The sequence below is a fragment of the Marinobacter sp. LV10R520-4 genome, from assembly GCF_002563815.1.
Taxonomy (GTDB): domain Bacteria; phylum Pseudomonadota; class Gammaproteobacteria; order Pseudomonadales; family Oleiphilaceae; genus Marinobacter.
Window position 1 is genome coordinate 3,146,624 of sequence record NZ_PDJM01000001.1, and the last position, 227,675, is coordinate 3,374,298.

General features: G+C 54.9%; 220 protein-coding genes, 5 tRNA genes and 4 pseudogenes (2 of these 229 running past the window's edge). 112 read left to right on the top strand and 117 right to left on the bottom strand.

Annotated elements, in window-relative coordinates:
• The 12 genes from ATG98_RS15275 to rpoS all read left to right on the top strand — a co-directional run.
• Window positions 1–1,471, top strand: partial view of a CTP synthase gene (locus ATG98_RS15275; RefSeq protein WP_098417988.1) — the 3' portion only. 158 nt of this gene lie to the left of the window's left edge; only the last 1,471 of its 1,629 coding nucleotides appear in the window; the start codon falls outside the window, past its left edge; it ends in the stop codon at window positions 1,469–1,471.
• A gap of 3 nt (window positions 1,472–1,474) precedes the next feature.
• Complete coding sequence (gene kdsA, locus ATG98_RS15280; protein WP_098417989.1) at window positions 1,475–2,320, top strand: 3-deoxy-8-phosphooctulonate synthase; 846 nt, start codon at window positions 1,475–1,477, stop codon at window positions 2,318–2,320.
• A gap of 260 nt (window positions 2,321–2,580) precedes the next feature.
• On the top strand, window positions 2,581–3,876 hold the full coding sequence (gene eno / locus ATG98_RS15285) for a phosphopyruvate hydratase (protein ID WP_098417990.1): 1,296 nt from the start codon (window positions 2,581–2,583) through the stop codon (window positions 3,874–3,876).
• A 208-nt stretch (window positions 3,877–4,084) separates the two neighbouring features.
• Window positions 4,085–4,393, top strand: a complete 309-nt coding sequence (locus ATG98_RS15290; protein ID WP_098417991.1) for a septum formation initiator family protein — start codon at window positions 4,085–4,087, stop codon at window positions 4,391–4,393.
• A gap of 38 nt (window positions 4,394–4,431) precedes the next feature.
• On the top strand, window positions 4,432–5,133 hold the full coding sequence (gene ispD / locus ATG98_RS15295; protein WP_098423745.1) for a 2-C-methyl-D-erythritol 4-phosphate cytidylyltransferase: 702 nt from the start codon (window positions 4,432–4,434) through the stop codon (window positions 5,131–5,133).
• A gap of 24 nt (window positions 5,134–5,157) precedes the next feature.
• The gene (gene ispF / locus ATG98_RS15300; RefSeq protein ID WP_098417993.1) at window positions 5,158–5,637 is read left to right on the top strand and encodes a 2-C-methyl-D-erythritol 2,4-cyclodiphosphate synthase; all 480 of its coding nucleotides are present in this window, start codon (window positions 5,158–5,160) and stop codon (window positions 5,635–5,637) included.
• Complete coding sequence (truD, locus tag ATG98_RS15305; protein WP_098417994.1) at window positions 5,634–6,737, top strand: tRNA pseudouridine(13) synthase TruD; 1,104 nt, start codon at window positions 5,634–5,636, stop codon at window positions 6,735–6,737. The genes ispF and truD overlap by 4 nt, the downstream gene beginning before the upstream one ends.
• Window positions 6,738–6,756: 19 nt before the next feature.
• The gene (gene surE / locus ATG98_RS15310; RefSeq protein WP_098421613.1) at window positions 6,757–7,527 is read left to right on the top strand and encodes a 5'/3'-nucleotidase SurE; all 771 of its coding nucleotides are present in this window, start codon (window positions 6,757–6,759) and stop codon (window positions 7,525–7,527) included.
• Window positions 7,524–8,180, top strand: coding sequence for a protein-L-isoaspartate(D-aspartate) O-methyltransferase (locus ATG98_RS15315; protein WP_098423747.1), 657 nt, complete (start codon window positions 7,524–7,526; stop codon window positions 8,178–8,180). The genes surE and ATG98_RS15315 overlap by 4 nt, the downstream gene beginning before the upstream one ends.
• Window positions 8,180–9,178 (top strand): DUF368 domain-containing protein, encoded by a 999-nt coding sequence (locus ATG98_RS15320; RefSeq protein WP_098417996.1) that lies wholly within the window; start codon window positions 8,180–8,182, stop codon window positions 9,176–9,178. The genes ATG98_RS15315 and ATG98_RS15320 overlap by 1 nt, the downstream gene beginning before the upstream one ends.
• 188 nt (window positions 9,179–9,366) lie before the next feature.
• A complete protein-coding gene (locus ATG98_RS15325) occupies window positions 9,367–10,173 on the top strand; it encodes a peptidoglycan DD-metalloendopeptidase family protein (RefSeq protein ID WP_098417997.1) in 807 nt (268 codons plus the stop codon).
• A gap of 177 nt (window positions 10,174–10,350) precedes the next feature.
• Window positions 10,351–11,352 carry an RNA polymerase sigma factor RpoS gene (rpoS, locus tag ATG98_RS15330; protein ID WP_098423749.1) on the top strand — a complete coding sequence of 334 codons (1,002 nt, stop codon included), beginning with the start codon at window positions 10,351–10,353 and terminating at the stop codon, window positions 11,350–11,352.
• Between the two features lie 73 nt (window positions 11,353–11,425).
• On the opposite strand, the gene nth is transcribed toward rpoS, so the two are convergent.
• From nth to metG, 8 genes are read right to left on the bottom strand one after another with little or no spacing between them, the layout of a single operon-like run.
• Window positions 11,426–12,064: an endonuclease III gene (gene nth, locus ATG98_RS15335; RefSeq protein ID WP_098417999.1), complete on the bottom strand. Its 639-nt coding sequence runs from the start codon at window positions 12,062–12,064 to the stop codon at window positions 11,426–11,428.
• The gene (locus ATG98_RS15340) at window positions 12,064–12,780 is read right to left on the bottom strand and encodes an electron transport complex subunit E (RefSeq protein ID WP_098418000.1); all 717 of its coding nucleotides are present in this window, start codon (window positions 12,778–12,780) and stop codon (window positions 12,064–12,066) included. The genes nth and ATG98_RS15340 overlap by 1 nt, the downstream gene beginning before the upstream one ends.
• 5 nt (window positions 12,781–12,785) lie before the next feature.
• Window positions 12,786–13,481, bottom strand: coding sequence for an electron transport complex subunit RsxG (gene rsxG, locus ATG98_RS15345; protein ID WP_098418001.1), 696 nt, complete (start codon window positions 13,479–13,481; stop codon window positions 12,786–12,788).
• 4 nt (window positions 13,482–13,485) lie between these two features.
• Window positions 13,486–14,538: an electron transport complex subunit RsxD gene (rsxD, locus tag ATG98_RS15350; protein ID WP_098418002.1), complete on the bottom strand. Its 1,053-nt coding sequence runs from the start codon at window positions 14,536–14,538 to the stop codon at window positions 13,486–13,488.
• Between the two features lie 5 nt (window positions 14,539–14,543).
• Window positions 14,544–16,430, bottom strand: a complete 1,887-nt coding sequence (gene rsxC / locus ATG98_RS15355; protein ID WP_098418003.1) for an electron transport complex subunit RsxC — start codon at window positions 16,428–16,430, stop codon at window positions 14,544–14,546.
• On the bottom strand, window positions 16,427–17,062 hold the full coding sequence (rsxB, locus tag ATG98_RS15360; protein ID WP_098423751.1) for an electron transport complex subunit RsxB: 636 nt from the start codon (window positions 17,060–17,062) through the stop codon (window positions 16,427–16,429). Before rsxB ends, rsxC begins: the two co-directional genes overlap by 4 nt.
• Before the next feature lie 15 nt (window positions 17,063–17,077).
• The gene (rsxA, locus tag ATG98_RS15365) at window positions 17,078–17,659 is read right to left on the bottom strand and encodes an electron transport complex subunit RsxA (RefSeq protein WP_018403478.1); all 582 of its coding nucleotides are present in this window, start codon (window positions 17,657–17,659) and stop codon (window positions 17,078–17,080) included.
• 56 nt (window positions 17,660–17,715) lie between these two features.
• Entirely contained in the window at window positions 17,716–19,755 is a 2,040-nt protein-coding gene (gene metG / locus ATG98_RS15370; RefSeq protein WP_098423753.1) for a methionine--tRNA ligase, read from the bottom strand.
• A gap of 219 nt (window positions 19,756–19,974) precedes the next feature.
• On the opposite strand from metG, the gene apbC reads away from it, so the two are divergent.
• From apbC to ATG98_RS15395, 4 genes are all read left to right on the top strand, one after another.
• Entirely contained in the window at window positions 19,975–21,087 is a 1,113-nt protein-coding gene (gene apbC, locus ATG98_RS15380; protein WP_098423757.1) for an iron-sulfur cluster carrier protein ApbC, read from the top strand.
• A gap of 56 nt (window positions 21,088–21,143) precedes the next feature.
• A complete protein-coding gene (gene dcd / locus ATG98_RS15385; RefSeq protein WP_018403482.1) occupies window positions 21,144–21,710 on the top strand; it encodes a dCTP deaminase in 567 nt (188 codons plus the stop codon).
• Window positions 21,707–22,306: a YjaG family protein gene (locus ATG98_RS15390; protein ID WP_098423759.1), complete on the top strand. Its 600-nt coding sequence runs from the start codon at window positions 21,707–21,709 to the stop codon at window positions 22,304–22,306. The genes dcd and ATG98_RS15390 overlap by 4 nt, the downstream gene beginning before the upstream one ends.
• 69 nt (window positions 22,307–22,375) lie before the next feature.
• The gene (locus tag ATG98_RS15395; protein WP_098423760.1) at window positions 22,376–23,653 is read left to right on the top strand and encodes a valine--pyruvate transaminase; all 1,278 of its coding nucleotides are present in this window, start codon (window positions 22,376–22,378) and stop codon (window positions 23,651–23,653) included.
• 21 nt (window positions 23,654–23,674) lie between these two features.
• On the opposite strand, the gene ATG98_RS15400 is transcribed toward ATG98_RS15395, so the two are convergent.
• From ATG98_RS15400 to purM, 3 genes are read right to left on the bottom strand one after another with little or no spacing between them, the layout of a single operon-like run.
• Window positions 23,675–24,445, bottom strand: coding sequence for a DUF3108 domain-containing protein (locus tag ATG98_RS15400; protein WP_098418010.1), 771 nt, complete (start codon window positions 24,443–24,445; stop codon window positions 23,675–23,677).
• 31 nt (window positions 24,446–24,476) lie between these two features.
• Window positions 24,477–25,139: a phosphoribosylglycinamide formyltransferase gene (purN, locus tag ATG98_RS15405; RefSeq protein WP_098418011.1), complete on the bottom strand. Its 663-nt coding sequence runs from the start codon at window positions 25,137–25,139 to the stop codon at window positions 24,477–24,479.
• A complete protein-coding gene (gene purM / locus ATG98_RS15410) occupies window positions 25,136–26,200 on the bottom strand; it encodes a phosphoribosylformylglycinamidine cyclo-ligase (RefSeq protein WP_098423762.1) in 1,065 nt (354 codons plus the stop codon). The genes purN and purM overlap by 4 nt, the downstream gene beginning before the upstream one ends.
• Before the next feature lie 172 nt (window positions 26,201–26,372).
• Between purM and ATG98_RS15415 the strand changes: the two genes are divergently transcribed.
• From ATG98_RS15415 to ATG98_RS15435, 5 genes are read left to right on the top strand one after another with little or no spacing between them, the layout of a single operon-like run.
• Complete coding sequence (locus ATG98_RS15415) at window positions 26,373–27,587, top strand: DUF2066 domain-containing protein (protein ID WP_228706162.1); 1,215 nt, start codon at window positions 26,373–26,375, stop codon at window positions 27,585–27,587.
• A gap of 21 nt (window positions 27,588–27,608) precedes the next feature.
• Window positions 27,609–28,169 carry a CDP-alcohol phosphatidyltransferase family protein gene (locus ATG98_RS15420; RefSeq protein WP_098418013.1) on the top strand — a complete coding sequence of 187 codons (561 nt, stop codon included), beginning with the start codon at window positions 27,609–27,611 and terminating at the stop codon, window positions 28,167–28,169.
• Window positions 28,148–28,864, top strand: a complete 717-nt coding sequence (gene hda / locus ATG98_RS15425) for a DnaA regulatory inactivator Hda (RefSeq protein ID WP_098418014.1) — start codon at window positions 28,148–28,150, stop codon at window positions 28,862–28,864. The genes ATG98_RS15420 and hda overlap by 22 nt, the downstream gene beginning before the upstream one ends.
• Before the next feature lie 48 nt (window positions 28,865–28,912).
• Window positions 28,913–29,722 carry a ParA family protein gene (locus ATG98_RS15430; protein WP_098418015.1) on the top strand — a complete coding sequence of 270 codons (810 nt, stop codon included), beginning with the start codon at window positions 28,913–28,915 and terminating at the stop codon, window positions 29,720–29,722.
• A complete protein-coding gene (locus tag ATG98_RS15435; RefSeq protein WP_098418016.1) occupies window positions 29,719–30,069 on the top strand; it encodes a YqcC family protein in 351 nt (116 codons plus the stop codon). The genes ATG98_RS15430 and ATG98_RS15435 overlap by 4 nt, the downstream gene beginning before the upstream one ends.
• Window positions 30,070–30,103: 34 nt before the next feature.
• Here the strand turns inward: ATG98_RS15435 and nadC are convergent, their stop codons facing one another.
• Window positions 30,104–30,946, bottom strand: coding sequence for a carboxylating nicotinate-nucleotide diphosphorylase (gene nadC / locus ATG98_RS15440; RefSeq protein WP_098418017.1), 843 nt, complete (start codon window positions 30,944–30,946; stop codon window positions 30,104–30,106).
• A gap of 249 nt (window positions 30,947–31,195) precedes the next feature.
• On the opposite strand from nadC, the gene ATG98_RS15445 reads away from it, so the two are divergent.
• The 4 genes from ATG98_RS15445 (at window position 31,196) to ATG98_RS15460 (ending at window position 37,174) form a co-directional block, all read left to right on the top strand.
• The gene (locus ATG98_RS15445) at window positions 31,196–33,442 is read left to right on the top strand and encodes a DUF1631 domain-containing protein (RefSeq protein WP_228706163.1); all 2,247 of its coding nucleotides are present in this window, start codon (window positions 31,196–31,198) and stop codon (window positions 33,440–33,442) included.
• Window positions 33,443–33,522: 80 nt separating this feature from the next.
• Window positions 33,523–34,137 (top strand): 1,6-anhydro-N-acetylmuramyl-L-alanine amidase AmpD, encoded by a 615-nt coding sequence (gene ampD / locus ATG98_RS15450; protein ID WP_228706164.1) that lies wholly within the window; start codon window positions 33,523–33,525, stop codon window positions 34,135–34,137.
• A complete protein-coding gene (ampE, locus tag ATG98_RS15455) occupies window positions 34,134–35,030 on the top strand; it encodes a regulatory signaling modulator protein AmpE (protein ID WP_098423766.1) in 897 nt (298 codons plus the stop codon). The genes ampD and ampE overlap by 4 nt, the downstream gene beginning before the upstream one ends.
• Window positions 35,031–35,146: 116 nt before the next feature.
• Window positions 35,147–37,174, top strand: a complete 2,028-nt coding sequence (locus ATG98_RS15460) for a methyl-accepting chemotaxis protein (protein ID WP_098424471.1) — start codon at window positions 35,147–35,149, stop codon at window positions 37,172–37,174.
• Between the two features lie 7 nt (window positions 37,175–37,181).
• On the opposite strand, the gene cysG is transcribed toward ATG98_RS15460, so the two are convergent.
• From cysG to ATG98_RS15480, 4 genes are all read right to left on the bottom strand, one after another.
• The gene (gene cysG, locus ATG98_RS15465) at window positions 37,182–38,642 is read right to left on the bottom strand and encodes a siroheme synthase CysG (protein ID WP_098423767.1); all 1,461 of its coding nucleotides are present in this window, start codon (window positions 38,640–38,642) and stop codon (window positions 37,182–37,184) included.
• A 24-nt stretch (window positions 38,643–38,666) separates the two neighbouring features.
• Complete coding sequence (locus tag ATG98_RS15470; RefSeq protein WP_098418022.1) at window positions 38,667–39,290, bottom strand: phosphoadenosine phosphosulfate reductase family protein; 624 nt, start codon at window positions 39,288–39,290, stop codon at window positions 38,667–38,669.
• A gap of 80 nt (window positions 39,291–39,370) precedes the next feature.
• Window positions 39,371–39,865 (bottom strand): DUF934 domain-containing protein, encoded by a 495-nt coding sequence (locus ATG98_RS15475; protein ID WP_098423769.1) that lies wholly within the window; start codon window positions 39,863–39,865, stop codon window positions 39,371–39,373.
• Window positions 39,849–41,516, bottom strand: a complete 1,668-nt coding sequence (locus tag ATG98_RS15480) for a nitrite/sulfite reductase (RefSeq protein ID WP_098418023.1) — start codon at window positions 41,514–41,516, stop codon at window positions 39,849–39,851. Before ATG98_RS15480 ends, ATG98_RS15475 begins: the two co-directional genes overlap by 17 nt.
• Window positions 41,517–41,778: 262 nt before the next feature.
• Here ATG98_RS15480 and cysD point away from each other — a divergent pair, with 262 nt between their 5' ends.
• Entirely contained in the window at window positions 41,779–42,696 is a 918-nt protein-coding gene (cysD, locus tag ATG98_RS15485; RefSeq protein ID WP_014870767.1) for a sulfate adenylyltransferase subunit CysD, read from the top strand.
• A pseudogene (gene cysN / locus ATG98_RS15490) lies at window positions 42,696–44,195 on the top strand (sulfate adenylyltransferase subunit CysN); the annotation flags it as partial. The gene cysD and the pseudogene cysN, both read left to right, overlap by 1 nt.
• A gap of 196 nt (window positions 44,196–44,391) precedes the next feature.
• Here the strand turns inward: cysN and ATG98_RS15495 are convergent.
• From ATG98_RS15495 to ATG98_RS15510, 4 genes are all read right to left on the bottom strand, one after another.
• A complete protein-coding gene (locus ATG98_RS15495; protein ID WP_018403503.1) occupies window positions 44,392–44,970 on the bottom strand; it encodes a cob(I)yrinic acid a,c-diamide adenosyltransferase in 579 nt (192 codons plus the stop codon).
• 67 nt (window positions 44,971–45,037) lie between these two features.
• A complete protein-coding gene (locus ATG98_RS15500; protein ID WP_416376601.1) occupies window positions 45,038–46,012 on the bottom strand; it encodes a ketopantoate reductase family protein in 975 nt (324 codons plus the stop codon).
• A gap of 118 nt (window positions 46,013–46,130) precedes the next feature.
• Window positions 46,131–47,474 carry an RNA-guided endonuclease IscB gene (gene iscB, locus ATG98_RS15505; protein WP_098423774.1) on the bottom strand — a complete coding sequence of 448 codons (1,344 nt, stop codon included), beginning with the start codon at window positions 47,472–47,474 and terminating at the stop codon, window positions 46,131–46,133.
• Window positions 47,475–47,767: 293 nt separating this feature from the next.
• Complete coding sequence (locus tag ATG98_RS15510; protein WP_098423776.1) at window positions 47,768–50,626, bottom strand: valine--tRNA ligase; 2,859 nt, start codon at window positions 50,624–50,626, stop codon at window positions 47,768–47,770.
• A 210-nt stretch (window positions 50,627–50,836) separates the two neighbouring features.
• On the opposite strand from ATG98_RS15510, the gene ATG98_RS15515 reads away from it, so the two are divergent.
• On the top strand, window positions 50,837–51,130 hold the full coding sequence (locus tag ATG98_RS15515) for a nucleotidyltransferase family protein (protein WP_098423777.1): 294 nt from the start codon (window positions 50,837–50,839) through the stop codon (window positions 51,128–51,130).
• Between the two features lie 132 nt (window positions 51,131–51,262).
• Window positions 51,263–51,490, top strand: coding sequence for a DUF86 domain-containing protein (locus tag ATG98_RS22040; protein WP_218925872.1), 228 nt, complete (start codon window positions 51,263–51,265; stop codon window positions 51,488–51,490).
• Window positions 51,491–51,657: 167 nt separating this feature from the next.
• Here ATG98_RS22040 and ATG98_RS22465 read toward each other — a convergent pair whose 3' ends face one another.
• On the bottom strand, window positions 51,658–51,978 hold the full coding sequence (locus ATG98_RS22465) for a hypothetical protein (protein ID WP_416376580.1): 321 nt from the start codon (window positions 51,976–51,978) through the stop codon (window positions 51,658–51,660).
• 36 nt (window positions 51,979–52,014) lie between these two features.
• Here ATG98_RS22465 and ATG98_RS23005 point away from each other — a divergent pair.
• Window positions 52,015–52,366: pseudogene (locus tag ATG98_RS23005) on the top strand (N-6 DNA methylase).
• Window positions 52,278–52,559, top strand: coding sequence for a type I restriction-modification enzyme R subunit C-terminal domain-containing protein (locus ATG98_RS15530; protein ID WP_228706166.1), 282 nt, complete (start codon window positions 52,278–52,280; stop codon window positions 52,557–52,559). The pseudogene ATG98_RS23005 and the gene ATG98_RS15530 overlap by 89 nt, the downstream one beginning before the upstream one ends.
• Before the next feature lie 173 nt (window positions 52,560–52,732).
• Here the strand turns inward: ATG98_RS15530 and hepT are convergent, their stop codons facing one another.
• From hepT to ATG98_RS15545, 3 genes are read right to left on the bottom strand one after another with little or no spacing between them, the layout of a single operon-like run.
• Window positions 52,733–53,200: a type VII toxin-antitoxin system HepT family RNase toxin gene (gene hepT, locus ATG98_RS15535; RefSeq protein ID WP_218925873.1), complete on the bottom strand. Its 468-nt coding sequence runs from the start codon at window positions 53,198–53,200 to the stop codon at window positions 52,733–52,735.
• A gap of 40 nt (window positions 53,201–53,240) precedes the next feature.
• A complete protein-coding gene (locus ATG98_RS15540) occupies window positions 53,241–53,783 on the bottom strand; it encodes a DNA polymerase III subunit chi (RefSeq protein ID WP_098423779.1) in 543 nt (180 codons plus the stop codon).
• On the bottom strand, window positions 53,770–55,263 hold the full coding sequence (locus ATG98_RS15545; protein ID WP_098418030.1) for a leucyl aminopeptidase: 1,494 nt from the start codon (window positions 55,261–55,263) through the stop codon (window positions 53,770–53,772). Before ATG98_RS15545 ends, ATG98_RS15540 begins: the two co-directional genes overlap by 14 nt.
• A gap of 178 nt (window positions 55,264–55,441) precedes the next feature.
• Between ATG98_RS15545 and lptF the strand changes: the two genes are divergently transcribed.
• Together lptF and lptG are read left to right on the top strand one after the other, a co-directional pair.
• Window positions 55,442–56,590 carry an LPS export ABC transporter permease LptF gene (gene lptF / locus ATG98_RS15550; protein WP_098418031.1) on the top strand — a complete coding sequence of 383 codons (1,149 nt, stop codon included), beginning with the start codon at window positions 55,442–55,444 and terminating at the stop codon, window positions 56,588–56,590.
• A complete protein-coding gene (gene lptG, locus ATG98_RS15555) occupies window positions 56,583–57,644 on the top strand; it encodes an LPS export ABC transporter permease LptG (protein WP_098418032.1) in 1,062 nt (353 codons plus the stop codon). The genes lptF and lptG overlap by 8 nt, the downstream gene beginning before the upstream one ends.
• A 42-nt stretch (window positions 57,645–57,686) precedes the next feature.
• Here lptG and ATG98_RS15560 read toward each other — a convergent pair whose 3' ends face one another.
• Window positions 57,687–58,220 (bottom strand): RDD family protein, encoded by a 534-nt coding sequence (locus ATG98_RS15560; RefSeq protein WP_098418033.1) that lies wholly within the window; start codon window positions 58,218–58,220, stop codon window positions 57,687–57,689.
• Between the two features lie 141 nt (window positions 58,221–58,361).
• Between ATG98_RS15560 and alaS the strand changes: the two genes are divergently transcribed.
• The 10 genes from alaS to ATG98_RS15610 all read left to right on the top strand — a co-directional run bounded on the left by alaS (window position 58,362) and on the right by ATG98_RS15610 (window position 69,996).
• The gene (alaS, locus tag ATG98_RS15565; RefSeq protein ID WP_098423780.1) at window positions 58,362–60,992 is read left to right on the top strand and encodes an alanine--tRNA ligase; all 2,631 of its coding nucleotides are present in this window, start codon (window positions 58,362–58,364) and stop codon (window positions 60,990–60,992) included.
• Between the two features lie 101 nt (window positions 60,993–61,093).
• Window positions 61,094–62,332, top strand: coding sequence for an aspartate kinase (locus ATG98_RS15570; protein ID WP_098418035.1), 1,239 nt, complete (start codon window positions 61,094–61,096; stop codon window positions 62,330–62,332).
• A 180-nt stretch (window positions 62,333–62,512) separates the two neighbouring features.
• On the top strand, window positions 62,513–62,710 hold the full coding sequence (csrA, locus tag ATG98_RS15575; protein WP_014870780.1) for a carbon storage regulator CsrA: 198 nt from the start codon (window positions 62,513–62,515) through the stop codon (window positions 62,708–62,710).
• A 128-nt stretch (window positions 62,711–62,838) separates the two neighbouring features.
• Window positions 62,839–62,928 (top strand) — tRNA-Ser (locus ATG98_RS15580).
• A gap of 67 nt (window positions 62,929–62,995) precedes the next feature.
• A tRNA-Arg gene (locus ATG98_RS15585) sits at window positions 62,996–63,072 on the top strand.
• 36 nt (window positions 63,073–63,108) lie between these two features.
• A tRNA-Arg gene (locus ATG98_RS15590) sits at window positions 63,109–63,185 on the top strand.
• A gap of 289 nt (window positions 63,186–63,474) precedes the next feature.
• Window positions 63,475–64,452 (top strand): TAXI family TRAP transporter solute-binding subunit, encoded by a 978-nt coding sequence (locus ATG98_RS15595; protein WP_098423781.1) that lies wholly within the window; start codon window positions 63,475–63,477, stop codon window positions 64,450–64,452.
• Between the two features lie 82 nt (window positions 64,453–64,534).
• On the top strand, window positions 64,535–66,715 hold the full coding sequence (locus ATG98_RS15600; protein WP_098423782.1) for a TRAP transporter permease: 2,181 nt from the start codon (window positions 64,535–64,537) through the stop codon (window positions 66,713–66,715).
• A gap of 117 nt (window positions 66,716–66,832) precedes the next feature.
• Window positions 66,833–68,647: a sensor histidine kinase gene (locus ATG98_RS15605; RefSeq protein WP_098423783.1), complete on the top strand. Its 1,815-nt coding sequence runs from the start codon at window positions 66,833–66,835 to the stop codon at window positions 68,645–68,647.
• On the top strand, window positions 68,644–69,996 hold the full coding sequence (locus tag ATG98_RS15610; protein ID WP_098423784.1) for a sigma-54-dependent transcriptional regulator: 1,353 nt from the start codon (window positions 68,644–68,646) through the stop codon (window positions 69,994–69,996). The genes ATG98_RS15605 and ATG98_RS15610 overlap by 4 nt, the downstream gene beginning before the upstream one ends.
• A 29-nt stretch (window positions 69,997–70,025) precedes the next feature.
• Here ATG98_RS15610 and ATG98_RS15615 read toward each other — a convergent pair whose 3' ends face one another.
• The 4 genes from ATG98_RS15615 to ATG98_RS15630 all read right to left on the bottom strand — a co-directional run bounded on the left by ATG98_RS15615 (window position 70,026) and on the right by ATG98_RS15630 (window position 73,600).
• Window positions 70,026–70,583, bottom strand: coding sequence for a winged helix DNA-binding protein (locus ATG98_RS15615; RefSeq protein ID WP_098423785.1), 558 nt, complete (start codon window positions 70,581–70,583; stop codon window positions 70,026–70,028).
• Between the two features lie 53 nt (window positions 70,584–70,636).
• A complete protein-coding gene (locus ATG98_RS15620; protein ID WP_098423786.1) occupies window positions 70,637–71,941 on the bottom strand; it encodes a TRAP transporter large permease in 1,305 nt (434 codons plus the stop codon).
• 4 nt (window positions 71,942–71,945) lie between these two features.
• Window positions 71,946–72,485, bottom strand: coding sequence for a TRAP transporter small permease (locus tag ATG98_RS15625; RefSeq protein WP_098418042.1), 540 nt, complete (start codon window positions 72,483–72,485; stop codon window positions 71,946–71,948).
• Window positions 72,486–72,577: 92 nt separating this feature from the next.
• Window positions 72,578–73,600: a TRAP transporter substrate-binding protein gene (locus ATG98_RS15630; RefSeq protein WP_098418043.1), complete on the bottom strand. Its 1,023-nt coding sequence runs from the start codon at window positions 73,598–73,600 to the stop codon at window positions 72,578–72,580.
• 325 nt (window positions 73,601–73,925) lie between these two features.
• Between ATG98_RS15630 and ATG98_RS15635 the strand changes: the two genes are divergently transcribed.
• The 3 genes from ATG98_RS15635 to ATG98_RS15645 are packed head-to-tail and all read left to right on the top strand — an operon-like array spanning window position 73,926 to window position 76,379.
• Window positions 73,926–74,678, top strand: a complete 753-nt coding sequence (locus ATG98_RS15635; protein WP_098418044.1) for a 5-oxoprolinase subunit PxpA — start codon at window positions 73,926–73,928, stop codon at window positions 74,676–74,678.
• Window positions 74,662–75,432, top strand: coding sequence for a 5-oxoprolinase subunit PxpB (pxpB, locus tag ATG98_RS15640; RefSeq protein WP_098418045.1), 771 nt, complete (start codon window positions 74,662–74,664; stop codon window positions 75,430–75,432). Before ATG98_RS15635 ends, pxpB begins: the two co-directional genes overlap by 17 nt.
• Window positions 75,429–76,379 (top strand): biotin-dependent carboxyltransferase family protein, encoded by a 951-nt coding sequence (locus ATG98_RS15645; protein ID WP_098418046.1) that lies wholly within the window; start codon window positions 75,429–75,431, stop codon window positions 76,377–76,379. The genes pxpB and ATG98_RS15645 overlap by 4 nt, the downstream gene beginning before the upstream one ends.
• Before the next feature lie 46 nt (window positions 76,380–76,425).
• Here the strand turns inward: ATG98_RS15645 and ATG98_RS15650 are convergent, their stop codons facing one another.
• A complete protein-coding gene (locus tag ATG98_RS15650; RefSeq protein WP_098418047.1) occupies window positions 76,426–76,962 on the bottom strand; it encodes a DUF2058 domain-containing protein in 537 nt (178 codons plus the stop codon).
• Between the two features lie 111 nt (window positions 76,963–77,073).
• Between ATG98_RS15650 and dbpA the strand changes: the two genes are divergently transcribed.
• From dbpA to ATG98_RS15670, 4 genes are all read left to right on the top strand, one after another.
• Window positions 77,074–78,447 carry an ATP-dependent RNA helicase DbpA gene (gene dbpA, locus ATG98_RS15655; protein WP_098423787.1) on the top strand — a complete coding sequence of 458 codons (1,374 nt, stop codon included), beginning with the start codon at window positions 77,074–77,076 and terminating at the stop codon, window positions 78,445–78,447.
• 226 nt (window positions 78,448–78,673) lie between these two features.
• Window positions 78,674–78,925 carry an OadG family protein gene (locus ATG98_RS15660; RefSeq protein WP_098418049.1) on the top strand — a complete coding sequence of 84 codons (252 nt, stop codon included), beginning with the start codon at window positions 78,674–78,676 and terminating at the stop codon, window positions 78,923–78,925.
• Window positions 78,926–78,967: 42 nt separating this feature from the next.
• Window positions 78,968–80,749, top strand: coding sequence for a sodium-extruding oxaloacetate decarboxylase subunit alpha (oadA, locus tag ATG98_RS15665; protein ID WP_098418050.1), 1,782 nt, complete (start codon window positions 78,968–78,970; stop codon window positions 80,747–80,749).
• A 13-nt stretch (window positions 80,750–80,762) separates the two neighbouring features.
• A complete protein-coding gene (locus ATG98_RS15670) occupies window positions 80,763–82,085 on the top strand; it encodes a sodium ion-translocating decarboxylase subunit beta (RefSeq protein ID WP_098418051.1) in 1,323 nt (440 codons plus the stop codon).
• A gap of 100 nt (window positions 82,086–82,185) precedes the next feature.
• Here the strand turns inward: ATG98_RS15670 and ATG98_RS15675 are convergent, their stop codons facing one another.
• Entirely contained in the window at window positions 82,186–83,049 is an 864-nt protein-coding gene (locus ATG98_RS15675) for a pirin family protein (protein WP_098418052.1), read from the bottom strand.
• A complete protein-coding gene (locus tag ATG98_RS15680) occupies window positions 83,046–84,014 on the bottom strand; it encodes a glutathione S-transferase family protein (protein ID WP_098418053.1) in 969 nt (322 codons plus the stop codon). The genes ATG98_RS15675 and ATG98_RS15680 overlap by 4 nt, the downstream gene beginning before the upstream one ends.
• Before the next feature lie 200 nt (window positions 84,015–84,214).
• On the opposite strand from ATG98_RS15680, the gene ATG98_RS15685 reads away from it, so the two are divergent.
• Window positions 84,215–85,129 (top strand): LysR family transcriptional regulator, encoded by a 915-nt coding sequence (locus ATG98_RS15685; RefSeq protein ID WP_098423788.1) that lies wholly within the window; start codon window positions 84,215–84,217, stop codon window positions 85,127–85,129.
• A gap of 93 nt (window positions 85,130–85,222) precedes the next feature.
• Here ATG98_RS15685 and ATG98_RS15690 read toward each other — a convergent pair whose 3' ends face one another.
• From ATG98_RS15690 to imuA, 3 genes are read right to left on the bottom strand one after another with little or no spacing between them, the layout of a single operon-like run.
• The gene (locus ATG98_RS15690) at window positions 85,223–88,405 is read right to left on the bottom strand and encodes an error-prone DNA polymerase (RefSeq protein ID WP_098423789.1); all 3,183 of its coding nucleotides are present in this window, start codon (window positions 88,403–88,405) and stop codon (window positions 85,223–85,225) included.
• Entirely contained in the window at window positions 88,405–89,823 is a 1,419-nt protein-coding gene (locus tag ATG98_RS15695) for a Y-family DNA polymerase (RefSeq protein ID WP_098418056.1), read from the bottom strand. Before ATG98_RS15695 ends, ATG98_RS15690 begins: the two co-directional genes overlap by 1 nt.
• Before the next feature lie 6 nt (window positions 89,824–89,829).
• Complete coding sequence (imuA, locus tag ATG98_RS15700) at window positions 89,830–90,519, bottom strand: translesion DNA synthesis-associated protein ImuA (RefSeq protein WP_098423790.1); 690 nt, start codon at window positions 90,517–90,519, stop codon at window positions 89,830–89,832.
• A 142-nt stretch (window positions 90,520–90,661) separates the two neighbouring features.
• Between imuA and ATG98_RS15705 the strand changes: the two genes are divergently transcribed.
• The 7 genes from ATG98_RS15705 (at window position 90,662) to ATG98_RS15735 (ending at window position 95,470) form a co-directional block, all read left to right on the top strand.
• Window positions 90,662–91,393, top strand: coding sequence for a DUF429 domain-containing protein (locus ATG98_RS15705; RefSeq protein ID WP_098423791.1), 732 nt, complete (start codon window positions 90,662–90,664; stop codon window positions 91,391–91,393).
• A gap of 23 nt (window positions 91,394–91,416) precedes the next feature.
• Window positions 91,417–91,614, top strand: a complete 198-nt coding sequence (locus ATG98_RS15710) for a CPXCG motif-containing cysteine-rich protein (protein WP_098418059.1) — start codon at window positions 91,417–91,419, stop codon at window positions 91,612–91,614.
• 115 nt (window positions 91,615–91,729) lie between these two features.
• Window positions 91,730–91,942, top strand: coding sequence for a penicillin-binding protein (locus ATG98_RS15715; RefSeq protein WP_098418060.1), 213 nt, complete (start codon window positions 91,730–91,732; stop codon window positions 91,940–91,942).
• A gap of 195 nt (window positions 91,943–92,137) precedes the next feature.
• Window positions 92,138–92,338, top strand: a complete 201-nt coding sequence (locus ATG98_RS15720; RefSeq protein ID WP_098418061.1) for a DUF1656 domain-containing protein — start codon at window positions 92,138–92,140, stop codon at window positions 92,336–92,338.
• Between the two features lie 9 nt (window positions 92,339–92,347).
• Window positions 92,348–93,208, top strand: a complete 861-nt coding sequence (locus ATG98_RS15725) for an HlyD family secretion protein (RefSeq protein ID WP_098423792.1) — start codon at window positions 92,348–92,350, stop codon at window positions 93,206–93,208.
• A 1-nt stretch (window position 93,209) separates the two neighbouring features.
• Complete coding sequence (locus ATG98_RS15730) at window positions 93,210–95,267, top strand: FUSC family protein (RefSeq protein ID WP_098418063.1); 2,058 nt, start codon at window positions 93,210–93,212, stop codon at window positions 95,265–95,267.
• An 11-nt stretch (window positions 95,268–95,278) separates the two neighbouring features.
• Window positions 95,279–95,470: a hypothetical protein gene (locus ATG98_RS15735; protein WP_098423793.1), complete on the top strand. Its 192-nt coding sequence runs from the start codon at window positions 95,279–95,281 to the stop codon at window positions 95,468–95,470.
• On the opposite strand, the gene ggt is transcribed toward ATG98_RS15735, so the two are convergent.
• Window positions 95,467–97,287, bottom strand: a complete 1,821-nt coding sequence (ggt, locus tag ATG98_RS15740; RefSeq protein WP_098423794.1) for a gamma-glutamyltransferase — start codon at window positions 97,285–97,287, stop codon at window positions 95,467–95,469. The genes ATG98_RS15735 and ggt overlap by 4 nt on opposite strands.
• 144 nt (window positions 97,288–97,431) lie before the next feature.
• Between ggt and purU the strand changes: the two genes are divergently transcribed.
• From purU to pyrF, 12 genes are all read left to right on the top strand, one after another.
• Window positions 97,432–98,286, top strand: coding sequence for a formyltetrahydrofolate deformylase (purU, locus tag ATG98_RS15745; RefSeq protein ID WP_098418065.1), 855 nt, complete (start codon window positions 97,432–97,434; stop codon window positions 98,284–98,286).
• Between the two features lie 127 nt (window positions 98,287–98,413).
• On the top strand, window positions 98,414–101,101 hold the full coding sequence (gene gyrA / locus ATG98_RS15750; RefSeq protein ID WP_098418066.1) for a DNA gyrase subunit A: 2,688 nt from the start codon (window positions 98,414–98,416) through the stop codon (window positions 101,099–101,101).
• A gap of 51 nt (window positions 101,102–101,152) precedes the next feature.
• Window positions 101,153–102,235, top strand: coding sequence for a 3-phosphoserine/phosphohydroxythreonine transaminase (gene serC / locus ATG98_RS15755; protein WP_098418067.1), 1,083 nt, complete (start codon window positions 101,153–101,155; stop codon window positions 102,233–102,235).
• Between the two features lie 2 nt (window positions 102,236–102,237).
• Window positions 102,238–103,335, top strand: coding sequence for a prephenate dehydratase (pheA, locus tag ATG98_RS15760; protein ID WP_098418068.1), 1,098 nt, complete (start codon window positions 102,238–102,240; stop codon window positions 103,333–103,335).
• A gap of 19 nt (window positions 103,336–103,354) precedes the next feature.
• The gene (hisC, locus tag ATG98_RS15765; RefSeq protein ID WP_098418069.1) at window positions 103,355–104,479 is read left to right on the top strand and encodes a histidinol-phosphate transaminase; all 1,125 of its coding nucleotides are present in this window, start codon (window positions 103,355–103,357) and stop codon (window positions 104,477–104,479) included.
• 1 nt (window position 104,480) lies between these two features.
• Window positions 104,481–106,709 carry a bifunctional prephenate dehydrogenase/3-phosphoshikimate 1-carboxyvinyltransferase gene (locus ATG98_RS15770; RefSeq protein ID WP_098418070.1) on the top strand — a complete coding sequence of 743 codons (2,229 nt, stop codon included), beginning with the start codon at window positions 104,481–104,483 and terminating at the stop codon, window positions 106,707–106,709.
• Complete coding sequence (gene cmk, locus ATG98_RS15775; RefSeq protein WP_098423795.1) at window positions 106,709–107,389, top strand: (d)CMP kinase; 681 nt, start codon at window positions 106,709–106,711, stop codon at window positions 107,387–107,389. The genes ATG98_RS15770 and cmk overlap by 1 nt, the downstream gene beginning before the upstream one ends.
• A gap of 127 nt (window positions 107,390–107,516) precedes the next feature.
• Window positions 107,517–109,211, top strand: a complete 1,695-nt coding sequence (gene rpsA, locus ATG98_RS15780) for a 30S ribosomal protein S1 (protein ID WP_098418072.1) — start codon at window positions 107,517–107,519, stop codon at window positions 109,209–109,211.
• Window positions 109,212–109,341: 130 nt separating this feature from the next.
• Window positions 109,342–109,638 (top strand): integration host factor subunit beta, encoded by a 297-nt coding sequence (locus ATG98_RS15785; RefSeq protein WP_014870821.1) that lies wholly within the window; start codon window positions 109,342–109,344, stop codon window positions 109,636–109,638.
• 59 nt (window positions 109,639–109,697) lie between these two features.
• On the top strand, window positions 109,698–110,000 hold the full coding sequence (locus ATG98_RS15790; RefSeq protein WP_098418073.1) for a LapA family protein: 303 nt from the start codon (window positions 109,698–109,700) through the stop codon (window positions 109,998–110,000).
• Window positions 110,000–111,166, top strand: a complete 1,167-nt coding sequence (gene lapB / locus ATG98_RS15795; protein WP_098418074.1) for a lipopolysaccharide assembly protein LapB — start codon at window positions 110,000–110,002, stop codon at window positions 111,164–111,166. The genes ATG98_RS15790 and lapB overlap by 1 nt, the downstream gene beginning before the upstream one ends.
• A 53-nt stretch (window positions 111,167–111,219) precedes the next feature.
• A complete protein-coding gene (pyrF, locus tag ATG98_RS15800; RefSeq protein WP_098418075.1) occupies window positions 111,220–111,930 on the top strand; it encodes an orotidine-5'-phosphate decarboxylase in 711 nt (236 codons plus the stop codon).
• Between the two features lie 84 nt (window positions 111,931–112,014).
• Here pyrF and ATG98_RS15805 read toward each other — a convergent pair.
• Together ATG98_RS15805 and ATG98_RS15810 are read right to left on the bottom strand one after the other, a co-directional pair.
• A tRNA-Asn gene (locus ATG98_RS15805) sits at window positions 112,015–112,090 on the bottom strand.
• A 67-nt stretch (window positions 112,091–112,157) separates the two neighbouring features.
• On the bottom strand, window positions 112,158–113,342 hold the full coding sequence (locus ATG98_RS15810) for a pyridoxal phosphate-dependent aminotransferase (protein ID WP_098418076.1): 1,185 nt from the start codon (window positions 113,340–113,342) through the stop codon (window positions 112,158–112,160).
• Window positions 113,343–113,561: 219 nt separating this feature from the next.
• On the opposite strand from ATG98_RS15810, the gene uvrB reads away from it, so the two are divergent.
• Complete coding sequence (uvrB, locus tag ATG98_RS15815; protein WP_098418077.1) at window positions 113,562–115,631, top strand: excinuclease ABC subunit UvrB; 2,070 nt, start codon at window positions 113,562–113,564, stop codon at window positions 115,629–115,631.
• A gap of 63 nt (window positions 115,632–115,694) precedes the next feature.
• On the opposite strand, the gene rimI is transcribed toward uvrB, so the two are convergent.
• Window positions 115,695–116,813 carry a ribosomal protein S18-alanine N-acetyltransferase gene (gene rimI / locus ATG98_RS15820; protein WP_098423796.1) on the bottom strand — a complete coding sequence of 373 codons (1,119 nt, stop codon included), beginning with the start codon at window positions 116,811–116,813 and terminating at the stop codon, window positions 115,695–115,697.
• A 214-nt stretch (window positions 116,814–117,027) separates the two neighbouring features.
• On the opposite strand from rimI, the gene ATG98_RS15825 reads away from it, so the two are divergent.
• Window positions 117,028–118,518, top strand: coding sequence for a RimK family protein (locus tag ATG98_RS15825; RefSeq protein WP_098418079.1), 1,491 nt, complete (start codon window positions 117,028–117,030; stop codon window positions 118,516–118,518).
• A 37-nt stretch (window positions 118,519–118,555) separates the two neighbouring features.
• On the opposite strand, the gene ATG98_RS15830 is transcribed toward ATG98_RS15825, so the two are convergent.
• Window positions 118,556–119,710, bottom strand: coding sequence for a cation diffusion facilitator family transporter (locus ATG98_RS15830; protein ID WP_098418080.1), 1,155 nt, complete (start codon window positions 119,708–119,710; stop codon window positions 118,556–118,558).
• 492 nt (window positions 119,711–120,202) lie between these two features.
• Here ATG98_RS15830 and ATG98_RS15835 point away from each other — a divergent pair, with 492 nt between their 5' ends.
• Complete coding sequence (locus ATG98_RS15835; protein WP_098423797.1) at window positions 120,203–121,222, top strand: quinone-dependent dihydroorotate dehydrogenase; 1,020 nt, start codon at window positions 120,203–120,205, stop codon at window positions 121,220–121,222.
• Window positions 121,223–121,464: 242 nt separating this feature from the next.
• On the opposite strand, the gene rmf is transcribed toward ATG98_RS15835, so the two are convergent.
• Window positions 121,465–121,677, bottom strand: coding sequence for a ribosome modulation factor (rmf, locus tag ATG98_RS15840; RefSeq protein WP_098418082.1), 213 nt, complete (start codon window positions 121,675–121,677; stop codon window positions 121,465–121,467).
• Between the two features lie 321 nt (window positions 121,678–121,998).
• Between rmf and rlmKL the strand changes: the two genes are divergently transcribed.
• Window positions 121,999–124,206: a bifunctional 23S rRNA (guanine(2069)-N(7))-methyltransferase RlmK/23S rRNA (guanine(2445)-N(2))-methyltransferase RlmL gene (rlmKL, locus tag ATG98_RS15845; protein WP_098418083.1), complete on the top strand. Its 2,208-nt coding sequence runs from the start codon at window positions 121,999–122,001 to the stop codon at window positions 124,204–124,206.
• Window positions 124,207–124,253: 47 nt separating this feature from the next.
• Here rlmKL and ATG98_RS15850 read toward each other — a convergent pair whose 3' ends face one another.
• Window positions 124,254–124,778, bottom strand: a complete 525-nt coding sequence (locus tag ATG98_RS15850) for a hypothetical protein (RefSeq protein WP_098418084.1) — start codon at window positions 124,776–124,778, stop codon at window positions 124,254–124,256.
• Between the two features lie 79 nt (window positions 124,779–124,857).
• Here ATG98_RS15850 and ATG98_RS15855 point away from each other — a divergent pair, with 79 nt between their 5' ends.
• Complete coding sequence (locus tag ATG98_RS15855) at window positions 124,858–126,147, top strand: M18 family aminopeptidase (RefSeq protein WP_098418085.1); 1,290 nt, start codon at window positions 124,858–124,860, stop codon at window positions 126,145–126,147.
• A gap of 56 nt (window positions 126,148–126,203) precedes the next feature.
• Here ATG98_RS15855 and ATG98_RS15860 read toward each other — a convergent pair.
• Together ATG98_RS15860 and ATG98_RS15865 are read right to left on the bottom strand one after the other, a co-directional pair.
• A tRNA-Asn gene (locus tag ATG98_RS15860) sits at window positions 126,204–126,279 on the bottom strand.
• An 81-nt stretch (window positions 126,280–126,360) separates the two neighbouring features.
• A complete protein-coding gene (locus tag ATG98_RS15865) occupies window positions 126,361–126,990 on the bottom strand; it encodes an arylesterase (RefSeq protein WP_098418086.1) in 630 nt (209 codons plus the stop codon).
• Window positions 126,991–127,038: 48 nt separating this feature from the next.
• On the opposite strand from ATG98_RS15865, the gene ATG98_RS15870 reads away from it, so the two are divergent.
• The 4 genes from ATG98_RS15870 (at window position 127,039) to ATG98_RS15885 (ending at window position 131,032) form a co-directional block, all read left to right on the top strand.
• Window positions 127,039–127,767 carry an ABC transporter ATP-binding protein gene (locus tag ATG98_RS15870; protein ID WP_098418087.1) on the top strand — a complete coding sequence of 243 codons (729 nt, stop codon included), beginning with the start codon at window positions 127,039–127,041 and terminating at the stop codon, window positions 127,765–127,767.
• Window positions 127,767–130,253: an ABC transporter permease gene (locus tag ATG98_RS15875; protein WP_098423798.1), complete on the top strand. Its 2,487-nt coding sequence runs from the start codon at window positions 127,767–127,769 to the stop codon at window positions 130,251–130,253. Before ATG98_RS15870 ends, ATG98_RS15875 begins: the two co-directional genes overlap by 1 nt.
• A 105-nt stretch (window positions 130,254–130,358) precedes the next feature.
• Entirely contained in the window at window positions 130,359–130,724 is a 366-nt protein-coding gene (locus tag ATG98_RS15880; protein WP_007351019.1) for a thiol-disulfide oxidoreductase DCC family protein, read from the top strand.
• A gap of 134 nt (window positions 130,725–130,858) precedes the next feature.
• The gene (locus ATG98_RS15885) at window positions 130,859–131,032 is read left to right on the top strand and encodes a hypothetical protein (RefSeq protein WP_007351018.1); all 174 of its coding nucleotides are present in this window, start codon (window positions 130,859–130,861) and stop codon (window positions 131,030–131,032) included.
• Between the two features lie 25 nt (window positions 131,033–131,057).
• On the opposite strand, the gene ATG98_RS15890 is transcribed toward ATG98_RS15885, so the two are convergent.
• The 5 genes from ATG98_RS15890 to ATG98_RS15915 form a co-directional block, all read right to left on the bottom strand.
• Window positions 131,058–131,330, bottom strand: coding sequence for a type II toxin-antitoxin system mRNA interferase toxin, RelE/StbE family (locus ATG98_RS15890; RefSeq protein WP_007351017.1), 273 nt, complete (start codon window positions 131,328–131,330; stop codon window positions 131,058–131,060).
• The gene (locus ATG98_RS15895; RefSeq protein WP_007351016.1) at window positions 131,330–131,590 is read right to left on the bottom strand and encodes a type II toxin-antitoxin system RelB/DinJ family antitoxin; all 261 of its coding nucleotides are present in this window, start codon (window positions 131,588–131,590) and stop codon (window positions 131,330–131,332) included. Before ATG98_RS15895 ends, ATG98_RS15890 begins: the two co-directional genes overlap by 1 nt.
• Window positions 131,591–132,098: 508 nt before the next feature.
• On the bottom strand, window positions 132,099–133,289 hold the full coding sequence (locus tag ATG98_RS15905; protein WP_098423800.1) for an iron-containing alcohol dehydrogenase: 1,191 nt from the start codon (window positions 133,287–133,289) through the stop codon (window positions 132,099–132,101).
• The gene (locus ATG98_RS15910) at window positions 133,286–133,834 is read right to left on the bottom strand and encodes a hypothetical protein (RefSeq protein ID WP_098423801.1); all 549 of its coding nucleotides are present in this window, start codon (window positions 133,832–133,834) and stop codon (window positions 133,286–133,288) included. Before ATG98_RS15910 ends, ATG98_RS15905 begins: the two co-directional genes overlap by 4 nt.
• A gap of 168 nt (window positions 133,835–134,002) precedes the next feature.
• Window positions 134,003–135,292, bottom strand: a complete 1,290-nt coding sequence (locus ATG98_RS15915; protein WP_098423802.1) for a M48 family metalloprotease — start codon at window positions 135,290–135,292, stop codon at window positions 134,003–134,005.
• 201 nt (window positions 135,293–135,493) lie between these two features.
• On the opposite strand from ATG98_RS15915, the gene htpG reads away from it, so the two are divergent.
• The 6 genes from htpG (at window position 135,494) to ATG98_RS15945 (ending at window position 143,684) form a co-directional block, all read left to right on the top strand.
• On the top strand, window positions 135,494–137,386 hold the full coding sequence (htpG, locus tag ATG98_RS15920; RefSeq protein WP_098423803.1) for a molecular chaperone HtpG: 1,893 nt from the start codon (window positions 135,494–135,496) through the stop codon (window positions 137,384–137,386).
• 19 nt (window positions 137,387–137,405) lie between these two features.
• Complete coding sequence (locus ATG98_RS15925) at window positions 137,406–137,624, top strand: DUF2835 domain-containing protein (protein ID WP_007351010.1); 219 nt, start codon at window positions 137,406–137,408, stop codon at window positions 137,622–137,624.
• 129 nt (window positions 137,625–137,753) lie between these two features.
• The gene (locus tag ATG98_RS15930) at window positions 137,754–138,761 is read left to right on the top strand and encodes a tRNA dihydrouridine synthase (RefSeq protein ID WP_098423804.1); all 1,008 of its coding nucleotides are present in this window, start codon (window positions 137,754–137,756) and stop codon (window positions 138,759–138,761) included.
• 194 nt (window positions 138,762–138,955) lie between these two features.
• A complete protein-coding gene (locus tag ATG98_RS15935; RefSeq protein ID WP_228706168.1) occupies window positions 138,956–140,863 on the top strand; it encodes a dehydrogenase in 1,908 nt (635 codons plus the stop codon).
• A gap of 152 nt (window positions 140,864–141,015) precedes the next feature.
• Window positions 141,016–143,184, top strand: coding sequence for a catalase/peroxidase HPI (gene katG, locus ATG98_RS15940; RefSeq protein WP_098423805.1), 2,169 nt, complete (start codon window positions 141,016–141,018; stop codon window positions 143,182–143,184).
• Window positions 143,185–143,489: 305 nt separating this feature from the next.
• Window positions 143,490–143,684, top strand: a complete 195-nt coding sequence (locus ATG98_RS15945; protein WP_098423806.1) for a CsbD family protein — start codon at window positions 143,490–143,492, stop codon at window positions 143,682–143,684.
• A gap of 132 nt (window positions 143,685–143,816) precedes the next feature.
• On the opposite strand, the pseudogene ATG98_RS22865 reads toward ATG98_RS15945, so the two are convergent.
• A pseudogene (locus ATG98_RS22865) lies at window positions 143,817–143,951 on the bottom strand (ABC transporter ATP-binding protein); the annotation flags it as partial.
• A 140-nt stretch (window positions 143,952–144,091) separates the two neighbouring features.
• Here ATG98_RS22865 and ATG98_RS15955 point away from each other — a divergent pair.
• Window positions 144,092–145,156, top strand: coding sequence for an NAD(P)H-dependent flavin oxidoreductase (locus ATG98_RS15955; protein WP_098418097.1), 1,065 nt, complete (start codon window positions 144,092–144,094; stop codon window positions 145,154–145,156).
• Window positions 145,157–145,240: 84 nt separating this feature from the next.
• Window positions 145,241–145,828 (top strand): LysE family translocator, encoded by a 588-nt coding sequence (locus ATG98_RS15960; RefSeq protein WP_098418098.1) that lies wholly within the window; start codon window positions 145,241–145,243, stop codon window positions 145,826–145,828.
• Here the strand turns inward: ATG98_RS15960 and ATG98_RS15965 are convergent.
• From ATG98_RS15965 to ATG98_RS15975, 3 genes are all read right to left on the bottom strand, one after another.
• Window positions 145,790–146,650, bottom strand: a complete 861-nt coding sequence (locus tag ATG98_RS15965; RefSeq protein WP_098423807.1) for an AraC family transcriptional regulator — start codon at window positions 146,648–146,650, stop codon at window positions 145,790–145,792. The two genes, ATG98_RS15960 and ATG98_RS15965, sit on opposite strands and share 39 nt — an antisense overlap.
• Before the next feature lie 139 nt (window positions 146,651–146,789).
• Complete coding sequence (locus ATG98_RS15970) at window positions 146,790–147,104, bottom strand: high-potential iron-sulfur protein (RefSeq protein ID WP_098418100.1); 315 nt, start codon at window positions 147,102–147,104, stop codon at window positions 146,790–146,792.
• A 374-nt stretch (window positions 147,105–147,478) separates the two neighbouring features.
• The gene (locus ATG98_RS15975; RefSeq protein ID WP_098423808.1) at window positions 147,479–147,883 is read right to left on the bottom strand and encodes a PEP-CTERM sorting domain-containing protein; all 405 of its coding nucleotides are present in this window, start codon (window positions 147,881–147,883) and stop codon (window positions 147,479–147,481) included.
• A gap of 59 nt (window positions 147,884–147,942) precedes the next feature.
• Between ATG98_RS15975 and ATG98_RS15980 the strand changes: the two genes are divergently transcribed.
• From ATG98_RS15980 to tnpC, 3 genes are all read left to right on the top strand, one after another.
• Window positions 147,943–148,422, top strand: coding sequence for a hypothetical protein (locus tag ATG98_RS15980; RefSeq protein ID WP_143751481.1), 480 nt, complete (start codon window positions 147,943–147,945; stop codon window positions 148,420–148,422).
• Window positions 148,419–148,739 carry an IS66 family insertion sequence element accessory protein TnpB gene (gene tnpB / locus ATG98_RS15985; protein WP_018405611.1) on the top strand — a complete coding sequence of 107 codons (321 nt, stop codon included), beginning with the start codon at window positions 148,419–148,421 and terminating at the stop codon, window positions 148,737–148,739. The genes ATG98_RS15980 and tnpB overlap by 4 nt, the downstream gene beginning before the upstream one ends.
• A 64-nt stretch (window positions 148,740–148,803) precedes the next feature.
• Complete coding sequence (gene tnpC / locus ATG98_RS15990) at window positions 148,804–150,426, top strand: IS66 family transposase (RefSeq protein WP_098423810.1); 1,623 nt, start codon at window positions 148,804–148,806, stop codon at window positions 150,424–150,426.
• A 46-nt stretch (window positions 150,427–150,472) separates the two neighbouring features.
• On the opposite strand, the gene ATG98_RS15995 is transcribed toward tnpC, so the two are convergent.
• The 4 genes from ATG98_RS15995 to ATG98_RS22480 all read right to left on the bottom strand — a co-directional run bounded on the left by ATG98_RS15995 (window position 150,473) and on the right by ATG98_RS22480 (window position 153,327).
• Window positions 150,473–151,174 (bottom strand): hypothetical protein, encoded by a 702-nt coding sequence (locus ATG98_RS15995; RefSeq protein ID WP_098423811.1) that lies wholly within the window; start codon window positions 151,172–151,174, stop codon window positions 150,473–150,475.
• 243 nt (window positions 151,175–151,417) lie between these two features.
• The gene (locus tag ATG98_RS22470; RefSeq protein ID WP_267283844.1) at window positions 151,418–152,269 is read right to left on the bottom strand and encodes a DUF6537 domain-containing protein; all 852 of its coding nucleotides are present in this window, start codon (window positions 152,267–152,269) and stop codon (window positions 151,418–151,420) included.
• Window positions 152,188–152,949: a hypothetical protein gene (locus ATG98_RS22475; protein ID WP_228706169.1), complete on the bottom strand. Its 762-nt coding sequence runs from the start codon at window positions 152,947–152,949 to the stop codon at window positions 152,188–152,190. The genes ATG98_RS22470 and ATG98_RS22475 overlap by 82 nt, the downstream gene beginning before the upstream one ends.
• Window positions 152,950–152,964: 15 nt before the next feature.
• On the bottom strand, window positions 152,965–153,327 hold the full coding sequence (locus ATG98_RS22480; protein ID WP_228706170.1) for a hypothetical protein: 363 nt from the start codon (window positions 153,325–153,327) through the stop codon (window positions 152,965–152,967).
• 401 nt (window positions 153,328–153,728) lie between these two features.
• Here ATG98_RS22480 and ATG98_RS16005 point away from each other — a divergent pair, with 401 nt between their 5' ends.
• Complete coding sequence (locus tag ATG98_RS16005; protein WP_098418101.1) at window positions 153,729–154,184, top strand: CopD family protein; 456 nt, start codon at window positions 153,729–153,731, stop codon at window positions 154,182–154,184.
• A gap of 36 nt (window positions 154,185–154,220) precedes the next feature.
• Window positions 154,221–154,424 carry a hypothetical protein gene (locus tag ATG98_RS16010; RefSeq protein ID WP_098418102.1) on the top strand — a complete coding sequence of 68 codons (204 nt, stop codon included), beginning with the start codon at window positions 154,221–154,223 and terminating at the stop codon, window positions 154,422–154,424.
• Here ATG98_RS16010 and ATG98_RS16015 read toward each other — a convergent pair.
• Window positions 154,421–154,753, bottom strand: a complete 333-nt coding sequence (locus ATG98_RS16015) for an SMR family transporter (protein ID WP_098418103.1) — start codon at window positions 154,751–154,753, stop codon at window positions 154,421–154,423. The genes ATG98_RS16010 and ATG98_RS16015 overlap by 4 nt on opposite strands.
• Before the next feature lie 238 nt (window positions 154,754–154,991).
• Between ATG98_RS16015 and ATG98_RS16020 the strand changes: the two genes are divergently transcribed.
• Both ATG98_RS16020 and ATG98_RS16025 read left to right on the top strand, forming a co-directional pair.
• A complete protein-coding gene (locus ATG98_RS16020) occupies window positions 154,992–155,687 on the top strand; it encodes a c-type cytochrome (RefSeq protein ID WP_218925875.1) in 696 nt (231 codons plus the stop codon).
• Complete coding sequence (locus ATG98_RS16025; protein ID WP_218925876.1) at window positions 155,687–156,646, top strand: c-type cytochrome; 960 nt, start codon at window positions 155,687–155,689, stop codon at window positions 156,644–156,646. The genes ATG98_RS16020 and ATG98_RS16025 overlap by 1 nt, the downstream gene beginning before the upstream one ends.
• A gap of 62 nt (window positions 156,647–156,708) precedes the next feature.
• On the opposite strand, the gene ATG98_RS16030 is transcribed toward ATG98_RS16025, so the two are convergent.
• Window positions 156,709–157,080 carry a YajD family HNH nuclease gene (locus ATG98_RS16030; protein ID WP_098423812.1) on the bottom strand — a complete coding sequence of 124 codons (372 nt, stop codon included), beginning with the start codon at window positions 157,078–157,080 and terminating at the stop codon, window positions 156,709–156,711.
• Window positions 157,081–157,358: 278 nt separating this feature from the next.
• Between ATG98_RS16030 and ATG98_RS16035 the strand changes: the two genes are divergently transcribed.
• Window positions 157,359–157,862, top strand: a complete 504-nt coding sequence (locus tag ATG98_RS16035) for a ferritin-like domain-containing protein (RefSeq protein WP_228706278.1) — start codon at window positions 157,359–157,361, stop codon at window positions 157,860–157,862.
• Window positions 157,863–158,000: 138 nt separating this feature from the next.
• Here ATG98_RS16035 and ATG98_RS16040 read toward each other — a convergent pair whose 3' ends face one another.
• Both ATG98_RS16040 and ATG98_RS16045 read right to left on the bottom strand, forming a co-directional pair.
• Window positions 158,001–158,534 (bottom strand): fasciclin domain-containing protein, encoded by a 534-nt coding sequence (locus ATG98_RS16040; protein ID WP_218925877.1) that lies wholly within the window; start codon window positions 158,532–158,534, stop codon window positions 158,001–158,003.
• 167 nt (window positions 158,535–158,701) lie between these two features.
• Window positions 158,702–160,882 carry an OsmC domain/YcaO domain-containing protein gene (locus ATG98_RS16045; RefSeq protein WP_098423814.1) on the bottom strand — a complete coding sequence of 727 codons (2,181 nt, stop codon included), beginning with the start codon at window positions 160,880–160,882 and terminating at the stop codon, window positions 158,702–158,704.
• 152 nt (window positions 160,883–161,034) lie between these two features.
• Here ATG98_RS16045 and ATG98_RS16050 point away from each other — a divergent pair, with 152 nt between their 5' ends.
• A complete protein-coding gene (locus ATG98_RS16050; protein ID WP_218925878.1) occupies window positions 161,035–161,664 on the top strand; it encodes a DNA-3-methyladenine glycosylase I in 630 nt (209 codons plus the stop codon).
• On the opposite strand, the gene ATG98_RS16055 is transcribed toward ATG98_RS16050, so the two are convergent.
• The 6 genes from ATG98_RS16055 to phnD (ATG98_RS16080) are packed head-to-tail and all read right to left on the bottom strand — an operon-like array spanning window position 161,642 to window position 166,610.
• Window positions 161,642–162,403 (bottom strand): DeoR/GlpR family DNA-binding transcription regulator, encoded by a 762-nt coding sequence (locus ATG98_RS16055; protein ID WP_098423815.1) that lies wholly within the window; start codon window positions 162,401–162,403, stop codon window positions 161,642–161,644. The genes ATG98_RS16050 and ATG98_RS16055 overlap by 23 nt on opposite strands.
• Window positions 162,404–162,439: 36 nt before the next feature.
• On the bottom strand, window positions 162,440–163,249 hold the full coding sequence (locus tag ATG98_RS16060) for an HAD-IIB family hydrolase (protein WP_098423816.1): 810 nt from the start codon (window positions 163,247–163,249) through the stop codon (window positions 162,440–162,442).
• 17 nt (window positions 163,250–163,266) lie between these two features.
• A complete protein-coding gene (gene phnE, locus ATG98_RS16065) occupies window positions 163,267–164,076 on the bottom strand; it encodes a phosphonate ABC transporter, permease protein PhnE (protein ID WP_098423817.1) in 810 nt (269 codons plus the stop codon).
• Complete coding sequence (phnE, locus tag ATG98_RS16070) at window positions 164,070–164,888, bottom strand: phosphonate ABC transporter, permease protein PhnE (RefSeq protein ID WP_098418118.1); 819 nt, start codon at window positions 164,886–164,888, stop codon at window positions 164,070–164,072. Before phnE (ATG98_RS16070) ends, phnE (ATG98_RS16065) begins: the two co-directional genes overlap by 7 nt.
• Window positions 164,885–165,688 carry a phosphonate ABC transporter ATP-binding protein gene (phnC, locus tag ATG98_RS16075; protein WP_098423818.1) on the bottom strand — a complete coding sequence of 268 codons (804 nt, stop codon included), beginning with the start codon at window positions 165,686–165,688 and terminating at the stop codon, window positions 164,885–164,887. The genes phnE (ATG98_RS16070) and phnC (ATG98_RS16075) overlap by 4 nt, the downstream gene beginning before the upstream one ends.
• A 52-nt stretch (window positions 165,689–165,740) precedes the next feature.
• Window positions 165,741–166,610 (bottom strand): phosphate/phosphite/phosphonate ABC transporter substrate-binding protein, encoded by an 870-nt coding sequence (gene phnD, locus ATG98_RS16080; RefSeq protein WP_143751483.1) that lies wholly within the window; start codon window positions 166,608–166,610, stop codon window positions 165,741–165,743.
• A 465-nt stretch (window positions 166,611–167,075) separates the two neighbouring features.
• Here phnD (ATG98_RS16080) and ATG98_RS16085 point away from each other — a divergent pair, with 465 nt between their 5' ends.
• Window positions 167,076–167,783, top strand: coding sequence for a hypothetical protein (locus ATG98_RS16085; RefSeq protein ID WP_098423819.1), 708 nt, complete (start codon window positions 167,076–167,078; stop codon window positions 167,781–167,783).
• Window positions 167,784–167,829: 46 nt separating this feature from the next.
• On the top strand, window positions 167,830–168,573 hold the full coding sequence (locus ATG98_RS16090; protein ID WP_098418122.1) for a molecular chaperone DnaJ: 744 nt from the start codon (window positions 167,830–167,832) through the stop codon (window positions 168,571–168,573).
• Here ATG98_RS16090 and ATG98_RS16095 read toward each other — a convergent pair.
• On the bottom strand, window positions 168,570–169,655 hold the full coding sequence (locus ATG98_RS16095) for an alpha/beta hydrolase (RefSeq protein ID WP_098423820.1): 1,086 nt from the start codon (window positions 169,653–169,655) through the stop codon (window positions 168,570–168,572). The genes ATG98_RS16090 and ATG98_RS16095 overlap by 4 nt on opposite strands.
• Before the next feature lie 256 nt (window positions 169,656–169,911).
• Between ATG98_RS16095 and corA the strand changes: the two genes are divergently transcribed.
• The gene (corA, locus tag ATG98_RS16100; RefSeq protein ID WP_098423821.1) at window positions 169,912–170,985 is read left to right on the top strand and encodes a magnesium/cobalt transporter CorA; all 1,074 of its coding nucleotides are present in this window, start codon (window positions 169,912–169,914) and stop codon (window positions 170,983–170,985) included.
• 16 nt (window positions 170,986–171,001) lie between these two features.
• Here corA and phnN read toward each other — a convergent pair whose 3' ends face one another.
• The 22 genes from phnN to ATG98_RS16210 form a co-directional block, all read right to left on the bottom strand.
• Window positions 171,002–171,646, bottom strand: coding sequence for a ribose 1,5-bisphosphokinase (gene phnN / locus ATG98_RS16105; RefSeq protein ID WP_098423822.1), 645 nt, complete (start codon window positions 171,644–171,646; stop codon window positions 171,002–171,004).
• A 21-nt stretch (window positions 171,647–171,667) separates the two neighbouring features.
• Complete coding sequence (locus ATG98_RS16110) at window positions 171,668–172,855, bottom strand: alpha-D-ribose 1-methylphosphonate 5-triphosphate diphosphatase (RefSeq protein ID WP_098423823.1); 1,188 nt, start codon at window positions 172,853–172,855, stop codon at window positions 171,668–171,670.
• A complete protein-coding gene (gene phnL, locus ATG98_RS16115; protein WP_098423824.1) occupies window positions 172,852–173,556 on the bottom strand; it encodes a phosphonate C-P lyase system protein PhnL in 705 nt (234 codons plus the stop codon). The genes ATG98_RS16110 and phnL overlap by 4 nt, the downstream gene beginning before the upstream one ends.
• Window positions 173,557–173,587: 31 nt before the next feature.
• Window positions 173,588–174,397 carry a phosphonate C-P lyase system protein PhnK gene (gene phnK, locus ATG98_RS16120; RefSeq protein WP_098423825.1) on the bottom strand — a complete coding sequence of 270 codons (810 nt, stop codon included), beginning with the start codon at window positions 174,395–174,397 and terminating at the stop codon, window positions 173,588–173,590.
• Window positions 174,394–175,323, bottom strand: coding sequence for an alpha-D-ribose 1-methylphosphonate 5-phosphate C-P-lyase PhnJ (locus tag ATG98_RS16125; protein WP_098423826.1), 930 nt, complete (start codon window positions 175,321–175,323; stop codon window positions 174,394–174,396). Before ATG98_RS16125 ends, phnK begins: the two co-directional genes overlap by 4 nt.
• Window positions 175,320–176,522, bottom strand: a complete 1,203-nt coding sequence (locus tag ATG98_RS16130; protein ID WP_098418129.1) for a carbon-phosphorus lyase complex subunit PhnI — start codon at window positions 176,520–176,522, stop codon at window positions 175,320–175,322. The genes ATG98_RS16125 and ATG98_RS16130 overlap by 4 nt, the downstream gene beginning before the upstream one ends.
• A gap of 1 nt (window position 176,523) precedes the next feature.
• The gene (phnH, locus tag ATG98_RS16135; protein WP_098423827.1) at window positions 176,524–177,189 is read right to left on the bottom strand and encodes a phosphonate C-P lyase system protein PhnH; all 666 of its coding nucleotides are present in this window, start codon (window positions 177,187–177,189) and stop codon (window positions 176,524–176,526) included.
• Window positions 177,190–177,192: 3 nt separating this feature from the next.
• On the bottom strand, window positions 177,193–177,693 hold the full coding sequence (gene phnG, locus ATG98_RS16140) for a phosphonate C-P lyase system protein PhnG (protein WP_098423828.1): 501 nt from the start codon (window positions 177,691–177,693) through the stop codon (window positions 177,193–177,195).
• Between the two features lie 32 nt (window positions 177,694–177,725).
• Window positions 177,726–178,532 (bottom strand): phosphonate ABC transporter, permease protein PhnE, encoded by an 807-nt coding sequence (phnE, locus tag ATG98_RS16145; RefSeq protein ID WP_098423829.1) that lies wholly within the window; start codon window positions 178,530–178,532, stop codon window positions 177,726–177,728.
• A gap of 89 nt (window positions 178,533–178,621) precedes the next feature.
• Window positions 178,622–179,632 (bottom strand): phosphonate ABC transporter substrate-binding protein, encoded by a 1,011-nt coding sequence (gene phnD, locus ATG98_RS16150; protein WP_098423830.1) that lies wholly within the window; start codon window positions 179,630–179,632, stop codon window positions 178,622–178,624.
• A 53-nt stretch (window positions 179,633–179,685) separates the two neighbouring features.
• Window positions 179,686–180,534: a phosphonate ABC transporter ATP-binding protein gene (gene phnC / locus ATG98_RS16155; RefSeq protein ID WP_098423831.1), complete on the bottom strand. Its 849-nt coding sequence runs from the start codon at window positions 180,532–180,534 to the stop codon at window positions 179,686–179,688.
• A gap of 107 nt (window positions 180,535–180,641) precedes the next feature.
• Window positions 180,642–181,406: a phosphonate metabolism protein PhnP gene (gene phnP / locus ATG98_RS16160; RefSeq protein ID WP_098423832.1), complete on the bottom strand. Its 765-nt coding sequence runs from the start codon at window positions 181,404–181,406 to the stop codon at window positions 180,642–180,644.
• A gap of 122 nt (window positions 181,407–181,528) precedes the next feature.
• Complete coding sequence (locus ATG98_RS16165) at window positions 181,529–183,151, bottom strand: hypothetical protein (RefSeq protein ID WP_098423833.1); 1,623 nt, start codon at window positions 183,149–183,151, stop codon at window positions 181,529–181,531.
• A 148-nt stretch (window positions 183,152–183,299) separates the two neighbouring features.
• Window positions 183,300–183,509, bottom strand: a complete 210-nt coding sequence (locus ATG98_RS16170; RefSeq protein ID WP_098423834.1) for a hypothetical protein — start codon at window positions 183,507–183,509, stop codon at window positions 183,300–183,302.
• Between the two features lie 14 nt (window positions 183,510–183,523).
• Window positions 183,524–184,402, bottom strand: a complete 879-nt coding sequence (locus ATG98_RS16175) for a DMT family transporter (protein ID WP_098423835.1) — start codon at window positions 184,400–184,402, stop codon at window positions 183,524–183,526.
• A 42-nt stretch (window positions 184,403–184,444) separates the two neighbouring features.
• Window positions 184,445–184,684, bottom strand: a complete 240-nt coding sequence (locus ATG98_RS16180) for a CDGSH iron-sulfur domain-containing protein (protein ID WP_098418139.1) — start codon at window positions 184,682–184,684, stop codon at window positions 184,445–184,447.
• 43 nt (window positions 184,685–184,727) lie between these two features.
• Window positions 184,728–185,081: a YkgJ family cysteine cluster protein gene (locus ATG98_RS16185; RefSeq protein ID WP_007351395.1), complete on the bottom strand. Its 354-nt coding sequence runs from the start codon at window positions 185,079–185,081 to the stop codon at window positions 184,728–184,730.
• 68 nt (window positions 185,082–185,149) lie between these two features.
• On the bottom strand, window positions 185,150–185,518 hold the full coding sequence (locus ATG98_RS16190) for a VOC family protein (protein ID WP_098418140.1): 369 nt from the start codon (window positions 185,516–185,518) through the stop codon (window positions 185,150–185,152).
• 258 nt (window positions 185,519–185,776) lie between these two features.
• Window positions 185,777–186,034: a hypothetical protein gene (locus ATG98_RS22045; protein WP_218925879.1), complete on the bottom strand. Its 258-nt coding sequence runs from the start codon at window positions 186,032–186,034 to the stop codon at window positions 185,777–185,779.
• Window positions 186,035–186,763: 729 nt separating this feature from the next.
• Window positions 186,764–187,402 (bottom strand): DUF4174 domain-containing protein, encoded by a 639-nt coding sequence (locus ATG98_RS21615; protein ID WP_143751119.1) that lies wholly within the window; start codon window positions 187,400–187,402, stop codon window positions 186,764–186,766.
• Window positions 187,403–187,475: 73 nt separating this feature from the next.
• Window positions 187,476–188,330 carry a mechanosensitive ion channel domain-containing protein gene (locus ATG98_RS16205; protein ID WP_228706171.1) on the bottom strand — a complete coding sequence of 285 codons (855 nt, stop codon included), beginning with the start codon at window positions 188,328–188,330 and terminating at the stop codon, window positions 187,476–187,478.
• A gap of 99 nt (window positions 188,331–188,429) precedes the next feature.
• Window positions 188,430–189,800 carry a C45 family autoproteolytic acyltransferase/hydolase gene (locus tag ATG98_RS16210; RefSeq protein ID WP_098418142.1) on the bottom strand — a complete coding sequence of 457 codons (1,371 nt, stop codon included), beginning with the start codon at window positions 189,798–189,800 and terminating at the stop codon, window positions 188,430–188,432.
• Window positions 189,801–189,882: 82 nt separating this feature from the next.
• On the opposite strand from ATG98_RS16210, the gene ATG98_RS16215 reads away from it, so the two are divergent.
• Window positions 189,883–190,245 carry a hypothetical protein gene (locus tag ATG98_RS16215; RefSeq protein WP_098418143.1) on the top strand — a complete coding sequence of 121 codons (363 nt, stop codon included), beginning with the start codon at window positions 189,883–189,885 and terminating at the stop codon, window positions 190,243–190,245.
• Window positions 190,246–190,265: 20 nt separating this feature from the next.
• Here ATG98_RS16215 and ATG98_RS16220 read toward each other — a convergent pair whose 3' ends face one another.
• Window positions 190,266–191,795 (bottom strand): diguanylate cyclase domain-containing protein, encoded by a 1,530-nt coding sequence (locus ATG98_RS16220; protein WP_098423836.1) that lies wholly within the window; start codon window positions 191,793–191,795, stop codon window positions 190,266–190,268.
• A 212-nt stretch (window positions 191,796–192,007) separates the two neighbouring features.
• Window positions 192,008–192,565, bottom strand: a complete 558-nt coding sequence (locus tag ATG98_RS16225; protein WP_098423837.1) for a CAP domain-containing protein — start codon at window positions 192,563–192,565, stop codon at window positions 192,008–192,010.
• Between the two features lie 186 nt (window positions 192,566–192,751).
• Here ATG98_RS16225 and ATG98_RS16230 point away from each other — a divergent pair, with 186 nt between their 5' ends.
• The 4 genes from ATG98_RS16230 to ATG98_RS16245 all read left to right on the top strand — a co-directional run bounded on the left by ATG98_RS16230 (window position 192,752) and on the right by ATG98_RS16245 (window position 196,994).
• Complete coding sequence (locus ATG98_RS16230; protein WP_228706172.1) at window positions 192,752–193,645, top strand: CHAD domain-containing protein; 894 nt, start codon at window positions 192,752–192,754, stop codon at window positions 193,643–193,645.
• 214 nt (window positions 193,646–193,859) lie between these two features.
• Window positions 193,860–195,770, top strand: coding sequence for a 3-oxoacyl-ACP synthase III family protein (locus ATG98_RS16235; protein ID WP_098424475.1), 1,911 nt, complete (start codon window positions 193,860–193,862; stop codon window positions 195,768–195,770).
• A 139-nt stretch (window positions 195,771–195,909) separates the two neighbouring features.
• Complete coding sequence (locus tag ATG98_RS16240; protein ID WP_098418148.1) at window positions 195,910–196,095, top strand: hypothetical protein; 186 nt, start codon at window positions 195,910–195,912, stop codon at window positions 196,093–196,095.
• A gap of 23 nt (window positions 196,096–196,118) precedes the next feature.
• A complete protein-coding gene (locus tag ATG98_RS16245; protein ID WP_098418149.1) occupies window positions 196,119–196,994 on the top strand; it encodes an ADP-polyphosphate phosphotransferase in 876 nt (291 codons plus the stop codon).
• 99 nt (window positions 196,995–197,093) lie between these two features.
• Here ATG98_RS16245 and choV read toward each other — a convergent pair whose 3' ends face one another.
• From choV to ATG98_RS16265, 4 genes are all read right to left on the bottom strand, one after another.
• Window positions 197,094–198,275 carry a choline ABC transporter ATP-binding protein gene (choV, locus tag ATG98_RS16250; RefSeq protein WP_098423839.1) on the bottom strand — a complete coding sequence of 394 codons (1,182 nt, stop codon included), beginning with the start codon at window positions 198,273–198,275 and terminating at the stop codon, window positions 197,094–197,096.
• On the bottom strand, window positions 198,272–199,120 hold the full coding sequence (gene choW, locus ATG98_RS16255; protein WP_098418151.1) for a choline ABC transporter permease subunit: 849 nt from the start codon (window positions 199,118–199,120) through the stop codon (window positions 198,272–198,274). The genes choV and choW overlap by 4 nt, the downstream gene beginning before the upstream one ends.
• Before the next feature lie 155 nt (window positions 199,121–199,275).
• On the bottom strand, window positions 199,276–200,205 hold the full coding sequence (locus tag ATG98_RS16260; RefSeq protein ID WP_098418152.1) for a choline ABC transporter substrate-binding protein: 930 nt from the start codon (window positions 200,203–200,205) through the stop codon (window positions 199,276–199,278).
• A 307-nt stretch (window positions 200,206–200,512) separates the two neighbouring features.
• Window positions 200,513–201,682, bottom strand: coding sequence for an alkane 1-monooxygenase (locus tag ATG98_RS16265; RefSeq protein WP_098423840.1), 1,170 nt, complete (start codon window positions 201,680–201,682; stop codon window positions 200,513–200,515).
• A gap of 136 nt (window positions 201,683–201,818) precedes the next feature.
• Here ATG98_RS16265 and ATG98_RS16270 point away from each other — a divergent pair, with 136 nt between their 5' ends.
• On the top strand, window positions 201,819–202,844 hold the full coding sequence (locus tag ATG98_RS16270) for an AraC family transcriptional regulator (RefSeq protein WP_098423841.1): 1,026 nt from the start codon (window positions 201,819–201,821) through the stop codon (window positions 202,842–202,844).
• Between the two features lie 10 nt (window positions 202,845–202,854).
• On the opposite strand, the gene ATG98_RS16275 is transcribed toward ATG98_RS16270, so the two are convergent.
• From ATG98_RS16275 to ATG98_RS16310, 8 genes are all read right to left on the bottom strand, one after another.
• Complete coding sequence (locus ATG98_RS16275) at window positions 202,855–203,232, bottom strand: hypothetical protein (protein ID WP_098418154.1); 378 nt, start codon at window positions 203,230–203,232, stop codon at window positions 202,855–202,857.
• Between the two features lie 247 nt (window positions 203,233–203,479).
• A complete protein-coding gene (locus ATG98_RS16280) occupies window positions 203,480–203,923 on the bottom strand; it encodes a Replicative DNA helicase (RefSeq protein ID WP_098423842.1) in 444 nt (147 codons plus the stop codon).
• Between the two features lie 52 nt (window positions 203,924–203,975).
• Window positions 203,976–204,632: a peroxiredoxin gene (locus ATG98_RS16285; protein ID WP_098423843.1), complete on the bottom strand. Its 657-nt coding sequence runs from the start codon at window positions 204,630–204,632 to the stop codon at window positions 203,976–203,978.
• Between the two features lie 162 nt (window positions 204,633–204,794).
• Window positions 204,795–205,421 (bottom strand): hypothetical protein, encoded by a 627-nt coding sequence (locus ATG98_RS16290; RefSeq protein WP_098423844.1) that lies wholly within the window; start codon window positions 205,419–205,421, stop codon window positions 204,795–204,797.
• Window positions 205,408–206,370: an archaetidylserine decarboxylase gene (asd, locus tag ATG98_RS16295; RefSeq protein ID WP_098423845.1), complete on the bottom strand. Its 963-nt coding sequence runs from the start codon at window positions 206,368–206,370 to the stop codon at window positions 205,408–205,410. Before asd ends, ATG98_RS16290 begins: the two co-directional genes overlap by 14 nt.
• Window positions 206,370–209,078 (bottom strand): glycosyltransferase, encoded by a 2,709-nt coding sequence (locus tag ATG98_RS16300; RefSeq protein ID WP_098423846.1) that lies wholly within the window; start codon window positions 209,076–209,078, stop codon window positions 206,370–206,372. The genes asd and ATG98_RS16300 overlap by 1 nt, the downstream gene beginning before the upstream one ends.
• A 2-nt stretch (window positions 209,079–209,080) precedes the next feature.
• On the bottom strand, window positions 209,081–210,856 hold the full coding sequence (locus ATG98_RS16305; protein WP_098423847.1) for an aminotransferase class III-fold pyridoxal phosphate-dependent enzyme: 1,776 nt from the start codon (window positions 210,854–210,856) through the stop codon (window positions 209,081–209,083).
• Between the two features lie 250 nt (window positions 210,857–211,106).
• Window positions 211,107–211,451, bottom strand: coding sequence for an EthD domain-containing protein (locus ATG98_RS16310; RefSeq protein WP_098418161.1), 345 nt, complete (start codon window positions 211,449–211,451; stop codon window positions 211,107–211,109).
• Between the two features lie 283 nt (window positions 211,452–211,734).
• Here ATG98_RS16310 and ATG98_RS16315 point away from each other — a divergent pair, with 283 nt between their 5' ends.
• Together ATG98_RS16315 and ATG98_RS16320 are read left to right on the top strand one after the other, a co-directional pair.
• Window positions 211,735–212,007 carry a type II toxin-antitoxin system Phd/YefM family antitoxin gene (locus ATG98_RS16315; RefSeq protein ID WP_098418162.1) on the top strand — a complete coding sequence of 91 codons (273 nt, stop codon included), beginning with the start codon at window positions 211,735–211,737 and terminating at the stop codon, window positions 212,005–212,007.
• A gap of 28 nt (window positions 212,008–212,035) precedes the next feature.
• Complete coding sequence (locus tag ATG98_RS16320; RefSeq protein ID WP_267283845.1) at window positions 212,036–212,260, top strand: Txe/YoeB family addiction module toxin; 225 nt, start codon at window positions 212,036–212,038, stop codon at window positions 212,258–212,260.
• A 138-nt stretch (window positions 212,261–212,398) separates the two neighbouring features.
• On the opposite strand, the gene ATG98_RS16325 is transcribed toward ATG98_RS16320, so the two are convergent.
• From ATG98_RS16325 to ATG98_RS16340, 4 genes are all read right to left on the bottom strand, one after another.
• Window positions 212,399–213,865 carry a PhnE/PtxC family ABC transporter permease gene (locus ATG98_RS16325; RefSeq protein ID WP_098423848.1) on the bottom strand — a complete coding sequence of 489 codons (1,467 nt, stop codon included), beginning with the start codon at window positions 213,863–213,865 and terminating at the stop codon, window positions 212,399–212,401.
• 17 nt (window positions 213,866–213,882) lie between these two features.
• Complete coding sequence (locus tag ATG98_RS16330; protein WP_098423849.1) at window positions 213,883–214,533, bottom strand: ATP-binding cassette domain-containing protein; 651 nt, start codon at window positions 214,531–214,533, stop codon at window positions 213,883–213,885.
• The gene (locus ATG98_RS16335) at window positions 214,533–215,408 is read right to left on the bottom strand and encodes a putative selenate ABC transporter substrate-binding protein (RefSeq protein WP_218925880.1); all 876 of its coding nucleotides are present in this window, start codon (window positions 215,406–215,408) and stop codon (window positions 214,533–214,535) included. Before ATG98_RS16335 ends, ATG98_RS16330 begins: the two co-directional genes overlap by 1 nt.
• A 99-nt stretch (window positions 215,409–215,507) precedes the next feature.
• A complete protein-coding gene (locus ATG98_RS16340; RefSeq protein ID WP_098423850.1) occupies window positions 215,508–216,506 on the bottom strand; it encodes a serine hydrolase domain-containing protein in 999 nt (332 codons plus the stop codon).
• Between the two features lie 60 nt (window positions 216,507–216,566).
• Here ATG98_RS16340 and ATG98_RS16345 point away from each other — a divergent pair, with 60 nt between their 5' ends.
• The gene (locus ATG98_RS16345; RefSeq protein ID WP_228706173.1) at window positions 216,567–216,797 is read left to right on the top strand and encodes a universal stress protein; all 231 of its coding nucleotides are present in this window, start codon (window positions 216,567–216,569) and stop codon (window positions 216,795–216,797) included.
• A gap of 247 nt (window positions 216,798–217,044) precedes the next feature.
• Here the strand turns inward: ATG98_RS16345 and ATG98_RS16350 are convergent, their stop codons facing one another.
• From ATG98_RS16350 to ATG98_RS22750, 9 genes and pseudogenes are all read right to left on the bottom strand, one after another.
• Window positions 217,045–217,314 (bottom strand): hypothetical protein, encoded by a 270-nt coding sequence (locus tag ATG98_RS16350; protein ID WP_228706174.1) that lies wholly within the window; start codon window positions 217,312–217,314, stop codon window positions 217,045–217,047.
• 285 nt (window positions 217,315–217,599) lie between these two features.
• Window positions 217,600–218,247 (bottom strand): glutathione S-transferase, encoded by a 648-nt coding sequence (locus ATG98_RS16355; protein WP_098423853.1) that lies wholly within the window; start codon window positions 218,245–218,247, stop codon window positions 217,600–217,602.
• 334 nt (window positions 218,248–218,581) lie between these two features.
• A complete protein-coding gene (locus ATG98_RS16365) occupies window positions 218,582–219,418 on the bottom strand; it encodes a peptidase (protein WP_098423855.1) in 837 nt (278 codons plus the stop codon).
• Window positions 219,419–219,537: 119 nt separating this feature from the next.
• A pseudogene (locus ATG98_RS16370) lies at window positions 219,538–220,104 on the bottom strand (transposase); the annotation flags it as partial.
• 161 nt (window positions 220,105–220,265) lie between these two features.
• On the bottom strand, window positions 220,266–220,565 hold the full coding sequence (locus ATG98_RS16375; RefSeq protein ID WP_098418174.1) for a CcdB family protein: 300 nt from the start codon (window positions 220,563–220,565) through the stop codon (window positions 220,266–220,268).
• Window positions 220,565–220,810, bottom strand: coding sequence for a type II toxin-antitoxin system CcdA family antitoxin (locus ATG98_RS16380; protein WP_098418175.1), 246 nt, complete (start codon window positions 220,808–220,810; stop codon window positions 220,565–220,567). The genes ATG98_RS16375 and ATG98_RS16380 overlap by 1 nt, the downstream gene beginning before the upstream one ends.
• 531 nt (window positions 220,811–221,341) lie before the next feature.
• The gene (locus ATG98_RS16385; RefSeq protein ID WP_098423856.1) at window positions 221,342–221,812 is read right to left on the bottom strand and encodes an RES family NAD+ phosphorylase; all 471 of its coding nucleotides are present in this window, start codon (window positions 221,810–221,812) and stop codon (window positions 221,342–221,344) included.
• Between the two features lie 246 nt (window positions 221,813–222,058).
• On the bottom strand, window positions 222,059–223,321 hold the full coding sequence (locus ATG98_RS16390) for a hypothetical protein (protein WP_098418177.1): 1,263 nt from the start codon (window positions 223,319–223,321) through the stop codon (window positions 222,059–222,061).
• A gap of 101 nt (window positions 223,322–223,422) precedes the next feature.
• Complete coding sequence (locus ATG98_RS22750; RefSeq protein ID WP_267283846.1) at window positions 223,423–223,557, bottom strand: hypothetical protein; 135 nt, start codon at window positions 223,555–223,557, stop codon at window positions 223,423–223,425.
• A 204-nt stretch (window positions 223,558–223,761) separates the two neighbouring features.
• On the opposite strand from ATG98_RS22750, the gene ATG98_RS16395 reads away from it, so the two are divergent.
• The 4 genes from ATG98_RS16395 to ATG98_RS16410 form a co-directional block, all read left to right on the top strand.
• Entirely contained in the window at window positions 223,762–223,986 is a 225-nt protein-coding gene (locus tag ATG98_RS16395) for a hypothetical protein (RefSeq protein ID WP_218925881.1), read from the top strand.
• Window positions 223,983–224,228, top strand: coding sequence for a type II toxin-antitoxin system RelE/ParE family toxin (locus ATG98_RS16400; protein WP_098423857.1), 246 nt, complete (start codon window positions 223,983–223,985; stop codon window positions 224,226–224,228). The genes ATG98_RS16395 and ATG98_RS16400 overlap by 4 nt, the downstream gene beginning before the upstream one ends.
• Window positions 224,229–225,258: 1,030 nt before the next feature.
• Entirely contained in the window at window positions 225,259–226,518 is a 1,260-nt protein-coding gene (locus tag ATG98_RS16405; RefSeq protein ID WP_098423858.1) for an OmpA family protein, read from the top strand.
• Window positions 226,519–226,751: 233 nt separating this feature from the next.
• Window positions 226,752–227,675, top strand: partial view of a DEAD/DEAH box helicase gene (locus ATG98_RS16410; RefSeq protein ID WP_179888184.1) — the beginning only. It continues 2,328 nt past the right edge of the window; 924 of the gene's 3,252 nt are visible here — the first part of the coding sequence; the start codon lies at window positions 226,752–226,754; the stop codon falls past the right edge of the window.

Consider the following 227,675-nt stretch of genomic DNA (forward strand, 5'->3'; position numbering starts at 1 on the left):
GTTCCAGCACGGTGAAGTGTTTGTCACCGACGACGGCGCTGAAACCGACCTGGATCTTGGCCACTACGAGCGCTTTATTCGCACCCCGATGACCCGGCGGAACAACTTTACTGCCGGCCGTGTTTACGAAGAAGTGATTCGTAAAGAACGCCGTGGCGATTATCTCGGCGGCACCGTGCAGGTTATTCCACACATCACCGATGAAATCAAACGCCGTGTCATTGAAGGCGCCGCAGGCGTAGACGTGGCGCTGGTGGAAGTGGGCGGCACCGTAGGCGACATCGAATCCTTGCCGTTTTTGGAAGCCTGCCGGCAGCTGAAAGTGGAAGTGGGTTCCAGTCGCGCTTTGTTTATGCACCTTACCCTGGTGCCCTACATTGCTACTGCCGGCGAAATTAAAACCAAACCGACCCAACACTCGGTGAAGGAGATGCGCTCCATTGGCCTGCAGCCAGACATTCTGCTGTGCCGCTCCGATCACGAAGTGGATGCCAGTTCGCGACGCAAGATTGCTCTGTTTACCAACGTTGAAGAGCGTGCGGTTATTCCCCTGCGTGATGCCAAATCGATTTATGTCATTCCGCGTATGCTGCACGACCATGGTCTGGACCAGCTGGTAATCGAGCGTTTCAACCTGGATGCCCGCGAAGCCGACCTCAGCGAATGGGATAAAGTGGTTGAATCCCTGATGAACCCGCAGCACGAAGTGACCATTGCCATGGTTGGCAAATACATGGAGCTGCTGGAAGCTTACAAGTCGTTGATTGAATCCCTGCTACACGCCGGAATCAAAACCCGCACCAAGGTCAATATTAACTACATCGACTCGGAAGACATCGAGCGTGACGGCACCGGCGTGCTCGGAAACGTTGATGCTATTTTGGTGCCTGGCGGTTTTGGCGAGCGCGGCGTGGAAGGCAAAATCCGCACCGTACAGTATGCCCGCGAGAACAAAGTGCCTTACTTGGGTATCTGTCTGGGTATGCAGGTAGCGGTGATTGAGTACGCTCGCAACATGGCCGGTCTGACAGACGCTCACAGCACCGAGTTTCGTCCCCACAGCCCCGAACCGGTCGTTGGTTTGATCACCGAATGGCTGGATGCCAGCGGCGAGCGCGAAGAGCGTACCGATAACTCCGACCTTGGCGGCACCATGCGCTTGGGGGGCCAGGATTGCGTTCTGGTCGAGGGTTCCAATATTGCCAACTGTTACGGCCGCAAAACGATTCGCGAACGTCACCGTCACCGCTATGAAGTGAACAACCACTTTTTGCTGTGTCTTGAAGAAGCCGGCTTGAAAGTGTCTGGCCGTTCTACCGATGGCAAACTGGTGGAAGTGGTCGAAGTGGAAGACCATCCCTGGTTTGTGGCGTGTCAGTTCCACCCGGAATTCACGTCTACACCTCGCGATGGCCATCCGTTGTTCAAGGGTTTTGTAGAAGCCGCCCTGGCACATCGCAAGGAGCACTGATTCATGGCACAAAGCACCGTTACCGTTGCTGATATCGACATTGCCAATCACAAGCCGTTCGTGCTGTTTGCGGGCATGAACGTGCTGGAGTCCCGCGAGTTGGCGTTAGAGGTTGCTGAAACTTACGTAGAGGTGTGCCGTAAACTGGGTATACCCTACGTGTTCAAGGCCTCTTTCGATAAGGCCAACCGCTCTTCGGTAAACTCGTTTCGCGGGCCGGGGCTGGACAAAGGCCTGCAGATACTGGCGGATATTAAAGCTAGGTTCGGTGTGCCGATTATTTCCGATGTGCACGAAGCCGCCCAGGCCGCTCCTGCAGCGGAGGTGTGCGACATTATTCAGCTGCCCGCGTTCTTGAGCCGCCAGACCGATCTGGTGGTGGCCATGGCAAAAACCGGCGCGGTCATCAATATCAAGAAAGCCCAGTTTCTGGCACCGCAAGAGATGAAACATATCATCGCCAAGTTCGGGGAAGCCGGTAACGATCGGATCATTCTGTGCGAGCGCGGCAGCAGCTTTGGTTACAACAACCTGGTGGTGGACATGCTTGGCTTTGGCATCATGAAGTCCATGAGCGTGCCGGTCATGTTCGACGTAACCCACTCGTTACAAATGCCCGGTGGACGCGCCGATTCCGCTGGCGGCCGCCGTGCGCAAGTGACGGAACTGGCGCTGGCAGGCATGTCCCAGGGCCTGGCCGGTCTCTTCCTGGAAGCTCATCCAAATCCGGACGAAGCGATGTGCGACGGACCCTGTGCGCTGCGACTTAGTCAGCTTGAGCCGTTCTTGGAAAGAGTGAAAGCCGTCGACGACCTGGTAAAAAGCTTTAAACCCATCGACACCGCCTGATTGGCGGTGTTTCAGTATGAGTACGAACAACGGGAGAGAGCGGGGAACGGCTTAGCGAAAATTTGCGTAGCCATGGATGGCGGAGCCTAAGCGCCCCATGGGTGAGGTAAGCGTCAATGAAGCAAAGCTTCATGCGCAGCCGAACGACAGCAATCAAAGATTGCTGTCCGGCCCCGTAGGGGGCTCGAGCGTTTTTCGCAAAGCCGTTCCCCGCTCTCTCTTACACCCGATTCTGACTAAAAACCCGGAGACCATGAAGAATGACCACAATTGCCAACATCAAAGCCCGCGAAGTTCTGGATTCCCGCGGTAACCCTACCGTTGAAGCAGACGTTATTCTTAAAGATGGCACTCTTGGCCGCGCCTGCGCACCGTCTGGCGCCTCCACCGGTTCCCGCGAAGCGCTGGAACTGCGTGACGGCGATGCGTCCCGTTACTTGGGTAAAGGCGTGCTCAAAGCCGTTGAAGCCATTAACGGCAAAATCCGCGATGCGCTGATGGGCAAAGACGCCGCGGACCAACGTGGCCTGGACAACACCATGCTGGCGCTGGACGGTACCGAGAACAAAGCCAACCTGGGCGCCAATGCCATTCTTGCGGTGTCACTGGCCGCCGCCAAAGCCGCTGCGGCGTCATTGGGCAAACCTTTGTACGAGCACATTGCGGACATTAACGGCACCCCCGGCAAGTACAGCATGCCAGTGCCGATGATGAACATTTTGAACGGTGGCGAACACGCCGACAACAACGTCGATATTCAAGAATTCATGGTGCAGCCTGTGGCCGCCAAGAGTTTCGCCGACGCTCTGCGCATTGGTGCCGAGATTTTCCACAGCCTGAAAAAAGTGCTGCAGGCACAGGGCTTGAGCACCGCAGTGGGTGACGAGGGTGGGTTTGCCCCCAACCTGCCGTCTAACGAAGCTGCATTGGCAATGATTCAGGAAGCGGTAGAAAAAGCCGGTTACAAGTTGGGCACCGACATTACCCTGGCTCTGGATTGCGCTGCCTCTGAATTCTACAAAAACGGCCAGTATGTGCTGGCTGGCGAAGGCAAGAGCTTTGACTCTGCCGGCTTTGCCGATTACCTGGCGGGCTTGGCTAAGCGCTACCCGATAGTGTCGATTGAAGACGGCATGGACGAAAGCGACTGGGACGGCTGGAAAATACTGACCGACAAAATTGGCGACAAGGTACAGCTGGTGGGCGATGACTTGTTCGTCACCAACACTAAAATCCTTAAGCGCGGTATCGACACCGGCGTGGCCAACTCCATTCTGATCAAGTTCAATCAGATTGGCAGTCTGAGCGAAACCCTGGACGCCATCAAGATGGCCCAGGACGCAGGATTTACCGCGGTGATCTCGCACCGTTCGGGTGAAACCGAAGACACCACCATCGCGGATCTGGCAGTTGCCACCTGCGCCGGCCAAATCAAGACTGGCTCTTTGTGCCGTTCTGACCGTGTAGCCAAGTACAATCAGCTACTGCGCATTGAAGAAACGCTGGGCGAAAAGGCGGCCTACAACGGTTTGCGTGAGATCAAAGGCCAGCGCTAACTCGTTCAGGTCGGCCCTTTTACTGGCTGTGGAAATGCAAAGGTCATGGTGCCAAGCTTGAAAGCCAGGCGCTATGGCCTTTTTTAACAGTTAGTTAGCAGCATTTGTTATTCCGCTTTATAAAGGTCTATACTATCGCTGTTGAGTGTTTTATAAGCACTGGACGCCAACCGTACAATCAACGCCCACTGGCAACGCGGAAACTGTTATGGCCGAGCCGTCTTCAAGCGCTTTTTTTTCGCCCATCAAACTTATTTGGGCCTTCATTATTGTGCTGGTTTTGTTACTGCAGGTACGCTTGTGGATCGGTGAGGGCAGTTTTGCCCAAGTTTGGGCGCTGGAACAGGCCATCGCAGAGCAGCAACAGGGCAATGACACGCTGGCGACTCGCAATGAGCGGTTATACGCTGAAGTACGTAACCTGCGCAATGAGCAGGGTGCGGTGGAAGAGCGTGCGCGAATCAATCTGGGATTGATACGCAATGATGAAACCTTCTTTTTGGTGGTCGACCAATAACCGCTGCTTTCTGCTCCACAACCACGGCGTCTCGGCTCATGCCTGAAGCTTCTCTTTGGCTGATTATTCCCGCTGCAGGTGTTGGTCAGCGCATGGCGGCTGAGTGCCCAAAACAGTACCTGCGTGTTGATGGTGAATACATATTGGATATAACCCTGCGGCGTTTGCTGACTGCGATGCCGGCGGCAGGGTGTATAGTGCCGTTAAGCCCCACCGACATTTGGTGGGCCGGCACGAACGCAAGCTCTGACAGTCGAATTGCAACTTGCGCCGGCGGTAACGAACGTGCCAATTCGGTACTCAATGCGTTACAGGCATTGGCGCCAAAGGCCAAGAATGACGACTGGGTGTTGGTACATGACGCGGCTCGCCCCTGCGTGGCGTCTGACGATCTTAAACGGCTGTTAGAAAAAGTGGGTGCCCACAGCGTGGGTGGCCTGCTGGCTTCACCGGTCACTGACACCCTCAAAATGGCAAGCCCCCAGGCGCCGGATACGGTGACGTCAACCGTTGATCGCCGCCACCTGTGGCGCGCGCTAACCCCGCAAGTGTTTCGCTACGGCCTGTTGCGTGACGCCTTACAAAGGGCGCTAAATCAGGGTTTTGCACTAACCGACGAGGCCTCGGCGATGGAGCAGGCGGGCCATCGGCCACTGCTGGTTGAAGGGCGGCCGGACAATATCAAAATCACCGTGCCTGCGGACTTGGCGCTGGCCGGCTTCATTCTTGGCCAGTTATAATTTGGTCATCCGAACGGAATTAGTATGCGAATTGGTCAGGGCTTTGATGTTCACGCTTTTTGTGAAGGCAACAAGATTGTTCTGGGGGGTGTCAGTATTCCCTATAGTCGTGGTTTAAAGGCTCACTCGGACGGTGACGTGCTGCTGCACGCGTTGGCGGATGCGCTGCTTGGCGCTCTTGCGCTGGGTGATATTGGCCACCTGTTTCCGGACACCAGCGCGGACTGGGCCGGTGCCGATAGTCGTGATCTGCTGCGTCGCGTCATGCAGCGGGTTCAGGAACTGAATTACAGCGTGGTGAATGTGGATGTCACCATCATCGCCCAGGCACCCAAAATGGCGCCCCACGTCAACGCCATGCGTGTGAATATTGCAGAAGACCTAAACATTACCGCCGGTCAGGTCAGTGTGAAAGCCACCACCAGCGAGCAGCTGGGCTTCACCGGCCGCGGGGAGGGCATTGCCTGCCAGGCGATTTGCCTGCTGCAAGCACAAAACTCATGAACGATACTCAAAACGGCCTTCAAAACGACACTCCAGATCCGGCGCAAGGCCATTACTGGCGTCTGCAATGGCCATTATCTACCGGCAAATGCGTGGCCAGTGCCGATTTTAAACACGGTGCAGACGACTTCCAGGTTAGTGAAGTTCTGGACAAGGCCAGCATTCAGGGCGAAAACGGCAGTGGCAATGCCGGCGAACACCTCTGCTTGCGGCTGCAAAAAACCGGCGACAATACCGAATATGTCGCCCGTGAACTGGCAGCGTTGGCCGATTTACGCCCCTTTGACGTGAGCTTTTGCGGCCTCAAAGATCGCCATGCCGTGACATGGCAGTGGTTCAGCCTTTATCGCCCGGGCCAGAATGACAGCGATGCAGATTTTATCGCCAGGGTCAGCGAATACTGGCCAGTCATAGACAGCTGTCGCAGCGCGAGCAAGCTGCGACGCGGTAATCACAGCGGTAATGGCTTTCGTATTATTTTGCGCAATGTGGATGGCGATCGAACCGCTATCGATCAGGCACTGGAACGTTTGGCAGAATCTGGCGCGCCCAATTATTTTGGCCCCCAGCGCTTTGGTCATAGCGGCGCCAACCTGGACCATGCGCTGTTGTTGAATCCGCGCTCGCTGAATCGCCCCACCAAAGGCCGTGGTAAGGGCCGTGGTCGCGGTGGCCGTAGCAGTCAGGATTCGAAAAATGTATTGTATTTTTCCGCTGCCCGTTCATGGCTTTTTAATGAAGTGCTGGCCGAGCGTGTCAACAAGGGTAGCTGGTGCCAGCCGATGGCTGGCGAGCCGGATGAGCAGAGGGTCACGGGCCCGTTGTGGGGCGATGGTGGTACCCGCGCGACCGGCGAACAGGAGCAGCTTGAGCGTGCGACCGTGGCGGCCAATCCGCAGTTAGCTGCGCTCTTTGCCAGCACTCGCATGCAGCCTGCGCGCCGGCCCCTGCAGTTGGTACCGCAAAACCTGAATTGGGAATGGCAAGACAGCGCCACGTTAGTAATCGAATTTACGCTGGGCGCCGGCCAGTACGCAACAACGCTGCTGGCAGACGTTTTTGCGTTGCAGGATCTTGCCCTGAGTCGGCTTACCGAATAACAAATCTATGGAGTACAAGGTGCGAATACTGTTATCCAACGATGACGGCGTGCACTCGCCGGGGTTAATCGCCCTTTACGAAGGCCTGCAAGGCCTGGGTGAACTGCACGTGGTGGCCCCTGATCGAGACCACAGCGGCGCTAGTAATTCGCTGACCCTGCAGCGCCCTTTGACGGTAGAAGAGCATCCTAACGGCTTTTACTCGGTAGATGGCACGCCAACGGACTGTGTCCATCTTGCTGTAAACGGTTTGTTTGACCAACCCTTTGACCGGGTCGTGTCGGGCATCAACACCCACGCCAATCTGGGCGACGACATTATTTATTCCGGCACCGTTGCGGCAGCCACCGAAGGCCGCCATTTAGGCCTTCCAGCGATTGCGGTTTCGCTTGTTAATAACGGCCGGTTTCATTACGACACCGCCGCACGGGTGGTTGCTACACTGCTGAAATTCCACAAACCAATGGACCTTGGGCCGCGTTCCATTCTGAACGTGAATGTACCGGATTTGCCCTGGAGCGAACTGGCGGGATTCCGCGTAACCCGCCTGGGCGACCGTGAACGGGCCGAGGGTGCGGTGTCTGTGACCTGTCCCCGTGGCAAGAAACGCTACTGGATAGGCGCTGCGGGTAACGGTGGTGATGCCGGCCCGGGCACCGACTTCCACGCTATTTCCCAAGGCTACGTGTCGATCACGCCGGTTCATATCGACATGACCCGGCACCAAGTGATGTCTAGCCTGCGTGACTGGGTTGAAGCCTTGGAAGACAGTTCGGGCAAACCGCAATGAGTGCGCACCTGCAGGGCATAGGCATGACGTCCAGGCGTACCCGCCTGCGCCTGATTCGGCGCCTGAAAGACAAAGGTATTTTGTCATCCCAGGTGTTGGATGCTATAGCCGAAGTTCCGCGCCATATTTTTCTCGATGAAGCCTTGGCGCACCGGGCCTATGAAGACACCGCTTTGCCGATTGGCCACAACCAGACCTTGTCACAACCCTATATTGTCGCCCGTATGACCGAATTGCTGTTCGCCCACCAACCGAAGAAAGTGTTGGAATTGGGCACCGGCTCTGGCTACCAGACCGCGGTGCTGTGCAGTTTGTTTACCGAGGTGTTCAGTGTTGAACGCATAAAACCACTTCAGGACCGGGCACGGGAGCGCCTGCGCGATTTAAAGTGTCGTAATGCTGTGCTGCGCCACGCTGACGGCGGTATAGGCTGGCCCGAACGTGGCCCGTTTGACGGCATTATTGTGACCGCCGCACCCACAGAGGTTCCCTCCGAGTTGCTGCAGCAGTTGGCAGACAACGGCGTTCTGATCTCCCCGGTGGGGGATGAGCGGCAGAGACTGGTGCAAATTGTGCGCCGCGGCGATCGTTTTGAGCGCACCGAGCTGGAAGCGGTCAAGTTTGTGCCTCTGCTGGGCGGAGTGGTGCGCTGATGAGCCAAACGTCGCTCACTTCGCAGACGAACGAAGCTAACGCAAAGAATGCAGGTTTGCGTTCCCAGGGGTTGCCGTCGGTTTTTCTACGCGGTGTGGCTATGGGTGCGGCTGACATAGTTCCTGGCGTTTCCGGTGGCACCATTGCGTTTATTACCGGCATCTATTTTCGCTTGCTGGCGGCGATAAATGCAGTGCCTAAAGCGCTTTTGACCGACTTGATTCGGGGCCGCGTTGCGGTTTTCTGGCAGGTTTGCGATGGTAGTTTTTTGTTGACTCTGCTGGGTGGCATTGTGCTGAGCATTGCCACCATGGCATCGGCGATCAGCTACTTACTGGCCACTTATCCGATCTTGCTGTGGAGTTTTTTCTTCGGACTGATTCTGGCCTCTGTGTGGCACGTCGGGCGTGAAGTTCGCCAGTATCATTGGCGCCTGGTGCTGCCTTTATTGGCGGGGACGGCCTTTGCCTGGTGGATAACCAGCTTGCCGGCTATGGCCGCCGAACCTTCGGCGCTCATGTTTCTGTTCGCTGGAGCTATCGCTATTTGTGCGATGATTCTACCGGGCATTTCCGGCAGTTTTATTCTGGTCATCATGGGCATGTACCTGCCAGTGCTCAGTGCTATAAAAGGCTTTGACGTTGCGTTGTTGTTACTGTTTGTTGGCGGCTGCGCGGCGGGTCTTTTTTCCATTGCTCGTATCATCACCTGGGCCTTTGACCGTTTTCACGACGGTGTTCTGGCACTGTTGATCGGATTTATGCTGGGCGCGCTGAACAAGGTTTGGCCCTGGAAAGAAACTCTGAGCTGGCGGATCAACAGCGCCGGAGAGCAGGTGCCCGTGCACGAAATCAGCATTAGCCCGGCGCTGTTTGCTGAACTGACCGACCTGAATCCACTCGTTTTCCAGGCCTTGCTGATGGCCGTGGCGGGCATTCTGATGGTGCTGGTGGTGGAGTGGTTGGGGTTGCGCTTTGCCGGGCGCAAGCGCTCTTGAATGTTACGAAATGTAAGAAGTCCTGTTCCCCCGGGTAACACCAGTGCCCGTCAATCCTGTTGCGCCAGTTTGAAAAATCATCGCAACAAGAGTTGCTTACAGCGAATATCCCGAAACTACTTAGACACCGGCGCGAGCTTGCATTATTGTTGAGCTGAATTTTTCATAACCGCATCGGTACCTATGTCGTGATTTTCCAGCCTCGCGTTTTATTCAACTATCCGGCCGCAACCCTGTTGTGGTTGACGTTGATGCTGAGCGGTTGCAATACAGCGGCGCTTTACCAGGACGATATTTATAACCCCCCGGTGTATTGGGGCCAGCACATGGTCAAGTCCGGTGAAACGCTGTACGGCATTGCCTGGCGCTACGGTCGCGATTATCGAGAGTTGGGCAACGCCAATGGTTTGCGAGCACCCTGGACCATTCGAGCGGGCCAGGTGTTGCGTCTTGACAAGCGTGGCCGAGCGCCCGCTACAGCCGTTGCAGGGGCTGGGGCCAAGCGCAACGCAACGGCGGTAACGAGCAGCAGCGCCCGAACTCCCAAGCCCACCAGGCAACCTGCAATTACCCGAAAGCCTGACACAAGCGCACCTCTGGCGTCGCAGACCCAGACCGTTGCCGATATAAAATGGCGATGGCCTCACTCTGGCACTGTAATTGCTAACTTTTCAGCATCGGGGAAAGTCAACAAAGGGATTGATATTGCCGGAAAATCCGGCGACTCTGTACGGGCGGCGGCTGGCGGAAGTGTGGTCTATGCCGGCAGCGGTTTACTGGGTTATGGCAACCTTGTCATCGTTAATCACAGCGAGCAGTATCTCAGCGCTTATGGGCACAATCGTAAAATACTGGTCAAAGAAGGGGAGAACGTTCAGGCTGGTCAGATAATTGCTGAATTGGGCAACAGCGGCGCAGATCGGCCAATGTTGCATTTTGAAATACGAAAAAATGGTAACCCAGTAAATCCAGCATATTATTTACCAGCGCGGTAGACTAGGTGACACTACGTAAAAGCACGTACACGCACATAAAATAATAATGAAACAACAGCGGCCAGGGTGGCCATGAATAGATGTCCTGAATACGACCACGAGAATAGAACGGCACGTCCGACTTAACAAACAAAACACGGGCGCTGTCCAGGATCATTTAGAGGCGGGGCAAACAGAATGTCACAATATCAGGAAGACTTGATTGTCGATCGCGTCGAACAGTCCGAAGACGCTGAAAAGAAAATACCAAGATCTGGGGATACAGCCTCACCGCGTAAGGTTGCGATCAAAGCAGCTGCGAAACCTGCAAGTCGTTCGGCGAGCAGTCGTTATTACAGCAGTAGCAAACAGCTGGACGCCACACAGCTTTACCTCAACGAAATAGGCTTTTCGCCTCTGCTTACCCCTGAAGAAGAAGTGTACTTTGCACGTCTGGCCCGAAAAGGCGAGGAATCAGGTCGTAAGCGCATGATTGAAAGCAACTTGCGGCTGGTTGTAAAAATCGCTCGGCGCTATGTGAATCGCGGCCTGACCCTGCTCGACTTGATTGAAGAGGGTAACCTTGGTTTGATTCGCGCGGTCGAGAAGTTTGATCCAGAGCGCGGGTTTCGCTTCTCTACCTATTCTACATGGTGGATTCGCCAAACCATCGAACGCGGCATCATGAATCAGACCCGCACTATTCGCCTGCCTATTCACGTGGTGAAAGAACTCAACCTGTATCTGCGGGCAGCCCGCGAACTGACCCAGCAACTGGACCACGAGCCCACAGCTGAAGAAATTGCCCGTAAGGTCGACAAACCGGTTAAAGACGTTAAGCGTATGCTCGGGCTGAACGAGCGCGTTGCTTCCATGGACACGCCCATTGGCGCCGGCGGTGAAAAATCCCTGCTGGATACGGTCGCCGACGAAGGTGCATCAGACCCCGCCGATGTGCTGCAGGACAACAACATTTCGGCCTGCCTGCAACAGTGGATTGACCAGCTCAGCGAAAAACAGCAGGAAGTGCTGGCCCGCCGTTTTGGCCTTCGTGGCTATCCTGTTAGTACGCTGGAAGAAGTCGGGCAGGAAATCGGGCTTACCCGCGAACGAGTGCGCCAGATTCAGGTGGAAGCTCTACGTAGGCTGCGCGAAATTCTGGAAAAAGAGGGGCTTACCGGAAATCTTCTATTTCAGTAGCAATAAGGCTGCCAGCGCCGCTCAGGTGATGGCAGCCGAGCCTGATTCTGCATCAGCAATCAGTAATCAGTAATCATAGATAGTCGCGTTTATCCTTGAACTCGCACAAATCTTCAATAAGACAGGCTCCGCACCGAGGCTTACGGGCGATGCAGGTATAGCGCCCGTGCAGAATAAGCCAGTGATGGGCATCCAGCAAAAACTCCTGAGGCACCAGCTTTATCAGGCGCTTTTCAACTTCCAGCACGTTCTTGCCCGGAGCAATACCGGTACGATTTGATACCCGAAATATGTGGGTGTCTACTGCCATGGCGATTTGACCAAAAGCGGTGTTCAACACCACATTGGCGGTTTTGCGGCCAACACCGGGTAATGCTTCCAGTTCTTCCCGGGTTCGCGGTACCTGGCTTGCGTGGCGGTCGATCAGCGCGCGGCAGGTTTTTATCACGTTTTCGGCTTTGCTGTTAAACAGACCAATGGTTTTTATGTATTCCTTAAGGCCATCCACGCCCAAGGCAAAAATGGCCTCCGGGGTGTTCGCCACCGGATACAGTTTATTGGTGGCTTTGTTCACGCCCACATCGGTGGCCTGCGCCGACAGAATCACCGCAATCAGCAATTCAAAATCGGAACTGTAGTTCAGTTCGGTGACCGGCTTGGGGTTTTCCTCCCGCAAACGGCTGAAAATTTCTGTGCGTTTCTGTTTGTTCATTAAGAAATAGTTCCGGTAACTCGCACCCGTTTACTGCCGGCGCTGACCGTTTCAACTTGCGCAGCTTTGCGTTTTTCTTCAATGCGACTGTCGATCACGTTTTTCAGTGCGATCAGCAGGCCCAAGCCTATAAACGCGCCAGGTGGCAACATCATAAACAGCATGTTGGGGTAATCTGCAAACGGGCGCAGTGTCCAGTCGGCGGCTATGGGCCCCAGCAGAAGGTGCATGTCCGCAAACAGCGTGCCCTGGCCAACCAGTTCGCGCATGGCGCCCAGCAGCACCAGCACCGCCATAAAACCGAGTCCCATCATGGCACCGTCGAGCAGTGCGATCCCTGGCGGATTACGTGAGGCAAAGGCATCGGCGCGGCCCAGAATGGCACAGTTGGTGACAATCAACGGGATGAAGATACCCAGAATCTGATATAGCTCGTAAGTGTATGCTTGCATCAGCAGTTCGGCGCAGGTTACAAACGAGGCGATGATCATCACAAACGCCGGCAGGCGAACCGATTCGTTGACAAAGTTTCGTATCAGCGATACCGCCAGATTCGAACCCATCAATACCAGCAGTGTGGCCAGGCCTAACCCCAGTGCGTTTACCACGGTGCTGGTCACCGCCAGCAACGGGCACAGCCCCAGCACCTGCACTAGTGCAGGATTATTGCTCCAAAGACCGTCGCGAATAACCTCGCGTGATGTTTTTGTTGCCATGGCAATTAGTGCTCCGGCTCGGAAAAATGACTGGCAACGGCATTGCGTTGTTTGCGGTTGCCACGCTCGACGGGCAAGCCAAGGCTCTGGCGAATTTCGGCTTGGTGTTTGCGCACGTACACCAGGGTTTTGTGAACCGCTTTGACCACCGCCCTGGGAGTAATCGTGGCGCCGGTGAACTGGTCAAATTCGCCGCCGTTCTTTTTTACATTCCACTGTTTACCCGGCGTATTGGCCAGTGAACGGCCGTTAAATTGGTAAACCCAATCCGATTTTCGGGTTTCTATGCGATCCCCCAGCCCCGGTGTTTCATGGTGGCCGGTCACCCGCACACCCAATAATTCGCCGGACGGAGTCATGCCCACCAACAGGTTGATGTCGCCAGAATAGCCGTCGGTGGCCGTGACGGGAATGATAAAGCCCACCAGATCGCTTTGCTGTCGGGCTACCCAGGCGTTGGGCGCTTCCCCACTGTGAAGAACAGCAGCGTCTGGCAGGCTGATGGTGTCATTCAGCATGTCATTGCTATGGGTGCTTTCAGGAATGATCTCGAACAGCGCCGCGGCTTCGGCCCGCGCCGCCTGCTCGGCAATACGCTCCTTGGTGACTGCCTGGGTCAGGGCAATAGTGCCACCGGTAATCACCGCGAATAGGCCAAGGCCGATGGCGCTGCGACTGATGGATTGAACCATGGTTGCCATAAAATCAGCCCTGTTTCCGGGTGGGTAAACCGCGTCGGGCCTTGTGATGACCGTAGGTGCGTGGTGGTGTGTAGTAGTCAATAAACGGCACCGCAAAGTTCATTAGCAACACGCTGAAAGCTACGGCGTCTGGGTAGTTGCCCCAGCTGCGTATCAGGTAAATCAGTACGCCAATGCCCACGGCATAAATCAGTTTGCCTTGGTGGCTGGTGGCTGCCGATACTGGATCGGTGGCGATGAAGAATGCCCCCAGCATGGTACCACCGGCCAGCAGGTGCAGCGACAGCGGTGCATATTGATCGGCGTTGGTGCCAAACAGCAGGCTCATGGCGACCAGCCCACCCAAAAACCCGACAGGTATGTGCCAGCTGATAATACGCAGAGCCAACAACACCAGGCCCCCTGCCAGGAAAGCAGCATTCACCCATTCCCAGCCGCGAGCGACAAAACTGCCAAACGTGGGGTGAGCCGTAATTTCCGCGGCGGTGTGGCTGCCCACCTTGTGTTTGTATTCGTCCAGCGGGGTGGCCATGGTCCAGCCATCAACGGCGGTTTGCTGGCCCGAGGCGATGGCGCTGAGGGTTTCACCAAACCCGGGTGCGTCCTGCCATAGGCCGGCCGGTGCGGCCCAGTTGGTGGTCATCGCCAGCGGAAATGAAATCAGCACCAGGGCGTAACCCACCATGGCAGGGTTGAACGGATTGGAACCCAGGCCGCCGTAAAGCTGTTTTGCCACCACAATGGCGCTAAAAACCGCCACCGCAGAAACCCACCAAGGTGCAAATGGCGGCAGCGACAGGCCCAGCAGCAGGCCGGTTACGGCCGCGGTGTTGTCTTTCAGGAAAAACCCGATGGGCTTGCTCCGCCATTTTAAAATGGCGGCTTCAGTAGCCAGCGCCAGCGCGATGCACCAGACCACGTTGATCAGATTACCCCAGCCAAAAAATACCGTTTGCGCCAGCAGCCCCGGTACTGCGGCGATAATCACCCACAGCATTACCCGCGACGTTGGGCGGGCCCGATGGGCGTGGGGGGAAGACTGTTGCACAAGCGCCATGAAGTTTAAGCCTGTTGGGGAGTCGTTTGAGCGTCATCAATCGCTCGCTGTGCGCGCCTGACCCGCTCGATATTTTTGTCAACGGCGCGTTCGAGCTTGTCTACGTTGGGCGCCTTGCCACTGCGAGCGTCTTCCAGCATGCTCTGCATTTTTTCCAGTTTGGCTTGGGCCTGACTCAGCTGTTGTTCCAGTTCTTTTATGCTGGGCACTGGCTCAATGGCAGGAATTTTGCCAGCATTTGCAGGTGCGAAGGTTTCAGGCGGCGCTGTGTCTTCTATTGATGGCAATGTTGAAGATTGTGTTGAGGGCTTGATGCGCTCAGCGCTGGCAGCCGCGGCTTTGGCCTTTTTACGGGCCAGAGCTTGCTCTACCAGGGCAGATTTGCCCGCGCGTTCGTCGGCTACCGTGCCGTTCTGAATCATGGTCCGGGCGTCGGCTGTTTTCTGCTCCTGAGCTTCAACCGCGGCCAGTGCCCGGTCCTTGCGGCGCTGATCTTTTTCCTGCTGTTCGCGATCAAGGCGCTGCTGGCGAGCTTCAAAGCGCACGCGAGCACGGCCAGATTTTTGCTGTTCGGCGCGCTGCAGGCGAATTTCACCTTTGGCAAAGCGGTAATACTGCACCAGAGGAATGGAACTTGGGCACACGTAGGAGCACGCGCCGCACTCAATGCAGTCAAACAGATTCAGGTGTTCTGCTTTCTCAAATTCTGTGGCTTTGGCGTGCCAGAACAATTGCTGGGGTAAAAGCTCCATTGGACAGGCCTCGGCGCAATGGCCGCAGCGAATGCACGGCTGTTCCGGCGCTGGTGTGGGCAGTTCGCTGGCGCTGGCGGCGATTACGCAGTTGCTGGTTTTTATCAGCGGAATGCCCGGGCTTGGCAGCGTATAACCCATCATCGGGCCGCCTAGCACCAGGCGCGACAGGCGCTGTTTGTCCACACCGGCGCAGGCCAGCAAATGGCTGGCCGGGGTGCCGATCAATACCTCAAAGTTGCCGGGTTCGGCCAAGGCTTCGCCGGTGGCCGTTATTACTCGAGAGATCAGTGGTTTGCCTTGCAAGATAGCATCGGCCACGGCCACCGCGGTGCCGATGTTCTGGCACATCACGCCGATATCGGCGGGTATACCGCCGCTGGGTACTTCCTGGCCGGTCAGAATCTGGATCAGCTGTTTCTCACCGCCTGAAGGGTACTTGGTAGGAATTACCGCAATCTCGGTTTTGCTGCCCTCTGCCGCTTGACGCATGGCGGCAATGGCTTCGGGTTTGTTTTCTTCAATACCGATCACCACCCGCTCCGGGCGCAGCAGCCAGGCCATTATGCGCAGCCCGGTCATTACCTGGTCTGCTTTCTCGCGCATGGTCATGTCGTCGGCGGTAATGTAGGGCTCGCATTCGGCGCCGTTGAGAATCAGGGTGTCGACTTTGCGGTCTACAGACGGCCGCAGTTTGATGTTGGTTGGAAAACCGGCGCCGCCCAGGCCCACAATGCCGGCCTGACGAATCAGCGCCAGCACCTGATCACGCTCCAGTTTGCGATATTCTGGCTGCGGCACCAGCTCGCACCAGCGCTCCTCGCCATCCGGTATCAGCACCACGCAGGTGTCGCTCATACCCGACGGGTGCGGCACGGGCTCCAGGGAAATACGCTCAACGATGCCTGACGTGGGCGCGTGCACTGGTACGCCCATGCCGTTGCCTACCTGGGCGATGACTTCACCTTTCAGCACCTTTTGCCCAGGCTCGACAATACAGCGCGCAGGCTCGCCAATGTGCTGTTGCAACGGCAGTATCAATTTCGCGGGTAAGCCCGCGGGGCGGATGGGCCGACTGTTGGATTGGCTTTTATTTTCTGGCGGGTGTATGCCGCCGCCAAAGTTCCACAGCTGGGTCATAACAGGCTCGCTTCGCGGGTTTCTGCCTGGCTGTCGGTGGCAATCACGCGGGCATCGGTAGCGCTGGGCACTTCATTTGGTGCCTTATCCAGTACGACAGGCGGTGCCCAGGTCCAGCTGCGGATGTCCGGTTCGATGACGATCATGTCGATACAGTCAACCGGGCAGGGCTCCACGCACAAATCACAGCCGGTGCATTCGCTTTCTATCACTGTGTGCATGTGTTTTGCGGCGCCCAGAATGGCGTCTACGGGGCAGGCCTGGATGCACTTGGTGCAGCCAATGCATTCGTCTTCGCGAATCACGGCTACCCGCTTGGCTTGGGCAGCGCCGTGTTCGGCGTCCAGAGGTTGGGGTTCTACGTCCAACAGGTCGGCCAGGGCGTTGATGGTGGCTTCACCGCCCGGCGGGCACTTGTTGATGGCTTCGCCGTTGTTGATGGCTTCAGCATAGGGTCGGCAGCCGGGAAAACCACACTGGCCGCACTGGGTTTGCGGCAAAAGCGCATCTATCTGATCGACCAGCGGGTTGCCTTCTACCTTGAAGCGCTCGGCGGCAAAGCCCAGCAGGGCCCCAAACACGGCGGCCAGGCCTAATAAAACGGCAACTGCGATGACGATATTTGTCCACATAAGCCAAGGACTCCGTTACACGCTGACCAGGCCGGTAAAACCTAAAAACGCCAGGGCCATGAGCCCCGCGGTCACCATACCGATGGCTGCGCCGCGAAAGGCAACGGGCACATCGGATACCGCGATGCGCTCGCGCATGGCGGCAAAAAAAATCAGCACCAGGGAAAACCCAAGTGCGGCACCAAACCCATAAAGCAACGATTCGACGAAATTGTTGTTGCGGTTCAGGTTTAGCAGGGCCACACCCAACACCGCACAGTTAGTGGTAATCAGTGGCAGAAAAATGCCCAGCACCCGGTACAGCAGGGGGCTGGTTTTGCGTACCACCATTTCAGTGAACTGCACCACCACCGCTATCACCAAAATGAAGGTGATGGTTTTCAAAAACGCCAGATTCAAAGGCTCTAATAAATAGGTGTACGCCAGATAGCTGCACACCGACGACAATGTCAGCACAAAGGTGGTCGCCAGCGACATGCCCATGGCGGTTTCCAGTTTGCCGGACACCCCCATAAACGGGCACAGGCCCAGAAACTGAACCAGTACGAAATTGTTGACCAGTATGGTACTGACCAATATCAGCAGGTACTCGGTCATGTTCGTTTCGGGCCTCGCTGGCTGCTCACAATTTAGGGCTTACGACTTAATAGCACTTACATTATCCGCATGCCGGGTGTGGCGCCGGAGTCTGGCGACAGAATAAAGATGTCTTTGCCGCCGGGGCCAGCTGCCAGCACCATGCCTTCGGACAGGCCGAATTTCATTTTGCGGGCTTTCAGGTTGGCGACCATCACGGTTAAACGGCCTTCCAGTTCTTCGGGCGCGTAGGCTGACTTAATACCAGCAAACACGTTGCGTTCGCCATGTCCCACGTCAAGTGTCAGGCGTAACAGCTTGTCGGCGCCCTGTACGTGCTCGGCTTTGATGATTTTGACCACCCGCAGGTCCACCTTGGCGAAGTCGTCAAACTCGATTTCCGGGCTAATGGGCTCCAGTGGTGTTTCTGGCGCGGCTTCTGCCGGCGCTTCAGCCGCCGGCAGCTGTTCTTTCGAGGCATCGAGCATTTTTTCGATCTGCGCCATGTCCACCCGGCTCATCAGCGGCTGAAACTTGTTGATGCCGTGATCTTGCAGCAGCTCGGCGCGGTTGTTCCAATCGAGCTTGGCGTTCAGGAAAGCTTCCGAGGCGTCAGCGGTTTTTGGCAGCACCGGCGCAAGGTAGGTCATCAATAGGCGGAACATGTTCAGCGCGTTGGTGCAGATGGCCTGAAGCTTTTCGTCTTCGCCTTCCTGCTTGGCCACTACCCAGGGTTGTTCGTCGTTGACGTACTGATTGGCAATATCCGCCAGTTCCATGATGCGGCGCATGGCGCGGCCGAACTCGCGGTTTTCGTAGTAACCGGCCAGCTCTTCGCCGGCGTTGATGAATTCGTTGAGCTTGTCGATCTCGGTGACTTGTCCCAGTTTGCCGTCAAAACGCTTGCTGATAAAGCCGGCGCTGCGGCTGGCTATGTTAACCACCTTGCCCACCAGATCCGAGTTTACCCGGGCGGCAAAATCGTCCAGGTTCAAATCCATGTCATCAACGCCGCCGGTGAGTTTGGCCGCAAAGTAATAGCGCAGGTACTCCGGATTCAGGAAGTCCAGATAGGTGCGGGCCATGATAAAGGTGCCGCGGGATTTGGACATTTTTTTGCCATTAACGGTCACAAAACCGTGCGCCCAAACCGCGGTGGGCGTGCGGAAACCGGTGTCGTGCAGAATAGCCGGCCAGAACAGGGCGTGAAAATTGATGATGTCCTTGCCGATGAAGTGGTAAACCTCGGCGCTGGAGTCGGCTTTCCAGAAGTGTTCGAAATCGATGCCTTCGCGGACGCACAGGTTTTTGAAGCTGGCTAAATAGCCGATGGGTGCGTCCAGCCACACATAAAAATATTTGCCCGGCGCGTCGGGCACTTCAAAGCCGAAGTAGGGCGCGTCACGGCTGATGTCCCAGTCGTGCAGGCCAGCGTCCAGCCATTCAGCCAGCTTGTTGGCTACCTGCGGCTGCAGGGTACCGCTGCGAGTCCATTTGGCCAGGAAGTCGGCAAAATCCGGCAGTTTGAAGAAAAAGTGCTCGGATTCTTTTTCGATGGGTGTGGCGCCTGACACCGCCGAACGAGGGTTGATCAGCTCGGTGGGTGAGTAGGTGGCACCACAGACTTCGCAGTTATCGCCGTACTGATCGTCGGTTTTACACTTGGGGCAAGTGCCCTTGATAAACCGGTCGGCCAGAAACATGTTTTTTTCAGGGTCGAACGATTGGGTAATTGTGCGAGTCGCAATGTGCTCGTTCTGCTGCAGTTGACGGTAGATAAACTCTGAAAACTGGCGGTTCTCGTCAGAATGGGTGGTGTAGTAATTGTCAAATCGGATCAGGAAGTCGCCAAAGTCTTGCTGATGTTCCTGGCGAATGCGGTCAATCAACTGCTCGGGGGTAATACCTTCCCGCTCGGCGCGGAGCATAATGGCGGTGCCGTGAGCATCGTCGGCGCAAACGTAATAACAAGTATGGCCGCGCAGTTTCTGGTAACGCGACCATATATCAGTCTGGATGTATTCCAGCAAATGGCCCAGGTGGATGGGGCCGTTGGCATAGGGCAGGGCGCTGGTGACCAGAATGTCCCGTTTTTGCTTCGCACTCGCTTGCGTCATGGTTGAGCTTGAACCTTTGCTGGAATTGAATGTAGGCCGCGAATCGACAAAACACCCCCGCGCGGATTTGCGCACGGAACGCGAGCATTCTGTATGGCCAGAATTGGGTACAAATGATACCTTCCACGCAGAATTTTTTCATCCGAAACCCCGTTTAAGTGCCGCATTACTGGCTTGAACTCTTTCTGTGCTGCCCCTAAACTCTCCCGGAGTGATGTTATGACCACGATTTCCCGCCAGGCCCTGGAAGCAGCCATTCGCGAATACCGCGATCCGTACCTTGAAAAAGACCTGTACGAGCTGGATGCGGTAAAGAAGCTGGACGTGGACAAGCGCGGCAAAGTCACCTTGATGGTCGAGTTGCCTTATCCGTCCAAAGGCATAGCCGGGGCTTTGAGGCAGCTGGTTGGGAATGCGCTGGAATCGGTTGAAGGTGTGGAAAGCTCGGACATTCACGTGGCCCAAAAAACCCACGCCTACAAAGCCCAGAAAGAATTGCCATCGATTCCCGGGGTTAAAAACATTATTGCTGTGGCTTCCGGTAAAGGCGGCGTGGGCAAATCCACCACTGCGGTGAATCTGGCTCTGGCGCTGCAGCACGAAGGCGCCCGGGTGGGCGTGCTGGATGCCGATATTTACGGCCCCAGCGTCGGTATGATGCTGGGCGTGCCGGATGGCCAGAAGCCGGAGGTGCAGGAGCAAAAGTACTTTATTCCCATTGAAGCCCACGGTTTGAAAACCAGTTCCATGGCGTATCTGGCTAACGACAAAACTCCGATGATCTGGCGTGGCCCAGTGGTCACAGGTGTTCTTATGCAGCTGCTGCAGCAGACTCTGTGGGGCGAATTGGACTATCTAATCGTGGATATGCCGCCGGGCACCGGTGATATCCAGTTGACGCTGGCGCAAAAAGTACCGGTAACCGGCGCGGTGATCGTCACTACGCCGCAGAATATTGCCGTGATGGACGCTCAGCGCGGTATTGAAATGTTCCGCAAAATGGACATACCGGTGTTGGGTGTGGTGGAAAATATGAGTGTGCACATCTGCAGTAACTGCGGCCATAAAGAAGCGTTGTTTGGCGCCGATGGCGGAGCGCGTATTGCCGATGACTACGACACCGTATTGTTGGGTCAGTTGCCACTGCACAAAACCGTGCGCGAGCAAACCGATGGTGGCAAGCCCACGGTGGCCGCAGAGCCGGATTCGGAAGTGGCGCGGCGCTATCTGGACATTGCCCGCCGAGTGGGGGCGGAGTTGTCAAAGCGTGAACGCAATTTAAGCGGCGCTATTTCCAGCGTGTCGGTCACCGGCCATTGGAATTCGCACTAAAACTGGCCAACAGTTAAACTGTCGCCCTTTATAACTCCGGGATATGAGAAACCAGCATGAGCATTAAACCCGACAAGTGGATTCGCCGCATGGCGCAGCAACACAGCATGATCGAGCCCTTTGAGCCCGGCCAGGTGCGTGAATCGGAAAAGGGCCGGGTCATTTCCTACGGTACCTCCAGCTATGGCTACGACGTGCGTTGCAGCAACGAGTTCAAAATCTTCACCAACGTGCATTCCGCCACGGTAGACCCGAAGAATTTTGACGAAAACAGCTTTGTTAACATTACCAGCGACGTCTGTATTATCCCGCCCAACTCGTTTGCGCTGGCGCGTACTGTGGAATATTTTCGCATTCCCCGCAGTGTGCTGACCATCTGCCTGGGCAAGTCCACTTATGCCCGCTGCGGCATTATTGTCAACGTCACTCCGCTTGAGCCAGAGTGGGAAGGCCAGGTGACATTGGAATTTTCCAACACCACCAACTTGCCGGCAAAAATTTACGCCAACGAAGGGGTGGCGCAGATGCTGTTTTTCGAGGCTGACGAAGTGTGTGAGACCAGCTATAAAGACCGGGGCGGCAAGTACTTGGGCCAAACCGGCGTAACGCTGCCGCGCACATGAACGCCAATCAGTTTTTGAAAGCAGTACAGCAGCTACAGGGCTGGCGCGAATGTGCGTTTTTGCTGTCGCTGGCCGAGCGGGCGTTTCCCAATTACGCCCTGTTTGCCGACGCCATGGAACTGAAAACCGGCGCCAAAATGCGCCAGATTCTGGATGCGGGATGGAATCTGTTAAAGCCAGAGGCCATAGAGACTGCCATTCCCCAGTGGCTGCGCAAGCTAGAAGCGCTGTCGCCAGACGTTGAGGATTACGACGCCTACGGCGTTTACCCCGCATATGACTTCTGCCAGTTGCTGGAACAGGCGCTGTTGAACCGGCTGAATCCTGGCAAGCATAGGGCGACAGAGGCTTCACAGCTTGCCACGGCCACAGTGATGAGTTTTGTTGAGGTTTCGGAAGCCGAAGAACTAAGCGAAGACGAGCTGGTGCGCCTGCTGGACCAGCATCCTCTGATGAAAGAGGATAAGTTGTTCCAGCGTGATCTGGTGCTGGAGTTAAAGCGCCAGCGTGTGCCGCGGCAGGACTTTATCGATACCCTGCGGCAGCGCGCGGAAAATGAAGGCGTTAGCAATCTGGGCATTTCACTGTCCGATTAACATTGACTGAATAACCTTGACCGAATAAAACCGCTCAACCAACGCTGTTCAATTAACGGACGGGATCTGATGAAACTCTCTGCGTTTGGCCAGAAATTTACGGCGGATGCCGGTATTACCTCGTTGATGGACGATTTAGGCAATGCCATGGCCTCGGGTGATGACCTGATCATGATGGGCGGCGGCAACCCCGGCCATATTCCTGAGATACAGCAGCGGGTTCGGGAGATTCTGGTTCAGATCAGCCAGAGTGACGCCGATATGCGTCGTCTGGTGGGCGTTTATGATCCCCCTCAGGGCGAAAAGCAGTTTATCGCCGCGTTGGCCAAATTGTTGAGCCGTGAGTACGGCTGGGACCTGACCAGCGAGAACATTGCGCTCACCAACGGCAGCCAGGCAGCCTTCTTTATGCTGTTCAATATGTTCGGTGGCGACTATGGCGATGGCGTGCACAAACACATTCTATTGCCGCTGGCGCCAGAATACATCGGTTACGCCGACGCCGGCATAGACGCGGATCTGTTTCACGCAGTACAGCCTGACATCTCCTTCACCGACGCCCACGAGTTCAAATACCGGATTGATTTTGACGCGGTAGAAGTGACCGGCGAAACCGGCGCTATTTGTGTGTCCAGGCCAACCAATCCCACCGGTAACGTGATCACCGACGACGAGCTGGCGCAACTGGAAACCCTGGCGCGGCGCCAAAACATCCCGCTGATTGTGGATGGTGCCTACGGCACGCCGTTTCCCAGCCTGTTGTTTACTGAAGCCAAACCAATCTGGAACGAACAGATCATTCTGTGCCTGAGCCTGTCCAAGCTAGGTTTGCCTGCGGCCCGCACCGGTATCGTGATTGCTGCGGCACCTACCATCAAGGCGCTGGCGGGCATTAATGCGATCATGAATCTGGCTACCGGGAGCTTTGGTGCCATGCTGGCGGAGCCGTTGGTGCGCTCGGGGGAGATCTTGACCCTAAGCCGTGACGTGGTATGCCCGTTCTACAAGGCCAAAATGCAGCGCGCCGTGGCAGCGTTCACCGGGGCCATGGACGATGCGCCTTGCCGCTGGTATATCCACAAACCCGAGGGCGCGATGTTCCTGTGGCTGTGGTTTCCGGATTTACCGATTACCAGCCTGGAACTGTATCAGCGCTTGAAGCTTCGCGGTGTGCTGGTGGTGTCTGGCCATTACTTTTTCCCGGGACTGCCTGAGGACGGCTGGAAACATCGCAACGAGTGTCTTCGGGTAACCTACTCCCAGGACGACGAACGGGTTGCAGAAGGGCTGCGAATTATTGCCGAAGAAGTTAAAGCGGTATGGGTAGAAGCTGAAGCTGCGGACTGATGCCCGCAGCCCAGGCCCATATTAGAGCTGTTTTATGCTTTTCAGGTTGAGCTCGTAGCGGCTGCCATCAGGCTCGGTTTGCAGCAATTGCACCAACATGTGGTCGAATTTCGGGGCGAACCACATCAGTGTCTCCCGCTTGGCGCCTTCGCCCCTCAGTTTTTCCACCGTCAGAGCGTTCATCTCGCCTTGAGGTGTTTCGATCGGCCCCTCGTTAATAACTGCAAACTTTTCCTTGTCCAGCCGGCCGTGGCGTACGTAGCGGTACTCCATTTCCCGTTTTCCGGCCTTGATGTCTTGGTGCAACTGCAACTGATAGCCCAGTGGGTCCAGCAGGCCGGGGCTAAGGACGACTTCGAATGCTTTATCCTTATAGCGGCCGGTCGCAAGATTTTGCTTCCAGTCAAAGTCGATGGATTCTTCACGGTCGCGAATCAGCAAACCTGAGAGCTTATAGCGGTAGCGCAAAGGAATGACCTGACCGTCCTGCCACTTTAGAACCACCGATTCTTCAATATCGGCTACAAACGATTTTACCGAGGTGCGATAAAGCCAAACGCCGTTATTCTGATCACTCAGAATGCGTTTTGCGCTGCCGCTCAAGGTAATACCCTGCTCGATAGACGCGGAAAAAGAAGCCTCGAAAGGCGTTAGCCTGGGGGCCCCTGAAGATTCGCCATCCACGTCAGCCAGCGCAGGCGCGACAAAGACAATCAGGCACACCGACAAGGCCAAATTGAGCAGCAGGGATAAACCCGTAAAAGCGGATTCAGCCAGGGATTTTTTCTGCATGACAGCCTCCTCAGGTACAGCGTTCGGGCGATTAGTTTGCGGGCAATACCAAAGGCCCGGGCAGCGCCTGGCCATCAAACAAAACCCGTTCAGCCCCCAGTTGCACGCGGCCTTCACAGCACCAACGAACCACAATAGGATAAAGCACATGCTCCTGAGTCTGCACCTTCAGCGCCAGGGTTTCAGCGTTATCGTCCGGGCCCACTGGGATCTGGGCCTGGGCAATAATCGGCCCGCCATCCAGTTCTTCAGTGACAAAGTGCACAGACGCGCCGTGCATTTTGTCACCGGCATCCAGGGCGCGCTGGTGGGTCTTCAGGCCGGTGTATTTTGGCAGCAGCGAGGGGTGAATGTTCAGCAGCTGGCCGCGGAAGGCGCGCACAAAACCCTCCGTCAGAATGCGCATAAAACCGGCCAGCACAATCAGATCCGGGTTGTGGCGGCGGATTTCCTGCATGAGAGCACCGTCGAATTCATCGCGACTGCCGTAGTGGCCGTGCTCAATCACAAAGGTGGGAATGTTGGCATGGGCCGCTCTCGCCAACGCTGGCGCCTTGGCCTGATTACTGCCAACCGCCACTATGTCAGCCGGGTAGTCACGCTCGCGACTGGACTCGATCAGCGCCTGCAGGTTGCTGCCCTGGCCCGATACCAGTATCAGAATCTTCGGGCGCGGTGACGGATTCGCTTTCATTTCGCCAGCAGCCCTGGCTGATAGCTTACAACGCTGTCGGCCTGGCGGTCCGAGGCGGCTTCAATCGTACCAAGATGCCATGCCTTTTCGCCCATGGCATTGAGTGTGTCCAGTGTCAGCGACAGTTGGTCCTGCGGGACGCAGAGCACCATGCCAATGCCGCAGTTAAACGTGCGGTACATTTCCTCAGTGGCCACGCCGCCGGCGTCTTTCAGCCATTGGAACACCGGCGGTAGCTGCCAGCTGGCGGTATCAATTGTGGCTACGGTGCCTTTGGGTAGCACGCGGGGTATGTTCTCGGGGAGGCCACCGCCGGTAATGTGTGACAGAGCGCGTACGTCAATATCGCGAATCAGCTTCAGCAGATTTTTGACATAGATGCGTGTCGGGGCCATCAGGGCCTCGGCCAGGGTGGTATCGCCCATTGGCTGGTTCAGATCGGCGTTGCTGACTTCCAGAATTTTGCGGATCAGCGAATAACCGTTGGAATGCGGGCCGGAAGAGCCAATCGCCAGCAGGGCATCACCCGGGCGCACGCGGCTGCCGTCAATAATGTCAGCGCGCTCGGTTATGCCAACACAAAATCCGGCAAGGTCGTAGTCGTCACCTTCGTACATGCCCGGCATCTCAGCGGTTTCGCCACCCACCAGCGCGCAGCCGGCCAGCTCGCAGCCTTCGCCAATGCCTTCAACCACGCTGGCAGCGACTTCTACGTTCAGTTTGCCGGTGGCGTAATAGTCCAGGAAGAACAGGGGCTCGGCGCCACCCACAATCAGGTCGTTCACGCACATAGCGACCAGGTCGATGCCGATGGTGTCGTGTTTTTGTAACTGCATGGCCAGGCGCAATTTTGTGCCTACGCCGTCGGTGCCGGACACCAGAACCGGCTCTTTATAGCCAGCAGGAATGGCAACCATGGCACCAAACCCACCCAGGCCGCCCAGCACTTCCGGGCGACGGGTGCGTGCCGCTGTCGCTTTAATGCGGTTGACGAGTTCATTGCCGGCGTCAATATCAACGCCTGCGTCGCGGTAAGTCAAAGAGGGCTTGTGTTCGCTCATGGAGGTGTAAACCGTTGGCCAGTGGGTCAAGGCGCGGATTTTAGCAGGTGCAGTGAAGGGTACCAACCGTAATTGCCACGATTCCGCCTCAAGGCTGGTGCGGCGCAGCGCTACTCAGGCCAGGGGGCTTGGTGTATCCTGTTTGATATCCATGCAATAGCCGGGTTTTTACATGCCTGAATTTCAAAAAAGCTCCGTGTCTAACGTTCAAAGATCAATCGAATTCAAAGCGTTGTCAGAGTTTTTCTGCAACCGCGTCGTTAACGCTCTGGCCCGTGTCAGGCAATCCGCTGTGCGCTGGGCGCTGGCGGCAATGTTGCTGCTGGCGGCTCAGGCTCAGGCGGTAACCGTGAACAATCTTTACTCTGCCAACGTGGCCCTGCAAGGCTCTGGACAAGAGGCGTTATCGGCGTCTTACAGCGCAGGGCTGCGCGAGGTGCTGGTGCGCGTTGCCGGCAGCCGTGGAGTATTGGAACGCGAAGGTATTGATGCGGTGCTTGGTACAGCCGAGTCCATGCTGACGTCGTACCAGGTTCTAAGTGCAGGCGCTGAAAGCCGGGTGCAGATGAGCTTTGGCGCGGTAGCGGTTACCCAGGCACTAGCCTCAATTCAGGCGCCGGTGTGGGGCGCCAACCGGCCACTGACATTGGCCTGGGTTGCGCTTGAAGAGCAGGGTGAAAGGGCATTGATTACCGATACCGGCCCTCTTGATGGTGCCAGCGCGGAGTTCCGCTCCGGTCTTGAAAACGCATCGCGGGTACGCGGCTTGCCGCTGGTTTTACCGGTGGCGGGGGCGGCAGGTAATCGCGAGTTGCTGTCGGATATCTGGGGCCAGTTTGTTAGCCGTGTACGCAGCACTTCCAATGATATTGGTCGTGATGTGATGGCGCTGGTGCGGGTTAGTCGCAGCGGTGATCAGTGGCGCGCAGGCTGGGTGATGGACGGCTTCAGCGCTGATAGCCCTGGGGAGCAAGTGGTGAGCGCTGACTCGCCGGCGGCCCTGGCGCAGGCTCTAGTCGATCGCTGGACCGAACTTTATGTTAGCCGTTACGGGGCAAGCGGAGGCGAGGCGGGCAAGCAACCCACGGTGGATTTAGTGCTGCAGGGCGTAACCGGACTGGCTGACTACGCCGAAGTAACCCGAGCCCTGGCGCAGATTAATGCTGTTGACAGCGCTGCACCGGTTGAAGTGAAAGGCAGTGAGCTAACCCTCCGCCTGACATTTTCTGGTGAGTTGGACCAGCTGCGTGAGTACATTATGCTGGATTCCCGCTTAGTGTCGCAGCCAGCAGCGGTTGGACCGTCTGAGGAACAGGCTTTGCAGGCGCTGTATCCGGTTCTGATCTATCGCTGGCAGCCTTCGCCGGTCCCGGCGGTGGTGCGTTAAGATCGATGTGAGGAGGGCGCTTTGAGCTTGCATCATTGGCGCTGGATTCCGAACGCCCTGACCTTTCTGCGTGTTGCGTTGATTGCTCCCTTCGCTATTGAGTTGCACGCAGGCAGCTATTCCACGGCATTGATTATTTTTACATTGGCAGCAGTGACTGACGGCGTGGACGGGTATCTGGCCCGCCGCTTTGACTGGCGCTCCCGCTTTGGCGCCATTGTCGATCCGCTAGCGGACAAAGCTTTGCTCATTACCGCCTATTTAATGCTGGCATTGGGTGGAGTGTTTCCTTTGTGGCTGTTTTTGCTGGTGCTGGGGCGCGATCTGTTAATTGTTTGTGGCGCGCTGATATTTCACTACGGAATCGGCAGATTCGAAATGGCTCCGAGCCTGATGGGCAAATTCAACACCGCGATTCAGATTTTTGCAGTGCTGCTGGCAATGCTGTTGCAGGTTATCACCATGGCGCCGCCATGGATAAACTCGGCGCTGGTCTGGCTGGTTGCTGTATTCACAGTGCTTAGCGGTGCGCACTATCTGCTCGCTTGGAGCTTACGGGCATGGAGGGCCAGGTTGTCGTGACAAATTCACAGCTGATTCTGGGTGTAAAATTACGTGATGATGCCCGCTTCGACAACTTCCACGGCGAGCGCAACGCGGCCGTGGCCGAGCGTTTGCAGCAGGCGTGTCAGCCTCCGGTAACGGTGCCAGTGGTGGTGCTGTGTGGCGATTCCGATACGGGCAAAAGCCACCTGTTACAGGCCTTGTGCCACTACGCTGAGAGCCAGTCGTTGTCAGCAGTTTGCATAAGCATTACCGAGCTGGGGCCGTTCGGACCAGATGCGCTGACTGGGCTGGAGCAATTTAACCTGGTGTGCCTAGATGATCTTGACAGCGTCGCTGGTCAGAACGGCTGGGAAGAGGCGGTTTTTCATCTTTACAACCGTATGCTGGATGCCGGCCACCAGCTGGTTGTGAGCTTGTCAGACGTGCCCGCGTCTTTACCGTTTATTTTGCCCGACTTGTCTTCCCGTCTCAGCCACGGCCTGACTCTGCAGCTGGGCATTTACCGGGATTCAGATCGCAAGCGCATTCTGATGGCCCGCGCAGAGCAGCGGGGCCTGGTGATGGCTGACGACGTTGCCGGATTTATTCTGCGCCGCGCTCCGCGGCGCCTGGGTGACTTGCTGGCCATTCTGGACTCGCTGGACGAAAATTCGTTGCAGGCTCAGCGCCGGCTGACCATTCCGTTTGTGAAAACCGTAATGAACTGGTAACGGCGGCCGCTATGAGCGAACGCCAACACACAAGTAAGGAGACAAGCGATGAGACGGGTGGTATTCAATCAGAAAGGCGGTGTCGGCAAGTCCAGTATTACCTGCAACCTGGCCGCAATCAGTGCAGCTCGCGGCAAGCGCACTTTAGTGGTTGATCTGGACCCCCAGGGTAATTCAACCCATTACCTGATGGGTCGGCCTGCCGCGGAGCTTGACAATAACGCGGCTGACTTGTTGGAGCAGACCTTGGCATTCACGGTGTTCAACCGGCGCCCGGAAGAGTCGTTTGTGCACGCAACGCCTTTTGAGAACCTGTGGGTGTTGCCTTCAAGTCCGGAGTTGGAATTTCTTGAACGCAAGCTTGAAGCCAAACACAAAATCTACAAACTGCGTGAAGCCCTGAAAAAGCTGGATCAACATTTCGACGACATTTACATCGATACCGCGCCGGCCCTGAATTTTTACACTCGTTCGGCGTTGATTGGCGCCCAGCGTTGCCTCATTCCGTTTGATTGCGATGACTTCGCGCGCCAAGCGCTGTACGGCATCATTCACGAAATTCAGGAGCTGCAGGAGGACCACAACCCGGAGCTGAGCATTGAAGGTATTGTTGCCAATCAGTTCCAGGCCCGCGCTAGCCTGCCGGTCAAACTGTTGGCTGAATTGGAGCAGGAAGGTTTGCCGGTGCTGTCGGTACGCTTGTCCAGCTCGGTGAAAATGAAAGAGTCACACCAGTGTCATCAGCCGCTGATTCATATGGCACCGCGACACCCGCTGACCCAGCAGTTTGAAGATCTTTACCGGCTGCTTCACGGCGAACCACTGGCTGCCGACGCGGCGCTGACGGCGCAAGAATGAACCCCGCACTCGACACCCTAGGCCATGCCCACCAAGTTGCCGACCGCCTGCTGGCCATTGAAATTAAGCTGCGCCAGATGAATTGTTGGCAAAACGAGCCTCTGGCGGCGGGAAAGTACCTGAGCTGCGAACCGTTCTGCCTGGATACCATGAGCTTTGAACAGTGGCTGCAGTTTGTGCTTTTGCCGCGTCTGAAACAGCTGGTTGAAGACGATCAGCCGTTACCCACGGTCAGCGGCGTGGCGCCGATGGCAGAAGAGCACTATCGGAGCGGCTCGGATCCTGGCCAGGCGTTGATCCGTGAACTGGCCGCCCTGGACGAACTGCTGGGCGCAAAGCCCGGCTGAGCGTTGTTGCCAGTTCACGAAATGTCATAGCCGCTTAGGCGTCGAGGCGCATGGACAGATCTACGGCCCGCAGGTTTTTTGTCAGCGTACCCAAAGATATAAAGTCCACACCGGTTTCGGCGATGGCCACCAGTGTGCTGTCGTCAATACCGCCAGAGGCCTCAAGGCGTGCTTTGCCCGCAGTTTGCGCCACTGCTGTGCGCATATCCGCCAGGGAAAACTCGTCAAGCATTATTATGTCGGCACCGGCATCCAGCGCCTGCTGCAGTTCGTTCAGATTTTCGGTTTCCACTTCTACCGGTTTACCCGGCGCCAGTTTCCGCGCTGCATGAACAGCGGCGGCAATAGAGCCGCAGGCCGCAATGTGGTTTTCTTTGATCAGAAAAGCGTCCCACAATCCCAAACGGTGATTACGGCAACCGCCACAGGTGATCGCGTATTTTTGCGCCAGGCGCAAGCCGGGCAGAGTTTTTCGGGTATCCAGCAACTGCGTGCGGGTGTGGCTGATCAGCGCCGCGTAACGAGCGGCTTGGGTGGCGACCGCAGACAGGGTTTGAAGCCAGTTTAAAGCCGCACGCTCGGCGCTTAGCAGGCTGCGGGCCAGACCGTTCATGCGGAACAGCAGTTGGCCGGGTTCGACATGCTGGCCGTCTTCCACCTGCCAATCCAGAATAACCTCGCGGTCAACCTGGCGAAATACTTCGGCTACCCATTCGCGGCCGGCAATAACGGCGTGTTCGCGGGTAATCACGCGGCCGCTGGCGCGGGTGTCGACGGCGATAAGTTGTGCAGTAATGTCACCGTCGCCAATGTCTTCGCGCAGACTGTGGGCAACCGTTTCAATTCTGGACTGGCGCAGAAGTTCGGCACTGATCATAGTGTGGTGTCCGTAACGGCAGAGAAGTTAGGTGCACGCGGCACAAATAGGCAGAAGCGGAGTTTATCGCGCCCGCCGGCGTTCGCCAACCGCCGCGCACATGTTACCGGGTGTGATCCAGCTCAAGAGTCTACAAAACATGACAAATCCTGACACATACTGACGCAAGAAGGCTTTATGATAAGGTCTGGTAGTGGTTTTAGGTCTGCCAGGGAGCAGGTGGCTCGGGGTGAACAGGAGGTAAATACAGTGCAGGACAAAAAAGTTGTCAACATCACCGGACAAGGTTCGACGTCCCGCTTTTTTTTGCCGACTGCGTTAATCCTGTTAATGGACGCGTCTGCCCAGAGTATCCGTACCGTACTGGATCAATTTTTTGACCGCGCTGACGATGCCCTGTTCGAACTCGCCGATCGTGCCGGCACCGATCAGGAGCAAACACGCTATTTTGACGCCATGCGTGAGCTTCGGCTGCGTCGTAAGTCGATGACGGTAGCGGTGTTGCAGCACGTTAGTCAGGCCTTCAATGATATTGGCAAGGCCCGCCCACAGAACACCAATCCAGGCCTCGACAGCGTTGATGAGGGTTCCCTTAGCCTGCTGGATCACGCCGAACTTGAGCAGCAGGTGGCCATCGATAATATGGTCACAAAACTGCGTTACCAATACAGCGAAGCATTACGTCACCTGGGCTTGCGCGTGCGCCATCTGCTCCCCGGCGTTGCTCTGGAAGATGACCAGATGCCCTTGTGCCCGGAAGTGCTGTGCGGTGGACTGGCCGAGGCCAGCAAAAATCTTGATGTTGACATAAAAGCACGGCTGATCGTGCTGAAACTGTTTGACCAACTGCTGGTAACTAGCCTTGGCGATGTGTACCACGGCGCCAATCAAACCCTGATTAAAGAAGGCGTACTGCCTGACAGCAAAGCTGTCAGCCCGGTGCAACCGGCCCGCAGCCGCCAAGGCGCGCCTGTGCCGCCGCCATCCGCAGCGTATCGAGAGGCAGATGGGTACGGTGTGGGGCAGCCTCAGGCAGAGGTCTCTGCAGCTACTTTTTCGCAACTAAGCGCGCTGCTGCGCCAGGGTCAGCCTGCTTACAGCGACGGTCAGGCTCCTGCCAGTAGCGGGCAATGGCTGCAAACCGACGCCCTTCTGACGCGGTTGGGCCAGGTTCAGGCAGTATTTGGCAAGGACCCCGGTGCGCCGCTGGTACCTCTGAGCCAGCAGCTGCAACCGGTGTTACAGAATTCGTCTGGCCAGTCACTGCGGCCCGGCCAGGTGGACAACGACGTTATCAATCTGGTGGCTATGTTGTTCGAGTTTATTCTGGACGACCGCCATTTGCATTCGGTGATGAAAAGCCTGTTGGGGCGGCTGCAGATACCGATGCTGAAAGTAGCGTTAACAGACAAGAACTTTTTTAACCGCGGGGGTCACCCCGCACGCAAGTTGCTGAACGGAATGGCACTGGCCGCCACTGGCTGGACTGAAAAGCGCCTCGGCCAGCGCGACCCCTTACTGGACAAAATCCGCGCATTAGTAAACCGGATACTGGAAGATTTTTCCACAGACGTATCGCTGTTTAACGAGTTACTGGACGATTTCAACCGGTTTACGGATCTGGACCAGCGCCGCCGTGACTTGGTAGAGCAGCGCCTGCGGGATGCAGAAGAAGGCCGTGCGCGCCATGAACAGGCAACCGCAGACGCCAAAGAGCTGCTGCATAAGGCAATGGATGGTCGGCTGTTACCCGAGCCGGTGCAGGATATTCTAAATGGCCCCTGGAGCCACTACTTGCATTGGCTGGCACTTCATGAAAGCACAGAAAGCAGGGCATGGCAGCGAGCCAAGACGCTAACCAAGCAGCTGATCTGGACCATCGACCCAGTACCCCTGACAGCAACGACCCGTGAGTTGTTGCAGCAAACCATACCGCAGGTTATTAAGCAGTTGCGGGGGGCTCTGGAAGGCGTGGCCTGGGATGGTTTGTCGGTAGAAGCGGTTATCCGTGATCTGGAACTGGCACACCTGGATGTGTTTCAGCGCCTGATGATTGCGCCCGGTGAGGCCGTCGATAATGGTCACGCTCGCAGTGATGAGAGCCAAGAAGAGCCGGTTTTCAGAGCGGACGTTGCACCTTCAGATGTCGAAGATACTGCGGATACTGCAGATGTTACGGATACTGCAGAACCCATAAAAACTCAACCGGTTGTTGCCGAGGAATGGCTGGCCAAAGCCGAAGGTTTGCGAGTTGGTTGCTGGCTTGAACTGAATCGTGATGGCATTCAGATTCGCTGTAAGCTGGCAGCGTTTATCCGGGCGGTAGATAAGTACATATTTGTAAATCGCAGCGGCGCCAAAGTCGCCGAATACCGCCGCAACGAGTTGGCGGAAATGATGGCCCAAGGCCATATTGAAATACTGGACGATGGTTTGATTTTTGACCGGGCTCTGGAGTCGATTATTGACAACCTACGCACCAGTCGCCGCTTTTGAAGGTTGCAGCGTGCCGTGGCACACGGTGACGCTTTGTGATTCAATTGGAGTTATTCCACTTCGATGAATCAGGATTCGCCTTGCCTCAAACCCCCCACTCTGTGTTTACCCAAGCCTCTGAGGCGGCAGCCACACTGCGCGCAAACGGCAGAATAAATGCAGCCCTCTGGCGACCATCTCCTAATTTTGGTGCGCGGCCCGCGGCCAGCCAAGTAAGCCTGATTGTTGTGCACTGCATCAGCTTGCCGCCAGGTCAGTTCGGGGGCCCTGAAATTGAAGATTTCTTCTGCAACCGGCTAGACATCAAGGCCCACCCGTATTTTCAGGCCATCGCCAAAATGACTGTTTCAGCCCATCTGCTGATACGCCGTGATGGCACGCTTATTCAGTTTGTCAGCCTGCTGGACCGTGCCTGGCACGCTGGCCGTTCCCGTTTTTGCGGCCAGGACGAGTGCAACGATTTTTCCATTGGGATTGAGCTTGAAGGCAGTGACGATGTGCCTTACACCAAGGGTCAATACCAGGCGTTGTCCGCTGTTTGCCAGCAAATTATGGCGGCCTGGCCAAAAATTGGCGTTGATGAGATTACCGGCCACAGCGACATTGCGCCGGGGCGAAAAACCGATCCAGGGCCGGCGTTTGACTGGTCGCAGCTGCATCAAAGCCTGGCAAAACCGACAAAGGACAGTTTATGACTCTGCTTGTATTTATGCTGGCTTACCTGCTGCGGCGACGGCTGGATAGTCGCGATCAGCTTGATGGCCATCAGCTATGGCGCCGCTGGTTTGAAGGCTTGGGGCAACGCCTGCCGCAAAGTTTTCCTGAAAGGACGAGTGCTTTGGCGCCGTTATTGGCGGTGGCTATTCCGACCGCCGTGGTGTGGCTGGCGCAGAGTTACTGGCACCACCACCACTGGCTCTTGGTGGGTTGGTTACTCGAATTGTTATTGCTTCTGCTGTTGCTGGGGATGCCAGGCTGGCGTCAGCCTCTGGCACATTACGCCCGGGCATGGCGCCGTGGTGACATGCAGGCAGCCTGGCGCTATATCCAGCATCTGCTGCCGGCGCATCAGCGCGGTGCAGCGCTATCGCCTGAAACCATGCAGATGGCACTCTCTGAAGCGTTAATGGCGCAAGTATTCTGGCGTTATTTCATGGTGCTGTTCTGGTACGCGGTGGGCGGCATTTCTGCCGCGGTGTTGGCGAGCGGCTTGGTTGCATTGGGGCAGAGCTGGCCGCAATCTGGCAAATGTAGCCAGTGTGAGCGTTGGCGCGAATGGGGCGGTTGGTTGCCGGCGCGGCTGCTAGCGCTGACCTTTGGCCTGGCCGGTGACTTGGCCGGCTGGCTGCGGCAACGTCGCCAAGCCCTTGGGCACTGTCAACTGCCAGTGCCCAAGCTGCTGATGGCCACTGCCGATGGCGCTTTGACCGGTTACGCGCTGGACCCAGGCCGATTTGCCTCATTGCATCCGCAAGACTGGCAAAGCTACGGTGAACGTAGCTTGAACGCCATCCGCGATCTGCTTAACCGCAGTATGCTGGTATGGCTGTGCCTACTGGCATTGATGGTGATCGCCGGCGTGGCCTAGCCGAGTGCGGGGCATACTGTTACATTTCCTAACAAAAAAAGCTAAGGTTTTTAGGGTTTTGGGCGACACTCAAGTTGAATAATAAAAATGCAGAATTTAATAAAGCGGCGAAACATGTGAAAAAATTGATTGCTCCAGCCATTGCGCTGATGAATCGGCTACCGATGATTTTTAAATTCAGCCTCATTAGCTTCCTCTTTTTGCTGCCCATTGCCGGGCTGTCCTGGCTGGTCATTACTCAGCTTAACCATTCCTTGGCAATTACGACCAACAGCAAGGCTGGCTTAACACAGCTAGAGCAAGCCGATGAACTCCTGCGCCGCGCCATTGACTATCGCGATTATCAATCGGTAGCGGCATTCAGCGACGATAAGGAGCTGCATGCCCGTGCAGACCAAGCGTCTGCGGCTGTTGATGCCGCAATTGCTCGCTTGAACAGTGCCGCTCCCGAGTTTGATCGCGGTGGAGTATGGGCCGCCCAAGCCAACCAATTGCGCGAGGCCTGGAATACTCTGCGTACCACGCAGGTAATTAATAACCGGTTTGACGCCCAGTTCACCTATAACCAAGAGTTTGTGCAGAAAGCGTCAACCCTGTTACCCGCTACCGTTGAACTGTCGGGCCTGGCGCAAACCGATTCGCGGGAAAATCTGGTGTTGTTGAAGTTATTGGGCGACTCTTTGCCCGAGGCGCGCAGTGCGATCGGCCAGGCTCGATCCTATGGCATTTACGCGTTGCTGGAAGGGCAATTAAGTTATGATCTGGGCGATCAGCTGAATCGGATTTACGATCACTTGACTAATCAGGCCTCTTTGCTCAGTCCCGCGTTGACGGTGGCGCAGGAAGCGGCGCCTTTGCTGGCAGCCCACGCTGCCGGTGTACAGAAAGTCAGCACCAGCCTGCTGCAAACCCAAGCTTTTGTGGACGCCAACGTATTGACGCCAGTGCACCTTGAGATGAGCTGGGAAACCTATGACAGTGCTGTGAGCGGGTATTTGCTGGACCATCAGCGCCTCGGCGCTGTGGCATTTAATGGTTTGTTGCAAAATCTGGGCGACCGTCTTCACTTCGAAACCACTCAACGCACGTTGATTATCGTTTCGCTGCTGTGCGTGCTGATTCTAGTGGTGTATCTGTACATTGGATTTTTCATATCAGTACGCACCGCCATCAACCGTTTTGCCGATTCTGCGCGGCAAGTGGCATCGGGTGATATGACCGCTCGCATCGAACTTAGCAATCGTGATGAACTGGGTGAACTGACTGGCGAATTTAACAGCATGACTGACCGTATTGCCAGCCTGATCCGCTCGGTGGGTAACACCACCGCAGAGGTAGATCAGCAGGCGAGCCGGGTAAATGCTACGGCGGTAGCGACCAGCGATGCGGTGAATCGGCAGATGCACGAAAGTGAGCAGATTCAAGAGGCTATGAGTCAAATGACGGGTGCGGTCAATGAAGTGACCGAGAGCGCCCATCGGGTAGCTGATAGCGCCGGAGCTGCCGAAAAAGATACCAAGACCGGACGCCAGACTGTGGCCAACTCAGTGACGACGATTCACCAGTTGGCGACTGAGATTTCCGGCGCTGTAGACGCGATTCAGAGGGTCAGCTCTGATAGCAGCGACATCAGCAAGGTGCTGGTGGAAATCAAGGCTATCGCGGAACAAACCAACCTGCTGGCTCTGAATGCGGCCATCGAAGCGGCTCGGGCCGGCGATCAGGGTCGTGGTTTTGCGGTCGTAGCCGACGAGGTGCGGTCATTGTCTCAGCGTACTCACAAATCCACCGAAGAAATCGAAAAGATGATTTCGCGTCTGCAGAGTGGCGTTAAAGGGGCGGTCACCGCGATGACAAACAGCCATCAGGTGACGGAGGCGACCGTGCAGAAATCTGCGCTGGTGACCGAGGCGCTGAACCGCATTGCTGCGGGCATTTCGACCATTGTCGATATGAGTCAACAGATCGCCCAGGCAGCAGAGGAACAATCGGCGGTCGCCCGTGACGTTAATACCAGCGTGGCGCACATTGGCGAACTGGGCTTGGCGACGGCGCAAAACGCCCGGGGCACATTGGACTCGTCCCAGGAAATGTCACGGCTAACGGCGTCGTTGCAGCAACTGGTAGAGACGTTTCGGGTCTAGCAGCGGCTCAGGCCACGTTCGCCTCAGTGAACCTGGCCTTGCTGCGCACCATGCCCAAGGCGTGGGTAATATTGTCACTGGGCGCAGTCTCACCAAACCAAGCCAGCTTGTCGTACAGGCGTACTACATTACCCACAATAATCAACGCGGGCGCCGGCAGTTGCGCCTGCTCCTGTTTGGCGGCGATATTGGCCAAAGTGCCAATCAGCACTTTCTGATCGACTGCGGTACCACGGGAAACAATGGCAACCGGTGTATCCGGCGCCCGGCCGTGGGCCATCAGGCCGGCACTGAGTTGCGGCAGTGTGTGCAGCCCCATGTAGAACACGACCGTTTGATTGGGCTGTATCAGTTCTTTGTAATCGAGGGCTTGTTGTCGGTTTTTTAACTGGCCGGTCACAAACTTGACTGACTGGGCATAGCCCCGGTGAGTCAGGGGAATGCCGGCGTAGGTCGAGCAGGCGCTGGCGGCGGTTATGCCCGGTACCACCTGAAACGGTATGCCGTGAGCTTTTAGCTCTTCCAATTCTTCACCGCCGCGTCCGAAAATAAACGGATCACCGCCTTTAAGACGCACCACCCGCCGCCCCAGTTTGGCGTGTTTTACCAGCAGAGCATTAATGTCGTCTTGCGGCACCGTGTGATGATCTCGACGCTTGCCGACGTAAATCAAGTCGGCGTCGCGCCGGCACAAATCCAGCACCCCTGGCGATACCAGATTGTCGTAAAACACCACGTCAGCCTGCTGCATCAGACGCAGCGCCTTAAACGTCAGCAGCTCCGGATCACCCGGGCCAGCACCGACCAGATACACCTCGCCGGTTTTATGGCCAGCGTCGCCCCGGTTGATGGCCGACACCAGCATGGATTCGGCTTCGTCATGGCGACCAGAAAACACCTTTTCGGCAATTTGTCCTTCCAGCACGTTTTCCCAGAATTGACGACGGTCATTCAGCGAATTGAAACGCGCCTTAACCCGATCGCGAAAGCGCCCGACCAAACCACCCAGGCTGCTGTAACCCTTGGGGATCAGGGTTTCCAGGCGAGCCCTTAATAGCCGCGCCAGCACCGGTGACTGCCCGCCGGAGGTAATGCCAATCACAATGGGCGAGCGGTCGACGATGGCTGGAAATATGAAGCTGCATAGCTTGGGCGTATCCACCACGTTGATGGGGATATTTCGCGCTACCGCCTCGGCGTGAACCTGACGGTGCAACTCGGCGTCGTCGGTGGCGGCGACCACCAGGGTTTTCCCCTCCAGCAGGTCGCTGTGATAATCCCCCAAAATGATCTCGTCTCGGTCATCGGTCAGCAGAGCCCGAAGTTCCTCATCGACGGCGTGGGAAATCACAGTCAGGCCAACACCTGCGCGTTTGAGCAGGCGAGCCTTGCGCAGGGCGATATCACCACCGCCCACCAGTAACACCTGGCGATCGTTCAAATTGAAAAACAGTGGTAAAAAATCCATGGCAGCCTCCCGGAATGAGCAGTATCAGAGCTTAGTGTGTAACCCGCACTCGCGGGTTTCCAGCGCTTTGGTGGGGTCGAAATAATCGTGTTCGTCGGGCAACTGGTGCGCGGCCAGGTAGGCATCCAGGTCGGCGCTGGTCAGGTTAAATAAAGGTGCTACTTTCACAATGCCGCTTTTGCTGGTGGAGACGATGTCCAGCGATTGGCGGAAATCGGTTTGGTCTTTGCGGATGGCGTTAAACCACACATCCGGCTTAATTTCTGCCAGGGCCCTGGCGAAGGGTTCCAACTTCACTTGGCGGGTAAATTCCTCGTGGAGCGGCTGGTCAATCTCAGGTATGCCCTGCATCAGCACGTTGCGCCGGGCAGCGGTTTGCTGCGGTATAAACGTGCGCACATTCAGTTTCAGCTGAGCAATCAGTTTTTCTGCAAAACGATAAGTGGCAGAGGTGTTGTAACCCGAATCGATCCATATCACCTGAATGTCCGGCCGGGCTTGAACCGCCATGTGCAGGATCACGGCTTCGTAAGGACCGAAGTTGGTCGTGACGACCGGATTGTGCGCCTGCGTTAAGGCCCACGTTATGATTTCCTGGGGCCGGTTGTTGGCAAGCTGTTGGTTGGCCGTAGCCACATCAAGCGTCATGGTGTCGATGTCCTTTGACTAAAAAAATCAGCGCTGTAAACAGCGACGAATAAAATGTTTGAAGGCGATCAAAGCCGTGTTTAGCGACGAAAAACCGGCCGCGGATCCGCCGTCGTACCCTGATAATTAACGCTAATCTCGGAAAATGCCTGAAGATGATCGGTTTGGAAACTCTCGTCATTGATGGCAAAGGCGTTGAATCCGGAGCTTTGCATTAGCGCCAAGCGATCGCGGGTAACATGGCCAAGAGCTCGAATTTGCCGATTAAAACCGCTACGCACCAACTGGCGGGCGATGCTGAATCCGCGGCCATCGCGAAACGTCGGGAATTCGATGGCAATCAGGTCGAGTTGGCTGTGGTCGGCGTAAAGCGCCGCCAGGTTATCATCACCATTCACAATCACGCCCAGAGGGCTGTTGCGCAGCTGTAGTGCCCCCCGGTTTTGCCGGTACCAAATGAGGGGCACAGCAACAGGCCCATTTTCGGGTAATGGTGATCCCTCGTCGAGAGCCGCCTGGTCCAGTAATTGCCAGGGGTCTTCGGTCACAATGCGCTGGTTAATGAGCAGTGGCATACACGCGTTCCTTAAAAGGTTTGATACCCACACGTAGCACTACCTGCGCAAACGATTCGTCTTCGCGGCGCTGGTCAACGTACACGGCCAGAATTTTTTCCACGGTGAGAGCAACGTCGCTCGCCGGTACCGACCTTCCCAGAATCTTGCCCAGACGCGCGTCTTCTTTGGACGACCCGCCGAGTGAAATCTGATACCAGTCTTCGCCCTTTTTATCCACGCCCAGAATGCCGATGTCGGCGACGTGGTGATGGGCACAGGCGTTGATGCAGCCAGACATGTTCAGTCGGATTTCGCCCAGATCGTACAGATGATCCATATCGTCAAAATGCTGATTAATCTGGTCCGAAATGTTCAACGTGCGGGCGTTGGCGAGAGAGCAAAAATCAAACCCCGGGCACACAATCATGTCGGTCAGCGTGCCAATGTTGGAACGCGCCAGATTGTTCGCCGCCAGCGCCTGCCACACTGTGTAAAGGTCGCCCTCGCGCACATCGGTCAGCACCAAATTCTGGTGGTGGGTGGCGCGAGTTTCGCCAAAGCTATAACGATCAGCCAGGTCTGCAACCGCATCCATCTGGCTGTCGGTGATGTCGCCAGGGGCTTCCAGATACGGTTTCAGCGAAACAATGGCAATGCGGTAACCGTCGACCCGGTGAGCCAGAGTGTTGTGGCGGTACCAGGCGTTGAACTCAATGTCGGTTGCCAGTGAATGACTTAAAGACGCATGGGCGTCGGCGCTGGCGGCGTTGGCATCGTAATCAGGCAGGGTGAAAAACGATTTGGCACGGGCAATTTCGGCATCGGTGAGTGTCAACTCGCCATCGCGGATGTGGGCCCATTCCTCCTCGACCAGGCGGCGGAATTCGTCGGGGCCCAGAGCTTCCACCAGAATCTTGATGCGCGCCTTATACTTGTTGTCGCGGCGGCCCTTGAGGTTGTACACCCGCAAGATAGCGTCCAGATACGACAACAGATGCTGTTTGGGCAGGAACTTACGAATACTCTTGCCGATGATGGGCGTGCGGCCCAGCCCTCCGCCGACCAGCACTTCAAAGCCTATTTCGCCATCGGCGTTTTGCGCCATTTGCAGGCCAATATCGTGCACCTGAGAGGCTGCGCGGTCTTCCGTTGCGCCGGTGACGGCAATTTTGAATTTCCGCGGCAGGTAAGCAAATTCTGGATGCAGGGTGGACCACTGGCGGATAATTTCGCAGTAGGGGCGCGGATCTTCAAGTTCGTTTTCCGCTACACCGGCGTAGGGATCGGTGGTGGTGTTACGAATGCAATTGCCCGAGGTTTGAATGGCGTGCATCTGCACCTGCGCCAGTTCCGCCAGAATATCGGGTACCGCAGCTAACTCTGGCCAGTTGAACTGAATGTTGGTGCGAGTGGTGAAGTGGCCATAGCCGCGGTCGTAAGTGCGGGCAACGTGAGCCAATTTGCGCATCTGGGTTGACGATAAAAGTCCGTAAGGGACAGCCACACGCAGCATGGGAGCCTGGCGCTGAATGTAAAGGCCGTTCATCAGCCGCAGCGCAGAAAATTCATCCTCCGGCAGTTCGCCGTTCAGAAACCGGCGGGTCTGGTCGCGAAATTGCTCCACCCGTTCGTCGACCAGTGTCTGGTCAATCTGATTGTACTGATACATGACTGTTTCACCGCCTTGTGTAAATTTCTACAGCAATCATACGCAATGCTCTTTATTCTTTATAATGATATTTATTGATTTTGATATTCATATATCGAATATTAAGGGTTACCTCGGTAAAACTTTCATTATTCTAAAAAAGAATAAATAAACGTTTATTTATTCTTTTAAAATCTTATTTTCCTTTGTAATACTGCTTGGCACATTCGGCCGGTGGTATCCGCTGGCCTTCTAAACCGTTGATTTACGCAGGCCGCCGTTAATGACTTCTTTGCCAGAACGCCGTCTTACCCACCTGAAGCAGCTGGAGGCTGAAAGCATCCAGATTATTCGTGAAGTCGCTGCGGAGTTTGACAATCCGGTGATGCTGTACTCGGTGGGAAAAGACTCGGCGGTCATGCTTCACCTTGCCCGCAAAGCGTTTTTTCCGGGCACCCCGCCGTTTCCACTGTTGCACGTAGACACCACCTGGAAATTCCGTGAAATGATCGAATTTCGCGACCGCATGGCCGCGCAGTCGGGCATGGAACTGCTGGTGCACATCAACCAGGAGGGCGTAGACATGGGGGTCGGGCCTTTTTCCCACGGCTCGGCCACGCATACCGACATAATGAAAACCCAGAGCCTGAAGCAGGCGTTGAACAAGTATGGCTTTGACGCTGCTTTCGGCGGTGCCCGCCGTGATGAAGAAAAATCCCGCGCCAAAGAGCGGGTGTTCTCATTCCGCGATAAGCATCACCGCTGGGACCCGAAAAATCAGCGGCCGGAGCTGTGGAATCTGTTTAACACCCGCATCAACAAGGGCGAAAGCATTCGCGTATTTCCGCTGTCTAATTGGACAGAACTGGATATCTGGCAATACATCTTTCTGGAAAGCATTCCGATTGTGCCTTTGTACTTTGCAGCCCTGCGGCCAGTGGTTACCCGCGATGGCATGATGATCATGGTGGACGACGAGCGCCTGCCTCTGAACCCGGGCGAAGAGCCGGAACTGCGTAAGGTCAGGTTCCGCACTCTGGGCTGTTACCCGTTAACCGGAGCGGTGGATTCCGAGGCCGATACGTTGCAGGACATTATTCAGGAAATGCTGCTAACACGAACCTCCGAGCGCCAGGGGCGGGCGATAGATCGCGATGGAGCAGGCTCTATGGAAAAGAAAAAAATGGAAGGATACTTTTAATGAGCCACCAGTCTGACTTGATTGCCGATGATATCGAAGCCTACCTGCACCAGCACGAAAACAAGGAACTGCTGCGCTTTCTGACGTGCGGCAGCGTAGACGACGGCAAATCTACCCTGATTGGACGGCTGCTGCACGACTCCAAAATGATTTATGAAGACCAACTGGAGGCGCTCCACAACGACAGCGCACGGGTGGGTAATGCTGGTGACGAGCTTGATTTGGCGTTGCTGGTGGACGGCTTGCAGGCCGAGCGCGAGCAGGGCATCACCATTGATGTGGCCTATCGTTATTTCTCGACCGCTCGGCGTAAATTCATCATCGCCGACACCCCGGGCCACGAACAGTACACTCGCAATATGGCCACCGGCGCCTCCACCTGCGACCTGGCCATTATTTTGATTGACGCCCGCCACGGCGTGCAGGTGCAAACCCGTCGCCACAGTTTCATTGTGTCGCTGCTGGGACTGAAGCATACGGTAGTGGCCATCAACAAAATGGATTTAGTAGATTACAGCGAGGAGCGCTACGAGCAGATCAAGGCTGATTATTCGGCGTTTGCCAGTCAGCTGGACTTGCCAGACATCCAGTTTGTGCCTTTGTCGGCGCTAAAAGGCGACAACGTGGTTAATCGTTCAGAGTTCATGCCCTGGTATCGGGGGCAAGCGCTGATGGAAACTCTGGAAAGTGTGGAGATTGTTCGCGATCAGAATTTCGACACGCTGCGTTTTCCGGTGCAGTACGTGAACCGCCCCAACAGGGACTTCCGCGGTTACTGCGGCACCCTGACCGCTGGGGTGGTTCGCCCGGGTGACGACGTAACGGTGTTGCCGTCCGGTAAGTCATCAAGGGTGAAATCCATCGTGACCTACGACGGCGAGCTGAGCGAAGCCTTCCCGCCTATGTCGGTGACGTTGACGCTGGAAGATCAGATTGATATTTCCCGTGGCGACATTCTGGTGCACAGCAAACAGATACCGCAAACGACGGACCGCTTTGATGCCACGTTGGTGTGGATGGCCGAGCAGCCGCTGGTACAGGGAAAAACCTACGACATAAAACTGTTGACCGGCCGCGTGGCTGGAGCCGTGACCGCCGTTCGCCATCGAGTGGATGTAAACTCGTTACACAAGACCGAGGCCAATACTCTGGCGCTGAACGAAATCGGTCTTTGCGAACTGACACTGGAACAGCCTGTGTTGGCGGATAACTACAAAGAATTTCGCAGCACCGGGTCGTTTATTGTGGTGGATCGCCTAACCCACACCACAGTGGCAGCGGGTATGATTCTGCCCGGCTCGCAGCAACAAGGCTACACGCTGCACCAGAGCGCACAGGTGACCACAGCGCAAAAAGCCCGACGCTTTGGCCAGCAAGCCGCGGTGATATACATAAAAGGCGAGGCGAACGCCGCCCGCACGCTGGTTCATACCCTGGAAAAAGTGCTGTTTGATGACGGCCGCGCCGTCGCAACGCTGCACCATGACAACCTGCAATACAGTGAAAGCTTCAAAGCACTGCTGGCTCTGGCACTTAAAGCCAACGGCCTGCTGGTGCTGACCGATACCGACACTGGCCACAGCGATCTGACTCTAATCCTGGCGGATTTGCCCGAGCAGGCCGGGCAAGTTGCAGCTGCACTAGAGCAGCTGCGCGAGCACAAAATCCTGTAAAGGAGGTGCTGTTTTTAGAGTGCTATTTCTGCGGGGGCAGTTCATCGCGGCTGGCTTTTTTCTGCTCCCACAAAATTTCCTCCGCGCCCTCGCGCCGTGCCAGCACCCGTGAGGCGACAAACAAAAGGTCAGACAAGCGATTCAGGTACTGCCGCGCCAGCGGGTTAATGGAGTCCTCGTGGCTTAGCGCCACTACAACACGCTCGGCACGGCGGCACACGGCGCGGGCCATGTGGCACTGAGCTGCGGCTGGGCTGCCACCGGGCAGAATAAAGTTCTTCAACGGCGGCAGTGATTCGTTCCACTCATCCAACAAGCCTTCTAGCCAGCTGATGTGCTGCTCGCTGATCACAACGCTACCCGGAATCGCAAACTCACCACCCAGGTCAAACAGGTGATGCTGAATGCGGCGCATGGGCTCAAACAGCGCGTCATCGCTGTCTAGCATCTCAACCAGTAGGCCCATGTGACAGTTCAGTTCATCCGCCGTACCCATGGCTTCAACGCGCTGGGCGCTCTTGGCAATGCGGTTACCATCGGCCAGACCGGTAGAGCCATCGTCTCCGGTGCGGGTGTAGATTTTTGACAGGCGGTTGCCCATGGAATTCTCCTGATTGGTTAAAACGCTAGCCTAGTTGGTTGAAATGCTAGCCCGATTGGTTGAAATTCTAAAGAGCTTGTACTCGCTGAACCAGCATTTGGTTTACCGGTGTGGCAATCCCGTGGCGCTGCCCGCACTGCACAAGGTAGCCATTAATAAAATCGATCTCGGTTTTACGCCTTGCGTTTACATCCGCACGCATCGACGAAGTATTACTGGCCGTGCTTTTCGCGATCGCTTCAATTCGCTCCCGCAGCGCTTGCGGGGTAGCACGCTCACCGGTATCGGCCTGCAGTAAAGCAGCGATTTCAATGCATAACTCGTCAATCGTCTGTCGATACAGCGGTGCGTCCACTATGGCGCCATTCGGGCAGTCCAGCAGTGCGGTAAACGCATTAATTCCGGCGTTGACCACCAGCTTTTGCCACAGCCGCTGCACAATACTGTTTTCGGTATGCACCTGTAATCCAGATTGTGCCAGCTGCTGAACCACCAATTCAGTATAGTCAGAAGCAGAGTCGGTAAGCGGGCCCACCCAGGTATCCCCGGTGCCGGCATGCACCAACACATCCGGCTCTGGTCGATTCGCCCCCTCTGTAGTGCTAGCCGCCAAAATCGGTCGATCCGGCCAGCGCTCGACCACTGCCTGCTGACTGCCCAAACCGTTCTGGAAAAGAACAACCGGCGTGTCTTTAGCGATATACGGCAGCCAGCTCTCCAGAGCCGAAAGCGTATCCCCGGCTTTGGTGGTAACAAGCAGTAAAGTGATGTCAGTAACCGAACGAAACCAAGGCAGAGAAATACGAGATCGCGTCGGCCCAGGCACAGATTCCGGCGAAGCCGTCAGGAAGGCCTTCCCGAAACCTTGTGCAGCCATGGATGGCGGAGCAGAGCGTACAAGGACGTATTCACAGCGTGTTTCGGGAAGGCCTTCCTGACGACTGAAGCTCCTCCCAAGCTCAAGTTCGGAACTATCCCCCGAGAGCCGAGGCAAAAACCCACAATGCGAAGACGGCAAAAGGGCGGCCCATAGCCGCCCCATTGAACCCGCTCCAAGAATGGCGATCTGCCCGCCATCCCCGAAACGCTTAACGCCCACATTCATCATTTTGCGCGGGATACCCCGTCCTTCAGGTCGGGGAGGGAGTGCGCGTCGTGCGTCAGCGCGACTCGTGTTCCCTGTCTCCCTCCTCCTTGGGTTGGTTGGGTTGGATGTGATAGCCGTAGCCATCCGCTCGCTGGGTTAAAACACAGTGGCGATGAGATATTCCTTGAATAGCACCACTACTTGTCTGGATATTGAAGCTGCCGGTTTTACGAACCGCCACACGACCCAACCAGGTGCCGGCTTTCGTGCCTGTTGGCACAACGGCTCGCACCATGTCGCCGGTCTGAAAACCTTGGACTTTCTTCTGGCGTATCAGATAGCCACGAGGGAAACCGTATCTTGTGAGTCTGGTACGCTGATAGCTGCCACGTCCGGTGGCTTTGATCTCCAAGGTTGGAACGTTCCAGCCCTCTACGATCTCAACTTCTCCGACGCAAGCCGCATCCAGCGCGTGTGTCTTAGGAATGTTCAGTCGCCGACGATTGAACTTGGTGCGGCCGCCGGTACCCACTTCAACCTTCAGGTCCGTTTTCCTCAGGGTCTGATACAGCGCCCACCGGGTTGAATTAACCGCGGAGGCGTCCCTTAAGGGCTTTTTGCACTGTTTTAGAATGCGATCCAGTCTGGCCTGGTGGTTTTTCAGCCGCTTGGACGATGCAAAGAAATCAGCAAGTGGCTGCCTGCCTTTCTCCTGATTGCATGGCCGGCACGCCAATGTCAGGTTGCTGATCCGGTTCGAGCCACCGTTGGCTTTTGGGTCGATATGCTCAATTTGAAGAGGGGTGTCTTTACCGGTGCAGTAAGCGCATTCGCGGCCCCACTTCTCCAGAAGGTATTCGCGGACCTCGTAGCCGAGCAAGGTGCCCTGCTGATATTCGACACCGCTGACTTCCGGGTTTTCCATCTTTTGCGTATCAAACCGAACCAGTTCCTGGCTGATAGATTCAACCGGCACCAAAGATCGAAGCCGATTCACCAAGCTTTTCGTGGTATCCACCCGGTGTTGCAGGCTCGGGGCCAGCCAGCCCCTGGGCTTGGTTCGATTCAGGAATCTGGGTGCCCGGTACCTGAGCTGGCTGCGACGACGCCGGCGAAACGCCCGACGTTGCTCCAGAGACTTGCTGATCTGGCGACCGCGATGAGCCAACTCCATTAACGCCAGAACGTGTTGCTTCTGGCCGCTTTCTCGAACCACTGCAATCCCGGTGGTTTTGCTGCCGGGATCGATCTTGATACGGACCGGCTGTACGATGCCACCGGTACGGTCTTTCAGCCGGATCGTAAACGGATACGCACGCACCACCAAGGCTCGACCACGGCCGAGCAGAAGCCGTGAGCGCTTTTCCGAGCACGGCATTAGTGGTTGCTTGCGTCTATCCAGTACGAAGACCGACATCGTTTTCCTTTCAATGAATGCCCTTACGGGCCTTGTGACGCGAATCTTGCAATTCGTCTCCCCTCGGGAATGTCTACCACCGGCTCCCGCTTGAGCGGCGACCGGAACCTTCGGCGCTTTACCTTTCGCCAGCGTGATCCCAGTCTTCCAGAGCGCCGAACTGAGGAAGCATTCGGCGGTGGGTCTTAGCGACCTGTGATAAACGTAGCGGGTTGGTGTCCGCTTTCCCTGGTCAACCTGGCTTGCAGGGTGTTTTCTACAAGCTCCGTCCTTTAGGGCGGGGTAGTTGACGCCTACATGGCCTCAATGTCAGCACGCTGCTGCTGCAGTCGAGCCGCGTTGCTCTGGAACTCGGTCAGCTTTTCCTGCTCCTTGGCAACAACCTCCGCCGGTGCCTTGGCGGTAAACTTCTCATTGCCCAGCTTGCCTTCCAGCCGGCCAATCTCTTTGCCCAGACGCTCCAGCCCCTTATCCAGGCGCTTAAGCTCTGCATCCTTGTCAATCAGACCGGCCATGGGCACCAGCACTTCCATATCGCCTAACAGTTGCGTGGCGCACATAGGTGCATTATCACCCTCAAACCATTCCAGGCTCTCAAGCTTGGCCAGCGAACTCAGGAACTGACGGTTCTCATTCATCCTGCGCTGGCCGTCTGCACTATTGCCACGGAACAGAACAGGAATCTTCTTCGCCGGAGAAATATTCATCTCACCGCGAATATTACGCACCGCCACAATCACGCCTTTCAGCCATTCAATATCGGCAACTGCCTGAGCATCCTGGCGGCTGTTATCAGCCTGCGGGAACGGCTGCAGCATAATGCTGTCACCGGATTTGCCTGCCAGCGGCGCGATACGCTGCCAAATTTCCTCGGTAATGAACGGCATGATCGGGTGCGCCAGGCGCAAAACGGTTTCCAGCACACGCACCAGTGTACGGCGGGTGCCACGTTTGGCTTCGGCGCTGGCGCTGGCGCTGTCGTCACTCAGTGAAGGCTTCGACAGCTCCAGATACCAGTCGCAGTATTCGTTCCAGATAAATTCGTACAACGCCTGTGAGGCCAGATCAAAGCGGTATTGGTCCAAATGGCGGGCTACATCCTGTTCGCACTGCTGCAAAGCGCTGATAATCCAGCGATCAGCCAGTGACAGTTCTACCGGTTCGCCGTTCACGCCGCAGTCTTCGCCTTCCGTGTTCATCAGCACGTAACGGGCGGCGTTCCACAGCTTGTTGCAGAAGTTGCGGTAGCCTTCCAGACGCTTCATGTCCCAATTGATGTCACGACCGGTGGTGGCCATGGCCGCCAGGGTGAAACGCAGGGCGTCGGTACCGTGGGCTGAGATACCTTCAGGGAATTCCTTTTCGGTCTGCTTGGCGATTTTCTTGGCCAGCTTGGGCTGCATCAGATTGCCTGTGCGCTTTTCCAGCAAGGGCGCCAGGTCGATGCCGTCAATCATGTCCAGCGGATCAATCACGTTGCCCTTAGATTTAGACATTTTTTCGCCGTTTTCGTCGCGGATCAGACCGGTAACGTAAACGGTTTTGAACGGAACCTGGGGTGTGCCGTCTTCATTTTTCATAAAGTGCGTGGTCATCATGATCATCCGCGCAACCCAGAAGAAAATGATGTCAAAGCCTGTTACCAGAACGTCTGTCGGATGAAAAGTTTTCAGACGCTCGGTGATTTCCGGCCAGCCCAAAGTGCCAAATGTCCAAAGGGCAGAGCTGAACCAGGTGTCCAGAACGTCGTCGTCCTGTTTTAGCGAAAAATCGGCTGCCAGACCGTGCTTACGGCGTACTTCGTCTTCACTGCGGCCAACATAGATATTGCCCTTGGCGTCGTACCAGGCCGGAATCCGGTGACCCCACCACAGCTGGCGGGAAATACACCAATCTTGAATGTCGCGCATCCAGGAGAAGTACATGTTCTCGTATTGCTTGGGCACGAACTGGATGCGGCCTTCTTCAACCGCTTCAATGGCCGGCTTGGCCAGAGTTTTGGCATCGGCAAACCATTGATCCGTCAGCATGGGCTCGATGATCAGGCCGGAACGGTCCCCACGGGGCACGCTCAATACGTGGTCTTCCACCAGCTGAACCAGGCCAGCAGCATCCATATCGGCCACAATCTGCTTGCGCGCGTCTTCCCGGGTCAGCCCGGTGTAGGCGGCGGGCAGCGAAGCGTCCAGATCGGTATTTTCAGTGCCGTCGCTGTTAAATATTTCCGCTTGCTGGCGGATGTTAGCGTCCTGAGTCAGCACGTTCATCATCGGCAGATTGTTGCGCTTGCCCACGGCATAGTCGTTAAAGTCGTGCGCCGGGGTAATCTTCACGCAACCGGAGCCCTTTTCCGGGTCGGCGTGGTGGTCGGCTATCACCGGAATACGGCGATTCACCAGCGGCAGCATCACGAATTTGCCAATCAGGTGCTGATAGCGCTCGTCGTCCGGATGAACGGCGACGGCAGTATCGCCCAGCATGGTTTCCGGGCGGGTGGTGGCGACTACCAGGTAATCTTTTCCATCCTGCGTGGTGGCACCGTCAGCCAGCGGATAGCGCAGGTGCCAGAAGTAACCTTTCTCTTCTTTGTTTTCCACTTCCAGATCGGAAATCGCGGTGTGCAGCTTCGTATCCCAGTTCACCAGGCGCTTGCCGCGGTACACCAGGCCGTCTTCGTACAGGCGGATAAACACTTCCTGCACGGCTTTGTAGAAGCCGTCGTCCATCGTAAAGCGCTCGGTGTCCCAGTCCACCGAGTTACCCAGCCGGCGCATCTGCCCGGTAATGGTGCCGCCAGACTCTTCCTTCCACTCCCAGATACGCTTGATGAACTCTTCGCGGCCCAGATCGTGGCGTGTTTTGCCTTCTTCCGTCGCCAGTTTGCGCTCAACGACCATTTGAGTAGCAATACCGGCGTGGTCACTGCCTACCTGCCACAAAGTGTTGCGACCCTGCATGCGCTTGTAGCGGGTTAGGGTGTCCATAATAGTGTGCTGAAAAGCATGGCCCATGTGCAGGCTGCCGGTAACGTTCGGCGGCGGGATGGCGATGCTGTAAGACTCGCCTTCACCGCTGGGGCGGAAGTAGCCTTTAGATTCCCAGTTGTCGTACCACTGGCGCTCGATTTTTTCTGGCTGGTAGGTTTTTTCCATGGGTTTTTCTGGTGACCGTATTGGTGAATTCTAGGGGAGATTTTAGACGCACAACTATACATGGTCGTCGGTGGTCGGGCCATGAGAGCGCTTAGACTGGCATATCTGAAGAAGACCGCAAAAACATCTATTGCAAGGTTTTGGAGCTAGCCTTACGAAAGAGCTATGGTGTACGTTCAATAAAGTTGGTTGCAGGATTAGGGGTGAGTTATGGGCAACGCGTCAGAAATTTACAACAGACACAAAGCTGAGATTCGCGAGATAGCCAGTCGGTATCCAGCGTCTAATATTCGGGTGTTTGGTTCTGTCTTGCATGGTGAGGACAAAGACGCTAGCGACATTGATTTGCTCGTCGACACTTTGCCGGAAGCAACGCTGTTTGATTTAGGTGGGCTTCAAGACGAGCTGCAAGTACTGCTGGGTGTAAAAGTGGACCTTCTGACACCGGGTGACCTGCCGCCACGGTTTCGGGCAGCCGTTATCAGTGAAGCGCGAGCCGTATGAACGTGTTGAGAACGGCGGATTACCTTGAGCATATTGTCAACTCGTCGGGCGATATTTTGAGCTTCACTAGCGGCTTCTCCAGAGAAGCATTTAAGGCTGACCTTCGGACCGTAAAAAGCGGTCGTTATAAGTTTGATCGAAATTGGTGAGGCTGCTACAAAGATGGTGGCAAGCGATCCTGATTTTATCGCAAATAACAATGAACTTCCCTGGTCGCAAATGCGCGGTATGCGCAACAGAATCACCCATGGCTATTTCGATATCGATCTGGATATTGTCTGGCAAACGGTGGTTAAAGCGATACCTGACTTAAACGATCGGGCTTCCCGGTTATCAAAGGAACTGAGGGGGGTGCTTTAGACGCACGGTTGCTCCTGTCTCCATACTCTACTCCCCAGCTTTCAAGTCGATGCGACCCAATGTGTGCATGTATGGTTTTTGCTGAGTTCAGTAGAGAGCACTAATACGATCAAACGTAGAAAAAAATGCCGTAAATCGTGGCGCAAGAATGAGTGCGGGAATGCCGCTTAGCAGTCAAACAGAGTAAAAACCTGGAATCGTAAATGTTCGAACAAACTTTCAGAAACATTGATAACGTCCTCTGGAAAGAGGCCGGCTTTGACCACGACAACGCCCTGACAGGCAGCGATCTTATTCAGTTTGTCAGCTTTGATCTTTTTCCCTATTTGCACGGCTTCAAGGAACGAGCAGTCAGCACAGACACTATTGAATAAAAAATCGGCGAAATCTTTGGTGAAATTCGTAACCGACTCGCCAGCGGATACAGCCTGCGCGATGCCTTGGAACTGATCGACGAACTCAGCTTTGGCTCCCAGGCCGAGAAGCACTAGCTGTCGCACCTTTACGAAACTAAAATTAAAAACATGGGTAACGCCGGGCGGAACGGTGGCGAATACTTCACGCCGCGCCCACTGATTCGCGCCATGATTCAGGTGATAAACCCGCACCTTCTACGCCAAGGAGAAAAAGAGCCTGCCGTACATTATCGGAATCATGAATATGATTCTGCACGGTATCGAAACGCCTAATAGCGTACGCACTAACAGCCTCACTGAAAATCTGAATGATATTCAGGAGAAGGATCGCTTCGACATTATCCTTGCCAACCCCCCATTTGGCGGCCTGGATGCTGGCTTATGTTGCCTTCAACTTGTCGCCGATAACACGGTTAGAGCGTGTGAACACTCATCGCGCACGCATTTACGGTCAGTTTGATTACCGGCAGCAAGAGTTTCTGGAGTTTGTTTTGGACCATTATGTTCAGCGTGGTGTTACTGAGTTGAACCCGGACAAACTGCCGCAGCTGATTGAATTGAAATATCACCCGGTTCGGGACGCGGTTCAGGAGCTTGGGCCGGTGGCGAACATACGAGATGTGTTTGTTGGATTCCAAAAGAACTTGTACTGAGTGCCTTTGATAGCAGTGCTGGATGTTTTAGGTTTTGCCACTGCTGGCAGTTAATCGAAATTATCGAATAACTGCATCTCCTTAAAGCTCATTGGTAGGTGTCCAATATTCTAGCGCTTGGCTCTGTCGGGCATCGGTAATCAGCGAGGCCAGGCCAGTCTGAGCCGCCAAGGTCACTCAACAAGATCCGAAAACACCTTAGCAAACGCTCTAAAATCACTAAGGTGGTACTGGCAAATTGCAAAGACGATTTCCCAGTTCACGTCGTCGTAGTTGTGAATTATCAGGTTTCGCAAGCCAACCAATTTTCGCATTTTGACCGCAAGTTCGGGCTCAATAGTGCCAGAGTTAGCCAGCGCTTCGAAGGCTTCCTCCATAGTTTTGGGTGCTGTTGATTTGCTGTGTCCGGCGAGCCATTGGGAGGCCATGTCTACGCTCATTTGCACGGCGCGCGCGAGGTTCAGTGAGACGATGTCTTGCGCATCAAGGTCTGTCAGTAGTGTTTCCACACTGTCAGGAAGCTTTGAATCTACGCGCTGGATGCAACGCCGAAGCGATTCCAGTTTCTGGGCTACGAGTTGTTCATCCATGAGCGTCACCACCCTTAAAGTATGATTTTTGGTAGGGTAAAAAATCTTCATTTTCCATAATGTTGCGGCATATCAGGACGCTCCACCAGGTTCAACGCTGCCGCTGGTCGTGAACTCTTGCCTCAATCCCCAAAGCCCTCAACTGTTTAAAGTGCGCGCGAGCCTGATCCAAAACCACCGGATCATTCTGAGCAATCAACGCAAGCCGCTTAAATTGATCAGCGTGAGCCGGCAGTTCAGCGCATAGAATAATCACGGTATCCCAGTCTTCCGCTGCCTGCGGGTGTAGCAGAATGCCGACGGGGTCTTTGTAGGGTGTGTTGGTTTCGGAAATTACACTGTGGGGAATGAAGGCATCCGGGCTGAAGTTCCACAGCAGGTCGTCCATTTCCTGAGCGTGTTCTGGGGTGTCGCACACAATGCCCACGCGGTCCCCTTGCTGCCAGGCTTTATTGACCAGTTTGGCGGCGTGTAGATTGCGTGCGGCGGGGGTGTCCTGGCGCAGGATATGGAACCAATAGCGCTGGTTTTTATCCTCCTGTTTGGTTTGGGGTGCGTTAGAGAGCACGGCGGCACCGGCAGCAGCGCTGCCGGTTTCCGTGGTGTGCACAGCAGGCGGCTTATTTGCCGGCATGAGACATCAGGTATTCGACCAGCATGGGCACCGGGCGGCCTGAAGAGCCTTTGGCTTTACCGGAATGCCACGCAGTACCGGCGATGTCCAGGTGGGCCCAACGGTAATCTTTGGCGTAGCGGGACAGGAAACAAGCCGCGGTGATGGTTCCAGCGGGACGTCCGCCGATGTTTGCCATATCCGCAAAGTTGCTGTCGAGCTGGCTCTGGTACTCTTCCCAAAGCGGCAGGCGCCAGGCTTTGTCGTTGGCACGGTCGCCGGCGGCCAGCAGTTCGTTGGCCAATTCATCATTGTTGGCCAGTAAGCCGGTAGCGTGGTGGCCCAGGGCGATGATGCAGGCGCCGGTGAGGGTAGCCAGGTCAATAACCGCAGCCGGGTCAAACCGCTTCACGTAGGTCAAGGCGTCGCACAGTACAAGGCGGCCTTCGGCGTCGGTGTTGAGGATTTCAACGGTCTGGCCAGACATAGTGGTCACAATGTCACCGGGGCGGCTGGCGCTGCCGTCGGGCATGTTTTCAGCGGCGGCGATGACCGCTACAACGTTAATTTTTGGTTTGGTTTCGGCGATCACCTGCATGGCGCCGAACACCGCGGCCGAGCCACCCATGTCGTATTTCATTTCGTCCATGCCTTCACCCGGCTTGATGCTAATGCCGCCGCTGTCGAAGGTGATGCCTTTACCCACCAACACGTGGGGTTTGTCTTTGGTGTTGCCGCCGCGGTATTCCATGATAATAAAGCGCGATGGCTGGCTGCTGCCTTTGCCCACGGCCAGAATGGTGTTCATGCCCAGTTCAGCCATCTGCTCTTCATCAAGAATTTCGGTCTTGATGCAATCGTGGTCTTTGGCCAGCTTTATAGCCTGTTCGGCCAGCCAGACTGGGTGGCAAATGTTAGGCGGTGTATTGCCCAGGTCGCGGGTAAAGTTCATGCCGCGGCCAGTGGCCAAGCCCAAGTTAAAGGCGTCTTTCTCGGCTTTGCCGCCGGCAGAGGCTGTTACGGTTACTTTATTCAGCTTGCACGCAGCAGGCTGCTCGCTTTTATACTGGTTAAACGTGTACAGGTGCTCTTCCAGGCTGCGGCCGATCAGGCTCAGGCGCGCTTCTTCCGACGTCGTAGCGCTGTCGCCGGTTAGCTGGGTGTCAGCCAGGGCCACAATGGCGTGTTTTGAGGGGCCGTCTTTCAGAGCGTTTACCGCAGCAATTAAAGCTTTGCGATAGTTGGCCGGTGTGCGGCTTTCGTCATCGCCGGTGCCGACAATGCACAGGCGCTGCCAATGGCTGTCGGTCAGCGGAACAGTCTGTACCGATGCGTTTTTACCACTGATGTCGCCGGCGCTTTGCAGTTTGCCAATCAGGCCGTCCAGCGCCTTGTCTGCGGCGCTGGTGCTGGCGGGCCATTCGCCTTTCTGCGGTAACGCCAGTACAAGACAGTCAGCGCTGAGGGTGTCCAGGGCTTTGCTGCTTAAGGTAAAATTCATGGCAACTCCTGTTGGTCATTCGGTCAAACAAATTGGATAGAGATCGTAATATTGGGGCAATGCGACGAATTATCAAGCATTGGCGCGGACTTGTGACTTGTTTGCCGGGCGCGGCGCGGTCCTGTCAATCGTCTGCAAGGTTACTTAGAATAGCCGCTGCTGGCGTTTTCCTCCATCAATGGGCGCCGTTACCGGCTCGGCCAGAGAGACTGCTTTGACTATTATTTTTCGCTATCTCATCCGTCAGATCATGATCAGCATGATTGCTGTGTCCGCCATTTTGCTGTTGGTGTTCATGAGCGGGCGTTTTTTAAAGTATTTGGGTAATGCGGCAGAAGGTGAAATTTCTGCTGGCGTGCTGTTCTCGGTGATGGCCTATCGGTTTCCCGGTTTTCTCGAGCTGATTTTGCCCTTGGGTCTGTTTATCGGCATTTTGTTGGCTTATGGCCGCATGTATCTGGAAAGCGAGATGACCGTGCTGCTTGCCTGCGGCGTTAGCGAAGGCGATATTTTGCGCCAAACCCTGATCGGCAGTTTGCCCGTCATGTTGGTGGTGGCTGCCATGAGCCTTTATGTGTCGCCCTGGGGCATGAAACAGGTTGAGGAGATATTCAACGAGCAGCGCAAGGCCACTGAATTCGAGCTTTTGGCACCAGGGCGTTTTCAGGACTTTACCTCTGGCGGGCGGGTGACTTACACCGAAGGGCTGAGCGACGACAAGCGCGAGCTGCAGGGTGTGTTTATCGCCGAGTTTGGCAAGAACGGCGAAGGCCTGACCATCATCACCGCCGAAACGGGCACCCAATTGGTCGATGCCCAGACAGGAAGCCGCTTTCTGATTTTGAAAGATGGCGGGCGTTACGCGGGTAATGCCGGCCAGCTGGATTACAACACCACCGAATTCGAAGCTTACGGTCTCAAAATTGTCAGTGGCAAGAGTGGTACAAAAGAGCTGGAAGAGGGCTTGAGTACCGGGCAGCTGATGAAATCGGACGACCCGCAACAGCGAGCGCTGCTGCATTGGCGGTTTTCGCTGCCCTTTATTGTGCCGGTGGTGACCCTGCTGGCGGTTCGGTTGAGCCGGGTAAATCCGCGTCAGGGCCGGTTCTTCCACCTGTTGCCAGCGATGTTGGTGTATATCACCTATCTCGGCCTATTGATTGTGGCTCGTGATGCGCTGGCCGATGGCAAAGTGCCAGAGTGGATTGGCATGTTCTGGGTGCACGGATTGTTTCTGGCCCTGGGGCTTTGGTTACAATTCGGCCCTGCCTGGCTGCGCAAGCGTCGCTTGCAGCGTGCAGAGCTTGCGGAGCCTACCCATGCGTAAGATTGACCGCTATGTGATGAAAACCGTGGGCGGCGCCATGTTTTTGGTGATGGTAGTGGTGCTGTCGCTGGATTTGATTTTCGCGTTTATCGCCGAGCTGGACGACACAGCCAATAACTATCAGACCCTGGATGCCCTGTGGTATGTGTTCCTGACGCTGCCGCGACGAATTTACGATTATTTGCCGTTGGGCGCCTTTATGGGCTGCCTGGTGGGATTGGGTTCGATGGCCAGCTCTTCCGAGCTGACGGTTATTCGCGCCGCTGGTGTCTCCATAAAGCGCATTATCTGGTCTGCCATGAAGCCAGCGCTGTTTGTGGTGCTGTTGGGTGTGGGCATTGGCGAATATCTGGCGCCGCCGGCGGAGCGCATGGCGCAAAGTGAAAAAGCCGTTGCGCTGGGTGCAGGTAGCAACGTGGCCGCGGCGTCGGGTTTGTGGCATCGCGAAGGCAATGTGTTTATTCACATGAATGCGGTGCAGCCCAGTGGTGTGCTTTTTGGCATTTCCATGTTCCGCTTTAACGAGCAGCGCCAGTTGTTAGCCGCCAGTTTTGCCGAGCGAGCGATTTACCAAGGCGATCACTGGATTCTTGAAAACGTACAAACCACCAAGTTGGAAAAGCAAGGCACCACCCGGTTGACCCACAAACAGCTGCGCTGGGAGTCTGGTTTGTCGCCCAGCGTACTGAGCGTATTGATTGTAAAGCCAGAGAACCTGGCGATGACTGGCCTGCTGACCTACGCCCGCTATCTGGACGAGCAGGGCTTGAGCGCATCGCGCTATTGGTTAGCGTTCTGGAAGAAGACATTAATGCCACTGGGAACCGCGGTGATGGTGTTAGTGGCAATTTCGTTTATCTTTGGCCCTCTGCGCTCGGTCACTATGGGCTTTCGGGTGTTTACCGGTCTGTTGGTAGGCCTGTCGTTTAAGTACATGCAAGATTTGCTGGGGCCAATGAGCGTGGTCTACGGTTTCGAACCCATTCTGGCGGTACTGGTGCCTATCACGGTGAACGCTGGCATTGGTATTTTACTAATGCGTCGTGCAGGTTAGTGTTGATAGGGGACAGATTTAAAATCTGTCCCCGGTTTGCAGTCACAGCTTTTTCTTTTCGACCTCAACGACAACGCTGTCTGACATTCGGTCGGTCAGCGACAGCCCGTTAATGGGTACGAACAGAACAACGATCGCCGGAACGGAAAATAGCAGGCTGACAGCGCCCAAGTAGAAGCCTGCCAGTAATGCCAGAAACACAACGGCGGCCGCCGTCACATAACGGCGCAGAGCCTGGCTCCAGCTCACCGACACGCCGTCCAGATTCTGAATACGCACTCGCCACACCTGCATTCCAAGTGTTTGGCCCGCTCGGGTCCAGAAGTAGCCGAAAAACAGGTACAGCACCAGAAACAGGGTAAACGTCAGGCCCGGTCCGCCTTCGATCTGCCCGGCTGCCGCCATTTGTTCGTATTTTTCCCAACCGGTCAGCTGACCAGCGATTATGGTGTATATCCAGGTGGCAACCAGGAGCACTGCAATGCTGATAAGTGCATCGTAAGTAATGGCCAGGCCACGTTTCAGTCCGGTTGCTGGCGGCAAAAGCACGTCGGCATTGTGAAAGCGTTTGGGCATGCGGTCTCCGGTGATGTTTCACGTTTTTCAGGATGTCGGCGTGTGCTAGAGTAGCCGATTTGTACAATCATGTAAGCATCCGAATTCAATCGCGGACCTGGCGCAGTTTTTGTCGGGTTTATGGAAAGGTATCAAAGGGCTATGAAAACGGCAGAGTTGCGACAGGCGTTTCTTGAATACTTCAAACAGCAGGGCCATGCCATTGTTCCCAGCAGTTCACTGGTGCCGGCAGATGATCCCACTTTGCTATTTACGAACGCGGGCATGAACCAGTTCAAGGACCTGTTCCTGGGCCGTGAGCAGCGTGACTACACTCGCGCCACCAGTTCGCAGAAATGCGTACGAGCCGGCGGCAAGCACAACGATCTTGAAAACGTTGGTTACACTGCTCGCCACCATACGTTTTTTGAAATGCTGGGCAACTTCAGCTTTGGCGATTATTTCAAGCGCGAAGCCATCAATTTCGCCTGGAATTTCCTGACCTCTGAGCAGTGGCTGAACCTGCCAAAAGCAAAACTGTGGATCACGGTATACGCCGAAGACGACGAAGCCTTTGATATCTGGAACCAGGAAATTGGCGTGCCTGCCGAGCGCATTGTCCGTATCGGCGACGACGCCGGCGGCCGCTATTCTTCAGATAATTTCTGGCAGATGGGCGATACCGGCCCCTGCGGCCCTTGTTCCGAGATTTTCTTTGACCACGGCCCTGATGTAGCTGGCGGCCCTCCGGGAAGCCCGGACGAAGACGGCGACCGCTACATAGAAATCTGGAACGTGGTGTTCATGCAGTATAACCGCGCCGCTGACGGCGAAATGCTTAACCTGCCCAAACCGTCGGTAGACACCGGCATGGGTCTGGAGCGAGTGACCGCGGTGTTGCAGGGCGTGCACAGCAACTATGAAATTGACCTTTTTCAGGACCTGCTGAAAGCTGCCTCTGACGTGCTCGGCGGCGTTGCCTCCACTGAAGCCTCGCTGCGTGTTGTAGCAGACCACATCCGCTCCTGTTGTTTCCTGATAGCCGACGGCGTTATGCCGTCAAACGAAGGCCGTGGCTTTGTATTGCGTCGCATCATTCGCCGCGCCGCCCGCCACGGTAACAAGCTGGGTGCCAATGGCCCCTTCTTCTACAAGTTGGTCGGTGCGCTGGTTGAGTTGATGGGTGAAGCCTTCCCGCAGCTGGTCAGCAGCCACAAGCAGATCGAAAAGGTGCTGCTGCAAGAAGAAGAGCAGTTTGTAAAAACCCTGGATAACGGCCTGCGCCTGTTAGAGCAGGACATTGCCGAACTTAAAGGCGACGTGATTCCGGGCGCAACAGTTTTCGCCCTGTACGACACTTATGGCTTCCCGGTAGACCTGACCAACGACATCGCCCGTGAGCGAGGTTTGACTCTGGATTATCAGGGCTATGAAAAAGCAATGGATGCCCAACGTGAGCGCGCCCGGGCGGCCAGCAAATTCGGTATCGACTATAACGCGGAAAGCTTGAAGCTTGAGGGCGTGACCGAATTTAGTGGTTACCAGAATATTGATGGCCATGAGCGCATTCGCTCGGTGATTGTCGGCAGTGAACACAAAAACGCTGAAGCCGGCGACGAAGCCATCATTGTGCTGGAGCGCACGCCGTTTTACGCGGAGTCTGGCGGCCAGGTCGGTGATACCGGGCTGTTGACCTGGAGCGGTGGCCGCTTTCAGGTTACCGACACCCGCAAAGAGGGCAACAACCACCTTCATATCGGAACGGTGATTGAAGGTGAACTGTTCCCGGGCCTGGAAGTGGATGCGCGCATTGACCATGAGCGCCGTGAACGCACCAAACGTAACCACTCCGCCACCCATCTATTGCACGCGGCTTTGCGCAAGGTTCTGGGCGAGCACGTTAGCCAGAAAGGCTCGCTGGTAGATCCGGACAAACTGCGCTTTGACTTCTCGCATCTCGAGGCCGTCAGCACCGCACAACTGCAGGAAATCGAACACCAGGTTAACCAGCAGATTCTGGAAAACACCCCGGTAGCCACAGAAGTGACAGACATGGAACAGGCCCAGGCTAAAGGCGCGCTGGCGTTGTTTGGTGAAAAATACGGTGATTCCGTCAGGGTTCTGAGTATGGGTTCAGACAGCTACTCGGTTGAGCTTTGCGGTGGCACCCATGTCAATCGCACCGGCGATATTGGTCTACTGCGTATTACCTCTGAAAGCGGTATTGCTTCCGGCGTTCGCCGCATTGAAGCGGTCACCGGTTTTGGCGCTTTGGAATGGGTAGACAGCGCCGAACGTACCTTGCGTGAAGCGGCTAGGCTGGTAAAAGGCTCCCGTGAGTCGCTGGTCGAGAAAGTGCAACAGACACTGGATCGTAACCGTCAGCTGGAGAAAGAAAACGACGGTTTGAAGGCTAAACTTGCCAGCTCGGCCGGCAGCGACTTAGTGTCGTCTGCAGTTGAAGTGGCGGGCTTAAAGGTAGTTGCCGCTGAAATGCCAGGGGCGGACCGCCAGGCACTGATGGAAACGGCCGACCAGCTGAAGAACAAGTTGGGTGAGGGCGTCGTGGTTTTGGCCAGCGTTGAAGATGGCAAGGTCACACTGGTATCGGGTGTAACCAAATCAGCGACCGGTAGAGTCAAGGCCGGCGACATTATGAAGCACCTTTGCGCGCAGCTGGACGGTAAGGGCGGTGGTCGTCCTGATATGGCCCAGGGCGGGGGTAACGATGCCTCCAGGCTTACTGAGGTTCTGGCGGGTGTTGCTGGCTGGGTTGAAAAAAATAGTCAGTAACGCATGTTTTAGCTACGGGTGAGGGTTTATAATCGCGCCCGATTGATTTGACGGGCGGAGCAACTTCCGCCCTGAATCCCGGTCTAGACAGTGGGAATATTATGGCCCTGTATGTACAGAAATTTGGTGGCACCTCGGTAGGCACTACCGAGCGTATCGAAGCGGTTGCTCAGAAGGTTTTTGGTTTTCGCAAGGCGGGGCATGACATCGTTGTGGTGGTTTCGGCCATGAGCGGTGAAACGAACCGCTTGATTGGCCTGGCCAGTAACATTACCGATGAGCCCGGCCAGCGTGAAATGGACGTCCTTCTGTCTACCGGCGAACAGGTGACCATTGCACTCTTGTCGATGGCATTGCAGAAGCTGGGTTGCGAGGCTCGCTCTTACACCGGCTCACAGGTACGTATCCTAACCGATCGTGCCCATACAAAAGCCCGTATTCAGCACATTGATGAACAACATGTGCGTGAAGACCTGGATGCCGGCCGTGTGGTGGTGGTGGCAGGTTTTCAGGGAGTGAACGATCTGGGTGACATTACCACCCTTGGCCGCGGTGGTTCAGACACTACCGCTGTGGCCTTGGCAGCAGCGTTGAAGGCCGATGAATGCCAGATTTATACCGATGTGGACGGGGTTTATACCACCGATCCGCGAGTGGTGGATTCCGCTCGAAGGCTGACCCATATTACCTTTGAAGAAATGCTGGAAATGGCCAGCCTGGGGTCCAAAGTGCTGCAGATTCGCGCTGTGGAGTTTGCAGGCAAATACAACGTTCCGTTAAGGGTACTTTCCAGCTTCGAGGAAGGTGAGGGCACCCTGATTACACTTGAGGAAGATAGCGCTATGGAGCAACCAATCGTTTCCGGCATTGCATTCAACCGCGACGAAGCCAAGCTGACTATTGCGGGGGTGCCGGATACGCCTGGCAGTGCGCTGCGTATTCTGAAGCCAATCAGCGATGCCAATATTGAAGTGGACATGATTGTCCAGAACGTGGGTGAAGACAACAGAACCGCCTTTACGTTCACGGTTTTGCGCCATGATTTCAAACGGGCCGGCGATGTGCTGCGCTCGGTAGCGGCCGAGCTGGGCGCACGTGAGGTCATCGGAAACGAAAAGATCGCTAAAGTCAGTATTGTCGGTGTTGGTATGCGTTCCCACGCGGGCGTCGCTACTAAGATGTTCGAGGCGCTGTCTAACGAAGGTATTAACATTCAGATGATTTCTACCTCGGAAATAAAGATTTCCGTGGTGATTGATGAAAAGTACCTTGAGCTTGCGGTAAGGGCGCTTCATTCGGCTTTTGAGCTGGACAAGCCTCTGGTAGAGGCAGAGGCTTGACGCAATGGGCCTCCGCCCGCTGTTTCATCGTCTAACAGGACGCCCATTCGCAGAACCGGCTAACGCATGTCTCCGTATAAGTGAATGTGCGGTTTTCGGAGGGCGCGTAATTCCACTATAAGTGAGCGCGTACGAAGCACCTATTTAAGAACAGGTCGCTTTTTCAGAGGGAGTAGGAATATGTTGATTTTAACACGCCGTGTAGGCGAGACCCTGATGGTCGGTGACGAAATAACCGTTACTGTGCTTGGGGTAAAGGGAAATCAGGTACGGATTGGTGTGAATGCACCCAAAGAAGTCGCTGTTCACCGCGAAGAGATCTATCAGCGCATTCAGGCGGAGAAAAGTTCAGATGAGGCTGAGCCGGGCAATCACTAGCTGGTCTAAAAAAGCTGCTTGCGAATTTTCGGAGCGGTTTTTTTGTGTTTAGTGAACTCCAAATGTAAAAAAATTCGTTTAACCCTATGAAAATGAAAAAATCGTGGTAGTATACGCCCCGTTCTCAAGGAGAGGTGGGTGAGTGGCTGAAACCAGTTCCCTGCTAAGGAACCGTACGCGCAAGTGTACCGAGGGTTCGAATCCCTCCCTCTCCGCCATTTCCTGTTTTAGGAAAGAGAGCCGGTTGATGTTGCAGTCAACCAAAGAAATGAAAGTGATCAATGTGCGGCTGTAGCTCAGCTGGATAGAGTACTCGGCTACGAACCGAGCGGTCGGAGGTTCGAATCCTCCCAGCCGCACCACTTTTAAAGTATCAGTTTTTGTAAACCCAAGTTTTAGCGGCTGTAGCTCAGCTGGATAGAGTACCTGGCTACGAACCAGGCGGTCGGAGGTTCGAATCCTCCCAGCCGCACCATATGAAGTCCAGAACGCCCCGATCTGTGGAAGCACAGTTCGGGGCGTTTTGCATTGGGCCTTTGCATTTCGCCGTACGTGTCATTACTTACCCGTATTTCTCCCCTGTTTCTCTCGAATGTGTCGTTTTTCACCCATTTTAGATCCCAAAAAACCTCTATAAAACATAACCATATGTTTTATAAGCTTAAAATTTATATGGTCCGTTAATTGCTTCATTTGATGTTACGCGGGGCCGTGCAGGCTTCGTTGAATACTAAAACAACACAATGATTCGGAGAGCATTCTTTATGAAAACCCAAGCCGTTATGGCAGTGGCACTCGCCTCCACGCTGGCCGTCGCAAATCCGGTCGTCGCCCAGGACCGGGCAGGTTGGCCTGACAACTTCACCGTAGGCACCGCCAGCCAGGGTGGCACCTACTTCGCGTACGGTGCTGGATGGGCCAACTTTGTCGCAGAAAACTTGGGCGTGTCAGGCGGCGCTGAGATCACCGGCGGCCCGATGCAGAATATGGCTCTGGTACACACCGGCGATCTAAAATTTGGTCTGACCACCATGGGCCCTGCACGGGAATCCATGGACGGCAACAGCCCAATAGCGCCAGGCATGAAAATGGACAACGTGTGCGCCATGTTCCCCATGTACGAAACTCCGTTCTCCGTGACGGCCCTGACCAGCTCCGGCATTACCTCTATTTCTGACATCCCCGATGGCGCAACCATCGGCTTTGGTCCGGCTGGTTCCACTTCAGACACCTACTTTCCACGCATGATGGAAACGCTTGGTGTGAACTTCGAGCGCCGCAACGGCAGCTGGTCGGACCTGGGTACCCAGTTGCAGGACGGCCTGATTGATGTTATCGCCTTTGCCGCTGGCATTCCGATTCCTGCGGTCAGTCAGCTGGAAGTGCAGACCGATGTAAATATCATTGGTATGACCGACGCCGAAGCAAAAAAAGTGGTTGATAACTTCCCCGTATCCGAATTCATTATTCCGGCAAACACCTACCAGTCCTTGGAAAAGGAATCTCGTGTAGTGTCTATGTGGAACTTCGCCATGGCCAATTGCGACGTGCCGGAGAGCCTTGTGTATGAAATTACCAAGCTGACTATGGAAAATAACGAGAGAATGGTGTCGATCCATAAGGCAGCTCAATTCTCCATTCCTGAAAATTACACCAAGAATAAAGTATTGCCGTGGCACAAAGGCGCGGCGCGTTGGTTCAACGAAAACGGTTACACCATCGAGCAAAGCAAAATCAAGTAACGCTGTCACCGGAGGCGCCTGCGCCTCCGGTTAGTTTGCCGGCTACTTGCCGGCTCCGATTTGCCCGCTGGCAGGATATCCCATGACCCTCGAACAAAAACCCAAAAACTTCTCTGACATTGATGAAAGCCCAGATCATGTGCTTGCCCATGATGTGGACGAAGAACCCATAGAAAACAATCGCCGCCTGTTTGAAGGTAACCTGCTGAAGTTTGTGACGCTGTTGGCCATTGGTTACTCGTCGTTTCATCTTTATGCCCTGAATATTGCGCCTTTGGAAACCTGGTCTTTCCGGATTGTGCACATCGCTGGTGCCCTGATATTGGGTTTCATACTGTTTGCCGGTGCCCGTTTTGTGTCCGCGGAAGAGGGCGGCGCCCGCCATCGCTGGACCACCTGGGTAAGCGCTGTCGCCATGCTGCCAGCGCTTTATGTTTGCTATCAGGTGTTCACGTTTTGGCAAATGGTGCAAGACGGCGCATTGCGCATTCCCGTTAACCTGGAAACCTGGCACTTTGGCTGGCCACTGCTCGCTGTAACGGGCGTGACGATTATCATGAGCTGGTTCCACCAGCGTGAACGCTCGCGCTTCAGTCTGCCGGACCTGGTGCTGGTAGTGTGTTCAATTGCGGTAGCTGCTTACTTTCTAATGGCATATAACACCTCTATGCGGATGGCGACGGGCACATCCTTTGCACCGATTGGTATCTCCTTTGCTGCGGTTGCCGGTGTTGCGCTGATAATGGAACTGACTCGCCGTATGGCTGGCCTGGCTTTGGTTATTATCGGCCTGGTGTTTCTGGTGTATGTATTTGCCGGGCCCTATCTGCCGGGCTTTCTGGGCTATCCTGGTTTGTCGGTTCAGCGCTTTTTCAGCCAGGTGTATACCGATGCCGGTATTCTCGGGCCCACCACGGCTGTGTCGTCTACCTACATTATTCTGTTCATCATTTTCGCGGCCTTTCTTCAGGCCTCGAAAGTGGGTGATTATTTTGTGAACTTTGCTTTTTCCATCGCTGGCCGTTCCCGCGGGGGCCCCGCCAAGGTGTCCATTTTTGCTTCTGGCCTGATGGGTATGATCAACGGCACCAGTGCCGGTAACGTTGTGTCCACCGGTTCGTTGACCATACCGTTAATGAAAAAAGTCGGCTACAGCAAGAAATCCGCCGGTGCGGTGGAAGCGGCTGCGTCTACCGGTGGCCAGATCATGCCACCGATCATGGGCGCAGGCGCCTTTATCATGGCGGAAATTACCGGCATTCCTTACACCGAAATTGCGATTGCTGCGATTATTCCATCGATCCTGTATTTTGCTTCGGTGTACTTCATGGTGGATTTTGAAGCCGCCAAAACCGGTATGCGTGGCATGCGCGAAGATGAGTTGCCGAAACTTCGCAAGCTGATTAAACAGGTCTACCTGTTCGTGCCGATTATTATTCTGATTGTGGCGTTATTTATGGGCTATTCGGTGATTCGTGCCGGCACCCTGGCCACTATTTCCGCTGCGGTGGTGAGCTGGTTTTCGCCGAATAAGATGGGCATAGGCCTGATTCTGCGCGCATTGGAAATGGCGTCTTACATGGCCATCCAGATTATTGTGGTGTGTGCCGCAGCTGGCGTGATTGTGGGCGTTATTTCGCTGACCGGCGTGGGCGCACGATTCTCGGTGTTGCTGCTGGACGTGGCCGCAACCAGCCAATTACTGGCACTGGTTTTTGCCATGTTCATTTCCATTTTGCTGGGCATGGGGATGCCCACTACGGCCGCTTATGCGGTGGCCGCGTCGGTGGTCGCTCCGGGGCTGGTGCAGCTAGGCATCGAGCCTCTGACAGCGCACTTCTTCGTGTTCTACTTTGCCGTGGTTTCCGCGATTACGCCTCCGGTGGCGTTGGCATCTTACGCAGCCGCCGGTATTTCTGGGGCCAACGCTATGGAAACCTCGGTGGCCTCGTTCCGTATCGGTATTGCCGCCTTCATTGTTCCATTTATGTTCTTCTATAATGGCGCTTTGTTGATGAACGCCGAATGGTTTGAAATTGCCCGTTCGCTGGTCACTGCGCTGTTTGGAGTTTATATCCTGTCAGGCGGCGTACTGGGTTGGTTCGCTGACGTGTCAGCGTCTTGGGTAACCCGCATACTGCTGATTACCGCAGCCTTGCTGATGATTGAGGGCGGGTGGATAACGGATCTGACGGGTATCGGTATGGCGGTCGCAGCTTATATCATTCAGCGTCAGCGCCGTGAACGCCTGGCAGTAGCCTGAGCGCCGGCGCCGGGTTCGGTGCAGAATAACCTATAAACGGTGTTGTTCTGTGCCGGGCCCGGCACTAGCTTTGGGGGTTTTTAACGGTGCTTTTAATGGTGTTTCAGAGGCCGGTGTATGTTTTTCCGTTTTGGCGCTGTGCTGGTGTTTGTGGTGGTGCTTGCGACGGCCTGGGTTCTGGGCGGCTGGGTAGGGTACCGTCAGGTTGAACAGGAAAGCCTGGTGGAGTCTTTCCGTTACCGCCAGTTAGTGGCTAATGAGCTCAGTAGTTACCTTCCCATTCCTGAATTGATGGCCGAACATCCGCTGCTGGCGACTGCGTTGAACGCACCAGACAACACGGATGTTATTCTGCAGGCCAATGAAGAAATGCAACGAATGGCCACCATTGTGGGCAGCTCAGATGTATACCTGATGGATATGTCTGGCTTGACCATCGCGGCCAATAATTACCAGCAGGCCGGCAGCTTTGTCGGTCGTAACTTCAGTTTTCGGCCATATTTTTACGAAGCGATTAAAAGAAACGGTTCTGCCATTTATTTTGCCTTGGGTTCCACCTCTGGTGTACGCGGCCTGTACTTTTCCCACCCGGTTCATGACGAACGCGGCCAGGTGCTGGGAGTTGTGGCGGTAAAGGTGCTGGTGCATGAACTGGAATCGCAATGGATACGGCCGGCCTCAAGGCGTGAAGCCGAAATGCTGGTGCTGGACGCCGCCGGAGTGAGTTTTTTGTCCAGCCAGCCCCGCTGGCTTTACCGTGACTTTACTGGCAGCGATAACCCCGCACCCGGTGAGGCCTCACGCCTACGCTATCCGGAGCGGGATCTGGAACCGGTTCAGCTGGATTATCTGGATAAGCCCTGGGGCCTGTCGGGTCCGTCCGGCACCGTTCGTATTCGTGAAAATGGCGGAAGTCATGAATACCTCAGTGTTCGCACACCTTTGCCACGAATGGACTGGACGCTGCAGATAATGGTGAGCACCCGGTCGGTTATCTGGACGCGCCTGGGTTTTGTGCTTGGAGGCACGGCGCTTTACTTTGGGGTGTTGCTGACCTGGCTGTACTTGCGTGAACGCTATCGCCGCGAGGCCGAATTGGCCTTGCGCGGCGAACAGTTGGAGCTGAACGTTGCTGAGCGCACCGCAGATCTTGAACGCTCTAATCAGATGTTGGTTGAAGAAATCCAGCAGCGTGAGCAAGCCCAGACCGACCTGCGGGAAACCCAGCAGGAGCTGATACAGGCGGCAAAGCTTGCGGTTTTGGGTCAGATGTCTGCGGGCCTGAACCATGAAATGAGCCAGCCGCTGACGGCGATTCAGACCTACGCTCGCAACAGTCGGCGTTTTCTGCAAAAAGGCGCCAGCGATATGGTAGACGCTAACCTGGCAGAGATCGTGCTGCTGTGCGACAAAATGGCTGAGCTGACTCGCCAGTTTAAAGTGTTCGCGCGCAAATCCGAAGGGCCGCCCAGCATTGTCGATTTACGCCCGGCGGTGGACGCCTCTGTGAAGATCATCGCGGCCCAGAAAAACAGCGGGGATATTGACATTCAATGGCTACGGCCAGCACAGCCGACCTGGTGCCATGGTGATCAAATCCGCATCGAGCAGGTACTGGTGAACCTTCTGGCCAACGCCGTGCATGCGCTGGAAGGTTGCGCGCAGCCGGTGATCACCATAGACGTGACGGGGCATCAGGGCTATTGGCTGTGCCGGGTGCGCGACAATGGGCGGGGCCTGCCGGCCAATACCGAGCAGCTGTTCGAACCGTTTTACACCACGAAACCGGTTAAGCAGGGCCTTGGCTTGGGGCTATCCATCTCGCGCCAGATTGTGGATGCGCTTGGCGGCCGTTTGTGCGGCCGCAATCGCAGCGATGGCGCAGGCGCGGAATTTGAATTTACACTGAAAAAGCGGGACACCCAGGTATGAGCCAAATTGACGTAATCTTTGTGGACGATGAGCCGGATATACGTAAAGCCATTGCCCAGGCCCTGACTCTGGATGATCTGGCGGTCACCTGTTTTGACAATGCTACCGATGCGCTAGCGCAAATTGGTCGCGACTATAGCGGTGTTGTTCTGTGCGATTACAACATGCCCAATATGGATGGCCTGCAGCTGCTCAGCCGCTTGCAGCAGCTCGACGACACCATTCCGGTCATCCTTCTAACCGGGCAGGGTGATATCAGCACAGCGGTGAGTGCCATGCAGCAGGGCGCCTATGACTTCATCGAAAAGCCGTTTAACCAGGAGGAACTGGTGGAATTGCTGCGCCACGCTTTGGAAAAGCGCCAGCTGGCGTTGGAAAACCGGCGCCTGAAGGCTCAGTTAAAGCAGCTAGCAAAACCCGGCCCGCGAATTCTGGGTGGTTCGGCCACTATGCAAAAAGTGATGGCCACCATTGATCCGATTCTGGATATTTCTGCGAACATTCTGCTGTATGGCGAAACCGGTTCGGGCAAAGATGCAATGGCGCGCTACATTCACGAAAACAGTCGGCGCAGCAGTCATAATTTTGTTGCGATTAACTGCGGTGCTGTGCCGGAAAATCTGATTGAAAGTGAGTTGTTCGGTCACGAAGCGGGGGCGTTTACCGGTGCGGACAAACGCCGTATTGGCAAAATAGAGCACGCCCACCAGGGCACGCTGTTTCTGGATGAAGTGGAAAGCATGCCCATGTCGCTGCAGATTAAACTGCTGCGGGTGCTTGAAGAGCAGAAAGTTGAGCGTCTGGGTAGCAATCAGGTACAGCAGGTGGACGTACGCATTATTGCCGCCACCAAATCCAATCTGAAAACCCTCAGTGACGAGGGTGTGTTTCGTGCAGATCTTTACTACCGCCTGAATGTGGTGAAAGTGGATATCCCGCCACTGCGCGAGCGCAAGGAAGACATTCCCACGCTGTTTCACCACTTTGTGCTGATTGCAGCGGCCCGCTATGACCGCGAGAGCATCCCGTTGAACGCGGGCCAGGCAACTAAACTGACGCACCACGACTGGCCCGGCAACGTGCGTGAGCTGCGCAACCTGGCCGAACGCTATGTGTTGCTTGGCCCGGCAGCTCTGGACGAGACCGACACGGCTCAAGATACCAACGTGAATGGCCGCCGCACACTGGCGGAACTGATGGACGGCTTTGAACGCCTGGCCTTAATCAGTGCTTTGAATGCCTGCCATGGCAGCATTAAAGGCACCATGGTTGAACTCGGCATTGCGCGCAAAACCCTGTACGACAAGATGAAAAAACACGGTCTGGACAAAGCCGAATTCAAAGAGTGAACATTTTTACCCTGCCTCTCTGCCGGCTTTTACAGCGAGGCCGCCGAGCGCGCGGCCTGATCGTATAGGCCGGAAATACCACGCAAAAAACTAGCCACTTCGCCCAGATCGCTGTTGGCAAATCCCAGTGTTCGCAATGAATCCACCAGGCAGTTTTCACGGATTTCAGCGTAGCGTTTGCATACATCTTCACCTTTTTCAGTCACCGAATAGTAGGTTTCCTTACCTCGCCTTTCGGAAGCCACTACGCCGTGTTTCAGCAGTTTTTTCAGGGAGTAGGTGACGGTGTGGCTGTCTTCCACATTCAGCACCAAGCAGATGTCGGCGGATTTTTTAGCGCGATCTCGATGGTTCACGCTGTGCAGCACCAGCACGTCCAGTTGGCTTAACTCCTGCAGCCCGGCTGCGTTCATACAGCGCACCATCCAGCGATTAAAGGCATTGCCGGCCACAATCAGGCCAAATTCCAACTCCGAAAGCTCCATGGCGCGGCCCGAGGCCAGGTGGGCAGAGGACACGATGGGCCCAACATTGCGCCGTGCCTTTGCGCTCTCGCCAGAGCCGTTCGCTGAATTTTTTGTTTTCATAACGTGATATCACCGTTGTTAAAAATCATGATGGGTTAGCGCTGAGTGTTGCCTTATCTGCCCATTTGGCTGGGCAGATACGTGACGATGGCAGGGAACAGCGTTATTAGTACCACTGCGCTCAGAATCAGCAGGAAATAGGGCAAAGCGGCCCAGGCAATCCGCAGAATATTTTCCCCGGTCAGGCCTTGAATCACGAACAGATTAAAGCCAACCGGGGGCGTTATCTGGCTCATTTCCACCACAATCACCAGGTAGATACCGAACCAGAGCGGGTCAATGCCAGCGGCCTGCACCATCGGCAGAATCACCGAGGTAGTCAGTACCACTACGGAAATGCCATCCAGAAAGCAGCCCAGCAGAATGAAGAACAGGGTCAGCGCCAGCAGTAACATATTGGGCGAAAGGTTAAGGGTGTTGATCCAGGTAGCCAGTTCACGAGGGATACCGGTGAAGGCCATTGAGGTGGTCAGAAAGTGGGCGCCCATCAGTATAAAGGCAATCATGGACGACGTTTTTACCGTACCCATCAGCCCGCTGGTAAAGGTATCACGGCTCATGGAACCGCCTTTCCACGACAAAAAGTGAGCCAGCGCTACGCCAACGGCAGCGGACTCGGTGGGCGAGGCCAGGCCACCATAGATAGAGCCGATCACACCAATTATCAGCAGCATCACCGGAATTAGCGGGCGGCTGCGACGCAGTTTGGCGCGAAAAGACAGGTGTTCCGCTTCGCCGGTCGGGATGCCCTCCGGGTTCAGCAGCGACCAGATCATGACATAGCCGCCAAACAGCAGCATCAGCATAAGGCCGGGCAGAATACCCGCTACGAACAGGCGCGCAATGGACTGCTCGGTGGCCACACCGTAAACAATCAGAATAATCGAGGGTGGAATTAACAGCCCCAGGGTGGCAGAACCGGCCAGAGTGCCCAGTATCTGGTTTTTGTTATAGCCGCGGCGAGTGAGTTCCGGTATCGACATTTTGCCGATGGTGGCTGCTGTAGCGGCGGACGAGCCCGATATCGCCGCGAAAATGCCACAACCCAGAATGTTGGTGTGCAGTAATTTTCCCGGAACTTTGCCCACCCACGGAGAAATGCCGCTGAACATTTCTTCAGACAAGCGTGAGCGGAACAACACTTCACCCATCCAGATAAACATCGGTAACGCGGCCAGTTCCCAAGACACGCTGGCGCTGTAAAAAGCGGTCGACAGGCTGTCGCCCACCGGGACGTTGCTGAAGAAATACAGCGAAATACAACCGATGGCCGTTAACGAAAACGCCACCCATAAACCCGCGCCCAGCAATGCCAGCAGCAGCACCAGAAGCAGTAGGCTCATCCAGATCATTTCCACGGGCTTACTCCTGAGGTGCTTCGTCGTGAAGTTGGGTTATACGGCCGCTGAGCAACGACACAAGAGCGTCTAACAGGGCGACCAATAACCACAGCAGACCCATGACCATCGCCGCCTGCGGAATCCACAGCGGCACCGGTACCATGCCGATGGATAGGTCGCCGAAATCGTAGCTGTCCCACGTCAGCCAAGCGCTGTGCCAGGCTGCAAAGGCAGTAATGGCAGCGGCTGATAGCAGAGCCAGGATGTCCATAATGCGGTGGGCAGAGTGGGGCAGGCGTTGTAACAGCAGAGTCACGCGAATGTGCCCGCCCTGCCAGAAGGTGTAGGCCAGGCCAAAAAACGTAGCGCCCAGAAGCATAAACGCCGCCAGTTCAGCCAGCCCTGGCACGTTCAGTCCCAAAGGGCTGAAACCCAACCAGGTCAGTAATTCATCAAGTACCCGGCTGAGTACCTGGGCAACAATCATGACCATGATTAATGTCAGGTTGATCGCGGAAAGGGCACCCCCCAACCGATAGAATGCGTCCAGAGCCCTGCGCATAGTGATGTTCCTCTGTTATGCCTGCATTGCAGGGCTGGCATGAATGAATACGTGGAGGCACGAGGCGCCCGTGCTCCACTATGGGCTTGGCATCAACGCTGGTGGTAAGCGTCCAGAAGAGCTTGGCCATCGCTGCCGGCGCGCTCGAGCCATTCTTCGGTCATGGTTTCGCCAATTTTCTGTAGGCGTTTTACCAGTTGCGCAGAGGGCTCCGACACGACAATGCCGTTATCTCGCATGATTTTGATTTTGGCGTCGGTTTCTTCTTTGCTGGCGTCCCATCCGCGCTTCTCAGCCACTGCTGCTGCGTCTTCCAGCGCTTTTTGGGTCGCTTCAGGCAAACTGCGGAAGGCCTTGGCGTTCACTACAACCATGTTCTTCGGCAGCCACAGTTGGGCGTGGTTAAAGTGGCTGAGATAATCCCAGGCGCGGGTGTTGGCCCCGGTCGACGGCGACGTAATCATGGCGTCAACACGGCCGGTGCCAAAGGCGGTGGGAATGTCCGGCACTTCTACCTGGGTGGGGATGGCTCCCAACAAATCGGCCAGCTGCTCGCTGGATTTGTTGTAGGCGCGCATTTTCACGCCTTTGAGTTCTTCACCGCTTTCAACTGCGAACTGGGTATAAATACCTTGGGGTGGCCAGGGCACTGCGAACAGCAGCTTCAAACGCTGACTTTCCAGGCGCTCTGCCAGGACGTCTTTAGAGGCCAGCCATAACTTCCAGGCCTGATCGTAATCACTGGCCAGATACGGCACCGAGTCGACTTCAAACAGCGGATCTTCGTTGGCCAGGCGCGACATGATCAACTCGCCAATGGGCACCAGCCCGCGGCGCACGGAGTTCTTGATTTCCGGGTGTTTGATAAGCGAGCCACTGCTGTGCACTGTAATGTTCAGATCGCCGTTAGTGGCGTCGCGCACATCGTCAGCAAACTGACGGATGTTCGCGGTGTGGAAGTTGGAATCGCCATAGGGCGTGGGCATGTCCCATTCGGTGGCCTGCGCTCCGCTTACCATAAAGCCGAGCATGGCGGCTGTCAGGGTGGCACTAACACGCTTTAGGCTGAAGCCTTTTTTAACGGGTAAGTGAACGGTTTGTATGGGGTTTTTCATAGGTTTTGCCTCCCGGAGCTGACGCCGGAGCCGTCAGCAGATGTTGTTGTTTTCAGTGAGTCGTAAAGTGCGGCGAAAAAGCCGCCTTGATGCGCCTCGTGAGCTAAAATTAGCTATGGGTTGATGATGTGTCAAACTATTTATCAAAATAATATACGTAAATTCACTTTGTAATGCAGGTAATTTATCTATAAATTGTTTGTGTTGAGGGTGGGTTTGGGATGATTTTGCGCCCGCGCTTGTCGCCATTTATTACAACCAATACTTGCTACAGCAACAATTCGCACAGCCAGAATTCATTACAGTCATAAGCCCGGAGGCTCACATGCTATTGAATTGCGATATCGGTGAAAGCTACGGCGCCTGGACCATGGGTCTGGATGATCAGGTCATGCCGTTTATTGACCAGGCCAACATCGCTTGCGGGTTTCACGCCGGCGACCCGCGAGTGATGTTCAATACGGTGCGCCTGGCGTTGGAACACGGGGTCACCCTGGGGGCCCATCCGGCGTATCCGGATCTTCAAGGGTTTGGTCGCCGGTCTATGGTCTGCTCAGCAGACGAAATTCACGCCATGGTGTTGTATCAGGTGGGTGCGCTGGCGCAGATAGCCGCTTCTCAGGGTGGCCGGGTGAGCTATGTAAAGCCCCACGGCGCGCTATATAACGACATGATGCGCGACGAGGTGATACTGCGAGCAATCCTCGAGGCGCTGGCGAAATCGCCGCAAACCTTGGCGTTGATGGCCATGACCACAGCGGACAACCAGCGACTGAAACAGTTATGCGCGGAATACGGCGTAGCTTTGCTGCTGGAAGCCTTCGCCGATCGCGCCTATGACAGCGCCGGGTATTTGGTTTCGCGCAGTCAGACGGGTTCCGTGCACCACGATTCCAGCATAATTGTGCAGCAGGCACTGGCTTTTGCCCGTGGTCAGAGCATTCAGTCGACAGAAGGCAAAGCCTTGCATCTGGAAGCGGACACGCTGTGCGTGCACGGTGACAACCCGGAGTCTGTGGCAGCTGTGCGGGCCATTCGTGACGCGTTCAGGGAGCTGGGTGATGCATTGGCGCTATGACATCAGCGGAATAGATACCGTTACCCTGCATTTTGGTCAGCGTATCGACGCAGCTCTGGTTACCCCGATTCACCGTGCGGCAATCGCTTTAAAAGCAAGCCTGGGCGCGCGGCTGCTGGATGCGGTGCCGTCTTACACCACTCTGCTTTTGCGTTATGATGTGTTGCAGGACGATCTGGCCAGTTTGATGGGGCAGGTGAGTGAAGTGCTGAACCAGCTGCCCGATGTTGCCGAAGACGTTGATGCTGAATCAGAGATTATTGAAGTTCCAGTGTTTTATCACCCCAGCGTCGGGCCGGATCTGAAACGCTTGGCGCAGCGTGCAGGTTTCAGCGTGGAAGAGGTTATTCGCCGCCACAGCGAGCGCCTTTACCAGGTATTCGCCATTGGCTTTGCCCCGGGTTTTGCCTACCTGGGCGAGGTGGCCGAAGAGTTAAGTGTGCCTCGGCTTGCCAACCCGCGGGCAAAAGTGCCGGCGGGTACGCTGGGTATTGCCGACACCCAAACCGCGCTTTATCCTATAGTGTCGCCTGGCGGTTGGAATCTGATTGGCCGTACTCCTTTGGCCCTGTTTGATCAGTCCCGCGCACAGCCCAGCCTGCTGGAAGCCGGCCAAACAGTGCGCTTCCGCCCGATAGCACAAGACGAATACCTTAAGCTTGGCGGTCGCCTTGACGATTTGCCCTGGGGCATGGAGCCGGGTTTGGAAATACAGCAAGGCGCGCCTGCTGAAAAGCAGGGGGGAAAGTTGTGACTCACTCCAAGCTCGGTTTGTTGATTGAAAAACCCGGTTTCCTGAGCCTGATTCAAGACGCCGGGCGCCGCGGAGTGATGCACTTGGGGCTGGCCACGGGCGGCCCCATGGATCGCCACGCTTGGGCGTGGGCAAACTATCTGTTGGGCAACCGCTTTGGGGCGGCAGCCGTAGAGATCACCTTTGGCCAAGTGGAGTTTGTCAGCCAGCTGAACACCCGTATTGCCATTACCGGAGCAAAGGTGACGGTCACGGTGAACGGAGCATCGCAGCCGTTGTGGGCCACGCTGTCGCTGAAAGCCGGGGACAGGGTGGCATTGAGTGCGCCCTGTGCCGGGCTTCGCAGTTATCTGGCCGTTGCCGGTGGTTTTAGCGTTGCCGCAGGTTTGGGCAACAGCTGCGCTACGTTGCACCGGGAGAAAACCGGAGGCCTGCATCGCGATGGACAACCGTTAAAAGCCGGCGATCTGCTGCCTTGTGAATCCCAGACCCAAACCCCGCCGTTACAGCGCCAGGTGCCTGCCGGCTGGATACCCGATTACCGCGAGGCGCTCATTCTGGATGTGATTATGGGGGCGCAGGTAGAGCGTTTTCCCGCCAGTTCTCTGGAGTGCTTCTTCACTCAGCCTTACACTTTGAGCCCGCAAAGCGATCGCATGGGCGCAAGGTTAAACGGCCCGGCGCTAGAGGTGTTTGGCGAACGTCTGATTTCCGAAGGCATCAGCCTGGGTGCAGTTCAGGTGCCGGCCAATGGTTTGCCCATCATTTTGCTAAACGACCGGCAAACCATTGGTGGCTACCCCAAACTGGGGGCCGTAACGCCCGGCAGCTTGGATGCGCTGGCTCAGCGCCAGCCGGGCAGCCAGCTGCAGTTCCGTCCGGTGGCCTTGTATGAGGCCCAGAGGCGTGAAAAGGGCTTCTTGAGTTTTTTTAACACGCTCCTTTGATGCATTGTTAAATAGAAAAATTCAGTGGGTCTTTTAAGGTGAGGTGTTACCACATAAGATCGTCCGGGATCTCATAGCCGGCGTAAGGATCGTCGTCGCCTAGGTCGTCTTTCGTACGCTCGTGCAAGACCACAACGGCCTGGGCGTCCCGTTCCTGGATTTTGCGTGCTACGCCTTCGGCGACAATCTCGTAATCGCCACCGACGCAGATGATTGCCAGACGGCCGCGGGCCAGCTGGTCAGCCATCATGTCGTCCACATACATTTTCTTGATTTTTTTGTCATGAACAAACTGGTAAGACGTTTCGCCATGGCTGCGATTCAGCCGGTTTGTCCCCACTAACTGGCGAATCTGGGCCTGTATGGCTTTTTTCTGGGCTTCGGCCTGGCGTTTCTGGTTCAATTGACGGTCGTGCTCGGTTTTTTCTTCTCGCGCCTGCTGTACTCGCTGCTCGGCTTCATTTACCTGCACCGTGCCCTTGGGCTGCTGTTTGCGCTGTTTGTGCTTTTCATTACGAATAGCTGTGGCCTTTTTTTTGTCGGCCAGGCCGGCTTTCAGTAACTGGTCCTGCAGGGACGCCATGGGGTAACTCCGTTAATTGATAGGAAACTCTGTTATTATTCCACCAGCCGCAGTATACGCCCTCGCGTTTACCTTCTTAACCAGCAACTGCTGATTCCGGGATTTTCTTGTATGCCTTCCTTTAAAGACCTTGAACTGTCTGCCGCCATGCAGGCCAATCTTGAGCGCCTGGGTTTTACCGAACCCACCGATATTCAGGCGCGGGCCTTACCCCATTGTCTGGCGGGCCAGGACGTTATCGCCCTGGCGCACACCGGCAGCGGCAAAACCGCAGCCTTTGGTATTGGTCTGATTGAGCATGTGAAACCCAAGCAGTTCTCGGTACAAAGCCTGGTGCTGTGCCCCACTCGGGAATTGGCTGATCAGGTCGCCAAGGCTTTGCGGGAACTGGCCCGTGCCCGCGACAATATAAAAATACTCACCCTGTGCGGTGGTGTGTCGATTGGCCCTCAGATCGGCTCGCTGGCCCATGGCGCTCATATAGTTGTGGGTACACCAGGGCGAATAGCCGATCATCTGCAAAAAGGCACGCTGAAACTGGATCGGGTGTGCACCGTGGTGCTGGACGAAGCCGATCGCATGTTGGATATGGGGTTTCAGGAAACCGTGGAAAACATTCTTTCACACGCGCCTGCACAGCGCCAGACTCTGCTGTTTTCAGCCACTTGGCCTGAATCGATTCGCAAACTCAGCGCCGGTTTTCAGCGTGAGCCGGTGGATGTGCGGGCGCAAACCGAGAAGATGAACAGTGATATTGCCGAGGTGTTCTACGAAATTTCTGGCAATCAGCGTACCCGCGCCATCGTGGCTCTGCTGTCGCAGCATCAACCTACATCCTGCCTGGTGTTCTGTGCTATGAAACATCAGTGTGACGAGCTGGCGGCCGAGCTGTCCCAGCAGGGCTTTTCGGCGCTGGCATTGCACGGTGATCTGGAGCAGCGCGACCGCGACAGCGTGCTGGTACGTTTTGCCAATCAAAGTTGCCAGGTATTGGTGGCCACCGACGTGGCGGCCCGTGGGCTGGATATTAAGTCATTGCCATTGGTTGTGAACGCCGAACCGGCAGGTGATCCAGAAATACACACACACCGCATCGGTCGCACCGGTCGCGCCGGTGAGCAGGGGCTGGCCGTTACGCTTTGCAACCCGTCTCAGGGCCACAAAATCAATCGCCTTGAAAGCGAACGCGGTGCATCGGTCACTTGGGGCGATAGTGAGCCATTACTGGCCACCGTGCCAAAACCGATGAAGCCGCTGATGAAAACCCTGTGCATAGCCTCAGGCCGCAAAGAAAAATTGCGCCCAGGTGATGTGATGGGCGCTCTGACCGGCGACGGCGGCTTGCCTGGTAGCGCCGTTGGTAAAATAAATGTGTTTGAATTTCAGTGTTTTGTAGCGGTGGAAAGCCGCCACGCTGGACGTGCGTTGGAACAGTTGGAGCGCGGCAAGGTAAAAGGTCGCAAGCTGCGGGCACGATTAGTCTAGATTGGCTTAAGTGTGGGATGTTCGGCGGGAGAATGGGTGGAAAAATACCCAAAAATACTTGGAAAGTCCGTATAGCCATTTGTATTCTGGTTGCTGATCACTCATTAAACCGGTAAATTACGCAGGATTTTGCATCCCGGTTTCATTGAATAAAGCGCCGAATCTATGGCTTGTCGGTACGGATTCCCGGGAAAAAGTCACTAACCAAGACAGGTAGCTATTCGTTATGAATGAGCTGATGACCCAAGCTATTGATTTGATGATTGCGGGTATGGGATTTGTATTTGCGTTTCTGATCGTGCTGGTATTCGCAACGCTGATCATGTCTAAGCTGCTGAACCGGTTTACCGCGCCCGAGCCCGCAACTCCGGCCAGAACGTCTCGCGCCAAGCCCAAGGCGAAACCGTCGGTTGATCCCGACGTCGCAGAGGCGATCAAACAGGCGGTTGCTCAATTCCGGTCGCGTCACAAAAAGTGACCCGGTAAGCGATTTAAAACCTTTAAATAGAAGGCTGACACGATGACAGACATTAAAAAACCGCTGGGGATTACGGACGTTGTACTGCGTGACGCCCACCAGTCATTGCTGGCCACCCGCATGCGGCTTGACGATATGCTGCCAATCGCCGAGAAACTCGATAAAGTCGGTTTCTGGTCGCTGGAATCCTGGGGTGGAGCCACTTTTGATTCCTGTATCCGTTACCTGGGCGAAGACCCGTGGGAGCGTATTCGTGAATTGAAGAAAGTCATGCCCAACACGCCCCAACAGATGTTGTTGCGTGGCCAGAACCTTCTGGGCTACCGCCACTATGCGGATGACGTGGTAGAGCGGTTTGTTGATCGTGCCGCTGAAAACGGCGTGGACGTATTCCGCATTTTTGATGCGATGAATGACCCCCGCAACTTGGCTACGGCCATCAAGGCCGTGCGTAAAACCGGCAAACACGCCCAGGGCACCATTTCCTACACCACCAGCCATATTCACACCATTGATATGTGGGTTGAACTGGCTAAAGAAATTGAAGACATGGGCGCTCAATCCATTGCCATTAAAGACATGGCCGGCCTGCTCAAACCCTATGTGGCGTTTGAACTGGTCACCCGCCTGAAAAAAGAGCTGAGCGTACCGATTCATATGCAGTGCCATGCCACCACCGGCATGTCGACTGCGACCGCACTTAAGGCCGCTGAAGCCGGTATTGATAACGTAGACACCGCAATTTCCTCTATGAGCATGACTTACGGGCATTCGCCGACCGAAGCGGTGGTGGCGATACTGGAAGGTACGGATCGTGATACGGGTTTGGATCTGGTGCTACTGGAAGAAATTGCCGGTTATTTCCGCGAAGTGCGGAAGAAGTACGCCAAATTTGAGGGCAGTCTAAGAGGTGTAGACTCCCGCATCCTGATTGCTCAGGTGCCTGGCGGCATGCTGACCAACATGGAAGCCCAGCTTAAAGAGCAGAACGCCGCGGACAAGTTTGATCAGGTGCTGGCCGAAATTCCGAAAGTACGCGAAGACCTGGGTTATATCGCTCTGGTAACGCCTACCTCGCAGATTGTGGGCACCCAGGCGGTACTGAACATACTGACCGGCGAGCGCTACAAGTCTATTTCCAAGGAAACCGCCGCAATTCTCAAAGGTGAATACGGTTCCGCGCCTGCGCCGTTCAATAAAGAGCTGCAGGAAAAAGTGCTTGATGGCAAACAAGCCATTACCTGTCGCCCGGCGGATTTGCTAGAGCCGGAAATAGACAAACTGACGGACGAGCTGAAAAAGCTGGCGCAAGAGAAGAGCATCAAACTGGCTGACAATGTCATCGACGATGTACTGACCTACGCCCTGTTCCCGCAGATTGGCTTGAAATTCCTTGAAAACCGCAACAATCCGGATGCGTTCGAGCCGATTCCGTCGGCGGATGACGTAGCGCCGGCGAAAAAGGCCTCTGGCCCCGAAACCTATACCGTTGAAGTGAACGGTAAAAAATACGTGGTAGCGGTGTCTGAAGGAGGTGAACTCAGCCAGATTCAGGCAGAAGGCGGAGCTGCTTCGGCACCTGCGGCCGCCGCACCGGAACCGGTTGCCGGCGGTGATCCGGTTAATGCGCCTTTGGGCGGTAACATCTTCAAGGTTCTGGTTTCTCCCGGCGATGCCGTGGAAGAAAACGATGTGCTGATCATTCTGGAAGCCATGAAAATGGAAACCGAGATCCGCGCACCGAAAGCCGGTACCGTCGGTGAAGTCTTCATCAAGGTCGGTGATGCCGTCGCTGTTGATGATGAAATGCTGACAATCGCATAAGGGCCAGCATTCCATGGATAAATTAATGACGTTATGGACAGGCAGTGGCCTGTTCAACATTGAAATCGGGCAAGCGATCATGATCGTGGTTTGCCTGGGTCTTCTGTACCTTGCGATCCGTAAGGGCTTCGAGCCACTGCTGCTGGTGCCGATTGGTTTTGGCGGTATTCTGGCGAACATTCCGGAGGCAGGGCTGGCCCTGTCGGCGGCGGAAAATGCCATACATGTTGCTAAACCGGAAGTGCTAGCCGCGTTGGCTGGCGCTCTGGATGTGGCCTACCAGGCAGGTCAGGCGATAACGCCGGACGTACTGGGTGCGTTCAAATCGGCTTACCACACCGGTAGCTCGGCAGAAGTAGCTATGGCCAATAACCTGGCCTCTGACTTCGGTTATGGCAACGGCATGTTGCACAACTTCTACCTGGTGATTATCGGCAGTACCGTTGGGCCTCTGTTGATTTTCATGGGCGTGGGTGCAATGACCGATTTTGGTCCGTTGCTGGCCAACCCGAAAACTCTATTGCTGGGTGCGGCAGCGCAGTTCGGTATTTTCGGTACGGTTCTGGGTGCGGCACTGCTGGACTGGATGGGCATTCTGGACTTCACCATTCTGGAAGCGGCGGCGATTGGTATTATCGGCGGTGCCGATGGCCCAACGTCTATATACGTGTCTAGCGTACTGGCTCCGCACCTGTTGGGTGCGATTGCGGTTTCGGCCTACGCTTACATGGCACTGGTTCCGCTGATTCAGCCACCCATTATGAAGGCGCTGACCACGAAAAAAGAACGTGCGATCAAGATGTCCCAGCTGCGCCCGGTGGGTAAGCGCGAGAAAATCGTGTTCCCGCTGGTTGTGTTGATTGCGGTGGTTCTGTTCTTGCCAGATGCAGCTCCGCTGCTGGGTATGTTTTGCTTTGGTAACCTGATGCGGGAATGTGGTGTTGTGGAGCGTTTGAGCGACACGGCACAGAACGCGTTGATCAACATTGTGACCATTTTTCTGGGGCTATCCGTTGGTTCCAAGCTAATGGCTGAAAAATTTCTGGATGGCCAGACTCTGGGTATTCTGGCACTGGGAATTGTTGCCTTCGGTGTGGGCACAGCAGCCGGCGTGTTGATGGCGAAGTTGATGAACAAGTTCACTAAGGATCCCATCAATCCATTGATTGGTTCTGCTGGCGTATCGGCGGTGCCGATGGCAGCGCGGGTATCCAACAAGGTGGGCCTGGAAGCCAACCCGCAAAACTTCCTGCTGATGCACGCCATGGGCCCGAACGTGGCCGGTGTTATCGGTTCGGCGGTAGCAGCTGGCGTCATGATCAAGTTGCTTAGCTGATTGTTCTGTTGCTGTTCTGGAAACCCCGCCCGGCCTTAGCCTGGCGGGATTTTTCGTTTCTGGCGGTTAACTTGGAAGTTTGAGTCGGTATTGACTCGAGTTACCGACTTTTACAACCGGACGTTAACCGGTTTAGAAATTGCGGGTTGCTAAAGTCCTTCAATGCCCGTTCAATTTCTTCGGGCGTGTTCATCACAAAAGGTCCGTATTGCACCACGGGCTCTTCAATAGGGCAGCCGCTGAGTACTAACATGCCTGCGCCTGAGGCGCAGGCATGCAGTTGCAATGTGTTGCCTTTGGCGTAGATGCCCAGTTGCCGCGCGTCGATCAAATCTGTCGCACCTTGATAGACATACACCAGCGCAGGGTTATCGGCATTGAAAGACAATTCAACGGTTTCATTGCCAGCCAGGTGCACATCGACAAAAATAGGTTGGGTTGAACTCTCTGGCAGCGGGCCTGGGCCTTGCTGCAATTGTCGATTGATTGTTACGGAACCTGCGATAACGCGAGCGATCCCGCCGTTAGATAGCGGCTGCTCGGAAACATCCGCGCTAGCAATTTCCTGATAAGCTGCGGGCTTCATTTTTTCAGTGCCGGGCAAATTCAGCCAGATTTGAAAGCCGTGCAACAGACCGTGCTCTTGCTCAGGCATTTCCGAGTGAAGCACGCCTGCGCCCGCTGTCATCCATTGCACATCACCGGCGCTGATAATGCCCTCATTGCCCATGTGGTCGCGGTGGCGCATGCGCCCGGCCTTCATGTAAGTAATGGTTTCAAAACCGCGGTGCGGGTGTTCAGGAAATCCGCCAATATAGTCGGCAGCATCGTCAGAGTTGATTTCATCAATCATCAAAAAAGGATTCAGTGCCTGATGCAGGCGCTGACCCGCAAGTCGATGAATTTTGACCCCGTCACCGTCCTGGGCAGGGCGGGCTGTTATTACTTGAAGTAATTCTCTCATGAGTTTTCCCCAATCCCTTCTCGGCCATGGGCGGCGGTAAAATCCTGTGCTGGACCCACGGGGATAATTCCCGTGGGGTTAATCATCAAATGGCTCGCATAATAATGGGTTTTGATATGCTCAAAGCTGACGGTGTCAGACACCCCAGGTATCTGATATAGCTCGCGCACATAACCACTGATGGCTGGATAATCGGCCAGTAACTGACGGTTGGTTTTAAAGTGACCAAAATACACGGCATCGAAACGAATCAAGGTGGTAAACAAACGCCAATCGGCTTCCGTCAACTGGCCGCCCCCCAGATAACGCTGCCGGTCTAACAAACCCTCGACCCAGTCCAACGAATCGAACAGGCTATGGTAAGCCTTTTCATAGGCCTCTTGGGTGGTGGCGAAACCGGCTCGATAGACGCCATTGTTGATGGTGTCGTAGACACGGTCATTCAGGGCATTGATCCGCTCGTGTAACGTATCAGGGTAGTAATCTATGGTGTTGCCCGTTAAAGCATTAAACGCCGTATTGAGCATACGGATAATCTCTGAGGACTCATTGCTGACGATGGTCTGTGTTTGCTTGTCCCACAAGACCGGCACGGTAACGCGGCCCTCATAGCTGGAATCCGCCTTTAAATACAGTTGATACAGAAAGTCCAGACCGTAAAGTGGGTCGTTCATTTCCCAGCCATTTTCAAGCATCACCGGGTCGACCACGGTGACATCAATATAATCCTGCAACTGCTTTATTTGGCGAAAAATCAGTGCGCGGTGTGCCCAGGGGCAAGCCAGTGACACATACAAATGGTAGCGGCCTTTCTCTGCCTTGAAGCCGGGCTCCCCGTTTGGGCCGGCGTTGCCATCGGGTGTCAGCCAACTTCTGAAGCGACTGTCCTGACGGCGAAACTCACCACCGCTATTGCCGGTGTCGTACCACTGGTCAACCCATTTACCCTTTTGTAATAAGCCCATTGTGCGACTCCTGTAGATTCTTTGGCCGAAAATGTCGACGTCAGAATGTCATCTGACATGCTGTGCCCCTTTGCCACGGCCTCTAGATCAGCCGAATGTTTTTTAAGTAACTGACTCATTATAAGGGTTAAAAAATTCGCAATAAGAGTTAATATCTGTTTAGAATGTTCTAAATATCAGAACAGTTATTTGGAGGCGTAATGGCAAAAAACCCAATTACAATAGAGGTTCTGGAAACACTGGATGCCATAGACCGGCGTGGAAGTTTCGCGAAAGCGGCTGAAGAGCTGAACAAAGCGACGTCGGCCGTTTCCTATGCGGTGCAAAAGCTGGAAGAGCAGCTGGGTATTGCGCTATTCCAGCGGCAGGGGCGCCGTTCGGTGTTAACGTCAGCCGGAAAATTGATATTGGTCGAGGGTAGGGAGATACTTCAAACCACCGCACGACTGGCGAATAAGGCAAAGGAAGTGGCCACGGGCTGGGAGCCGCGCATTAGCATCGCCATAGAGTCAACGCAGTCTTACCCAGCCTTTTTTGGCGTGCTGGATGAATTTCTCAAGGCGCATTCCACGATTGAAATCGATGTCTGTGAGTCAGTACTGAATGGCGGGTGGGAGGCTTTAGAGCAAGGTCGGGTCGATTTAATTGTCGGGTCGCCCGGGCCGGTCCCGCTGCAAAAAGGCTACCGGGCAATACCATTGGCCTGTGCCGATCTGGTGCCGGTTGTTGCTTCCCGCCATGAACTGGCGAGTATAGCGACCAACCCTGACGCTTTGCAGAGGCGCCTGCCGGAAGTTCGGAGAGTAATCACGCATGATACGTCTGTCAGTGATATTACCCGAAGCGCAGGTTTAAGCAGCGACGGGAAACATTTCTACGTGCAAAACATAGATCAAAAAGTTGAGGCGATCCGTGCAGGAATAGGCGTAGGCCACTTACCGCGACTACGTATTCAAAATCAACTCAACAATGGCGAACTTGTAGAGCTGACGTTAAACAAGGTCTCTGTTTTCGAGTATTATCTAGCGTGGAAAATCAGTGATAAAGGCAAGGGGTTGCAACTGTTAACTCAAGAATTGACGGCCGTATTTGGTGAAGCGTTAATATCAAACTAACGAACTGGGTTTTAGAAAATGCGCCAGGAGCTCGGAAGATTCCGCCTTTAATCACATGCCTATTCCGGAGCGTATCCCGCGCAGTTTGAGTTTTTAGTGAAAATTCCGCGAACTGACTGGAAGAGCCTTTATCAGGTGACTAAGGTCAGACAATTTGCCGGCCATTATGTGCACTATATCTCCCTCCCGTTCCAGGACGCCTTTTACGTGCAGCAGCCGTGCGGTGAGTAGGGGCTTGCGCTGTTGACGGGCGGTGGCCAGCCAGACCACCACGTTGATGTTGCCGGTTTCGTCTTCCAGAGTAACGAAAGTTACACCCGAGGCGGTGCCGGGGCGTTGGCGGCCGGTTACCAGGCCGGCTACCTGTACCGGGCGGCCAGGTTCTATGGTGTTGAGTTCGCTGGCGCTCAGGCAGAAACGCAGGTGGCCCTGTTCCCGCAGCAGTGCCAGGGGGTGGCGCTGTAGGGTCAGGCCCTGGCTGCTGTAGTCTGCCGCTATATTCTGGCCCTCGTTGGGTGTTGGTAGTTGCTCGCAGGCTGATTCGGGTGCGCTATTGTCTTCGCCGATAAATAACTCAGCCGGTTGTTCGTAGCCCAGCAACTGCCAGTAGGCCTGGTGGCGGTTGCTGGTAAAACCGGGCATGGCGTTGGCACCGGCCAGCAGCTCCATATCGCGCTGGTTCAGACCGGTCAGCTGCCGTAGCTGGCTGGAAGACGTGTAGCCGGTTTCTGGTCTTTTGGCGGAAACGGACGTGCCAGCTTGCTGTGATAGACCGCGGATTTGGCTCAGGCCCAGGCGCAGTGATAGATGATTATCGGTTTGGGTTTGCAGGGCTTGAGATTGTGGGGCTTGAGATTGGAGAGTGTGGTCCCACTGGCTGTGGTTCACATCCAGCGGTTGTATGTCCACGCCGTGGCGGCGAGCGTCTTGCACCAGTTGAGACGCCGAATAAAAACCCATGGGCTGGCTGTTGAGCAAAGCGCAATAAAACGCGGCCGGGTAGTGGCGCTTTATCCAGGCCGATACATACACCAGTAAGGCAAAACTGGCGGCGTGGGATTCGGGGAAACCGTAGCCGCCAAAACCGCATATTTGCTGGTACAGGCGCTCGGCGAAATCATCAGTATGACCGCGCTCTTTCATGCCGCCCAGCAATTTATCGCGAAATGGAGTCAGGTCGCCGTGGGATTTCCACGCCGCCATGGCTCGGCGCAGCTGGTCGGCCTCGCCGCCGCTGAAGCCGGCGGCGACCATGGCCAGTTTGATCACCTGCTCCTGGAATATGGGCACACCCAGAGTACGTTCCAGCACTCGCTGTATGGCCTGGCTGGGGTAAGTTACAGACTCCAACCCATGCCTGCGCTTCAGATAAGGATGCACCATATCGCCTTGAATAGGCCCCGGGCGCACAATGGCTACCTGTACCACCAGATCGTAATAAGTGGCGGGCTTTAGCCGCGGCAGCATGTTGATCTGGGCCCGGGATTCCACCTGGAATACGCCCACGCTGTCGCCTGTTTGCAGCATGGCGTAAGTGTCCGGGTCTTCCTGGGGAATGTCCTGCATGTGAAACGGCCGCCCTAACTGGGCGCTGATCATCTCCAGAGCTTTGCGAATGGCGGTGAGTATGCCCAGCGCCAGTACGTCTACCTTCATTAACCCCAGGCTTTCCAGATCGTTTTTGTCCCACTGAATCACCGTGCGGTCGGCCATGGCGGCGCTTTCTATGGGCACCAATTCCGCCAGAGGGCCGGCGCTGATGACAAAACCGCCCACATGCTGGGACAGGTGGCGTGGAAAGCCCAGCAGGGTATTTACCAAGGTAAAAAACTGGTCAGCGACGTTTGGGTTGCGAGTCAGGTTCTTATCCAGTATCTGCTGGCGCCAGGGTGTGGCTTTGTCGCGCCAGTCGATGCCGTCAAGCAGTTGTTCTACCAGCAATGGGTCAAACCCCATGGCTTTGCCCACGTCGCGAATGGTGCTGCGCGGGCGATAACGGATAACGGTGGCGGCTATGGCTGCGCGGTCGCGGCTGTAGCGCTGATAAATGTATTGAATCACTTCTTCGCGCCGCTGGTGCTCAAAATCGACGTCTATATCCGGTGGCTCGTTGCGGTCTTTGGAAATAAAACGCTCAAACAGCAGGTCGACTTTTGCCGGGTTCACTTCGGTAATGCCCAGGCAATAGCACACCGCAGAGTTAGCTGCTGAACCACGGCCCTGGCACAGAATGCCGCGGCCGCGGGCAAATGCGACTATGTCCTCAATGGTCAGGAAATAGTGCTCGTATTGCATCTCCGAAATCAGCCCCAGCTCTTTGTGAATCAGCGCCTGCACCTGTAGCGGTGTGCCGTCCGGGTAGCGCCGGCGTTCGCCTTCGCGGGTGAGTTGCAGTAAATAACCGGCGGCGCTGGTGCCGGCTGGTACCAGGTCGGGCGGGTATTCATAGCGCAGGCTGCCGGGTTCAAATGTGCATTGCCGGGCGATCACCTGAGTTTGCTGCAGCCACGCGGCGGGAAACAGACGCTGTAATACCGCAACGGGGCGCAGGTAACGTTCACCGTTTTGAAACAGACAATGGCCGGCGCTTTCCAGATTGGTGTGGTTGCGCAGGGCAGTGAGTACATCCTGCAGGGGCTGGCGTTTGCGGCAATGCATGTGCACGTCGCCACTGGCGGTGATAGGGCAGCGTAATTCCCCGGCCAGCCAGCGTATGCGGGCCAGCTGTAGTTCTTCAGCGGATTCCAGAGTGCGTGAGGCTGCTAGCCACAGCCGCCGGTCAAACAATCGCAGCAGCCATTCACCCGCCGTTAGCGCTTGCTGGCTGTCGGCGCTGGCCAATGTTGGCGGTAACCACAAACACAGGCAGTCGTCCAGCGCGTGTACTTCCAGGTCACGGTAATACAGCTGGTACTGGCCTTTTTCCGCACGTCGCCGGGCGCTGGTGATCAGCTGGCACAGTTGGCCATAGCCTTTGCGGGTACGCGCCAGCAGTATGAAGCGGGGCGTGCAGGCCCCAGGCGGTGCGTCGCTCAATTCAAACCAGCTGCCGGTAATGAGTTTTACCGGGCTGTTTTTAAGCGCCGCCCAGGCGCGGGGAATACCAGCCACCGAGCAGGCATCGGTAATGGCCAGGGCGCTATAACCCAGCCCTGCGGCTTGTTCTGCCAGCTCATGGGGATGCGAGGCGCCGGTCAGAAAACTGAAGTTGCTGAAGCAGTGCAGCTCGGCGTAGCTTTCATGGCTTTCACCACTTATATAACTTTCAGACTGCATCAGCCAAACCACCCGTGTATGTGCCAGCCCTGACTGGCATCCCGAAATACCCAAGCCAACTGGCCGCTGGGTAATTGAGCGATGTAATAATCCCGCTGTACCCTTTGGCCATCCCACCATCCGCCACTGATGCGTTCCGGGCCGGAAAACCAGGCCTGCGGCTTAGTGTGTAACGGCTGAGGTTTATGCATCAGCCACAGCGGGCGGCAAGGTAACGGATTCTCCGCAGCGCTGGCTTTGCGCTGTTTGCGTTGTACATCGGCACTGGCCCAGGCCTGCTCAGGGCGGTGATCAGCGTGTGGCGCCAGCTGTTGCAACGCGCCGTCGCCCAGCCGGGCCTGCAGGCGGCTGATCAGCGTGTGCCAGGCTTCGTTCATATCTTGGGTTTCGCCCAACAAATCCTGTCCGCTGGCGGCTTCACGCCCAATAAAGCGTTTTACCAGCAATACCAGTGACACCACCGGAGCTTGCAAAGGCTGTTGTTCAAAGCGTAGGCGAATCAAATTCAGAAAAGCCTCCGCCCGATGCTCCGGGCCGGACGTGCGTATGTGCAGGCGGGTGGGTTCTGTGTAGCGATAGCACAACAACAAATTCAGACTGTCGGTTTCCTGCTGGCGCCAGCACAGATCTTCTTCCAGCTCGCTCAATATGCGCTGCAACGGAAACAGCAGTCCCTGGGAATGTTCGATGTCTTCGACAAAATCCGCTTGCTGGCGAAACCGGTGCGGGGGCTGCCAGGGCGTTTGTGGGTCTGGACGTGACCCTTGTATTTTTTGACTGTGAGCCAGAATTTTCGGGCCCAGCCGTCGCGCCAGTTCGGCTGCGGGCAGGGCGAACAGGTCGCCCAGTGTATTCAGGCCTAACCGCTGCAGGCGGGTGCAGGCCTGGGCGTCAAACTCTGCTGCCGGCAGTAGCAGCTGATCCAGCAGACGCTGCATGTGGCCCTGGTCGGCGCTGCATTCACCTTTGCCGGTGCGGGCAATCAGCCTTGCTGCCAGCGGGGTGTGACCAATGCCCAGCCAGGCCGTCAGGCGGCGTTCGTTCAAGCCTTGCTCTATGGTTTCCCACACCGCCGGCAAACCACCGTACAGCTTTTGCAGACTGCCGATTTCAGCCAGCAGGCCATCCGGCGGCACCAGGGTAATGTGGGCGGCGCAGCGGTACAGCCAGCGGGCCTGGTCTTGCAGTACCCGGGCTTCCTGCTGCGGATCGGTACGGACCATCGCCAGATCTGCCACCAGGCTAAGCGCGGTTTTCAGCCGCATGCCGGGCTGCACGCCTTGGCTGCTGGCCTGAGCGCAGGCCTGAAGTACCTTCTGGCCAGAGGCGTCCACAATCACCAGCGCTGCGTCCTGCTTTCGGGAGCGGCGGATATGGTCCAGCAATAACTGAGGAAAATGCAGATGTAACCACAGCATAAAGGGTTACCGGGCCGGCCTGGGCCAGGGACCCTTAACCACGCGGCTGGTTTCGGCCACGGCCCGGCCAGCCCGCTGCGGTAACGGCAGCTCGCAGTGCTGGCCCGGCCAGCTGCCACGGCGTTTGAGTATTTGCACCTGCAGGCATTGATTGGCGTCTGGCTGCAACTCAAGGCGCAGAGCCGCTGGCGAATTTTGCGCGGCATGGCAGCGTTCGCGAAACAATACGCACACGTTGCTGCCGGCTTCAGCGGCCAGCTGCAAGCGCCGCACATCCCGCAACGCCAGCTTGCCGGGCCAGGCCATAACCAGCCCGGTGACCGGTGAGCGCAGGCAGTTTTCCAGAGTCCATAAAAAATCGCCGCTGTCCTGGGTGTGAATCACCACTACTTGGTCAAGATCAACCCCTTCACGCACCAGTGCCGGGGCATAGGGAATGTGCGGCGGGTTCAGCCAGAATACGGTTTTTCCGCTATGGGTCAGGCGCTGCATCAGTGGCAGAAGCAAATGCAGCTCGCCAATGCCGGGCGTGTCCAGCAGGCATTCACTGAGTGCTCCCCGCGGCCAGCCCAGCCCGCCCAGCTGGTTATCCAGCGCTTGGTAACCGGTAGATTCTGCCAGTTGACTGGTGTGAGCAGGCTGATGGCCCTGCCAGATACGTGCGCTTTGCTTCAGGGCGGATAGAAGTTCATTCATGGCTAAATCTCGAGGTACTGTTTAAATATACAGTATTCCGAACAGAGCCGGATTTCAACCGCCAGGATTAAGAATTCGAATGACCGGGTCACCGTTTACAGTGGTAGTCTTAGCGTAAAATGAAAACTGGAAAGGAAATTTTATGGCAATGATTGCAGGTGTCGACCTCGCCTGGCAGGGCAATCGCAACCCTACGGCTATTGCGGTAGGGAACGTTGCCGATGGCGCTATAGCGGTAACCAGCGTGTTTGAAAACCTTCACGGTTTTGACGCCGTTGCCAGCGCCCTAGATTCTGTTGAGGGTCTTCACGGCGTGGCGGTAGACGGCCCACTCATTATTCGTAACCCGAGCGGGCAGCGGCCCTGTGAGCGCGGTATTGCGGTGGCTTATGGTGCGCGGAAGGCGTCTTGCCACGCTTGCAATCTGACGCTATTTCCTGCGTCGAACGGCGTGTTGCTGGGTGATCATTTGCACGCAGCCGGCTTTGGCCATCTGGCTGTGCCCGGGCAAAAGTGGCAGCTGGAGTGTTACCCCCACCCAGCGCTGATCGAAATATTCCAACTGCCGGAGCGTCTGCTTTATAAAAAGGGCCAGGTAGCGGGTAAGCGCCAGGGCCAGGCCCGGCTTGCCAGTTTGCTACTGAGTCTTGCGCAGTCCCAAAGAATGGCGTTAACCATAAGCTCATCATTTTCACCCTATCTGGATACGCAACGTATTCACTTTTTGCGTGGCGCAGCTCTGAAGCATAACGAAGACGTTCTGGATGCGATTGTTTGCCTGTATATTGCGGCTTTGTACCAGGCTGGGAGCAGTGAACGGGTATTCGGCTGCACGGAACACGGCTACATCTACGTGCCCCAGGGCGCATGCTGAATCATGCTGAATAAAGAGGCTTTATGAACGAACTGACCGAAACCAACATTGAATGCCCCTACTGCGGTGAGTCTATTGAGGTGCTGATCAACCCTGAAGATGCGCAGCAATCATACATCGAGGACTGTCAAGTGTGCTGTAAGCCGATCACCTTTGTGGTGACAGAGGCAAACAACGGTGACTTGTCGGTGGCCGTGTACAGCGAGAATGACACTTATTGAGCTTTAAGGTGCATGATCAGTAATCCTAAACGAGGCGCTAACAATGATTGACGATTGGGTGCGTCCTCGCCGATAGTTGATTTTACAAATCATTCACGTTAACTGGACCCTGCTGATGATAGACGACGATACATTGACCGCACTGAAAACCGCTTTTACCTTTATGCCGCAGCCGGTAGAAGTAAACCGTTACGATTACGGTGACGATGCCGACAGGGTGCTGGCGCAGGTAAATTTTGTGCGTGAAGTGCTGGCCCACCACGGTATAGACCCGGACGAAGTGGCTGGTGACATCAATCCTGAATCGTCGCCGAACTCCTGCTACTAGGGTTGCGCGGGCTTAATCGGCCAAGCCAGGTGGCCGGCCATTTGTCACTGCCAATACCCGGATATAAGCGCCGTGCTGGATTAGTTGCGGATGTACTGGCAAATGGCTATTGGTTTTCGCACCCGATAGTTGTCCAATACATTCCTTACCGCCAACACACACAGATTCCGCAATAACCGGGTGATAAAAATACGCATGTTTCATGAGCTGAGTTTAGGCGGAATGCTGTTCAGCCCTTTGGTGGTGCTGGGGCCGTTGGCGTTTTTGATGACCATGGCCACTCGTTGGGTTCTGCACCGGCTGCGCTTGCGGCGTTATATCTGGAAAGATGCCTGGTTCGATGTGGGGCTTTTTGTGTGTTATCTGGCGCTGACAATTTACTGGGTGGGAGACTGAAGCGGACTTATGGGAAAATTATTGCGTGTTGGGGTTACTCTGCTGGTGGTTGTTGCGGCCATACTGGCCGGCAACTGGATATGGAACCACTATTTGCATTCGCCCTGGACCCGCGATGGCCGTATTCGCGCAGATGTTATTACCGTAGCGCCCGACGTATCCGGCTGGGTAACCCGCCTTGAAGTAAGCAACAATCAGCCGGTTAACAAGGGCGACTTGCTGTTTGTGATTGATGAATCCCGCTATCAGGCCAAAATTGCCGAAGCCGGCGCTTATCTGGCGCAAAAGCGCAGCGCCTGGGAACTGGCTCAGCATCAGTATCAGCGCCGCGAAGGCTTGAGCGGCCGCCAGACGATCAGCGACGAGAATCTGGAAACCTACCGCATTCAAACCGAGTCAGCCAAAGCCAGTTACGAGTTGGCTCAGGCTGAGCTGGCAACGGCCCGTATTGACCTTCAGCGCACCCGGGTAATGGCGCCTGAAACCGGCACTGTTAGCAATCTCAATCTAAGCGCAGGCAACTACGTGAACCAGGGCCAGCCGGTGGTGTCTCTGGTGGAGAAAAGCTCGTTTTACGTGACCGGTTACTTTGAAGAAACCAAGCTTCAGAAAATTTACGTCGGCCAGAGTGCCCGGGTAACACTGATGAGCGGCGGTGAAATGCAGGGCAAGGTCACCAGTATTGCCCAAGGCATTGCCGACACCAGCGTTAGTAGCAACGGCCAGTTGTTGCCACAAGTGCAGCAGGCGGTGAACTGGGTACGCCTGGCCCAGCGCATCCCGGTGGATATCACTCTGGACTCACTGCCGCCAGGCCTCAATCTTAGCGCCGGTATGACGGTTTCAATCTATCTCGACACCGATCAGTAATATGCAGCTACACCCCTGGCTGGCAAAGTTGCTGATGCCCGACAAGCACGCGGTGATTTTCGCCATCAAAGGCCTTATCGCCATGGCCATGGCGCTGTTCACCTCCATGTATCTGGGGTTGGAGCGACCTTACTGGGCCCTGGTCGCAGCTATTTTTCTACAGATCCGTCCGGAAAGCGGGATGGTGATCGAAAAAGCCGTGTGCCTGATTCTGGGATCACTGCTGGGGGGTGCTGTAGGCATCCTCATACTCGCGCTGCTGATACCTTACCCGCTGCTGGCACTGGCCAGTCTGGCGTTGTGGGTGAGCCTGAATTCCGCGGCTGCGGCCATGGTGCACAGCAAAAACTTTATTTATGCCTTTGCCATGGCCGGCATGACCGCTGCTTTGGTGGTGATTCTGGTGATGGCCAACGCCGAGGCCGCCAGCAGCAAGGCAGTGTTTGATATTGCCCAGGCTCGTATCAGTGAAATAACCGTGGGCGCGGTGTGTGCCATGTTGGTCAGCAAGCTGCTGTGGCCAATGATGGTGAAAGACCAGATGCGCGACGACGCCCGCACGGTGATTAACAGAACCCTGGAAAATCTGACCTTCGAGCTGGACCCTCAAAGCTCCCACGATCAGCGCCACCACAGCGCCGAGCAGATTCTGGAAACCCTGGTTGCGCTGGCAGACGACTCCAGCGCCGTGGTGTATGAAAGCCCGGAGGGTCCGGGGCGCAGCCGGGCTGCTAATCTGCTCAGCAACAAGGTGCTGTCGCTGGTAGCGCTGACCCAGATTCTCGGCCGTTTTCATCGTAATCACGATGACCTGCTGTCGCCAGCGTTTCGCCAGATGCTGGATACCATGCGCACCCATTTCCGCCTGGTTGCTGCGACCGACAACTATGAAGAAGCTTACCGCCTGGCGCAGGCATTGCGGCGACTGCTGCTGGAGCAGCGCTCTGCGTTTGTAGACGAGTCCGCCATTGTTACCCGTCTGGCAGGCACGGCCCTAGAACTGGCGTCAGATCTGGCCGTGGTGTTGCGGGCTTACAACGCTCTGGAAAATCCAGACAGTACACTGTTGAAAGCTCCCAAACTGTCTACTCATCGGGACCCTCTGTTTGGCGCCATCAACGGTTTTCGTACGGGCATGGTGTTTCTGTTTGGTGCCACCGTCTGGGTGACCACCGCCAGCCCCTCGGCCATTTTGATGATGATTATGCCGGTTGTTTTTTCGGTCACTTTTGCGCGCTTTTCTTTGGCCTTTTTGAAGGTGTTTCTCCGTCGCCTGCTATTGGGTGTGGCGGTCTCGGTACCGGTGGCGCTGGTGTTCGGGCTGGCACTGCTGTCACAAAGCAGCGGGGATTTTGAAATTCTGATATTAGTATTGGCCGGGCCTTATTATATTGGTCTAGTGGCGCTGGCCAGCCGCGAAACTTTGCCTTACGGCCTGGGTTTTTGCATTCCCTTTGCGTTGATCATCCAGCCTGGCAACAATATGACATTTAACGCCGCAGATGCCGCCAACAATGCTCTCGGCTTGTTGGTCGGTATTGGTGCGCTCTATTGGATATTTCAGCTGATTGCGCCGCCCGATAGCCAGCTGATGAAGCGGCGACTGTTGCACGCAACGGCACGAGATCTGGTGGATATAAACAACCATCCCACGCCGGAACGCTGGTACAACGGCCGCATGGGCGAGCGCCTGCTGCGGTTGGCCAATTACGATCAGGAAAATAAACGCAGCGAACGCTTTATGACGGATCTGGGTTTTACCGGCCTTAACCTGGGGCACACATCCATACGCTTGCGCAAACTGGTTCATAAACGGCGTGGACCGTTGGTAGATGCCGAATTGCGTAATTGGCAGCAGGTGCTGGCAGACACCTACCTAATGAGTTCTCGTGGCGAATTCAATCCCGGGTTCCGAGAAGCCAGCGATCGTTTGTTGCAGGCTGTACATTCGGTGGACTTGCCAGATCAACAAACGGTTGTTATCGAGGGTATGTTCGAGCGTATCGCGCTCACATTTGAACGTACGGCGCACACCGTAGCGAGTCTGTCAAAATCCTGAAGGAAATGTAAATGCCAGTAACAATAGTAATGGCCATTGGTTGGGTCATTGTCGTTATGATGATACTTGCTCTGGTGACAGGTCGGGTCATGGCAGGTGGTCTGCGCGCAAAATACTATTCACGGACCAACGAGCCACGGCAGTATTACGGTTATCTTTTTGCTTATGGCGTCATAGCCTGTGCAATCTTTTATAGTTATTAAAAGCCCATGGCCGATGACGTACTACGCCTGGGATCTGCGCCACCGTAAAGTGTACCGTCTTCGCCAATCATAATGCTCTGAATAGCGCCCATGGCCGAGTCTGTGACCACTGTGTGACCTTTGCTTTCCAGCAGTTTCACGGTGTCTGCACTAATACCTTGCTCTACACGAATCTGATCTGGCAACCATTGGTGATGAATGCGCGGCACACTGACCGCGCTTTGTATGTTCATACCGTGGTCAATCACGTTCATGATCACCTGCAGGGTCGTAGTTATGATGCGCGAGCCGCCAGGGCTGCCGGTCACCAGAAAGTTGCGGCCGTCTTTACGCACCACGGTAGGCGACATGGAGCTCAGCATGCGTTTGCCGGGTTCGATCTTGTTGGCCGCGCCGCCTATCAGACCGTAAGCGTTGGGCACGCCTGGCTTGGCACTGAAATCGTCCATTTCGTTATTCAGTAAGAAACCGGCGCCGGCCACGGTAATGCCCGATCCGTAGCTGAAGTTGATGGTGTAAGTATTTGATACCGCATTACCCCAGCGGTCAACCACTGAAAAGTGAGTGGTTTCCGGGCTTTCATAAGCCGCCGGCTGCCCCGGTTTTATCTCGCTGGCCGGGCGGGTTTTGTCCGCCTTAATAGTGCTGCGCAATTCTTCTGCATAGTCTTTGCTGGTTAATCCCGCCACGGGCACGTCCACAAAGTCGGTGTCACCGAGGTATTGCGTGCGGTCTGCGTAGGCCAGTTTCATGGCTTCGGCCATGTGGTGAATGGCGCTGGCGGAGTTGTGGCCGTATTCGCCTATTGGAAAACCTTCCAGAATATTCAGAATCTGCACGATGTGAATGCCGCCAGAGGAGGGCGGCGACATGGAGTAAATGTCGTATCCGCGATAAGTGCCGTGTACCGGTGTGCGGACGGCAGGCTTGTAGCCGGCCAGATCAGCCTCGGTAATCAGGCCGTCGTGCCGGGCCATTTCTTCAGCAATCAGGCGCGCAGTTTCGCCTTTGTAAAAGCCGTCAGTGCCCTGGTCTGCAATGCGCTGTAAGGTGGTGGCCAGCTCCGGCTGGCGAAAGCGTTCACCGGGCTGCCAGGCTGAACCGTCTTCTTTATAAAAGGTTTCCAGGGTAGCAGGCCAGCGGGTCATGCGATCGCGGGCCTGCTCCAGCCCTTCGCTGAAGCGCCGCGGCACAATAAAGCCGTCGCTGGCTAGTTTAATGGCCGGCGCCAAAGCCTGCTTCAGGCTGATGCTGCCGTGGCGTTCCAGGGCCAGAGCCAGCCCGGCCACCGTGCCGGGCACGCCTGCAGCTTTGTGGGTAAAACGGCTGCGGTTCTGCACCACTTTGCCGTCTTCATCCAGAAACAAATCTTCGGTGGCTGCTGCCGGTGCGGTTTCGCGATAATCAATGGCTTCCGGTGCCGCGCCATCGCCAGGCGCAATCAGCATAAAACCACCGCCGCCGATATTGCCGGAGCGGGGTTGGGTAACGGCCAGGGCGAAGCCGGCTGTGACTGCGGCATCGACTGCATTCCCGCCGTCTTTTAACACCTGCAGCGCTACGTCGGTGGCCAGGGTGTGGCTGGTAGACACCATGCCCTGGGTAGCGGTTACCGGGTTAAAGCGTTCGCCCTCCAGAATGGCATCGGCGTGGGCGCCGACACTGACAGCCAGGCAGGTACTGATAGCCATCAATCTGGTACTGATAGCCATCAAATTGGTACCGATAACAAAAGCACCCAGAAATGTGGGTTTTAATCGCCCTGAGCGGGTGTTTGAGCCTGTTTTTGAATTGGGTGCCTGTAGGTGGCTGTGCATGCGTTAGCTCCTCGTTTCCAACGTTCAGATAAGCTATCATAGCCCGTCATTTTCATTGGTGCGTAATGCCGTTAGCTTAATTTCAGGTTGCGGCTTTCCCCCGACGTATCCGCTTTCCCGCGTTTGAGTTAAGGAAAGGCTTTCATGGAGCATACCTACCGTCTTGTGATTTCCTGCCCGGACGGGGTGGGAATTGTCGCTAAGGTGAGTAATTTTTTGTCCACCTACAACGGCTGGATAACCGAAGCAAGCCACCACTCTGATACCCACAGTGGCTGGTTTTTTATGCGTCACGAAATCAAGGCTAACTCGATTCCCTTTGGCCTGGAACAGTTTCGCGCAGCGTTTGAGCCTATCGCCCGCGAGTTCAACATGAACTGGCGCATCACCGATTCGGCGCAGCCGAAAAAAGTGGTGCTGATGTGCAGCAAGGAATCTCACTGCGTGGCCGATCTGCTGCACCGCTGGCAAAGCAAAGAACTGAACGTCGAAATTGTGGCGGTGGTGTCCAACCACGACGATCTGCGCCGCATGGTGGAATGGCACGACATCCCTTACCACCACGTGCCGGTCAGCAAAGACAATCGCGAAGAAGCCTTTGCCCACATTGAAGACCTGTTCGAGCAGTACCAGGTCGATGTGGTGGTGCTGGCGCGCTACATGCAGGTTCTGCCGCCGGAACTGTGCGCCAAATACGCGGGTAAGGTGATCAATATTCACCATAGCTTTTTGCCTTCGTTCGCCGGCGCCCGCCCTTACCACCAGGCTTACAGCCGTGGCGTGAAACTTATCGGGGCTACCTGCCACTATGTGACTCAGGATCTGGACGAGGGCCCGATCATCGAGCAGTCGGTGATTCGCATCACCCACCGCGATACCACCGACGACATGGTGCGCCTGGGCAAAGATGTGGAAAAAAGTGTGTTGGCTCGCGGTTTGCGCTCGCATATTGAAGACCGCGTGATCACCCACGAAAACAAGACCGTGGTGTTTGATTAACAGTCGCCCTTAAAGCCCCGGGAAGGGTGCCTGTGTGGTACACTGCGCGGCTTATTAAAGAACTCATTGACGGGGCCAGAATCGGGCCCTGATACGATTTTCAGTTAACGCAAAGGAACCTTTCTCGATGGGTGAGTTAGCCAAAGAGATCCTGCCGGTAAATATTGAAGACGAGTTGAAGCAGTCCTACCTGGATTACGCCATGAGCGTGATTGTGGGCCGGGCACTTCCGGATGTGCGCGACGGCCTGAAGCCGGTACATCGCCGCGTACTGTTCGCCATGTCGGTGTTGAACAACGACTGGAACAAAGCCTATAAAAAGTCCGCCCGTGTGGTGGGTGACGTTATTGGTAAATACCACCCGCACGGTGACTCTGCGGTTTACGACACCATCGTACGCATGGCTCAGCCGTTTTCGCTGCGCTACCCGCTGGTAGACGGCCAGGGTAACTTTGGTTCCATCGACGGCGACAACGCTGCGGCCATGCGTTACACCGAAATCCGCATGAAGAAGATCGCCCACTCCCTGCTGGCCGATCTGGACAAAGAAACCGTCGATTATGTGCCCAACTACGATGGCACCGAGCAGATTCCGGTGGTCATGCCTACCCGTGTGCCCAACCTGCTGATCAACGGCTCGTCTGGTATTGCCGTGGGTATGGCCACCAATATTCCGCCCCACAACCTCACTGAGGTGGTGAAAGGCTGTTTGGCGCTGATTGATGATCCAGACTTAAGCATTGACCAATTGATGGAGTTCATCCCCGGTCCGGATTTCCCCACCGAGGGCATCATCAACGGTCGCGCGGGCATAGTTGAGGCGTATCGCACCGGCCGTGGCCGCGTGTACATTCGCGCCCGCCACGAAGTCGAGCACGACGCCAAGACCAAACGCGACGCGGTGATCATCACCGAACTGCCGTATCAGCTGAACAAATCACGGTTGATCGAGAAAATCGCCGAGCTGGTGAAAGAAAAGCGCCTGGAAGGCATCACCGAGCTGCGTGACGAGTCCAACAAGGAAGGCATTCGCGTTGTTATCGAATTGCGCCGCGGTGAGAATCCGGACGTGATCATTAACAACCTGTTCAAACAGACCCAGCTTGAAACCGTGTTCGGTATCAACATGGTGGCGCTGATTGACGGCGAGCCGCGCATCCTTAATTTGAAGGAAATGCTGGACGCCTTCATACGTCACCGTCGTGAAGTGGTTACCCGCCGGACGATTTTTGAGCTTCGCAAAGCTCGCGAGCGTGGTCATATTCTTGAAGGCCTGGCAGTTGCACTGGCCAATATTGACGAGATCATCGCTCTGATCAAAGCCTCGCCTTCGGCCGCTGAAGCCAAGGAAAAGTTGATTGCCCAGGGTTGGGGATCCGAAGACGTGATGGCCATGCTGGAGCGCGCTGGCAAAGATGCCTGCCGTCCGGACGATCTTCCGGAAATTTATGGTTTGCGCAATGGCAAATATCATCTGTCGCCAGAACAGGCCCAGGCGATTCTGGACCTGCGCCTGCACCGCCTGACCGGTCTGGAAACCGAAAAGCTGCAAAACGAATACCGCGAAATTCTGGAGCGTATTGCCGACCTGTTGGACATTCTGGGTAACCCGGAGCGCCTTATGCAGGTTATTCGCGACGAACTGCAAGCCATTGTGGAAGAGTTTGGTGACGAGCGCCGCACCGAAATTACCAGTTCCCGCCGCGATTTAACCGTGGCCGATCTGATTGATGAAGAAGAGCTGGTAGTGACCATTTCCCACAGCGGCTACGCCAAGACGCAAGCGGTGGAAGATTATCAGGCCCAGCGCCGTGGCGGCCGTGGTAAAGCGGCGACCTCTATGAAAGACGAAGATTTCGTCGAAAAACTGCTGGTGGCCAACTCCCACGATACGATTCTGTGTTTCTCTAACCGTGGAAAGGTCTACTGGTTGCGGGTGTTTGAAATTCCGCGCGCCAGCCGTGCGTCACGGGGCCGCCCGATGGTGAATATTCTGCCACTGGACGAGGGTGAACGTATTACCACCTTCCTGCCGGTTCGGGACTACCCGGAAGATCAGTTTGTGTTGATGGCAACGTCAGCCGGTGTGGTTAAAAAGACCCCGCTGCCGAACTTCTCCCGCCCACGCAGCAGCGGTCTGATTGCGTTGTCGCTGGACGAAGGCGATACCCTGATTGGCGCGGCGATCACCGACGGCAGCGCTGAAATCATGCTGTTCTCCACTGCGGGTAAAGCCGTACGCTTTAAAGAAGACGCGGTGCGTCCGATGAGCCGCACCGCAAGGGGTGTACGCGGCATCCGTATGGCCAAAGGCCATCACGTGGTGTCGTTGATCATTCCACAGGATAACGCCGTATTACTGATGGCCAGTGAACACGGCTACGGTAAACGCACCAACCTGGACGAATTCCCCACTTACGGTCGCGGCAGCCAGGGCGTTATCGCCATGCAGTGTTCTGATCGTAACGGCAACCTGGTGACCGCGCTGCAACTGTTCGACGGCGACGAAATGATGCTGATCTCGGACAAAGGCACGCTGGTTCGTACCCGCACCGATGAAGTCTCTGTGCTCAGCCGCAACACCCAGGGTGTGCGCCTGATTAAGCTCAGCCAGGAAGACGAACGCCTGGTGGGTGTAGAGCGTATTGCGGAAACCGACGCCGAAGAGATTACCGATGAAAATGCCAGCGGCGAAAGCACCGAGGTTGAAGGTGTTTCAGGCGACGGTAGCGATGTTCAAGCAGGCAGCGAAACGCTTGACGGCAACAGCACCGATGCAGACGATAATGGCGACGCGGATGCCGGCGACGAATAAGTCGCCGCAGCCGGCACACTGAACCAGCAAGACGCGAGAGACCAGAGCAACATGAGCAGGGCGTATAATTTTTGTGCAGGCCCGGCAACTTTGCCGGAACAGGTGCTGCGACAGGCGCGGGACGAAATGCTTGATTGGCGCGGTACCGGCATGTCGGTGATGGAAATGAGTCATCGCAGCGACGAGTTTGTTGAAATCGCTGAAACTGCCGAACAGGATGTGCGTGATCTGGCTGGCGTATCAGACGATTACGCCGTTCTGTTCATGCAGGGTGGTGCCTCCAGCCAGTTTGCTACTGTGCCCCTGAATCTGCTGGGTAACTCGGCCTCCGCTGATTACGTGAACACCGGTATCTGGTCTGAAAAAGCCATCGCTGAAGCACGCCGTTACGGTGACGTGAACGTGGTGGCGAGTTCTGCCGAGTGCGGTTTTACCACCGTGCCGGATCAGGCCGGCTGGAAAACCCGTGCCGATGCCGCTTACCTGCATTACACGCCCAATGAAACCATCGGTGGCCTGGAGTTTGATTTTGTTCCCGACAGCGGCAAGGTGCCGCTGGTTGCGGACATGTCATCCACCATGTTGTCACGCCCCGTAGACGTCTCGAAATTTGGACTGATTTACGCCGGCGCGCAGAAAAACATCGGTCCTTCCGGCCTTGTGGTTGTCATCATTCGCAAAGATTTGCTGGGTAAAGCCCACGCAAAAACTCCGACCATGATGAACTATCAGGTGATGGCCGATAACGCCTCTATGTTCAACACGCCGGCGACTTATTCCTGGTACCTGGCGGGTCTGGTTTTCAAGTGGTTGAAAGATCAGGGCGGCGTAAGCGCCATAGGCGAGCTCAACGCCCGCAAGGCGAAAAAGCTGTACCACTTTATTGATACCAACCCGTTCTACGCCAACCCGATCGACCCGCGCTTCCGTTCCTGGATGAACGTGCCCTTCATCCTTGCAGATGAAGCGCTAAACAGTGCTTTCCTGAAAGGTGCCGATGAGCGCCAGTTGCTGAACCTGAAAGGTCACCGGTCAGTAGGCGGCATGCGTGCCAGCATTTACAACGCCATGCCGGAAGCTGGCGTAGACGCACTGATCGCCTATATGGCGGAATTTGCCAGGGAGCGCGGTTAACCATGAGCGATGAGCAAGCTCGATTGGCGGAACTGCGCGATGAAATAGACAGTATTGATCAGCAGATCATGAAGCTGATTAGTGCCCGTGCCCGCTGCGCCCAAGAGGTGGCCCGTGTAAAAATGGCCGCCAATCCGGGGCAAGACGTGGTGTATTACCGACCGGAACGCGAAGCGCAGGTACTGCGCCGTATTATGGAGCAGAACCCGGGGCCATTGCCCGGCGAGGAAATGGCGCGCTTGTTCCGCGAAATTATGTCGGTGTGCCTGGCCCTTGAAAAACCTTTGCACATTGCCTTTTTGGGGCCATTGGGTACTTTTACCCAGGCCGCTGCGCTCAAGCACTTTGGCCACTCGGTGGTGAGCGTGCCCATGCCGGCCATTGATGCGGTGTTCCGCGAAGTGGAGTCCGGGGCTGCGCACTACGGCGTGGTGCCGGTTGAGAATTCTACCGAAGGCATGATCAACCACACTCTGGATATGTTCATGTCGTCGCCGTTAAAAATCTGCGGCGAAGTGCAACTGCGCATTCACCACCACCTGATGGTGTCGCCGCAGCACGATGGCCTGGAAATTACCCGAATTTACTCGCACCAGCAGTCCTTTGCCCAATGCCGCCAGTGGCTGGATACCCACCGCTACGGCATCGAGCGTATCACCGTTTCCAGCAATGCCGAGGCGGCGCGTCGTGCCGCAGCAGAGCCTGGCACGGCCGCCATTGCCGGCGACATGGCGGCAGAGCTTTACGGTTTGATCAAGCTGGCTAACAGTATTGAAGACCGGCCCGACAACACCACCCGTTTTCTGATTATCGGCCGCGAAGCGGTTACCCCCAGCGGGCACGATAAAACGTCGGTGCTGGTGTCTATGCGCAATAAGCCGGGCGCCTTGTATCAGTTGTTAGAGCCGTTTCACAGCCACGGCATCAGCTTGACTCGCATTGAAACCCGGCCCTCGCAAACGGGTACCTGGGCCTATGTGTTCTACATCGACTTTGAAGGCCATATGGACGACGAGCCCGCCCGCAAAGTATTGGCCGAAGTGGATGCAGAAGCGGTAGAACTCAAGCGCTTGGGCTCTTACCCTATTGGTGTGCTTTAACCCGCTTTAAGGATAAATCATGGCAATTGATTACCAGAGTCTTGCAGTATCCGGTGTTCAGGCGTTGTCGCCTTACCAGCCAGGCAAACCCATTGCAGAATTAGCGCGGGAACTGGGACTGAATCCGGCTGACATCATCAAGCTGGCCAGCAACGAAAATCCGCTGGGCCCCAGCCAAAAAGCCGTACAGGCCGCGCAACAGACGATGGGCGAGCTGTGCTTGTACCCAGACGGAAACGGCTTTGATCTGAAGCAGGCCCTGGCTAAGCGTTTTGCTGTCGAGACGTCACAACTGACTTTGGGCAATGGCTCTAACGATCTGCTGGAAGTGGTCGCCCGTTGTTTCGCCAGTGCGGATGACGAAGTGATTTATTCCCAGTACGCCTTTGCTGTTTACCCGATTGTGACCCAAGCGATTGGCGCTCGGGGCGTGTGCGTTCCAGCGCAAGACTGGGGGCATGATCTGGATGCCATGGCAGCGGCCATTACCGATCGCACAAAACTGATTTTTGTGGCCAACCCCAACAACCCTACAGGCACGGTGCACGGCGCTAAAGCTTTGAAAGCGTTTATGGGCGAAGTGCCTGCGCGGGTGCTAGTGGTGCTAGACGAAGCCTACTGCGAATACATGCAGGGCGAGGATGCCGCTGACGGCTTGGTGCTGTTGCCCGATTATCCCAATCTAATTGTGTGCCGCACTTTTTCCAAAGCTTGGGGCCTGGCGGCGCTGCGCATTGGTTACAGCATCAGTTCTGCGGCCATTGCCAACATTCTTAACCGGGTGCGTCAGCCGTTCAATGTGGGTAGCGTGTCTTTGGCAGCGGCTACGGCGGTGTTGAGCGACGAAGCTTATCTTAATGAAGCACGCAGGGTGAACAGTGATGGTCTGGCTCAGCTTAGCGCTGCGTTTGATGCCATGGGACTGTCGTATATTCCATCTACCGCCAACTTTATCGCGGTAGACGTGGGTGAGCAGGCGCTGGGTGTCTATCAGGCGCTTTTGGCTCACGGCGTGATCGTGCGCCCCGTTGCCGGTTACGGCATGCCGCGACACCTGCGGGTGTCGGTGGGCCTTGCGAAAGAAAACGCGCGCTTTATTGAAGCTTTATCACAAGTTCTGATGACGTCCGGGCAGGGCGCTTAATATGCCCATAGCTCAGCCTCTGTTTCAGCGTGTTGCGGTGATTGGCCTGGGGTTGATCGGCGGCTCGCTGGCTGCGGCCCTGCGCGAAAACAAACTGGCGGAAGAAGTGGTGGGTTTTGACACCCGCGCCGACGAACTGGCCCTGGGCGTAGAGCTGGGTGTGATCGCCTGCGCTGCAGAATCTGCCGCGCAGGCGGTCAGCGGCGCCGATCTAGTGGTGTTGGCAGTGCCCGTAAAAGCCACCCAGTCGGTGTTGCGGGAAATACAATCGGCGCTGAAGGTCGATGCCATTATTACCGATGTGGGCAGTACGAAAAGCGGATTTGTAAACGATGTGCGCGCAGTTTTGGGACACTTGCCGGCAACGGTGATACCAGGCCACCCCATTGCCGGCTCGGAGAAAAGCGGCATTCGGGCGGCGAATTCGCAGCTGTTCGCCAAACACAAAGTCATTTTGACGCCTGCGGATGATGCTTGCCCGCAAGCCTTGGGCAAAGTAACCGCCATGTGGCGCGCCTGCGATGCTAACGTGCTGACCATGGCCGCGGAGCATCATGACGAAGTGTTGGCAGCCACCAGCCATCTGCCTCATCTTATCGCGTTTTCCTTGGTGGACACCCTCGCCGGCGACGACCAGAATATGGATATATTTCGCTACGCGGCCGGCGGATTCCGTGATTTTACCCGCATCGCTGCCAGCGACCCGGTTATGTGGCGTGATATTTTTCTGTCAAATCGCGACGCTGTGCTGCTCACGATTGACCGGTTTACCCAAGATCTCGACCAGCTGCGTTCGGCCATTGCCGACCAGGATGGAGACACTCTGCTGCGGGTTTTCACTCGTGCCCGAGCTGCTCGCGAACACTTTTCAAAAATGCTCTCAGGACAGGCCTACGTGACTAACAATACAGAACATCAGGTGACCTTCCGGGCTCAGTCCGCTGGCCCAATTGTGGGAGATATTCGGGTGCCGGGCGACAAATCCATGTCGCACCGCTCCATCATGTTGGGTGCCTTGGCCGAGGGCATTACCGAAGTGAACGGCTTTCTGGAAGGCGAAGACAGCCTGGCCACGGTGCAAGCGTTTCGCGATATGGGTGTGACCATTGAAGGCCCCAATAATGGCTTCGTGCGCATTCACGGTGTTGGCATGAACGGCTTGCAGGCGCCGCGCGGGCCCATTTATCTGGGCAACTCCGGTACAGGCATGCGGCTGTTTTCTGGTTTGCTGGCAGCTCAGGCGTTTGACTCCGAACTGGTAGGTGACGCCAGCCTTACCAAGCGGCCGATGAGCCGGGTGGCCGACCCGCTGCGCGCCATGGGTGCGGTGATTGATACGGCCGAAGGCGGGCGGCCACCGCTGAAAATTCGCGGCGGCCAGCCACTGACCGGTATTCACTACGATATGCCGGTGGCCAGTGCCCAGGTAAAATCTTGCTTATTACTGGCCGGGTTATACGCCGATGGCGTCACGTCAGTCACCGAGCCTGCACCCACGCGTGACCATACCGAGCGCATGCTGGAGGGTTTTGGTTACCATGTGTATCGCGATGACGCGACCTCCAGCGTCAGCGGTGGCGGCAAGCTGGTTGCTTGCAATATTGATGTGCCGGCCGACATTTCGTCCGCGGCGTTTTTTCTGGTAGCCGGCAGTATCGCGCCAGGCTCTGACCTGACATTGCGTCACGTTGGCATGAACCCCACGCGTGTCGGGGTGATCAACATACTGAGGCTAATGGGTGCAAACATTGACGTGAGTAACGAGCGCGCCATTGGCGGCGAGCCGGTGGCGGATGTTCGCGTGCGTTACGCCCTACTAAAAGGCATCGATATTCCTGAAAGGGAAGTGCCGCTGGCCATTGACGAGTTTCCGGTGCTGTTCATCGCTGCTACCTTCGCCGAAGGCCGCACCACGCTGCGCGGCGCAGAAGAGTTGCGGGTTAAAGAAAGTGACCGTATTCAGGTAATGGCGGACGGTTTGGCAGCGGTTGGCGTTAAAACCACGGTCACCCCCGACGGCATCATTATTGACGGCGGCCAGACCATGACCGGCGGTACTGTTAACAGCCACGGCGATCATCGGATTGCCATGTCGTTTGCGGTGGCCTCACTGCGTGCAAAGGGCGAGATTGTCATTAACGACTGCGCCAACGTTGCAACGTCGTTTCCCGGTTTTGTCGAACTGGCGCAGCAAGTGGGTATGAATATCCAAAGCCAGGGAGATGCTTGATGGGTGAGCAGCCGGCAGTGGTTATTACGGTGGATGGCCCGGGTGGTTCCGGTAAAGGCACCATTACCCAAATGCTGGCTCGCAAGCTGGGCTGGCATCTGTTGGACAGCGGCGCTCTTTATCGTTTGACCGCATTGGCAGCCGAGCGCCAGGGCGTGGCGTTAGACAACGAACCCGCTCTGATGGCGGTGGCTGCCAGTCTGGATGTCACTTTTGAACCCACACCTCCCGGGGAGCCTGCAAAAGTGTTGTTGGCCGGTGAGGATGTAAGCGCCGCGATCCGCACCGAACAATGCGGCAGCAACGCGTCCAAAGTGGCTGTGATGCAGTCGGTTCGGGACGCTTTGTTGCAGCGCCAGCGCGATTTTCGCAAGGCGCCAGGTCTTGTCGCCGACGGTCGCGATATGGGTACGGTGGTGTTCCCGGACGCCCCGGTAAAAATCTTTTTGACGGCCAGCGCTGAAGAGCGGGCACAACGTCGTTTCAGCCAGTTGCTGCAAGCCGGCGTCGATGTTAGTATTGCCAACGTTTTAGATGAGATACGGGTACGCGATGAACGAGATATGAATCGTTCAGCTGCCCCGCTTAAGCCCGCGGATGATGCGCAAGTCATTGATTCCACAGGGTTAAGCATAGAAGAAGTGTTGGGCAGGTGTATGGCAGCAGCAGGCCAGACCTGACGGCACTTCTTTGCCATTGGAAATCCGGGACAGCACAATCTGCCAGCCTCAGGCTGATTCCGGACTTAATTAACAGACCGTGTTGCTGGCGGCACGAGATACTTGCGTTGAACATATAGGACTCATAATGAGCGAAAGCTTTGCGGATCTTTTTGAAGAAAGCCTAAAAGAAATTGATATGCAGCCAGGTTCCATCGTCCAGGGAACCGTTGTTGATATCGATAGCGACTGGGTCACCGTTAACGCCGGACTGAAGTCCGAAGGCGTTATCCCCGCCTCCCAGTTCCTGAATGAAAAAGGCGAGATGGAAGTAGTCATAGGCGACGTTGTAGACGTAGCCCTTGAAGCAGTTGAAGATGGTTTCGGCGAAACCCGCCTATCCCGCGAAAAGGCCAAGCGTGCAGAAGCCTGGACAGTGCTTGAAAAGTCCTTCGCAGCGGAAGAAGTGGTTAAAGGTATTATTAACGGTAAGGTTAAGGGTGGTTTCACCGTTGATCTGGCTGGTATTCGTGCGTTCCTGCCGGGCTCACTGGTAGACGTTCGCCCGGTTCGCGACACCGCGCACCTGGAAAACAAAGAACTTGAGTTCAAGGTTATCAAGCTCGACCAGAAGCGTAACAACGTGGTTGTTTCACGTCGTGCCGTTCTGGAAGCTGAAAACAGCGCCGAACGCGAAGCGCTGCTGGAAACCCTGACCGAAGGTCTGACAATCAAGGGTATCGTCAAGAACCTGACCGATTACGGCGCATTCGTAGATCTGGGCGGTGTTGACGGCCTGCTGCACATCACCGATATGGCCTGGAAGCGCATCAAGCATCCGAGCGAAATCGTGAACGTTGGCGACGAAATCAACGTCAAGGTTCTGAAGTTTGACCGTGAGCGCAACCGCGTATCACTGGGCCTGAAGCAGCTGGGTGAAGATCCCTGGGTTGAAATCAAGGCTCGCTACCCAGAAGGTAGCAAGGTCACAGCACGGGTTACCAACCTGACCGATTACGGCTGCTTTGCTGAGCTGGAAGAAGGCGTTGAAGGTTTGGTTCACGTGTCTGAAATGGATTGGACCAACAAGAACATTCATCCTTCTAAAGTTGTCCAAGTTGGCGACGACGTAGGTGTGATGATTCTGGATATAGACGAAGAGCGTCGTCGTATTTCCCTGGGTATCAAGCAGTGTGTATCTAACCCATGGGAAGACTTCTCTGGCAACTTCAACAAAGGCGACAAAATCTCCGGTAAGATCAAGTCAATCACTGACTTTGGTATCTTCATCGGTTTGGACGGTGGCATCGACGGTCTGGTTCACTTGTCTGATATCAGCTGGAACGAGACAGGCGAAGAAGCCGTCCGTGAATACAAGAAGGGCGACGAAGTTGACACCGTTATCCTGTCTGTAGATCCCGAGCGCGAGCGTATTTCTCTGGGTATCAAGCAGCTGGAAAGCGATCCGTTTGCCGAGTTCGTTCAGCTTAATGATAAAGGCTCCATCGTTAAAGGTATTGTGTCTGCCGTCGACGCCAAAGCAGCTACTATTACCCTGAGCGAAGAAGTTGAAGCCATTCTGAAGGCTTCCGAAATCAGCCGTGACCGTGTTGAAGATGCACGTAACGCGCTGAAGGAAGGCGAAGAAGTTGAAGCTAAGATCATTAGCATTGATCGCAAGAACCGCATTATCAACCTGTCCGTCAAGTCGAAAGACGTTGAAGACGACAAGCAGGCTATTGAGACTGTGCGTACCAAGACTGCAGAAAGCTCCTCCGGTGCGACCACCATTGGTGATCTCATCAAGGAACAGATGCAGCAGCAGAACGCCAACAAAGATTAATTTCTGAGTTGTATCAAAAAAACGGGCTCTAAGAGCCCGTTTTTTTTGTGTTTTTTTTCGGTGTGGCTAAACTACAGCCATGGTAAAGTAGTTTCATTCACCGAATAATAACGCAAGAGGGAAATACCTCATGACAAAGTCGGAACTGGTTGAGTTAATTGCTTCAAAGCAGACGCAGTTGTCGGTAAAAGATGTGGAACTGGCGGTAAAAACCATTATCGAGCACATGTCCCGATCCTTGGCAGATGGCCAACGCATCGAAATCCGCGGTTTTGGTAGTTTTTCCCTCCACCATCGTGCTGCGCGGGTAGGGCGTAACCCGAAATCCGGTGAAGCCGTGCAATTACCGGCAAAATTTGTGCCCCACTTTAAACCGGGCAAAGAACTGCGCGAACAGGTTAACGAGAGTCTGAAGCAGGGTTTCTGATTTTGCGTTGGGTGCCGTTTCTCAATCGGGCCTGAGTGGCCTTCAGGAGTTCTATTGTTATGGCGGGATTACAGAAAATCCTGATCGTTCTATTGGTATTAGTGCTGGTTCTGTTGGCACTGGTGTTCTCGTTGAATAATCAGATGGCCGTTCCGCTGAACTTTCTGGTTTTTGAAACCCGCCCCCATGGTGTGGCCATGTGGATTATTTTGGCTTTTGTGCTGGGAGTGCTGATGGGCGTTCTGATGGCCACACTGGCTACGGTAAAGGCTAAGGTGTCGCGGCGATCACTACAGAAAAAACTTGAACGTATCGAAAAAACACTGGGAAAAGAGCGCGCTCAGAACGACCGGACAGTTTAATGGACATGATGTTTCAGTGGCTGCTGGTTAGCACGGCAGTCGCGGTTGGTTGGGCTGTTGGCCGCTTCGGGGGTTCGAGCAGCCGCAATGGGGTAATAGCCGATGAAGAATCGGTGCGTGACCGTTTGCAATTCCTGTTCACCAACTACTCCGACCAGGCAGTGGACAACTTTGTTCAGTCACTGGCGGTCAACCGCGATACGGTAAGCCTGCACTTATCCATTGGCAGTCATTTTCGTAACAAAGGTGAAACCGACCGCGCTATTCTGATTCATCAAAATTTGCTCGACCGCCCTGAACTTCCCGCCCGTTATTCTCCTCAAGTGACTCTGGAACTGGCTCTGGATTACCTTAATGCCGGTTTGCTCGACCGTGCAGAGGCATTGTTACAGCAGTTGATGGGCGATCGTGAATATGGCCGCAGTGCCGCAACCCAGTTGATTGATTTGTACGAACGCGAGCGTGAGTGGGATAAAGCTTCTCAGGTAGCCCAAACGCTCACCCGCGGCGATGCAGACCCGGCCATGTTTAAAATTCTGGCTTATCTGACCTGCGAGAAATCAGAGCAGGCACTGCGCCAGGATGACCGCTGGGGCGCCCAGCGTTTGGCCAAAGAGGCGCTGGAATTCGATCGCTCTTGCGTGCGCGCCACTCTGATACTGATGAAATTGCTGATCCGTCAAGGTAGCTTCCGCGAAGCCGGCACCATGGCAATCAAAGTGTTCGAGCAGAACCCGGACTTCGGCCCGGAAGCCATCGACCAGCTGATGAAGCTGGAACGCGAACACGGCGATATTGGCAAGCTCGGTCGCAAGTTGCGCAAGCTTTATGAAGGCTACCCCAGCACCAGTTTGTTGCTGGCGCTGGTAGAATCGGTAGAGCGCCGCTCTGGCCGCCCGGCTGCTATTGACCTGCTTCGTCGCGAATTGGAAGTTCGTCCAAGTGTACGGGGTTTATTGCAGCTGGTTGAAATGGCCGGTTACGAAAAAGGCATGACCACCGACGAAGGCCGTCTGGTCAGCCGTATCGGCGAATTGATACTGCACGACCGCTCGGTCTACCGCTGCGTAAACTGCGGTTTTGACGGCCAGCAGCTGCACTGGCTGTGCCCAAGCTGCCGCCAATGGGAAACCGTTCGTCCGATTCAGGGCGTAGACGCAGAATAAACCAGCGATCCGCTATAGATTACACCCATTCATTTACCGTCAGGAGCCCTAGCGTGCAAGGCACCCAATCATCCCCCATCATCGTTGCCCTCGATTTCCCCTCTGATCAGCCCGCATTGGCCTTGGCCGATCAGCTGGATCCAGCAAAATGCCGCCTGAAAGTGGGTAAAGAGCTGTTCACCAGCGCTGGCCCGGCTTTGGTTCGCGAGCTTCAGCAGCGTGGCTTCGAGGTGTTTCTGGATTTGAAATTCCACGACATTCCCAACACTGCTGCGGGTGCCGTTGCCGCAGCGGCGGACTTGGGTGTGTGGATGGTGAACGTACATGCCTCCGGCGGCGAAAAAATGATGACCGCCTGCCGCGAACGCCTGGAACGCTTCGGCGCCGACAAGCCGCTGCTGATTGCGGTTACCGTATTGACCAGCATGACGGAACACGACCTCAGCGGCATTGGCATAAATGTCTCCGCCGAAGAGCATGTATCGCGCCTGGCCACCCTGACAAAAAACTGCGGCCTGAACGGCGTAGTCTGCTCAGCCCAGGAAGCCCCCAAGTTAAAAGCAGAGCAGGGCGCCGCTTTCCGGTTAATCACCCCCGGCATCCGCCCGGCCAGCGCCGACAAAGGCGACCAGCAGCGTATCATGACCCCCGCAGCGGCCCTAAACGCCGGCTCCGACTACCTGGTCATCGGCCGGCCCATAACCCAGGCGCCTGATCCTCTGGCTGCTTTGGAGGCGATCTATGCTGAGGTGGCGGGTTTGTAGTTCGCTGTTGTTTCTGGCTCTACCACGGTAAACACTGAAACGAAAAAGCCCGCTAATCCAAAGAATTAGCGGGCTTTTAAATAGTGGCTCCCCGAGCTGGGCTCGAACCAGCGACAAACGGATTAACAGTCCGTTGCTCTACCAACTGAGCTATCAGGGAACATCGTCGTAAGACGAAGCGCGTATACTAGTCATGCCGCCTCGCCTCGTCAACCCCTCCGGGAAAATTATCCCAGAGCTTTCTTCAACCGATCAATTGCGTTCTTCAGGATTTCCTGACTGGTGGCGAAACTCAATCGCATGTGCCCCGGCATACCAAATGCCGAGCCAGGAACCAGCGCCACGCCGGCTTCTTTCAGCAGCTTTTCCGCGAACTCCACATCATTGCTCACGCTGCTGTCTGCGTCAATCACGCCCTGGAAACTAGGGAATACATAAAAAGTGCCGTCGCCTTTCAGGCACTCAACACCCGGCAAGGTGTTCAAGGCCCCCACCAGGTAATCGTGACGTTCGTGGAACGCTGTTACCATGGTTTGCACGCAGTCTTGGCTGCCATCCAATGCCGCTTGCGCAGCTGCCTGGGAAATAGACGCCGGGTTAGACGTGCTTTGCGACTGGATCTTCTTCATCGCGCCAATAACCTTGGCCGGGCCTGCGGCATAACCGATACGCCAGCCAGTCATGGCATAGGCTTTAGACACGCCGTTCAACACAAAGGTGCGGTCGTACAGTTCCGGGGTGGCGTTCAGAATGTTACAAAAAGGCTTACCCGTCCACAGAATGGGTTCGTACATATCGTCAGTTGCAATCATTACCTGCGGGTACTTTTTCAGCACCTCGCCCAAAGCTTGCAATTCTTCGAGGGTGTACGCCATGCCGCTGGGGTTCGACGGGCTGTTGATCACGAACAGGCGGGTGCGGTCGGTGATCGCGCCTTCCAGTTGCTGTGGTGTGATCTTGAAGCGGGTTTCCGCGGTGCTTTCCAGAATGACTGGCTTGCCTTCGGCTACCAATACCATGTCCGGGTAAGATACCCAGTAAGGCGCAGGAATAATGGCTTCGTCGCCGGCGTTCAGAACAGCCAAGGCAAGGTTGAAAAAGCTTTGTTTGCCACCACTTGATACCAGTATCTGGTTGGCTTCGTAATCCAGGCCATTGTCGCGCTTGAATTTGGCAATAATCGCCTTTTTCAACGCCGGAGTGCCGTCGACCGCGGTGTATTTTGTCTGGCCGTTATGAATGGCCTCAATTGCAGCCGCTTTGATGTGATCTGGCGTATCGAAGTCTGGCTCACCGGCGCCCAGGCCAATAATGTCCTGGCCGGCAGCACGAAGTTCTGCTGCCTTGTTGGTGACTGCTAGAGTGGGGGAAGGCTTGATTGACTGTACACGGCTGGAAAGTTGAAGGTCCAAACTTGCGCTCCTTAAAGCTGCATCTGAAAAGGGCTGCGATCGGCCGGAGTCAGCTGCGCTGGCTGAACCTCCTCCAGCCGTCGATCAGGGAGATATTAGCACGAAGCCGGCGCAACACTAAATTTCTCTGTATTATCTAAGCACTATCTATGCACTGTATCTCGGCAAGATAGTGCCAACTTCCACGGCTTACAGAGCCATCGAGGATTTTCTCAGGTTATGGTCAACAGCTTTGAAAACGTTGAACAACCCAATGTGGGGGAGGGCGCTTTTCAGGTGCACTCACCCTACGTTCCGGCCGGTGATCAGCCTAAAGCCATAGAAGCCCTGGTGGACGGTATCGAATCGGGGCTGGCCCACCAGACCCTGCTGGGGGTGACCGGTTCCGGTAAAACCTTCACTATTGCTAACGTCATCCAGCAGATTCAGCGGCCCACCATTGTGATGGCTCATAACAAAACGCTGGCCGCCCAGCTGTACGGGGAATTTCGTGAATTTTTTCCGAATAACGCGGTCGAGTATTTCGTGTCTTACTACGACTATTACCAGCCAGAAGCCTACGTGCCGTCGTCCGACACGTTTATTGAAAAAGACGCCTCCATCAACGAGCACATTGAGCAGATGCGGCTGTCGGCTACAAAAGCTCTGCTAGAGCGCCCGGATGCAATCATTGTGGCGACGGTATCGGCCATTTACGGTCTGGGCGATCCGCAATCGTATAAAAAGATGATGTTGCACCTGGATCGCGGTGATCAGATGGATCAACGCCTTATTTTGAAACGTTTGGCTGAATTGCAGTACATCCGTAACGATATCGAATTTCATCGCGCAAATTACCGTGTGCGCGGCGATGTGATCGACGTGTTTCCGGCGGAGTCGGAAAAAGAAGCTATCCGCATCGAGCTGTTTGACGACGTGGTAGAAAATCTGAGCTTTTTCGATCCGCTGACCGGTGAGATGCTACGCCGTGTGCCACGAGTGACGGTGTATCCGAAGTCGCACTATGTAACGCCGCGGCAAAACGTGTTGGACGCCATTGAGCACATTAAGGTAGAACTTGACCAGCGCCTGACGCAGCTGCGCGACAACAACCGTTTGGTGGAAGCCCAGCGCCTGGAAGAGCGCACCCGTTATGATATGGAAATGATGCAGGAATTGGGTTACTGCAACGGCATCGAAAACTACTCCCGTTACCTTTCGGGCCGGCCCCCCGGTGAGCCGCCACCCACGTTATTTGATTACCTGCCTGCTAACGCCTTACTGATTGTTGACGAATCTCACGCCAGTATTCCGCAAATCGGCGCCATGTATAAGGGCGACCGCTCGCGCAAGGAAACCTTGGTGGAGTACGGTTTTCGCTTACCGTCGGCGCTGGACAACCGTCCTATGAAGTTTGAAGAATGGGAGCGTATTGCACCGCAGATGATTTTTCTGTCGGCCACCCCAGGCAACTACGAAGCCGAGCATCAGGGTCAAGTTGTTGAACAAGTTGTTCGGCCGACCGGCCTGCTGGATCCGGAAATTGAAGTGCGGCCAGCGTCTACACAGATTGACGATCTGATATCAGAAATTCATGCCAGGGTAGCGGTCAACGAGCGGGTATTGGTGACCACACTCACTAAGCGTATGTCAGAAGATCTCACCGACTTTTTGATGGAGCACGATATCCGCGTGCGCTATCTGCACTCGGATATCGACACGGTCGAGCGGGTGGAGATAATCCGCGATTTACGCCGCGGCGAATTTGATGTGCTGGTGGGCATTAACCTGCTGCGTGAAGGTCTGGATATGCCGGAGGTGTCGTTGGTGACCATTCTGGATGCGGATAAGGAAGGCTTTCTGCGTTCCGAGCGTTCGCTGATTCAGACCATTGGCCGCGCCGCCCGTAACATCAACGGCAAAGCGATTCTGTATGGCGATCGCATTACCGGCTCTATGCAGCGGGCGATTGATGAAACCGCGCGCCGGCGCGCTAAACAGGCTGAGCACAACGAAATACACGGCATTACGCCCCAGGGCATGACCAAAAAAATTGCGGATGTGATGGAAGGCGCCAGCAGCGGTGGCCGTGGCCGCAACAAATCGAAGCGCCCGGGTCAGCAGGCGGCAGAAGAAGCCGAACATTACCGCACTCTGGTGGGCAAAAAGTCGCCGCAGGAAGTGCTCAAGGAAATATCACGACTGGAAGACGAAATGTACAAGGCGGCTGCCGATCTGAATTTCGAGACGGCGGCGCGATTGCGTGATGATATTTCCGAGTTAAAAGAAGCGTCGCTGCGCACCGGATAACCGGAGCGCAGGCTTTTTATTGGACTAAGCGTGCTTTCTTTTTAATTGCGGAGTTTTATTGAATTAAAAAGCACGCTTTGGTCCCACAATCACCGCGGCCTGCAGCGGCTGGTTTCTACCGTAACGGGACATCTTGCTGAACACCCGGCGGTCGATGGGCAGGTATTGCTTGTCGGCCATGGTCTCCCCATCCTCCACATCAATTTCTGGGTCGTGCAGGTACACGAACTGGTCGTCTATGGCACAAACGGTGACCCAGTGGGGCACCCGGCTGCGATTTAACTGCCAGGTAGAGATCAGAATCAGTGGAATGCGCCCCTCTAGCAGAGCTTGCTCCAACCCAGCCAGGGTCAGCGGGTCGTGATGGAGTTCAATGCCGGTTTGGCCGAGGTCGTGCATAAAGCCTTCGTGTACCAGCTCCAACACCCGTTTTTTGTCGTCGTTACGCACCGTGTCTTTAAACAACGCGCCTTCGTTGCTGATCCACGCGCTTGCTTCAAACCCCCGGTGCCAGGCCGCCAGTGCCAGGCCGTGGGGGCCGCAGCCGCCGTGGCCAGAAAGCATGAAAATGGTAGTGGCTTCACGCCAGATTTTCAGCTCTTCCAGGGTTGTCAGTGACTGCTGCTGGTTCAGCGCTGCCATGGCCATAATCAGGGCCGCAGGGCCACAGGTAAATTCGGTGGTCTGCGGGTAATAGGGCACCGGCGGGAATTGCGCGCCCGGCTTGTAAAATAGAATGCGGCGTTCAAAGCGCAGGGCGTTACCGTGATCTTCGTAATAATCCCGATAACTGCCAAACTGGCGATAGCCCAAGCGCTTATAAAGCGCAATGGCGTCGCCGTTGTCTTCTCGTACTTCCAGGCGCATCACAATGCGCCCTGCGTCCGCTGCTTCGGTTTCAGCCATTTTAACCAGCTTTTCACCAATACCGTTACCGCGAGAAGCGGGGTTGACAGCAATGGAGTAAATCCGCGCCAAACGAGTGGCCGCGCTCATCAATACCAGGCAATAACCCAGCAAGGTGTCGCCGTCGCTGGCCAGTAGTAACCGGTCCCGCGGCATTTCCAGAAAACGGCGAAAGCTGCGGCGGGATATCCGGTCTTCACTGAAGCAGTGATGCTCCAGCGCCACGAGGGCGTCAAGATCGTCACTGACGGCCTGGCGAAGCACAATTGAAGACATAAATCGGTGGCCTGAACAGAAGTACACAAGGGCATGCGCATACGCTTCCCGTATCGGCGTATTATGGGCTTGCGCCGCGCTGGCGCAAGCATTGTAAGTATGCGTAAAAGCACCGATCACATGATGATTGTAGCGCACTGAATTGCCGCGTATTGTTGCGAAAATGTACCGATGTCGTCCGCTGGATGCCGTCCTTTGAATGTAGCGCCCGAATATGTCTCGATTGTTGATTGTGGTAGATCGCGCCAAAGACTGGGCGCCTTATTATCCCAGTTCCGATGTGCTGACTTTTGATCAGTACCTGCAATTCTCTGCGCCGGCTTCGAGTCGCGTGCGAGTGATCAACCTGTGCCAGAGCGCCCGCTACCTTAGCCGTGGCTATTACTGTTCGCTGCTTGCAGAAGCCCGCGGCCACAACGTAGTGCCTTCGGTGATAACGCTGAACGACTTGAGCCGCAAAGGCCTGTTTTCGTTGCAGCTAGAACAGCTGGACGCCAGCGTGATTGAATGGCTGGATGCGGCCATTGTGCCTACAGCGGAGAATTCTCATTCTGCGAAGGAAGTGCGTATACGCACGTATTTTGGCGAGTCGTCCCAACCGGAATTAAAACCGGTAGCGCGTGCGCTGTTTGATCGCTTCCCGTGTCCGATTCTGGAAGTGGTGTTCAAACGCCGTAAAACCTGGCAAATCGAATCCATGAAGCCGGCCGCGCCGGTAGATTTGCAGGAACAGGAGCAAGACGTGTTTGCCAGCTCGCTGGATCGTTTCAGCGGTATGGTGTGGCGCAAGCCCCGTGCCCGCCGAAACTATCGTTTTGATCTGGCCATTCTGGTGAACCCAGATGAGGAGATGCCTCCCAGTGACAAAGAAGCCCTCAAACGCTTCGAAAAAGCCGGTCGCAAGCTGGGCATTAACGTAGAGCAGATCACCCGTCGCGACTACATGCGCATTCCAGAGTACGACGGTCTGTTTATTCGCGAAACCACCGCTATTGACCATCACACCTACCGCTTTGCCCGCAAGGCCGAAGCCGAAGGGCTGGTCGTTATTGATGATCCGGTGTCGATTCTGCGTTGTACCAACAAGGTGTACTTGGCCGACCTGTTAAAAAACAACAAGGTGCCCACGCCAAAAACTCTGATTCTGTCGAAAGACCAGAAAGACGCGGTAGAGCAGGTCATCAGTGAGTTGGGCTTCCCGGCGGTCATCAAAATACCCGACGGCGCCTTTTCCCGCGGCGTTAACAAGGCCGAAGATGAAAAATCTCTGCGCGAAGGCTTGAGGGAACTGTTCAAGCAGTCGGCGCTGGTACTGGCTCAGGAATATTTTTACACAGACTACGATTGGCGCATCGGCGTATTGGGTGGGCGTGCCATTTACGCCTGCAAGTACCTGATGGTGAAGGGCCACTGGCAAATCTACCAACACACGGAATCCAGCAGCAACAGCGGCGGTTTTGAAACCATGCCCACCTATGAGGTGCCGCGCAATGTGATTCAGGCGGCGCTGAATGCAACCCGTCTGATCGGTAACGGCCTGTACGGTGTAGACATCAAACAGTCTGGTAACCGGGTAGCGGTGATTGAGGTGAACGACAACCCCAGCATTGACGCCGGGGTGGAAGATCTGTTCCTGGGCGGTGAGCTGTACACCCTGATCATGCAGGAATTCCTGTCGCGGATGGAAGCCAACCGCAGTCGCTAAGCCGTTAAGAAGTAAAAAATCGTTTACAGGTCGCCGCTCAGTCGGCGGTCTGCCACACCCTTAGGCTGCCAAACCAGGGGAACTCGGCGAGCTGTGTGCGTAGCCCGGCGCTGTCGAAATCGCCCTCGCTGCCGTCCAGAAATAGCTCCAGATGCACCTTGTTCTTCAGGTAGTGCAGCCGCAGCCGATTACCAGTAGGCGCTTCAGGTGTGATCGTATGTATGGTCTTCTGAATGATTTTGCGAGAGGGCATCAACGAAGACGTCGGGTGGTAGCTTTCATCGTCTTCTGCATCAATGTGAAAGTTGATGTCGCGAATATTATCCAGTTCTTTGCGCATGGCGCCGACCACGCGCATTCCCACCTGGTGCCCTTCCGATACGCTGACATCCGGGCGCACCACCAAATGCACATCCAATAGTATATCGTCGCCCATGCGTCTGCTGCGCAGTTCGTGCACATCACGAACGCCATCAATATCACTGGCAATGGCAAGCAATCGATCGGTGTCTTCAACAGAAAGGCCGGTGTCGACCAGTTCTTTCATAGAACTCCAGCCAAAGCTCCAGCCCACATGGATGATAATGCCTGCTACAACAACTGCTGCTAGCGTATCTAGCCACAAGTAGCCCAGCATGGCGCCAATGGTAGACAGCACCACAATACCTGATGAGAAAGCATCAGTACGGCTATGCCAGGCGTTGGCAATGATGAGATCTGAACGTATCTCCTGGCCCACCTTACGGGTGTAGCGAAAAATCCATTCTTTGCCCACCACCGACAACAGCGCCACAACCAGCACCGGCCAGCCCGGCGTGAAGGTTATGTCGTCTGTGAATAGCCGTTGCACGTTCTCCCAGGCCAGGGCGGCGCCAACTGCAATTAGCAGGCTGCCCATTAACAAGGTGCCAAACGTCTCAATGCGCTGATGGCCATAGGGGTGGTCTTCATCCGGTGCCTGCCGCGATATCCGCATCACACCCAGCACCATCAAATCAGAGGCCACGTCCGTGAACGAGTGGATGCCATCCACCACCAGCGCGTGAGAATGGAACAGGGTGCCTACCACCATCTTGAACAGCCCCAGGATAGCGTCCAGCACCATACCAATCACGGTCACCCGGCTGGCGGCCCGTTTTTCATTGCCCAGATTGGCGTATTTGTCAGCGGGTGCCGGTGTTGTGTGTTCCATAGCGAATGCTCCAAAGCGCGTATTAACAATACAAACCAAGTCGTGCCGGTTAGCCGGAATAAACCAGCGGAGAGTGGCGAGGTATTTCAGATGTCGCCAAAGTGTAGTCGTAGTACCGCGTATATTGGTTAAAAGCAGCGGGTTTTCTGTTGATTTTATGCACAAGAGTGTAAACCGGTTGGCAGCCAACATGTTTTATTATTTTAAAAAAGTGTCGATTGCGAAGTATATAGATCTATGAAAATAAAGGAAATTTTAACTGGTTAAAAAGTGACCAATCTGTAGTCGGGCGCTGCTTGCAAGGCGTGGAACGTGTTACACCGGCATTTTCAACAGAGTTATCCACAGATTCCGTGGACAAGCCTGAGTGGAGCCAACCAGACAATCAGTTACGACGAAATTCAAACCATACCCTAACCGCGCAGGATGCTGTGGAAAACTTCCGGTATACTCATCACACAAATTTTAGCGAGTGTATTTGAGGGTGTTTTGATGTACGGGATTATTCGCAACCTGCTGTTCAAGTTGCCGCCAGAGCGGGCGCACAATCTTAGCTTGAAAGGGCTGGATATGGCCCATCGGTTGGGCGTATTAAAGCATTTGGCGCCTGCGGTTCCCGCGCATCCGGTAGCAGTGATGGGTCTTGAGTTTCCCAACCCGGTGGGACTGGCAGCGGGGCTGGATAAAAATGCCGATCATATGGACGCTTTGGGTGATCTCGGCTTTGGCTTTATTGAAGTGGGTACCGTCACACCCTTGGCTCAGCCGGGTAATCCCGAGCCCCGCATGTTTCGCTTGCCCGAACACCAGGCCATTATTAACCGTATGGGTTTTAATAACCAAGGCTTGGGGCACTTACTGGCTCAGGTAGATCGCCGCAAGTTTTCCGGTGTGTTGGGTATCAATGTGGGTAAGAATAAAAACACCCCGGAGCAAGATTCAGCGCTGGATTACCGCAAGTGCATCACCGCCGTGTATAACCGTGCCGACTATATTACGGTCAACGTTTCATCGCCCAATACACCAGGCCTGCGGGATCTGCAATTTGGTGATTCGCTGAAGCAGTTACTGGCCGCTGTAAAAGATGAGCAACTCAGCTGTGAAAAAGAGCATGGCCGCTATGTGCCCATAGCGGTGAAAATTGCACCGGATATGGACGACGCCGGCATACGCTTTGTTTCAACAGCGCTGGTGGAAAGTGGACTGGATGGGGTGGTTGCTACTAACACAACCATAAGCCGCGAAGCCGTGGCCGGCCATGAGCACTGTAATGAACCCGGTGGCTTAAGCGGTGCGCCGGTGCGCGAACCCTCATTACGCGTTATTCGCGGACTGTACGCCGAGTTGGGTGAACGGCTGCCGATTATTGGTGTGGGCGGAATTACCGATGGCGCCAGCGCGGCGGAGAAAATTCAGGCGGGTGCCAAATTGGTGCAAATTTATACCGGCTTTATATACAAAGGTCCTGGGCTGATTGGCGAAGCCGCAGCGGCGATTAAAGCGCTGGGTTGAGGTAATGCCCAAATGTTATCCATAAAACCTAAATGTTGCTCATAAAAAAGGGCCCGCTGAGCGAGCCCTTTATGGGGAACTACAGTCCCCTGCGGTTTACCGCGATTTTACGGGGCGGGTGGCCCCGTTCGGTTTTATCGATTACTCGTCCAGTTTTCAGATCTCTCCGATTTGTGGGTTTTGGGTAAACACCGAACTCAATTAAGTACTGTCTTTAATGTTAAACTTCGCCACTACGTCCATCACGCAGTGGTGACGGTGGCTAATCGATGGATGCCAGAGACACCGGTCATACCATCCCATTGATCTGTGCGGCCTTCTCGCCACCCATTTAGCCATTCTTGACGAACTTCAGCCTGTTCAATGGGGCAGCTGTCTTTCGATTTACCGGACACTCCTGCGAGGTACCCCCGCTTGAATGCTCGAGCGACCATGTCTCTTTTCTGTCTTTTCATGCCGTTCCTCACTGATGGATTAACAGAAACAAGCGTGTACACATTCTGCAGAGGTGTCGACAAACGGAGTGGCGAAATGGTTTTCGCTACAACCCACTATTGCCAGCTCTCACCAGAGCAGTCAGGATCCTGTTACTGGGGGCTATTGCCCCGAAACGACGCGTCAGGTACAAGGTAGGCCGAAGTGACCTTCAAAGTACAAGACTATTTTAGTCTAAAAATATTATTCTATAGATCTTATGTGCATAAAAATTAGCCTGAAAGTGGTTAATGAGAACAATTCCAGAAACTTAGCCGTCCCGACAAAACCAGGAGTTCCACTTGTCCCTACCCCTCTTTTTTGTAACCTGCCCAAAAGGCGTTGAATATTTGCTGGCGGACGAGCTGGACGGCTTTGGCCTGAGCCTGGTTCGTCACGCGCCTGCCGGTGTGTGGGTTGAAGGCACATTGGAAGGGGGATACCGCGCTTGCATGTGGTCACGCCTGGCCAATCGGGTGATCCTGCACGTGGCAGAAGTCGCTGCAACCAGTGATGATGAACTGTATGACGGCGTAGTGCATCTGGACTGGCAGCAGCACATTGCCGTTAATGGCAGCTTCAAAGTGAATTTTATTGGCGAGAACGAAGCTATTCGCAATACTCAGTATGGCGCTCAGCGGGTGAAAGACGGCATTGTCGATCGCTTTACGGCTAACGGTGGCAAGCGCCCTGCAGTCGAAGGCAAAACCCCGGATGTGATTGTGTCTGCGCGTTTGCACCGCGGCCAATTAACCCTTGGTATTGATTTGAGTGGTCACAGCCTTCATCAACGCGGCTATCGCGAAGAGCAGGGTCGGGCGCCGCTGAAAGAAAACCTGGCAGCTGCGCTGTTGATACGTTCCGGTTGGCCCGAAATTGTCGCCGCCGGCGGTGATTTTATAGACCCGATGTGTGGTTCCGGCACGTTGTTGATTGAAGCTGCGCTGATGGCTCTGGATATCGCGCCGGGACGGCGCCAGGACGGTTTTGGTTTCGAAAAATGGCTGGGCCACGACGCCGAGCTGTGGATGTCGCTGCGCCAGGAAGTGGAACGTCGTGCCCATGCTGGTAAACAAGGTCGGATACCGCGTATTGCCGGTTTTGATGAAGACCGCCGGGTATTGTCAACGGCGCGTAACAACCTGCAGCGGGCGGGGCTAGACAGCATTATTGAGCTTACAGAAATACCGCTGCAAGAGCTTGAGCTCACTGGTGACTGGGCTGAACAGGGCCTGGTAGTGACCAACCCTCCTTACGGCGAGCGCTTGAGCGAGCGCAAGTCACTGGCGGAAATTTATCAGGCCTTAGGCGCGGCGGTAAAACGGGTAACGCCAAACTGGCGCCTGGGCGTGTTTACCGGGGCGCCGGAATTCGGTAAATCCATTGGCCTGCGCAGTTTCAAACAGTACAAGCTGTTCAACGGCAAACTGCCGGCACAGCTGCTGCTGTTCACAGTAGACGAGGCCAGCGCACGTATTCCGAAAGATCCGGCAGCGCCGGGTGAAATCCTGCCGCGTATTACCAACGAAGAGCGCGCCGCCATGCTGGCGAACCGCCTGAAAAAGAACGTCAAAAGCATTGGCCAGTGGGCACGTAAACAGAACATCAGCTGCTACCGCCTGTACGATGCCGACATGCCCGAATACTCAGTGGCGATTGATATCTACAATGACTGGGTGCACGTGCAGGAATACATGGCGCCCAAGACCATCGACGAACGTGCAGCTCGTGAACGCCTGTCAGAAGCGTTGGCGGTAATCCCCGAGGCGCTTGGCATTCCCCGCGATCGCCTGGTGTGCAAGCAACGACTTCGTCAAACCGGCACCAATCAGTATGAAAAGCAGGCGGCCAGCGGTGAGTTTTTCCAGGTGCAGGAACACGGCTGCACGCTAAAAGTGAATTTGAAAGACTATCTGGATACCGGTCTGTTTCTGGACCACCGTCCGCTGCGCCAGTGGATTCAGCAGAATGCCCGCGGCAAACGCTTTCTGAATTTGTTCTGTTACACAGGCGCGGCCACGGTACACGCGATTGCCGGCGGTGCCAGCCGCTCTTTGAGCCTGGATATGTCCCACACCTATGTTAGCTGGGCTAAAGATAACCTGGAACTGAACCACGCTGATCCGAAAAAACATCAGGTGGATGCCGTAGATTGTCTGGCGTGGTTGGCAAGCAAGCCTAAACCTGACCAGCGTTTCGATTTGATTTTTATGGACCCACCCACTTTTTCCAACTCGGCGAAAATGATTGGGGTTCTCGATATTCAGAAAGACCACGCCAAGCTGATTCGCCAGGCCATGCAGCGCCTGACCAATGACGGTTTGCTGGTGTTCTCCAACAACTTTCGCCGTTTCAAGCTAGACGACGAAATCAGCGCGGAGTTTGCAGTGGAAGAAGTCAGCCAAAGCACCATAGACAAGGATTTTCAGCGCAATCCGCGCATCCACCGCTGCTGGAACATTCGCCACCCGCTGCAAGCGCGAGAAGCGGGTGATTTCTACGTTGGCTAAGGCTGAGGGGACAGGGCCAGACCGGGGACGGATTTAAAATCCGTCCCCTAGGAATCCGTCTTCTCGGAATCCGTCTCTTCGGTGAATTCGTCGTCGCCCAGTACGCCGTAGTGTTGGGCCAACATTAGCAGCGCATACACGCCGTTTTCCGGCAGCTGCGGTTCCAGGCCTTCTTCGATCAGCAGGGCGCGGCGTTCGTCTTCCAGGGTTTCGCTGTCTACGCCGGTGATCAGGTCGGTGATCGGTGCGATTTCAAAAGGCGCATCTTGGCCGATCGCCGCGAAAATTCGGTCGATCAGAATTTCGTCCGGATCCAGACCGTCTACGTAAACCGTCTGGTCAGGCAAGTCTTGGTGCAGTTCGCGGGTCAGTTCTATCAGTGGCACGCCCTGTTCTTCAAGGTAGTTCAGGTCGATATCGCCGGTGTCGCCGTCTTCTGGCAGCCAGTCGTCTTCTGGTGCAATAACCACGGTTTTCATGGTGCCATCCACCAGTGACCAGGCCATGGCAGTGGGGAATAGGGTGTCGTCATTCTGATAGTATTCAATATCGAGAAAACACGGTTTGGCCAAGGGCTAGGCTCCTGTAGGATTGAGTATCTGGGTCTGCATGGCACACTGTTGCCACTATTATTATTGAATTAAGGACACCATGGAACATATTGATTTCAACAACGATCTGCTTTCGTTTCTGAACCACTCACCAACGCCGTGGCACGCTGTCGCTACCATGAAAAAGCAGCTCGACAGCGCGGGGTTTCATTCGCTGGATGAAAAAGACGACTGGTCACTGCAAGCCGGCACTGGTTATTACGTCATTCGCAACGGCTCGTCGATTGTGGCCTTTCGTACTGGCAATACGGACACAACCAAAGCCGGCGTGCGCATGGTTGGCGCTCACACTGACAGCCCGTGCCTGAAAGTAAAGCCCAATCCGGTACTCCGTCGCAAAGGCTTCTTGCAACTGGGTGTTGAAGTCTACGGCGGTGCGTTGCTGAATCCGTGGTTTGATCGCGATCTTTCTCTGGCCGGGCGAGTCACTTACGTCGACGGCCACGGGCAAGTGCAAGATGCGCTGATCGACTTCCGCAAACCGGTGGCGTTTATACCCAGCCTGGCCATTCATCTGGACCGCGAAGCCAACAGCAACCGCACGGTGAACCCGCAAACCGACTTGCCACCGGTGCTGATGCAGGTGCCTGAAGACGACACCACCGATTTTGCCAGCCTGCTGATCACTCAGCTGAAAGCAGAGAAGGGCGTTACTGCAGAGCGTATTCTGGGCTATGAACTGAGCTTTTACGATGTGCAGCAAGCGGGCTTTGTAGGTCTGCGCGATAACTTTATTGCGTCAGCGCGGCTGGATAACTTGTTGAGCTGTTACATCGGCTTGCAAGCATTGCTGGAAACAAGCGGTGAACAGCCGGCGTTACTTGTGTGCAACGACCACGAAGAAGTGGGCAGTATGTCTGCCGAAGGTGCCCAGGGGCCTTTTTTAAGTTCGGTGCTGGAGCGCTGGTGTGGCGCAGGAAAAAGTCGTGCGATTGCCCACTCAATGATGATTTCGGCGGACAACGCCCACGGCATCCATCCGAATTTTATGGACAAGCACGACGAGAATCATGGCCCTGAGCTAAATGCTGGTCCGGTAATCAAAGTAAATCACAATCAGCGTTATGCGACCAACAGCCGTTCGGCGGCGGTGTATCGTCATCTGAGCGACCAGTTGGGCCTGCCCCACCAGACCTTCGTGGTGCGCAGCGATATGGGCTGTGGCAGCACCATAGGGCCGCTGACGGCCGCGAATCTGGGTGTGACGACCCTGGATATTGGTGTGCCCCAGCTTGGTATGCATTCCATTCGCGAGATGATTGGTGCCGACGACGCCTATACGTTGTTCAAAGTATTGACCGGTTTTTATCAAAGCCCTCAGGTTTTTTGAAGGCCAGAATGAAAAATGCCGCTGATTCTTTCGTATCAGCGGCATTTTAAAATAATTGGCTCCCCGAGCTGGGCTCGAACCAGCGACAAACGGATTAACAGTCCGTTGCTCTACCAACTGAGCTATCAGGGAACAGCATCAAGCCGGCGCGTATAGTGTTCGCTTTGAGCGCCGGAGTCAACACCCTGAAATAAAAGGTTTGTTAGCGGTGACTCAAAGCAAAGGCACCAGGTGGGGCCACACATTGTCCAACAGAATGCTTTGGGCCGGTTCTGTGGGGTGAATGCCATCGCTTTGCATTAAACTGTCGACGTTGTAAATGTCTTCCAGGAAGAAGGGCACCAGTGCGGAGTTGTAGCGCTGTGCAAGATCTCCGAAAATAGCGGCGAAAGCTTGGGTGTAACGGTCGCCGTAATTGGGTGGTATTTGCATACCCACCAGCAAGGTTTGGGCGCCAGCCTGTTGGCTGTTTTTAAGCATCAAGGCCAGGTTTTTTTCGATCACCTGCGGAGGAAAACCGCGCAGGCCATCGTTGCCGCCCAGCTCCACGATCACCAGTTGCGGTTGGTGCTTGTTCAGTAAACCCGGCAGCCGGCGGGCTCCGCCGTCGGCTGTTTCGCCGCTGATGCTGGCATTTACCACGCTCCAGTCGTTGTGGCCATTATCGGCCAGGCGTTGGCGCAGCAAATTTACCCAGGCGGTTTCTTCCGGCACGCCGTAGGCCGCGCTTAGACTGTCGCCCATTACCAGCAGGGTGTTGGCACTGATCAAACCAGGTGTCATAACTAGCACAAGCAGCAGTGCAAATGATCTGACCGCCAGTAAAACCGTATTCTTGAACACTGCGTAGTCTCCTAAATTTTTCGCCACAGGACAGGATTAACCAGAGCCGTGAATCAATCTAATGACCAGACGCGACCGAATCCCCACGTGATATTGCGGGTCAGCAAGCTGACACACAAGGTGGACCTAGAATCCAATACGCTAACGATTTTGCAAGGAGTCAACCTGGAAATCAATCAGGGTGACTCCGTTGCTATTGTCGGGCGCTCCGGCTCCGGGAAAACCACCTTGCTGGGCTTGCTGGCCGGGCTGGACACGCCGAGCGAAGGCAGTATTGAGCTGGATGGTGCAAACATCAGCGCCCTGGGCGAAGACGAACGCGCCGCGCTGCGGGCCCAACGAGTTGGCTTTGTGTTTCAGTCATTTCAATTATTGCCGGCTCTGACCGCTCTTGAAAACGTGATGTTGCCGCTGGAACTGGCCGGTCGCCAAAATGCCGAAGCGCGAGCCCGGGAGCTTTTGCAACGGGTCGGCCTGGGCGAACGTCTGACGCATACCCCGCGGCAATTATCCGGTGGCGAGCAACAGCGGGTGGCTATCGCCCGCGCCTTCGCGTGCGAACCTGCGATCCTATTTGCTGATGAACCCACCGGCAATCTTGATAACCGTACCGGCAAAGACGTATCGGATTTGCTGATGGCACTGAACCGCGAGCAGGGCACCACCCTGGTGATGGTTACTCATGACGAACAGCTGGCGGTCCGCTGTGGCCGACAGTTCCACATTGAGGGTGGCGTGCTGAGCGAGCCAGAAACCCGCCAGAAGGCAGTAAGCTGATGGCTGCCACCGGTAAATTGCAGTCGGTGCGCCGCGAATGGCGCGAGCGCGATGTTCGGGTGGTGCTGGCGGCACTGATCATTGCCGTAGCCACCGTGGCCACCATCGCGTTGTTTGCCAGCCAGTTGCAACGCACTCTGGTGTCATCGGCCAGCTCGTTCCTGGCGGCTGACCGCCAGCTGGAATCGGAAAACGGCCAACCACTGCCGCCGGCCTGGCTCATTGAGGCGCAGCAGCGTGGATTGGAAACAGCAGAAATGACCGAGTTTTCCACCATGGTGTTTGGCGGTGGCAACTTCCAACTGGTTTCGGTGAAAGCGGTCAGCGACGGTTACCCGCTGCGTGGCGAAGTCGAAATTCGCACGGGCTTCGATGAGCCACGGCAAACCCTGAAATCTGGCCCAGCTCCTGGTGAAGTTTGGATAAACCCGCGCTTGCTGCGCTTGCTGGAATTGAATGTGGGCGATGAGCTTGAGCTGGGCACTCGCAAGTTGGTGATCGGCAGTCTGCTGGAGCGTGAGCCTGACGGTGGCTTCAGCCTAGCAGCGTTGGCGCCACGGGTGATGATGCACCAAGCCGATGTGGCATCGACCAGCGTTTTGCAAGAAGGCAGTCGGGTCAGCTTTGTGTATCTTTTTGCCGGCGACGCGGCTGAGCTGTCGGGTTTCGAACAATGGCTACAACCCCAGCTGCAACCCAGTCAGGAATGGCGCAGCGTGCGTGACGGTGAAACTCTGTCGGCGTCACTGGAGCGGGCCGAAAGCTTTCTGCTGCTGGGCGGTAGCCTGGCCGTGCTTCTGGCCGCGGTGGCGGTGGCGGTGGCCAGCCGTCAATACGCCGTGTCGCAGCGCGATACGGTAGCTTTGCTGAAAACTCTGGGCGTCGGCAGCCCTCGCATCGGCCGTTTGTACCTGCGCCGACTGGCCGTTTGGGGCGTTGTCGGCATGGTCGGTGGTTTGCTGGTGGCCTTACCGCTGTTCTGGGGGCTGAGTCAGATACTAGGTGATGTGCTGGATCAACCCGTTGACGTTTACCTTGACCCTAAAGCTCTAACGCCGGCGGTTTTGACGGCTCTGGTGTCGTTGTTCGCTTTTGCTTACCCACCCATACGCCGCCTGCGTAACGTAGCCGCTATGCGGGTGCTGCGCAGTCAGCCGGGTGAATCCCGGCGCGAACTGGTGCCAGACTTTATTATTGGTATCGTCGGCGTGTTTGGTCTGGTGTGGGCCTACGCCGGCGATGTGCAACTGGTGATTGCGCTGTTGGTAGGCCTTGGTCTGCTGCTGGCGACTCTGGTACTGCTGGGCTGGATGCTGGTGCTGAGTTTGCGCAAGGTTCGGGGCGGTGGCAACGCCTGGCGCCTGGCGCTGTTAGGTCTTTACCGGCATCGCCAGGCTAGTTTGTCGCAGATTGCGGTGTTCGCCATGACGCTGATGCTGGCCACCACCCTGATTTTGGTGCGTACCTCGCTGTTGGACGACTGGCGCGCGCAGCTGCCCGAAGGCGCGCCTAACCACTTTATGGTCAATATCAGCCCGCAAGCAGTGGACGATATCGATGAATTCTGGAACAGTCGCGGCCAGCCGCTGGACGCCATGTACCCGATGGTGCGCGGCCGCCTGACGTTGCTTAATGGCGAGCCGATAAAAGAGGCGGTGAGTAAAGACGAGCGGGTGAATGCGTTGAACCGCGAGCTGAACCTGACCTGGATGGACACGCTGCCAGAAAACAACCGCATTGTTGATGGCGAATGGTTTGCCCCGGGCAAAACTGACGGCGTATCGGTGGAGTCTGAGCTGGCTGGAAAGCTTGGCATTACGCCTGGTGACGTACTGACCTTCACCATCGGTTCCGAGCAGATCACTGAAACCGTGACCAGTATCCGCACCGTGCAGTGGGACAGTATGACACCCAACTTCTACGTGGCGTTTTCGCCAGACAGCAGTCTGCGCCAGTTGCCAGCCACCTGGATCACCAGTTTCTTTTTGCCGAAAACGGCGAAAAACGAACTGAACGCGTTTTCCCGCCAGTTCCCCACGGTGTCGGTGCTTGAGGTTGACAATATCATCGAACGAATTCAGCTGATTGTGGTGCAAATCACCCAAGCTATCGAGGCTATTCTGGGGTTGATTTTAGCAGCTGCGCTGGTGGTGATGGCGGCGGTAGTCAGCGCCACCTTGCAGGATCGCCAGCGCGAAGGGGCGCTGCTGCGTACCTTGGGCGGTCGTCAGAGTTTGCTGGTGCGGGCAACCATGCTGGAATTCGCGTTGCTAGGAGGTTTTGCTGGTATTCTCGGCGTTGTTGCGGCTGAAGCCGCGGTCTTTGCGCTTCAGATGAAAATGTTTGAAGGGGATTTCCGTGTTCACTGGCTGGTCGTGCTACCAATTCCATTTATCAGTGCGGTGGTGCTGTCGCTGTTCGGACGCTGGCAGTTGCGTCCGGTGTTAACCGTGTCGCCGATGCTGCTGTTGCGGCGGCTGGAGTAGCTTTGCAACTTTTAACGGCGCAGCCATTTGGCTGCGCCGCCAACCAGTCACGTACCGTCATGGTAGAGTCTTCATAAAGCGTCCTGTATTACTGGGAGATTCTTTATGAACAGATCATCGGGAAAACTGATCGTTTTTTATGATGGCTCGTGTCCTGTCTGCATCCGCGATCGCCGCTGGTACGAAAAGCTGGCGGGTAGAACAGGAGAAGCCGTTGAGTGGCTGGATATTACCGGACGTGATGAGGAGCTTCTTCAGCAGGGTATTCATCCAGATAAAGCGTTGCGGGAATTACACGTTAAGGATGCACAAGGCCAAGTGCATCGCGAAATAGACGCCTACATCCTCTTAATGTCTCGAGTTACAATTTTAAAGCCATTGGCATGGTTAATCGCCTTGCCTGTGGTGCGCCCCATGTTGGCGTGGTTATACCATCGGTGGGTCGCGCAGAGGCTCCTGTCCCGTGCCTGACTTTCATTAATCCGCACCCCTCCCTTCGGGAACGACCATGTGTTTGGTGGAACGCGCCAACTTTTGGTCTTATGTCGGTGCCGACTGGCTACCGCACGTTGCAGATTCTGACACAATGATTTGGAGTCCGGTTGATGACACAAAACGTGCGGGAGGTTCTTGCCTCTGTAAAATCTCTTCTGGTTGGTACTGTTGCCTTCACTGCCGGCAACAGTCTACTGGGCGTTGTCCTGCCGCTCCGCATGGAGGCTGCAGGCTATCCGGTTGCGCTGATCGGTGCGATCATGGCGGAGCAGGGGTGGTTTTGATGGACTTCCTGCGCTGCCAAGCCGGTTACTCGTCAAATAGATCCGTGTGCCGGCCCGTGCGCTCGAAGCGCACATCATCACCATCGATCTTGTAGATGAGCAGCCAATCCGGTTCGATGTGGGCATCGCGGAAGCTGCGCCATTCCCCCTTGAGCGGATGGTCTTTGTACTCCGCTGGCAAGGGCTGACCCTCAAGCAGTAGTCGCATCGGCTGTTTGATCTTTTCCATATCCTTGCCGCGCTTCTTAGCGGCCTTCAGGTCACGCTTGAACTGGCCGGAATAGACGGGATTGAGCATCAGATGCCTAGCTCATCGAACAGTGACTCGGCGCTTTCGGCTCGGTGCAAATCCTCGCCGCGTTCGCTTTTGACGAGAGTCTCGGCGGTCAGCCGGTTGGGTACGCGCATCTCGAACGGCAAACCTTGCTCGCTGACCACTTTAGTCAGGCCGATGCGTACGAAATCAGACACGGTAAGCCCCATAGTGGCCAGTATCGCGGTGGCCTCATCTTTTAGGTGCCGATCAATTCGAGCGCGGACAACGTCGTTAGCAGCCATGATATTTTCTCTGTATAAGTGACTCTAATAATGTAGCTCAGATGAGCCACGCTATCAAGATCACTTCCTAAATGCCGCTCCCTCGGCTGCGCTGCTTCTGAGTCTGTGTGCAATTTTTTGTGTCAGTGGTGGGTTATTCAGGCTCAGGACACCGCTTGTTGTACAGCATCTTGTACGGAATAGTATTGAAAGTGTGACAGTCTTACAGTCTTACAGTCTTACAGTCTTACAGTCTTACCGTCTTGGCGTCTTGGCGTAGCGTGGGTAGAGGTTTGCCAAGTTTTGCGGGGCCGAACATGGCGTTTAGATGAACAAGGATGAAATCATTGGATACGGGGTTTAGATTTTGCCCGGTAAGGAATGCATTGATCGCTGGGAAGATGAGGGGGGTGCGACATTGACGCATCTGGTCGATAAGCACCGCCTTGAGAGAAGAAAATAAATCTTTCGCAGTTCTCAACGTTGCAGCCTTTCGGCTGCATCGCCGATTTCCATGAAACGCCCGGGCTTATCCGGCCCAGGCGTTTTCCAATACGGCACGCACGTCTTTCAAATCCGCTTCTTTCGGGTTGAACATGATAGCGCCGTCGTCCAGCGCCATCCGGGCAATGGCTTCCAGCTGATCGTAAGTCACTTTGCCGCTTTCCTTCAGGGTGCGCGGTAACTGGCACTGCTGATACAGGGTGTTGCGCATCTTGCGAAGGGCGGCAATGCTGGCTTCTGCGCGGCGACTGGCCGGCGTGGCGGAATACACTTCCGGGCCGTCCAAATAGAGCAACAGCTCGCCCAAAGGCTGGCGAATGGTTTCCAGGTTGTATTCCAGCACGTAGGGCAGGTACAGGCTCATGCACAGGCCGTGGGGCAGGTGGCAGATAGCACCCGTGGCGTGGCCAAGCGCGTGTACCAGGCCCACCATGGAGTTGGAAAACGCGATGCCCGCCATAGTAGATGCCTGGGCCAACTCCAGACGGCCGTCGACGTCTTTTGGGTTGTCCATCACCTTGGGTAGAAACTGGCTGATTTTTTTGATAGCCGCTGTGGCATAAGCGTCGCTGAGCGGGTTCTTCGCCATGCAGGTGTAGGCTTCCACCGAGTGGGTCATGGCGTCCATGCCCGTTGCCGCAGTGATGTGCGGCGGCAGGGTAATGGTCATTCGTGGGTCAATAATCGCCGCGTTGGGCAGCAAAAATGAGGACGTAAAGGGCAATTTAACGCCTTTTACCTCGTCGGTAATCACCGCTACAGACGTCACTTCCGAGCCGGTACCTGCAGTGGTAGGCACCACAAAAAACGGATTCAACGGCTTCTTGATCACACCAGCACCGCTGTACTTGGCCAAGTCATCACCGCCCTCAGACACCAGAATGTTCACCGCTTTACCGGTATCAATGGCCGAACCACCGCCTACGGCGATGATGGAGTCGCACTTTTCTTTGCGGTAAAGCGCCGCAATGGTGCGCACCACGCTGATGGATGAATCGGGTGGCACGTCATCAAAAATGCTGACAATCTCTAAACCGCTGTCTTCGCAGGCGGCAATCACCGGGTCTAGCAGGCCGGCTGCGCGCACGCCCTTGTCGGTCACAATCATTGGGCGTTTGGCCCCGATGCTGGTCAGTTCGTAGGGGATGTGCTCTATAGCGGCTTTGCCGGCAATAACTTTGACCGGGCAGAAGAACTCGTAATATTGGCGGCTCATGATGCTCTCGCTGTTTTGATGAAAAGGGTCGCAACTTTCAGGTAAATTCGGGCGGCGCTGATGAGTTTCTCAGGCAGCTGCAAATTTGGGGGATAGGCTTTCACCGCGCGCTCGGCCACCAATTTTGGCAGAATAAAAACTTCCAGGCGGTTCAGAATGCGGGTCATACGCACCGCGTAACTAATGTCGCCATCCACCAGCATGCGATCGCTGGCAAAGGCCACCGAGGTTTTTTCCTGGAAAGAAAGCACCAAAAATGCGTGTTCCAGGTGTTTGAATTTTATCGATAAGTCGATGGGTCTTGGCGGTTCTTTGCTGTGGTATTTAAAACGTCCGTCGCCGACATGCTCAATCAGCAGGCTTGCGCCCTTGGGCATTACCATCATCTGGAATAGAAAACCGGTGGGCAGTGGGCGTGCTTCGTCGCATACCTCGTCGTCCACTTCGCTGACCGCCTGCAAGGCCCGGCCCATTACCTGAAACATAATGTTTACGTACAGCCGTTTGGCTTTTGAGCCCAGTGGCCGAAGGTGCTTTGTTGCCATGGTTATTACTCATTGTGAATGTCACTGTGGGTATTTTTAGAGTGATTACTCTATAAAGTCAATCCGCCTTACCGGGCTGTCGCCCAAAGCCGTGGCTGTGATCAGTTTTTGCCATAAAAAAAGCCGCAGGCTTTTAAGTCTGCGGCTTTAGAAACTGCGATCAACGGGTTATTGGGTCAGGCGCACCAGCTTGGCCTGAGCTTCCTGGCCGATTTCGCCACCGGCTTGTGCAGCGGTGCGGTAGTTGGCAATGGCCTCACCAAGGTCATTTTGTTTCACCGCAATGTCTCCCAGGCGCAGAAACGCGATGGAGGTAGGCACCGACTGGTTGGCCTGGGTCAGATTGTCTTTGGCTTTGCCCAGGTTATTCTGTTCCAGCGCGTTCAGGCCGTTGTAGATACGGTACACATACATTTCCGGGTAAAGCTCAACCGCCTTGTCAAAATCCTTAGCGGCTTTGTCCAGATTTTCCTGCTGCTGGTACAAACGCCCGCGCAGGTTGTAGAACATTGCTTCTCGCGGGGCCAGCTTGATCGCCTGGTTCACCTTGTCGATGGCCGCCGCGTATTCTTTCTTGCCAGCCAATTCCACCGCCTTGTCGTGGGCGTCGTAAGCGGGTTGCAGTTTTCGCAGCAGGGCGGTTTTCTTCTGGTATACGTCTTCACCGCGATAGCCGCCGCTACCGATTTCGCTCACCAGCTTACGGTTCTCGGCCACCCGTTTGGCGGATGGCGGGTGAGTGGCAAACAGTCCGTCGATGAATCCGGCGCTGCGGCCCTTGGACATTTCCAGAAAAATCTGCTGCAGCTCTACAGCGGCCTGGGGGTCATAGCCGGCCGCTTTCATATAGCGGATGCCGTAATAGTCGGACTCCAGTTCGTCACCCTGGCTGTATTGCGCCAGCGCCAGTTGTGCGCCAACGGCCGCGCCGCCCATCACCATGCCCGCCCATTCGTTATCCGTCAGCGCCAGGCCCAGAGCACCCACTCCCAAGCCTATAATCTGCGCCTGCTGCATACGCTGCACACTGTGGCGAGCGGCGGCGTGCACAATCTCGTGGCCCAGCACCGAGGCCAGCTGGGCTTCATCGCTGAACGCAGTCAGCAGGCCGCGATTGATGGCAATCTTGCCGCCGGGCAGGGCCCAGGCGTTGGGCACGCTGCTGTTCAGCACCACAAAATCGTAGGGCAGGTCGGGTCGGTCGCTCACCGCCGCCAGTTTCATGCCCACTTCGCGTACGTACACGGTCAGCTCAGGGTCGAGATAAAACAGGCCTCCCTGGGTTTGCTGTGTCGGTTTGTATTGCTCGGCACCCATGCTCAATGCCTGATTTTCTGGAATAATGGACAGTTGGCGTTCCCCGGTGACCGGATTGACTGAACAGCCGGCCAAAGTAAAAGCCAGTGTTAGCGCGGTAAGTAGGGCTTTCAACATCTGGGATTTGGTGATTGGGTTCACTGCGAGCTCCTGGTAATTCACACGTAATGAGGGCTTTATAGCATAGGTGGCGTTCCGTCTTGCTACTCACTGACGTTAAATCCGCTGACTTGTTAGCCTTGAAATGCTTCCGGGTGGCCCCATTTCTGCTCCCATGATCCATGGCGTTGCACAAATCGCCACTTATTTTACGTTCCACAGTAGTCAGGAGAGACACGTACCATGACGGTTGAATCGCAAAAAGAAACTCTGGGTTTCCAGACCGAAGTAAAGCAGCTGCTACAGCTGATGATTCACTCCTTGTATTCCAACAAGGAAATCTTCCTTCGCGAGCTGGTTTCCAACGCTTCTGACGCAGAAGACAAGCTGCGCTTCGCCGCTCTTAAAGACGACGGCCTGTACGAAGGCGATTCCGAACTCAAAATCCGCCTGGCGTACGATGCCGAAGCCAATACCGTTACCCTGAGTGACAACGGCATTGGTATGGCCCGCGAAGACGTGGTCAGCAATTTGGGCACCATTGCCCGTTCCGGTACTGCGGATTTCCTTAAACAGTTGTCAGGCGATGAGAAAAAAGACAGCAAGCTGATAGGCCAGTTCGGTGTGGGCTTTTACTCGTCATTCATTGTGGCTGACCAGGTAGACGTATTTACCCGCCGCGCCGGTGCACCCGCATCCGAAGGCGTACATTGGGCGTCTAAAGGCGACGGTGAATTCACCATCGAAACCGTTGAACGCGCCCAGCGTGGCACCGAGATTGTGTTGCAGTTGAAGCCGGAAGCCAAAGAATTTGCCGATGGCATGCGCCTGCGCAATCTGGTGAAGAAGTACTCTGACCACATTTCGTTCCCGGTGGTTATGGCGTCTGAATCCGAGGAAGAAGAGCAAAAGGGCAAAGACGAAACCGTCAACGATGCCACTGCGCTCTGGACACTGCCGCGCACGGAAATTAAAGATCAGGAATACAAAGAGTTCTACAAGCACATCTCCCACGATTTTGAAGACCCGCTGAGCTGGTCTCATAATAAAGTGGAAGGCAAGCTGGATTACACCAGCCTGTTGTACCTTCCGGCTCGCGCGCCGTTTGACCTGTACAACCGCGAAACACCCCGTGGCCTGAAACTCTACGTTCAGCGCGTATTCATTATGGACGACGCCGAACAGTTCCTGCCGCTGTACCTGCGCTTCACCAAGGGTGTGATTGATTCCAGCGATCTGTCGCTGAACGTGTCCCGTGAAATTCTGCAGAACGACAGCATCGTCGATAGCATTCGCACCGCGGTCACCAAGCGGGTTCTGGACATGTTATCGAAGCTGTCCAAGAAAGAAGGCGACGAGTTCCAGAAATTCTGGAACGAGTTTGGCGCTGTGCTAAAAGAAGGTCCGGCGGAAGACTTTGGCAACCGCGAAAAAATTGCCGGTCTGCTGCGTTTTGCTTCCACTCATACTGGTGAAGAAGCTCAGAATGTATCGCTGGAGCACTACATCGGCCGCATGAAAGAAGGCCAGAAAAAGATTTACTACATCACCGCTGACAACTTCATGGCCGCCAAGAGCAGTCCGCACCTGGAAGTGTTCCGCAAGAAAGGCATTGAAGTGCTGATTCTGTCTGACCGCATTGACGAGTGGATGATGGGCTACCTCAATGACTTCGACAGCAAGCAGTTCCAGGACGTGGCTCGCGGCGAGCTGGATCTGGGCGATGTCGAAACCGAAGAAGACAAAAAGCACCAGGAAGAAGCCACCAAAGAACATCAAGGCCTGCTCGAACGCATCAAAAAAGCCTTGGAAGAACGGGTTCAAGAAGTGCGCGTAACCAACCGGTTGACCGATTCACCAGCCTGCCTGGTAGTGGCGGATTTCGACATGGGCGCCCAGATGAAGAAGATTATGGAAGCTGCTGGCCAGAGCGTGCCAGACAGCAAGCCGATCTTCGAAATCAACGTGGACCACCCGCTGGTGCAGCGTCTGGAGCGTGAGCAGAGTGAAGATCGCTTTGGCGAGCTGTCTGCGGTTCTGCTTGACCAAGCTACCCTGGCCAGTGGCGAACAGCTGAAAGACCCAGGCGCTTACGTAACACGCCTGAACCGTCTGCTGTTGGAGCTGGCTAACTAAGCCAGACCGGACACGATCCATGCAGCGCATTGTGGTGGACATTAGCATTGGCCCTGACGAGTGGATAAAGCTCTATCAGGGCCTTGCACAAGATGTGACCGCACGAGCCCGGGACGGACGCTCTGTCCGTTTTCCGGCTCGAATTCTTTCCCGTTTTTATTTGAACGATGGTGTTCGTGGCAGTTTTTGCATCAGCTTCAACGACCAAGGCAAGTTTGAAACCATAGAACGCGTATAATCCCTTCTTCTCTATCTCCTGATTTTTTGGCATTCTCGGTGCCACTTTTGTTATCGCTCTTTTTGTCAGTCTATTTATCACTCTTTTTATCACTCTTTCACCGCTGTTTTGACCTGCTCTGGAGCGCTCATGCGAATTATTCTGGCCCCGATGGAAGGGCTGGTGGATGCACCTATCCGTGAAACTCTCACTAAAGTGGGGGGTATTGACCGGTGCGTAACCGAATTTATTCGTGTGACCCACGGCATGCTGCCGCCGCGAATTTTCTACAAGTATGCCCCCGAACTTCATAACAACTCGCTGACCCGTGTGGGTGTGCCGGTGGCGGTTCAGCTGCTGGGTTCCGACCCGCACATGATGGCCCGCCACGGTGCCAAAGCCGCAGAACTGGGCGCCACCCAGGTGGATATCAACTTTGGCTGCCCGGCCAAAACCGTAAACAAGCATAAGGGCGGCTGTGTGTTGATGCGCGAGCCTGAGCTGATGCACGAAATTGTTGTCGCCGTGCGCCAGGCTGTGCCTGCGAAGGTTCTAGTAACCGCCAAAATGCGCCTGGGTTACGACGACCGTTCCATGGGTGTGGCCTGCGCGCAAGCTTTAGAGGCCGCCGGTGCCGGCGAAATCGTGATTCACGCCCGCAGCAAAAAAGACGGCTATAAGCCGCCTGCCTACTGGGAAGAAATTGCCAAGGCGCGGGAAGCGGTAAAGGCCAAGGTCATCGCCAACGGTGACATTTTTACGGTGGCCGACTACTGGCGCTGTCGTGAAGTGTCCGGCTGTGACGACGTGATGATCGGCCGTGGCCTGGTGGCGCGGCCTGATCTGGCACGCCAAATTCGTGCCAGCCAGCGTGGTGAAAGCATCGAGCTGATGACGTGGCCGGAAGCACTGACTCTGGTGCAGGAATACGGGGTCGCACTTCAGGGCTGGCTGGAGGACAAGTACGTAACCGGGCGGATCAAGCAGTGGATGAACTATCTGCGCCAAGGCTTTAGCGAAGCCGAAGCCCTTTGGCCCCAGGCACGCAAAATTCGTGAAGTGGCACCTATGTTCGAGTTCCTTAATCAGGCCACAGCCGTCGATCAACGTTTAATTGATTTGGGCCAACAGCAGGGTGTCGCGAACAGTCTAAGCTAGTGTGTTGATATCTGATATTTGGATTTTAACCAACAAGGATCGCCCGCAAAGAAAACCGTGGTCAGTGTGAGTTTGGGTTCCAGTGAACACGATTACGATGTGCAAACCACTTTCCTGGGCAACCGTTTCGGGTAATTCGAACCGGAACTGATGCAAATCCGCAGCGGGCGGAGCGGGTCCTGCGGACCTTGGAAGTGGACGCGATTGGTCTGAGTATGGTCCATGACCATTATCAGATCGGCCGCGAGCGCCTGATAAACGCGCAAACTGCGCAGTTGGAAGCCTGTGTGCCAAACACATCGGTAACAACGGGCGTTGGCCTGCGGGGCATACTGCAGGAATGGGCGGTGCGCCGAACCCAGGTGAGCCTGGGGCATTTTTTTGATAACGCCCGGGTACTGTGCCTGAATGGCAAAGCCAGCTATCGCATCGCCCGCGCTTTGAGCGAGCACACCGAAAACTTTCAGTTCGCCGACCCTTACCTTGAATACGGCGTACCCGGTTTTCTGACGTCTCTGGCGCAGCTTGAACGCTATGTTGCGCTGACGGCGCCTTTGGCCAAGACCCCGAGCGCTGTAAGAATTGTGGAAGCGCTGTTGGGCGGCCCACTGTATCGCATGGGGAAAAAACGCGTACAAAGGGGCTTGCAGTCGGCGGTAAAAAAAGCCCACGTCATTGTTGGCAATATGGGTGACCTGGCGCCGTTTACCCGTGAACAGCTGGACGGCAAAACCGTGATTACCTCGCGGGTGTCGGAATCCGGCCTGGACTGGATGCGCTCCCGCGGCGTGGCCATGGTTGTGGATTACAGTCCGTGGCTGGAAGGCCGCCCGGTTGGCGTGAATGTGATGGAGGCGATGATCAGCGCGGCTCTTTCACGGGCGCCGGCACAACTGGGGCCGGATGATTATCTGGAAGTCATCCAGAATCTGGGCATAGAGCCACGCATTCTTTACCCCGACGGCTATCGCCGCATTAACCGCATGGCGTTTGTGATTCACCCTCTGTCACAGCAGTATCTGACCAAGACTCCACCGCTTGACCTGATTGCCGCGGTATCACCCAAATCGGTGATGAATCTGATCGAAAAAGCCGTGGCCTATGCGCCGCCATTTATTTATTCCGAAATATCCGGTTTGAAGTCGCCCACCGGCGACGAAGTGGAAGGCTATCTGATTACCGTGGGTGGCACGCCAAAAGAAATCATGGCCCACGACCCCGAATTTACTTATAGCCGCCTTTTGGCTGCCGCCGAACTGGCAAAAAAACTGGGCGCGCAAATTATGGGGCTGGGTGCGTTTACCAAAGTGGTGGGTGACGCCGGCATTACCGTCGCCAAGCGAGCGCCGCTGCCTATCACCACCGGCAATAGTTACAGTGCCTCTGGTGCCTTGTGGGCTGCCCACGAAGCCGTGAAGAAGATTGGCCGCGCCAAAATAGGCGATAACGGCAAAATGCAGGGCAAGGCTATGGTGGTTGGCGCCACCGGTGCCATTGGCTCTGTGTGCGCACGCCTGCTGGCAAAAGCTGTGGATGAGATTTATCTGGCGGCACCAGAACCGGCAAAACTGCTGGCGTTAAAAGCGGCTATTGAACAGGAAACCCCGGGCGCTATCGTGCACGTGGCCGGCGCAGCCGATCGTGATCTGGCGCAGATGGACATGATTGTGACAGCCACCTCCGGCGCGGGTAAGCGGGTGCTGGACATCATGCAGGTAAAACCCGGCTGCGTGATTACCGACGTAGCCCGGCCTTTGGACATTTCAGCGGAAGACGTTGCCAAACGGCCTGATGTGTTGGTGATCGAATCCGGTGAAATCTTGTTGCCCGGCAACGTCCGCATGAAAGATATAGGCTTACCCAAAGGCATTGCCTACGCCTGCCTGGCGGAAACTATGGTACTGGCGCTGGAAGGGCGGTTCGAGAATTTTACCCTGGGCCGCAATATTGAATGGGAGAAAGTTCGGGAGATCTACAAATTGGGTCTGAAGCACGGTATGACACTGGCGGCCATTTCCGGGGTGAACGGTGTGTTTACTGAAGAAGATTTTGCGCGTGTGCGTTTGCTAGTGGAACAAGCTGATGCGGCTGCACTTTCATAGTCAAAAGCTAACAAATGCAGCAGTAAAAGAAAATTATATTAATGTTAGCCTGCTGCCTTATAGTCACATTACGCTACAGCACAGAAGCAATCCATAATTGCGACTCTGTCTTTGAGTGAAGCTAACGTTCCCTGAAAAAAGTGGAGAAAAACATGGCTGACAACAGCCCTACTGCAGGTAAATGCCCGGTAATGCACGGTGGAAACACCACATCTGGCGGCAGCAATATGAAGTGGTGGCCCAGCGCCCTTAACCTGGCCATCCTTAATCAGCACGATAGCAAAACCAAGCCGTTGGGTGCCGCTGTTAACTATCGTGAAGAGCTGAAAAAGCTGGATGTTGATGCTCTTAAAAAAGACCTGACCGACTTGATGACCGATAACCAGGATTGGTGGCCGGCGGATTGGGGCCATTACGGTGGATTGATGATTCGCCTGGCGTGGCACGCAGCCGGTTCCTACCGCGTTGCCGATGGCCGTGGTGGCGCAGGCACCGGCAATCAGCGTTTCGCTCCGCTAAACTCCTGGCCGGATAACGGCAACCTCGACAAAGCCCGCCGGCTGCTGTGGCCCATAAAGCGGAAGTACGGCAACAAACTAAGCTGGGCTGACCTGATTGTGCTGGCGGGTAACGTGGCTTATGAATCCATGGGCTTCAAAACCTTCGGCTTCGCCTTTGGCCGCGAAGACATCTGGCACCCGGAAGAAGACATTTATTGGGGCGCAGAAGACGAGTGGCTGGCTACCAGCGATAACGCAAAGAGCCGTTATTCCGGTGAGCGCGACCTTGAAAATCCTCTGGCGGCGGTGATGATGGGTCTGATCTACGTGAACCCCGAAGGCGTTGACGGCAACCCGGACCCGCTTGCAACTGCCCACGACGTGCGCGAAACGTTCAAGCGTATGGCCATGAACGACGAAGAAACGGTCGCGTTGACCGCAGGTGGCCACACCGTGGGTAAATGCCACGGTAACGGCGATCCGGCAAACTTGGGCGAAGCACCGGAAGGTGCTGAGGTAGAAGAGCAGGGCCTGGGCTGGAATAAAAAGACCGGTACAGTCGGTAATCACACCGTCACCAGCGGTCTTGAAGGTGCCTGGACCACCAACCCCACCCAATGGGACGACGGCTACTTTAAATTGCTGATGAACCACGAGTGGGAACTGACCAAGAGCCCGGCCGGCGCTTGGCAGTGGGAGCCGGTGGACATGAAAGAAGAAGACAAGCCGGTGGATGCAGAAAACCCGTCTGTGCGTCGCAACCCGATCATGACCGACGCCGACATGGCCATGAAAATGGACCCGGCGTACCGCAAAATCTCTGAGAGATTCGCTAGTGATCAGGCCTACTTTGAAGACGTGTTTGCCCGCGCCTGGTTCAAGCTGACTCACCGCGACCTTGGACCAAAAGTGCGCTACGTTGGTCCGGAAGTACCTCAGGAAGAACTGATCTGGCAAGACCCGATCCCGGCCGGCAATACCGGTTATGACGTAGAAACAGTTAAAGCAAAGATCGCTGCCAGTGGCTTGAACGCTACCGACATGATCAATACCGCTTGGGACAGCGCCCGTACCTACCGCGGCTCGGACATGCGTGGCGGCGCCAACGGAGCTCGAATTCGTCTGGCCCCCCAGAAAGACTGGGAAGGCAACGAGCCTGAGCGCCTGGGCCGCGTATTAAGTGTGCTGGAAGCGATTGCCGCAGATACAGGCGCCAGTGTGGCCGATGTGATTGTGCTGGCAGGTAACGTTGGCATAGAGCAGGCGGCCAAAGCCGCGGGTGTAAACGTAAACGTGCCATTCTCAGCCGGCCGTGGCGATGCCACCGACGAGATGACCGATGTGGAATCTTTCGAGCCGCTGGAACCCATTCACGATGGCTTCCGTAATTGGGTGAAAAAAGATTACACGGTTACCCCTGAAAAACTGTTGCTGGATCGTGCTCAGCTGATGGGCCTGACAGCGCCAGAGATGACGGTACTACTAGGCGGAATGCGTGTGCTTGGCACCAACCACGGTGGCAGCAAACACGGCGTATTCACCAACAGGGAAGGGCAACTGACCAACGACTTCTTTGTGAACCTGACGGACATGGGGAACAGCTGGAAGCCGACGGGCAAAAACTCATACGAGATTCGCGATCGCAAAACAGACGCAGTGAAGTGGACCGCCACCCGAGTAGATCTGGTGTTCGGCTCCAACTCGATCTTGCGCTCCTACGCGGAATTGTATGCTCAGGACGACAACAAAGAGCGCTTTGCGCACGACTTTGTGAGCGTTTGGGCCAAAGTTATGAACGCTGACCGGTTTGATATCGCGTAAGTGTGAATGGTATTTAAAAGGGCGCTTCAACGAGAGTTGAGGCGCCCTTTTTTTATTAAAAATGACACTTTCAAAATCAACGTATTTTATCTAAACATAAATATATTATGAATTAATCGCAACGCTATAGTCGTTGTTAAAGTTCGGCGCTTATGCGAACTTAGGTCGTGACGCAGCGCAGAGTTTTTTGTAACACGTTTCTATTCTGCTCCGCCGTTTTATTTGTTGCATTGTCGAATCAAGAGTCTGATGAAGTTGTTAATCAACAGCTTATTAGTAAAGACTAATCAAATTTGGAGATTGCTATGAATAAAGATATCGCCGAAGGTAAGTGGAAGCAGATGAAAGGCTCGCTTCGTGAAAACTGGGGCAAACTGACCGACGATGAAGTCGACGAGATTGGTGGTCGCAAAGATAACTTTTTGGGCAAGGTTCAGGAAAAATACGGCATGAGTCAGGAAGATGCCGAAAAAGAGTGGGATAAGTTACATAACTCTTAAGAATTTGCGGTTTTGATCATCGCTTAAATCGATGTCTGCATTGTAATGTTTCATACGTTCGGTGCAGGTATCGGTTTTTCAATTTGAAGTGAATGTTTTACACTAGCGCCTCAAACGTATTTACCGAAGCCTTTATTCTAACCCCCGCCCTTCACCCGCTTCCTCTTGAGTCACTCCGTCGCGTATGTGATAAATGCGTTTGAACGTTGGAATGATTTCTTCATCGTGTGTCACAACGATAATCGCTGTTTCGTACTTTCGCGCCATTATCTGAGTGCAGAACCGGTGGGTGTTGCCAACATCTCTCGCGCAACTAACGACACCAGGACTCAAAAAAAGGATACTGAAGGCTGACGAAAAATGGGCAGGCCTAACAACACACTGGCATTGGTTTTCAAGGATTATTAATGCACGCGACTTCGGATTTTATTGAAAAACTGGGCATTCGCTTCCCGATTATTCAGGCACCGATGGCTGGGGTATCTACGCCGGAATTGGCCGCTGCGGTCTCGAACGCAGGCGGGCTTGGTTCATTGGGGGTTGGCGCCAGCACTATTGACCAGGCTCGAAAGATGATCGAACAGACGCGCCGGCTAACCGAACAGCCGTTCAACGTGAACGTCTTTTGCCACGCCCCTGCAACGCGAGACCCTGATAGAGAAAATGCGTGGCTTGCGCATCTTGCTCCGCTGTTCAGCGAAGCCGGGCTGGATACGCCCGATCAGCTCGACGAAATTCACACATCATTTCTTGTTGGCGACGAACAATTCGAGATGTTGCTTGAGCTGCGCCCGGCGGTCGTCAGTTTTCATTTCGGCATACCCTCTGCCGACCGCATTGCCTGTTTGCGTGAGGCTGGCATTTACACCATGGCAACGGCGACGAATCTTCACGAAGCCAGGCTGATTGAACAAGCGGGAATAAACGCCATTGTTGCCCAAGGTATTGAAGCTGGCGGGCACAGGGGCATGTTTAACCCAGAGGTAACAGATGAGTGCTTGAGCACAATGGTGTTTGTGCGGCTGCTTGCGGCAAAAACCACACTTCCCATCATTGCGGCGGGCGGCATTATGGATGGCTATGCCATCAACTCGGTGCTGAACCTTGGCGCGGTAGCCGCCCAGCTTGGAACAGCCTTTGTTCTGTGCCCCGAATCTGCGGCCAATAGCGCCTATCGCGAAAATCTGAAAAGCCAACGAGCATCGCAGACACGATTGACGGATGTCCTATCCGGCCGGCCGGCACGGGGGATAGTTAATCGATTGATTACATTTGGCGAAGCAGACGGCAGCCCGTTTCCCGCGGATTATCCGCTGGCTTACGATGCGGCTAAACGGCTCAGTGGAGCCGCGTCCAAACTGGGAAACAACGAATTTGCCGCACAATGGGCGGGGCAGGGAGCGCCGCTGGCGCGTGAGCTGCCAGCGGCGGAGTTGATGAGCGTGCTGATGGCTGAAACTCGCATCGAATAGTAGATATACCTCAATTTTGTTCAATATACTATGCTGCCGGGCATGTCAGAATCCGCTCCTGATTCGACCGGAGAGTGTATAACCATGTCTTTGATTCTGCCCATGTGCGCGTTTGCCTTAGCGGCCTCTATTTCACCCGGGCCTGTAAATCTTGTGTGCCTGAGCAGTGGTACCCGCTACCCGATTGCCACCGGCTTAACGTTTGTTACCGGTGCCACGCTGAGTTTTATCGTGCTCTTCATTGCGGTAGGGCTGGGTCTTTATTCACTATTGACGGTGGTGCCGGGGCTGCAAAGTGTGTTGCGTTGGGCGGGTGTCGCATTTTTGCTTTATCTGAGTATCAAGTTAGCCCTGGACAGCGGTCAATTGCCGGACGCTGGCCGCAAAAAGGCACCGGGATTCATGACAGGCGCCTTAATGCAGTGGTTGAACCCCAAAGCCTGGCTTGCCTCCGCTTCTGGCATCGGGGCGTTCACTAACGCAAACGATCTGAACCAGGTCCTGCTGTTTGCTGCTCTTTACCTGCCAATCTGCTGGTTGTCACTGGCTTGCTGGGTTTACGCCGGCGCATTCTTGCGCCGATATGTTCAAAAGCCCATCATTCTGATGACCATCAACCGCACACTGGCGTTATTACTTGCTGCCAGCTGCGTGTATCTTCTCGTTGGCTGAACCGAGACGGTACTGGTTTGGAGTTGCGGCCACTCGTAGCTTGAACGCACGCTGAAAGTGAGGCTGATCGGCAAAACCTGCATTCAGGGCTGCCTCGGCAATGGGCGTGCCTTGTTTTAGCTCACTTTGGCCGAGTTGCACGCGTCGGTTCACTAAGTACGCATGGGGGGTAAAACCGAATGCCTGTTTAAAGGAGCGGATCAAATGGCCCTCGCTTAAACTTGAAAGGGCGCATAGGGTCTCCAGCGAAACATCTTCCGTTGCATGCTGATCTATATAGCGAGCCAGCTGTGTTAAAACATCCGCGGTAGCCGGTTGCTGATTGATTGGCTGAGTTGCCAGCTCGTGCATCAGACCTGATAGAAACGTGTCTAATTCTCTCTGCTTGTCTGTCACCGCAGACTGGGTATCCAAAAGGCAATCTGCGAGATGGCAGTAACGATCGAACCAGCGGCTATCGGATAGCACAGCCGTGTGTAGATCCTGCCAGGCTGGGGTAGGGAGTAAACCCGCCTGGAATCGCAGATTTGTTAACCACTGCGTATCAACATACATCATTAAATATGACCAGGGACGGTTATCTATTGGATTGCACGCGTGCGCCCACTCCGGATTCATCGTCACCAGGTCTCCGGCACTGACAGGAAAATGGTTGTCGCGATAGCGAAACGTACTTGCTCCGCTGGTAATCGCACCTAACGACCAATGTGGATGGCTGTGGAGGGCATAGCAGACCTGGCGCCCGTCCGCGACCTTACGAAGTTCTACGTGAGGCATGCGTTCGTCGCGCCAGAAAATCGGGGAAAATGAAGAAGCGATCATTGCTTGTCATCCTGAAAAATGCTCAGGTAACTTACTTCACGTTTACGACTTTTAAAAGAAAACCGGTGCAGATTTATTTTCTTGGGAAAACAATCGGTCACCGGTTTTTTTTAAAACTTCATCATTCAAACGTTGGTAATCAGGCCTTCGCGACCCAAGTCTGACACCAGCCGTTGGTCTCTACGCTATTTTGCGGGAACAATGTACAGCCATTGTTGGTTTCTTGGAAAAAATTGCAGTTTGCGCAGTGTTCACCTGCCGCATAAGCCGGGTGGCCGGCGGCCTCTTCGGCCACTTTAACGTAGTTCAGCCCTTTGGCTTGAGCGGTTGTTGGGTCGAGCGGTGGAAGGCTTTGGGCGAAAGCGCGCTGAGATAGTATGCCCATACCAAGAGGTAGAGCAGCCATACCGAGCAAACTGTGACGCATAAACTTGCGACGACTCTGATCAGCCATGATAGTTCCTTGTATGTGTTTAAATTAGGAATATTAACCAGCTATTAATCTTCACGATGTTTTATACGTTTCACAGTGATAATAGATCGAATTGAAAAAACATTCAAATCTTCACTTCATGCAGATCAACTTGTTTATTAAATAAGAAAGAGGTTGATAATTAAACAGCATTTTAAATGAGATGCATTATCAATATGTTTCAATAATAATAAAGATAATAATAATAATTATCATTATTTATTCCGCCTGCGTGTTTCTAGCAGTGAGCTAAAGCAGGCGCAGCGAGAAACAATACTTGCTTAATGACTAATAAGTTCATGATACTAAAGATAATAGCACTCGGCGGTCTTCAGCTCCAAGTGCAACACATTGGTTCAATGAACGCCCGCTTTCTTTCGTCTAGCGATGCCAAATAAAGCTAGACCTAAACCCAACAATAAGGCTGTTGAAGGCTCGGGTACGCGGACTAGATTATTGTAAGCGGTAGCTGCGCCGTTTTTGCAACCGTCCGCTCCCAAGGTGGCATTTGCGCCTAAAGTGACATAATTTGTCGCTGAAAAAGCGCCGCCACAATAGTCACCTACGCCTAATATCACAGCACTGTCCCCGGCGGAAATGTAGCCTTTCGATAGAACAAGGCCTCTGAATTTCGCTCCGGCGCCGAGTGTTGTGTAACCTTCGCCGGCCCCGACAGTTTTGTCGCCTAAGATATTCCAGATAATGCTGCTCTCATCGGTTACGTTTAAAAACTCTATATTTGCGAGCGCACCAACGGTCATGTAGTTCGTGAGCTTACGGCAGCATAGCGCAACTTCCTGCTGAGCTTCTGATTCAATGAATGCCTCAACCCTATCAGGAGGCAGTCATGATTCCACTAACCCCCGTCAACGATACCGTTCAGCTCCAGAGGCGGCTCGATTCGCTGGCCGCAGACTTCACGCGCTGGCGTGCGCAACGACCACACCAGCGGGCTGCCGTGCCTCAGTCACTGCGCGACAGGGCCGTCGCGCTGGCACTGGCATCCTCGCGGGTCTGTGTCAGCAAGGCGCTCGGCGTCAGCTACACCATGCTGAGTGCCTGGTCACCGAAACTGCAGGCGCAGGCCACGACACGTCGGCGTGGTACTTCACACCCATCGACTTCCACTGGCGCCGCAGCGCCAACTTTCGTGCCACTTGAACAGACTGTCGCCGATGCCGCCCTGCCAACCTTCACCCTCTCGACCTCATCAGGGCAACGGCTGACCATCGAAGGCGCCTGCAGTCCTGCTCAGGTGAGTGCGCTGGTACTGGCGCTCTGCGCCACGGAGGCCGCATGATCCTGCTGACCAGCTCGAGCCGCATCCTGCTGGCAGCGCAGCCGGCTGACTTTCGTCGCGGCATCGATGGCTTCGTGGCCCTGTGCCGTGATCAGCTCAGACAAGACCCCCGCGGTGATACCCGCTTCGTCTTCACCAACAAAAGCCGCACCATGGTCCGCGTGCTCTGCTATGACGGCAGCGGGTTCTGGCTCATGACCAAACGCCTCTCGCAAGGCCGCTTTACCCGCTGGCCGGCCGCAGGCAGTGCGCTGACCGTGCTGGAGGCGGCGCAGCTGCGGCAGTGGCTGCGTGGCCCTGTCGAGAAATTATCTTGAAAACGTTCGAAAACTCAGTAGGCTATGCCAACATCTTCAAACAGACTCACAACAGGAACAGATCATGGCTGCCAGTGCCACAACACTGACCGAAGCGCAGGTAGAAGCGCTGACCACGCGCGTGCAGCATGCGCTGGATCATGATCTGGCCCTACCACCCGAAGATGTCAGGCTGCTGCTCGATGCGCTGATGACGCTGGCGAAGCTGCAGGCTGGCATCAAGTCCAGGAGAGTCGGCCTGCACAAGCTGCGGAAGCTGGCCGGCCTGGTCGATGCTTCAGAAAAGCTCAGCAGTCTGCTGGGCACCGCCACTGGGAAGAGCGGATCACGCAAAGCCTCATCACGCAGTCCGGCCACCTCGGCCGAACCACCGGCTGTCGAGGCGGTGCCACCGACGGTCGAACATCATGCGCTCGAAGACGTCAGCAAGGGCGACGACTGCCCTGAATGCGAGACCGGCAAGCTCTACAAGTACGATCCGGCCAGCTTCGTCCGCATTGAGAGTCAGCCACCGTTTAATGCCGTGCAGCACGTGGCCGAGCGCCTGCGCTGCAACGCCTGCGGTGTCTTCATCACGGCCACACTGCCAGACTCTGTTCTGCAGGACGGCGGGCGAGGCCAGAAGTACGGCTACGGCGCCAGAGCCCTGATGGCCATGAACAAGTACTTCGCCGGCCACCCGTTTTACCGTCAGGGCACCCTGAATCAGCTCCTGGGCGTGCCAATGACAGCCTCGACGATCTTCGATCAGTGCGAGCATCTGGCCAATGATCTCAAGCCGGTGCATGACACCCTGCTCAAGCTGGCCGCCGACGCCTGGCTGTATCATATCGACGATACCGGGAACCGGATACTGGATCAGAAGCCGGTCATGAAACGCAGTCGCCATGACGGCCGTGAGCGACTGCGCTCCGGCATTCATACCTCCGGCATGATTGCCGAGCAAGGTGACGGTCCGCCCCTGGTGCTGTACCAGACATCGCTCAGCCATGCCGGTGAATTACTGGACGATGTCCTGCGCCTGCGCAGTGACGGCAGCCCGCCGCCGCTGGTGATGAGTGATGCGCTCTCATCCAATCATGTCAGCCGCACCCCGCTGCGCATCGCCCTGTGCAATGCACACGGCCGGCGCAACTTTGCTGATCTGGTGGTGCACTTTCCTGAAGAGGCGGAGGCGGTACTGACGCGTTACCAGCTGATCTGGCAACACGACACTGAAGCGACTGAGCAGCAGATGACGGCCGCGCAGCGGCTGGCCCATCACCGCAAGCACTCACTTCCGGTGATGGAAGACATCCGCCGCTATGGCGCAGACCGGCTGGCTGCGAACGCGGCTGAAGCCAACAGCAGCTTTGGCCAGGCGGTCAACTACTTCAACAAGCACTTCGACGGACTCAGCGCGTTCTGCCGCCAGGAGGGGGCACCGCTCGACAACAATCGCATGGAGCGTGGTCTCAAGCTGCCGATCCGCAATCGCAAGAACGCCATGTTCTTCAAGAGCGCCGCCGGTGCGGCCATCGCCGATGTGATCACCTCAGTGATTGCAACCTGTGCCGCAGCCGGGATCAATCCGCTGACCTATCTGCGCAGCGTCCAGCGTCATGCCAGCGAAGCCAGGCAAAGCCCGCAGAGCTGGTTGCCGTGGACCTATCAAAGCCACAGCAGTCAAGACGTCAAGGCCGCCTGAGCACGCCCTCCAGGTAGGTCTAGCACAAGCGTAGCGCGAAGTTGCGCTATGCTGCCGTAAGGTCACTGTAGTTCGAGATATTGAAAACCCAAGAGGCATCTACACCTCCGCCATCAAGGGTGATGGTTTTGCCGGCAGCAACCGTTAGATAATCTGCGACACTGTAGATGCCAGCTTCGAGCAGTTCGTCGTTTGTCCCGAAACCGACGGCTAGTTGCGTCCCTTGTCCGAGATTTTTGAGCGTTTGTTGGGCAGACTCAATATTTTCCGTCTGAATGATTACTTTGGGAGCGCTATACCCAGGTTCCATTGTAAGGTCTTGTGTCGTGTTATTTACGGTAGCGGTGAGATCTATTGTTGTAGTCGTTCCGCTCTCAACACTGCCCGCGACACTGGCCGAATTGCCGAAGCTTGCGTAGGTTCCTGTTTTAATGTCGCCGCTGAGCCCGGCACCTGCGCCAGCGCTTGTGTATGTGCCACTTTTAATATTGCCTTTGACCGCTCCCGAGGCGCCGATAGATGCGAAGGTTCCAGCCTCAATATTACCGCCAGCAATTGAACCCGCACCTGTTGATATCGCGCCGGGGCTCTGCATATTGCCACCGGCGGTTGCCCATGCACCTACGGTTACGTAAACATTGGCATAAATCGACTGGTTATTTAGCTCAGCATTTAACAAGGGCATCGCTTGTGCGCTAGACGCTGCAGCGATGATCGAAATAAAGAGTAGTGATTTAGTGTGTTTCATGGAGGTCCTTTTTCATAATATCCATTGAAAAAATAACACTGCAAGTGAGCCAAAAACCTAGAAGCCATGATTAGTGCTTTTTTGAAACTAGTAGAATTTTCACCTATTTGGCCCTTATTTTTATTAATGCATTTATCATGCCATTATATTTAATATAAATATAAATCATGAGTTTGGAATTATATATTAAATTTACCGCCAATGGATTTGTAAAATAAGCTGACGTTATTTTGGTGGATCTGATTACTGTGCGTCGGTACCTCGGTTCATGATGGGCGGGGCCAGGTGAAAATGAACCTTAAAGTCGCCTTCGAAGGTGTTGTTCACTTCCTTCATAAAGTCGGTTTCAGCAAACAGGCGAGCCACTTCGTATTCGTCTTTAAAGGCCATAAGCCGATAAAGTTGCTGGGCTATGGCCTGTGTCAGCAAGTGGTTGGTTTGGCCCAGGGCGTCTTCTGCGTCGTTTACTTGCTTTACCAAAGAGGCATAGCGGTCAGCCCAGCGCCGGTTTTGATAATTCACCAGATGCTGGTGACGAATGTTGATTATTTCGTCCGGGCTCTGAGCCGGTTTCACGTCTTCTACCCGAGCCTCGCCGGTGTTCAGCAGGTCGGTAATGGCCTTCAAATCTGTTGCGGCTACGCGACCCCAGCCAAAGGCTTCCTTATTGCGGTCAATCGCGACGCCATTCAGCTCAATGGCTTTTATCAACGAGGCCTGTGACAGAGACAGAAGCCCTCTCTGCCAGGCAAAGCCCAGCATCATAACGTTGGAAAACACGGTGTCTCCCATCAGCTTTTCAGCAATGCCATTGGCATTCAGTCGCGCGAAATTGTCGTCACCAACGGCATTGCGAATCAGATCGAGGCGCGTATCGGCCTGCATGTCCGCATCCCGGAACAGCACGTAATCTGCGGTGGGCAGTTCTGCGTCGTTGGCCACCACACGGGTGTAAAGGGGTTTCAGAACGTTCAGTGCCTTCTGGGACGAAGCCACTACCAGGTCGCACGCGATCACCGCATCGGCCTCAGCGTTACTGATGCGAACTTGGTGCAGTTTGTCTGGCGATGGCGCCATGCGAACATAACTGAGCACCGTGCCGCCTTTCTGGGCGAAGCCGGTAAAATCCAACACCGAGGTACCCAAGCCTTCAGATGGGCTGCCATAGTGATGAGCTGGCCCACGGTTACGACGCCTGTGCCGCCCACACCATCCACCAACAGGTCATAGGAACCGGTCAGCGCAGGCAAAACTGGCGCCGGAATAGTGGTAAGTTTGCCCGTAAGCACAGAGCCTGTGTCTGTACCGCGAGATTTGCGCAGCTGGCCACCCTCGATGGTTACAAAGCTTGGGCAAAAGCCATTCAGGCAGGAGAAATCCTTGTTACAGGAAGACTGGTCAATCTTGCGTTTGCGGCCCAGCTCTGTTTGGCGCGGCACCACCGAAAGACAGTTCGATTGCACAGAACAGTCGCCGCAACCTTCACACACGTGATGATTGATAAACACCCGCTTGGCGGGATCCGGGTAAAGGTTGCGCTTACGCCTGCGACGCTTCTCTGCGGCGCAGGTCTGATCGTAAATCAGCACGGTGCAGCCCGGAATGTCACGCAGCTCCTTTTGAACGTTATCCAGCTCTGAGCGATCATGAAAGCTTACATCAGCCGGGAACAGATGCTTGTTACCATCGTACTTTTCCGGTTCGTCACTGAGCACAACAACCCGGCCAGCGCCTTGCTGCCTTCCGGCACTTTGGTCGAGGTGTTGTGGGGGCATCCCAGTTCGTCCTGTTTACCAGTGATTAGAACGTCGCCGGGGTGATCCGGTTCCGACATGGCTTTTGATCTGGCTTTCGATAATGCCGCGCTTTTCCTCGACAACAAGCACTTCTTCCTTGTCGTGAACAAACTTGAGAATACCGCTCCGTTCAAGTGGCCAGACCAAGCCCACTTTGTAGATATCGAGCCCCATGTCCCTGGCATGAGCTTCATCAATGCCGAGCAGATCAAGCGCTTCCAGCAGATCCAGATGCCCTTTTCCGGTGGTGACTACTCCAAAACATGCGTTTGGCTCGTTAAACAGGCAGCGGTCGATAGGATTCGCTCGGGCAAAAGCTTGCACAGCCGCCAGTTTATGTTCAATACGGGTTTCCAACTGAGGCCCCGGTAGCCACTTACCAAACTGGCCGCTTTGAGCCCAAGTTTGCGGTCCAGCGCTGCCTGGGTCAGAAGTATGCGCACCAGGGCCTGGGTTCCGGTCAGGAATACCCGCCCGGACTCTCGCAGGTAGCGGTCTTCAAGTTGGTAATTGTCGAGCTTCGGGCCGCCGGTTTCGGTGCGCTTGCCTTGAGAGGGTCGGGGGCGAGAATTGTCAGCAGGCATACGATCCTCTTCTTCTATTTATTTTATAATCAAAAGTATAGAAGAGAATTCAGCAAATGAGTTGGTAAATAGACGTCTGTTACGTGCTTAAAACTGAGGAATATGGGGGTGCCGGTCGTGTTTGTCGGGCCGTTCGTGTAAATTCAGGTACGAATTACATCAAAGGAAAATGTTATGGGTCTGGCTATTGCGTTGCATGCGTTGTCCGCTGTTATTTGGGTTGGCGGTATGTTTTTTGCCTACATGGCGATGCGCCCAGCTGTAGGTGCGGTAATCGAAGCGGGAAAGCGCAGTGAACTTTGGTGTCAAACGCTTACCCGGTTTTTCCGTTGGGTCTGGTTGGCGATAGTGCTCTTGCTGATCACCGGATACTGGATGATTTTCAAGGGATTTGGTGGCATGGCCGGGGCAGGGTGGCACATTCATGCAATGCAGATGCTTGGCCTGATCATGATGCTGCTGTTTCTTCACCTCTACTTCGCTCCGTTCCGCCGTTTGAAACTGGCCGTTGCCGCCAGCGATCCCGAGGAAGGCGGGCGTCAGGTCGGCAAGATTCGTAGGCTCGTTGGCATTAATTTAATCATTGGGCTGGTGGTGGTGGCTATCGGTTCTGCAGGGCGCTATCTGTAAACAGAGATAAAAAAGACTGGAAACACTGACACTGTAATGGACACCACACATCTGATTCTGGGGCTAATTTTCAGCTCCATTGGCATCGGCTATTTCATTTACGGCCGCAAACAATCGAATATTGTAACGCGATATTGTGGTATCGCGTTGGTTCTTTACCCATACTTGGTAACAGACACGTTTGCGTTGGTTGCAGTGGGTGTCGGGTTGATGCTGGTTCCAAAATTCGTTGAAATTTAATGCGCAGTCGCGTTGGAAAACACATTAATAACAACCACGCCCGCAACAATAAGCCCCATCCCGAAAACGCTTGCCATGTCTAATTTCTGACCAAGCGCCAACCAGCCGATCAGTGATATTAGAACGATTCCTGAGCCAGACCAGATGGCATAAGCTATGCCCACAGGAATCGTTTTCAGGGTCAGCGACAGAAAATAGAAAGCGACGCCGTATCCGATAACCACCATCACACTTGGAAGCATTTTGGTAAAGCCTTCGCTCGATTTCAGGCTGGAAGTCGCAATCACTTCCGCAATAATAGCGATGCCCAGAAATAGCCAGTTTTTCATCTAAAAACTCTTATTAAAAATAGTAGATTGGAAGACCCTTCGCAAGAAGCTGGGAAAACAATTTTTAGTCTCAATCACCAGCGTGCGCTCAAAATAGCGGCCTTTGCGTTTTACGCTATACTTATTTTACTCAGGCAGCATTTTTTTCTATAAAAAATGAACTCATCACGGTCTTTTTTCCCTGAGCTCAAGTAACAGCGCCTTGAGGTGCACCCCCAATAATACTCGGAGTATACCCATGACGAAAACGATGAGAGGGGCTTCATTTCTGCTCGCAACCTTCGGTTTCGGTGCGCTGAACGTGAGTGTTGCAATGGCAGCGGACGACCTGAATCGAGGAAAAATCATTGCCACTCAGGGCAATGGTGCCGGCGCTCTGGCATGTATGGCTTGCCATGGCCCGGATGGCAAAGGCAACAGCGCAGCCGGCTTTCCCAGTATTGCCGGATTGAATGCTGAATACCTGGGCAAACAGTTGCATGACTACGCCAGCGGGCTGCGTCAAAATGTCATCATGCAGCCGTTTGCAAATGCTCTGACAGAAGACGACATCCAGAGCGTTACAGCCTACTACGAAAGCCTTCAGCCCTTGGCGACAGCCATTACCTATCAGGTGCCTGCTCAAGATCGTCAGGGTGAATGGTTGGCAATGCGGGGCGACTGGAGCAACGATATACCGGCTTGTAACCAATGCCACGGCCCCAACGGCATGGGAGTGGGTAGCGCATTTCCGGCTCTTGCAGGCCAGCATGCCGGTTATCTGAAAACGCAGCTGAATGCGTGGCGTAGTGGTACTCGTAATAATGACCCCAACCAACTAATGAAAGGTATTGCGAAGCGCCTGAGTGAGCAACAGATCATTGCTATCACCGAATACTACGCAACTCTGCCTGAGCAGCTGGCTGCGCAGTCCAAGCAAAAGGAGAGCCACTGATGAACCTGTGGAAATCGTCACTGTTCGTGGTTGGTAGTGCCTTTTTTGTCTTTGCCGCACCTGCCCTGGTTCAGGCTGCAGAGCCAGAGATGGACTACCAGAAGCCATTACCCGCAGCGCCCGCTGGTGAGGCGACGTTTCAGCCACCGCAAGAGCGGGATATTCCAGACACCCCTTACGGAGATATGGTTCGTCATGGGCAAGATCTGTTTGTAAATACCCAACAGTTGCGCGGAAAATCTGTGTTCAACGGCCAAAACTGCGTTAATTGCCATCTGGATGCCGGGCGACTTGCCAGCTCTGCCCCTATGTGGGGTGCATTCGGAATGTACCCTGCCTATCGTAGCAAGAATGACAAAGTGAATACGCTCACAGAGCGACTTCAAGGCTGCTTTACCTATTCCATGAACGGCGTGGCGCCAGAGCAAGGTAGTGACACCCTCGTCGCGATGGAAACCTATTTTCATTGGCTCTCAACCGGCGCGCCTATTAACCAGGCTCTGCCAGGCCGTGGTTACGTCAAGCTTGAAACACCAGAAGGTGGCCATGACCGAGAACGTGGCGCTGCGGTTTATACCGAGCAGTGCTCCATTTGCCATGGCGAAAACGGGGAAGGGCAAAAGGTAGCAGGGCAGGTTGTTTTTCCACCTTTGTGGGGTGATGGCGCCTATAACTGGGGCGCGGGCATGCACCGGGTGAATACGGCAGCCGGCTTTATAAAGGCCAACATGCCACTGGGCAAACCCAACTCCCTGAGCGATCAGGAGGCTTGGGATGTGGCAGCGTTCGTTAACAGTCACGAACGCCCTCAAGACCCACGTCGCCGGCAGCAGAGCTCACTGGATGTAACCGCAAGCACCTTTCATAACCACGATGGCTTTTACGGAAAGTCCGTAAACGGCAAGCGCCTGGGTGATCACGACAACTACGGTGAAAACCCTGAGGTTGCCAGTCAGTAAAGACAAAACGCCGTCAAACACAACCGTTGACGGCGTTTTGTCATAGGTTTTGGCCTTGGCTATTAGCTTTTCTTTTCAAGCGCGTTTTTCAGCCCAGCAAACGGACTGTGCGTAGCCGCTTCGCGCCTTTTTTCACCGCCGCCGCCGTAGCGCACGAAATCCTCGAATTTACTGTGTTCATTGTCGTGGCAGTAAACGCACAATAATTCCCAGTTACTGCCATCGGGGGGATTGTTGTCGTGGTCATGGTCGCGATGATGCACCGTCAGTTCGCGCAAATTGGCGCGGGTAAACTCACGGGTGCAGCGCCCGCATATCCACGGGTACATTTTTAGGGATTTTTCGCGATAGCCGCCTTCGCGCTTTGCGATATACTCACGCTGCTCAGCCAGAATCTTATCCAGTTTGCTTGTGTCGCCGACGTTCTGGCTCATGGGTGTTTCCTCGGTGCGGTAGACTTGATTTCGTGTTGGAGGGTCAGGATACCTTACAGAAAGGTTAGGCGGCATAATGGCTTCACCGTTTGAACTCATCTCAACTTTTAGCTACCGTATTATACAGGCGCAAATTGATGCATGGCCGGGAGCTTACGGTAAATCCTACGTATTGTTTTTCAAATGTCTCAATTTGTTTGGGTAAAATACAGTGGAGCATAGCCGTGGCTAATCAACCATTTCTCACCGATATCAAAATCATTCGCGAACGCGCTCGCATGCACATTGAACAAGGCGCCGTTACCGAAGGCTACATGGCAGATCGTGAAAACGTCATCAACCTGCTCAACGCGGCCCTGGCTACTGAAATTGTTTGCGTACTGCGCTATAAACGCCACTACTACATGGCAGACGGCTTGAGCGCGAGCATCGCCAAGGCAGAGTTTCTGGAACACGCCCAACAAGAGCAGCAACACGCGGACTGGTTGGCCGAGCGTATCGTACAGCTAGGTGGAGCGCCGAACTTTTCGCCTGAGGGCTTGCTAAGCCGCTCGCACGCAGAATACGTCGAGGGCGAAACTCTACGGGAAATGATAAAAGAAGATTTGATCGCCGAACGTATTGCTATCGACAGTTACCGCGAAATTGCGAGTTATCTGGGGGAGAAAGATCCCACATCCCGACGTATTATTGAAGATATCCTGGCTCAGGAAGAAGAGCATGCCGATGATATGGCGGGTTTGCTTAAAGGGTTGGATCAAATGCAGGGCAGCGGCGGTTAAAGTGCCGGCTTTGGTGTACTAACAACATCAAACGGATTGCTACGGCTATGGCTGTCGCGTTGCACGTTTTATCAACGTAGTCTTTGAACATAAAAAAACGGCCCCGCGGGGCCGCTTAGAAAGCTTAATAGCAGAGTATTACATTCCCGGCATGAGCACTGTATCGATTACGTGCACAACACCGTTGGACTGTACAACGTCGGCCTGAATAACCGTCGCCACATTGCCCTGGCTATCTTCGACCATCAGCTTGCCGCCTTTGGTGGTAAGCTTGAGTTTTCCACCCTGAACCGTTGGGGCGGGGTGCATTCCGCCATCGTCTTCTACCATTTTCATGGCGGCCATTGAGCTCGCATTAGCTGGCACCACGTGATAAGTCAGTATCGATTGAAGCTTTGCTTTGTTCTCCGGCTTCAACAGCTCTTCAACGGTGCCTGCTGGCAGTTTTTCAAAAGCAGCGTTTGTCGGCGCAAATACTGTAAACGGACCTTTGCCGGAAAGTGTTTCTGCCAATCCTGCAGCTTTGACAGCGGCAACCAGCGTCGTTAGGTTTGCAGCATTTGATGCATTCTCAACAACGGTCTTGTCGGGATACATTTCGGCGCCACCAGCCATGGGGCTGTCACCAGCAGCTACATAACCCGCCAGCCCGGTGCCTGCGACAAAGATCATGGACGCCATCAACGTTTTCAGATTACCTATGTTTTTCATTATTTATTCCTCAGCGTTTACAGTTTGAATACACATAGGTAAAACGCGTCGACGTCTGGTTTAGATGCAGTTGCTGAAAAATAAAGTTGATGCACTGACACTGGTTCCGTGACGCACTCAGGTGTCATTCAAACTCTGGCGGCTCGTGCTGCGTGCAGCTTTTTATAACTTTCAATCAGCCGCAGATGTTTGTCCAGGCCTTCCAGCTGCATGTTGGTTGGGGTAAGGCCGTAAAAGCGCAGGTCGCCATTCACCGAACCTACCACCGCGTCCATGGTCTGTTCACCGTACAGTCGCTTGAGATTAAATAGGTAATCACTCAGCTCAAGTTCGTCATCGATAACAATTTCCAGCACCGCGTTCACCGCCCGATAAAACAACCCGCGTTCCACGGTATTGTCATTGAACTGGATAAAGGTTTCGACCCGTTCAAGGGCGTCTTCGTACTGTTCCAGAGCCAGGTTGATCAGCAGCTTTAACTCCAGAATGGTGAGCTGGCCCCAGACCGTGTTCTCGTCGAATTCAATACCGATCAAGGTAATGATGTCCGTGTAATCGTCGATCTGGCTTTCTTCCAGGCGCTCCACCAGGGCATTCAGCTGGTTGTCATTCAAAGAGTGGAGGTTGAGAATGTCTTCGCGATAATCCAGGGCCCGATTGGTGTTGTCCCAGATCAGATCTTCTATCTGGTAAACCTCGGAATAGTCAGGCACCAGCATGCGGCAGACCGGGGCGCCCAAGTCTTCATACACCGCTGTATACACTTCTTTGCCCAGGTCTTTGATGATGTTGAACAGGTAGGCGGCTTCTTCTTCGTTGGTGCCCGAGAAATCCCACTCGTTAAACTCAAAATCCGCTTTGGCGCTGAAGAAACGCCAGGAGATTACACCGCTGGAATCAATGAAGTGTTCTACGTAATTGTTGGGCTCGGTGATCGCAAGGCTGTTGAACGTCGGGGGCGGGAAATCGTTCAGACCTTCAAAGCTGCGGCCCTGCATCAACTCGGTGAGGCTGCGTTCCAGCGCCACTTCCAGAGTCGGATGCGCACCGAAAGAGGCAAAAACGCCAGAAGTTTTCGGATTCATCAACGCGACACAAGCCACCGGAAACTGGCCCCCAAGGGAGGCGTCTTTGACCAACACCGGATATCCCTGTGCTTCCAGCGCCCGAACGCCTTCCAGAATGTTGGGGTATTTTTCCAATACGTGTAGGGGCACATCCGGCAGTGCAAGTTCTTCCTGAATGATCCGTTTTTTGACCGCCCGCTCAAAAATCTCTGACAGGCACTGAACTTGCGCCTCAAACAGGGTGTTACCCGCACTCATGCCGTTGCTCAGGAAAAGGTTCTCAATCAGATTGCTGGGGAAGTGCACCGTTTCGCCGTCTGAATGGCGCACAAAGGGCAGCGCGCAGATTCCGCGCTCTGCGTTGCCGGAGTTAGTGTCAATCAGGTTAGAACCGCACAGTTCATCATCCGGGTTGTAGATGGCCAGGCAGTGTTCATCCAGAATGCCCTGTGGCAGTTCGTCATTGGGCCCTGGCTTGAACCAGCGTTCATTGGGGTAATGAACAAACTCGCTGTTGGCGATTTCTTCGCCAAAAAACTGATCGTTATAGAAGAAGTTGCAGTTCAGACGCTCAATAAACTCGCCCAGCGCCGAGCACAGGGCGCTTTCTTTTGTTGAGCCTTTACCATTGGTAAAGCACATGGGTGAGGCCGCGTCGCGAATGTGCAGTGACCAAACGTGAGGCACAATATTGCGCCAGGATGCGATTTCAATCTTCATGCCCAGATCCGCCAGAATGGCGGTCATGTTGGCGATGGTTTGCTCAACGGGCAGGTCTTTACCTAAAATATAAGTGCTGGCGTCGCCTTCTGGCTTCGCCATCAGCAGGGCCTGGGCGTCTTCATCCAGGCTGTCTACGATTTCAATCTGGAATTCAGGGCCGGTTTGCACCACCTTTTTGACCGTGCAGCGGTCGATAGAGCGCACAATGCCCTGGCGATCTTTGTCAGAAATGTTTTCTGGCAGCTCAACCTGAATTTTGAAAATCTGGTTATAGCGGTTCTCGGGATCCACAATGTTGTTTTGCGACAGGCGGATATTGTCGGTTGGAATGTTCCGCGCTATGCAATACACCCGCACAAAATAGGCCGCACACAACGCCGATGACGCCAAAAAGTAGTCAAAAGGGCCGGGCGCTGAACCGTCGCCTTTATAACGAATAGGCTGGTCAGCAATCACCGAGAAGTCGTCAAATTTGGCTTCAATGCGGAGGTTGTCGAGAAAATTGACGTTGATTTCCATTGCGAGAGTACCGATTTGTAGAATTTGGCGCTTTATGGCCTTAGATTGCGGCTATTATCCAGTTTTTGACGCCGAACGTCTTTCAATTCGGTGAAAGTTAACCATCGCTAACAGAGAATGGTAGGACACAAGATAATGGGATGGACTAAAAAATGGAGGATGACCGTATTAGCGCGACGATAGAAGGGCCTGAGAGGAAACCGCGTTGCCGTTGGTGTGGCACAGTACCGGAGCTGCGTGTTTATCACGACACCGAATGGGGCTTTCCCGTGGGTGATGATGTTCGTTTGTTTGAAAAATTGAGTCTTGAAGGCTTTCAGTCCGGATTGAGTTGGCGCACCATTCTGGCGAAGCGCGAGAATTTCCGTGCGGCCTTCCATCATTTCGATTTCAACAAAATCGCATGCTTCGACGAGTGCAGTGTCGAACGTTTAATGATGGATGAAGGCATTATTCGGCATCGCGGCAAGATTGAGGCCGTGATCAACAATGCGCGACTGGCGAAAAAGCTCGTCGAGCAGGGGAGTTCCCTGGCCGCTTTCGTATGGCGTTTTGAGCCTGACGCAAAGCCGCCCGCGGATCTACAAACAGTATCAACTTCCGCGGAATCCATCGCCTTGGCGAAGGCGCTTAAGAAGCTGGGGTGGCAGTTCATCGGACCAACCACGGCTTACGCCTTTATGCAGTCAATGGGGTTGATCAACGACCACGCCGCGGATTGCGTTATTCGGGCCAGCGTAGAGCAAGCGCGTGAACATTTTACTCTTCGTCACATTCGATGATGTTTACCGAGTCTGGCAGGCCATCCCGTTGCGGGTTGGGGATGTGGTCGGTGTATAAGCGATCAACATACTTGAATGAGGCAACTTTGCAGTATGAACTCAGAGTCCATTTGCTGTGATCGGCCACCAGCAGACGGCCCCGGGTATTGCTTATTATTGCCCGGCTAACTTCGGCCTCACGGATATCGTGGTCCATCAAGCCGTGTTGAAGATCCATGCTGCCAGTACTGATGATGCCAAAGTCGGTGACGAAGGAACTGAAGAAATGAGTGACTTCGGGCCCGACCACGTCTTGGTCTTTATGCCGATACTGCCCGCCAGAAACAATAACGTCGATATTGGGGTTCACTGAGAGCGCTGCTGCTACGCGCAAGTTGTTGGTTAAAATCTTAAGCGACCGGTGATGGATCAGCGCTTGCGCCACCTGTTCAATGGTACTGCCGACACCAAGGCTAACGGTGGCCCCATCCGGAATATCCGCTGCCACACGCTCGGCCATGCGCTGTTTGGCCTTTAGGTTGCGCACCTGGGCGTCGTCAAAAAGGTGTGCGACCGCGCTGGCGGGTAAACTGACGCCACCGTAACGACGGCGCAACAAGCCTTGCTCGCAAAGCTTGTTGATGTCGCGACGGATGGTTTGAGTAGTAACGCCAAAGCGCTGTGCAATGTCTTCAACTTCGACATGCTCCTGCTCGTGCACCCATTCTATAATGCTGTGCTGCCGCTCTTTGGCGCCCATCAGTTTACAGTCACGGTCAGTTGATTCATGTTGTGGCTATGAGCGGCGAGTGTCGGCCTGGCTTAGCCCAGACGCAGTGCGTTGCTGCAGCCAGGCATCTGCCATTTCGGCGAACCCCAGCCCGGAAGGCTGGCTGGCGATTGCGGCTGGTTGGTGGGTCATGACTGGCAGGTGCTTGCGAATGTTTGCCACACCAATACTCACCGGGAAGTTGCGGAACATACACTCGTCATTGGGCGCATCTCCGATAAACACAGAGCGCTGCTGCAATGCCTTGGAATCCAGGCCTAGTAAATCACGGCCTACCCGCATGGCCATGGTGGATTTATCAAAGTCGCCCCGCCAGATGTTGATGTGAATCGAGCTTTCCCGAACATTGAATCCCTGCACTTTAAGAGCGTCGTGAATCTTCGCCACCTGTTGCGGATTTAAAGATTCTTGTTGGTTATAGTCCACCGCCACATCCACAGTACGAAAGGCCTGGTCGCCGGCCAGTTTCGGTACGAAGTCCAACTTCAGCGCAGCAACAGCCGCCAATATGCGGGCTTGGTCTTCGCGATGGGACAGTTCGTTATCCCAGTAGTGCCAACGAACGGTCATGGGGGCTGTGCGTTCTGCGTAAAAGGCACCGCCTTCACCAATCACGGCGGTTACCGGCCAGGTTCGAATGATTTGATCACACCAGCCAGCGCAGCCTCCGGTGACCGGAATCACTTTGATGCCCGCCGCCGCCAGTTTACAAATCGCGAGATAGGTCTCTGGCAGCAGCTGGCCGGCGGTGGTCAGTGTGTCGTCCACATCGGTGAACAGAATGTCGGCGTTACCAAACTCAAAATTCTTCAACATATCTTCTGCTTTCTCGTTCAGATTACTTTTTTGCGCAGAACACTGGTAATGGCTTCGCCCACAATAACCAGAACAATGATGGCTAGCAGAATTGTTGCAACTGTCTGCCAGGCGAACAGGTCAATCGACCCCTGCAGCAACACCCCGATACCGCCGGCGCCCACCAGGCCCAAAACGGTAGACTCACGGATATTGATATCCCAGCGCAAAATAATGATGGCAAAAAAGGCCGGCATTACCTGGGGTACAATCGCGTAAAGCACCACCTTCATTTTACTGGCGCCCGTTGCTTGCATGGCTTCTACTGGGTTGCGATCAATCTCTTCAATGGCCTCGCCCATCAGTTTGCCAATGAAGCCGATGGACCGGAACATAACGGCCAGAATACCGGCCAGCACGCCCGGGCCAAAAATGGCCACAAACAGCAGTGCCCATATAATGGTGTTCACTGAACGGCTGGATACCAGAATAAACCGGCCAAGCCACAGGGTTGCCTTGTTCGGCGTTGTATTCTGCGCCGCAATATAAGACACCGGCAAAGCGATGAATATCGTCAGCATGGTCGACAGCGTGGCAATATGAACGGTTTCCAACATGGCATGGAAAATCGCATCCCAGCGGCTGAACTCCGGTGGCCACATGCGTGAACCCAGGCTTTGAATCTGATTGGGAGCGTCCCATACCCAGGGCCAGAAAATGTCGATGTCTTTTATTGCCCAGACAACGGCCACCAACGTTACCAGGTAAATCCCGTAACGGATCAGCTGCTCTTTTCGGTCATAGCGCGACCAGACACGGTCTTTCAGTTTTGCAGCGTGATCTACCATACTTTTTTCCTCACCCATCCGCTGAACCCTTCACTGATCAAAATGATCCCGATAATCATTAGCAGAATGGCAAATGCGAAATCGTAATCGTAACGTCCGAAGGCGTTCATAAGCGTGCCACCAATACCGCCGGCACCTACAATACCGACCACCGCGGACGCGCGAAGATTACTGTCGAGCTGGTACATAGAAAGCCCGATCTGGCGTGGCATAATCTGTGGAAAAACCCCGAACACCAGTATTTTGAAATATCCGGCACCCACCGAACGCATGGCCTCAACCTGGCCCCAGTCAATCTCTTCGATTTCCTCAGCGAGCAGTTTCGCTACAAAGCCGATGGAATACAGAGTCAGAGTGAGAATGCCCGCCAGCGGGCCAAAACCGACCGCGGCCACAAAAAGAATGGCCACTATGACCGGATGAAAGCTGCGGGATATTACGATCAGCGCACGTCCCAACAGATAAATAGGCAATGGCGCCACATTTTTAGCGGCCATCACCGCGATGGGGAGCGACAGACCCACACCCATCAGGGTCGCCAGAAAGGCAATCTGAAAACTTTCCTTGAACCCGGTCCATAACAGACCTCCGCGCTCAAAACTGGGTGGAAATGCGCCACCAAAAATCTGAGCAGCCCGGGGCAGCCCTTCGGAAACCCGATCCCAATTAAAAGGTAAGGTTGAAAATGCCCAGTAAAGATACGTCATAGCTATCGCAATCAGGCCGTATCGAACCCAAGGGTTGGCTATAAACGGTGGCTTTTTCCAGACCCTGCCTGACTGGGCGCCGGCTCCAGCTTTGACGCGTGTCATGCCGAAGCCTCCTGATCCTGGGATGCCTGTTTTCCTGAGTCCTCACCGTCTTCTTCCGGTGATTCGATGCCGCCATATATGGCGTCTAGCGCATCCTGGTTGAAATCTTTGGGCTCGCCGTCAAAGATCATCTGGCCGTGGCGCATGCCCACAATGCGGTCGGTGTACATCCGCGCCTGGGTCACGTTATGAATATTAATCAGCACCGGCAGTGACATTTCACTCGCCAGGCTTTGCAAAAGGCTCATGATTTGCTGCGATGTTTTGGGGTCCAGCGAGGCTGTTGGCTCGTCGGCCAACAGAATCTCCGGCTCTTGCATCAGCGCACGTACCACTGCAACACGCTGCCGCTCGCCACCGGATAGCTGGTCGGCGCGTTTATCAGCGTATTGGGCAATACCAACACGCTCCATCAAGTTGAAGGCGCGGTCGATATCGGTCTGCGGAAAGCGGCGGGTGAGAGCCTGAAAAAAGGATACATAACCCAAACGTCCGGACAGCACGTTCTCCATCACGGTTAAACGATCAATCAGGTTGAAACCTTGAAAAATCATACCGATGCGCCGGCGGGAATGACGCAACGCACTTCCGCGAAGATTGACCAACTCGTGGCCGTTTAGCTTGATCGAACCCGATGTAGGTTCAACCAACCGGTTGATGCAACGCAACAGGGTACTTTTCCCGGCGCCTGATGCGCCGACAATGGAAACAACACTGCTGCCATCTACCTTCAGATCAAGGCCTTTGAGCACAGGGTCGTTCTGCCCGTATCGCTTGACGAGGTTGGTAATCTCTAACATGTGATTGACTCCGGGTAGAGCCTCTGACGATTAGCCAGAGGCTCCGTTTTTCTTATTTAAGGTTATCGGGGGTGTACTGGACGCCGTTGGACGCCTGAATGGTGCGGATAACGCGCCAGTTGTCCTTGTAGTTGATGGGAATGAAGGTTTCTACGCCTTCAAACTCGTCACCTAACTCGGTGCCAGCGAACTGAAAGGTATAAAAGGCTTCGCGAACTTTTTCGGCCAAGTCAGGGTGCAGGTTATGTGCATAGTTATAAGATGTTGTCGGGAAACGATCTGATTCCCAAATCAGGCGCACGTCGTCAACGTCATACAATCCACGCGCAGCCATGCGCTCTACCACTTCTGATGCGACCGGGGCGGCATCGTAGTCACGAGCTACTACGCCCAGCATTGATTGATCGTGGCTGCCCGAAAAAGAAATTTCGTAGTCTTCACCCGGTACTATTCCAAGCTCCGGAAACAGTGCTCTGGGTGCCTGGTTGCCGGAATTAGAGGTGGGTGATGTGTGTGCAACCCGCTTGCCTTTGAGGTCTTTCATTTCAAAAATGTCAGAACTGCTGTGGGTGAAAACCTGCAAGGTATAGCCAAACTGACCCGTGTCTGAACCCATCAGCGCAAAGGGAACTGCACCGGCAAGGTTAACGGCGAAAGGTGTTGGGCCGGTGGAAAAGCCGGCGATGTGCAGGCGTCCACTGCGCATAGCTTCTACTTGGGCAGAATTGGATTGCACGGCGAAGAAGCGAACATCTTTACCGGTCACTTTTGCCAGGTGGTCAATGAAAGGCTGCCAGATATCCGAATAAATGGCCGGATCTTCAACGGGCGTGTAGGCAAAAATCAAGGTGTCGGGATTAACCCACTCCGACTCGTCTGTTGGCAAGTCGGCTACCATGTCGCCGTTTACATCGCAGTACATGGCATCGAGTGCACCTCGTTCACAGTCCGCCAGAGCAGGGCTGCTGAAAGCAAACAGCAAAGCCGACAGCTGCCAGGGTGACGGACGGCAAGGTGCCGGAGAACAGTTTTTTCTGCATATTCATTGAGATGCTCCACTGGAAACGGTCCCTGCATGAGAACTTCATGCCTTGAATTGAACACCCTGAGAGGACCCGTTCCGCCAGGTTGTTGTTATAAGATGTTCAATTGAACACTTATAGTCGCAGCAAAGCACCATTAGGCAAGGTACCTATGTTTGCAACGACAGTCTGCAATAAGAGCGTTCGGCGGAGAAGCCCCGGCGGAAGTGGTTCGATTGAATGCTCATGTGCTCTTTTAGGCGCGTGAGCATTGGCCAATGTGGTCTGCCAGGCCTGTGAATTGCGTATTATTTACCCTAAGCTTGCACTAATACATCGGCATAAAAGGTGGTTTGCAAAAGCGTATGTCTGACAAAGAGCTCCGTACAAAATCCGATAAACAATCGATTGACCAGTTTATCCACCAGGTTCGCAAGTTGCCTCAGCAAGGTGGAGGGCAGAATGGCGCGCAGGGCCGGCTGATTTTTACGCTGGATGCCACCGCCAGCAGAGAGGCTACCTGGGACCAGGCTTGCCACTTGCAGAGCGAGCTTTTTCTGGCGACCCGGGATTTGGGCGGCCTGGCTATTCAGCTTTGTTATTACCGCGGTTACGGGGAATTCAAGGCTACGGGGTTTGTTAACCAGACCAGCCAGCTGCTAAACCTGATGAATGGCGTATCCTGCCTGGGCGGCCGTACCCAGATTCACAGGGTTTTGGCGCACGCCCGAGCAGAAACCCGGTCAAAGGCCGTCAAGGCCGTGGTGTTTATTGGGGACTGTTGTGAGGAGCCGGTAGATGAGCTTTGCCATATTGCCGGTGAGCTGGGCATGCTGCGCACCCCGGTGTTTATGTTCCTGGAAGGTGGCGACACACACGCCAAGGCAGTTTTTCAGCAAGTGGCCAAACTGTCGGGCGGCGCCTATGCACCCTTTAACAGTAACAGCCCGCAAATGCTGAAGGATCTTATGGCCGCTGTTGCGGTCTATGCTTCCGGGGGAGCGAAAGCGCTGCAAGACTATTCCAGTCGCAGCTCACCAGAAGTCAGGCGCCTGACCCAGCAAATCCGTTAGCGCTTATTTCCATTAACCAGTGGGCCAACCGGCCCGAGGTATCCGAGTGCCATTAGTGCTTTTGATTGCTGTGATGACCGTTGTTGCCTGGTTCTGGCTGCGTAACCAACCGCCCGGCCAGCAAAAACCGGCCATCATCAAGCTGGTGGTGATTGCGGGTGTTGTGATGGTGGTTCTGATGGCCATCACCGGCCGCCTGCCGATCTTGTTTGCAGGGTTGGCTTTCCTGTTCCCTCTGTTACGGCGGGTTCTGCCTTCGCTATTGATGGGGCGCCTGTCGGGCATGATGGGAAGCGGCCAGGCGAAGGCAAAACCTGGCAACCAGTCCCATGTGTCCAGTGACATCCTCAAGATGACCCTGGATCACGACTCCGGAGATATGACCGGTGAAATAGTGAAGGGCCCTATGGCCGGGCGGGCGCTGGCGGATTTGGCCGAGAGTGAATTCATCGGGCTATTGCAGTACTGCCGGGACCAGGATGAGGACTCTGCCCGGCTTTTGGAAACCTATTTAGACCGCCGCTTCGGCGATTCCTGGCGTACTGACGATCCGACTGGCGATGACAGGGCCCAAAACGGCGAGCAGAACGGTGAGCGCGAAAGCTCGAACAGTAGCGGCACTCTGACCGACAGCGAAGCTCTGGATATTCTGGGGCTTCAGGAGGGCGCCAGCCGCGACGAAATTATTCAGGCCCACCGCAGAATGATGCAGAAAATGCACCCGGACCGCGGTGGAAGTAACTACCTGGCCGCCCGTGTTAATGAAGCCAAAGAGCGGTTGCTGAGCTAAGGCGCCGCTGAACCTGCTTCCACCCGCGCTAAAAATCCGCTTATGTCGTCAAACGCCTCTTCCGCCTCTGGTAACAGTGGCGTAAACATGTGCCAAACATGAACCATGTCGGGCCAGGTTTTCATTTCCACCGGCGAGCCGGCCTCTTGCGCCTTTGATACATACCGTTGGGCGTTTTCGTGCAGCAACTCCGATTCGCTGACGTGGATCAGTGTTGGCGGCAGATTGTGGAGCTTTCCCCGCAGGGGTGAGGCCATTGGGCTGGTGGGTAATATGCGAATGCCCAAAACCGTTCCCCACCACAGCAGCGGCGAGGGTATTCGCCCCAGTTTCTCAATGGTGGGCCCAAGCATGGCATCGGTTTTCAGGTTGGCTCTCTTGCTTAGTGACGTAAGCATGAGCTCGGTGGAGGGTGACAGGGCAATCGCGGCATTCGGTGATGGCAGATTCTGGTCTCGTATCCAGGCAATCAGGCCCAGAGTGTGACTGCCGCCGGCAGAGTCCCCGGCGATCACCACAAAATCAGCCGCAGACTTCCCATCCGGGCCGTTATCGAGCATCCAGCGGTAAGCCTGCTGGCAGTCGATAATACCGTCCAGATAACGGTTTTCCGGCATTAACCGGTAATCAACGGCGAATACGCAGGCATGGGCCAACCTAGACAAACGATCAGTGATTGCGCGATGGCTTTTGGGGCTGCCGGCGATCCAGGAACCGCCGTGAATGTAGAGAATTCGCCGATTGGGGTCTGATCCGGGTGCAATCACCCATTCCCCATTGGGTTCGCCATCTGCAGCGGGGCGGATATCCGAGACGAGTTTCAGACCGTCGCTCATGCTATCCATATGGCGCCGCAGGGCTTTTATCCGGGCGCGGCCACGGAGACCTTCAGTCGAGGCATGCATGCCCTTAATCTTTTCAAGCACTTGCTGCCGAGCCTCGCTTTGCGGCTGGTGAGTGGTGGTTGTGCTATCAGCACCAACATTGTTTTTTCGGCGCACAATGAACAGCACTGCAACCACCAGTGCGACCATCACTAGACCAAGCCACATCATTGCGAACCAGGCGATTCCGAAAATCATCTTTAAACCCCTGCGTAGTTTTAAGACAGCTCGTTTGTGAGCCGCCATGTTAGTTTACTCATGGTTCTTACAATGATCGCTCTAGCCTTGGTCCTGCTAGTTTTATCACTCTAGCATGGCTCTAATCAGCGTCTATAATTCTGGTTGCAGAGTGAGAAATTTCACGAAAAGCACCACTAAAAACGATCAGGCTGGGGCATTTCGAGAAAACACGCTGGCCCATTAAACCGTCAAACAGCGCCCGGGCGAATGATATATGGCTTATTTTAACAAACACTACCACAGCCCAGGCACGGCTCCCGGAACTCTGGTGACCATTCAAAAACCGGTAGCGCCGGTTACCATAAAGCTGATTGATTACACGGAGACCTCGGTTGAGGAGCACCAACTTGCGTCAGCGCGCGATTGCCAGCCATTTCTGGCCCGGGAGAGTAAAACCTGGATTCAGGTAAACGGGCATATCGATCCAGATACCCTTCGAGATTTTGGTGAACTGTTTGATCTTCACGACCTGGCGCTGGAGGACATCATCAACAGTGGCCAACGCCCCAAAATCGAACTGTATGACGACCAGATTTTCATCATCGCGACACTGCCCGTTTACGATGGCCAGAATCTGGAGCTGGTTCAGGTGAGCCTTTTCGTTGGAAAGAACTATCTGATCTGCTTTTGCCCTCTGGCGAATGACCCTTTTGAGCCGGTACGCAAGCGAATGCGACAACCCAACAACCGTCGCTTCGCTGACCGCGGGATTGATTATCTGCTGTATGCGCTGATGGATTTTATTATTGACGCCGGTTTTCCAGTATTGGAACAATTCGGCGGCGAACTTGAAGCGCTTGAGGAGGAGTTGCTGGAACGCCCGAGTCAGAAAACGCTGGCGTTATTGCATGAGCTTAAGCGCGAACTGCTGACCTTACGACGGGTGCTCTGGCCCCAGCGGGAACTGATCACAACGTTGATGCGGGGTGAAGACGAGCTGATTCTGGCAGACACCCTGGTGTATTTCAGGGACTGTTACGACCACAGCATTCAGATTATCGAATTATTGGAAAGCTTTCGCGATATGGCTGCCAGTATGCTAGATATCTACCTGTCCAGTATCAGCCAGCGCACCAATGAGACCATGAGGGTGTTGACGATCATCGCGACCATCTTTATTCCGCTGACGTTTTTGGTGGGTGTTTACGGCATGAATTTTGAACACCCGGGCAGCCCCTGGTCGATGCCAGAACTGGGCTGGTATTACGGTTACCCGATGGTCTGGGGCGTCATGATTCTAACCGTTCTGGGGTTGCTCTGGTTCTTCAAACGTCGGCACTGGATATAGCCGCTTGGGCTGGTTTTCATTTGCTATCAATACCTTGAACGGAGGCCTTCACGCAGCCCGCTTGGTGACCGTTCTGTTGTTCTGCGATCGCAGCCAACAGGTTGGATACGGCGTCTTCCACGTTGCCATTGTTCTCGATCACAAGGCAGTCTGAAGGGAGCTGCTGTTCCAGCTCCCGGGCACGGCGAATCCGCGCGTCGATCTGATCAGCGCATTCCCGGCCGCGCAGCATCAGGCGCTGTTGCAGCCGGTCCGGGTCGACACGGATCAGTACTGGAATAAGCGTGTCGCCATAATGCGCCCGAGCTTCATCGAGATAGCCGCGGGATCCATTCACCAGTACCTGGCCACCGCGAGTAAGCCACTGGTCGATCTCGCGGCCGATCCCGTAGCGGAAACCGTTGGCTGACCAGTGCATGGCAAAGGCATCTATGGCTACCCGTTGCTCGAACTCGGTGTCTGAAAGCCAGATATGGCGCTCGGTGCCGCCATCTGGCTTTCGGGTTATATAGCGGTGGGCCACAAGTGGCCTCATGTCATCTGTAGAGCCTTCCCGACAGCCTCGCAGTAGCGTGTCCTTACCCGCGCCTGACGCCCCCATAATGTAAAACAGGCGTCCCAACCCGGCCGCGAGCGGCTGTTTATTGTTTGATTCTGGCACCTTTCGCTCCTCAGTAGCGTCTCAATACACGCGTTTTCCGCTTCGCCAGACGTTTTGAATCACCGGCAGTTGATTTCTGGGTTCCACCAGCACCAGGTCCGCCCGTTTGCCGCGTTCGATCACGCCGCGGTCATGGAGGTTGGCGCAGCGCGCGGGGGTGATAGTGACGGTGGCAATGGCCCGAGCCATGTCATAGTCGTTGTCTTCCATGCAGGCCAGGCGAAATGCCGCGTGCAGCATGCTGGCGGGATAATAGTCTGAGGACAGTATATCGAGCACCCCGGCGGAGGCCAGCTCGGCCGCTGCAATGTTGCCAGAGTGGGAGCCTCCCCGCACAATATTGGGCGCACCCATCAATACCCGCAACCCTTGGTCATGGGAGGCTTTTGCCGCTTCCCGGGTGGTGGGAAATTCCGCAATACGCATACCCAATGCTGCCGACTCTGCAACGTGGTCGAGGGTCGCGTCATCATGGCTTGCCAGCGGGATGCCTCTGGCCTGGCAGATGGCGACTATGGCTTTGCGGTTTCGGTCGCTGTGCAGCAGAGCAGATTCCTTGCGCTTGTGCGTGAAGGCGTCCATTTCAGCGTCGCTGAGGTTGTGCTTGCCCTTGTAATACTGCCGGTACTTGTCTTCCCGAACAAATTGACGCTGCCCTGGTGTGTGGTCCATGACTGAAACAAGCTGGAGCAGGGGATGATCAACCAGGTCTTCGAACAGTTGCAGGGTTTCGCCAAAACTGACTTCGCAGCGCAAGTGCAGCAGGTGATCCGCCCGCAACATGCCCGCATCACGTGTTTCCGACAGAGCGTCGATGAGGGTCCTGAGGTGGGTCAGGCGGTTGCTGTCATCAACAATATCACCGACGGACAACGCGTCGAATACCGTGGTTATGCCAGACGATACAATATGGGCGTCGTGGGTGAGCACGGCCGGGTGGCTGGGCCAGATAACGCCCGGCCGTGGCGAAAAGTGCTTTTCAAGGTTGTCTGTATGCAGCTCCACCAGTCCCGGAATCAGGTAGGCTCCCTGGCAATCCTGGGCTTTGGCTGCCCGGGTGTTCCCCCGATCTATAGCACTGATCAAACCATTCCGGACTTTGAGTGTGCCGGTAAAGACTTCGTTTTCAGTCACAATACGGGCGTTGGTGAGCAGTAATTCACTGCTTTCAAGCTGCGGCCGTTCCAGTGTCAGGTCCATGGTGCTCATGCTGCTTCCTCTTTTACGGGGCTGGTCAGGGGTATTCGGCGGTCGGCCAGCTGGTCGCGTAGCCCGGCGTCGTGGAAAATTCCTACAATAGCCGCACCGCGTTCCCGGGCCTGCTTGATAAGTGACACCACAACAGCGCAGTTGTCTGCGTCCAGAGAAGCCGTAGGTTCGTCCAGCAAAAGGATGGGGTAATCAACCACAAAGCCCCGGGCGATATTGACCCGTTGTTGCTCGCCGCCGGAAAAGGTTGAGGGAGCCAGGTGCCAGAGCGTCTTGGGTATGTTCAGTTGGCGCAGCAATCCGGAGGCTTTTTCGCGACAGGTCTCCCGGTCTACGCCCAGGGCCCTTAGCGGTTCCATCACCACTTCGAGGGTCGATACCCGGGGAATAACCCGCAGGAATTGGCTGACATAGCCCAGGGTTTGGCGCCGGATGGTCAGAATCTGCCTCGGTGTTGCTGTGACCAGATCGGTAAGCTCGCCCTGGTGCCGAACATGAAGTTGACCGGACTGGGGCTTATAGTTGGCGTAAAGCGAACGCAAAAGAGTACTTTTGCCGGACCCGGAGCGCCCGTCCAGCACGACGCATTCGCCAGCGTTCACGTTAAAGGACACATCCGTGAGGACGGGGTAGGAAACACCACCCTGATTGTGCAGGGTGAATCGTTTGTTCAGGTCGGTAACCTGGATCATGACCGTCATTGCAGTTCTCCAGCTCGATCACAGTGCGGTGTCACGGGGTCAACACCGAAGACACCAGCAACTGACTGTAAGGGTGTTGTGGGTCGTCCAGTATCTGGTCGGTAAGGCCCTGCTCAACCACCTTGCCGCCACGCATGACCATGAGCCGGTGGGATAACAATCGGGCAACAGCAAGGTCATGTGTTACCAGCACAACAGACAGGCCCAGGTCTACTACCAGGTTACGCAGCATATCCAGCAGGCGGGCCTGAACCGAGACATCCAGCCCACCGGTGGGCTCATCCATGAAAACCAGTCGCGGCTGGGTGACCAGATTGCGGGCAATCTGAAGGCGCTGCTGCATGCCTCCGGAAAACGTGCGAGGCAGGTCATCAATACGGGCGGTATCAATCTCTACTTCTCGTAGCCAGGCTTCCCCCGTTGAACGCAGGGTGCCGTAATGACGTTCCCCGATGGCCATCAAGCGCTCGCCAATATTGGCGCCGGCGCTTACGCCCATCCGCAGGCCATCCCGTGGATGCTGGTGAACAATCCCCCAGTCGGTGCGCAGCAGAAGCCGGCGCTGGCTCTCGGTAATATCGTAGATGTCGAGTTTGTCGCCCTGTTTGCCTGTGTACTCAATCTGTCCGGAATCTGGTGTCAGCATTCCAGAGAGGCATTGCAGTAGCGTGGTTTTGCCAGAGCCGGACTCGCCCACTATTCCCAGTACTTCGCCGGGCCAAAGTTCAAAGTCGACGCCATCCACGCCTTTGCCGGGGGCGTAGAGTTTGCGCAGATCGTTTACCTTCAGCAGGGGCTCGGCCAAGCCCTCTTGTGTCATGGCGATTGCCGCGTTCGTCATACAGCCTCCTGACGGGCGCCGGTCTCGAAGCGCTGGTTGCAATAGTCAGTGTCAGAACAGATGAAAATGCGCCCGCCCTCATCGTCGGTCACCACTTCATCCAGGAAGGAATGGTCCGATCCGCAAAACTCGCAGGTTTGGTCCCAACCCTGGATCTCAAAGGGGTGATCCTCGAAATCGAGACTTTCAACACGGGTGAACGGCGGGATGGCGTAGATGCGTTTCTCCCGGCCAGCGCCGAACAGTTGCAGCGCCGGGTTGCCGTGCATCTTTGGGTTATCAAATTTGGGTATGGGCGACGGGTCCATCACATAGTGGCCGTTGACCTTGACCGGATAGGCGTAGGTGGTGGCGATGTGCCCGAAGCGCGCAATGTCCTCATACAGCTTGACGTGCATCACCCCGTATTCCTGCAGTGCGTGCATTTTGCGGGTCTCGGTTTCCCGCGGCTCGATAAAGCGCAGAGGGTCGGGAATCGGTACCTGATAGACCAGTATCTGGCCGTGGCTGAGCGGCATCTCCGGTATCCGGTGACGGGTCTGGATAACACTCGCTTCACGGGTAGATTCTGTGGTGGCAACGCCGGCTGTGCGGGCAAAAAAGCGCCTGATGCTGACCGCATTGGTGGTGTCGTCTGCGCCCTGGTCGATCACTTTGAGAACGTCATCCTGACCGATAATAGTGGCCGTGACCTGCATGCCACCGGTGCCCCAACCATAGGGCAACGGCATCTCGCGTCCGCCGAAGGGTACCTGGTACCCGGGCACCGCCACGGCTTTCAGCAGGCATCGGCGAATCATCCGTTTGGTCTGCTCGTCTAGGTAGGCGAAGTTATAGCCGGTGCTGTTACTTTGGCTGTCATTCTGGCCGTCACTCTGGCTGTCATCCGGGTTGCCAGGGTTGTGGTTAAGAGCTGCGCTGGTCATGCCTGTTTCACCTCACGGTGTTGTTCGTTGTCCATGCTCGGCTCATCTTGGTTGCCGGGTTTGGATGTGGTGTTCACTTTTGGGCCCTGGTGGCCTGATTTGCGTTGTTCAAACTCTTTCCGGAGTCGTCGCAGCAATACCAGCTCAGACTGAAAATCAACGTAGTGGGGTAGCTTCAGATGAGACACGAAACCCGAGGAGTCGAGGTTGTCGCAGTGGGCGAGAACAAACTCCTCGTCTTGCGCCGGCGAGACCACGTCCTCACCCAGTTCCCGCGCCCGCAGCGCGCGATCCACCAGCGCCATCGCCAGTGCCTTGCGCTCGGAATTGCCAAACGCCAGGCCGTAGCCACGGGTGAAGCGTGGTGCCTCGGTTTCGGTGCCGATAAACTGGTTGATCATGTCGCATTCGCTAACCTGGATGTCACCGACAATAACGGGAAAGCCCAGTTCTTCCGGCGCGATTTCCACCGCCACTTCGCCTTGGCGGATTTCCCCTGCAAACGGGTGATTACGGCCGTAACCGCGCTGGGTAGAATAGGCGAGTGCCAGCAGGAATCCCTCGTCGCCGCGGGCCAGGGCTTGTAGGCGCAGGTCCCGGCCAGCGGGATAGTCCAGTGGCTGGCGGGTAAGATCGGCAGGCGCTTCTGACTCGGCTGAAGCGTCGGATTGAATGCGACCGCTATTGGCCAGTGGGCTTTCAATCAGCCCCTCGCTGTTGAGGAAATCCAGTACCCGCGGGCAGTCTTCCACCGTTTCGTCGCCGGAGGGTGTTGTTGAGCCCCGCTCACCATTGGCCAGCAACGTAAAATCCAGCAATCGATGGGTGTAATCGTAGGTGGGGCCTAACACCTGACCGCCAGGCAGATCCTTGTAGGCGGCGGAAATCCGGCGCCGGATAGCCATGGTGTTGGTTTCCATTGGCACAGACGCGAGGAAGCGCGGCAGAGTCGTGCGATAGGCCCGCAGAAGGAATATGGCCTCAATAACATCGCCGCTGGCCTGCTTGAGTGCCAGTGCTGCAAGTTCCGGGTCGTAAAGAGAGCCTTCGGCCATCACTCGGTCTACCGCGAGCCCCATTTGTTGGCGAATCTGGGCAACGCTCAGTTCCGGTATCGAGGTGTCGCCGCGGCGGGTTTCGTCGAGCCAGCTGTGGGCCTGATCGATGGCTTTTTCGCCGCCTTTGACAGCTACGTACATGCTATATCTCCACTCGGGTGGTGCGTGGCAGACCCATCAGGGCCGTTCCGGCGGTGAACAGAAGGTCAACTCCACAAGGAAAGCGACTGCAATTATCAGCCAGCATGCCAGGCCAACGCGGGTCCAGGCCGGCGATGCCGACCTTGCGTACGCCATCGATCCCCGGGCCATGCAGGGCCCAGGTGCTGGCTGCATCCAGGTTTTCCACCTGCACGATCACCGTGGTGGAACGGTCTGGGTATTCATGGCTGCCTTGGGCAAAATGGGTCAGATCGCCGTCGAAATCCGGTGATATCAGGGCAAACTCTGCCTGGCCCGGTTCGTCCACAAGGCGACAGCCACAGTGAAAACGCAGCGCGCTCACCAGGGCATCGGTTCGTAAGACCGGCGCAATCCACAAGGGTGTTTCCGCGTCCAGAAGTGCCAGGCAAAGCTGGTATGAAGCAATGTTTGCGCCTTCAGGCGCTGGGCTTTCCGTCACGTTTTGCACGGTTCCGGGCTCAGAGAGCGCGGTGAGCGCGCGACGAAACACCTGTTGTGACTGATGTACCGGATCGTCGAATCCGGCGCAAAGTCCGGCTAGTGAGAATGTTGTGGAGAAGGTTGTGGAGAGTGCTGGTGAGAGCCCCGGCATTGCGGGTGGGTGAATCTCGTTTGTCGCGGTCATCGGCTAGCTCCCTCTTACCATGGTCATGAAGTTAACTTTGGTTGTGGCGGCTTTGCGGGAGACCTCTTCACGGCGTGCCAGCCACTGCTCGTGCAGTGGCTGTATCAATGCAGGGCCGTGCTTGCCGCTGTTTTCGCACATCAGGCCGTCGAACAGTGCCGCCAGTTCAGCGTGGCGCCGGCTGCGGCCAGTAACATAGCCAAAGCCCTGTGCACCGCCACCCAGTTCTACTACACATCGGGTAAGCGTTATTTCGCCGAGATTAAAGGGCGAACCGGTGCCTCCGGTGCGGCCACGCACCATAGCCATGCCAATTTCCGGTTTACGCAGGTGGCGGAAAGTCGGTCGATTTGGCAGGTTTTGCCAGTAAGTCTCCAAGTCACTCAGGTCAGCTCTTGCCAATACCGACATCCAATATTGACGATTAGCGACTTCGGACGTGAAATCCGTAGTTTGTGAAGAGTTCTGTGAAGAGTTCTGTGAAAAGGTCTGCGCATTATTCATGGGGCGCTCTCTCCTGTGGGTAGGTCGGTTGTTTAAATAAAGCGCTTGCGGATCCACTGAGACGTAATATCCAGTGAGGTCACAACCAGGATAATGATGATCATCACCGCGCAGGTTTGAGCGAACTGGAAGCCGCGCATGCTTTCCCAGAGAATCACGCCGATGCCACCGGCACCCACCATGCCCACAACCGTGGCGGAGCGGACATTGGACTCGAACCGGTATAGTGAATAGGAAATCCACAACGGCAGAACCTGCGGGATCACGCCGTAAATGATTTCCTGCAGACCGCTGGCTCCAGTGGCCCGGACACCTTCTACCGGCCCCGGGTCAATGGCCTCCACAGCTTCGGAAAACAGTTTTGCCAGCACCCCGGTGGTGTGGATAAACAACGCCATGACCCCGGCGAACGGCCCCAGCCCCACAGCGACCACAAACAGCATGGCAAAGACCATCTCGTTGATGGCGCGGAACGAATCCATCAGGCGACGAACCGGCTGGCAGATCCACCAGGGCACCAGATTTTCCGAGGACATGATTCCGAAAGGGATGGCCAGAATGACGGCCATCACGGTGCCCCAGATCGCAATCTGTACGGTTGTGACCATCTCGCTTAGATAGAGCCGCCAATCATGGAAATCGGGCGGGAAAAAATCGGCGGCGAATACGGCCATGTTGTTCCCGTCGGCAATCAAAGCCGCCGGATTCATTTCGGCGCCCTCCCAGGCCCAGACCAGAACCGCGCCGGTGATGCCCCAGCCCAGCAAGGCCGCCCAGTTCCGTGAAAGCAGATTGTTTTGGCCTTCGGGAAGATGTGAGTGTGTTGATGCGCTATGCATGAGAGCTGCCTGTCGCGCTTATGTCTGGGGGTGCCGGGGTCGTCTCTGGCGCAAAAAGGGCTGGCGTCATAAGCCAGCCCCGGGGCTTATCAGTTGGACTCTTCGCGGGCAGCGTCCAGCGCTGCAAGCCGACGATCCAGACCGGCCAGCTGGGCTTCGATGTCAGCCAGCTTTTCGGTCTTTTCCTGTGCTGAGTAATGGCTGTCGTTCTCGATGACCGCTTTTTGCTTGAACATTTCGAGTTGACGAATGGGGATCAGCTGGTCATTGCTGGAAGCACGGAAGGGCGCCCACCCGAGATCGGCCAGGATTTTCAATTCTTTTTCGTCGCCGGTAGTGCCGTAGCTCATCAGAAAGTCGTAGACCTTCTGTTTGGTTTGTGCCGGCAAGTTTTTGCGCCAAACCAGCGGGTCAGACGGAATCAGCGGTGATTTCCAGATTACTTTGAGGTTGTCCGCTTTTTCCGGAAAGTTGAGCTGCAACCGTGCCATTCCCTCGGTATTGAAGGTGGCCACGTCTACCTGTTTGTTCGCCACTGCCATGGCGTTGGTTTCATGGCTCGAGTTCAGAGTGCGTTTGAAGGCTTTTTTGGGATTGACGTCGTTTTTGGCGAAAATGTAGTAGCTGGGTACCAGAAAACCGGAGGTGGAGTTCGGGTCGCCATTACCGAACGTAAGGTCTTTGGCGTTAGCGAGCATATCCTCGACCGTATTCAGGTTGGTGCTGTCTTTGTGGACGATCATCAGGCTCCAGTAGCCGGGTGAGCCGTCCGCGGCGACGGTCTGAACCACAACTTCCCCACCGGCACGGTCAACAGCTTCCATGGCTGACTTGTTGCCGTGCCAGGCAATATCGACCTTGTCGAAGCGCATACCCTGGATGATGCCGGCATAATCCGGTGCAAAGAAACCTTTCACCTCCATGTCCAGCTTTGCCGACATGTCTTCAAGAAAAGGTTCCCAGACGCCTTTCAGATTGCTGGAAGATTCGGTCGAAATGATGCCAAAATTGAGCGCCTTCAGTTCTTCTGCCTGCAAGCCGGCTGCGCCTGCTGTGACTGCGGCCGCCAGGGTCATGCGGCCTATCCATTGTTTCAACATAATTGTTTCCTGTGGTGTTTGAATGTTGGTGAAAATACCGGGCCGTTTTCCGGTCAGCCGGTGGCTGCCAGGGCAAATCCTTTGGCGGGTGTGGGGGTTTTTCGGTTCTTGACCGGTTCGCCGTCAATGTCGAAAGAGGTGGTACCGTAAATACTGGCCAGCACCGCAGGAGTCAGATTCGCAGATGGTCCGTCATACACTATTTCGCCGGCCTTCAGTGCTACCGCCCGGTGGCAAAATTCGCGGGCGTAATCGACTTGATGAAGTGTGACCACAACGGTGCGGCCGTCCTGATTATTAATATCCGCAAGAATTTCCATGACTCGGCGGGCTGATTCAGGATCCAGAGAAGCGATGGGTTCGTCGGCAAGAATCACTTCGGCTTTCTGGGTGAGTGTGCGGGCGATGGCAACCCGTTGCTGCTGGCCACCAGACAGGCAGGATGCCCGCTGGGTTGCCCAGAGATCCATTCCGACGCGGTTCAGGCATTTCAGGGCCAGGGCTTTTTCTTCGGCATTGAACAAACCGAGGCATCCACGCCAACCGGGCACGCGGCCCAGGGCGCCAGTGAGCACATTGGTCATTACCTTCATGCGGCCCACAAGGTTGAACTGCTGAAAGATATAGCCTATGCGTGCCCGCGTTCTTCGGACGTCCGGTGACAGCCGTCCGTTGCATTGCACGGTTTGTCCCAGTACGCGAATTTTGCCGCTGTCTTCATCGCCGCAGCTCAGCCCGGCCAGGTGGCGCAGGAGTGTGGATTTACCGGAACCGGAGGGGCCGATAAGGGCCACCATCTCGCCGGATTCAATGGAAAGGTTGATGTTCCTGAGGGCTTTATCCTTGCGTTTGTTCTTACCAAACGTCTTTGATAAACCTTGAACCTGAATTTCGGGCTCCATAAATCGCCTACCCTGTCGTGTTTCCAACGTGTGTAGGCAGTGTCTCTGGCGGCTGTGACGATTCGATGTCGTTTAGATGTCATTCTGATGAAAAACAGTTGAAAGTTTTAAGACGGGAGTTTGAAATCTGCCCGATCCCCATCCAGGGCAACCTTTATACGATTGGGCAAATCCGGGTTGGTGCTCTGGCGCCAGTTATCCAGCTCGTGGCTGATGTGGATGAGCCACGCCCGGGCAGGGTCTACGGCTTCAATGCAATCCAGAGCCATGGTCCAGTCGTTATGACCTTTTGGTTGATCAGACGGCGGGAATGAGCAGTCTATTGCCAGACCATCAGGCTTCATTGTTTGTAAAAAGCTCTGGGTATCATGGGGCAGGCCCCGGGTATCGGTCAGATAGGCAAACGTGGGGCCACCCGTAACTTCGAAGAGGTAGCCAAAGGTGGGCTTCGAGTGGATCAACGGCACAGGCGTGACCTTTAACCCCCCGATTTCAAATGCAGAGAAGGCTTTTTGAGGGCTGAAATCCAGTATGCCAGGATGACGGAACAGATCGGCGCAGCCGTCAGGGTCAGGGGGCATGAACACGGGGATACTCGGCCCCTTGCCCCAGCGCAGGTGAAACAGCCCCTGAACATGATCAGGGTGGAAATGCGTCAGCACAATGGCATCAAGCTCGCAGGGAGTGAAGCGTTTGTGCAGATCCATCAGGCCGCCATCGATCAGAATGCGGGTGGTTCCGGATTCGATTAGGGCGGAGCAGGGCTCGCGCGCAAAGGCCGCGTTCGTTTTGGCGACGGAACAGGCCGCGCAACGACAACCGTAAAGTGGCACGCCACCGGCAGCGCCCGTTCCTAAAAAGGTTATCCGCATCGGGTGCTCCCGGAAGGGGTTGGGTCCAGACAGGCCCTGTTAGTTACCAGACACTTGAATGAGCGTTGATGGTAACCCTTCAGAGTTAAACAAATGTGACAATCAGAAACAGGTGTTTGTCATTACTGTTGCTCAACATCCTCCACGGAGGCCACTTCGGTCTTTAAGAGCGCGCGGCTGAATTCCCTGAGCATGAAAGGGCGGAAGCTTGCCATGCTGGGGCCATCCTGATTCAAGTCTGGTTTTGCACCCGGTTGAAAGCCGAGCAATCCACCGCCTCTGCTTCCAGTCGCCAGAAATGGCGCAAGTAATTCCGGATTGCCGCTGATCACGTGAACAATAACGTCCCGGCTGACGCCTTCGCCGGTCACCAGCGGTGCCGGCTGGTGATCGCCTAACAGCACCAGCAGGGTATTCTCATCCACATGGCGCGTTGCATAGCCTGTCGCCACATTCAACGCGTAATCGATAGCGAGGGCGTAGTGTTCACGAACTCGATCAGGCTCCCGCCACAGGCTGGCAGGTGTTTCGCCGGCGCCTTTCCATTGATTGAACACCGTGCCGTTGCCAACACTGTCCCAATCGTCCAGCACCGGTAAAATGGGCACCCAGGGAGCATGGCTGCTAATCAGAGCGACTTCTGCAAACATCGGCCCAGCGGCCGGTTCACGAACGCTCCGCTGAAACCAGGACCAGGTGTACTGATCCGGCATGGTCACCCAGTTAAACGCAGGTCCCTGATAATCCATGGTGGTGGATTCGTAGATACGGTTGTAGCCAAATGCCTGGCCTTCTGGCCAGTCTTCGGTAATAGCCGGCATGACCGCCACCGTGTCATGGCCGGTTTCCGCCATATCGTCTATCAGTGTGGGGTAGTCGCTGGCTAGCAAAATCTCGTAATCCAGCTGGGTATCGGTCCACTGGCCACTTAACAACGTGGCGTGCGCCAGCCAGGATTGCCCGCCTTGTACCGGCGATCGCAAACGGCCAGACACCATATGCAGGCCCGCTGCGCTAACAGCGGCTTCCATTTTGTCGAGGCGGGGGCCAATAAGGTGCTGAAAGCGGTCGTCTGCAAGGCTGGAGATACCGTAGGATTCGATAAACCCAAAAATCACATCGGTGCTGGCCAGGCCGGGTAGCGCCACAGGCTTTCCTGCCGCCGGATCGTTCGCCAAACTCTGGCTGAACTCAGCCGTTGACTGACGGGTGTCGACAGCCAACTGTATCTGGGCAGTTGTTAGCTGCGCAGCGCTTAGGCTTACCACCGACTGAGGCACAAACGACACCGCCACCACCAGTAACCCGGTGGCAAAAACCGTTTTACCAAAACTGGAGTGCAGGCCTCCGGCAAGGCGGCTTAGCAGTTTGCTTACCCAGAATGCCAGACCGCAAAACGCCAGCAGTAAAGCCAGCAGTATCAGCAAGGAAAGGCCGGTACCGAGGTTGCCTAGTATCAGATCGACCACAGAGCCGACCACTCCCAGCTCCAGATAAAGGTTGAGCCCACGCCCGAGACTTTGGCGAACCAGCAGGTCGCTTAGCGTAAACAACGCAAGCACGGCGTATAGCGTACCCACCACGCAGGCCAGCACCCGGGTAAATAAAGATGGCGACAATAGGCTAAACACCGCACAGACCATTAGCGCCTCGGCGGCAACCCAGGGAATCCACGGGTAACGCGGCAACAGTAACGCCAGTAACAGACCATTGAACAGCAACAAAGTGAGCGCAAAACGCTTCAAAAGGGGGCTTCCTTTAAGAGAGGGCGCCCGCCGGTGGGATGCCCTTTTTCGATATCGGCAGAAAAGCAGATACGCACGGGACGGGGTTTTTGGATTGCCAGGCGTGTAAAATGTGGCTCAAGTATTTAGCGCGCATGGCGCATAGCCATTAGCCGGCTGTACGATACTGTAAAATAAGACCAACGATTTCATGATCACTTTTCGTTGATGCCAGAGAATCATTCAAGGATGTTCTTTGGGGCAAGTGAATGTTGAATTTGGAACGTAAAATACTTTGCACTTGGCCATCAACAGCTGGGTCAAAGTCTTTTCCAACGTAAACACGAATGCGCTGATAAATAAATTCTTTATTGGCCATTAAAATCACTTCTGTTATTTAGCATTAAAGTGTTTTCCAATCTTTTGTTGAGAAACCTGAGCAGGGTGTTTTCGAATAATGACAAGCGCAATTCCGCCGAGAATGGCGCCCGAAGCCAGCGCCAATCGCAAGGTTATAGATTCATCCAGAAAAACAATACCGCCTGCGGCTGCAATCACGGGAACACTGAGCTGTATGATCGCCGCGTTCGTGGCTTTTAGCATGGGCATTGCCATGTACCATACAACATACCCCAGCCCGGACGTGAGCGCACCTGAGATAATTGCGTACCAGATGCCCGCAACATCCAAAGAAAGCCGGCTCAGCATGAAAATACTTAAAACGACCGTAAAGGCAAGGGCGCGCGTAAAGTTCCCGGCGCTTATGCGAACGGGGTCGCCTACACCTCTCCCGCGCAGAGAATAAACACCCCAGCAAACTCCGGCTCCCAGCATCAACAGGGAACTGGCCAATGGAGGTGTGGTTGACAAACCAGGCAAAAACAACAGCAATAGCCCGCCGAAAGCGAGCGCAAGGCCGGCTAATTGCAGCTTGAGCAGGCGTTCTCCCACCCACAAACCGTAAACAATCATGGTGACTTGAACTGCGCCGAACAACAGCAGTGCGCCCGTGGCCGTGGGCAAGCTCACATAGGCAAATGAAAAACCCGCCGCGTAGGCAAACAAAGCCGCAGCAGACCACCAGCTTCCGCTGCCGCCGCTGGGCCGGCTGCTGATCCGCACGGCCAGCAACAGAACAATCGCACCCGAAATCAAACGGATCGCCGTAAAGCTCGCAGCATCAATATCTGTGTGTTTCAGTGCCATCCGGGCCAGCACCGAATTGCTTGCAAAGGCAATCATGGCGAGGGTTGTCAGAATGATTATTCGCATAAGAAACACTCTATCTGACCGCGAATGAGCTTGGTGGGTTCGTTATACTTGCTTGTGGCTGCCATCACACATTGGCTGCGATGCTGTTGATTTGCAGCCGCAAAAAAATACCTTTTTGGTTTCTGATGCCACGTATTTCACGGGTCTGAAATCTGAGCCACTGTGAGAACCGTCGCAAAAAGGCTGCTTTGCACTTTTACCACAAGCACACCAAAAGTAATTTTTGCCAGATTCCACGTCCACTGCGTAGGGTGTATCAGATGCTCGAATGGCTTTTGTCATCATTATTCTCTCTCAATTATCGAATGGACACAGCGCAAACAGTTTACACCAATACCTGCCGCGTATTAGCAATGTAGTGATGGATCTGGCGCTCAACTTTGGCGCCAATCATGACGTCTGGGCGACGACCGTTAGGGCAGGGCATACTGGGTGTTGTGCCAAATAACCGGCAGATTAAAGGGCGCTCTCCGTACACCGTGCAACCATTGGGGCCCAGGTGCACACAGCTAAGGTCACCGAGTGCGGCTTCATGTTCGGCATCTGTTTTTACAGGCAGGCGCGATATTTCTTCCGAAGACGTCGTCACCGGCCCGCAACAATCGTGACAACCCGCCACACACTCGAACGATGGAATCTGCTCGCGCAGACGCGCGATAATATCTCGATTTTTGTACATCTATACCCGCCATTTACCTTAAACATAAACTGTGGTTCAAAAGCCCGATGTGGTTCCAAAAGACCCTTCTACCGATATAGCGCGCAGATTTTGTTGCCCGAGGGGTCTCTTAAATAGGCAATGTATAAGTTGGCTCCCCCGCGAAGCCCGGGTGGGTTTTCGCATGATGTGCCACCTTTGGCAATGCCGGCAGAGTGCCAGGCATCGACTGTTGCGGAATTTTCTGCGGAAAAGCCGATGGTGGTGCCGTTACCATGACAAGCGGGTGCGCCATCAATCGGTTTTCCTATCGCAAAGGTGCCGCTGTTCGTTCTGTAAAAGCAGCGCCCTTTGTCATCCACCAGACCTGGCTCGTATCCTAGAGCGCCAAGAATTGCATCGTAAAAGATCTTTGATTCCTGAGCATCGTTTGCACCCACCATAATGTGACTGAACATGCTTACTCCCTTTATAAAATGCGAATGGTTTGTAATGGGCTGTTGCCCAGGGCTGAGGTATTGTCGGGGGAAAGCGAAGACGTAACAAGCCGAGATTCATCCGCCGCTATATTGGGCATCATTGCGCGCAAGCCATTATTCTTTTAAAAGGATATAAAACACGAAGCGAGGTTAGCGAGGCACTTTACCAGGACCACCGGATGCACCCGGTTTTTCACAGGCCCCCTTCAAGGAGCCTGTGTTCCTCCCATTTCAGATTCAGAAGTTAAAGCCAATACCGGCACTGTACGCCCAGGCGCCATCGTCGAAGTTATCGTTAGCTTCGCTCGCACTATCAAAGAATACTTGATACTCCGCCTGAACCGTAATGAAGGTTTTGGGCATAACGTAGTACTTCACGCCGGCTTCTGGCCCAGCAAAGAAGGTCTCATCGACACCGTCTCCATAGATGCCGCCAATGTTTGCACCAATAAATGGCTGCCAGTTACCCGCATCAAAATGATAGTCGGTGAACACCCGGGTTGCGCCGCTCCAACTAGAATCATTTTCGCTGTCCGCAAAGCCAACACTTTGGCGAAGACCAAAAGCGTGCGGTCAGAGTAAAATTTACCCAGATCAAAGCTGACACTGCTTGTATTGTTATCAAAGTCCGAATCGCTTGCCCCTGAACCCGTAAGAGTAAAGAGACGATCTCCGGCCTCAGGTCCAGCTAATGCTAACGCCGGCGATACGGCCAGACAAAGAACAGCCACAGAATTTTTCCATTGCATAGCGCTTACTCCTGCATGATTCGGCAGCATGTAACCAAAATGGCAGACCACCGAATATTAACGAACACTATGAGCGTAGAGCAGACTCGAACGGTTGGTGATCGCTTAGCAGCTTTTGTAATGTCTGGCGCAGATGTCTGTCACAAATATACATATTTAGAGTTGCTACGGGTTGGCGTGTTTATACTCTCGCCCAATATGTACTTTGAGATTTAAAAAGCCTTAGCTTGCAGCACTCTTAATTATTTGTTTTTAAGGTTTATTTTGACGTTACTGATAATTTCATTGAGGGCAAGTGCCATGAAAAGCGACGTATTATTATAGGGTTATAAGCAGTTCTTCCGGTGGTTTCTAGTGTTTTTATGGAACACATTCAGAGTAAATAAGGGCTAATTGCGATAAAAAGATGAAAAAATTTTAATCAAAAACGCTCGAATTTTAAATCATCAGGTCTTTCTCATGAACGCCTGAGACATCAACTTCGCATCTCGCTTTGACGCATGGGCATTGCGTCAATTTTCAGGAATATTGCCTTTAAGTTCGCACGGTCTAAGCGCAACTTTACGCCACCGTCTTTACCAATCAAAACCACCTGGCCCGGCCCATGCCCATAATGCTCTCGCGTGTGGGTTAATAAACCCTCTGACAACTCGCCCGTGTAGTTAGTGAACGTGCGATTTCCTTTGAACATGAACCAAACAATGCCCCGGTCTTTGATTTCAGATGTCCTGTTTTCAAAAATGGTTAAAACATCGCCGTCGTTCTGAACGTTATCAATGATGATAACCCTATTTTTCCACTGCAGGCCGGTGAAGTCAGTAACCATAGGTGACTCCTTAACTTGTGCATTTTTTCGTGCGTTATCTTGTGCGTTGCCCTGCGCGGACATACTGAAAAAAAGAAAAACCAGTAACGAAAAGCCCGCGATCGACGCAACAATGACTTTTAAATAGACCAGAATTTTTTTCTGAACAGTGGGGTCAGGCTTTTTAGAGAAACCGAAGTAATTCGCACCGAACAGACCAACCCCACAACTCTCGCAATAGTTTTTCGAGTATGAAATTCTTAGCGCTGAAGGCTTGAATACTTTCCGGCAACTATAGCAGCTAGGCATAGTGATCACCGATTCCTTGAAGTCATAACGTTACCCGTATGTGCTTACGTTCAGAGCGAATCTCGAACTCTATTCAGGGCTTTTTGGTGGAATAATCGGTGTCGGCGAAAACCTCTGAAAGAATCGCTTGCTCAATATAACTACGTTGCCCCGGTTTGGCTGGCAGCCTGACGGTGAGGTGAATCTCGCTGGCTACCGGAACCTGAATGGTCACCCGTGGGTCTACAGAAGGCACTTCCAGGCCCCGCGAAACGCCAACTTTATTCATATATTTGCGTACAGATTCCAGATAGGGCTCGCAATGGCGGTTGGCCGAAGCCAGCAGTGCTTTCTGGGCGGCATGCCAGTCGTCCTCTCGCTTGAAGGGCACGGTAAAAACATGAAAATCCCAGTGGTCGGTAAAACTTTCGTTGATAACTGGCTCAGACAAAAACAAGGCATTGGGTATAACGATCATCCGCCCGGTGCGCTGGTGGGCTGTTTTGCCAGGGCCCACTTCAAGCACCGTCGTGGCCAGTAAGGTCTGATCGATGACATCGCCCCGGAAATCCTTGACCTGAATGCGATCGCCCAGATTGAAAGAGCCGGCACCACTTTTTAATATCGCGCCGGAAATACAAAGAATCAATTCTTTGGTGGCGACCACAAAAGCGACCGCGATAGCGACGATGGACAGGGCCAGGGATCGGATCTGGTCGCCCCAGATCAGCGCCAGACCCAGTATTCCCAATAACAGGAAACCGTTGCGAAAATTCATCAGCAGCCGGCCCCGCAACTCCGACGACGCAACGTGCCGACGAATAAAGCGGGCTGTCAGCGTCCGCAGAATAACGATGGCCAGCAACAGCAAACCAGTGCTGATCAGCAGCCGCCAAATAGCGTCGGGCAACGAAAAATTCTGAGGCATCAACGCCATAGTTTCGAGCATATTTCAGTCTCATGACAGGTAAATCAAAGGGGTATTGTCGGGGCAAAACGAAAACGTAACAAGCCGGGATTCACTGCTCGTTCTGTCTCCCTGTTATAGTCAGATTTTCAACGCTGAAACCGGAGTGCGACATGACGCAGAGTTTGGAGCTGTCCGGGCAGATAGAGCATATCCGCAAATTGACACCCCTGGGTGCCGCCGAAAAGCTGATCGGCCTGCCGGCGGACGACAGACTGAATGCACAGGATAGTGCCAAACCCGGGCTACCTGGTCGGCATAGTCTTTCCAGCAGAACGACTTTTCTGACCGCAGGCGCTGTTTTAGTGTTTCCAGTGCCTCAGGTTGCCCTACCACCGAGGCTGGCAGGTACACCAGGCTCTGCAACAGTTGCTGGCGAGTACTCGCCGGCAAATTGTAATCCGACTCAACATACGGTGTCGGGTTCGCAGGAACCACCGTAACGTTTTCCTGTACTTTAAGACCTGCTGGCTTTCCAAGGCTGACCGTTTTGTCCGACGCCTTGAAATCGGCAAAGCTATGTTGCCAGGCTTTTTCCCCAGGCCAGTTATACGACATGGTTCCACTCAATGGTTTGTACACAGCGGTGTAAACCGTACCGAACTGTTGTTGATAGTTGCCAGAGAGCAGGGGCGCGGCTAAGAAGGCGCTGCGAAGCTGCGGCTCCTTTATTTTTTTGCCCGCCAGCAATTCGTCCAGAAACTGTTTGCGCTCGACGGTTTTAGAAAACACCGCCTGCTGAGGCCAGGTTACTTGTGTCTGATGATTGGTAATACAGCGTTCGCGAGTAACAATCGCGGGCTGGTCAGGAACTAACATCACGGTGGCAAAATCCCCTTGCCTGTCGACCAGGGTGACGTTGTAGGCCATATGCGAAGGCACCCGTTGCAGCACCTTTATAGCCTGCCTGACGTTCCCGCAGGTCTGCAGCACATAACGCATGATAAAGGGGATGCCGAAACCCTTTCCCACCTTGTTGCTGCCGCCAAAGGTTAGCGAAGCGACAAGTCCTGACGTGTTCATGCCATCATTCAGCCCCCAAAGGCACTCATTTGTGCCGATAATCTCTTGTCCCAACCAATTCGATTGCGTCACCAGGTTCTCGGATATATCAGGGCTAAGGTCATAGTTGCGGATCAGTAGCGGTTCTTCATTGAGTAACACCGCTTGTGAACAGCTCACCAGATAGGCCGGCGGCTGGTGCCCCGTCAAAAACTGAGCCGCAACAGGGCAGTCATTACTCGCCTCCAGAAAGCGTTCGTAAAGCGGCTGCATTTCCGGCATGACTGCCAGAAGCTGACGCTGCGCCTGCCTGAGTTCAGCCGGGTTGATATCTGCACGCTTTTTCTGGCCATACCAGGCTTTGTAAGCCGGCCAGTAGTCGTTAAAAACAGCTTGCCATTGCGTATCGATCGTCTCGATTGAACGTGCGCAGAAGGTAGTCGGTAGCATGTGTTTCCCCGGATAATTGCGTTATGAGTCGGATGTCACTATGATCCATACTGTGAACAATTAGAGGGAGGATGTAAACAGTATGGTCCATATTGATTTTCAAGATCTGTCACAACGACGGGTAAAATCCACCGATATACCGGGTTTATTCAGTTTGTGGCGCATTGAGAACATCGCCACGGTTTACCGTACGGAGCGCGAATATCAAAGCGGCGGTTTCGGCAATCCAGACAAACATCCCTATGTCTGGGCCGTGGCCTTACTGGTCGACGGCCTGTGGGCGCGCGTGCACAATACCCGTGACCAGGGCAGGGAGTGGAGTAATCTGGGCCGGCTGGAAATATGGTTGCGCGAGCAGGGCATCTCGCGCTGGCAGGTTGTTAATGATTTAGAAGAAGTAGGCGGCAAAAGGATAGGTGACGCTTATTACACGCCACCAAAATAACCTTTAAAGGTGCAGGCCGCCTACAGTACTTGATTGCGCCCGGCTTCCTTGGCTTTGTAAAGTGCAGCATCTGCCTGTTTTATCAGTAATGCAGGCGACGTTTTTCTGGTCGGGGTCAGACTACAAACACCGGCGCTGATGGTAATCACCGGCGCCACATCCGAGAATTCATGAACAATTCCAAGCGCCTGAATTGCAACCCGACAGGCCTCCGCGACCGCCGCTGCATCCTCGGTGCCCGGCAGCACCAGAGCGAACTCCTCACCGCCGTAGCGTGCCGCCAGATCGGTGGGCCTCTTTACGACCTGTTGCAATACTTGCGCGACCTGCTTCAGGCACTGATCACCGAGTGGATGACCATAAGCATCATTAAATGCCTTAAAGGAATCTATATCCAGCATAACCATCGAAATTGGCTGGTTCTGGCGTAAAGCCCTGAGCCACTCCTGCTCAAGATAAAGATCAAAATGCCGGCGATTGGCAAGCTCCGTCAGGGCATCGGTCAGGGAAATCTTCTCCAGCTCGCGCTTGGTTTTGTTCAGTTCGGCATTCTGCCGCAGGCTTCGCACAGCAAAGAACACCAGCAATGCGATGAATGAAAAACCGAAACCAATGACCAATAGAGGTAGATAGCCCCGCCTAGCACTCACAAACGTCGCCCCGGGCATGGCTTGAACCACCCAATTTCGGCCCGCTACGGGCGCAAGGGGTATTTCGTGAATCAGGCTTCTCAGCCAGCGCTCATCACTGGAGCGGCCAGTGCTGTATATTACTTCTTGGGCCCCATCTGTGCGATCCACAATCTGAACCAGAATGTTGCTGTCAATCGCCGTCGGAATCGACTGCTTGACCAGTTCACCAATCCGAAAAACGCCGTTCATAAAACCATAATGGCGCACCGCCCGGTCCTCCGCAGTGGTGTCGGCTACACCGCGGTACAAAGGCGCGAAAATCAGCAAGCCCTTTTGATTGTCCTGCTCCTGCACCAGCTCGATGGCAGCCGTCGAGACCATTTTCCCGGTTTCCCTCGCGGCCAACAGGGCCTCCCGCCGTTTCTCCTCGCTCGACAAGTCAAAACCGATAGCCGGCCGATTATCCGCTATAGGCTCGATGAACTGCACAGGAGCGAGCCAGGGCAGCTCCTCAGCTGGAATTGTGCTAGCCGTTGCGGGCATCCCATGCAACGCAAACCCGGGATACCAACTCTGCTGCCGTTGCTCGAACCCGGCCCGGTCTTCCTGACGGACAACTGGGGCCCAAGCAAACGCCTTGAGGGCGGGAGAGCGCTCAAGTACCTGCCGGGTCAGCTTTTCAAAAAGCTGTGCATCCATCTCCGGCATCATGCTTACAGAGGCCTTCAAGGCGAACAGAATTTCAAGGTTCAGCCGCACTTCACGTTCAAAGGCGGTCGCAAGCTGAGTAACATCTGCACGAAACTCTGCGGTGATGCTTTCGTTTTCTTCCAGGTACAAGCTACGGCTGAGGGCGGCACAAAACGCCAGACCAATTAACGCGAGCAGAATCACCACCATTGAGGGATGCCGGTTCATAGAGTCCCAGTCGCTATTTCAGCCGCTGGCTTAGCCAGTATCCCGGCCATTGCAGGGGTGAACTCATTCCCGTGTATATTCAAAGTATGAATCTCTGTTCCCTTGCGAATTTGGCGGGCAGACCTACTTCGGCGCCTACAACAACCAACAGGAACGTTAGCAAATGTAACAAAGTGTTACACGTTATTCTTGCGTTAGTTAACAGATCCTCATTAACGGGGCCGGGCAAAAACCTGGGTCCAGAAGGGAGAGTATTGCGAGCCCGGCGCCTCAATTCTCGCCGCGCCCATTTCGGTGAATTCGGCATGCATTATATTGGCACAGTGTCCCGGGCTTGAGAGCCACCCATCAACCACCTCATCGACAGAGTTCTGGCCCGCCGCAATATTTTCGCCCACCGCCGACCATTGGTAATGTCTTTCACTTACCCGCTCGCCGATCTGAGAACCTTCAGAGCCGGTGTGGCTAAAAAATTCCAGCTCCGCCATATCTTCCGAATGGCCTCGGGCGGCTTCCTCGAGCTTGCAGCTCCAGGACAGCGGGTCTACGGCGTTAAAGTCCTCGTTGCCGCATTGCCTTGGCTGACTGCGAGCTTCATTCACGCTATTCAGCAAAGATCGATCGGTTTCGTCCATTTCGCAGTCGCCGGCCACAAGAAAACCGGAAAATCCCATAAAAATTAGCAGAGTAAGGGCGCTCGACAATCGGGGACATAAGAAAGTCATCACATAGCGCGAACCCGACATGGTTACCGTAGCCTGTTTCGGCATCTGACTCTCCTCGCTTTTAGCGAAATTGATCCCTGCGCAGCTGATGTTTAAATCTTCTAATGTACGGCATCCTGAACAGCACAATATCCTGTACAAGAATAATTCTATCAGAGCATCGACAATACACTTATTTCACACCAGTATTCTGTAATGTTGATAGTGTTTAGATAACGTCAGCTGTACCCATTGAATAAAGAGCGGAGTGAAGTAATGCGCTGTCGTCTCAATTCTACCGGTAACTTTGGCAAGCAGCTCAAGCGGCTGATGCAGTCAATTAACGAAGAAATCGCTCTAGCGCTTCTGCACGCATGCAGGGTTCCAGAAACGGGTGTTCATGAGGCTCGAAAAAGCTGCAAAGAAGTGCGTGCTCTACTACGGCTGATTAGACCCCAGATTGGTAAAACCGAGTACAGCCGCCGGCAAGACCACTACAAAACAATTTCCGGGAAGCTTTCCGGCAGCCGAGACGCGGCGGTTCGTGTAAAAACCTGGCGGGAGCTGATAAAAGAAAACGCCGCGTTGCAGGAACAACGATACGACGCCATTGACCGTTTCCTGTCTGAACAGCAAAAACTCAATACACTTGAGGTTAAAGGTCGCGAATTTTTCATGGAGCTGGCTCTAGAAGTAGAAGCTCAGAGCGCAGCTCCTAAAGAATGGGATCTTCCAAAGTCACTGTCGACACTTATGCCCAACCTCAAACTCATATACCAAAATGCCCGTTACGCCGAGAAAAAGGCGAATAGCTCTGACGAAATCGAAGCTTTTCACCAATTTCGAAAACGATCAAAAGACCTGTTCTACTGTTTACGCGTATTGCGCCCGATGTTGGGCAAAGGCCTGAAGTCAAAGATAAATAAGCTTGAAGTAATGACAGAACTTCAGGGCTTGGCCAATGACCAAGCCGTATTGCTCGAATACCTGGCAGATCATCGCCACGAAATTGATCTGGACGATGAACAATGGGACTTAGCCGAGGCATGTATCGTTGCGAAACTTCAGGCGCTTCAAAAGCAGACCCACAAACTGGCGAAACGCCTTCTTTCAGACTCACCAGCTTCCTTCATCAAGTCTCTATAGCTTTCAGCGTCGGGTCATCACCCCTCGCTAACAATACCCCAGGTGATGGCGATTACCCACTGCGAAAACCTGCGGCCAATAACGACTATACTGTTTGGTACACAACATCTAAAAACTGGCGAATTATCGCGGCAAAGTTTGATTTCCAAGGCCGGCAGAGGCGCAAGCAGAATCTGCAGAAATGCAATTTCTTATTAGCAAGCAAGGCGAACTCATGAAACCGTTTCGACTGAACAAACATGGAAAACTGGTGTTTCCCTCAAGTATCTTTATTGAGCTCGATTTCTCGATTATTACCGATCTTAACCAGCTGAAGGCGATCATTCGTCGCGACTTCGAAGTGAAGGCTCCGACTGGAACCGAAATCGCCGAGCGGGCGGCTGCGGGAGGCTATGCAACGCGCTATGACCTGTTGCGTGACATCGGCTTGCACCTTTTCTGGGCGAACCGTTACGCGCTGGTGATGTACGACAAGCAGCCGATGCGCTGGCGTGATGTCCCGCGCAACCGCGACGATGTCTTCGTACCTCTGTTGCAGCCCTTGGAGGGGCGGGAAGCCAGGTCCGCAGGCATCCGCGATGCCTACGCGCAGCTGCCGGCGAAGTGGAACGGAGTGGCTGAGGACGAGCTGTTCGACATGCTCTTCGACTGCTTCTCGACCAAGCTCTATCTTGCAGCGTCAATCCCACCGATCAAGGCCACGATTGCTGAGGCGCTCGCCACTGCGGGTGCCAGGACAACCACCCTCGGCAACTACAACCCCGATCACTATCACTACAGCATCGACGACATCCTTGATGTCTCAGAGGAGCAGGCCGAACTCGAGGCGCTCCGGCGCTGGGCGATGGTGCTGCACAACCAACAGCCCTGGGACCGGAGCCAGGCCAGGCTGAAGCCGTTGGCCGAGATGCAGGATGACGACATCGTCGTGCTGTATTATCCGAAAGACCGCCACGTGCTCGACTTCATCAACCGCGAAAAAAGTGATACCACCGTCGCGAAGCAGGCGCCTACGCCCGATTCTGGCGTCGAGCCCGTGAGACCCTATCCGCCGCTGGTGATCGGCGACGATGCGCCGATCCAACCGAAGATCGAGGCGCTGGCAATTCGCAAGGGTGAGGTTATCTGCTCAAACGAGGATGTAGTCCGGAACTCCCCACCCTCGTGGTCGCCGATGAGCGCGGAGGAAATCGCCGACAAAACCGGTATCGAACGGCGCCGTTATACAGCCGAGCCGCTGGAGAATATCGCCCTTGAGGCCGCGCGGGCAGCGATGAAGCATGCCGGGCGCGGGCCAGAGGAGATCGGTGCAGTGCTGTTCTGCTCCTGTACCTCAAGCCGACTTATCCCGTCGACTGCCACCTGGCTCTCAGGCCAGTTGGGCATCATGCAGACCCATTGTTCAGCGGACATCGTTGCTGCGTGCGCCGGGTTCCCGTACGGCGTCGCCGAGTCCGTCCGCTTGCTGCGGGAGATCGAACGTCCGGTCCTGCTGGTCATGGCGGAGAAATTTTCGGACAAGATCGGCAATGCCCGACCGTCGCGGATGATCTTTGGCGACGGGGCCGCCGCCATGGTGATCGCACCGTCCGACGGTGAACGTGACATTCATGTGGTCCAGACCTATGCCAGCGGACCCTTCAGTCAGGTGAACTCCATCATCTGGCCGAATCACGACTTCGACAACGACATCACGGTCTATGGCCCCGAGGTTAAGGCGCTGGTCAAGCGCTACCTGAACCAGATGATGGGTGAGCTTTCCGAGCTCGGACTTAAGGTTGACATGATCGTGCCCCATCAAGCCAACAAGAAAATGATCATCGAGCTCGCCAAGCCCCAGGGGATCGACGCCAAGGACATTTACTTCAACATCACCGAAATCGGCAACGTCTCTGCGGCGAGCATCCCGATCGCGCTGGCCGACGCCGTCTTAGACGGGACGATCAGCAAACGGTCGCTAGTTTTCGCTCCGGCCTTCGGCGCTGGAGCCGTCGGTGGCTACGTTATTCTGTCGCTGGACTCGTCGATGGTTGCACCGGAGGTGACCACCGCCCCCGCCATGAGCCCATCACCGACTAAGGCGCATTCCTCGATTGAAGATATCAAGGAGGCGTTCCATACATAAGTTCTCATTTCAGCGAATTGACGAGCCGCACCTGTTGCGCCTTTCTCGCGCCGAAAGTGGGAAACGCTTGTGATCTGGCACCATGGGCATAGGGTAAAGGTGATTAGAAAAGGTATCTCATTGTGTGGAGGAAAGGGATATGAAGTGGATTATATTGATCATTATTGGCGCTGTTGTGGCCTTCTGGCTTTTTCGGGGCCGCGGTAGCAACAGCATTGAAGATCCTGAGGTGAAAATATTCGAGGAAAAGGATTACTACCTCACATCCGATGACAACTCATCCGATGACAAGTCCTCCTCTGGTGACAGCAACCCACGCCACTGAGTTGTTGCAGGAGTGCACGCGCAATGAAGACGGCGTTCGATACTGATCAGTTCCGCCTAAAAGAGGGGCGTTCTGTGGACCTCGGCCAGTGGCCGACGAGAGTGGATCCTTTTTACACATCGAAGAAGGACTATGAAAAGCGGCTCCACAGCCAGGTAACTGAGCTGAGCGACCTTCAAAAAATGCACTACGCCTCTAACCGCTACGCGATTCTGCTTATTTTTCAGGCGATGGATGCAGCCGGCAAAGACGGCGCTATTCGCCACGTGATGTCCGGTGTTAATCCTCAAGGCTGCCAAGTTTTCAGCTTTCAGCATCCCAGCGCCATGGAGCTGGACCACGACTTTCTCTGGCGCACAAACAAGGCAATGCCGGAGCGCGGTCGCATTGGCATTTTTAACCGCTCCTATTACGAGGAAGTGCTGATCGTGCGGGTGCATCCGGAAATCCTGCATGGCCAGAACTTGCCAGATTCATTACTGGACGAAAATATCATCTGGCGGGACCGATACCAATCCATCGCCGATATGGAAGCGCACTTGCACCGCAACGGCACGCGCATCTGCAAGTTTTTCCTGCATCTTTCCAAAGAAGAACAGCGCCAGCGATTCCTGGATCGCATTGATGAAGCCGATAAGAACTGGAAATTCAGCTTGGCTGATAGTGAAGAACGGAAATTCTGGGATGAATACATGAGTGCCTATGAAGCCTGCCTGAGCAACACCAGCACTGACGATTCGCCCTGGTATGTGGTTCCTGCTGACGACAAGAAGAACGCGCGACTAATCATCGCTCAGATCATCATCAACACGTTCAACAGCCTGCAGATGGCCTACCCAAAAGTTACCCCGGAGCGCCGGCGCGAACTGGAGCAGATACGCAAAACGCTATCCGACTGATTGGCTAGGGTACCAAAGGACCGTCGTGGCAAACGGGGTCTGACATATGACGTCGCCATAGATCGGATCTGGTTACCCCACGCTGGTGTCCGCCGGACCCTAGCTGTCGTCTAAATGTTTGCCCAGCATCGCGTGGTAAAGCTCCCGGTCGCCGATGGCGCCGGTGATTTGTCCGTCCTCTTCCACCAGCAGGCTATGACCGGTGAAGTACCGAATCTCCACGGCATCCCGCAAGGGGGTGTCTGGCGCGATGCGGGTGGGCTGCTGGGCCAGGCTTTCGATAGCCTGCCCTTCTTGCCAAAGCTGGGTCTGGAAGGTTTGGCCACCGCTGGTGACCACCGCTTTTTCCGCTACATCCGGTGTGTGCAGCCAGATACCGTAGCGTTTATTGATGCAACGATTACCGCTGGCGTCTTCCTGTATCTGCCCGATAGGCAGCGCCAGGGAGCGCGCGGCCAGAACATTGAGCGGATTGGTGCTGGCAACAAAGCTTTTGACGTAATCGTTCGCGGGTTGCAGCACAATGGCTTCCGGCTTGCCATGCTGAACGATCTGGCCGTCCTTCATGATCGCAATGTGCGAGCCCAGCTTTAGTGCTTCATCCAAGTCATGACTGACGAACACAATGGTTTTCTGCAGTTCTTCCTGCAGGGTCAGCAGTTCGTCTTGCAACTGGTTACGAATCAGCGGGTCAAGGGCAGAGAAGGGCTCGTCCATCAGCAGAATTTCCGATTCCGTTGCCAATGCCCGGGCCAGCCCCACCCGCTGCAGCATACCGCCGGACAGCTCAGCCGGTCTGGACTTTGCCCAACCGGAAAGGCCAACCAGCTCCAATTGACGCGCGACTTTTTTGCGGCGCTCGGCCTTGCCCAGGCCCTGCAGCTCCAGACCAAAAGCGACGTTGTCTTCCACTGTTAGCCAGGGCATCAGGGCGAAGTTCTGAAACACCATGGAAATGCGACGGGTACGAATGTCCCGCTGAACTTTATCGTTGGCCTGGGTGAAATCCACCATCTCACCATCGTGCCGAATGCGAATGGCACCACTGGTGACATCGTTCAAACCGTTAACACAGCGCAACAAGCTGGATTTGCCGGAACCGGACAGCCCCATCAAAACGCAAATCTCACCTTTCCTGACACTCAGGCTGGCGCTCTGCACACCGACTACTAATCCGGTCTGGTCACGGATAGCGGCCCGGTCAAGGCCCTGTTCAATCAGCGGCAGCGCGCGTTTGGGATTTTTGCCGAAGACGACATTTACATTCTCAAATTCGATCATGATGACGTCTCCTTAGCATCACTTTGGCGGAAGAACCGATCCATCCAGATGGCCAGCAGCACAATCGCCAGACCGGCTTCAAAGCCTTTGCCGATATCGACCGTATTCAAAGCCCGAACCACCGGGACACCCAAGCCATCGGCGCCAACCAAAGCAGCAATAACAACCATTGAGAGCGACAACATGATGCACTGAGTAATACCGGCCCCAATGGAGCTCATGGCAGCGGGTAGCTCAACCTTGAACAACAGTTGCCGGTTGGTGCAGCCAAAGGCCTTGCCCGCCTCGACCAATTCTTTCGGCACCTGGGAGATGCCCAGGTGAGTCAGCCGCACCGGTGCGGCGATGGCAAAGATCACGGTTGAAATCACGCCAGGAACCACCCCTAAACCGAACAAGGTCAGCGTCGGGATCAGGTAAACAAAGGGTGGAATGGTTTGCATCAGATCCAGCACCGGCTGCAGGAATTTGTACAGCCAACGGCTATGAGCCGCATAAATGCCCAAAGGAATGCCGATCACCACACACAACAGGGTGGCGTACAACACCAGTGACAGCGTCGCCATGGTGTCTTCCCAGTAACCAATATTCCAAATTAGTAAAAAGCTGAAGGCGGTAAAAACGGTCAATCCCCAACGGCGATGACGAAGGTGTGCCGCCACAGTAAAAAGCAATACCATAGCGCCAGGCGGTACCCATAACAGGGCATCGGTCAGGCCGTGGATCATGCTACTCAGGGTATCGGAAACAGTGTCAAAAAAGCCGCTGAAATTAACGACCAGAAATTCAACAATGCCTTCGACGAAGTCGCCGAAAGGCAGTTGGTGCTCAGTTATCCAGCTCATGGCGTTCAGTCTTGTTGGGTGCAGGCCTTGGCCGACACCGGAAATGGGAGGTGTTCGTTACAAAATCGGGCGCTCTGAACCGGTCAGTTCAGAGCGCCACCAAAGTATTCTCTAAAGTATTCTCTACAAAATTCCCATTAGTGCTTTCTTCAGTATTACTTGAGGAACGCCTTAACGGCAGGCAGCGCTGCATCGCCGTTCAAGGTCGTAACACCTTTGAGCCAGCCATCCAACACGGCCGGGTTGTTGGCGAGCCAAGTGTGAGCAGCATCCCGTGGCTCTTCGCCGTCGTTCAGAATGGCGCCCATCACTTCGTTTTCCATGGGCAGTGAAAACGTCATGTTCGTTAGCAGTTTGCCCACGTTCGGGCATTCGTTCAGGTAATTCTTACGCACGTTGGTGTGAACGGTTGCGCCGCCGTAGTTGGGGCCAAAGAAGTCGTCACCACCGTTAAGGTAGGCCATGTCATGATTGGCGTTCATGGGGTGCGGTTCCCACCCCAGGAATACCACCCATTCATTACGACGCACTGCGCGGCCCAGCTGGGACAGCATGCCAGCTTCGCTGGACTCCACGAGCCGGAACTCACCAAGACCAAACGCATCTTGGCCGATCATGTCCTGAATCAGACGATTGCCATCGTTGCCGGGCTCAATGCCATAGATACGGTCGTCAAATTGGTCGGCGTGCTTGGCAATGTCGGCAAAACTGGTCACACCGGCATCGTAAACGTACTGCGGTACCGCCAAAGTGTATTTGGCGCCTTCCAGGTTAGTGATGACGGTTTCAACATCACCGCTTTCCAAGTAAGGGCGTACGTCTGCTTCCATGGTGGGCATCCAGTTGCCCAGAAACACGTCAATGTCTTTGTTCTGAAGTGACCGGTAAGCCACGGGCACCGACAGCACTTTCGCTTCTGATTCGTAGCCCATGCCTTCTAGCACTTCGGAGGCCAGCGCGGTGGTGGCAGTGATGTCGGTCCAGCCAACATCGGCAAAACGAACGGTTTGACATTCGGTGTTCGGAGCCGCCGCCGCAGCGCCACTGATAGCAAGGCCAGCAAAGGCCAAAATAAGCTTTTTCATTTGTCGTTCTCTTTTATGGATTGTCGGTCACAACGTTAGCGCTGTGCGTTTTTCCAATCATGGTGCCCGCACAGGGTGGTTTTAGGCCACGGGTGTGATCCGCACATTAAAGATGGTGGGCGCTGTCCGTGGCTCTTCGCCCCGGAGCGGATCGAACGCCGATAGCGCTCAGATTTGAACGATCACCCAAAAAGTTGAACAAGCGTTCAATGAACATAGGTTAATGCTATGAAGCCTAAATATCAAACGCGCAAAAAAAAGCTCGAAAAATAAGGATTTAGCTTTAAAACTCCTCAACGCAAATTCCCTACCGTAAAAAGTATCGGTTGATCATTTTCTCTTTTGCCGGTTTGTGGAAGTTAATTTTTTTACTGTCGCCGTCCACATGTTTGACCAATCTGGGGTTCATCACCACAAACCACAGTGGCGGGACGTAGGCGAGAACGAACATGCCGAGGTAGCCGTTTGGCAGTGTCGGCAAATTGTCGAAGTGGCGTAGCGACTGGTAGCGACGGGTCGGGTTTGCGTGATGATCTGAGTGGCGCTGTAAATGGAAGGTCGCCCAGTTTGAAAAGATATGATTACTGTTCCAGCTGTGGTGGGGCTGAGTGGGCTCGTAACGACCGTTTTCACGTTTTCTCCGCAGTAGGCCATAGTGCTCGATGTAATTAGCCGAGGTGAGCTGGAACATTCCCCAGAGGGCGATGGCAATAATAAAGGGCAGAATTTCAATGCCCAGCAATGCGACGGCGGTTCCCCATGCGAATATGGTGATTAACGCCGGTTGCAAAATCTCATTGTTAAGGGAGCAAGCCGGCTTGCCGGCTTTGTTTAAGCGTGTTTTTTCAATTTCCCAGGCGCGGAGGAAGGCGCCAGGAATTTCGCGCAACGCAAACCCCCAAATGGTTTCGCCCATGCGTGATGAAGCCGGATCGTCCGGTGTTGCAACGTCGCGATGGTGGCCTTTGTTGTGCTCGACAAAAAAATGACCATAGGCGCAGGGCGCAAGAATAATCTTCGCCAGCCAGCGTTCCATCCGGGTTTTTTTGTGGCCCAATTCATGGCCCAGATTAATGGCTGTGCCTTGAAGCGTACCGATCACAAGCACAGTCGCAATCATGCCGTGCAGGGGGGCATCCTGCGTACCAATAAACCAGACTCCGAGCGCCCATATTGCCCAAAGCACAGGAACCAGTAAGTAGGTGACATAGCGGTAGTAGCGATCTTGTTCAAGCTGCGCCACAACCTCTTCTGGCGGGTTGTTGGCGTCTTCGCCGAGCATCATGTCCAGAACCGGAATCAGCACGAAGTAAAGCGCCAGTGGAGCCCACAGCCAGAGTGCATTGCCGCTGGCCAGAAATAGGCCGGGGCCTAAAAGAGCCAGCATCGGTACCAGAACGGACAGGGCCCATAAATAGCGCTTACGATCTCGGTAGATCTCGCCTGATGGAGTGGTAAAAACGCCGGCTTTGTTCATGGTAACGTCCTTATAGGGATGGGGGCATTTAGCCATATTGGCCCTTTCCGCCCGCGTCGATCACCGTTATAAGTGGCATTTAGTCGTCAAATAGTGCCATTATGATGGCTGTAAATGGGTGGAATGCAGGAGATGTATGGCGTTATTGGCAACGGAAAGACTTCGCCCCGCGATACACCCGACCTATGCCCGGTTGGTGTGTGCACATTTGCGTCAACAGGGCTTTGATAACGAGACGATTCTGCAGGGCACGCGGTTGCAGTGGGAACAATTACTGGGCGGGAACCGCTACCTCAGTCTTGAGCAGCTTGCGCGTTTATTGCGGCGCGCCACAGCGCTCACCCGAACACCGTGGCTGGGCCTGGATATCGGCGGCATTACCTCGGTTTCTGCCCATGGGGCGCTGGGTTACGCCATTGTGTCGGCGCCGAATCTTCGTGTGGTGTTGCACACTCTGGCGCGCTTCACCCGCTTGCGTTTTCAGTTGGTGAACGTCGTTATTTCTGAAACCGACGAACATTTTACCGTGCGCACGGAAGAGCTGTCGGCGCTTGGCGATGTGCGCGAATTTGTCTATAGCGCGCTGCTGGTGACCTATCTTCAACTGGTCGACACCGTGACCTCACAGCGCTTGCGCAATATTCAAATTGAATTGCCGATACCGCGCCCGCAGTGGGCAGACGTTTACGAACAGCGTTGTGGTTGCCCGGTGATGTTTGATGCGCCGGCGTTCTGTTTGCAAATGCCGGTGAGCGTGCTTGATACGCCTTGCCTTACCGCCGATGCCGGCACCTTTCGCACCGCATTGCGGGACTGCGACAATCAGCTGCGCCAGCTTGATAACGGCGGTGCGTTGAGCCAGCAGGTGAGCAATTGTTTGCTGAACAGCCCGGATGGCTATCCGAGCCTTGACGATGTGGCGTCCAGATTAGCCATGTCGCGACGCACGTTGATCCGTAAATTGAAAACCGAGGGCACCAGCTATCAGGATCTGCTGGATGGAGTGCGGCAAGAACTGGCGGCCTGGTATCTGTTGGAGACACAGATTACGGTTGAGCAGATCGCGGAACGACTGGGTTATCAAGACACCTCTAACTTTAGCCGTACGTTTCGTCGCTGGTTTGGTACGACCCCTCACTCCATGCGGAGCGGGGGCATATAGCGCTGCCCGATTAGGGAGTTTGGAGCACCGCTTTACTTGAACGCAGGAGTTGGATGATCGAGGCGGCCGAGCCAATCAACATCACTGTAATCAGGATCGCAGCAAAAAGTTTTGGCTCACCATCGGCATAAGCCTGCCAACTCATAGTCGAACGCCAGCTAAACGTTGCGCAGAGCAGTAGCGTGGTCAATCCGGCGGCTATTAATGCCGGCCAACGACCGCCCTTCAGCAACCAGAATCCCCACAATGCACTCAGTATCCCGAAGGTAGCACCTGACATCAAAGCCGTTTTGGCTGCCGCCGGATTGGAAGCAAATCCCACCAAACCACACACGATCAAAAAAAGTCCGTACCCGATATACCAGCGGCCAATGCTTGTTCTGCTCATTTCTATCCGCTACCGATTAGTGTTGAAAGAAATTTTAGACCGTCTCGTTCGCCAGTCAGTTCAGGGTCAGAGAGAGGCCTTGCGCGTCCCGAATGATGAACATTCGTTCCGATTAGGCGATTGCTCATTCGACAACGTGCGCGGCCAATAGTTTCGTATGGATCTTCAATTCTTAGCTCTTGGTTTCAAACAATAAGCGCTGCGCTTTCTCATAAGCCTGCTTCCATTCTGCGCGCGGTGCTAAACGCTACGGCCGTGTGGAAGTGGCCTGGCCTGCTAATAGTTTTTCAAGCAGCTCATCTATTTCTTTTTTAAATTCTTTATCGTCAATCCTGTCAGCGCTTATTTTCGCATTTTCAAGATTTTTGATGGCTGCGTCAGTCTGGCCTAATTCTATTTGCAATGTCGCCATGGAAAATGCGATGGATGACATATGGTCTTTCGAATCCATAGCGACGGCTTTTTTCAGAGCTTTTTCATAACCAACCAGAGCGTCTTCGATCTCTTCTTCAAAGTCGGCCAGTGTTTCCCATTGTTCCGGGTGATCTTTATCGGTGTTTTCGTTATCGGTGCAAACAGCCTTCAACTCTGCATAGAGTGAATTGAAGGCCTCTCTGTCATCTTTATCGGCAGCCTTCATTAGCTTTTCAGCTAACTCATAGACGGACTTGTGTATTTTGGTATTAATCATTACGAACCACCTGCTGCCGATGCTTATTGCAATAAAAATTTAGCTGAATTGCTTACTTCTTAGGCGCCTTTGCAAAGCGCAGGTACGGCAATTTAATGTCGAGTTCGCCGAACTTCTCTTTTGCCTGCTCATCGTTCAGAGCCAGCCCCACAATCACGTCCTGACCGGGAACCCAGTTAGCAGGCGTTGCGATACCGGCCCCGTCTGTGATCTGGACAGCGTCTAGCGCACGCATGATTTCCGCGAAGTTGCGACCTACAGACATGGGGTACGACATGGTCAGGCGAATCTTTTTGTCCGGACCAATAATGAACACCGTCCGCACGGTAGCACTGTTGGCAGGCGTACGATTCTCGGGCAGATAGGCACCGGCCGGCAGCATGTCGTAAAGTTTGGATACCAGCAAAGACGTGTCATCAATAATCGGGAAGTCGGCAGCCGCACCGGAAAACGCTTCGATATCGCGCTTCCACTTCATGTGCTCTTCAACGCTGTCTACCGATACGCCCATCACCTTGGTGTTGCGTTTGGCGAATTCAGGCACGAGCTGAGCAACCGCACCAAATTCGGTGGTACACACCGGTGTGAAATCCTTCGGGTGGGAAAACAGAATGGCGTAGCTGTCGCCAATCCACTCGTGCAGTGAAATCTTGCCGTCTGTGGAATCCACAGTGAAATCTGGAGCTACATCGTCGATACGAATAGACATAATTGTATTCCTTGGTTGTTTTGACGGAGTAAAAGCGACTAAACCGTCGCTCTGCCTGCTCTGGTTAAGCTGCGCCGAAATCCAGGGGATGAATATCGCCCGGGTTCATCGTACTGCGGACCATCCGGAGATTATACATAGTTTGCATCGCCAAGCGGCTTTCTAGGTTCGCGGGTTAAGAGGCGCATCGTCGTACCAGTTCTCCATGGTGTCGTACATCTCACCCTTGAGGATGAAGTAGGGCGATTTCTGGTAGATTTTGATGTCGTGAAACGGGTCGGTGAAAATCTTGGTCATCCACACCAGACCAGACTGCACCCCCATCAGTTTGAACAGATGTACGGTTCTGAACACCACGGCACCCAGGCCGACAAACAGCCATAACAGGGCCGTGTTGCTGATGAATTCAACCAGATCCGTTGCCGGAGAGAGCGGGCCGAGCAGATCGGGGCTCAGCAGCAGTGCTACCGGGGTCAGCGCCCAGATCGATAGCAACACCACCTTGCGGTTAAGGTTGTAGCCCACTTTCACACGTTCCTTGAAATCGTGGCTGGCCTTGTTTACCTCATCGTAAGTCTTCGGTTCAAAAAAGAAATGGCCTGTTTGGCGCAGTGTCATCGCCAGTAGCCAGCCAACAAGAGCCGCCGCCGCCGGATGAAAAAACACCAGGCCATAGCTGATCAGAAAACAGCTGGCGCTGAGCAGATGCAAAAACTGGTTGATCCGGTTGTGGTGATAATAGCGGTGATCGTCCCACCGTTGTTTTTGCAGTTCCTCACGAAATGTCATGGCAGCGTCCTTCTACATCAACTGTTGCAGTGGGTTCTTTTGATAGGTTGGAATTGTGCAAAGGCCGGGCTGGAAGAGGGTGGCCCGACAACAGCGCTTCACCCATTCTGACCGGCTCACCTTCGGCGATTCCAGGGCTTAGCTGATAGTGCTCTGAGGCAAAAACAAGGATGGTAGAGCCATGCTGGAAGTAGCCCATTTCCTGACCTTTGCGCAGCGTCGCATTGCACGGAATCAGGTTGGCACCCCGATATTTCAGATCCAGCGGCTCGGCCAGAAAATGAAATTTCATGCTGGCCACCAGAATGGCGGCTACTGGCACCAGCGTCAGGCTGTAGTCTGATTGGCCAAACTCCAGCTCCAGAACTGCCCGTTCGTTTTTGCAAAACAGTTTTTCGACTTTTTTCAAGGCGATGGGGTTCACGTTCCAGGTGTCCCCGGACACATAGTTCACCCGGCGAATCTCGCAGTCTACCGGCGCATGAAACCGGTGATACATGCTGGATTTAAGCCGCAGGGTTACAAACTGGCCGTTGCGGTAGCGCGCTACCAGCCTGGCATCCGGGATCAGTTCTTCCAGGGTGTAGGGAAAACCCTTGGCCTGAAACAGCCGGTTGTCGCGAATGCGGCCGCAGGCGCCAACGATGGCGTCGCACGGGCTGCTGACAGCATCCGGCCGGCTGTCTAGCGGGCGCAGGCCGGGTTTCAGCTGCCGTGTGAAGCACTCTTGCAGGCTTTTAAAACGCGGGTTTTTGGCGTCCTGTAACCGAAGGTCGTCACAGAAGCACTGCCAAATGGCAATGGATAGCCGGGTCAGGGCCGGGCTTTCAATACGGCTGAACCAGCCCATGAACAAGGTGAGCCAGCGCCGGGGCAGGCGGTTGGTCAGCAGGAAGTTCAGTTGTTCACCGGTGGTTAAACCAGGCGTTGCCTTATTGGCCGAGCTCACTAGGCTACCGTCACTTCAGCGTGAACCTGTTCCGGGTAGTCCAGCCCCAAATCCTCAAGAAACTTCCGCATGATGGGTTCTGCCTGGAACCGGGCTGCGCGTTTGCGAGCATTCTCGGCCATAACATGGCGGTCGGTTGAGCCGCTGAAGAAATCCGCAACGGCTTCGGCCATCGTGCTTACATCCTCCGTCAGGTAACCGCTAACTCCGTGCTCAAGGATGTCTTTCGGCCCCTTACAGTTGTAAGCCACTGCGGGCATGCCGTGAGTGAAGGCTTCAAGCAGCACGTTGCCGAAGGTGTCAAAACGCGAAGGAAATACAAACAGATCCAGCCCCAGATACAGTGACGCCAGTTGCTCCCGGGTTTGCCAGCCTAAAAATACGGCATCCGGCATGGCTCGCTGAAGGTCTTCGCTGGCAGGGCCTGAGCCGGCCACAACGATTTGCAGGTTGGGCAGTGAACGGCGCGCTTCCTGAACGATTTCGGGCAGATCGAAAATGCCTTTTTCGCGGCTTAGCCGGCAAGCAATAAACAGCACTGGGGTTTTGGCGTTGGCGCCTGGAATCAGGTCCGACTTGCGGACAGGTTGCACCTGAAGATCCCGCGGAGCGGTGTGGTGGGCGGTCAGAAATACTTTGTCTTCTGGCAGCTGCATTTCATGTCCGGTCAGCCAGTCTCTGTGTTCACGGTTGAGCACGAACACACCGTCAAACCGACTGTAGAGCGCCCGCATCAGGCGCCGCACCCGGTCTCTTTCGTGCTGATTCAGATGGGTGGTGTGGGCTATAAAATCAATCCAGTCTGTGTGCATAAAGAAGTAGCAGGGCACGTTGAACATCTGTTGCAGAAACAAGGCAACCAGTGCCATGGGGCCTTCGGTGGAGCAGACAATCCGGTCGTAGCCGCCTTCATAGAATATGCGGGCAATTTCCATCACATCCGGCACCCGCAGGGTTTGATCGCCGAAGGGGTGCAGGTCAATGTCCGCAATGGGCCGAACCACGCTCAGGTGGGGCTCGGGCACGGCGTCGGAATGGCAGATCAGAAAATCAAGCGGCAGGTTGGTGCGTTTAATCTCTTTGAGCTTCCCGCTCAGCGAGGTGGACACGCCGTTTTTATCCAGCAGCGTGTCGGTCAAACACAACGCCCGCCGGGAGTGCTCGTTTTTGCCAAGTTGCCGGGCGAACCGGTTGAGCAGATCGCGGTTTTGATACAGCACGCGGGTTGAGGCAAGAGTAGACCCAGCCAGTATGGTGCTGATCAACACCGGGAACGAGAGGTTGTTCAGAACCTCGGCCAGGTTAATATTGCTCATGTTGTCTTGGCGCTTGCCGTCGCCCAGAAACAGGGCCGTGAGCTGGCTGGGTATTTCCAGTTTGCGGGTTAGCTCCTCGGTGGAAAAATCTTTCAGGCTGGGGCCCTGGTGCTTGTCCACTGCTTTGCGAATCCGTTTGGCGATCAGGTGATTCAGGTGGTTGAACAGCTCGCCGATGATCTGGTTGACGGTGTCCACAAACGCTTCGGGATTGTTGCGCTTGCTGTCGGCGATTTTATCCAGCTGGGTAATGCAGAACGCGTAGTCTTTTGACGCCTGCCATTTCAGAAACCGCGCGGGTTTCTTGCCTTGAAGTGCATCGTGTATGAGCGCGAAAAACACGGTGGTTTTCTTGTGCTTCTGCATTTCCAGAAACAGGTTGGCGACCATAAAGCAGCCCATCTTGTCCCAGGTAGACCCGCGGTGAAGGAGAATTCGAAGCAGGCCCGGGTCCTTCAGTTTGGTGGCCGCCTGGGCGAGGTAATCCAGCAGGGCGATGTTGAGTTTCTGGTTCTCGCCAACGTTGCCGAAAGGCGCCACCTGGCCGTTGCGCAGTGCTTCCAGTGCCAGATCGGATGCGGGTTGGGTTTTCAGGCGTTTTTGCAAATCGGGCACGTAAAGCTGTGAGCCACAAAGGCCGGCAAAAATGCCGGTGTGGTCGTCAGAGCCGCCGGTCACCACTTTGGGTTTATCCGGGTTCACCCCAAATTCTGCGGGGTCCAGTTTGTGCTTGCGGGCATAGGCTCGAATGCGGTCTGGCGTCAGGCTTTGCACCCAGTTCAGTGTGAGCACGCTCTGCCAAAGATCCCGCTGGCCGTTCAGCACTTCAAAGCGCCAGAACATGACCGCCAGCTTTTCGAACAGGCACAAATCAATCCGCTCGTTGCGGCTGTAGAAATAGAGCGGATGGGGCAGAATCACCGGGATGTCATAACAGGCGGCATAGCGCAGAAAGTCGTAGATATTCTGGCGCTTCTCGTTAAGGAGTATTTCCTGTTCGCGGGTGAAGCCGTAAGTGAGCACGTGAATAAACAAATCGTACTCGGGGAAGAAACAGGTGAACTCGCAGCCCACCAGTACATCCACGCCTTTGTCTTGAAGCGCCCAGCAAGACCGCGCGTTGTTGTGGTTGGTGACGGTCACCACGGAACTGCCGTTCTGCCCCAGAACCTCCACCAGTTTCTTGGTTTTAATCCAGGTTTCGGGCAGGCGCAGTATTCGGCCCCAGAGTTCATCGGGCACGTCGCTGTTGTGGTCGTGGCAGTGAAAGTCGATCTGCAGGCAGTTTTCGGGGTCGAAACGCCGGGCCTGCTGACTGAGAAAATCGTCAAATTCTGCTCTAAGCCCATTACGGAACTGCGGTTCGCCGTTGCTCTGGGATTGCATAGTCATACTCAACCCACCTTTCTGGAGTATTGATCCTGGTTCGTCACCGGGCCGGAACCGGGCTCTTTACCCGATTCTTCACCCGACTCTTCACGAAATGTTGCCAGCGGGCCAGACAGCCTGCCTGCAAGAAACGGGAATCGGGCTGTCAGCATGTCAACCAGAAACTGTCGCTTGATCGCCTTATTGGTCAGCTCCGGGCTTTGCCACCACCAGCCGTCTGCCTGCATTTGATGGGCGGCGCTGACAAACCGCTCAATCACCTGGTTGAAGTCGTCATCGGTAAAGCGGTAAGTCATGATCAGCCGTCCGGTGCCGGTCCAGCTCAGCTCAAGGCCAGCCTGTCGGAGGTAGAACTGGAACATCCAGTTGTAGCGGCCGGGCAGGGTATAAAGCACCGACAGAATTGAATGAATGTTGGTGATTCGCAGAGGCAGCCCCTCGCTTTCCAGCCGCTGATTGAACCGGGCCACCCGGGTGTTCCACAGGATTTCGGATTCGAGGTATTGCTGCTGGATATCGGACTGCCCGATACGGTTCAGGAACACATTCATCGCACCCATCACATAGGGGTGGGAGTTGAACGTGCCGCGGGCAAAGGAGACGTTGACCGGCTGGTTGTCTTTGAAGCGCTGCATCAGCTTCTGAGTTCCCGCCAGCACACCGACCGGCAGGCCGCCGCCCAGGGTTTTGCCGTACGTCACCAGGTCCGCCTGTACGCCGTAGAATTCCTGGGCACCGCGATAGGCCAGCCGGAAACCGGTAAAGACCTCGTCAAAAATCAGCACAATGCCGCGTTCGGTGCACACATCCCGAATTCGGGTGAGCCACTCGCTATAGCGCTGTTTGTCGAAACCGTTATTGCGATCGCTGGCGATCAGCGCAGTGTCAGAGGGTGCGTCACTGTTGGGGTGGAAAGCCTGCAGGGGGTTTATCAGCACACAGGCGATGTCGCTGCGGGTGCGCAGTACGTGCAGGGTCTGTTCGCTCAGGTCTGCCAGAGTGTAAACATCGCGGGCTTTGCGGGTGTTACCGATGCCCGGCTGAACGCCGTCCCACCAGCCGTGGTAGGCGCCGCAGAAACGCACAAGATGGGTCTTGCCGGTGTGGTAGCGTGCCAGCCGTACCGCCTGCATGACGGCTTCGGTGCCAGACATGTGAAACGACACCTCGTCTAGCCCGGATACTTGGCGGATGATATTCACGTTTTCAGCAATCAGCGGGTGATACGTGCCCAGCACCGGTCCGAGGGCTTTGGTTTGTGCGATACCCTCATCCATGCACTGTTTGTAGAAGTCGTAGCCGAAAACGTTGACGCCGTAAGAGCCAGACAGATCATAACGCCAGTTACCGTCCAGATCGCGAACCTGGGAGCCCCGGGTTTCATCGGCCATGGAACCGAGCAGGAAGCAGTCTGGCAGTTGCCGGCTGTAGGGGAAGGGCACCCGGTAGCGGCTGGTAAAGCGCACATCTGAAACGCTGTTCTGAATGGCGCGGCAGTGCGCCAGGGTTTCAGCGCACTGCCGCTCGGCATTGGCCTGAAGCCCTCGAATTGCCAGGCGGCGCTGTTGCTGCAACGCTGGCGGCGCACCGTCACTGGCGAAAAAGCCGTGCTCGCTGTAGCTGAAGAAAGGAATCAGGCGGGCAACGCGCCGTGACAGGTTACTGTGCCCCCGGAGCGAGGGATGTTTCGCCCGTGAAAGCTGAAGCCTGGCCGCAAGCCTGTAAATAAGGTAAGGGCTGGCCATGGCTGCGACGGCGTAAAAAACAAAGATAGACGTCATACACACTATTCCTGCTGGATTACGCTAAAACTAGCAGGGCAAGGTGAAGGCTGTGTGTCAGTTTTCCGACAGTTAGATGACAGGGTTGAATGCACCCCCGCAAAATATCTACGGCACTTAAAATATCTAAGGTACTTAAAATATCTACATTACTACACGGTGATGTAACCTTTTGAATACTGAACCGCGCTGCCGGAAATGAATACCCGGTCGCCTGAAACCACACAGTTGAGCAGGCCTCATGGTGAACTCAGATAATAACGTTGAATTCCTCGGTGACAAAAAAACGCGTGTTTTCCATGTCAGCGAAACGGAGCTCATCGGGTTGAACATCACGAACATAGTCCGGATCAGAAAAGAATTTGTTCTTGTCTTCAACGCTGTCGAACCACAGTTCTGCGGTGCCGTCATAGGGTGTGTTGCCTGGCGTGCTGTATTCCGAGGGTAGGGTATGACACTGAATGTATTTGCGGATGTAGCGCTTCGACGCCGGGTTACTTTTGACCAATGCGGCATGCTGGTTCCGCCAGTGGCTCTGAAAGTCGGCAACGGATAAATCTGGATGTTTCTTGATGGCGACAATGACTTTGATCATTTATGTAATTCCTGAAGGAAATGAATTTGGACGTTGATGACGACTATCGAATCTTGATCGTAGTTGTAGTGCTTGAAAAGAGGCATTCCGAAGGCTCCTCGTCTGTTTGCTGAATCCTATTGAAATCGATCTGATTTTGGGTTTTTATTCAGCCTCAACGCTGCCAACACGCGCAGCTTTGCAGTGGAGGCGAAGCCGCAACGAAAAAGCTGTCGCCGTGCTTGGCCTTGTTAGGGCTACTGCGATATAGTCGTACTGAGTTTCCGTACGTAATGGTGGAGTTATGGATATCATCAGTGTAAACAAATTCCGAGACAACCTGAAAAGTCTTGTAGAGCAGGTTGTTAGTAGACACGAACCCCTCAAGGTGACGCGTCGCGCCGGAGCCGCGTTCGTGATTATTAGTGCTGAGGACTGGGAAAGAGAGCAAGAAACACTGCACGTGCTTCAAAATCGAGATCTGATGCAACAAGTTGCGGCCTCCCTCGATACTCACGCCCGAGGCCAAGGATATACACCTAATGACGAGCAGATGAATGAGATCACTGGTATTTGAGGGAAGCACTTGGGAGGCGTATGAAAAGATGCGTGAAAAAGATAAGAACCTGCACAAAGCTCTCCGTAAGCTACTGAAAGAAATGCTTCGCTCTGAAGACCCATCAACTGGCGTCGGTAAACCGGAGCCGCTTAAACACAGCCTGTCCGGTTTGTGGTCCAAGCGAATTTCACAGAAGGATAGGCTCATATTCCGATTCGACGATAGATACATTTATATTTTCGCCATTGGTGGGCACTACGACCAGCCCTAACGCCCGCAACATGTGCGGCTTTGAAATGGAGGCGAAGCCGCAATGGAAAAGACGATGCCGTGCCTGCGATTGTTAGCACCTTTCCCCGATATCCACTTTGTCTAAGTCAAATTCTTTCAGTGCCTAACGGTTTCTCGTTCAGCAGGTCGGCATGGTTTGCAGGGCGAGCTTACGGCGAATATAACGCCCGAGAGTATCAATTCCAATGTTGAGCAGCGCCGTTATCAGAATCAGCACCATGGCACGATCAAAACGGATGTTCTGAATAGCGCTGTCGACATAGAACCCAAGCGTGTAGATGCCGAGAATTCCCAGTATGGCTGTCTCCCGCATAATGATTTCCCAGCGATAGAACAGCAGCGCCAGAAATGAGCGATATACGCGGGGTACCAGCTCCCAGCTATAACGGTTGAAACCGTCTGCAGCGTCTGCGCGGAGTTTGATGGCATTGGTTTGCCGGCCAATCAGGTGCCCGATAATCCCACCGTTGTGCAGCGCTAAAGCAACCACCGCAGGCAGCATTGAAGGCCCCCAGAGTTGCAGCAGAATATACGCCAGAATGTACTCAGGCGTGGATCGCGCGATTACCAGAGCCACATGCCCGGCATTGCGCCGTATAGGCCCGCCAAAGTGGTTTGATATCAAGGGGAATGCCAGTAACGAGAGAATCCCTGTCGCTACAAGCGCGATCTGAGTGAGCACGATGGTGTTCCAGATGCCCGGCATGGCCTCGTTGATCATCAAATCACTTAGCCAAGGCGTTAGCCCCGTTAAACCTTCCCCGTTGCGCAATGGCGCGGGCACGATGTCTTCGGTGAAAAAACGCTGCACATTACCCCATACAATTGGTAACCCTTCACCCAGAAAAAAGGGAGCGCCAAGAACGTACACGGGCAGAAGCTTTGGCCTTACCCAGAGCGGCATGGTGGCGATTAATACATAGAACAGAATCAGCATCGCGCCAGCGTCGGAATAAAGCCCTTGGGAGAACGATGCTTCAAGGTAAAAGCCAAGTGTGGGCAGGCCAACGAAGCCAAGAATTGCACTGGAGCGAAGACCGCATTCCAGCCTGTAGGCTGTGTAGGTGCGCATCTTTGCCCAGCAATCGGGAATACGGGCATAGAGGAACGCCGAAATATTCCCAGTGCCGGGCGGCAGCACACGGCCGGATTCGGGATCGGCCTCTTCTAGGATTTCTGAATAGACCTTGGCGAAAATCCCGGCGTAGGGAATGGCGATGGCCAATACGCCCGTGAGTGGGTGAAAACCAAAGAACTGCAGGAAAATCAACGCCCAGAAAAGCTCGTGAATGGCGCGAATAAAGGCGCAAAAAATCCGAACGGGCAGGGATCGGTAAGCCAATGCCATCAGGAAGCCTGCGACACTGCCAAGCGCAACCCCGACAAAGGCAAAGGCCACCGTTCTCAACAGTGCGGTCATCAACCCTTCAGTGCTGAAAAAGTTGGGCGTTGCGATGCCAAAAAGGAAATTACCGAGATCCCGCCAGGGGTTGGAGGTGCTAACTGCGATATCTGCAAACAGCAACCCAATCAAGGCGATGGCAAGGAACATCAGGCTGACACGAACCGTTGGGGAAGAGGGCATAGAACGGGCCGCGTTACCTAGTAAAGAGATACGATGTCTGCCGCTGCAAGGTGTTCGCTGGGTTGATCCAAGGCGACCTGGCCATCCTGGATGCCAACGATTCGGGTACAGTAATTCAATGCAAGGTCCACATCGTGCAGCGCAATAACACTGGTGGTGAAGCGATCACGCAGTTGCATCATGACCGAGTTCGCCATGGGGCCATCGAGTGCAGAAACCGGCTCATCGGCCAGCAGCACGGTGGCGTTACGGTACAGCGCTCGCGCGATAGCAACACGCTGGCGCTGCCCACCGGACAGAGAGGCTGCGGGTGTCCATAGCTTTTCGGTGATACCCAGTGACTGCAATAAGGTCAGCACGTCAGCCTTGTCTTTGGCGAACGGACGGGCAAGCGTGAGGGCGTTGTACCACGTGGGATGTTTATCAAGCTGGCCCATAAAGACGTTGTGGAACACCGAAAGGGCGTTTACCAGGCCAAGATCTTGAGGGATCAGAGACGAATCCCGGTTAATCCGTTCGTAAATCAGCCGAATCAAGGTGGATTTTCCCGCACCGCTTTTACCCACCAGCGCGATTTTGTCGCCCGGATTAACCTTCAGCGACAACGGGCCTATAACCCGCTTGCCGCTGAATGAGGCGGTAAGGTCGGTAAGGTCAAAACCTGTCATTAATCGAGAATCCCGATCTCTTGAGCTGTTTTACGAATCGGCTCATAGTCGGCGTTGGAAGCAGGAATAAACCCTGAACGCGGGAAGCTTGCCAGCAGTTCCGGGTTATCAAGGTTCAATAGCGCCTCGGTAACGCGCTGCTTGAAGCCATCACCAAAACGCTCATCCACATCGCCACGAATCGTCCACTGATAATCCGGGTAGTGGGGCGTTTTCCAGATCACCTGAACGGCATCGGTGTCTATGTTTCCATCACCCAGTTCTTTCTCCCAAACCTGAAAGTTCAGCGCGCCTACATCGTAAGTGCCGGCTTCAACCAGGCGAAGGGTGCGTGTATGGTTGCCGCTGAAGCCAACGCGCGAAAAAAAGTCCTCAGGCTTTGCACCAAAGGTGTCGCGCACATAGAACTCAGGCATGAGCCGGCCAGATGTCGAGCCTTTGGAACCGAAGGTAAAGGTTTTACCTTGCAAATGATCTTTGAGCTCTGAAAGCGCTGCAGCGGGTTTTATGCCCGTGTTGGTATTGGCAATAAAATAGGTTTCGAAGGCTTCGTCTTCAACACCTTGGGCGATGGCTTCAGAGCCCGGAACCAGCCTGCGCGCCTGCACACCAGAAAGACCGCCAAACCACGCCAGCTGAACCTGATTGTTACGGAACGCTGAAACGGCAGCCGCGTAGGACTTCACTGGAATATAGCGCACATCAACATTCAGTTGCTCAGACAGGTAGTCCGCGACACCGCGAAAACGCTCAACAAGTTTGGTTTCGTCTTCATCCGGGATGGCCGTAAATACCAAGGTCTCAGCCGATGCCGCAGCAGCGCTGAAACAGAAAAAACAGGAAAGCACCAACGTCCGTATTATATGCATCGCCATTTGAAATCCTTGATCGTCTAACGAATTGATAAACCAGAAAGGCCGCGTGGGGCGTACCGGCGAGCTGCAGGGTACTCTGATTCCTATCAACCTTGAACTCTAGTCACGAAAGGCCGGGATGATGTGGTCTTCAATCAATTGGAATTGGCGGCGCAGATAGGATGAGCCTGGCGACGGTGGGGTAGGGTCCGACGTCATTACGACTGTTAATTCCAGGGAAGGAATCACGTAGAGCACTTGACCGCCATAACCGCGCCCGTAGTAACCGGATTCGCCCGCCAGTGAATGCAAAAACCAGCCGTAACCGTAGGGATCATCGGTGTAGGCTGATTTCCCCCGCCCGGTCCAGGATTCGCTCACCCAGTTTTCTTGGAACAAAATCTGGTCTCCCACTCGCCCCTGGTTACGATACAGCTCGCCGATTTTCGCTAGATCACGGGGCGACATACGCATGTTGTTGCCGCCAAAATAGATCCCCTGGGGGTCCCGGCCCCAGTCCGGGAATGTGATATTGAGGGGCTCGCCCAGCCATTCCCGTGCCAAGGCCCGGGTGCTTCGACCGGCGCTCTCGGTCAACGCGGCGGAGAGCAGATGGCTGCTGCCAGTGGAGTAGAGCATGCGCCCGCCCGGCTCATCAACGAAGGGCCGGGTTAACACGTGGTGCACCCAATTATCGCTGTTCACCCAACCGCCATAATGGCGACCGGATGTTCGCTGCAGCCCGGCCTGCAAAGACAACAGGTGTCCAATAGTGATGCGTTCCACGCCGTCGGTGGCCGAGGCCGGCACCCGGTCGCCCAGTGTTTCCATTGCCGATTGATCGGTCCCCTCAAACACTCCTTTTTCGATGGCAACGCCCACCAGGGCGGCCAGCACCGTCTTGGACAACGACTTAATATTGGTCGGCGTGTCCAAACCCCTGTTCTTTAAATCCAGCGCCACAATTTCTTGTCCCTGATGGACGACCACCAACGTGTGCAGGCGATCAAAACGCGCTGCATCGCTCTTTAATGCTGCCTGCCAATCGCTAGTTTCCGCGTGGCACAGCAGGGGCATCAATAGCAGCAGCGTCCAAGTCCAACTAGAAAACCATTGCATAATTCACCAAGTACCGGTCGCTTGCGACGGTTCAGATCAATCAAAGACTATGGGCGTAAAGTGTTCGACGCCGCGAAAGAGGCCGTGAGTGGGAAGCTCGATCCAACCGAAGAGATCCTGCTCAAAGGGGATCCCGCTCATGAAATCATCGAGTATCTGGAAGCCAATCCGAGCACTCACATGGTTTTGGGACGGCGTGGCCATTCCGCAGTGCGCAGCCTGACTTTGGGCAGTGTCAGTGAAAAAGTCATCAGGCACGCCACCGGGCCGGTTACTGTTGTAAGCGAGTAACCGCGGCCTTGTTATGGGATCAGGTCAGCGTGTCAAAAACATCCGGCGGCCATCGGGGTCGGAAAAGTAGCCTGAGTAGTTCCCCTATTCCGTCTTCCAGTCGCCCGCAAAGCGGTTGGCAATGCTTGATTCATATATTACACATAACGCTCGAGCTCAGTTGACGAGCAATACAGAGCAGAGCGAAGCGCCGCAGCGTATTGACTGGTCAACTGCAGTGACTTGTTCGGCCTATGACCGACAGCCGTTAGCGTTTGCCGAGCTTGCCTAGTTCACTGCCCAGCAGGCTAACCATCTTATGGGCAGCACCGGTTACCGATTGCTCAATCGTGAGTTCCAAATCGCTTACTGATACCGGTTCACGACCTGCAAGTCGAGCCTCTAGCAGGCATCGCTTGTCAATAATGCCCGACTTCGAGGCGCTGTTCTCGTCACTAAGATGCACTTCCAGCCTAGTGATTTGACCAGCGAAGCGCGCTAGAACGTGGTCAAGAATTTCTTTGACACTTTGCGTCATGGCCTCGTTTCCGGAAATATTCTTGTCTGTATTTATTTGGATATGCATATAAATTTTCTCCAGTAATGTTGGGTGTTCCAGGCATGGCGCGGGTCACAAAAAGCGGCGACTATAGAATGGGACCAAAGAGGCCATGGAAAGTTCGCCTTGTGGCTATGGGCGGGCTGGCTGACAGACTTGTCCGTTTCGCAAGGAAGTAACTGTAGGGGGCAACTAATTCCGGAACTGTAGTGGTTAACTAATGGCGGTCGATTAAAAAGGCCAAGAAAGTTTACGTGCTCAGTACTAAGAAGGAAAAACCACAACGTCATCTCCCTCTTGCCACGGCCGAAACTTGGTCATGGCTTGCAGAAAGAATGAGTGCTCCAGCCAGCGTTGTAACCACAGATGCAGGTTCGGGTAAGGTAGGCTGTCAAAAACATCGCGATCGACATGGGCGAATTGGCGGACAAAAGGCACGATACCAATATCGGCAATGGTCGCGCTGTCCCCCAGTAGGTAAGGGTTTTTAGTCAGCAACTCTTCTAAAACCTGTAAAAACGCCTCACCCCGTTGCCGATACTCTGACTGGGTCATTTCCAGATATCGGTCGGCGTATTTATAGCGATCCAACCAATATTTAAATTCGTTGTCGTTTTGCTCAATCAGAGCGTTGGCCTGATGCAAAACCGTTGCATCCAACAGTCCTTGTGGATCGTGCTGCCGAAGCGCCCACACCATTATTTCCCGGCTCTCTTCAACCACGGTACCATCAAAAAGCTGTAAAACAGGCACCGTGCCTTTCGGGCTAATCGCCAGCATCTGGACCGGTTTGTTTTTCAACATGATCTCCCGCAGCTCCACCTGCAAACCAGCAAACAAGAGGCCGAGACGGGCCCGCACAGCATAGGGACAGCGACGAAAAGAGTACAGGCGGTGAAGTGAGGACGTCATGGGTCTTTTTTCGCAGTTGAATCGAAATCAGCGGACTTGGCTTTTTTAATCAACGCAACCAAGTCTGGCGCGATTGGCATTTTCCTAAACGGACTGATATTAATTGCCTTTACGTCTAGAGCTTGGTTTAAAAAGTTTAAACCAAGCGATTAAGCCCGCTATAGACGCGAGTCCCAGAAAAACGAAAAATTCTTCGACGTTAAAGTCGCCAACTTCATACATTAGCCCCAGGAAAACTAGAAGAAATGTCCCAACGGTGCCGAAAACCCTTAAAATCATATTTTAATCCTCGAATTTTTGATCGCCTCGGCTCTCTGCCTGAGCATATGCCTGATTACTGATGCGCCAGCGCGTAGTCGATAGCCGCACACACTGCGGCAGCCTGTGCAGCATTGCATTGCTCGGGCGTTGTACGGGGGCTGTCGGGATAGATCTCAGTGGTGGTCTTGTATGGGGCGCTGGTAATACTGGCGCACAGGCCCAGCTGCTTGAGCGGATACTGGATAACGCCCCGAGTAACCACCGGTGTGCCGATGATCTCGCCGTTGTCATCGGCCGGAGCGATATGAGTGACCTGCTCCACCGCCTCAATCACCGCCTGTTGAAATTCAGGCTGCGGGTTTTCGCTGTCATCGACCAGATAGAAGCCATCGGGAATCCCAGCCGGCTCGAACGGCTTGCCGTCGCGGGCCGCCAGCGCGGGACGAAACTCGGTTTCGTCGGTATCGGTGGTTTCGTGCAGGTCGATATGCATCAGTACTTTATCGCGAACGGGCGCCACCAGTCGCATGAGTGCCGCCGAATCCTCAGCCGGACTGCCATGGCGGAACGAGCGGCCCGCGTAATCCGCCGCATGCTGATCGACAAACTGCAGCGCGCCGTGTACACCACTGGTTTCATAGCCGTGTACTCCGCCCGTTATCAGCACAACCGGCAAATCGTCACGCCAGTCGCGACTGCGGATCGCCATCAGCGGATAGCTTTCGGGGCCATAGTCCAGACGGCCATACTGTTCCGCGTCGAAGCGCGAGCGCAGGCGCTCGGTCACACTCAATACCTCGGACTCGTAGCTGCGTTGCCGGGGCTGTCGTGACAACCATTCGGCGCGTTCCTCGTCGCCCCAAGGAGCACCGGGCGTACCGATTGGATAGGGTGCGGAAGCTATGTTCATATCGCTTTTCTCCAGTGATGGCTAATGCCGGCGTAAACCCTTCAAGACTGCTGTGGTGTTGCAAGTAGTTGTACCACTTCACGTAATCGTTGCACCAGTGCATGGCATGGTCATCTTGCCGCTTTCGTTTCGGCCTCATCCCGCTCGTGATGCTCATGCAAATGGTGGCGAATCAACCGTTGCAGCTTATCCCGCTTTTCGCCCAGCTCTTTAAAGGTACCAGACCATTCCTTCGCGGCGTCTGACGACATCTTGCAGCCGTCGATGGCAAACAGTTCGTTGCCCAGAAGGCCCTGTTCATGGCACACTAGAAGTATTTGCTCGAAAAGCTCTTCAATCTCATCGGCGTGCTGGCTGACGAACTTGGCCAGGGTGGTGAAGTGCGGGACGGTATCGCAGGGCAGTGCTTTAAAGATGATGTTGGTCTCGCAGCACCATTGGATCTTGCGACTGGAGGTGATGCCTTTGGAGTAGGCGTACAGTATGATCTTCAGCAAGATGGCCGGATCGTAGGCCAGGCGGCCGGTGTCGTCGTTGCGATACTTGGGATGAAACACCGTCAAATCCAGCTTGTGTTCAATCAGGTAGTGAACGGCGTGTTCAAAAGTGCCGGGCTGGAGTTGTTCTCGGTAGTTGATGATAACCATCGTATCTTGGTCGTAGTTGTAGTACTTGAAACGAGGCATACCGACGGCTCCCTGTCTGTTTGCTCAATACTGCCAAAACCGGCCTAGTTTGGGGTTTTTCTACAGCCTCAACGCTGAGATAAGCGGCGGCTGAAAGCCATCCGCTGCTGCGATTTGTTAGACGACTGCGGTACAAAACTAAGATCAGAATTTTTTTTGTATCAAAAGCCCAAAAATAGCATGTCCAACGCTGCAGAAATCTGATCCTGTTGTTTAGCAAGGCTGCCAACGCCGAAACGCAATTCACCTTCGGAAACAGCCGCCATGTACTGAGTGGCCATTACTACCTCTTGCCCCTCAATATTAAATACAGGATTAAGCCTCTGCGCAGGGGACGGTGCCGAGGTTTTGGGCAACAGTGGCACGACAACGCGGGTGTTCAAGCTACTGATAAGGTCTGACTGGACGTCCAATAGAAATCCAGCTCCACCCTTATTTTCAAAGATATCGAAACGGGCCATCAGAACTGACGATACTGTGCGAGAGGCAAACCGTTAGCTTCAACGTATGCGTTCGAGCTCGCGAGGGCGCTAGCGTTATCTTTCAGCCAGTTCGCCTTCTTATAAAGTTTCACAGCCTCCGCGATCCCTGCCTCTGCAGACCTCGAAACATTGATTCCCAAACCTTTTGCTTCTTTGAGAAGAGCACTATCCAGCGATAGGTTTGTTGGCTTTCGTGAAGGTTTGGTGGCTTCAGAAGCTTGCATGGGTCAGTACTCGTAAGGTGTGGAATACCCATAATATGCGCATATTACTTGCGCATCAACCTGTGCTACGACAAACTTTGGTGCTGACGTAGCAGAGCACCGGGTGTTGACCTAACGCCCTTCTCACGCGCCGGTTTGGAGCCGCGAAGCGGCGGAAAAACGGTCGCTGTGCAGCCGATTGTGTACGCCCAGCATGGGCATGAACTAATGGGGTGAAAGTCCCCTGTGGAAGTAAGAATGGACAGGCACAACGTAGCCTCCGGTGCACAAACTCACGGTAAATGTTGCCGAGTTTCCCCCGGTACTTTTATCCCAGCCGGCGAGCCAGGATTTCTCCATGTACCCGGCGACACCCGCTACACTGCCTGTCTTGCACCCGGGAACCAGTCTGTTTTTCCCGGTGACGGCCAATGTCCTTACCGCAACCCAGGCAATGAACTACATCAGTTCGCCAACCCCCGCTGTGACCGTGCGGTCTGATCGTGGTTTCAGTGATATCACACCAAGCGCCTCACAGCAGGTTCAGGATTTTCAGGCTACGTTGTGCCTGTCCATACAGGTTTTGCTATCCACTCTCATAATCGATCCAAAACTTGGTTCTTGATCGACATGCTTTCCAACAATTGGAATCGTAATACTGAGTAAAAGTGGAGAGTATTCCGCGTAACCGATACCAGAGAAAACAGATTGACATGCGCTTGTTGCGGCACCCACATCGTTTCCCGAACTATACTGTTCTTCAGAAATTTGAAACTCGCCTGTCCAATAGGCTCCTACAACTGAATTGGGAGCCAAGATTGGAATGGCAATGTAATCGTGAGTTGGGCGAGACACACTCACGTGGGTCAGTACTTCAAGAAGGGCCTGTGATTTGGATGTTGCGGCGTAAACCATGGCCGTACCTTGTGTGTGCCAACGGCCTTCGTAGAGCTTTGCGCCACCGCCATCCAGCGCATGCTCTTGAAAGCGCTTGTTAACTATTCGCCATAGGATCATCGCCATCTCGTATCCGCCTGTGGCCTATTTCTGGCCAAATCCCAGCCTCGATATCATGCCGCTAACTGTCCGTAATTCGCCAGCTTCTCGATATTGTGTACAAGGCAATACAACTGCCACTGACCCTGCACCTTCTCTTTTCTCCGCGGGCTATGTAGTGCCTGTCCATTCAAATATCTCTTCAGATATCAGTGCCGGCCAGAATTGTCGGACATGCCCTAACGCGAGCGAGCCTGGGTGGTGTCCTGTTCATCACCTGAAATCAAAAAACGCTTCCAGCGCGCTGATAGAGCGCTCGTCATAACGCAGCTCGAGATGCGGTTTAAGAGCCCTGAGTGATGTTATTTCCAGTGCCAATAAGCATGCCTCTGAGCCAGTGTTTTCAATTTTCCGGATGTGTTGCTTGAAAGCCCGATTGGTTTTTTCACGGTGGGTGGAGTAGAACTGCTCGTAGGCCATACGATGCAGGGGGGACTGGAGGCTGTAATCCTCCTGCTCATATCGCAGCTCATCAATTTGCCCTTTCAACGCCTGGAGTAACTGCTTTTCATCCAATTTCGATAAAGTGGCATCCTCACCTACATGTTCCTGATACATCAAAACAATGGTCATGACGTCACCCTGATTTCGCGCATCAAGCAATCTGGTCATCAGGGTGTGCTTTTTCTCACGCTTATCCGGGTCGCGCTCGCGATCCGGATGTAATCGAGCGGCAATACTTCGAAACAATCGCTTGAAAACAACATTACTGATAGCCGCCGGTACCTCGCTTTCATCCTCTTCTGTAACCGCCGAATCGAAGTCAAACGGATCCGGACCGAAATCAAAACGGTCATCTTCGTCGTTTTCAGAGAATCCGCCTGTCGCAAACATTTTCTCCAGTAATTCCTCGCGAGCGGCGTTTCGAGCTTTAACATCAGCATCGTATTGGCGCTGCTGCTCGTATATCAGTTCGTTCCCAAAAAGATCGTCTGCATTCTCGCCGTGCTGCTCAGGCATAATTGGCTCAGGGCCCAAGGTTTGCTCAAGAATTTTTTCAACGTCACGATGGACTTGCTGTTGCCAGTCCTGGCTTTCCCCCTGCAACTCTAGTTGTTCCTGCTCAAAATAAGTTCGCAACTGATCCTGCAACGGGATGGAGGACGTCTCATCCAGCTCTATCCCCAAGCGAAAGGCATCGTAACGAGACAATTCTTCCAGAACGTCATGCTCGATACCGTCAATACCCATTAACGGCTCCAGTATTTCGCGAATCCAGTCATCCAGCGCCTGCCGCTGCCATTGCAACAAAGACCTTCGTTGCCCCAGCGCTAATAACCGTTTCAGCAGGGGTATCTGTTGCGTGGCGGCGGCTTCTTCCACAGGGCCTATGTCGGTTTGGATGCGCTGTATTATGTCATCCAGGCGATCACGAAATCGGGCATTTTCCTGTTTCAGTTTTTCCGCCTTTGCCCAGAGTTTCTGAAATTCTGATTGCGTTTTCTTGGATTTCTTCCCCGTCGCCAGACGTGTCATCTTGCGCCTCTTGCTTGAAATATGAGCCTATAGTCGGGCTATGCTGTGCTTGTCCATTCAACATCGGTAGACAATAATGCCTTCCATGACGTGGTCAGGGTCTAGTGACCAGCCCAGACCCGAGCGGCGATATCGTCGTCTATGGGCGATTTGTAGAACGCTGCGTAGCCGTAGAACAGCTCACGCCAACGTGGCTGGTCAGGCTCTGTCACTGAACGAGGTATAAGTGCCGCCATTTTCCTTTCCTCCTACGGTTTCGAGAAACCGGGGCAGATTTATTTTTGTTGGTCAGTTGGCATTCTATTCCAAATTTTGACGAGGGTCATCTGTGACCGTCCATTGGTGGGGGGTGGGGAGGTTACGTTGTGCCTGTCCATTCACACAAATTTCATCATACAGGTTTACTTTTAAGGTGAAGGCCGTCTGAGAGGAAACTTGATATGATAAATCAACATGAAACCGAGGTACGTAGCATGCAAACGGCGATAGATATTAAGCAAGCGGCCCATCAGTTGATTGATCAGTTACCCACGGATGCGACATGGGATGATGTCGTTTATCGACTGGTTGAACGCCGGGAAATTGAACTAGGGCTAGCGGACAGTGATGCTGGCCGCACGACGCCTGTGGAAGATGTGATGAAGGAGTTCGGCATCACCCCATGAAGGTTCAGTGGACGAAGCGGGCGAAAGCAAGACTACGAGAAATCGAAAGCTATATTGCGAAAGACAATCCCAAAGTAGCCCGTGACGTTGTCGAGAAATTACTACGCCGGTCCTGGCGGCTGGCCGACTTGCGTGAGGTGCTTATCCGACCTTATCGATTGATTTATTGTGTGAAAAAGCACCAGATCGATGTGGTGACGGTACTGCATTACCGGCAATTATTACCCAGCGATGTGCATTGACTCCGAGTGACTGCAACATTGTTCCTGTCCATTCACGGCTTAAAACCCTCACGGGCCGTGGTCACCACGCTGACCTTTGAGCCAAACTCATACCGGGTACGGGCCTTGCCTTCGACGGATACGGGGTCAGGTCTCGACGGATACGGGGTCAGGTCTTGCGTTTTGCCTCTCGAATAATAGCCTCGTTCCGCAAACTCCAGCTATAGTGGCATGGCCGTTCCTTGGATCCTTACGTCGTTGGGATAGACCGCGACAGTTACGACGAAATGGCAGGGCACGGGCAAAACGCAAGACCTGACCCCGTCACCCCCCGGCTAAAAGCCGTCCGGTGGACGGCCGCAGGCCGGGAACGTACTTGAGCGTTTTGTGTACGCCCAGCATGGGCATGAACTAATGGGGTGAAAGTCCCCTGTGGGAAGATCACCGTTCAGCCGGTTTTACCGATTGAACGCTAACCACTAGCGAATGGCAAGGGCCAACCCGCGAGGCGCCGTCTCCGGAACGCCGGCCGGAAGTAAGCCGCTAGCAAAGCTGCGAGCTGATGAACAAGAACATCATATGAGGCGTAGGCCGGAGGCGAGTTGGCACAAGCCGACGGGACGGCCTCCCGCGAAGCCGCGTGATCTGACGGCCACCGTAAATGATGCAGTTGTGCGGTGAAAGTTCATGCTCTTATCTGGGGCGGTCCGACGCTTCGGGATCTGCTCAACGAGCGATCGGTCAATTACCAGTCAGGCCACTGGTCGATCAAGCCTGGGCGCAGCCGTTGCCATCGGCGGTTGCGAGCGAACGAGGTGGACAACCGATAGCGCCGATAGGGGTAACCCCGCCGGTGATTGCGCAGAAGTCAGCAGACGGCATAGTAGCCAAACGCCCATCGTAATCTCCTCGGGTGACAGGCAGGAATCAGTGTGGCGAACTCTGGATTCTGGATACAGGTGCGAATTTATTGGCGCTTACCTCATTGCTGTTCAATAGTCTCTGCTAGACTTCCCCGATATGTCGTCATAAAACGCAGGCAGGGTGAGTGATGTCGCGCAGAGGTTGGGTAAACAGTGGACTGGTGGTGGTACTGATTCTGGCAGGCGGGCTGGCACTATACGGCTACCGCTCCCTGCAGTCGGATATAACGCAGCTGACCGATGCACGCTTGACCGCTGAATCCAAGGCGGAAGATCTGCGTAGCCAACTGCAACAAAACGAGCAGGCGCTGACGGCAGCTCGGGCGCGGCTCGAACATCGCACCAACAGTGCGGATAAACTGGAAGCCGAACTCGACCGCCTGCGTCAGACGCTGGCCGGGGCCAAGGCCGACTTGCAGACTGCGCAACAGCAGGTTGAGAAGCTCAAGTCCCAGCTGGAAACAGCGCAGGCGGCGTTGGCCAAACGGGAGGGGCAGGTCGCCGAGCAGGGTAGTCAGCTCAAACGGAGCCGGGATCAGATCGCTGCTCTTACGGCGCAGCTGGCTGCAGCCACCAAGCACGTTGAGAGCTTATCCCAGCGACGCGACGCACTGACGTCAGACCTGAACACGGCGACCGCCAAGCAGACCGACGCGCAGAACCGCATTGCCGAGCTTGAAAAACAGCTGGCGGAAGCCAACGTCGCGCTTGCCGATGCGCGCCGGGAAGTCCGGCAGCATCAATCCGCACTGGCGTCGGCGACCGAGCAGCGCCAGTCTGTTGCTGAGCAATACCAACAAGCACGTGAGCAGCTCGCGCTACAGCAAGCTCGCAGCCAGTCTGCCACCGAGACCATCAACGTGCTGGAAGCCCGGATGGCACAGGAAAAAGCGGCAACCGATAACCTTCAGTCGCGGCTGCAATCCCTGAGTCATGAGAAGGAAAGTCTGGTGTCCCGGCTGGAAGATGGCACCACCGTGATCAAGCTGCCGGAGAGCATCGTGTTTAATTCCGGTTCTGCCAGAATCGGCAAAGCCGGCCGGCACACCCTGACGTTGCTCGCTGATGCACTGAAAAGCTTTCCGGATCACCTGATCAGTATTCAGGGGCACAGCGACAGCCGCTCCATTGCTCCTGCTTTGCAGAGTTTGTATCCAACCAACTGGGAGTTATCGGCGTCACGGGCTGCGTCAGCGGTGCGGGTGTTGAGAGAGGCCGGTATCGACCCCAGCCGGATGCAGGCAGTGGGTTTTGCGGATACCCGACCGCTGGTTAAGGAAATTGATACTGTCAGTCGTCGGAAAAACCGACGTATTGAGGTGCTGTTGTATCCGTCTCAGTTCAAGATAAAAGCCTACCGACCGGGCGGCCGTGAGCCGGCCCGGTAGTGGTTTCGTCCGGAGCTGCCGGACGGTTGATTAATAGTTCGCCGACGATATTTCCTAAATAGAGAAGCACCGGGGATGCCCATTTTCTCTACCGTATGGTTTTCAATATAGGCCACGTATCCTCCGGGCTGCCACTTGTTCAGGGCGGCCCCACCCAATGCGACATTCGAATCGCCCCCGGGCTGTTCTGAGCACCCGAGTATATTACAATGCCGGCTTTGCCTGGACGCACCATGACCATACTGATTGACCAACCAACCCTGCTCGAGGTTTTCGGAACCGCTACCCTGCAAAGGGGCAGACGCTACTTCAACGAGGAGCGGGTTCTTTACCTGAACAGCTCCCTGGAGGGGGCCAGCATCCGCAAACTGGATGCCCAGGTGGAAGGCAGCGGTCAGACCTACCAGACCCTGGTCACCATTGACCCCCACAGCCCATGGGCTCTGCGTTCCTTGTGCACTTGTCCGGTAGGGAATTTGTGCAAACATGCGGTGGCCGTGTTACTGGAGGCCAACCGTCGCCAGGAACAGGAGGCAACCGACCGCCCGTCCGGAACAAACGATCTCGCCCTGACCAACTGGCTCAATGCTCTGCAGGCTCGCTCCAAAACACAGGCGAAGCCCTCCAACGAGCGACTCGTCTACACACTGGAAGAATCGAGATTCGGGAATGATCTGTCCGTCTCGGTCAGTAAGGCCCGCATCCGTAAAAACGGCCAGTTCGGCCAGATCTCACTGACCACCTCCTGGACCAACGCCACCCTCGACTACAACCGCCCCAAATACATCCAGGATGCTGACGTTCCTGCCTTGTGCTGGTTAAAGGCCACTCCCACTGCGCACCGGCTTGTCCAGGCGCTGGAAGGTTCTATCGGAGCCCACTTCCTGGAAGCGGCGGTGGCCACGGGCCGCCTTTACTGGACCCACAAGAGCGACCAGCCACTGAGCGCCGGCGAGCCAGTGGAGACGGAGTTTATCTGGCAGCAGGGTCCGGACGACCGCTGGAGCCTCCTTCTTAAGGAGCATCCGGAGGAATACCGGGTTGTCGCCACGGAACCCCCCTGGTACATCGACACCCGGAATCACAAAATCGGTCGCCTGAACCTACCCTCTTCCGGGGGGGGCCTGGACTTGTTGTTGGCGACGCCGTCCCTGAGC

Bases quoted from the DNA above. Each gene is read 5' to 3' on its own strand.
- kdsA (WP_098417989.1), top strand. From the start codon at position 1,475: ATGGCACAAAGCACCGTTACCGTTGCTGATATCGACATTGCCAATCAC.
- eno (WP_098417990.1), top strand. From the start codon at position 2,581: ATGACCACAATTGCCAACATCAAAGCCCGCGAAGTTCTGGATTCCCGC.
- ATG98_RS15290 (WP_098417991.1), top strand. From the start codon at position 4,085: ATGGCCGAGCCGTCTTCAAGCGCTTTTTTTTCGCCCATCAAACTTATT.
- ispD (WP_098423745.1), top strand. From the start codon at position 4,432: ATGCCTGAAGCTTCTCTTTGGCTGATTATTCCCGCTGCAGGTGTTGGT.
- ispF (WP_098417993.1), top strand. From the start codon at position 5,158: ATGCGAATTGGTCAGGGCTTTGATGTTCACGCTTTTTGTGAAGGCAAC.
- truD (WP_098417994.1), top strand. From the start codon at position 5,634: ATGAACGATACTCAAAACGGCCTTCAAAACGACACTCCAGATCCGGCG.
- ATG98_RS15315 (WP_098423747.1), top strand. From the start codon at position 7,524: ATGAGTGCGCACCTGCAGGGCATAGGCATGACGTCCAGGCGTACCCGC.
- ATG98_RS15320 (WP_098417996.1), top strand. From the start codon at position 8,180: ATGAGCCAAACGTCGCTCACTTCGCAGACGAACGAAGCTAACGCAAAG.
- rpoS (WP_098423749.1), top strand. From the start codon at position 10,351: ATGTCACAATATCAGGAAGACTTGATTGTCGATCGCGTCGAACAGTCC.
- nth (WP_098417999.1), bottom strand. From the start codon at position 12,064: ATGAACAAACAGAAACGCACAGAAATTTTCAGCCGTTTGCGGGAGGAA.
- ATG98_RS15340 (WP_098418000.1), bottom strand. From the start codon at position 12,780: ATGGCAACAAAAACATCACGCGAGGTTATTCGCGACGGTCTTTGGAGC.
- rsxG (WP_098418001.1), bottom strand. From the start codon at position 13,481: ATGGCAACCATGGTTCAATCCATCAGTCGCAGCGCCATCGGCCTTGGC.
- rsxD (WP_098418002.1), bottom strand. From the start codon at position 14,538: ATGGCGCTTGTGCAACAGTCTTCCCCCCACGCCCATCGGGCCCGCCCA.
- rsxC (WP_098418003.1), bottom strand. From the start codon at position 16,430: ATGACCCAGCTGTGGAACTTTGGCGGCGGCATACACCCGCCAGAAAAT.
- rsxB (WP_098423751.1), bottom strand. From the start codon at position 17,062: ATGTGGACAAATATCGTCATCGCAGTTGCCGTTTTATTAGGCCTGGCC.
- rsxA (WP_018403478.1), bottom strand. From the start codon at position 17,659: ATGACCGAGTACCTGCTGATATTGGTCAGTACCATACTGGTCAACAAT.
- metG (WP_098423753.1), bottom strand. From the start codon at position 19,755: ATGACGCAAGCGAGTGCGAAGCAAAAACGGGACATTCTGGTCACCAGC.
- apbC (WP_098423757.1), top strand. From the start codon at position 19,975: ATGACCACGATTTCCCGCCAGGCCCTGGAAGCAGCCATTCGCGAATAC.
- dcd (WP_018403482.1), top strand. From the start codon at position 21,144: ATGAGCATTAAACCCGACAAGTGGATTCGCCGCATGGCGCAGCAACAC.
- ATG98_RS15390 (WP_098423759.1), top strand. From the start codon at position 21,707: ATGAACGCCAATCAGTTTTTGAAAGCAGTACAGCAGCTACAGGGCTGG.
- ATG98_RS15395 (WP_098423760.1), top strand. From the start codon at position 22,376: ATGAAACTCTCTGCGTTTGGCCAGAAATTTACGGCGGATGCCGGTATT.
- ATG98_RS15400 (WP_098418010.1), bottom strand. From the start codon at position 24,445: ATGCAGAAAAAATCCCTGGCTGAATCCGCTTTTACGGGTTTATCCCTG.
- purN (WP_098418011.1), bottom strand. From the start codon at position 25,139: ATGAAAGCGAATCCGTCACCGCGCCCGAAGATTCTGATACTGGTATCG.
- purM (WP_098423762.1), bottom strand. From the start codon at position 26,200: ATGAGCGAACACAAGCCCTCTTTGACTTACCGCGACGCAGGCGTTGAT.
- ATG98_RS15415 (WP_228706162.1), top strand. From the start codon at position 26,373: ATGCCTGAATTTCAAAAAAGCTCCGTGTCTAACGTTCAAAGATCAATC.
- hda (WP_098418014.1), top strand. From the start codon at position 28,148: ATGGAGGGCCAGGTTGTCGTGACAAATTCACAGCTGATTCTGGGTGTA.
- ATG98_RS15430 (WP_098418015.1), top strand. From the start codon at position 28,913: ATGAGACGGGTGGTATTCAATCAGAAAGGCGGTGTCGGCAAGTCCAGT.
- ATG98_RS15435 (WP_098418016.1), top strand. From the start codon at position 29,719: ATGAACCCCGCACTCGACACCCTAGGCCATGCCCACCAAGTTGCCGAC.
- nadC (WP_098418017.1), bottom strand. From the start codon at position 30,946: ATGATCAGTGCCGAACTTCTGCGCCAGTCCAGAATTGAAACGGTTGCC.
- ampE (WP_098423766.1), top strand. From the start codon at position 34,134: ATGACTCTGCTTGTATTTATGCTGGCTTACCTGCTGCGGCGACGGCTG.
- cysG (WP_098423767.1), bottom strand. From the start codon at position 38,642: ATGGATTTTTTACCACTGTTTTTCAATTTGAACGATCGCCAGGTGTTA.
- ATG98_RS15470 (WP_098418022.1), bottom strand. From the start codon at position 39,290: ATGACGCTTGATGTGGCTACGGCCAACCAACAGCTTGCCAACAACCGG.
- ATG98_RS15475 (WP_098423769.1), bottom strand. From the start codon at position 39,865: ATGCCACTGCTCATTAACCAGCGCATTGTGACCGAAGACCCCTGGCAA.
- ATG98_RS15480 (WP_098418023.1), bottom strand. From the start codon at position 41,516: ATGTATCAGTACAATCAGATTGACCAGACACTGGTCGACGAACGGGTG.
- cysD (WP_014870767.1), top strand. From the start codon at position 41,779: ATGACTTCTTTGCCAGAACGCCGTCTTACCCACCTGAAGCAGCTGGAG.
- ATG98_RS15495 (WP_018403503.1), bottom strand. From the start codon at position 44,970: ATGGGCAACCGCCTGTCAAAAATCTACACCCGCACCGGAGACGATGGC.
- ATG98_RS15500 (WP_416376601.1), bottom strand. From the start codon at position 46,012: ATGGGGCGGCTATGGGCCGCCCTTTTGCCGTCTTCGCATTGTGGGTTT.
- iscB (WP_098423774.1), bottom strand. From the start codon at position 47,474: ATGTCGGTCTTCGTACTGGATAGACGCAAGCAACCACTAATGCCGTGC.
- ATG98_RS15510 (WP_098423776.1), bottom strand. From the start codon at position 50,626: ATGGAAAAAACCTACCAGCCAGAAAAAATCGAGCGCCAGTGGTACGAC.
- ATG98_RS15515 (WP_098423777.1), top strand. From the start codon at position 50,837: ATGGGCAACGCGTCAGAAATTTACAACAGACACAAAGCTGAGATTCGC.
- ATG98_RS15530 (WP_228706166.1), top strand. From the start codon at position 52,278: ATGCTGGCTTATGTTGCCTTCAACTTGTCGCCGATAACACGGTTAGAG.
- hepT (WP_218925873.1), bottom strand. From the start codon at position 53,200: ATGAAGATTTTTTACCCTACCAAAAATCATACTTTAAGGGTGGTGACG.
- ATG98_RS15540 (WP_098423779.1), bottom strand. From the start codon at position 53,783: ATGCCGGCAAATAAGCCGCCTGCTGTGCACACCACGGAAACCGGCAGC.
- ATG98_RS15545 (WP_098418030.1), bottom strand. From the start codon at position 55,263: ATGAATTTTACCTTAAGCAGCAAAGCCCTGGACACCCTCAGCGCTGAC.
- lptF (WP_098418031.1), top strand. From the start codon at position 55,442: ATGGGCGCCGTTACCGGCTCGGCCAGAGAGACTGCTTTGACTATTATT.
- lptG (WP_098418032.1), top strand. From the start codon at position 56,583: ATGCGTAAGATTGACCGCTATGTGATGAAAACCGTGGGCGGCGCCATG.
- ATG98_RS15560 (WP_098418033.1), bottom strand. From the start codon at position 58,220: ATGCCCAAACGCTTTCACAATGCCGACGTGCTTTTGCCGCCAGCAACC.
- alaS (WP_098423780.1), top strand. From the start codon at position 58,362: ATGAAAACGGCAGAGTTGCGACAGGCGTTTCTTGAATACTTCAAACAG.
- ATG98_RS15570 (WP_098418035.1), top strand. From the start codon at position 61,094: ATGGCCCTGTATGTACAGAAATTTGGTGGCACCTCGGTAGGCACTACC.
- csrA (WP_014870780.1), top strand. From the start codon at position 62,513: ATGTTGATTTTAACACGCCGTGTAGGCGAGACCCTGATGGTCGGTGAC.
- ATG98_RS15595 (WP_098423781.1), top strand. From the start codon at position 63,475: ATGAAAACCCAAGCCGTTATGGCAGTGGCACTCGCCTCCACGCTGGCC.
- ATG98_RS15600 (WP_098423782.1), top strand. From the start codon at position 64,535: ATGACCCTCGAACAAAAACCCAAAAACTTCTCTGACATTGATGAAAGC.
- ATG98_RS15605 (WP_098423783.1), top strand. From the start codon at position 66,833: ATGTTTTTCCGTTTTGGCGCTGTGCTGGTGTTTGTGGTGGTGCTTGCG.
- ATG98_RS15610 (WP_098423784.1), top strand. From the start codon at position 68,644: ATGAGCCAAATTGACGTAATCTTTGTGGACGATGAGCCGGATATACGT.
- ATG98_RS15615 (WP_098423785.1), bottom strand. From the start codon at position 70,583: ATGAAAACAAAAAATTCAGCGAACGGCTCTGGCGAGAGCGCAAAGGCA.
- ATG98_RS15625 (WP_098418042.1), bottom strand. From the start codon at position 72,485: ATGCGCAGGGCTCTGGACGCATTCTATCGGTTGGGGGGTGCCCTTTCC.
- ATG98_RS15630 (WP_098418043.1), bottom strand. From the start codon at position 73,600: ATGAAAAACCCCATACAAACCGTTCACTTACCCGTTAAAAAAGGCTTC.
- ATG98_RS15635 (WP_098418044.1), top strand. From the start codon at position 73,926: ATGCTATTGAATTGCGATATCGGTGAAAGCTACGGCGCCTGGACCATG.
- pxpB (WP_098418045.1), top strand. From the start codon at position 74,662: ATGCATTGGCGCTATGACATCAGCGGAATAGATACCGTTACCCTGCAT.
- ATG98_RS15650 (WP_098418047.1), bottom strand. From the start codon at position 76,962: ATGGCGTCCCTGCAGGACCAGTTACTGAAAGCCGGCCTGGCCGACAAA.
- dbpA (WP_098423787.1), top strand. From the start codon at position 77,074: ATGCCTTCCTTTAAAGACCTTGAACTGTCTGCCGCCATGCAGGCCAAT.
- ATG98_RS15660 (WP_098418049.1), top strand. From the start codon at position 78,674: ATGAATGAGCTGATGACCCAAGCTATTGATTTGATGATTGCGGGTATG.
- oadA (WP_098418050.1), top strand. From the start codon at position 78,968: ATGACAGACATTAAAAAACCGCTGGGGATTACGGACGTTGTACTGCGT.
- ATG98_RS15670 (WP_098418051.1), top strand. From the start codon at position 80,763: ATGGATAAATTAATGACGTTATGGACAGGCAGTGGCCTGTTCAACATT.
- ATG98_RS15675 (WP_098418052.1), bottom strand. From the start codon at position 83,049: ATGAGAGAATTACTTCAAGTAATAACAGCCCGCCCTGCCCAGGACGGT.
- ATG98_RS15680 (WP_098418053.1), bottom strand. From the start codon at position 84,014: ATGGGCTTATTACAAAAGGGTAAATGGGTTGACCAGTGGTACGACACC.
- ATG98_RS15685 (WP_098423788.1), top strand. From the start codon at position 84,215: ATGGCAAAAAACCCAATTACAATAGAGGTTCTGGAAACACTGGATGCC.
- ATG98_RS15690 (WP_098423789.1), bottom strand. From the start codon at position 88,405: ATGCAGTCTGAAAGTTATATAAGTGGTGAAAGCCATGAAAGCTACGCC.
- ATG98_RS15695 (WP_098418056.1), bottom strand. From the start codon at position 89,823: ATGCTGTGGTTACATCTGCATTTTCCTCAGTTATTGCTGGACCATATC.
- imuA (WP_098423790.1), bottom strand. From the start codon at position 90,519: ATGAATGAACTTCTATCCGCCCTGAAGCAAAGCGCACGTATCTGGCAG.
- ATG98_RS15705 (WP_098423791.1), top strand. From the start codon at position 90,662: ATGGCAATGATTGCAGGTGTCGACCTCGCCTGGCAGGGCAATCGCAAC.
- ATG98_RS15710 (WP_098418059.1), top strand. From the start codon at position 91,417: ATGAACGAACTGACCGAAACCAACATTGAATGCCCCTACTGCGGTGAG.
- ATG98_RS15715 (WP_098418060.1), top strand. From the start codon at position 91,730: ATGATAGACGACGATACATTGACCGCACTGAAAACCGCTTTTACCTTT.
- ATG98_RS15720 (WP_098418061.1), top strand. From the start codon at position 92,138: ATGTTTCATGAGCTGAGTTTAGGCGGAATGCTGTTCAGCCCTTTGGTG.
- ATG98_RS15725 (WP_098423792.1), top strand. From the start codon at position 92,348: ATGGGAAAATTATTGCGTGTTGGGGTTACTCTGCTGGTGGTTGTTGCG.
- ATG98_RS15730 (WP_098418063.1), top strand. From the start codon at position 93,210: ATGCAGCTACACCCCTGGCTGGCAAAGTTGCTGATGCCCGACAAGCAC.
- ATG98_RS15735 (WP_098423793.1), top strand. From the start codon at position 95,279: ATGCCAGTAACAATAGTAATGGCCATTGGTTGGGTCATTGTCGTTATG.
- ggt (WP_098423794.1), bottom strand. From the start codon at position 97,287: ATGCACAGCCACCTACAGGCACCCAATTCAAAAACAGGCTCAAACACC.
- purU (WP_098418065.1), top strand. From the start codon at position 97,432: ATGGAGCATACCTACCGTCTTGTGATTTCCTGCCCGGACGGGGTGGGA.
- gyrA (WP_098418066.1), top strand. From the start codon at position 98,414: ATGGGTGAGTTAGCCAAAGAGATCCTGCCGGTAAATATTGAAGACGAG.
- serC (WP_098418067.1), top strand. From the start codon at position 101,153: ATGAGCAGGGCGTATAATTTTTGTGCAGGCCCGGCAACTTTGCCGGAA.
- pheA (WP_098418068.1), top strand. From the start codon at position 102,238: ATGAGCGATGAGCAAGCTCGATTGGCGGAACTGCGCGATGAAATAGAC.
- hisC (WP_098418069.1), top strand. From the start codon at position 103,355: ATGGCAATTGATTACCAGAGTCTTGCAGTATCCGGTGTTCAGGCGTTG.
- ATG98_RS15770 (WP_098418070.1), top strand. From the start codon at position 104,481: ATGCCCATAGCTCAGCCTCTGTTTCAGCGTGTTGCGGTGATTGGCCTG.
- cmk (WP_098423795.1), top strand. From the start codon at position 106,709: ATGGGTGAGCAGCCGGCAGTGGTTATTACGGTGGATGGCCCGGGTGGT.
- rpsA (WP_098418072.1), top strand. From the start codon at position 107,517: ATGAGCGAAAGCTTTGCGGATCTTTTTGAAGAAAGCCTAAAAGAAATT.
- ATG98_RS15785 (WP_014870821.1), top strand. From the start codon at position 109,342: ATGACAAAGTCGGAACTGGTTGAGTTAATTGCTTCAAAGCAGACGCAG.
- ATG98_RS15790 (WP_098418073.1), top strand. From the start codon at position 109,698: ATGGCGGGATTACAGAAAATCCTGATCGTTCTATTGGTATTAGTGCTG.
- lapB (WP_098418074.1), top strand. From the start codon at position 110,000: ATGGACATGATGTTTCAGTGGCTGCTGGTTAGCACGGCAGTCGCGGTT.
- uvrB (WP_098418077.1), top strand. From the start codon at position 113,562: ATGGTCAACAGCTTTGAAAACGTTGAACAACCCAATGTGGGGGAGGGC.
- rimI (WP_098423796.1), bottom strand. From the start codon at position 116,813: ATGTCTTCAATTGTGCTTCGCCAGGCCGTCAGTGACGATCTTGACGCC.
- ATG98_RS15825 (WP_098418079.1), top strand. From the start codon at position 117,028: ATGTCTCGATTGTTGATTGTGGTAGATCGCGCCAAAGACTGGGCGCCT.
- ATG98_RS15830 (WP_098418080.1), bottom strand. From the start codon at position 119,710: ATGGAACACACAACACCGGCACCCGCTGACAAATACGCCAATCTGGGC.
- ATG98_RS15835 (WP_098423797.1), top strand. From the start codon at position 120,203: ATGTACGGGATTATTCGCAACCTGCTGTTCAAGTTGCCGCCAGAGCGG.
- rmf (WP_098418082.1), bottom strand. From the start codon at position 121,677: ATGAAAAGACAGAAAAGAGACATGGTCGCTCGAGCATTCAAGCGGGGG.
- ATG98_RS15855 (WP_098418085.1), top strand. From the start codon at position 124,858: ATGGAACATATTGATTTCAACAACGATCTGCTTTCGTTTCTGAACCAC.
- ATG98_RS15875 (WP_098423798.1), top strand. From the start codon at position 127,767: ATGGCTGCCACCGGTAAATTGCAGTCGGTGCGCCGCGAATGGCGCGAG.
- ATG98_RS15880 (WP_007351019.1), top strand. From the start codon at position 130,359: ATGAACAGATCATCGGGAAAACTGATCGTTTTTTATGATGGCTCGTGT.
- ATG98_RS15885 (WP_007351018.1), top strand. From the start codon at position 130,859: ATGACACAAAACGTGCGGGAGGTTCTTGCCTCTGTAAAATCTCTTCTG.
- ATG98_RS15890 (WP_007351017.1), bottom strand. From the start codon at position 131,330: ATGCTCAATCCCGTCTATTCCGGCCAGTTCAAGCGTGACCTGAAGGCC.
- ATG98_RS15895 (WP_007351016.1), bottom strand. From the start codon at position 131,590: ATGGCTGCTAACGACGTTGTCCGCGCTCGAATTGATCGGCACCTAAAA.
- ATG98_RS15905 (WP_098423800.1), bottom strand. From the start codon at position 133,289: ATGAGCCGCCAATATTACGAGTTCTTCTGCCCGGTCAAAGTTATTGCC.
- ATG98_RS15910 (WP_098423801.1), bottom strand. From the start codon at position 133,834: ATGGCAACAAAGCACCTTCGGCCACTGGGCTCAAAAGCCAAACGGCTG.
- htpG (WP_098423803.1), top strand. From the start codon at position 135,494: ATGACGGTTGAATCGCAAAAAGAAACTCTGGGTTTCCAGACCGAAGTA.
- ATG98_RS15925 (WP_007351010.1), top strand. From the start codon at position 137,406: ATGCAGCGCATTGTGGTGGACATTAGCATTGGCCCTGACGAGTGGATA.
- ATG98_RS15930 (WP_098423804.1), top strand. From the start codon at position 137,754: ATGCGAATTATTCTGGCCCCGATGGAAGGGCTGGTGGATGCACCTATC.
- katG (WP_098423805.1), top strand. From the start codon at position 141,016: ATGGCTGACAACAGCCCTACTGCAGGTAAATGCCCGGTAATGCACGGT.
- ATG98_RS15945 (WP_098423806.1), top strand. From the start codon at position 143,490: ATGAATAAAGATATCGCCGAAGGTAAGTGGAAGCAGATGAAAGGCTCG.
- ATG98_RS15955 (WP_098418097.1), top strand. From the start codon at position 144,092: ATGCACGCGACTTCGGATTTTATTGAAAAACTGGGCATTCGCTTCCCG.
- ATG98_RS15960 (WP_098418098.1), top strand. From the start codon at position 145,241: ATGTCTTTGATTCTGCCCATGTGCGCGTTTGCCTTAGCGGCCTCTATT.
- ATG98_RS15965 (WP_098423807.1), bottom strand. From the start codon at position 146,650: ATGATCGCTTCTTCATTTTCCCCGATTTTCTGGCGCGACGAACGCATG.
- ATG98_RS15970 (WP_098418100.1), bottom strand. From the start codon at position 147,104: ATGGCTGATCAGAGTCGTCGCAAGTTTATGCGTCACAGTTTGCTCGGT.
- ATG98_RS15975 (WP_098423808.1), bottom strand. From the start codon at position 147,883: ATGACCGTTGGTGCGCTCGCAAATATAGAGTTTTTAAACGTAACCGAT.
- ATG98_RS15980 (WP_143751481.1), top strand. From the start codon at position 147,943: ATGCCTCAACCCTATCAGGAGGCAGTCATGATTCCACTAACCCCCGTC.
- tnpB (WP_018405611.1), top strand. From the start codon at position 148,419: ATGATCCTGCTGACCAGCTCGAGCCGCATCCTGCTGGCAGCGCAGCCG.
- tnpC (WP_098423810.1), top strand. From the start codon at position 148,804: ATGGCTGCCAGTGCCACAACACTGACCGAAGCGCAGGTAGAAGCGCTG.
- ATG98_RS15995 (WP_098423811.1), bottom strand. From the start codon at position 151,174: ATGAAACACACTAAATCACTACTCTTTATTTCGATCATCGCTGCAGCG.
- ATG98_RS22475 (WP_228706169.1), bottom strand. From the start codon at position 152,949: ATGCCCCCACAACACCTCGACCAAAGTGCCGGAAGGCAGCAAGGCGCT.
- ATG98_RS16005 (WP_098418101.1), top strand. From the start codon at position 153,729: ATGGGTCTGGCTATTGCGTTGCATGCGTTGTCCGCTGTTATTTGGGTT.
- ATG98_RS16010 (WP_098418102.1), top strand. From the start codon at position 154,221: ATGGACACCACACATCTGATTCTGGGGCTAATTTTCAGCTCCATTGGC.
- ATG98_RS16015 (WP_098418103.1), bottom strand. From the start codon at position 154,753: ATGAAAAACTGGCTATTTCTGGGCATCGCTATTATTGCGGAAGTGATT.
- ATG98_RS16020 (WP_218925875.1), top strand. From the start codon at position 154,992: ATGACGAAAACGATGAGAGGGGCTTCATTTCTGCTCGCAACCTTCGGT.
- ATG98_RS16025 (WP_218925876.1), top strand. From the start codon at position 155,687: ATGAACCTGTGGAAATCGTCACTGTTCGTGGTTGGTAGTGCCTTTTTT.
- ATG98_RS16030 (WP_098423812.1), bottom strand. From the start codon at position 157,080: ATGAGCCAGAACGTCGGCGACACAAGCAAACTGGATAAGATTCTGGCT.
- ATG98_RS16035 (WP_228706278.1), top strand. From the start codon at position 157,359: ATGCACATTGAACAAGGCGCCGTTACCGAAGGCTACATGGCAGATCGT.
- ATG98_RS16040 (WP_218925877.1), bottom strand. From the start codon at position 158,534: ATGATCTTTGTCGCAGGCACCGGGCTGGCGGGTTATGTAGCTGCTGGT.
- ATG98_RS16045 (WP_098423814.1), bottom strand. From the start codon at position 160,882: ATGGAAATCAACGTCAATTTTCTCGACAACCTCCGCATTGAAGCCAAA.
- ATG98_RS16050 (WP_218925878.1), top strand. From the start codon at position 161,035: ATGGAGGATGACCGTATTAGCGCGACGATAGAAGGGCCTGAGAGGAAA.
- ATG98_RS16055 (WP_098423815.1), bottom strand. From the start codon at position 162,403: ATGGGCGCCAAAGAGCGGCAGCACAGCATTATAGAATGGGTGCACGAG.
- ATG98_RS16060 (WP_098423816.1), bottom strand. From the start codon at position 163,249: ATGTTGAAGAATTTTGAGTTTGGTAACGCCGACATTCTGTTCACCGAT.
- phnE (WP_098423817.1), bottom strand. From the start codon at position 164,076: ATGGTAGATCACGCTGCAAAACTGAAAGACCGTGTCTGGTCGCGCTAT.
- phnE (WP_098418118.1), bottom strand. From the start codon at position 164,888: ATGACACGCGTCAAAGCTGGAGCCGGCGCCCAGTCAGGCAGGGTCTGG.
- phnC (WP_098423818.1), bottom strand. From the start codon at position 165,688: ATGTTAGAGATTACCAACCTCGTCAAGCGATACGGGCAGAACGACCCT.
- phnD (WP_143751483.1), bottom strand. From the start codon at position 166,610: ATGTACTGCGATGTAAACGGCGACATGGTAGCCGACTTGCCAACAGAC.
- ATG98_RS16085 (WP_098423819.1), top strand. From the start codon at position 167,076: ATGTCTGACAAAGAGCTCCGTACAAAATCCGATAAACAATCGATTGAC.
- ATG98_RS16095 (WP_098423820.1), bottom strand. From the start codon at position 169,655: ATGATTTTCGGAATCGCCTGGTTCGCAATGATGTGGCTTGGTCTAGTG.
- corA (WP_098423821.1), top strand. From the start codon at position 169,912: ATGGCTTATTTTAACAAACACTACCACAGCCCAGGCACGGCTCCCGGA.
- ATG98_RS16110 (WP_098423823.1), bottom strand. From the start codon at position 172,855: ATGAGCACCATGGACCTGACACTGGAACGGCCGCAGCTTGAAAGCAGT.
- phnL (WP_098423824.1), bottom strand. From the start codon at position 173,556: ATGACGGTCATGATCCAGGTTACCGACCTGAACAAACGATTCACCCTG.
- phnK (WP_098423825.1), bottom strand. From the start codon at position 174,397: ATGACGAACGCGGCAATCGCCATGACACAAGAGGGCTTGGCCGAGCCC.
- ATG98_RS16125 (WP_098423826.1), bottom strand. From the start codon at position 175,323: ATGACCAGCGCAGCTCTTAACCACAACCCTGGCAACCCGGATGACAGC.
- ATG98_RS16130 (WP_098418129.1), bottom strand. From the start codon at position 176,522: ATGTACGTAGCTGTCAAAGGCGGCGAAAAAGCCATCGATCAGGCCCAC.
- phnH (WP_098423827.1), bottom strand. From the start codon at position 177,189: ATGACCGCGACAAACGAGATTCACCCACCCGCAATGCCGGGGCTCTCA.
- phnG (WP_098423828.1), bottom strand. From the start codon at position 177,693: ATGAATAATGCGCAGACCTTTTCACAGAACTCTTCACAGAACTCTTCA.
- phnE (WP_098423829.1), bottom strand. From the start codon at position 178,532: ATGCATAGCGCATCAACACACTCACATCTTCCCGAAGGCCAAAACAAT.
- phnD (WP_098423830.1), bottom strand. From the start codon at position 179,632: ATGTTGAAACAATGGATAGGCCGCATGACCCTGGCGGCCGCAGTCACA.
- phnC (WP_098423831.1), bottom strand. From the start codon at position 180,534: ATGGAGCCCGAAATTCAGGTTCAAGGTTTATCAAAGACGTTTGGTAAG.
- phnP (WP_098423832.1), bottom strand. From the start codon at position 181,406: ATGCGGATAACCTTTTTAGGAACGGGCGCTGCCGGTGGCGTGCCACTT.
- ATG98_RS16170 (WP_098423834.1), bottom strand. From the start codon at position 183,509: ATGGCCAATAAAGAATTTATTTATCAGCGCATTCGTGTTTACGTTGGA.
- ATG98_RS16175 (WP_098423835.1), bottom strand. From the start codon at position 184,402: ATGCGAATAATCATTCTGACAACCCTCGCCATGATTGCCTTTGCAAGC.
- ATG98_RS16180 (WP_098418139.1), bottom strand. From the start codon at position 184,684: ATGACAAAAGCCATTCGAGCATCTGATACACCCTACGCAGTGGACGTG.
- ATG98_RS16185 (WP_007351395.1), bottom strand. From the start codon at position 185,081: ATGTACAAAAATCGAGATATTATCGCGCGTCTGCGCGAGCAGATTCCA.
- ATG98_RS16190 (WP_098418140.1), bottom strand. From the start codon at position 185,518: ATGTTCAGTCACATTATGGTGGGTGCAAACGATGCTCAGGAATCAAAG.
- ATG98_RS21615 (WP_143751119.1), bottom strand. From the start codon at position 187,402: ATGCCTAGCTGCTATAGTTGCCGGAAAGTATTCAAGCCTTCAGCGCTA.
- ATG98_RS16205 (WP_228706171.1), bottom strand. From the start codon at position 188,330: ATGCTCGAAACTATGGCGTTGATGCCTCAGAATTTTTCGTTGCCCGAC.
- ATG98_RS16210 (WP_098418142.1), bottom strand. From the start codon at position 189,800: ATGCTACCGACTACCTTCTGCGCACGTTCAATCGAGACGATCGATACG.
- ATG98_RS16215 (WP_098418143.1), top strand. From the start codon at position 189,883: ATGGTCCATATTGATTTTCAAGATCTGTCACAACGACGGGTAAAATCC.
- ATG98_RS16220 (WP_098423836.1), bottom strand. From the start codon at position 191,795: ATGAACCGGCATCCCTCAATGGTGGTGATTCTGCTCGCGTTAATTGGT.
- ATG98_RS16225 (WP_098423837.1), bottom strand. From the start codon at position 192,565: ATGCCGAAACAGGCTACGGTAACCATGTCGGGTTCGCGCTATGTGATG.
- ATG98_RS16235 (WP_098424475.1), top strand. From the start codon at position 193,860: ATGAAACCGTTTCGACTGAACAAACATGGAAAACTGGTGTTTCCCTCA.
- ATG98_RS16240 (WP_098418148.1), top strand. From the start codon at position 195,910: ATGAAGTGGATTATATTGATCATTATTGGCGCTGTTGTGGCCTTCTGG.
- ATG98_RS16245 (WP_098418149.1), top strand. From the start codon at position 196,119: ATGAAGACGGCGTTCGATACTGATCAGTTCCGCCTAAAAGAGGGGCGT.
- choV (WP_098423839.1), bottom strand. From the start codon at position 198,275: ATGATCGAATTTGAGAATGTAAATGTCGTCTTCGGCAAAAATCCCAAA.
- choW (WP_098418151.1), bottom strand. From the start codon at position 199,120: ATGAGCTGGATAACTGAGCACCAACTGCCTTTCGGCGACTTCGTCGAA.
- ATG98_RS16260 (WP_098418152.1), bottom strand. From the start codon at position 200,205: ATGAAAAAGCTTATTTTGGCCTTTGCTGGCCTTGCTATCAGTGGCGCT.
- ATG98_RS16265 (WP_098423840.1), bottom strand. From the start codon at position 201,682: ATGAACAAAGCCGGCGTTTTTACCACTCCATCAGGCGAGATCTACCGA.
- ATG98_RS16270 (WP_098423841.1), top strand. From the start codon at position 201,819: ATGGCGTTATTGGCAACGGAAAGACTTCGCCCCGCGATACACCCGACC.
- ATG98_RS16275 (WP_098418154.1), bottom strand. From the start codon at position 203,232: ATGAGCAGAACAAGCATTGGCCGCTGGTATATCGGGTACGGACTTTTT.
- ATG98_RS16280 (WP_098423842.1), bottom strand. From the start codon at position 203,923: ATGATTAATACCAAAATACACAAGTCCGTCTATGAGTTAGCTGAAAAG.
- ATG98_RS16285 (WP_098423843.1), bottom strand. From the start codon at position 204,632: ATGTCTATTCGTATCGACGATGTAGCTCCAGATTTCACTGTGGATTCC.
- ATG98_RS16290 (WP_098423844.1), bottom strand. From the start codon at position 205,421: ATGACATTTCGTGAGGAACTGCAAAAACAACGGTGGGACGATCACCGC.
- ATG98_RS16300 (WP_098423846.1), bottom strand. From the start codon at position 209,078: ATGACTATGCAATCCCAGAGCAACGGCGAACCGCAGTTCCGTAATGGG.
- ATG98_RS16305 (WP_098423847.1), bottom strand. From the start codon at position 210,856: ATGACGTCTATCTTTGTTTTTTACGCCGTCGCAGCCATGGCCAGCCCT.
- ATG98_RS16310 (WP_098418161.1), bottom strand. From the start codon at position 211,451: ATGATCAAAGTCATTGTCGCCATCAAGAAACATCCAGATTTATCCGTT.
- ATG98_RS16315 (WP_098418162.1), top strand. From the start codon at position 211,735: ATGGATATCATCAGTGTAAACAAATTCCGAGACAACCTGAAAAGTCTT.
- ATG98_RS16320 (WP_267283845.1), top strand. From the start codon at position 212,036: ATGCGTGAAAAAGATAAGAACCTGCACAAAGCTCTCCGTAAGCTACTG.
- ATG98_RS16325 (WP_098423848.1), bottom strand. From the start codon at position 213,865: ATGCCCTCTTCCCCAACGGTTCGTGTCAGCCTGATGTTCCTTGCCATC.
- ATG98_RS16330 (WP_098423849.1), bottom strand. From the start codon at position 214,533: ATGACAGGTTTTGACCTTACCGACCTTACCGCCTCATTCAGCGGCAAG.
- ATG98_RS16335 (WP_218925880.1), bottom strand. From the start codon at position 215,408: ATGGCGATGCATATAATACGGACGTTGGTGCTTTCCTGTTTTTTCTGT.
- ATG98_RS16340 (WP_098423850.1), bottom strand. From the start codon at position 216,506: ATGCAATGGTTTTCTAGTTGGACTTGGACGCTGCTGCTATTGATGCCC.
- ATG98_RS16350 (WP_228706174.1), bottom strand. From the start codon at position 217,314: ATGACGCAAAGTGTCAAAGAAATTCTTGACCACGTTCTAGCGCGCTTC.
- ATG98_RS16355 (WP_098423853.1), bottom strand. From the start codon at position 218,247: ATGACGTCCTCACTTCACCGCCTGTACTCTTTTCGTCGCTGTCCCTAT.
- ATG98_RS16365 (WP_098423855.1), bottom strand. From the start codon at position 219,418: ATGAACATAGCTTCCGCACCCTATCCAATCGGTACGCCCGGTGCTCCT.
- ATG98_RS16375 (WP_098418174.1), bottom strand. From the start codon at position 220,565: ATGGCCCGTTTCGATATCTTTGAAAATAAGGGTGGAGCTGGATTTCTA.
- ATG98_RS16380 (WP_098418175.1), bottom strand. From the start codon at position 220,810: ATGCAAGCTTCTGAAGCCACCAAACCTTCACGAAAGCCAACAAACCTA.
- ATG98_RS16385 (WP_098423856.1), bottom strand. From the start codon at position 221,812: ATGGCGATGATCCTATGGCGAATAGTTAACAAGCGCTTTCAAGAGCAT.
- ATG98_RS16390 (WP_098418177.1), bottom strand. From the start codon at position 223,321: ATGACACGTCTGGCGACGGGGAAGAAATCCAAGAAAACGCAATCAGAA.
- ATG98_RS22750 (WP_267283846.1), bottom strand. From the start codon at position 223,557: ATGGCGGCACTTATACCTCGTTCAGTGACAGAGCCTGACCAGCCACGT.
- ATG98_RS16395 (WP_218925881.1), top strand. From the start codon at position 223,762: ATGATAAATCAACATGAAACCGAGGTACGTAGCATGCAAACGGCGATA.
- ATG98_RS16400 (WP_098423857.1), top strand. From the start codon at position 223,983: ATGAAGGTTCAGTGGACGAAGCGGGCGAAAGCAAGACTACGAGAAATC.
- ATG98_RS16405 (WP_098423858.1), top strand. From the start codon at position 225,259: ATGTCGCGCAGAGGTTGGGTAAACAGTGGACTGGTGGTGGTACTGATT.